207 protein-coding genes (2 of these 207 only partly in view) are annotated in these 230,686 nt (G+C 45.8%); 41 read left to right on the top strand and 166 right to left on the bottom strand.

Annotated elements, in window-relative coordinates; translation table 11 throughout:
• Together CXK86_RS08670 and CXK86_RS08665 are read right to left on the bottom strand one after the other, a co-directional pair.
• A protein-coding gene (locus tag CXK86_RS08670) for a stage V sporulation protein AA (protein WP_017687642.1) crosses the window boundary here: on the bottom strand, window positions 1-125 show its start. 532 nt of this gene lie to the left of the window's left edge; the window shows 125 of its 657 coding nt (coding positions 1-125); its start codon is at window positions 123-125; the stop codon falls past the left edge of the window.
• A 647-nt stretch (window positions 126-772) separates the two neighbouring features.
• Window positions 773-1,681, bottom strand: a complete 909-nt coding sequence (locus tag CXK86_RS08665; protein WP_076251134.1) for an AraC family transcriptional regulator — start codon at window positions 1,679-1,681, stop codon at window positions 773-775.
• A 108-nt stretch (window positions 1,682-1,789) separates the two neighbouring features.
• Between CXK86_RS08665 and CXK86_RS08660 the strand changes: the two genes are divergently transcribed.
• Window positions 1,790-2,719, top strand: a complete 930-nt coding sequence (locus tag CXK86_RS08660; RefSeq protein ID WP_076251132.1) for a DMT family transporter — start codon at window positions 1,790-1,792, stop codon at window positions 2,717-2,719.
• Between the two features lie 87 nt (window positions 2,720-2,806).
• Here CXK86_RS08660 and sigF read toward each other — a convergent pair whose 3' ends face one another.
• The 11 genes from sigF to CXK86_RS08605 all read right to left on the bottom strand — a co-directional run bounded on the left by sigF (window position 2,807) and on the right by CXK86_RS08605 (window position 11,456).
• Window positions 2,807-3,562 carry an RNA polymerase sporulation sigma factor SigF gene (sigF, locus tag CXK86_RS08655; RefSeq protein WP_036607856.1) on the bottom strand — a complete coding sequence of 252 codons (756 nt, stop codon included), beginning with the start codon at window positions 3,560-3,562 and terminating at the stop codon, window positions 2,807-2,809.
• Window positions 3,563-3,576: 14 nt separating this feature from the next.
• Window positions 3,577-4,032, bottom strand: coding sequence for an anti-sigma F factor (gene spoIIAB, locus CXK86_RS08650; protein ID WP_036672324.1), 456 nt, complete (start codon window positions 4,030-4,032; stop codon window positions 3,577-3,579).
• Window positions 4,029-4,382 (bottom strand): anti-sigma F factor antagonist, encoded by a 354-nt coding sequence (spoIIAA, locus tag CXK86_RS08645; protein WP_017687636.1) that lies wholly within the window; start codon window positions 4,380-4,382, stop codon window positions 4,029-4,031. The genes spoIIAB and spoIIAA overlap by 4 nt, the downstream gene beginning before the upstream one ends.
• 144 nt (window positions 4,383-4,526) lie before the next feature.
• The gene (locus CXK86_RS08640; RefSeq protein WP_256720020.1) at window positions 4,527-5,648 is read right to left on the bottom strand and encodes a D-alanyl-D-alanine carboxypeptidase family protein; all 1,122 of its coding nucleotides are present in this window, start codon (window positions 5,646-5,648) and stop codon (window positions 4,527-4,529) included.
• A 304-nt stretch (window positions 5,649-5,952) separates the two neighbouring features.
• A complete protein-coding gene (locus CXK86_RS08635) occupies window positions 5,953-6,777 on the bottom strand; it encodes a purine-nucleoside phosphorylase (RefSeq protein WP_076251128.1) in 825 nt (274 codons plus the stop codon).
• A gap of 129 nt (window positions 6,778-6,906) precedes the next feature.
• Window positions 6,907-7,797 (bottom strand): tyrosine recombinase, encoded by an 891-nt coding sequence (locus CXK86_RS08630; RefSeq protein ID WP_076251126.1) that lies wholly within the window; start codon window positions 7,795-7,797, stop codon window positions 6,907-6,909.
• 75 nt (window positions 7,798-7,872) lie between these two features.
• On the bottom strand, window positions 7,873-8,115 hold the full coding sequence (locus CXK86_RS08625; protein WP_017687632.1) for a DUF4227 family protein: 243 nt from the start codon (window positions 8,113-8,115) through the stop codon (window positions 7,873-7,875).
• A gap of 158 nt (window positions 8,116-8,273) precedes the next feature.
• Complete coding sequence (gene fur / locus CXK86_RS08620; protein ID WP_036607866.1) at window positions 8,274-8,741, bottom strand: ferric iron uptake transcriptional regulator; 468 nt, start codon at window positions 8,739-8,741, stop codon at window positions 8,274-8,276.
• Window positions 8,742-8,848: 107 nt separating this feature from the next.
• Window positions 8,849-9,478 carry a stage II sporulation protein M gene (spoIIM, locus tag CXK86_RS08615; RefSeq protein ID WP_017687629.1) on the bottom strand — a complete coding sequence of 210 codons (630 nt, stop codon included), beginning with the start codon at window positions 9,476-9,478 and terminating at the stop codon, window positions 8,849-8,851.
• Window positions 9,479-9,639: 161 nt separating this feature from the next.
• Window positions 9,640-10,860 (bottom strand): endonuclease Q family protein, encoded by a 1,221-nt coding sequence (locus CXK86_RS08610; RefSeq protein WP_076251124.1) that lies wholly within the window; start codon window positions 10,858-10,860, stop codon window positions 9,640-9,642.
• A 2-nt stretch (window positions 10,861-10,862) separates the two neighbouring features.
• Complete coding sequence (locus tag CXK86_RS08605; protein WP_051447058.1) at window positions 10,863-11,456, bottom strand: NUDIX domain-containing protein; 594 nt, start codon at window positions 11,454-11,456, stop codon at window positions 10,863-10,865.
• 122 nt (window positions 11,457-11,578) lie between these two features.
• Here CXK86_RS08605 and CXK86_RS08600 point away from each other — a divergent pair, with 122 nt between their 5' ends.
• Window positions 11,579-11,713: a Z-ring formation inhibitor MciZ gene (locus tag CXK86_RS08600; protein WP_100527202.1), complete on the top strand. Its 135-nt coding sequence runs from the start codon at window positions 11,579-11,581 to the stop codon at window positions 11,711-11,713.
• Between the two features lie 153 nt (window positions 11,714-11,866).
• Here the strand turns inward: CXK86_RS08600 and CXK86_RS08595 are convergent, their stop codons facing one another.
• Entirely contained in the window at window positions 11,867-13,000 is a 1,134-nt protein-coding gene (locus CXK86_RS08595) for a M20/M25/M40 family metallo-hydrolase (protein ID WP_036607871.1), read from the bottom strand.
• Between the two features lie 305 nt (window positions 13,001-13,305).
• Here CXK86_RS08595 and prli42 point away from each other — a divergent pair, with 305 nt between their 5' ends.
• Entirely contained in the window at window positions 13,306-13,407 is a 102-nt protein-coding gene (gene prli42 / locus CXK86_RS08590; protein WP_017687624.1) for a stressosome-associated protein Prli42, read from the top strand.
• Window positions 13,408-13,433: 26 nt separating this feature from the next.
• On the opposite strand, the gene lipB is transcribed toward prli42, so the two are convergent.
• From lipB to lpdA, 5 genes are all read right to left on the bottom strand, one after another.
• Window positions 13,434-14,141, bottom strand: a complete 708-nt coding sequence (gene lipB, locus CXK86_RS08585; RefSeq protein WP_076251122.1) for a lipoyl(octanoyl) transferase LipB — start codon at window positions 14,139-14,141, stop codon at window positions 13,434-13,436.
• A gap of 111 nt (window positions 14,142-14,252) precedes the next feature.
• A complete protein-coding gene (locus CXK86_RS08580; RefSeq protein ID WP_076251120.1) occupies window positions 14,253-15,698 on the bottom strand; it encodes a dihydrolipoamide acetyltransferase family protein in 1,446 nt (481 codons plus the stop codon).
• A 47-nt stretch (window positions 15,699-15,745) separates the two neighbouring features.
• Entirely contained in the window at window positions 15,746-16,732 is a 987-nt protein-coding gene (locus tag CXK86_RS08575; protein WP_017687621.1) for an alpha-ketoacid dehydrogenase subunit beta, read from the bottom strand.
• Window positions 16,733-16,734: 2 nt separating this feature from the next.
• Complete coding sequence (locus tag CXK86_RS08570; RefSeq protein WP_017687620.1) at window positions 16,735-17,763, bottom strand: thiamine pyrophosphate-dependent dehydrogenase E1 component subunit alpha; 1,029 nt, start codon at window positions 17,761-17,763, stop codon at window positions 16,735-16,737.
• A gap of 139 nt (window positions 17,764-17,902) precedes the next feature.
• Window positions 17,903-19,327 (bottom strand): dihydrolipoyl dehydrogenase, encoded by a 1,425-nt coding sequence (lpdA, locus tag CXK86_RS08565; RefSeq protein WP_076251118.1) that lies wholly within the window; start codon window positions 19,325-19,327, stop codon window positions 17,903-17,905.
• 224 nt (window positions 19,328-19,551) lie between these two features.
• On the opposite strand from lpdA, the gene CXK86_RS08560 reads away from it, so the two are divergent.
• Both CXK86_RS08560 and CXK86_RS08555 read left to right on the top strand, forming a co-directional pair.
• The gene (locus CXK86_RS08560) at window positions 19,552-19,869 is read left to right on the top strand and encodes a DUF2627 domain-containing protein (protein ID WP_017687618.1); all 318 of its coding nucleotides are present in this window, start codon (window positions 19,552-19,554) and stop codon (window positions 19,867-19,869) included.
• A gap of 63 nt (window positions 19,870-19,932) precedes the next feature.
• Window positions 19,933-20,280, top strand: a complete 348-nt coding sequence (locus CXK86_RS08555; protein WP_076251116.1) for a potassium channel family protein — start codon at window positions 19,933-19,935, stop codon at window positions 20,278-20,280.
• A gap of 8 nt (window positions 20,281-20,288) precedes the next feature.
• On the opposite strand, the gene CXK86_RS08550 is transcribed toward CXK86_RS08555, so the two are convergent.
• Window positions 20,289-20,501 carry a hypothetical protein gene (locus CXK86_RS08550; RefSeq protein WP_076251114.1) on the bottom strand — a complete coding sequence of 71 codons (213 nt, stop codon included), beginning with the start codon at window positions 20,499-20,501 and terminating at the stop codon, window positions 20,289-20,291.
• A 177-nt stretch (window positions 20,502-20,678) separates the two neighbouring features.
• On the opposite strand from CXK86_RS08550, the gene CXK86_RS08545 reads away from it, so the two are divergent.
• Entirely contained in the window at window positions 20,679-21,278 is a 600-nt protein-coding gene (locus CXK86_RS08545; RefSeq protein WP_017687615.1) for a thymidine kinase, read from the top strand.
• Window positions 21,279-21,399: 121 nt separating this feature from the next.
• On the opposite strand, the gene CXK86_RS08540 is transcribed toward CXK86_RS08545, so the two are convergent.
• The 5 genes from CXK86_RS08540 to CXK86_RS08520 form a co-directional block, all read right to left on the bottom strand.
• Window positions 21,400-21,876, bottom strand: coding sequence for a hypothetical protein (locus CXK86_RS08540; RefSeq protein ID WP_017687614.1), 477 nt, complete (start codon window positions 21,874-21,876; stop codon window positions 21,400-21,402).
• A 534-nt stretch (window positions 21,877-22,410) separates the two neighbouring features.
• Window positions 22,411-23,061, bottom strand: a complete 651-nt coding sequence (locus CXK86_RS08535; RefSeq protein WP_036672336.1) for a hypothetical protein — start codon at window positions 23,059-23,061, stop codon at window positions 22,411-22,413.
• A 395-nt stretch (window positions 23,062-23,456) separates the two neighbouring features.
• A complete protein-coding gene (locus CXK86_RS08530; RefSeq protein WP_047843595.1) occupies window positions 23,457-24,494 on the bottom strand; it encodes an NAD(P)/FAD-dependent oxidoreductase in 1,038 nt (345 codons plus the stop codon).
• A gap of 159 nt (window positions 24,495-24,653) precedes the next feature.
• The gene (locus CXK86_RS08525; RefSeq protein ID WP_076251112.1) at window positions 24,654-26,627 is read right to left on the bottom strand and encodes an AraC family transcriptional regulator; all 1,974 of its coding nucleotides are present in this window, start codon (window positions 26,625-26,627) and stop codon (window positions 24,654-24,656) included.
• Window positions 26,628-26,815: 188 nt separating this feature from the next.
• A complete protein-coding gene (locus tag CXK86_RS08520; protein WP_076251109.1) occupies window positions 26,816-28,777 on the bottom strand; it encodes an AraC family transcriptional regulator in 1,962 nt (653 codons plus the stop codon).
• Between the two features lie 206 nt (window positions 28,778-28,983).
• Here CXK86_RS08520 and CXK86_RS08515 point away from each other — a divergent pair, with 206 nt between their 5' ends.
• Window positions 28,984-29,796, top strand: a complete 813-nt coding sequence (locus CXK86_RS08515; protein WP_076251107.1) for a hypothetical protein — start codon at window positions 28,984-28,986, stop codon at window positions 29,794-29,796.
• A 264-nt stretch (window positions 29,797-30,060) separates the two neighbouring features.
• On the opposite strand, the gene CXK86_RS08510 is transcribed toward CXK86_RS08515, so the two are convergent.
• From CXK86_RS08510 to spoIIIAA, 27 genes are all read right to left on the bottom strand, one after another.
• Window positions 30,061-30,732 carry a GGDEF domain-containing protein gene (locus tag CXK86_RS08510; RefSeq protein WP_256720017.1) on the bottom strand — a complete coding sequence of 224 codons (672 nt, stop codon included), beginning with the start codon at window positions 30,730-30,732 and terminating at the stop codon, window positions 30,061-30,063.
• Complete coding sequence (locus CXK86_RS32620; RefSeq protein WP_256720016.1) at window positions 30,719-31,015, bottom strand: CBS domain-containing protein; 297 nt, start codon at window positions 31,013-31,015, stop codon at window positions 30,719-30,721. The genes CXK86_RS08510 and CXK86_RS32620 overlap by 14 nt, the downstream gene beginning before the upstream one ends.
• 422 nt (window positions 31,016-31,437) lie before the next feature.
• The gene (gene spo0A / locus CXK86_RS08505) at window positions 31,438-32,247 is read right to left on the bottom strand and encodes a sporulation transcription factor Spo0A (RefSeq protein ID WP_036614349.1); all 810 of its coding nucleotides are present in this window, start codon (window positions 32,245-32,247) and stop codon (window positions 31,438-31,440) included.
• Between the two features lie 195 nt (window positions 32,248-32,442).
• Window positions 32,443-33,771: a SpoIVB peptidase gene (gene spoIVB, locus CXK86_RS08500; RefSeq protein WP_076251035.1), complete on the bottom strand. Its 1,329-nt coding sequence runs from the start codon at window positions 33,769-33,771 to the stop codon at window positions 32,443-32,445.
• A 120-nt stretch (window positions 33,772-33,891) separates the two neighbouring features.
• Window positions 33,892-35,610: a DNA repair protein RecN gene (recN, locus tag CXK86_RS08495; protein ID WP_076251032.1), complete on the bottom strand. Its 1,719-nt coding sequence runs from the start codon at window positions 35,608-35,610 to the stop codon at window positions 33,892-33,894.
• 280 nt (window positions 35,611-35,890) lie between these two features.
• Complete coding sequence (gene ahrC / locus CXK86_RS08490; RefSeq protein ID WP_076251030.1) at window positions 35,891-36,340, bottom strand: transcriptional regulator AhrC/ArgR; 450 nt, start codon at window positions 36,338-36,340, stop codon at window positions 35,891-35,893.
• An 84-nt stretch (window positions 36,341-36,424) separates the two neighbouring features.
• The gene (locus CXK86_RS08485; protein ID WP_036614357.1) at window positions 36,425-36,910 is read right to left on the bottom strand and encodes a hypothetical protein; all 486 of its coding nucleotides are present in this window, start codon (window positions 36,908-36,910) and stop codon (window positions 36,425-36,427) included.
• A gap of 84 nt (window positions 36,911-36,994) precedes the next feature.
• On the bottom strand, window positions 36,995-37,840 hold the full coding sequence (locus CXK86_RS08480; protein ID WP_076251028.1) for a TlyA family RNA methyltransferase: 846 nt from the start codon (window positions 37,838-37,840) through the stop codon (window positions 36,995-36,997).
• A gap of 22 nt (window positions 37,841-37,862) precedes the next feature.
• Entirely contained in the window at window positions 37,863-39,770 is a 1,908-nt protein-coding gene (gene dxs, locus CXK86_RS08475) for a 1-deoxy-D-xylulose-5-phosphate synthase (RefSeq protein WP_036614362.1), read from the bottom strand.
• A 283-nt stretch (window positions 39,771-40,053) separates the two neighbouring features.
• Window positions 40,054-40,977, bottom strand: a complete 924-nt coding sequence (locus CXK86_RS08470) for a polyprenyl synthetase family protein (RefSeq protein WP_083669823.1) — start codon at window positions 40,975-40,977, stop codon at window positions 40,054-40,056.
• Entirely contained in the window at window positions 40,952-41,209 is a 258-nt protein-coding gene (gene xseB, locus CXK86_RS08465) for an exodeoxyribonuclease VII small subunit (RefSeq protein ID WP_017687599.1), read from the bottom strand. The genes CXK86_RS08470 and xseB overlap by 26 nt, the downstream gene beginning before the upstream one ends.
• A complete protein-coding gene (gene xseA, locus CXK86_RS08460) occupies window positions 41,199-42,563 on the bottom strand; it encodes an exodeoxyribonuclease VII large subunit (protein ID WP_017687598.1) in 1,365 nt (454 codons plus the stop codon). The genes xseB and xseA overlap by 11 nt, the downstream gene beginning before the upstream one ends.
• Before the next feature lie 10 nt (window positions 42,564-42,573).
• Window positions 42,574-43,431, bottom strand: coding sequence for a bifunctional methylenetetrahydrofolate dehydrogenase/methenyltetrahydrofolate cyclohydrolase FolD (gene folD, locus CXK86_RS08455; RefSeq protein ID WP_036675001.1), 858 nt, complete (start codon window positions 43,429-43,431; stop codon window positions 42,574-42,576).
• Window positions 43,432-43,548: 117 nt separating this feature from the next.
• Entirely contained in the window at window positions 43,549-44,001 is a 453-nt protein-coding gene (gene nusB, locus CXK86_RS08450; protein WP_017687596.1) for a transcription antitermination factor NusB, read from the bottom strand.
• A gap of 222 nt (window positions 44,002-44,223) precedes the next feature.
• Window positions 44,224-44,457 (bottom strand): DUF2273 domain-containing protein, encoded by a 234-nt coding sequence (locus tag CXK86_RS08445; RefSeq protein WP_017687595.1) that lies wholly within the window; start codon window positions 44,455-44,457, stop codon window positions 44,224-44,226.
• Between the two features lie 14 nt (window positions 44,458-44,471).
• On the bottom strand, window positions 44,472-45,011 hold the full coding sequence (gene amaP, locus CXK86_RS08440) for an alkaline shock response membrane anchor protein AmaP (protein WP_017687594.1): 540 nt from the start codon (window positions 45,009-45,011) through the stop codon (window positions 44,472-44,474).
• A 146-nt stretch (window positions 45,012-45,157) separates the two neighbouring features.
• Window positions 45,158-45,568 carry an Asp23/Gls24 family envelope stress response protein gene (locus tag CXK86_RS08435; protein ID WP_017687593.1) on the bottom strand — a complete coding sequence of 137 codons (411 nt, stop codon included), beginning with the start codon at window positions 45,566-45,568 and terminating at the stop codon, window positions 45,158-45,160.
• Between the two features lie 217 nt (window positions 45,569-45,785).
• Window positions 45,786-47,129 (bottom strand): acetyl-CoA carboxylase biotin carboxylase subunit, encoded by a 1,344-nt coding sequence (gene accC, locus CXK86_RS08430; protein ID WP_036614375.1) that lies wholly within the window; start codon window positions 47,127-47,129, stop codon window positions 45,786-45,788.
• Window positions 47,130-47,184: 55 nt separating this feature from the next.
• Entirely contained in the window at window positions 47,185-47,649 is a 465-nt protein-coding gene (accB, locus tag CXK86_RS08425; protein WP_036614903.1) for an acetyl-CoA carboxylase biotin carboxyl carrier protein, read from the bottom strand.
• Between the two features lie 139 nt (window positions 47,650-47,788).
• The gene (locus CXK86_RS08420; protein WP_101313623.1) at window positions 47,789-48,616 is read right to left on the bottom strand and encodes a SpoIIIAH-like family protein; all 828 of its coding nucleotides are present in this window, start codon (window positions 48,614-48,616) and stop codon (window positions 47,789-47,791) included.
• Between the two features lie 66 nt (window positions 48,617-48,682).
• Entirely contained in the window at window positions 48,683-49,321 is a 639-nt protein-coding gene (gene spoIIIAG, locus CXK86_RS08415) for a stage III sporulation protein AG (protein ID WP_101313622.1), read from the bottom strand.
• Window positions 49,322-49,336: 15 nt separating this feature from the next.
• Window positions 49,337-50,167, bottom strand: coding sequence for a stage III sporulation protein AF (spoIIIAF, locus tag CXK86_RS08410; protein ID WP_180361739.1), 831 nt, complete (start codon window positions 50,165-50,167; stop codon window positions 49,337-49,339).
• A 31-nt stretch (window positions 50,168-50,198) separates the two neighbouring features.
• Complete coding sequence (gene spoIIIAE / locus CXK86_RS08405) at window positions 50,199-51,341, bottom strand: stage III sporulation protein AE (protein ID WP_373888059.1); 1,143 nt, start codon at window positions 51,339-51,341, stop codon at window positions 50,199-50,201.
• 68 nt (window positions 51,342-51,409) lie between these two features.
• Complete coding sequence (spoIIIAD, locus tag CXK86_RS08400; protein WP_017687586.1) at window positions 51,410-51,799, bottom strand: stage III sporulation protein AD; 390 nt, start codon at window positions 51,797-51,799, stop codon at window positions 51,410-51,412.
• 32 nt (window positions 51,800-51,831) lie between these two features.
• Window positions 51,832-52,035 (bottom strand): stage III sporulation protein AC, encoded by a 204-nt coding sequence (gene spoIIIAC / locus CXK86_RS08395; protein WP_017687585.1) that lies wholly within the window; start codon window positions 52,033-52,035, stop codon window positions 51,832-51,834.
• Between the two features lie 29 nt (window positions 52,036-52,064).
• On the bottom strand, window positions 52,065-52,583 hold the full coding sequence (spoIIIAB, locus tag CXK86_RS08390) for a stage III sporulation protein SpoIIIAB (protein ID WP_036614389.1): 519 nt from the start codon (window positions 52,581-52,583) through the stop codon (window positions 52,065-52,067).
• Entirely contained in the window at window positions 52,576-53,580 is a 1,005-nt protein-coding gene (gene spoIIIAA / locus CXK86_RS08385) for a stage III sporulation protein AA (protein ID WP_036674989.1), read from the bottom strand. The genes spoIIIAB and spoIIIAA overlap by 8 nt, the downstream gene beginning before the upstream one ends.
• A gap of 263 nt (window positions 53,581-53,843) precedes the next feature.
• On the opposite strand from spoIIIAA, the gene CXK86_RS08380 reads away from it, so the two are divergent.
• Window positions 53,844-54,593 carry a 2-phosphosulfolactate phosphatase gene (locus CXK86_RS08380; RefSeq protein ID WP_051447358.1) on the top strand — a complete coding sequence of 250 codons (750 nt, stop codon included), beginning with the start codon at window positions 53,844-53,846 and terminating at the stop codon, window positions 54,591-54,593.
• Between the two features lie 86 nt (window positions 54,594-54,679).
• Here the strand turns inward: CXK86_RS08380 and CXK86_RS08375 are convergent, their stop codons facing one another.
• From CXK86_RS08375 to CXK86_RS08355, 5 genes are all read right to left on the bottom strand, one after another.
• Window positions 54,680-55,933 (bottom strand): aspartate kinase, encoded by a 1,254-nt coding sequence (locus tag CXK86_RS08375; protein WP_047843625.1) that lies wholly within the window; start codon window positions 55,931-55,933, stop codon window positions 54,680-54,682.
• 190 nt (window positions 55,934-56,123) lie between these two features.
• Window positions 56,124-56,681: an elongation factor P gene (gene efp / locus CXK86_RS08370; protein ID WP_017687580.1), complete on the bottom strand. Its 558-nt coding sequence runs from the start codon at window positions 56,679-56,681 to the stop codon at window positions 56,124-56,126.
• A gap of 290 nt (window positions 56,682-56,971) precedes the next feature.
• Window positions 56,972-58,045: a M24 family metallopeptidase gene (locus CXK86_RS08365; RefSeq protein ID WP_101313619.1), complete on the bottom strand. Its 1,074-nt coding sequence runs from the start codon at window positions 58,043-58,045 to the stop codon at window positions 56,972-56,974.
• A gap of 39 nt (window positions 58,046-58,084) precedes the next feature.
• Complete coding sequence (aroQ, locus tag CXK86_RS08360) at window positions 58,085-58,528, bottom strand: type II 3-dehydroquinate dehydratase (protein WP_036614400.1); 444 nt, start codon at window positions 58,526-58,528, stop codon at window positions 58,085-58,087.
• Window positions 58,529-58,604: 76 nt separating this feature from the next.
• The gene (locus CXK86_RS08355; protein ID WP_036674985.1) at window positions 58,605-59,183 is read right to left on the bottom strand and encodes a YqhR family membrane protein; all 579 of its coding nucleotides are present in this window, start codon (window positions 59,181-59,183) and stop codon (window positions 58,605-58,607) included.
• A 213-nt stretch (window positions 59,184-59,396) separates the two neighbouring features.
• Between CXK86_RS08355 and CXK86_RS08350 the strand changes: the two genes are divergently transcribed.
• Together CXK86_RS08350 and CXK86_RS08345 are read left to right on the top strand one after the other, a co-directional pair.
• A complete protein-coding gene (locus CXK86_RS08350; RefSeq protein WP_047843628.1) occupies window positions 59,397-60,389 on the top strand; it encodes a DUF1385 domain-containing protein in 993 nt (330 codons plus the stop codon).
• A gap of 5 nt (window positions 60,390-60,394) precedes the next feature.
• Window positions 60,395-60,727 (top strand): hypothetical protein, encoded by a 333-nt coding sequence (locus CXK86_RS08345; protein ID WP_047843629.1) that lies wholly within the window; start codon window positions 60,395-60,397, stop codon window positions 60,725-60,727.
• Between the two features lie 61 nt (window positions 60,728-60,788).
• Here the strand turns inward: CXK86_RS08345 and CXK86_RS08340 are convergent, their stop codons facing one another.
• From CXK86_RS08340 to mntR, 3 genes are all read right to left on the bottom strand, one after another.
• Window positions 60,789-61,790, bottom strand: a complete 1,002-nt coding sequence (locus CXK86_RS08340) for a patatin-like phospholipase family protein (protein WP_101313618.1) — start codon at window positions 61,788-61,790, stop codon at window positions 60,789-60,791.
• 91 nt (window positions 61,791-61,881) lie between these two features.
• The gene (locus CXK86_RS08335; RefSeq protein ID WP_101313617.1) at window positions 61,882-63,492 is read right to left on the bottom strand and encodes a family 10 glycosylhydrolase; all 1,611 of its coding nucleotides are present in this window, start codon (window positions 63,490-63,492) and stop codon (window positions 61,882-61,884) included.
• 209 nt (window positions 63,493-63,701) lie between these two features.
• Window positions 63,702-64,130: a transcriptional regulator MntR gene (gene mntR, locus CXK86_RS08330; RefSeq protein WP_101313616.1), complete on the bottom strand. Its 429-nt coding sequence runs from the start codon at window positions 64,128-64,130 to the stop codon at window positions 63,702-63,704.
• 192 nt (window positions 64,131-64,322) lie between these two features.
• Between mntR and splB the strand changes: the two genes are divergently transcribed.
• Window positions 64,323-65,393 (top strand): spore photoproduct lyase, encoded by a 1,071-nt coding sequence (gene splB, locus CXK86_RS08325; protein ID WP_036614416.1) that lies wholly within the window; start codon window positions 64,323-64,325, stop codon window positions 65,391-65,393.
• 146 nt (window positions 65,394-65,539) lie between these two features.
• On the opposite strand, the gene CXK86_RS08320 is transcribed toward splB, so the two are convergent.
• The 17 genes from CXK86_RS08320 to adhE form a co-directional block, all read right to left on the bottom strand.
• Complete coding sequence (locus CXK86_RS08320; protein WP_036614418.1) at window positions 65,540-66,253, bottom strand: cytochrome c biogenesis CcdA family protein; 714 nt, start codon at window positions 66,251-66,253, stop codon at window positions 65,540-65,542.
• Window positions 66,254-66,302: 49 nt separating this feature from the next.
• Window positions 66,303-67,106 (bottom strand): metal ABC transporter permease, encoded by an 804-nt coding sequence (locus CXK86_RS08315; RefSeq protein ID WP_017687569.1) that lies wholly within the window; start codon window positions 67,104-67,106, stop codon window positions 66,303-66,305.
• A gap of 52 nt (window positions 67,107-67,158) precedes the next feature.
• Window positions 67,159-67,917: a metal ABC transporter ATP-binding protein gene (locus tag CXK86_RS08310; RefSeq protein WP_101313679.1), complete on the bottom strand. Its 759-nt coding sequence runs from the start codon at window positions 67,915-67,917 to the stop codon at window positions 67,159-67,161.
• Between the two features lie 99 nt (window positions 67,918-68,016).
• Window positions 68,017-69,006 carry a metal ABC transporter solute-binding protein, Zn/Mn family gene (locus CXK86_RS08305; RefSeq protein WP_180361737.1) on the bottom strand — a complete coding sequence of 330 codons (990 nt, stop codon included), beginning with the start codon at window positions 69,004-69,006 and terminating at the stop codon, window positions 68,017-68,019.
• A gap of 295 nt (window positions 69,007-69,301) precedes the next feature.
• A complete protein-coding gene (metG, locus tag CXK86_RS08300; RefSeq protein WP_036614420.1) occupies window positions 69,302-71,326 on the bottom strand; it encodes a methionine--tRNA ligase in 2,025 nt (674 codons plus the stop codon).
• Window positions 71,327-71,828: 502 nt separating this feature from the next.
• A complete protein-coding gene (gene yidD, locus CXK86_RS08295) occupies window positions 71,829-72,080 on the bottom strand; it encodes a membrane protein insertion efficiency factor YidD (RefSeq protein WP_101313613.1) in 252 nt (83 codons plus the stop codon).
• A gap of 2 nt (window positions 72,081-72,082) precedes the next feature.
• On the bottom strand, window positions 72,083-72,547 hold the full coding sequence (locus CXK86_RS08290) for a Fur family transcriptional regulator (RefSeq protein WP_101313612.1): 465 nt from the start codon (window positions 72,545-72,547) through the stop codon (window positions 72,083-72,085).
• A gap of 338 nt (window positions 72,548-72,885) precedes the next feature.
• On the bottom strand, window positions 72,886-75,141 hold the full coding sequence (locus tag CXK86_RS08285; protein WP_036614422.1) for a stalk domain-containing protein: 2,256 nt from the start codon (window positions 75,139-75,141) through the stop codon (window positions 72,886-72,888).
• A 275-nt stretch (window positions 75,142-75,416) separates the two neighbouring features.
• The gene (nagZ, locus tag CXK86_RS08280; protein WP_101313611.1) at window positions 75,417-77,054 is read right to left on the bottom strand and encodes a beta-N-acetylhexosaminidase; all 1,638 of its coding nucleotides are present in this window, start codon (window positions 77,052-77,054) and stop codon (window positions 75,417-75,419) included.
• Window positions 77,055-77,082: 28 nt separating this feature from the next.
• On the bottom strand, window positions 77,083-78,714 hold the full coding sequence (locus CXK86_RS08275; protein WP_101313610.1) for a response regulator transcription factor: 1,632 nt from the start codon (window positions 78,712-78,714) through the stop codon (window positions 77,083-77,085).
• Window positions 78,711-80,546, bottom strand: a complete 1,836-nt coding sequence (locus CXK86_RS08270; RefSeq protein ID WP_101313609.1) for a cache domain-containing sensor histidine kinase — start codon at window positions 80,544-80,546, stop codon at window positions 78,711-78,713. The genes CXK86_RS08275 and CXK86_RS08270 overlap by 4 nt, the downstream gene beginning before the upstream one ends.
• A gap of 32 nt (window positions 80,547-80,578) precedes the next feature.
• On the bottom strand, window positions 80,579-81,409 hold the full coding sequence (locus CXK86_RS08265; RefSeq protein WP_036674968.1) for a carbohydrate ABC transporter permease: 831 nt from the start codon (window positions 81,407-81,409) through the stop codon (window positions 80,579-80,581).
• Entirely contained in the window at window positions 81,409-82,293 is an 885-nt protein-coding gene (locus CXK86_RS08260) for a carbohydrate ABC transporter permease (RefSeq protein WP_101313608.1), read from the bottom strand. Before CXK86_RS08260 ends, CXK86_RS08265 begins: the two co-directional genes overlap by 1 nt.
• A gap of 51 nt (window positions 82,294-82,344) precedes the next feature.
• Window positions 82,345-83,712 (bottom strand): ABC transporter substrate-binding protein, encoded by a 1,368-nt coding sequence (locus CXK86_RS08255; protein ID WP_101313607.1) that lies wholly within the window; start codon window positions 83,710-83,712, stop codon window positions 82,345-82,347.
• Between the two features lie 221 nt (window positions 83,713-83,933).
• Entirely contained in the window at window positions 83,934-84,686 is a 753-nt protein-coding gene (pflA, locus tag CXK86_RS08250) for a pyruvate formate-lyase-activating protein (protein ID WP_036614436.1), read from the bottom strand.
• An 89-nt stretch (window positions 84,687-84,775) separates the two neighbouring features.
• On the bottom strand, window positions 84,776-87,034 hold the full coding sequence (gene pflB / locus CXK86_RS08245) for a formate C-acetyltransferase (RefSeq protein ID WP_036614438.1): 2,259 nt from the start codon (window positions 87,032-87,034) through the stop codon (window positions 84,776-84,778).
• A gap of 639 nt (window positions 87,035-87,673) precedes the next feature.
• Window positions 87,674-90,286 carry a bifunctional acetaldehyde-CoA/alcohol dehydrogenase gene (gene adhE, locus CXK86_RS08240; protein WP_101313606.1) on the bottom strand — a complete coding sequence of 871 codons (2,613 nt, stop codon included), beginning with the start codon at window positions 90,284-90,286 and terminating at the stop codon, window positions 87,674-87,676.
• A gap of 430 nt (window positions 90,287-90,716) precedes the next feature.
• On the opposite strand from adhE, the gene CXK86_RS08235 reads away from it, so the two are divergent.
• Window positions 90,717-91,433, top strand: coding sequence for a Crp/Fnr family transcriptional regulator (locus CXK86_RS08235; protein WP_101313605.1), 717 nt, complete (start codon window positions 90,717-90,719; stop codon window positions 91,431-91,433).
• Between the two features lie 87 nt (window positions 91,434-91,520).
• Here CXK86_RS08235 and CXK86_RS08230 read toward each other — a convergent pair whose 3' ends face one another.
• The 6 genes from CXK86_RS08230 to CXK86_RS08205 all read right to left on the bottom strand — a co-directional run bounded on the left by CXK86_RS08230 (window position 91,521) and on the right by CXK86_RS08205 (window position 97,020).
• The gene (locus tag CXK86_RS08230) at window positions 91,521-92,234 is read right to left on the bottom strand and encodes a hypothetical protein (RefSeq protein ID WP_017687552.1); all 714 of its coding nucleotides are present in this window, start codon (window positions 92,232-92,234) and stop codon (window positions 91,521-91,523) included.
• Between the two features lie 197 nt (window positions 92,235-92,431).
• Complete coding sequence (locus tag CXK86_RS08225) at window positions 92,432-93,163, bottom strand: hypothetical protein (protein ID WP_101313604.1); 732 nt, start codon at window positions 93,161-93,163, stop codon at window positions 92,432-92,434.
• Window positions 93,164-93,357: 194 nt separating this feature from the next.
• A complete protein-coding gene (locus CXK86_RS08220; RefSeq protein WP_074096966.1) occupies window positions 93,358-93,654 on the bottom strand; it encodes a winged helix-turn-helix transcriptional regulator in 297 nt (98 codons plus the stop codon).
• Window positions 93,655-93,985: 331 nt separating this feature from the next.
• The gene (locus tag CXK86_RS08215; protein ID WP_017687549.1) at window positions 93,986-94,714 is read right to left on the bottom strand and encodes a ThuA domain-containing protein; all 729 of its coding nucleotides are present in this window, start codon (window positions 94,712-94,714) and stop codon (window positions 93,986-93,988) included.
• 24 nt (window positions 94,715-94,738) lie between these two features.
• Window positions 94,739-95,707, bottom strand: coding sequence for a sugar phosphate isomerase/epimerase family protein (locus tag CXK86_RS08210; RefSeq protein WP_017687548.1), 969 nt, complete (start codon window positions 95,705-95,707; stop codon window positions 94,739-94,741).
• Window positions 95,708-95,907: 200 nt separating this feature from the next.
• The gene (locus CXK86_RS08205) at window positions 95,908-97,020 is read right to left on the bottom strand and encodes a Gfo/Idh/MocA family protein (protein WP_036614448.1); all 1,113 of its coding nucleotides are present in this window, start codon (window positions 97,018-97,020) and stop codon (window positions 95,908-95,910) included.
• A 190-nt stretch (window positions 97,021-97,210) separates the two neighbouring features.
• On the opposite strand from CXK86_RS08205, the gene CXK86_RS08200 reads away from it, so the two are divergent.
• The gene (locus tag CXK86_RS08200; protein WP_036674960.1) at window positions 97,211-98,029 is read left to right on the top strand and encodes an AraC family transcriptional regulator; all 819 of its coding nucleotides are present in this window, start codon (window positions 97,211-97,213) and stop codon (window positions 98,027-98,029) included.
• 25 nt (window positions 98,030-98,054) lie between these two features.
• Here the strand turns inward: CXK86_RS08200 and CXK86_RS08195 are convergent, their stop codons facing one another.
• Window positions 98,055-98,369, bottom strand: coding sequence for a hypothetical protein (locus CXK86_RS08195; protein WP_036674958.1), 315 nt, complete (start codon window positions 98,367-98,369; stop codon window positions 98,055-98,057).
• A 32-nt stretch (window positions 98,370-98,401) separates the two neighbouring features.
• Window positions 98,402-99,340, bottom strand: a complete 939-nt coding sequence (locus CXK86_RS08190) for a Gfo/Idh/MocA family protein (RefSeq protein ID WP_076250978.1) — start codon at window positions 99,338-99,340, stop codon at window positions 98,402-98,404.
• 121 nt (window positions 99,341-99,461) lie between these two features.
• On the opposite strand from CXK86_RS08190, the gene CXK86_RS08185 reads away from it, so the two are divergent.
• Together CXK86_RS08185 and msrA are read left to right on the top strand one after the other, a co-directional pair.
• Window positions 99,462-100,151, top strand: coding sequence for a TVP38/TMEM64 family protein (locus CXK86_RS08185; RefSeq protein WP_143781418.1), 690 nt, complete (start codon window positions 99,462-99,464; stop codon window positions 100,149-100,151).
• Between the two features lie 181 nt (window positions 100,152-100,332).
• Window positions 100,333-101,295, top strand: coding sequence for a peptide-methionine (S)-S-oxide reductase MsrA (gene msrA / locus CXK86_RS08180; protein ID WP_076250976.1), 963 nt, complete (start codon window positions 100,333-100,335; stop codon window positions 101,293-101,295).
• A 103-nt stretch (window positions 101,296-101,398) separates the two neighbouring features.
• On the opposite strand, the gene CXK86_RS08175 is transcribed toward msrA, so the two are convergent.
• The 3 genes from CXK86_RS08175 to CXK86_RS08165 all read right to left on the bottom strand — a co-directional run bounded on the left by CXK86_RS08175 (window position 101,399) and on the right by CXK86_RS08165 (window position 104,263).
• Complete coding sequence (locus CXK86_RS08175; protein WP_076250974.1) at window positions 101,399-102,634, bottom strand: MFS transporter; 1,236 nt, start codon at window positions 102,632-102,634, stop codon at window positions 101,399-101,401.
• An 82-nt stretch (window positions 102,635-102,716) separates the two neighbouring features.
• Complete coding sequence (locus CXK86_RS08170) at window positions 102,717-103,325, bottom strand: TetR/AcrR family transcriptional regulator (protein ID WP_076250972.1); 609 nt, start codon at window positions 103,323-103,325, stop codon at window positions 102,717-102,719.
• A 137-nt stretch (window positions 103,326-103,462) separates the two neighbouring features.
• On the bottom strand, window positions 103,463-104,263 hold the full coding sequence (locus tag CXK86_RS08165) for a lipid II flippase Amj family protein (RefSeq protein ID WP_036614460.1): 801 nt from the start codon (window positions 104,261-104,263) through the stop codon (window positions 103,463-103,465).
• Window positions 104,264-104,654: 391 nt separating this feature from the next.
• Between CXK86_RS08165 and CXK86_RS08160 the strand changes: the two genes are divergently transcribed.
• Complete coding sequence (locus CXK86_RS08160; protein ID WP_076250971.1) at window positions 104,655-105,125, top strand: DUF2188 domain-containing protein; 471 nt, start codon at window positions 104,655-104,657, stop codon at window positions 105,123-105,125.
• Window positions 105,126-105,250: 125 nt separating this feature from the next.
• On the opposite strand, the gene CXK86_RS08155 is transcribed toward CXK86_RS08160, so the two are convergent.
• Window positions 105,251-105,985: a YitT family protein gene (locus CXK86_RS08155; RefSeq protein WP_047843647.1), complete on the bottom strand. Its 735-nt coding sequence runs from the start codon at window positions 105,983-105,985 to the stop codon at window positions 105,251-105,253.
• 949 nt (window positions 105,986-106,934) lie between these two features.
• Here CXK86_RS08155 and CXK86_RS08150 point away from each other — a divergent pair.
• From CXK86_RS08150 to cysK, 4 genes are all read left to right on the top strand, one after another.
• On the top strand, window positions 106,935-107,972 hold the full coding sequence (locus tag CXK86_RS08150) for a nucleotide-binding protein (protein WP_051447360.1): 1,038 nt from the start codon (window positions 106,935-106,937) through the stop codon (window positions 107,970-107,972).
• Window positions 107,969-108,202 (top strand): hypothetical protein, encoded by a 234-nt coding sequence (locus CXK86_RS08145; RefSeq protein WP_017687536.1) that lies wholly within the window; start codon window positions 107,969-107,971, stop codon window positions 108,200-108,202. Before CXK86_RS08150 ends, CXK86_RS08145 begins: the two co-directional genes overlap by 4 nt.
• Window positions 108,203-108,681: 479 nt before the next feature.
• The gene (locus CXK86_RS08140; protein WP_036674948.1) at window positions 108,682-109,065 is read left to right on the top strand and encodes a YhjD family protein; all 384 of its coding nucleotides are present in this window, start codon (window positions 108,682-108,684) and stop codon (window positions 109,063-109,065) included.
• 163 nt (window positions 109,066-109,228) lie between these two features.
• Complete coding sequence (gene cysK / locus CXK86_RS08135) at window positions 109,229-110,185, top strand: cysteine synthase A (RefSeq protein WP_076250969.1); 957 nt, start codon at window positions 109,229-109,231, stop codon at window positions 110,183-110,185.
• A gap of 487 nt (window positions 110,186-110,672) precedes the next feature.
• Here the strand turns inward: cysK and CXK86_RS08130 are convergent, their stop codons facing one another.
• The gene (locus tag CXK86_RS08130; protein WP_076250967.1) at window positions 110,673-112,655 is read right to left on the bottom strand and encodes an ATP-dependent DNA helicase; all 1,983 of its coding nucleotides are present in this window, start codon (window positions 112,653-112,655) and stop codon (window positions 110,673-110,675) included.
• Window positions 112,656-112,843: 188 nt separating this feature from the next.
• Here CXK86_RS08130 and CXK86_RS08125 point away from each other — a divergent pair, with 188 nt between their 5' ends.
• Complete coding sequence (locus CXK86_RS08125) at window positions 112,844-114,436, top strand: catalase (protein ID WP_076250965.1); 1,593 nt, start codon at window positions 112,844-112,846, stop codon at window positions 114,434-114,436.
• A 552-nt stretch (window positions 114,437-114,988) separates the two neighbouring features.
• Entirely contained in the window at window positions 114,989-116,359 is a 1,371-nt protein-coding gene (locus tag CXK86_RS08120) for a right-handed parallel beta-helix repeat-containing protein (RefSeq protein WP_101313603.1), read from the top strand.
• Window positions 116,360-116,494: 135 nt separating this feature from the next.
• Here CXK86_RS08120 and CXK86_RS08115 read toward each other — a convergent pair whose 3' ends face one another.
• On the bottom strand, window positions 116,495-116,764 hold the full coding sequence (locus CXK86_RS08115; protein ID WP_076250964.1) for a DUF6809 family protein: 270 nt from the start codon (window positions 116,762-116,764) through the stop codon (window positions 116,495-116,497).
• A gap of 107 nt (window positions 116,765-116,871) precedes the next feature.
• Here CXK86_RS08115 and CXK86_RS08110 point away from each other — a divergent pair, with 107 nt between their 5' ends.
• Window positions 116,872-117,096, top strand: a complete 225-nt coding sequence (locus tag CXK86_RS08110; RefSeq protein WP_306068491.1) for a helix-turn-helix domain-containing protein — start codon at window positions 116,872-116,874, stop codon at window positions 117,094-117,096.
• 147 nt (window positions 117,097-117,243) lie between these two features.
• On the opposite strand, the gene CXK86_RS08105 is transcribed toward CXK86_RS08110, so the two are convergent.
• The 5 genes from CXK86_RS08105 to CXK86_RS08085 all read right to left on the bottom strand — a co-directional run bounded on the left by CXK86_RS08105 (window position 117,244) and on the right by CXK86_RS08085 (window position 124,947).
• Window positions 117,244-121,803: a hypothetical protein gene (locus tag CXK86_RS08105; RefSeq protein WP_076250960.1), complete on the bottom strand. Its 4,560-nt coding sequence runs from the start codon at window positions 121,801-121,803 to the stop codon at window positions 117,244-117,246.
• A gap of 173 nt (window positions 121,804-121,976) precedes the next feature.
• On the bottom strand, window positions 121,977-122,462 hold the full coding sequence (locus CXK86_RS08100; protein ID WP_076250958.1) for a hypothetical protein: 486 nt from the start codon (window positions 122,460-122,462) through the stop codon (window positions 121,977-121,979).
• 78 nt (window positions 122,463-122,540) lie between these two features.
• Entirely contained in the window at window positions 122,541-123,155 is a 615-nt protein-coding gene (locus tag CXK86_RS08095; protein ID WP_076250956.1) for a pentapeptide repeat-containing protein, read from the bottom strand.
• Between the two features lie 135 nt (window positions 123,156-123,290).
• Window positions 123,291-123,746: a hypothetical protein gene (locus CXK86_RS08090; protein WP_074095734.1), complete on the bottom strand. Its 456-nt coding sequence runs from the start codon at window positions 123,744-123,746 to the stop codon at window positions 123,291-123,293.
• A gap of 19 nt (window positions 123,747-123,765) precedes the next feature.
• Window positions 123,766-124,947 (bottom strand): WXG100 family type VII secretion target, encoded by a 1,182-nt coding sequence (locus CXK86_RS08085; protein WP_076250954.1) that lies wholly within the window; start codon window positions 124,945-124,947, stop codon window positions 123,766-123,768.
• A gap of 646 nt (window positions 124,948-125,593) precedes the next feature.
• Between CXK86_RS08085 and CXK86_RS08080 the strand changes: the two genes are divergently transcribed.
• Together CXK86_RS08080 and CXK86_RS08075 are read left to right on the top strand one after the other, a co-directional pair.
• On the top strand, window positions 125,594-126,157 hold the full coding sequence (locus CXK86_RS08080; RefSeq protein ID WP_076250953.1) for a DUF4879 domain-containing protein: 564 nt from the start codon (window positions 125,594-125,596) through the stop codon (window positions 126,155-126,157).
• 199 nt (window positions 126,158-126,356) lie between these two features.
• Window positions 126,357-126,581, top strand: coding sequence for a hypothetical protein (locus CXK86_RS08075; protein ID WP_180361736.1), 225 nt, complete (start codon window positions 126,357-126,359; stop codon window positions 126,579-126,581).
• A 545-nt stretch (window positions 126,582-127,126) separates the two neighbouring features.
• Here the strand turns inward: CXK86_RS08075 and CXK86_RS08070 are convergent.
• From CXK86_RS08070 to yaaA (CXK86_RS33110), 6 genes are all read right to left on the bottom strand, one after another.
• Window positions 127,127-127,618: a hypothetical protein gene (locus tag CXK86_RS08070; RefSeq protein WP_076250949.1), complete on the bottom strand. Its 492-nt coding sequence runs from the start codon at window positions 127,616-127,618 to the stop codon at window positions 127,127-127,129.
• Window positions 127,619-127,914: 296 nt separating this feature from the next.
• Window positions 127,915-128,409, bottom strand: coding sequence for a hypothetical protein (locus CXK86_RS08065; RefSeq protein ID WP_076250947.1), 495 nt, complete (start codon window positions 128,407-128,409; stop codon window positions 127,915-127,917).
• Window positions 128,410-128,435: 26 nt separating this feature from the next.
• On the bottom strand, window positions 128,436-133,217 hold the full coding sequence (locus CXK86_RS08060; RefSeq protein ID WP_076250945.1) for an RHS repeat-associated core domain-containing protein: 4,782 nt from the start codon (window positions 133,215-133,217) through the stop codon (window positions 128,436-128,438).
• Window positions 133,218-133,248: 31 nt separating this feature from the next.
• The gene (locus CXK86_RS08055) at window positions 133,249-136,545 is read right to left on the bottom strand and encodes an RHS repeat domain-containing protein (protein WP_076250943.1); all 3,297 of its coding nucleotides are present in this window, start codon (window positions 136,543-136,545) and stop codon (window positions 133,249-133,251) included.
• A gap of 314 nt (window positions 136,546-136,859) precedes the next feature.
• Window positions 136,860-137,354, bottom strand: coding sequence for a YaaA family protein (locus CXK86_RS08050; protein ID WP_256720011.1), 495 nt, complete (start codon window positions 137,352-137,354; stop codon window positions 136,860-136,862).
• 35 nt (window positions 137,355-137,389) lie between these two features.
• Window positions 137,390-137,611, bottom strand: a complete 222-nt coding sequence (yaaA, locus tag CXK86_RS33110; RefSeq protein WP_256720010.1) for a peroxide stress protein YaaA — start codon at window positions 137,609-137,611, stop codon at window positions 137,390-137,392.
• 577 nt (window positions 137,612-138,188) lie between these two features.
• Here yaaA (CXK86_RS33110) and CXK86_RS08045 point away from each other — a divergent pair.
• Window positions 138,189-139,649, top strand: coding sequence for a S1 family peptidase (locus CXK86_RS08045; RefSeq protein ID WP_076250940.1), 1,461 nt, complete (start codon window positions 138,189-138,191; stop codon window positions 139,647-139,649).
• A gap of 52 nt (window positions 139,650-139,701) precedes the next feature.
• Here the strand turns inward: CXK86_RS08045 and CXK86_RS08040 are convergent, their stop codons facing one another.
• The 5 genes from CXK86_RS08040 to CXK86_RS08020 form a co-directional block, all read right to left on the bottom strand.
• Window positions 139,702-140,112 (bottom strand): hypothetical protein, encoded by a 411-nt coding sequence (locus CXK86_RS08040; protein ID WP_076250938.1) that lies wholly within the window; start codon window positions 140,110-140,112, stop codon window positions 139,702-139,704.
• 75 nt (window positions 140,113-140,187) lie between these two features.
• Window positions 140,188-140,445 carry a peroxide stress protein YaaA gene (gene yaaA, locus CXK86_RS08035; RefSeq protein WP_076250937.1) on the bottom strand — a complete coding sequence of 86 codons (258 nt, stop codon included), beginning with the start codon at window positions 140,443-140,445 and terminating at the stop codon, window positions 140,188-140,190.
• Between the two features lie 129 nt (window positions 140,446-140,574).
• Complete coding sequence (locus tag CXK86_RS08030; RefSeq protein ID WP_083684427.1) at window positions 140,575-141,453, bottom strand: prohibitin family protein; 879 nt, start codon at window positions 141,451-141,453, stop codon at window positions 140,575-140,577.
• 397 nt (window positions 141,454-141,850) lie between these two features.
• Entirely contained in the window at window positions 141,851-142,603 is a 753-nt protein-coding gene (gene yaaA / locus CXK86_RS08025) for a peroxide stress protein YaaA (protein WP_076250933.1), read from the bottom strand.
• Window positions 142,604-142,721: 118 nt separating this feature from the next.
• The gene (locus CXK86_RS08020; protein WP_076250931.1) at window positions 142,722-143,006 is read right to left on the bottom strand and encodes a DUF3139 domain-containing protein; all 285 of its coding nucleotides are present in this window, start codon (window positions 143,004-143,006) and stop codon (window positions 142,722-142,724) included.
• Between the two features lie 231 nt (window positions 143,007-143,237).
• On the opposite strand from CXK86_RS08020, the gene CXK86_RS08015 reads away from it, so the two are divergent.
• Entirely contained in the window at window positions 143,238-144,008 is a 771-nt protein-coding gene (locus CXK86_RS08015; protein WP_076250929.1) for a hypothetical protein, read from the top strand.
• 101 nt (window positions 144,009-144,109) lie between these two features.
• On the opposite strand, the gene CXK86_RS32975 is transcribed toward CXK86_RS08015, so the two are convergent.
• The 6 genes from CXK86_RS32975 to CXK86_RS07985 all read right to left on the bottom strand — a co-directional run bounded on the left by CXK86_RS32975 (window position 144,110) and on the right by CXK86_RS07985 (window position 151,244).
• Window positions 144,110-144,736 (bottom strand): cell wall hydrolase, encoded by a 627-nt coding sequence (locus CXK86_RS32975; protein ID WP_076251225.1) that lies wholly within the window; start codon window positions 144,734-144,736, stop codon window positions 144,110-144,112.
• A gap of 724 nt (window positions 144,737-145,460) precedes the next feature.
• Window positions 145,461-146,678, bottom strand: a complete 1,218-nt coding sequence (locus tag CXK86_RS08005; protein WP_036614537.1) for an MFS transporter — start codon at window positions 146,676-146,678, stop codon at window positions 145,461-145,463.
• Window positions 146,679-146,791: 113 nt separating this feature from the next.
• Window positions 146,792-147,607, bottom strand: a complete 816-nt coding sequence (locus CXK86_RS08000) for a carbohydrate ABC transporter permease (RefSeq protein ID WP_036674932.1) — start codon at window positions 147,605-147,607, stop codon at window positions 146,792-146,794.
• A gap of 49 nt (window positions 147,608-147,656) precedes the next feature.
• Window positions 147,657-148,529 (bottom strand): carbohydrate ABC transporter permease, encoded by an 873-nt coding sequence (locus CXK86_RS07995; RefSeq protein WP_017687487.1) that lies wholly within the window; start codon window positions 148,527-148,529, stop codon window positions 147,657-147,659.
• Window positions 148,530-148,532: 3 nt separating this feature from the next.
• Window positions 148,533-149,807 carry an ABC transporter substrate-binding protein gene (locus CXK86_RS07990; RefSeq protein WP_101313602.1) on the bottom strand — a complete coding sequence of 425 codons (1,275 nt, stop codon included), beginning with the start codon at window positions 149,805-149,807 and terminating at the stop codon, window positions 148,533-148,535.
• Window positions 149,808-150,059: 252 nt separating this feature from the next.
• Window positions 150,060-151,244 carry an LLM class flavin-dependent oxidoreductase gene (locus CXK86_RS07985; protein WP_101313678.1) on the bottom strand — a complete coding sequence of 395 codons (1,185 nt, stop codon included), beginning with the start codon at window positions 151,242-151,244 and terminating at the stop codon, window positions 150,060-150,062.
• Window positions 151,245-151,929: 685 nt separating this feature from the next.
• Between CXK86_RS07985 and CXK86_RS07980 the strand changes: the two genes are divergently transcribed.
• Entirely contained in the window at window positions 151,930-152,802 is an 873-nt protein-coding gene (locus tag CXK86_RS07980; RefSeq protein WP_101313601.1) for a helix-turn-helix transcriptional regulator, read from the top strand.
• 443 nt (window positions 152,803-153,245) lie between these two features.
• On the opposite strand, the gene CXK86_RS07975 is transcribed toward CXK86_RS07980, so the two are convergent.
• The 6 genes from CXK86_RS07975 to CXK86_RS07950 form a co-directional block, all read right to left on the bottom strand.
• Entirely contained in the window at window positions 153,246-154,166 is a 921-nt protein-coding gene (locus CXK86_RS07975) for a hypothetical protein (RefSeq protein WP_101313600.1), read from the bottom strand.
• Window positions 154,167-154,174: 8 nt separating this feature from the next.
• Complete coding sequence (locus CXK86_RS07970) at window positions 154,175-155,542, bottom strand: nucleotide sugar dehydrogenase (protein WP_101313599.1); 1,368 nt, start codon at window positions 155,540-155,542, stop codon at window positions 154,175-154,177.
• A 154-nt stretch (window positions 155,543-155,696) separates the two neighbouring features.
• Window positions 155,697-156,500: a response regulator transcription factor gene (locus CXK86_RS07965; RefSeq protein ID WP_076318927.1), complete on the bottom strand. Its 804-nt coding sequence runs from the start codon at window positions 156,498-156,500 to the stop codon at window positions 155,697-155,699.
• A gap of 276 nt (window positions 156,501-156,776) precedes the next feature.
• Window positions 156,777-158,177: a glycosyltransferase family 2 protein gene (locus tag CXK86_RS07960; protein ID WP_179088526.1), complete on the bottom strand. Its 1,401-nt coding sequence runs from the start codon at window positions 158,175-158,177 to the stop codon at window positions 156,777-156,779.
• Window positions 158,178-158,199: 22 nt separating this feature from the next.
• Entirely contained in the window at window positions 158,200-159,408 is a 1,209-nt protein-coding gene (locus CXK86_RS07955; protein ID WP_036614555.1) for a HEAT repeat domain-containing protein, read from the bottom strand.
• 26 nt (window positions 159,409-159,434) lie between these two features.
• Window positions 159,435-161,663 carry a hypothetical protein gene (locus CXK86_RS07950; RefSeq protein WP_101313598.1) on the bottom strand — a complete coding sequence of 743 codons (2,229 nt, stop codon included), beginning with the start codon at window positions 161,661-161,663 and terminating at the stop codon, window positions 159,435-159,437.
• A gap of 857 nt (window positions 161,664-162,520) precedes the next feature.
• On the opposite strand from CXK86_RS07950, the gene CXK86_RS07940 reads away from it, so the two are divergent.
• Both CXK86_RS07940 and CXK86_RS07935 read left to right on the top strand, forming a co-directional pair.
• On the top strand, window positions 162,521-163,765 hold the full coding sequence (locus tag CXK86_RS07940) for a DNA polymerase IV (protein ID WP_076250911.1): 1,245 nt from the start codon (window positions 162,521-162,523) through the stop codon (window positions 163,763-163,765).
• Complete coding sequence (locus tag CXK86_RS07935) at window positions 163,762-164,103, top strand: YolD-like family protein (protein ID WP_101313597.1); 342 nt, start codon at window positions 163,762-163,764, stop codon at window positions 164,101-164,103. Before CXK86_RS07940 ends, CXK86_RS07935 begins: the two co-directional genes overlap by 4 nt.
• A 216-nt stretch (window positions 164,104-164,319) precedes the next feature.
• Here the strand turns inward: CXK86_RS07935 and glsA are convergent, their stop codons facing one another.
• The 9 genes from glsA to CXK86_RS07885 form a co-directional block, all read right to left on the bottom strand.
• Complete coding sequence (gene glsA / locus CXK86_RS07930; RefSeq protein WP_076250906.1) at window positions 164,320-165,261, bottom strand: glutaminase A; 942 nt, start codon at window positions 165,259-165,261, stop codon at window positions 164,320-164,322.
• A 141-nt stretch (window positions 165,262-165,402) separates the two neighbouring features.
• Window positions 165,403-165,885 carry a GNAT family N-acetyltransferase gene (locus CXK86_RS07925; protein ID WP_076250904.1) on the bottom strand — a complete coding sequence of 161 codons (483 nt, stop codon included), beginning with the start codon at window positions 165,883-165,885 and terminating at the stop codon, window positions 165,403-165,405.
• Window positions 165,886-166,145: 260 nt separating this feature from the next.
• Window positions 166,146-167,381, bottom strand: coding sequence for an L-lactate MFS transporter (locus CXK86_RS07920; RefSeq protein ID WP_036675050.1), 1,236 nt, complete (start codon window positions 167,379-167,381; stop codon window positions 166,146-166,148).
• A gap of 180 nt (window positions 167,382-167,561) precedes the next feature.
• Window positions 167,562-168,362: a LytR/AlgR family response regulator transcription factor gene (locus CXK86_RS07915; protein ID WP_047843671.1), complete on the bottom strand. Its 801-nt coding sequence runs from the start codon at window positions 168,360-168,362 to the stop codon at window positions 167,562-167,564.
• A gap of 10 nt (window positions 168,363-168,372) precedes the next feature.
• On the bottom strand, window positions 168,373-170,025 hold the full coding sequence (locus CXK86_RS07910) for a sensor histidine kinase (protein ID WP_076251217.1): 1,653 nt from the start codon (window positions 170,023-170,025) through the stop codon (window positions 168,373-168,375).
• Window positions 170,026-170,698: 673 nt separating this feature from the next.
• Window positions 170,699-172,252, bottom strand: a complete 1,554-nt coding sequence (locus tag CXK86_RS07900; RefSeq protein ID WP_076250901.1) for an alpha-L-rhamnosidase-related protein — start codon at window positions 172,250-172,252, stop codon at window positions 170,699-170,701.
• A gap of 13 nt (window positions 172,253-172,265) precedes the next feature.
• On the bottom strand, window positions 172,266-173,102 hold the full coding sequence (locus CXK86_RS07895; protein WP_076250900.1) for a carbohydrate ABC transporter permease: 837 nt from the start codon (window positions 173,100-173,102) through the stop codon (window positions 172,266-172,268).
• Window positions 173,099-173,977, bottom strand: a complete 879-nt coding sequence (locus CXK86_RS07890) for a carbohydrate ABC transporter permease (RefSeq protein WP_036614579.1) — start codon at window positions 173,975-173,977, stop codon at window positions 173,099-173,101. The genes CXK86_RS07895 and CXK86_RS07890 overlap by 4 nt, the downstream gene beginning before the upstream one ends.
• A gap of 84 nt (window positions 173,978-174,061) precedes the next feature.
• Window positions 174,062-175,393: an ABC transporter substrate-binding protein gene (locus CXK86_RS07885; RefSeq protein ID WP_101313596.1), complete on the bottom strand. Its 1,332-nt coding sequence runs from the start codon at window positions 175,391-175,393 to the stop codon at window positions 174,062-174,064.
• Window positions 175,394-175,524: 131 nt separating this feature from the next.
• Here CXK86_RS07885 and CXK86_RS07880 point away from each other — a divergent pair, with 131 nt between their 5' ends.
• Together CXK86_RS07880 and CXK86_RS07875 are read left to right on the top strand one after the other, a co-directional pair.
• Window positions 175,525-177,333 (top strand): sensor histidine kinase, encoded by a 1,809-nt coding sequence (locus CXK86_RS07880; protein ID WP_101313595.1) that lies wholly within the window; start codon window positions 175,525-175,527, stop codon window positions 177,331-177,333.
• A gap of 7 nt (window positions 177,334-177,340) precedes the next feature.
• Entirely contained in the window at window positions 177,341-178,921 is a 1,581-nt protein-coding gene (locus tag CXK86_RS07875; RefSeq protein WP_101313594.1) for a response regulator transcription factor, read from the top strand.
• Between the two features lie 357 nt (window positions 178,922-179,278).
• Here the strand turns inward: CXK86_RS07875 and CXK86_RS07870 are convergent, their stop codons facing one another.
• From CXK86_RS07870 to CXK86_RS32010, 5 genes are all read right to left on the bottom strand, one after another.
• Window positions 179,279-179,566: a stage VI sporulation protein F gene (locus CXK86_RS07870; protein WP_036614589.1), complete on the bottom strand. Its 288-nt coding sequence runs from the start codon at window positions 179,564-179,566 to the stop codon at window positions 179,279-179,281.
• Window positions 179,567-179,680: 114 nt separating this feature from the next.
• Window positions 179,681-181,726: an ATP-dependent DNA helicase RecG gene (gene recG / locus CXK86_RS07865; protein ID WP_076250891.1), complete on the bottom strand. Its 2,046-nt coding sequence runs from the start codon at window positions 181,724-181,726 to the stop codon at window positions 179,681-179,683.
• A gap of 10 nt (window positions 181,727-181,736) precedes the next feature.
• Complete coding sequence (locus CXK86_RS07860) at window positions 181,737-182,600, bottom strand: DegV family protein (protein WP_076250889.1); 864 nt, start codon at window positions 182,598-182,600, stop codon at window positions 181,737-181,739.
• 28 nt (window positions 182,601-182,628) lie between these two features.
• Complete coding sequence (locus CXK86_RS07855; protein WP_076250887.1) at window positions 182,629-184,440, bottom strand: DAK2 domain-containing protein; 1,812 nt, start codon at window positions 184,438-184,440, stop codon at window positions 182,629-182,631.
• A 62-nt stretch (window positions 184,441-184,502) separates the two neighbouring features.
• Complete coding sequence (locus CXK86_RS32010; RefSeq protein ID WP_155985128.1) at window positions 184,503-184,676, bottom strand: hypothetical protein; 174 nt, start codon at window positions 184,674-184,676, stop codon at window positions 184,503-184,505.
• 401 nt (window positions 184,677-185,077) lie between these two features.
• Here CXK86_RS32010 and rpmB point away from each other — a divergent pair, with 401 nt between their 5' ends.
• A complete protein-coding gene (gene rpmB / locus CXK86_RS07850) occupies window positions 185,078-185,266 on the top strand; it encodes a 50S ribosomal protein L28 (protein ID WP_017687459.1) in 189 nt (62 codons plus the stop codon).
• A gap of 193 nt (window positions 185,267-185,459) precedes the next feature.
• On the opposite strand, the gene spoVM is transcribed toward rpmB, so the two are convergent.
• The 19 genes from spoVM to CXK86_RS07755 form a co-directional block, all read right to left on the bottom strand.
• Window positions 185,460-185,540, bottom strand: a complete 81-nt coding sequence (spoVM, locus tag CXK86_RS07845; RefSeq protein WP_019424875.1) for a stage V sporulation protein SpoVM — start codon at window positions 185,538-185,540, stop codon at window positions 185,460-185,462.
• A gap of 167 nt (window positions 185,541-185,707) precedes the next feature.
• Window positions 185,708-185,959 carry a hypothetical protein gene (locus tag CXK86_RS07840; protein ID WP_047843680.1) on the bottom strand — a complete coding sequence of 84 codons (252 nt, stop codon included), beginning with the start codon at window positions 185,957-185,959 and terminating at the stop codon, window positions 185,708-185,710.
• A 3-nt stretch (window positions 185,960-185,962) separates the two neighbouring features.
• Window positions 185,963-186,622: a ribulose-phosphate 3-epimerase gene (rpe, locus tag CXK86_RS07835; RefSeq protein WP_017687456.1), complete on the bottom strand. Its 660-nt coding sequence runs from the start codon at window positions 186,620-186,622 to the stop codon at window positions 185,963-185,965.
• 1 nt (window position 186,623) lies between these two features.
• Window positions 186,624-187,532 carry a ribosome small subunit-dependent GTPase A gene (gene rsgA, locus CXK86_RS07830; protein WP_076250885.1) on the bottom strand — a complete coding sequence of 303 codons (909 nt, stop codon included), beginning with the start codon at window positions 187,530-187,532 and terminating at the stop codon, window positions 186,624-186,626.
• Between the two features lie 61 nt (window positions 187,533-187,593).
• Complete coding sequence (gene pknB, locus CXK86_RS07825) at window positions 187,594-189,804, bottom strand: Stk1 family PASTA domain-containing Ser/Thr kinase (RefSeq protein ID WP_076250883.1); 2,211 nt, start codon at window positions 189,802-189,804, stop codon at window positions 187,594-187,596.
• Window positions 189,801-190,577 carry a Stp1/IreP family PP2C-type Ser/Thr phosphatase gene (locus CXK86_RS07820; protein WP_036614606.1) on the bottom strand — a complete coding sequence of 259 codons (777 nt, stop codon included), beginning with the start codon at window positions 190,575-190,577 and terminating at the stop codon, window positions 189,801-189,803. Before CXK86_RS07820 ends, pknB begins: the two co-directional genes overlap by 4 nt.
• Before the next feature lie 7 nt (window positions 190,578-190,584).
• Window positions 190,585-191,625: a dual-specificity RNA methyltransferase RlmN gene (gene rlmN, locus CXK86_RS07815; protein ID WP_036614609.1), complete on the bottom strand. Its 1,041-nt coding sequence runs from the start codon at window positions 191,623-191,625 to the stop codon at window positions 190,585-190,587.
• Between the two features lie 252 nt (window positions 191,626-191,877).
• A complete protein-coding gene (gene rsmB / locus CXK86_RS07810; RefSeq protein WP_083684417.1) occupies window positions 191,878-193,356 on the bottom strand; it encodes a 16S rRNA (cytosine(967)-C(5))-methyltransferase RsmB in 1,479 nt (492 codons plus the stop codon).
• On the bottom strand, window positions 193,353-194,306 hold the full coding sequence (fmt, locus tag CXK86_RS07805) for a methionyl-tRNA formyltransferase (protein WP_101313593.1): 954 nt from the start codon (window positions 194,304-194,306) through the stop codon (window positions 193,353-193,355). Before fmt ends, rsmB begins: the two co-directional genes overlap by 4 nt.
• A gap of 12 nt (window positions 194,307-194,318) precedes the next feature.
• Window positions 194,319-194,807, bottom strand: coding sequence for a peptide deformylase (gene def, locus CXK86_RS07800; RefSeq protein ID WP_017687449.1), 489 nt, complete (start codon window positions 194,805-194,807; stop codon window positions 194,319-194,321).
• Between the two features lie 116 nt (window positions 194,808-194,923).
• Entirely contained in the window at window positions 194,924-197,473 is a 2,550-nt protein-coding gene (gene priA / locus CXK86_RS07795) for a primosomal protein N' (protein WP_101313592.1), read from the bottom strand.
• 3 nt (window positions 197,474-197,476) lie between these two features.
• A complete protein-coding gene (gene coaBC, locus CXK86_RS07790; RefSeq protein ID WP_101313591.1) occupies window positions 197,477-198,712 on the bottom strand; it encodes a bifunctional phosphopantothenoylcysteine decarboxylase/phosphopantothenate--cysteine ligase CoaBC in 1,236 nt (411 codons plus the stop codon).
• Between the two features lie 138 nt (window positions 198,713-198,850).
• Window positions 198,851-199,063: a DNA-directed RNA polymerase subunit omega gene (gene rpoZ / locus CXK86_RS07785; RefSeq protein ID WP_036614619.1), complete on the bottom strand. Its 213-nt coding sequence runs from the start codon at window positions 199,061-199,063 to the stop codon at window positions 198,851-198,853.
• 157 nt (window positions 199,064-199,220) lie between these two features.
• Window positions 199,221-199,793 (bottom strand): guanylate kinase, encoded by a 573-nt coding sequence (gmk, locus tag CXK86_RS07780; protein ID WP_017687445.1) that lies wholly within the window; start codon window positions 199,791-199,793, stop codon window positions 199,221-199,223.
• Between the two features lie 13 nt (window positions 199,794-199,806).
• Window positions 199,807-200,067, bottom strand: a complete 261-nt coding sequence (gene remA, locus CXK86_RS07775; RefSeq protein WP_006209218.1) for an extracellular matrix/biofilm regulator RemA — start codon at window positions 200,065-200,067, stop codon at window positions 199,807-199,809.
• A gap of 51 nt (window positions 200,068-200,118) precedes the next feature.
• On the bottom strand, window positions 200,119-201,018 hold the full coding sequence (locus CXK86_RS07770; protein ID WP_036614623.1) for a YicC/YloC family endoribonuclease: 900 nt from the start codon (window positions 201,016-201,018) through the stop codon (window positions 200,119-200,121).
• 19 nt (window positions 201,019-201,037) lie between these two features.
• On the bottom strand, window positions 201,038-202,927 hold the full coding sequence (locus CXK86_RS07765; protein WP_047843687.1) for a bifunctional homocysteine S-methyltransferase/methylenetetrahydrofolate reductase: 1,890 nt from the start codon (window positions 202,925-202,927) through the stop codon (window positions 201,038-201,040).
• 213 nt (window positions 202,928-203,140) lie between these two features.
• Complete coding sequence (gene dapF, locus CXK86_RS07760; protein ID WP_076251213.1) at window positions 203,141-203,974, bottom strand: diaminopimelate epimerase; 834 nt, start codon at window positions 203,972-203,974, stop codon at window positions 203,141-203,143.
• Between the two features lie 182 nt (window positions 203,975-204,156).
• Entirely contained in the window at window positions 204,157-207,015 is a 2,859-nt protein-coding gene (locus tag CXK86_RS07755) for a calcium-translocating P-type ATPase, SERCA-type (protein WP_076250871.1), read from the bottom strand.
• Between the two features lie 356 nt (window positions 207,016-207,371).
• On the opposite strand from CXK86_RS07755, the gene CXK86_RS07750 reads away from it, so the two are divergent.
• Both CXK86_RS07750 and CXK86_RS07745 read left to right on the top strand, forming a co-directional pair.
• Entirely contained in the window at window positions 207,372-209,144 is a 1,773-nt protein-coding gene (locus CXK86_RS07750; protein ID WP_101313590.1) for an Rqc2 family fibronectin-binding protein, read from the top strand.
• Between the two features lie 207 nt (window positions 209,145-209,351).
• Window positions 209,352-209,798 carry a GNAT family N-acetyltransferase gene (locus CXK86_RS07745; protein WP_101313589.1) on the top strand — a complete coding sequence of 149 codons (447 nt, stop codon included), beginning with the start codon at window positions 209,352-209,354 and terminating at the stop codon, window positions 209,796-209,798.
• A 143-nt stretch (window positions 209,799-209,941) separates the two neighbouring features.
• Here the strand turns inward: CXK86_RS07745 and CXK86_RS07740 are convergent, their stop codons facing one another.
• From CXK86_RS07740 to CXK86_RS07705, 8 genes are all read right to left on the bottom strand, one after another.
• Window positions 209,942-210,811 (bottom strand): PHP domain-containing protein, encoded by an 870-nt coding sequence (locus CXK86_RS07740; protein ID WP_101313588.1) that lies wholly within the window; start codon window positions 210,809-210,811, stop codon window positions 209,942-209,944.
• 67 nt (window positions 210,812-210,878) lie between these two features.
• The gene (locus CXK86_RS07735) at window positions 210,879-211,802 is read right to left on the bottom strand and encodes a selenium metabolism-associated LysR family transcriptional regulator (RefSeq protein ID WP_036674887.1); all 924 of its coding nucleotides are present in this window, start codon (window positions 211,800-211,802) and stop codon (window positions 210,879-210,881) included.
• Window positions 211,803-211,934: 132 nt separating this feature from the next.
• Window positions 211,935-212,372: a hypothetical protein gene (locus CXK86_RS07730; protein ID WP_017687436.1), complete on the bottom strand. Its 438-nt coding sequence runs from the start codon at window positions 212,370-212,372 to the stop codon at window positions 211,935-211,937.
• A 165-nt stretch (window positions 212,373-212,537) separates the two neighbouring features.
• Entirely contained in the window at window positions 212,538-212,801 is a 264-nt protein-coding gene (locus CXK86_RS07725) for a YlbG family protein (protein ID WP_076251211.1), read from the bottom strand.
• A gap of 30 nt (window positions 212,802-212,831) precedes the next feature.
• Window positions 212,832-213,269, bottom strand: a complete 438-nt coding sequence (locus tag CXK86_RS07720; RefSeq protein ID WP_036614642.1) for a YlbF/YmcA family competence regulator — start codon at window positions 213,267-213,269, stop codon at window positions 212,832-212,834.
• A gap of 152 nt (window positions 213,270-213,421) precedes the next feature.
• On the bottom strand, window positions 213,422-215,140 hold the full coding sequence (locus CXK86_RS07715) for a helicase-associated domain-containing protein (protein WP_101313587.1): 1,719 nt from the start codon (window positions 215,138-215,140) through the stop codon (window positions 213,422-213,424).
• 36 nt (window positions 215,141-215,176) lie between these two features.
• Window positions 215,177-216,871, bottom strand: a complete 1,695-nt coding sequence (locus tag CXK86_RS07710; protein ID WP_083684415.1) for a DNA repair helicase XPB — start codon at window positions 216,869-216,871, stop codon at window positions 215,177-215,179.
• Between the two features lie 193 nt (window positions 216,872-217,064).
• On the bottom strand, window positions 217,065-218,234 hold the full coding sequence (locus CXK86_RS07705; RefSeq protein ID WP_076250861.1) for a M20 family metallopeptidase: 1,170 nt from the start codon (window positions 218,232-218,234) through the stop codon (window positions 217,065-217,067).
• 210 nt (window positions 218,235-218,444) lie between these two features.
• Between CXK86_RS07705 and CXK86_RS07700 the strand changes: the two genes are divergently transcribed.
• The gene (locus CXK86_RS07700) at window positions 218,445-218,792 is read left to right on the top strand and encodes a YugN family protein (protein WP_036614650.1); all 348 of its coding nucleotides are present in this window, start codon (window positions 218,445-218,447) and stop codon (window positions 218,790-218,792) included.
• A gap of 13 nt (window positions 218,793-218,805) precedes the next feature.
• Window positions 218,806-220,095, top strand: a complete 1,290-nt coding sequence (gene ftsW, locus CXK86_RS07695) for a putative lipid II flippase FtsW (RefSeq protein WP_036614653.1) — start codon at window positions 218,806-218,808, stop codon at window positions 220,093-220,095.
• A gap of 129 nt (window positions 220,096-220,224) precedes the next feature.
• Here the strand turns inward: ftsW and CXK86_RS07690 are convergent, their stop codons facing one another.
• Entirely contained in the window at window positions 220,225-220,587 is a 363-nt protein-coding gene (locus tag CXK86_RS07690) for an Asp23/Gls24 family envelope stress response protein (protein WP_017687428.1), read from the bottom strand.
• Window positions 220,588-220,770: 183 nt separating this feature from the next.
• On the opposite strand from CXK86_RS07690, the gene cax reads away from it, so the two are divergent.
• On the top strand, window positions 220,771-221,841 hold the full coding sequence (gene cax, locus CXK86_RS07685) for a calcium/proton exchanger (RefSeq protein ID WP_036674882.1): 1,071 nt from the start codon (window positions 220,771-220,773) through the stop codon (window positions 221,839-221,841).
• 182 nt (window positions 221,842-222,023) lie between these two features.
• On the opposite strand, the gene CXK86_RS07680 is transcribed toward cax, so the two are convergent.
• From CXK86_RS07680 to CXK86_RS07660, 5 genes are all read right to left on the bottom strand, one after another.
• Window positions 222,024-222,317, bottom strand: a complete 294-nt coding sequence (locus CXK86_RS07680; RefSeq protein ID WP_036614657.1) for an Fpa/YlaN family protein — start codon at window positions 222,315-222,317, stop codon at window positions 222,024-222,026.
• 225 nt (window positions 222,318-222,542) lie between these two features.
• The gene (locus tag CXK86_RS07675) at window positions 222,543-222,788 is read right to left on the bottom strand and encodes an HPr family phosphocarrier protein (RefSeq protein ID WP_036614658.1); all 246 of its coding nucleotides are present in this window, start codon (window positions 222,786-222,788) and stop codon (window positions 222,543-222,545) included.
• 96 nt (window positions 222,789-222,884) lie between these two features.
• The gene (locus CXK86_RS07670; RefSeq protein ID WP_076250860.1) at window positions 222,885-224,000 is read right to left on the bottom strand and encodes an aminopeptidase; all 1,116 of its coding nucleotides are present in this window, start codon (window positions 223,998-224,000) and stop codon (window positions 222,885-222,887) included.
• Between the two features lie 111 nt (window positions 224,001-224,111).
• Complete coding sequence (locus CXK86_RS07665) at window positions 224,112-225,002, bottom strand: hypothetical protein (RefSeq protein ID WP_076250858.1); 891 nt, start codon at window positions 225,000-225,002, stop codon at window positions 224,112-224,114.
• Window positions 225,003-225,104: 102 nt separating this feature from the next.
• Window positions 225,105-227,096: a sensor domain-containing diguanylate cyclase gene (locus CXK86_RS07660; RefSeq protein WP_076250856.1), complete on the bottom strand. Its 1,992-nt coding sequence runs from the start codon at window positions 227,094-227,096 to the stop codon at window positions 225,105-225,107.
• A 465-nt stretch (window positions 227,097-227,561) separates the two neighbouring features.
• Here CXK86_RS07660 and rpsD point away from each other — a divergent pair, with 465 nt between their 5' ends.
• The 3 genes from rpsD to CXK86_RS07645 all read left to right on the top strand — a co-directional run.
• Window positions 227,562-228,161 (top strand): 30S ribosomal protein S4, encoded by a 600-nt coding sequence (gene rpsD, locus CXK86_RS07655; RefSeq protein ID WP_017687421.1) that lies wholly within the window; start codon window positions 227,562-227,564, stop codon window positions 228,159-228,161.
• A 188-nt stretch (window positions 228,162-228,349) separates the two neighbouring features.
• Window positions 228,350-230,455: a methyl-accepting chemotaxis protein gene (locus CXK86_RS07650; protein WP_101313586.1), complete on the top strand. Its 2,106-nt coding sequence runs from the start codon at window positions 228,350-228,352 to the stop codon at window positions 230,453-230,455.
• Between the two features lie 229 nt (window positions 230,456-230,684).
• A protein-coding gene (locus tag CXK86_RS07645; RefSeq protein WP_101313585.1) for a transglycosylase domain-containing protein crosses the window boundary here: on the top strand, window positions 230,685-230,686 show a 2-nt sliver of it. 3,094 nt of this gene lie beyond the right edge of the window; only 2 of the gene's 3,096 nt are visible here; only part of the start codon is in view: it crosses the right edge, with 2 bases visible at window positions 230,685-230,686; its stop codon lies beyond the right edge, outside the window.

Raw genomic sequence — 230,686 nt, 5'->3', positions numbered from 1 at the left:
CCCTCTTGGTCTTCTGAAGAGGTCAGTACATGTGCAATGTCTCCAAGCTTGACTGCTCTGCCCCTCTGGATGCGAATACGGCTGCGCAGACGAATATAGACCATTGGAGTGGGTGTCTGGGACATCCATAGCACTCCTTTACTGCGTAATTTAGGTTAGTATTTGAAGAATGTGCAAATTTATTACAAACGGGTTGGAAAAAAGGTGGAAGGCTGAGTTGGCGCTGCGGGATGGATCGGTCATTGGTCACTGTTGCTCGGGGGGAGGATACACGCAGACACTACGACGGCAGACCAACCTTCTGATCGCTGTTGTCTCCAAATTCTTTTTATTGATTTCTAAGTGTTAGAAATTTGGAGACAAAGGCGAACGCTTCGCTTCTTCAGGTCTAATCTGCCGCCTGCGTTGCTTATGTATCCTTAGGTGAGCCCTCACGCTTCGCTCCTTTTGACCGATTCCATCCCTCCGCTGCCCATCGTCCTCCCGTTTCCAAACGTTTGAAATAAATATGCTGGGGAGGTGGCAGAAGGGAATTAAAAGAAGAGCTTTTGGGGGTTATTTGGCTCAAAATTCTATGACGTTGGAGTTTGTCTTCTGCATGCGTCTTAGAATACAACTGTGTAGAAAATTGGAGACAATGATGCACGTTTCGCTCCTTTTGACCGACTTGAGGCGCAACCGAGTGCGGAGCATTTTGTTACATATCAAAAAAAGTCGCCGTATGGGCGACTCTTCGGTATTGGTAGATAGGTCACGGATCATATACAATAACTCAAGAATTATGTTCTTTTTCTCTTTTGTTCAATTCCCTTCTAAATCGTAAAGGGGTTGAATTCATTGTTTTGCGGAATTGGTTAATGTAATAACTCGTGCTGTTAAAACCGACCTCATAGGCAATTTCGGTGATGCTACGCTTGGAGGATTGCAATAGTTCAATGCTTCTTTGGATGCGGTACTCGATCACATATTGCATGGGTGTGGTTTTCAGGATTTGCTTGAAATAACGGCAAGTCTCCGATCGACTTAACTGTCCGGCCTTTGCAATATCTTCAAGCTTAATTGGATCGGCATAATTGAGATTAATCCATTGCAACATGTCTTTCATTCGGTTGTTTCTGCTCATCTCTGATGGATCATGTTCAAGAGAATATCCGTTCATAATCAGCAGTTTCCACATATTAAGCACCGCAGAAGCAACATTCACTTCGTAAAAAGGAACTTGGTGCACTAACTCTTTTCTAATCCGTGAAATAACATCCAGGATCTGTTCTCCCCAAGCGTTAGCTCTTTCGATATACAGAAAAGGCAAATTAGTTGCTGTTACATATGGATGTACGTACTTTATATACAAATCCGAAGGCATGATAACATGTGGGGACAAATTCAGACATAAATAAATGCAGTTCTCGCTCACCCCGTGATCTTCGGCCATATGCATTATTCCACTGTTGATAAAAACCCCGTCACCTTTGGACAAAATCATCTTTTGATCGTTGATATGGAACAACGCCTTACCCTGAAGAACGGCAACAAACTGCAATTCATCATGCCAGTGGAGAGGAATATGTCCGTGAACATTTTTAACAATGGTTGTCTCATAACAGGCTATAGATAATGTATCGGTACGGTGTTGCGTCATTTCTTTCAAATGTTGATCAATGATAAATTCGATCTTCTGCATGGCCCTCATCTCAATATAGTTATATTTTTAAGTGTAATATTGATATAAATGTATCGTATTTCTCTTTAATATAACACTATTCTTATATTTAAGGTGAGGCGAACAAGAATGACAACTTCTGCAAAATCCAAAATTTCAGGCATCGTGCTCGTTCTGACGGGAGCCATCTGCTGGGGCATTGGGGGGACGGTATCTCAAAAATTGTTTCAGCTGGATGGAATTGAGGTCAATTGGTATGTCACTGTACGATTGTTGATTGCTGGGTTACTATTACTGGTTATTCAATCGTTTACAAATGGAAGATTTCAGATTTTTGATGTATGGAGAAATAAAAAAACCGCTGGGCAGTTGATCATTTTTGGATTGGTGGGCATGCTTGCCGTTCAGTATACGTACATGGCATCCATTAAACACGGCAATTCAGCGGTGGCTACACTCCTACAGTACCTGTCCCCTGTCATGATCATGATTTACATCGCACTCCGTAAGCAGTCTGTCCTTACACGCAATGACCTTGCATGCGCCGTTCTGGCTCTCGGTGGGTGTTTTCTCCTACTGACGAACGGCTCACTCACGCAGTTATCTGTCTCCTGGCTCGCAGTGATGTGGGGCATATTATCCGGGGTTTCAGCTGCATTTTATACGCTGTATGCCGTGCAACTAATTAAAAAATTCGATTCACTTGTTGTGGTTGGCTGGGCTATGATCATCGCTGGTTTGGGAATGAGTTTTATTCACCCGCCTTGGAAAATGAATTTTGCTAGCATCACGCTCGAAACCTACGGTTATTTGATATTTACGATCCTTTTTGGAACCATGATTGCTTTTTGGTTTTATATTGCGAGTCTCAAAAGTCTTACACCCAAGGAAACTAGCTTGCTTGGGAGCGCAGAGCCGCTTGCTGCTGTTGGAACAACCGTCATATGGCTCCATGAACCTTTTGGCTTCTATCAATGGATTGGTATGGCATGTATTCTTGGCATGATGCTGGTCATGCAGTCCAATCGTTCGGGATCTCCCCGTATTAACAACAAATAACCTCCCTCGCCATAATGCGCGATAGAAGGTTGTTAGTTGTTGTATATTGGTGTATAAACGCCAATACTGTTGGTGCAACCCATGAAATCACTGCGCGATCTGGTCGCGGATGGATTGCAGTATTTTTTTCTCCAGACGTGATACCTGCACCTGAGATATTCCCAGCCTGCTGGCAACCTCGGACTGGGTCTGATCTCGGTAATACCGAAGATAAACGATTAATCGCTCCCGCTCGCTGAGACCACCGATGGCTTCGTTCAGAGCCAGCTTGTCAAACCAACGTTCCTGAGACTCGTCGGCAATCTGATCCATTAACGTGATGGGATCACCGTCATTCTCAAATACGGTCTCATGGATGGAGGTCGGTGGTTTGTTCGCTTCCTGGGCAAATACAACTTCCTCCGGAGTTACCCCCAGCTCTGCGGCAACTTCCTTAATCGTTGGTAAACGATCCAGATGTTTGGACAGTTCGTCCCTTTTTTTGCGGACTTTATTCGCCATCTCTTTCAGTGAACGACTGACCTTCAGGGTACCGTCATCCCGCAGGAATCGCTGGATTTCTCCGATGATCATCGGTACCGCGTAGGTTGAGAACTTCACGTCATAACTGAGATCGAATTTGTCCACTGACTTGAGCAGACCGATACAACCAATCTGGAACAGATCTTCCGGATCATATCCCCTGTTCATAAAACGCTGTACGACGGACCAGACGAGTCTGATGTTGCAGTTCACCAGCGTATCCCGTGAGACATGGTCACCCGACTGACTGAGCGCAATCAGCCGTTTGACCTCGGCATCGTCCAAATAGGTCTGTGAAGATGGTTTCACTTCAGCATCCATAAGAACACCAACCCCTAATTATACAATGCTTTCTTGGATTCAATCCTTTTTTTCATCTTGATGGAGGTGCCTCTGCCGGGCTCACTGCTGACTTCGAATTCATCCATAAAGTTTTCCATAATGGTGAAGCCCATGCCCGACCGCTCAAGTTCGGGTTTGGACGTATATAGCGGCTGCTTGGCGAGTTCAAGATCTTCGATTCCTTCACCGCGGTCTTCCACGATGATTGTAATCATGTCTTCCCGAATCTCGGCCTGGATAGACACAACACCTTCGGAGTTGTTGTTGTATCCGTGGATGATGCTGTTGGTCACGGCTTCCGAAATGACCGTCTTCAGGTCACTGAGCTCGTCCATCGTTGGATCAAGCTGGGAGATAAACGCAGCAACGGTTACCCGTGCAAACGACTCATTCTCTGACTTGGCCGCGAATTGCAGATTCATGAAATTTGTCCCTGTTCCTTCATTCATGAGACGACCTCCAGACCTGAGAGAGCAGTTCCCTCATTTTCGTATATCGGCATAATCTTGAACAGACCCGACATTTCCAGCAAACGGTACACTGGCGAATTGACGTCACAGACCACCATCTTGCCACCTTTATTCTTAATGAGCTTGTATCTTCCCAAAATGACACCCAGACCTGAACTGTCCATAAATTGCAGATCTTTCAGGCTGAGTACGAGATGCTCGCTTTGTCTCCGCTGGATGGCTTCATCCATTTGCATCCGTACCATGTCAGCTGTATGGTGATCCAGCTCCCCGGATAATCGTACAATCAGAATCCCGCGATGGTGTTCCATTTCCACATGCAAGTTCACGTTTGCTCACTCTCCTCCCTGTCTTAGAACAAGGATTTCTACGCTTCCGAAGGCTTTTCCTGCCCCCCGACAAAACTAGAAGAAAACCCCTATTTAACTACAAAATATGTTCGAAGGATACGTGCAACTCGCAGAAATCGCCGTTTAGTCAAACAGGTTGGACGTTGTCCGCTTGAACAGCTTCCACCAGCCAGCCTTATTCACATCCTGCGGAGCCTGAATTTCGAACTCCTTAATGACGTCGTTGCCCTGGTAAACCACCAGTTTACCTATACTTTGCCCGGCTTTGATCGGAGCTTTCAATTCTTTGGCAACCAGCAATTCATGCCGGATGTCGTTGGATTTGGCTCCTTTGCGCATCAGCACACTATAATTTTGCGTGGCATTCAGAGGCAATTCGGCAACTTCACCTTTTTCGATCTTCAGACTACCCAGCAGATCCCCTGCCTTGTAGAGCGCCTTCATCGTATATTGACTAAACGCATAGTCAAACATCGAAGACACTTCACTGTTCCGTGTTTTGGTATTTGGTTCACCGAGTACCACGGAAACGACACGCAGTCCATCTTTGGACGCTGTTGCGGACAAGCAGAATTTCGCTTCGGATGTGTAACCTGTTTTCAAACCATCTGCCCCTTCATAAAAACGAACCAGCTTGTTTGTATTCACCAGCCAGAATGGCTTTTCCGTATCTTTGCGAAGGTAATCCTGATATGCACCGGTGTACTTCGTAATCCCGGAATGCTTCAACAGTTCACGGCTCATGACGGCAATGTCATGGGCGGAAGAATAATGATTATCGACCGGCAGGCCGTTACAGTTGGCAAAATGAGTATCCTTCATGCCAAGCTCCTTCGCACGCTCATTCATCAGCTGTACAAAGGCTTCTTCCGAGCCAGCGATCTTCTCAGCCATCGCTACCGAGGCATCATTGCCCGAAGCCATCGCGATCCCTTTTAACATATCATCTACCGTCATTTCTTCCCCAGGCTCCAGGAAGATCTGCGAACCGCCCATGGAAGCTGCATACTCGCTTGTTCTTACTTTGTCGGTCAGCTTCAGCTTACCCGAGTCGATCGCTTCGATTGTAAGCAGCATGGTCATAATCTTTGTAATGCTCGCTGGAGGCAGCTGATCATGACTGTTTTTCTCATAAATGACCGTTCCCGTGTCTGCATCCATTAAGATCGCAGAGCGCGCCGACGGGGCCAGATCAGTTCCTCCCGCTGCCTTCGGTGTTTCTTCAGCCAATGCTGTTGATGCCATAAGGGACAGCAGGATACAAAGGGTCATGAACGATGCCATTATTCTTTTCTTCACAAGGTTACCTCCTCAAATGACTTGCTTACTGCATGTTCCATGCATGTACTGCTAATCATTGTCGGCCCGTTTCCAGTAAATTATTCCATGTAAAGCATGATTTCCCGAACTTTTATTGAAAATGTGGTCATAGCCAAAAAAAACGCACTGCACTCAAGGAATGAGTAACCGTACGTTCAACACAACAAAAAAAGGTTACCCCCCTATGATTTCTCATCCAAAGAGGTAACCTTATCTACTCAAATCTTGCTTACATTTGTGGAATAACTGCCACTACCAGCGCCAGGAACGACTCACGCACACGTTCCGTCGTCTCCATAACCTCATCATGTGACAGTGGCTGGTCCAGAATTCCGGCAGCCATGTTGCTGATACAGGAAATACCGAGTACTTCCAGGCCCGCGTGGCGTGCCACAATCACTTCAGATACAGTGGACATGCCCACTGCGTCTGCGCCCAGTGTACGCAGCATTCTGATCTCTGCAGGTGTCTCATAGTTCGGACCGAGCATACCTGCGTATACCCCTTCACGTACGTTAAAACCTTGTGATGCAGCCGTATCCTTCGCCAGCGCACGCAAACGGCGGCTATATGCTTCGGACAGATCCGGGAAACGCACGCCCAGTGCAGCGTCATTTGGTCCGATCAGTGGATTTTTGCCTGTGAGATTCAAGTGATCCGAGATCAGCATCAAGTCTCCAGCTTCATACGACGTATTCACGCCGCCTGCAGCATTGGTTACAAGCAGGCTGCTTACACCCAGTTCTTTCATAACCCGTACCGGGAAAGCTGTCAATTCCGGACCATATCCTTCGTACATATGGAAACGGCCTTTCATCATCACGACTGGACGACCTTTAATGGTTCCGACCAATAGTTCACCTTCATGTCCTTCTACTGTGGACACTGGAAAATGCGGAACATCCTGATAAGCAATACTTACGCCATCTTCAATCAGTTCTGCCAGTACGCCAAGACCTGAACCCAAAATCAAACCTACTTCCGGCTTGATGGAGCTTTTGCTTTGAATATAAGATGCTGCTTCCGAAATCATTTGTTGGTTTAATGCTGTCATGCGATGTATGTTCCTCCTTGAGTTGAAACGATCCGTCTTATGTATAACGGCGTTTGGATGTATTCAATTTATTTTATCCTAAATCGGCCCAATGTTCCGCATTTATTTGTGAATGCCATGCGTCAAAATCTATCTTGCCCTCGGATGATGGGTTTCATAGATTTCTTTCATGGTTTTGCGACCATGATTGCCATATTGTTGTCCAGGCTGCTCCACGTGACCCAGCATGTCTTGAACCGCACGTGTATCCGCCCCATTGGCAATCAGGTGTGCTGCAAACGAATGACGAAGGGTATGCGGCGTAATTTCTTCCGAGATTCCCGCATCCACCGCCGCTTTTTTGAGCAGCTTCCAGAAGCCCTGCCGGGTTAAACGTCTGCCAGATACATTCACGAATAGTGCCTGCTCGGCCGAATCGGTTTTGAGCAACTTGTTGCGGAATTCCTCCACATATACACTTGCCCAATGTGCAGCTGGTGCACCGATGGGAAGGATACGTTCCTTGCCCGCCCCACCGCATCGTATAAAGCGCATCCCTGGCTGTACATCCCGAATGTCAAGGGCAATCAGTTCCGAGACCCTAATGCCTGTAGCATATAACAGTTCAAGCATCGCTCGATCTCTCACACCCTGCGGTGAACGAGTATCAGGCGCTGTCAGCAGTTGTTCGATCTCTTGGATACTTAACACCTGTGGTGGCGTCTTGTCCGCCTTGGGAGCTTCCACATCAAACGTAGGGTCCTGTATAATATCACCCCGTCGCATCAAAAAATGAAAGTAGGAGCGCAGAGATACGATGCTGCGGGCAATGGTTGCATTGGCACGTCCTGCCTGTTTGAGCTGACCTGCAAACAGGACGACATGTGTACGTCTGACCTGGTCGGCTTCGCGTATGCCATATTCCTTATCTGCAAATTCAATGAACTTGTCCACGTCTCGGAGATACGATTCAAGCGTGCTGCTCGACATCCCTTTATCATCTTCCAAGTATAAGGCGTAGGCGTGTATCGTCTGTTTCATGTACAACGCTCCTCAACTGACAGATCTGCCGCTCTGGCAGACTGCTCCCGTATTTGCATCCCTGGCTGTTTGAAGCTACTCCCCGTACCAATAGAACAAACGGAGACGCTCTGCCATCGTAGGACGTCCTTCTCCATTACCCGGCCAATCCGTTTCCTGAAATACTTTGATTGCATTGCCAGTCGGCATCTGATACTGATCCACAGGTGAGATCCAGCCATTAAACAGATCCAGAACATGATAGAACAGATAAACTAATGCAGCAAAAAATATAATAAATCGAATAAAACGGAGCCCTCTCCGCACTGATATAATCATGGGCGCGTCCCCTCCTGATTCGAATCCGGTATTGTCCTTGAATCAGGGTATGTCCATAAACACAGGTTTATGCCATTCGGGGGAAACTCCAGATCATGTCCGGTGCCAAAAAAGCTCTCCCGTCAAAACCGCCGGTGAGAGCTTGAAGATATGCTATGTTATTCTTCATCTTTGGGTTTCTGTTCATTTTTAGCTTTGCAACGATAACAAATTCCATGAAAGTCCAGTCGGTGATCTACTACCGAAAAGTTGAATTCCCGCTCCAAACGCTCTTCAAGCGGTCCAAGCCAGTCTTCACGTATTTCATCCATACTTCCGCATTGAACACAGATTAAGTGATGATGGTGATGCTTGGATGTATCTCCGCGCAGATCATAACGCGCTACACCGTCGCCGAAGTTGATTTTCTCTACAACATGCAGCTCACTCAGCAGTTCGAGGGTACGGTACACGGTTGCCAGACCGATTTCGGGAGCCTTTTCTTTAACGAGCATGAATACATCTTCTGCGCTCAGATGATCTTCTTCATTCTCAAGAAGTACTCTTAAGGTGGCTTCCCGCTGGGGCGTTAATTTATATCCTTGGGACTGTAGTTGCTGCTTAATTTTATCAATCCGTGCTTCCATTTTCTCCCTCCCCCTAGGAAATCACTGCACACTGCAACTTAACCCACTCTTTTCATTATAGGGGGAGTGCGTAATTAAAGTCAACATTTTACACTATACGGTGCACGTTAGGCCGGTAGTAACATTGGCGTGACCCAACGCATCATTGCAGGTGTAACCCATGTTTCAAAAGACGCCACGCCGAGCAGCAATGCAGCCATAACCAAAGTTAACACTATATATGAAGCAAAAGGCCTTTGTCGACCAGGTGTTCGCTGCATCAAAACACGATTACGAATGATGTATAACGAGAACGTCATCGCCGCTACACTGCAGATCAGGAGGATCGGAATGACAAATAGATTATGCGGTGCCACGGACACCAGTGCAAACAGTAGCCCTTTCCAGGAATACTGTCCAACAAGGTACCCCACTGTGAATCCAATGAGCACACCTTTCAAAAAATCCAGAACCAGTATACCGGGTAGTCCAACGACGGATAAACCCAGAATAAAGATCAGACCCACCCATTTCAGATGGAGCATGGCAATGTCCCAATATGCCCCGGTCTCAGTCACTTGTGCACTGTGCTGCACGGTCATGAAGAAATTACCGAGATAACCCTCCAGATCCTGACGTTGCTCGAGAGACAATGCGTTCACCATGAGCGCGCCAAAAATGACGCCGACCAGAAACAAGACGGCCACGAATACATATAACGAAGTCTGACCTTTAAATGTAAAGTAGGAAGAGCGCATACAGGTACGAGTCCCCTTTCCGGTATCATGCTGCAAGGATTTTCATTTACATCCTCATAGTCATTCTTATGAACCGGAATGCACCTGTATGACTTCTTGTCCAGATTGGACCTCTGTATAGCGAAAGCTATATGAGTTGAACTAAAGATTATTTACACCGGTCACTCCGAGGCTTTTTCCTGAACAGCAACCTTTCCGTACGTACCGCCACCTCCGGAGGACAGCTCCAGTTGTCCGTTCCGTGCAGCCACAATCAAGCCTGCCAGCACAGGTCCAACAACCGCAGCAAGCTCTTCCTCACGCGTGCGATGAAGTACGTTCATTTCTGTACCAAAATGGTCCAGTAGCTGGCGCAGTTTGGCTTTGCCAAGTCCCGGGATGAACTCCAGTGGCACCTGATAATGATAGGCTGGTCTGTTTGCAGGAACATGAGGATTCTCTCGATCAGAGATCGCCAGGATGCGATCCAGCACCCCCTGCACCAGCTTCAGACTGCCACAGTGCGGACAGCGCTCTGCTGACATCGCTTGCTCATCCATAATGCTGCCACATGCTGCACAGTAGGTACGATGATATTTGCCCAGCCTTGGATTCAGTCCATAATTGGCCGCAATTTTCCTGCCGGCTTCTCCTTGAAGTGCCATACGGAATTCATCAAAAGAAGGGGCAGCAACTTGCAGCTCGTTATACTCCCGTCCAATCTTACCGAGCGAATGAGCATCCGAATTGGTCAGAAACGGTACATGATCCAACTCCCGAATATAACTGGCCATGGATGAGTCCGAGCTTAACCCCAGCTCTACCGCATCCACGAGACGGGTATCCAGTACATCGCCCATACGGGACGCCGTACTGCCATAGATGCCTTTATGCGGTGTAAATACATGTGCAGGAACAATAAGTCCACCACGGGCCTTAATCTCCGTCTGCATCTCAAGAGCGGGCACGTAGACCCGCTGAGAACTGAGATTCACATTTTTCATATAACGTTTCATCCAGTCCGTGAAGGACTTCATCGTTTTCAAATCACGGAAGTACGCCAGCATATGGAACTCACGCATTCCAGGCTCGCGCAACTCAATCTCTGTACCCAGCAGAATGGTCGTGTCCTGGTAGGCAATACCGCCGCCCTCAATCTCGGACATGGTGCCACTCTCCAGCAATTGCTCAATATCCGTCTGTACAACCGGAGAATGACAATCAATAACACCAAGTAAATGAATTCCTTTGCGATCCGATGCTTCCCGGGCAATATTCTCAAATGTCAGATCACGACTGCCGCTGATTTTCACGGCCTCCCCACGTGAGGTTCGTCCGATGTGGATATGCAGGTCTGTATAACAGGGCTCCCACATCGTGGACGTTTCCAGTTGATCTTGCATCCTTAGAACCGTCCTGTCGTTCTGTAAAGGTCCCACGCGTACACGGCCATCATCGTTTTGGCATCGCTAATCCGGTTCTCGTCCATAAGCGCATAAGCTTCCTCCAGAGTTATTTCGGCAACTTCAAGGAATTCATCTTCGTCCAGCGCCATGTCCCCTGCTTCCAACTCTTCAGCGATGTAAAGATGAATGATCTCATCTGCGAACCCCGGTGACGTGTAAAACGAACGCAAATGACGCAGCGACTTGGCTACATATCCCGTCTCTTCTCGCAATTCACGTGCTGCGGCAACTTCCGGCTCTTCTCCCGGGTCCAGTTTTCCCGCAGGAATCTCCACTTCGGTGCGTCCCATTGCCTGACGATACTGATCCACAACAAGCATGCGATCCCCATTCAGAGCGAGTACAGCTACCGCTCCAGGGTGCCGGATTATCTCACGTGTAGCCGTCTGGCCATTCGGTAGTTTAACGGTATCGACTTGAAGTGAAATCACTTTGCCCTCGAAGATTGGCTTAGTGGATACGGTCACTTCATCTAGTTTTGGATTGGCAGGTTGCGCCGCGTGGATGGATTGGGCAGATTGATTTGGTTTCATTGGTTCTTCAACTCCATATCGTAGGATTATATATTCGGTTAATGTATATATCTCTTATTTTGGGCATATGGTGAGCGTATAGAACTCTCACAGCAAATATAAACGAATCAGGGGGACTTTCAATGAATAGTTATATGACGCCTCAATCCTTACACGTGGTAGGACAAGCACGGCAAGTACAGCTCATACTCAAACAATGGTTACGCGAGTGGGGCCCGGATGCCAAGTTAATCGATCTCCTCGCTGGACGCAAATGAATGGGTAATCGATCCATTGTTTCAATTTGATCCTAAATTAACGAGTCTTCTCACTTGAAATATAACATGAATTCACAAAAAGTCCGAATCCGATACAGATAGACCGGGTTCGGACTTTTGTCTAACAACATGTGAGGTAACATGTGCTCTATATTATTTCTTGTCAGCTGCCGTTTCCTGAATAATAGCTACGACTACCTGGGATAACTTCACAATGTCTTCGGCACGAATACGTTCTTTGGTTGTATGAATATCCTCATACCCTACCGCCAAGTTCACTGTTGGAAGGTCGAATCCGTTAAAGATATTGGCATCACTGCCACCACCGGAAGCAAACGTACTTGTCTCCAGCCCAATACTGCGGATGGCACGCTGTGCAAGTTGTACAACTTCGTGTTCATCATGGAAGCCAAATGCAGGGTAAAGGATCTCACTTCTGAATTCAGCTGTTGCACCGTATTTGCGACAAGTCGTTTCCAACGCGTCACGCATCTGTGCAACCTGCAATTCAACTTTCTCCTGCACAATACTGCGAGCTTCCGCTTCAAGCTGTACAAAGTCACATACCACATTGAGTGCTGACCCACCCTGGAATTTTCCAATGTTTGCTGTTGTCTCGTCATCAATTCTGCCCAGTGTCATCGCTGCAATTGCTTTTGCGGCAACCTGAATGGCGCTGATCCCGTCTTCCGGATTCACGCCAGCATGGGCAGACTTACCATAGATGCTCATTTGAATTTCAGCTCTCGCTGGAGCAGCAACACAGATCGTGCCTACAGCTCCATTAGAATCCAGCGCATAACCGAACTCGGCATCGATATCCTTCGGATTCATGGCACGTGCACCCACCAGTCCAGACTCTTCGCCGACCGTAATGACAAATTGAATTTTACCATGTGGAATCTTGTTTTCCTGGATCACACGAATCGCTTCAAACAATGCCGCAATCCCTGCTTTGTCATCTGCTCCCAGGATCGTTGTTCCATCACTGCGGATCCAGCCATCTTCACCCAGTTCAGGCTTGATTCCCTGTCCCGGCGTCACGGTGTCCATATGACATGTGAAAAAGATCGGTGCAACCCCTTCAGTTCCTTCGGCTTCCCAGGTAATGACGAGGTTTCCGGCGCCATGTCCGGTTTGCTCCATGGTATCATCCTCATAGACATGAAGACCAAGCTCTGCAAACTGTTCTTTTAACACCTTCGAGATGTTCTGTTCATTTTTCGTTTCACTATCAATCTGCACCAGTTCCATGAACTGATCGATAACACGTTGTTGTTTAATCATAGGACTTTCCTCCCTCTCGTAGATACGGTACAATACAATTACTATGGCTTGTTTATTTTATGAGGTTGTTCAAAAAGTCTGCTTTTGATTACGAAGGATGCCTGGCGGCATCATCAGCATCGAATATGGAATTCAGCCGAAATAAGCGGGAGGCTTACGAAGTATGTTTCCTTTGGAAACATTGTGGTTGCTCACATAGTTTTCCCTACGCTCCGCTACTCCATTTCTAGCTTCATCCCATCTTCTTGGTACTGAAAACCAGTCTTTTTGAACATACACTTTATGTTGAAAGGAGTTCTCTCATCATGCAAAAAAAGAAATGGTTCAAAATCATCATCTATCTCATGCTGATCGCCATGATCGGGTCCACCCTTTTCATAGCTCTCGAACCGTTGCTGTTTGGATAGCAACCTAAAGCCTTTCGACGACCTGTTTACAGACGTTGAAGGGCTTCTTTTTCCGTGACCCAATTAATTTGATATTGAAAAATACGATTAAAGTACGGAACAATCTCCTGCGCTACTTGCTCCACCGCATAGGACTTGCCCGTTATATCCTCCAGTGAGGTAACGCCATACTGTTCAATCCCACAAGGAACAATCCCCTGAAAACCTGCATGTTGAATGCCTGAGCTGATGTTAAAAGCAAACCCGTGACTGGTCACAAAACCGCGGCGGTGTTTGCAACGATTAAACTTGATGCCGATTGCAGCAATCTTCATATCACCAATCCACACACCCGTGTAACCCTCTTTGCGTCCAGCTTCAATGCCCTGGTCTGCGAGATAATCCATAAGCACCTGCTCAAGTTTCCGTAGATAGCCGTGCAGATCCAGGTCTTCATCCCGACCAAGAATCAATAACGGGTAACCTACCAACTGGCCCGGGCCATGATAAGTAATATCACCGCCACGGTCAATTTGAAACAAAGAAATCCCTTGCTCACGCAACTCTTCCGGACTGAGAAGCAGATGCTCCGGATGATTTTGTGAGCCGATCGTATACGTTGGCGGGTGCTGTAAAAGTAACATCTGCTCCGCTCCCTCGCCCTCGTCCAATCGCTGCACAATCGCTTTCTGGCGGTTCCAAGCCTCTTCATAATCAAGCATTGGTATGTATGCAACATCCAGCAGCTTGCTCATGATTCCCCACACCCTTCTGCTTCAGGTTCAGTGTACAATTGAGCCCCTGTCCGTAGACAGCAGGAAAAGTGCACGGCCTCCGGCACATACACTTTCCCGACAACTATTTACTTAATACACCTTGGTCTCCATGGTATATCCTTCAAGGTTTTCTTTGACACGTTGCAAGAAACGTCCGCTGATTACCCCATCCAGGATTCGGTGATCCAGCGACAGACACAGGTTAGCCATCGAGCGAACAGCGATCATATCATTAATAACCACTGGTTTCTTGACAATCGACTCGAATGTAAGAATGGCTGCCTGCGGGTAGTTAATGATTGGCTGGGACAGGATCGAACCAAATGAACCGGTGTTGTTCACCGTGAACGTACCACCTTGCATATGGTCCAGCTTCAACGTACCTTCACGTGTTTTACGAGCTAGCTCATCGACTTCACGGGCCAGACCTGCAATATTTCGCTGATCGGCATGTTTGATTACGGGTGTAAGTACAGAATCTTCGGTTCCTACCGCCATGGACAGGTTAATGTCCCGTTTGACGATAATTTTGTCCACTGCCCATACCGAGTTCATGATTGGGTAGTCTTTAATCGCGTTAACGACTCCCTTCATCATGAAGGACAGATATGTCAGATTGATGCCCTCCTTACGCTTGAACTCATCCTTGAGTTTATTGCGCAGCATCACAAGATTGGTTACATCCACTTCGATCATCGTCCATGCATGCGGGATTTCCGATACGCTTTGACGCATATTCCGGGCAATGGCATTACGCACAGGGGTAACATCGATGAAATACTCCGATCTTCCCTGGCCGCCACCTTCCACTTCGATCTGTGGAATTTTCGGACTTTCGGTTAGATGAATGCCTGAATGTCTCACAGGAACACCTGCATCAGACGCTGAGATCGCTTCTCCAGCGGTTAAACCCATTTCTCCATTTCCACGATTCACTCCGCTGAATGGAGAAGCAGACGGCACACCAGAAGGCGCATGCTGTGCTGCAAGAGATGATGCTTGTGCAGACGATCCAGCCGCGTTACCTCCTTGTGCAACAAATGTCAGCACATCTTTGCGGGTAATACGACCACCGGCACCTGTGCCTTGGATACTTTGCAAGTTCAAGCCATGCTCTGCTGCCAAGGATTGCACTGCCGGGGAATACCGATTACGCATCGGCTGGTTCGGATCATGTCCTGCTGTATTTGACGCGGCAAGAGGAGTGGGGCTCGCATGTTGCTGCACTTGCTCCTGTTGCTGCGATACTTGTGTTACTTGCTCAGCCGCTTCTTCGTCAGAAGCTGCGACCTGCATGCGGCAGATTGCTTCACCAACAGCAATCGTTGTGCCCTCTTCCACCAAAAGGTCACCCATAATTCCATCCACAGTGGATGGAATCTCGGCATTAACTTTATCAGTGATTACTTCACAGATCGGCTCGTACTGTTCCACACGGTCGCCCGGTTTTTTCAACCATTTGCCTATGGTAGCCGAGACCAGCGATTCCGCCAATTGCGGCATAATGACCTCGATCCATTTCATACGTTCAGCCATTTGATTATCACTCCAAACTTTACTTTTAAACGATCCAAAAAACGAAATTAAAACTCGGCAAGTGTACGCATTGCTGCTTTGGCTTTGTCCTTGCTCAGCATGTAGAATTTCTCCAATGTTGGGCTAATTGGCATGGCCGGCACATCAGGTCCGCAGAGACGCTGAATCGGTGCATCCAGTTCAAATAGACATTCCTCACTAATAATCGCGGCAACTTCGGCACCTACACCACCCGTTTTGTTATCTTCGTGTACGATCAGCACTTTGCCTGTCAGACGAGCGGAAGCAATAATCGCTTCACGATCCAACGGTTGCAATGTGCGCAGATCCAGAACGTGTGCTGTAATGCCTTCTTCACGCTCCAGCTCCTCAGCAGCCTGCATAACAAAATGCAGCGGCTGGCTGTAACCGATCACCGTAATATCCGCACCCTCACGAAGTACATTGGCCTTACCAATCGGAACGATGTAATCATCTTCAGGCACATCTTCCTTGATAAGTTTGTAGCATTTTTTATTTTCAAAAAAGAGTACCGGGTCCGGGTCGCGAATAGCGGCCTTGAGCAGTCCCTTAGCATCGTATGCCGAGTAGGGAGCTATAATTTTCAGACCAGGTGTACCAAAGAAAATCGATTCCGGACATTGGGAGTGATACAACCCACCGAAGATCCCGCCACCAATCGGCGCACGGATAACAATCGGACAGCTCCAGTCATTGTTGGAACGATAGCGAATCTTCGCCGCTTCACTAATGATCTGGTTGGTTGCCGGCAACATGAAGTCCGAATATTGCATCTCGGCAATCGGCTTCATGCCATACATCGCTGCACCAATCGCAACACCTGCAATAGCAGATTCAGACAATGGTGTGTCCATCACTCGCATTTCGCCAAACTGATCTTGCAGCCCTTTAGTTGTGGTAAACACACCACCTTTGAGACCTACGTCTTCACCAAGGATAAACACATTTTCATCCCGTTCCATCTCTTCTTTCATCGCGAGACGGATTGCATCAATATATTCCATCACTGCCATACTTACCGTCCCCCTTCTTCGCTGTCCGCATAAACGTGCGTCAGAGTGTCCTCAGGTTTAGGATATGGCGCGTTGTCTGCATATTCAGTTGCTTCTTTCATTTCCAGCGCAAGCTGGGAAGCCAGATCCGCATCCCGGGCTTCGTCCCAGATGCCGCAATCGATCAAGTAGTTCTTCATACGAGGAACGCCATCTTTCTTCCAGTTCTCCTCAACTTCCTCTTTGGTCCGGTAAGCCAGATCATTATCGGAGGTGGAGTGAGGTGACAACCGATACATCATCGCTTCAATCAGTGTCGGGCCTTCTCCGGCTATGGCACGGCGACGCGCTTCCTTCACTGCAGCATATACTTCTAATGCATCGTTACCATCTACACGAAGTCCGGGGAACCCGTATCCTTGTGCTCGATCGGATATTTTGCCGCTCAACTGTTTGTGAATCGGTACCGAAATTGCATATTGATTGTTCTCACACATAATAATGACAGGCAATTTATGCACACCTGCAAAGTTGGCTCCCTCATGGAAGTCACCCTGATTGCTTGATCCTTCGCCAAACGTAACAAAAGAAACAAATTCTTGCTTCTTCATTTTGGCAGCCAGTGCAAATCCAACAGCGTGCGGAACCTGTGTTGTAACCGGGCTGGAACCCGTCACAATCCGCAGCTTTTTGTGACCGAAGTGACCGGGCATTTGCCGACCGCCACTATTCGGATCTTCTGCCTTCGCAAAAGCAGACAACATCAACTCACGCGGAGTCATGCCTACCGCCAGTACAAAACCGTAATCGCGGTAATAAGGTAAATAATAATCGTGATCCCGATCCAGACCAAAAGCAGCACCTACTTGCGCAGCTTCCTGTCCTACACCGGATACGTGAAAGTTAATTTTGCCAGCCCGTTGCAAGAGCAAGCAACGCTCGTCAAACTTGCGCGCGAGCAGCATGTATTTGTACATATCCAATACTTCACCATCGCTAAGTCCCAGCTGTTGATGCCGGTGGACCGCGTCTGCAGTACCTTGTGAACTCATATGAGGTACCTCCTTTTAATCAGAGCCTGTGCCACTCTTACTACCCGATCTTATAACCTGGTACTAAGACTTGGCTTAACCTTATTATAATCCCTTTTACCCAAAAAAGGAAAGGACCTTTCTCATAAGCTTGTTTGGCTTACATTCCAATGGCCTTTCCATCGACCGCCAACATGGCTTCACCCATAATTTCCGACAGAGAAGGGTGCGGATGAATGGTTTGTCCGACTTCCCAAGGTGTGGCATCCAGCATCTGAGCCAGAGAAGCCTCAGCGATTAATTCCGTCACATGGGTGCCAATCATATGTACCCCCAATATATCATTCGTCTTGGCATCTGCGATCACCTTCACGAATCCATCCCGACTTCCGTGAATAAGCGATTTGCCAATGGCCGAAAACGGGAACTTGCCTGTTTTAATGTCATAGCCACGTTCTTTGGCTTCACGCTCGGTGAATCCGATGCTTGCTGCTTCCGGACGTGTGTACACACAGCGCGGGATACGGTGGGATTCTACGGCATGTACCGTTTTGCCCGCCAGATGATCGACAGCGAGAATGCCTTCATGACTTGCGGCATGTGCAAGCTGCAAACCGCCGATGCAGTCACCAATGGCGTAGATGTGACCTTCACCGGTCTGTAACTGTTTGTTCACAGCGATGAACCCACGCTCCAGTTTGATATCTGTATTTTCGAGTCCGATATTTTCGACATTAGCCTGACGTCCAACCGACACGAGCATTTTCTCCGCTCTTAGCGTTTCCTGCTTATCTTCACCAAGCTGCACATCAATCTCAATGCCCTCTTGATCCGTGTTATATGTTTCGGTTAGAACGGTGGCACCTGTCAGGAAACGGACACCTCGTTTGCCAAGCAATCGCTGCATTTCTCTGGCAACATCCTCATCCTCGGCAGGCAACACGTGAGCAGCTGCTTCTACTACTGTGATGTCTACGCCAAAGTCATTCAGCATGGATGCCCACTCCAATCCAATCACACCCCCACCAACAATGATGAGTGATGCAGGAAGTTCATCCATACGCAGTGCTTCGTCGCTGCTCATTATGAATTTGCCGTCCGGTTCCAGGTCCGGCAACACACGTGGACGCGAACCAGTGGCAATGATGAGATTGGTTGGAACTACCGTATCCATCTCGCCATCTTCAAACTCCACAGCGACTGCTCCGCTCTGCGGTGAGAAGATGGATGGTCCGATGACGCGACCTTTCGCGTGTACAACCTGGATTTTATTTTTTTTCATCAAATATTGAACGCCCTGATGGAGCTGTTCGACAATTGCATCCTTGCGCGCCTGTACTTTGGGAAATACAAGTGTAGCTCCAGCTGTCTCGATACCATACGTCTCGCTCTCCTGGATTTCGGCGTATACTTCCGCACTTTTCAGCAAAGCCTTACTCGGAATACAGCCACGATGCAGACAGGTACCGCCAAGCTTGTCCTTCTCAATGATAACAACCTGTTTTCCCAGCTGTGCAGCCCGGATCGCGGCTACATATCCACCGGTTCCTCCTCCAAGAATTGCAACATCACATGTAATTGGCATCTCTCATGCTCTCCTCTATGAATCAAATTTCAATATAATTTATGATGGCTTAAATCATGGTTTGGCTTATACCCTCTATATGCCATTGTACTCTCCTTGAGCGGTCAACTCAAAGTTTGAACCAATCACACATGGACAGCCTATGCATTCCAAGCTATGATGGAATCAGGTATGATCTGTAAGCGTAACCTTTATTTAATGTCGACTTTGGCAGAAAGGGTATAATGCTCATGAATACAAGATTGGTCTTTGCGCGATTTTTGGCAATTGTTGTTCTGGTCATCCCCGGGTTAATGGCAATGAAGGGTTTTCTGATGATGAAAGATGCCCTGTTCCTATATTATGCCGAGCACGGGAACGAACTGATTTCACCAGGATTCCAGTGGCTTTCCTTTGGCGGTGGACTTGTCCTTTTTGCCGCAGGTATGAGTTTTCTGGGAGGCTGGATCTTGTTCCGTGACCGCAAGCGTAATTATGTAGGTCCCCGTTTCCGGTCCAAAAGTGTACCCGAAAAAGCAGAGACGCCCGGAAGGACTCCATGAGTCCGGGCTTTTTGTGTGTTTATACAACACACCGCCTACTTTACATAGACAGGATGGATCATCATGGTATCATTTCTAATCACGTTACAACGATTGCTCAAAGGCATTTTCCATGCGTTCAAAGACCCTAAGTTTCTGGCTCTGTTCGCGTTAACGGCAGCAACGTTGCTATCAGGCACTTTATTTTACACTCGTGTTGAAGGTCTGCACTGGATCGATGCGTTATACTTCTGTGCGGTTACCTTGACTACGGTGGGACATCCTGACTTTGTGCCAACCACCGGATTCAGCAAAGCCTTTACCGTAATCTACATGTTTGCAGGCATTGGTCTCACCTTTGCCATGATTGCCAGAATTACAGCAGGTATTCTGTTCCCTCGCAAATTAAAGACAGAAGAGGACCCGGAGTAATCTCCGGGTCATTCGTATAAGGCATCCCGCAGTTTGGTAGACATACGTGATTCTTTGGAAGAAGACTTCAAGATCGTTCTACGCAAGGTAAGGTTACTTGCCTGCAGTCTCTCCGCTTCTGCGAACAGTTCTGCAAATAACACCTGCGCCGCTTCATCTAGAGATCCCTGTTCTTTCAGGCTTTCATATCGCTCTTGAAGTGATGATAATGCTTCACTCATACTAAAACACCTCTTTTCACAACTCCTGTTAACTAGCTGCCGTAACCAATACCTTAACATTCCATATAGTAACACAAAGCTGCGCAGATTAGTTCTGGCTCTTTCCAAAGATTTTGTGGTACTCTGTAAAGGTCGCTTTTTTTGTTGAATCCCGTATGTGAGAGGAGTAGCAGCACCGTGCAAACAGGACGTATTACCGTAATTACTGGACCCATGTTCAGTGAAAAATCCGGTGAACTCATTCGCCGTTGTCAGAAATTAATACAATTTGGCCGTAAAAAGGTTGTGGCCTACAAACCAGCCGAGGATAATCGATTTGCCCAGGACGAGATCGTAAGCCGAATTGGTTATCGACTCCCTGCCCATTCCATTCCCCGGCAATTAACCCCGGAATCCGTAGAAATGATCTTGAACCAAACCATAGATGCTGATGTTGTTGCATTTGATGAAGTACAATTTTTCAGCAGTGCCATTATGGAACTTGTCTCGGAGTTAGCGTATTGTGGCAAACATGTCATTGTGGACGGACTTAATATGGATTACCGTGGTAAGGAATTCGGATATGTCGGTGGTTTGCTTGCCATGGCAGATGACATTGAGAAACTCTCGGCTTTCTGTGCGGTATGTGGCAGCCCAGATGCAGCCTTTACGCAACGTATCGTCAATGGGGAGCCTGTTACCTTGGGTCCGGTTGTCATGATTGGCGATTCAGAAGCTTACGAGCCACGCTGTCGTTGCTGCTTCATTCCTCCTCACAAAGTTGAATGCTCATCATAATTCCTAAAAGATCGATCTTAGATATTTTCCAAAAAGGCCCCTTGGGGCTTTTTTTGTTATAGAGCAAACATTCGCACAAAAAAGCACCGCTTCGCAGCGATGCTTCCAGAGTCACTTCCCGCTAGTCACGGGAAACAAAATATTTGTTGGTCATGTAGTAAGCGTCACCACGCGACGTTTCCACCATTCCTTTTTTGGCATCCAAAAATACAATCTCTTTACACTTTGTACAGTACCATTTTGTGCGCTTGTATGGGGATTCCGTCACATAAGCCGTGCCACATTTACAATCAATCTTCATTAATAACTCGGTTGATTTATAAGCACTGGACAAGCGTTCCAGGTTATCCTGCTGCTGTGTAGGCATAATGGTCTGCTGATAATCCGATAAATGATTCTGAACCTTGAAGTCTGCTACCAATCCTGCATTCAATCCAAAAAACTCCTTGCCGATTTCGGTCACGAAGCGCTTCTCATTTCTGTAGCAATCCAGCCACTCAATAATCTGCTTATTAGACAGTGGAACCGTACCCTTGATACCGCTGTTTAAGGTGTAGGTCATGATGTATAAAGTATCGTCTTGTCTACCTGAGTACATTAGAATCCTCCTTCGAATACATTTGCTAATGTACTACAAAAACGCGCATAAATCAAAAAAATCTTATTTCCTGAGCGCATCTCTTCTTATTAAATGGGAAACATTCCACGTTCATCCGCCAAAGACTTACAAGAACTGCATACACCTGAAACATTTCCCTGTGGCGCGGCATAATGCACGACCGATTTAACGTTTTTCTTGCATATGGAACAGTAGTGCCTCCTTTCCTTTTTTGGGATATAATCCGATAGCTTAACCACGTTTTTGTTCGGTCGGAATCGTTGTAAGAAACCCGGCCATTTCATCTCGCTTCACTCTTTCTTGTTCGTCTACTTCGTAGTCATTTTTTTACTCTGGGCTAAAAATCATCTCGTCTTTTTTTATGTATACGATTCCAAGTTGTGCGTGCCTATCTCATAATCTATTCGACGTTTTGAGCGTTTTTCCTGTTTTTAATCTCTACACATATAAAAAAAACCGACAGAACCTGCTCTCCTTATTTTACGAAGAACAGTATTTTAGTCGGTTCCATCCTTATTTATAAAAAGTTCCCAGAACGTCCAGCTCTGATGAGCGCTCAATTCGAAATGGATAGATATAACCCTGATTCATTCGGGTAAATTTGCGGCTCCACAGATCCAGTCCCGATGTGAACTGATAAGCCTGATATATAAACTTGGAGCAGTAATTGCGCTCAATACTGCGCAGATTGGTCTGCAAACGGTAGAATTTTACCTGCTTGTAATGGTCGTGTACCCACCCGGCTGCTTTCATTCCTGCCTCATTCAATCTGGAACGGAATACAATAAAACGATCTCCTTCATAAAATCGCGTCAGATACCACTCTAATGAATCAGCAAATACAGGCCCATAAGGGTGCACATGATACACCTTGCCGTCGAGACCGATAATGCCCATATGCCCGGCGTAATACGTCGATTCCGAGCTTGGCGTGTACACAATATCCCCTGGCTCTAGCTTCATCTCGCCCAACACGTTAATTGGCAAGTCCTGATGCAGCCGTTTGGCTGCAGAACGTTCACGCCGCCCTTCAACCAACAAGCGATGAAGCGCGCCAGCCAGTGCGAGATACATTTCAGACCATTTGATCTTTTTTTTATCAGATCGTTTGAACCACCGCTGGATGAAGGTGAAACCTCGTTGTGGCTGTGATCCCTTTTTCATACGCTGCACTCCACTCTAATCTAGTTATTGTATCTATATAAGTTGAAATAAAGTTTATTTACACTGATACTACGATGACAGAACAATCTTCCAATCGCTGTTATCCCCAGATTTTTTCGATTCCCTTTTTCTTAAGGGAAAATCCGGTGATAAAGGCGACCGCTTCGCTTTTTCAGATTTTTTCTGTCCTCTCCGTTATCGTGTAAATTATTATTTCAATTTATATAGTTGTTATTCTACAGTTTCTCAGGCTTATTATAGACATTTGGTGGTTCATGTTCAATTCTAAGCGTGTTCTATCTTGTGCCATTATGCCTTCTTATTACCCATTTTATGCAAAAAAGATGACTTCGGAATGAACCCGAAGTCATCTTAATATAACCGATCGAAGACCTTTATTCTTCTACAACACCAAGGGCTTTATTTTTCTCCTTAAAGCGACTGTTATGGGAAGAAACATAAGCCACTTTCTCCGCTTCAGGGTCCATGTAAAGCTTCGCACTGTTTACCGCTAGGGCTGCATCTGTGAAAGTACCCGCAATCAGGTACAGTTTGCTACCATAATCTACAAAATCGCCTGCGCCAAACACGCCGGGAATATTGGTTTGCAATCTCTCTGTTGTAGTGACATGCCATTCACCAAGATCAAGTCCCCAATCCCGTATTGGACCAAAGTCACTCTTCATGCCGTGGTTTACAATGACAGCATCGACTTCAAGCAGTTCAGTTTCACCTGTGTCCACGTGTGAGATGGTCACCTGTTCAATCACATCACCACTCATACTATGCAAGGTCTCTACCGCGTAAGGTGTACGGACATCTACAGAGGATTCTCTCATACGCAGTACATTACGCTCCAACCCGCCAAAGCGGTCACGACGATGCACAACCGTAACTTGCTCTGCCAGTGCTTCCAGTTCATTCGCCCAGTCCACAGCAGAGTCGCCTCCACCCGAGATTAGCACACGTTTACCGCGGAATGGCTCCAGTTCTTGCACGGTATAGTGCAGATTGCTAACCTCGTAACGGTCTGCACCTTCAAGCTCCAGCTTGGCCATTTTATATATACCATATCCGATTGCCATAATGACGGTACGTGTCCAGTGTTGCTCACCTGTTGCAGAAGTTAACAGAATCGTGCCATCAGGTTGACGCTCGAATCCTTCGATCTGTTGTTCAAATACGAGGGTTGGCTCAAAAGTTCGTGCCTGTTCTTCCAATTGTTTGATCAGATCTTCACACAGAATTGGCGTAACACCCCCGACATCCCAGATCATTTTCTCCGGATAAAAGAGCATGCGACCTCCCAATCTGTCACGTGCCTCAATCAACTTGGTCTTCATATCTCGCATGCCGCTATAAAAGGCAGAGTACATGCCCGCAGGGCCACCGCCGATAATGGTTACATCATAAAGTTCCAACTGCTGATTCATATTAAAAATACCTCCGTTAATTCGATCCAGAACATCGAGTATTTGATATCGATTCTCATTATCACTTAAATCCTAGTGTAATGGTAATCTTATCAAAATACAATGGCTAAAAAACAAACATTTCTTGTACAAAAATTCTACGAACACATCTTCTCTTTACTATTGCGCTCTTGGAGCCGCCAACAGCTTTTCAACGACAAAATCAAGTTGTTTATTAATTGAATAGATATCCGAATAATAGAAGAAATCGAAATCAATCTCAATTAGACGACCTTCTTTGATCGCTGGGATACTGCTCCATATTGGATTATCCGTCAAGTTATCTGCCCCTTCATACACAGAGCGAAACACATAGTCTCCGATATATTCAGGAAGGACTTCCATGGAGATTGTGGAGCCTGCCGCGTCCGAAACCACGTCTATTTTTTTCTGTACAACTTCAGGTGCTTTCATTCCCAAGTACTCGTATACCGCCTGAGATCCACGGCCAAATTGTTTGCTCTCTACAATAACCATCCCTTTCAAACCGCCCTCCACAATGGAGATTGTTTTGTCCAGTATGCCTGCATCTGCAAGAGTTTTTTTACTCTCTTCGACTTTGTTGTTGAGATTGGTGATTAACGTCTCGGCTTCCTGCTCTTTGCCAAAGATACTTGCTATATCATGAAGTCTCTCTTCTGTAGTCAATTTCTCATACGGAATATATACCGTAGGTGCAATATCTTTTAATAACGTATACGTCTCTTCTGAAGGAACAATGATCAGATCTGGATCAAGATCAATGACAGCTTCAGGATTCGGTTCAAACCAGGTACCCAATGCGTTTACACCCTCTAGCTCACTCTTGTATGCAGCCCCGTCATATACATCTGAGGTAGCGATTGGCTTAACTCCAAGTGCAACGACATCCCCCTGGAGATACAATACAACAACCCGTTTTGGATTCGCTGGAACAACTACGTCACCCTTAACCGTTGAGACCGTGCGTGTTTCATTGTCTTTGTTCGTCTGGCTTCCTGTGTCTGATGATACTGCCGTACTACTGTTATTGGAACTGGCACCCGTTCCTTCGCCAGCTGCTGGTGTTGTTGCTGTACCTGAAGAGCAGGCAGCTAGGAGCATCGTTATGCTCAATAATGCAACCATAATCATACTGGAACTTGTTTTTCTTCTTTTCATTGGTGTAGACCCTCCGTCTATATATTGATAATGATTCTCATAATCAATATATCCCGACTTCCATCTTCGGCCAATGGACGATTCAGAGATTACCAATGGACGATCCTCTGCTCTCGCTTCTTCTCTTATCTTTCGTTGATACTGAATCGGAGAGATCCCCACATGTTTTTTGAAGATACGACTAAAATAATACACATCGGAATAACCCACGTCTGCTGCAATTTCACTCAGCGTTGCATCAGATCGTACAAGCAGATTCCGAGCCTTGGCGATTCGAGTCTGAATTAAATAATCAATGGGACTGTAACCCGTCTGTCGTTTGAATTGCATGGATAAATGTCGGGAGCTGTAGTTAAACTGTTCAGCCAGGAAATCAAGCGTGACCTGTTCCCTATAATGATTCTGTATATAACGAAGTGTTTGTTTCACCGGGTCAGCAAGCTCTGTTTTGATCTCCTGCTCTGCCAATTGAACCATCATTTCATGAATGAATTGGTAAAATAAACTTTTTGTGTGAAGCAGATCCAGACTCCCAGATTGAATCCATGCACCCTCAAGCTCATCAAGGTAACGTAATAACCCCAGCGGACTACTCGGTGCAAATCCATATTGCAAAGAGAACGGTGCAACTTCCGGCTGTGCCAATAACCACTTTTTACGATAACTAGGAAAGGCAAGGAATGCTCTGTAATAGAGCAGCATATATTCGAAATCTTCGTTGGTTTGGATATCCAGTGAAGATCCTTTGGCCCCATGAAGCATGTAGAACCGCTCTGCCTTGTATGTTTGTCCATCCAATTGAAGCACAGCCGATCCTCGAATCGTATATATAAAACCATTTGCCGGAAGTGTGTAGGAACTCAGTTGTGCCCCTGCCTCCATAACGATTCGGCGTATATCCAGAACCTTAACAGCGGCATGATTCCAGCATTTCATCTGTTCGTCTAATTGCATCGAATACTCTCCAATCCCAACCTCACCCGGAACAAAGGCCTTACAAGGTCATCATTCTGCCACACATCCGATAACATATGCGTAGCAAAGGTTCACTAATGTACCTTTATTATAGATGATAATAATTTTCATTATCAACTGAAATTTAGAGTGGAATTGGATTTCACCTCATCAATCACTTGTTAGACTTAATTTGGTTCAGAGATCTTCGTAAACCACGCGGCCAATTCCTCTGTTTGATCCAATGTTGCAATCGGGTCAAAGTACCATGAACGATCCGGGCTCCAGATAAACACACGATCATTTTTAACCGCATCGAGTGAACTCCAGACCGGTTTCGATTTCAACTCTTCCAGGGTCAGATTATCTGCTGTTAGAATGATATAGTCTCCGGCAAATTCAGGAATCGCTTCCGATGAAACTTCAACCAGTTGATCCTTCATTAAGATCTCTTTTTTATCTGCAGGAGGATTCAAACCAAGCGCGCTATAGACTGCCTGACCTCCCCGACCAAAATTATCACCAAAGGCCAACGGTGCTTTATCATAGAACTGCATGACCGACACTTCGGCCTGCGGATCAATCGCCTCACCAACACGTTTCTTGGCATCTGCAATTCTTGCGTCATAATCGGTTAACCATGCCTCAGATTCTTTTTCTTTATTTAACACTTCACCGAAATAGGTAATTTCTTCGTGGGTATTTTTCAATTCACCATAAGGTACAACCAAGGTAGGTGCAATTTTGCTAAAGGAATCAAATAAATCAGGATTACCTGTCACAATGAGATCCGGTTCAAGTTCCAACACCTTTTCTAGAGAGATGGTTTCATATTCACCAATATTCTGCACACCCTCAAGTGATTTGATAAAATAAGGATTCTTCAGGTTCATCTCGGGTGTACCCACAGGCTTGATCCCCAAGGCAATCAGACTTCCCAGATACAAGTCAACCACAATCCGTTTAGGTTCAGCCGGAATTGTAATGTCTCCCTTAACCGTTGAGACTATGCGGGGTTCCGATGATTTGCTTTGATTCTCCGCTGTTACTGTCTTCGTGGAACTTGACGTACTATTGCTTCCGGATGCATCCCCGCTCGAATTACTGGCAACACCTGTAGAGCAGGCACTCAGCAGTAATGTAAGACTTAATAGAATACTAAGCAGCATTCCCGTTCTTGTCTGTCTGTTCATATTTATTGACCCTCCATGCTTATATTGATAATGATTATCACCATCAGTATAAACATACCTTCCACTTCCACCTCTGAAAATGTCATTTCGCGCCACACCTGATGTCAGATCAGGCCAATATAGGGGTGCTGAGGTCTTTTCTTTAAATTGCAAAGGAGAAAGACCTGTATGTTTCTTGAACATACGTCCCAAATAATATCCATCCGGATAACCGATTCCTACAGCGATCTCATCCAACGTGGCGTCCGTTTGCAGCAACATCTCCTTGGCTTTGAACAAACGAAACTGAATCAGATAATCAATGGGACTATATCCCGTCGACTGCTTGAACTTGCGTGACAAACTTCTTGGGCTGCTGCCAATCATTTCTGCTAAAACATGAAGTGTAAGTGGCTGGGTGTAGGAAGACTCTACAATTTCAATGACTTTGCTAACCTGATCCAACATACTTGGATAACGATTGGATATACGAGGAATCTGTGATGAGATCTGCTCCACAAATGCATAGAACAAACTCTTGGCCTGAAAGTGCTGAATAGGGTTCTTTTGATCCCACAAAAAGTGCATCTTTTTCCATTGCTCATATAGAATGATTGGCATATCGGGGGTAAAGCCATAGTTCATTTGGAACGGATTGATACGCTCCATTAACCTTCCCAGATCGTTTCTCCCTCCACTAGGCAGGTTTGCTTTGTACATCAAGTAATATAGGCGCAATCCGGATTCGCCTGCTTGAATCACCAACTTACTCCCTTTTCCCCCATGGAAAATATAAAAGCGGCTCACTTCATATGTTTGATTGTCAATCGTCACTCCAGCATCACCCTGAATGGTGAGTACAAAGGTACTTGTCGGAAATTTGTATTTCATCTCTTCATATGCCTCTAATTCAATGTAACGGATATCTGTTATGCTCACCGCAGCATAGTTCCAGAGGATATAATAATCATTCCACATTTTGCTAACCCATCTCCGTCTACATAAATTGTGTCTGTACTCTACTCACTTATTGATAAACATTATCAATTATTATGATGAAGTACGCAATACAACCGACGCAAAATGAATCCATTGCGAGGAAACAAGAGATATTCAAATATTTCTCTTAAAATCCGATATATGTAAATAGAACCATGATAAAGTGGAGAAGGAGAACAGAGGATATGAATTCAATCTCATCTGCAACCAAAAGCAGTTTCACTCCCGGGAATCAAGTCTCCAATCGGGATAAAGAAATTCAGGGACTCATGCAGCAGAAGATCCGGCTCAATGAAGAAATGCAAGGTGTAAAAACCAATGACGAGTTGGATACCAAAACCAAAGCTCAGCGAATTAAATCCTTAACAAGCTCCATTTCCCAGATCGACAGCCAGATTGCCCAAATTAAAGCTGAAGAATTGCAAGAAAAGAACAAATTAAGACAGCCAGAAAAGGCTCAACAGCAACAACCCAAACCAACCGACGAGGCACAAGCCCCTTCACTCGATCATCTGATCAAGCATAGTCAGACTTATGATCAATTGGGTAAGCTGGTCGGTTTGCGTGATCGCATGCAGGGCTCCATTCAGACCACCGAAGGAGAAACCCGCTTTGACCGACTTGTTCTCGAGATCAATCCTCCCGCAAATGATCTCGATCTAGGCAAATCAATGATGTTGGAAAATTCAGAACGCACCGTCTTTCAGGCAAAGCGAGAGACCGTCCAGGACATCAACTCCCAGTTAAACAAGGTTAATCAGAAGATTGGGGAACTGGTGGAAGAGATTCATCAGCCGGCACCTAAAAAAGGGGTACAACCACCTATCTCTGCAACATCTGGAGAAGAAGAGCAGGAAGTAAATGAAGGAAAGAAAACGGGAAGTAAGGAGCACCCATCAGATGGCGGAACCACAGATCAGGAATCAGGAAATGGTCCGCAAACTACGGCTTCTACATCTCATGCTGCTTCATATCCATCCGTCGATATTCGAGTCTGAATACGCATTGATCAAACATACTTATATGTATACATAATGAGCTTAAAGATTAAAGTGGCTCGTTTGCTACACAACCTTTAACTCGCATCCAATGATAGAACCGCTATTACAGGTGACTAACTCCTGATAAATAGCGGTTTTTCTGTATTTTAACGTTATGGGTATAGAGGCGAAGCCTCAGCTTCCGAAGAAGCTTTCTTACAGAAAGCTTTTAGTCCACGTCTTCAGGTTCTCTCTGTCCTCTACGTTCTCGTAATTTTATTTCTAGCACGGAGTACCGGCGGTATCATTTGCACAGATGATACTTCCAGCAATCGCTTTACAACCTTTTTTGATGCGTGTGGCCTCATCAATAATCTGATCTATGTTTTCATATTTTCGCTTGCTATTGGTTACAACGGCGATGGATACCGACACCAGAGGAATGGGCCGTTTCAGCCCGGAGCGTCCTTCCCCCAGAACATATTGATGATGCCAATCATGTTCGTTATAAAATGTCTTTTTCATTTCCTCAAAACTTGAGATGACTTCCTCACTAATATATTTATAATCATGGTGATTTAGGATCGTAATAAAATCATCACCACCGATATGTCCAAGAAAAGCATCAGGGGGAACAAATAGCTTGCGAAGCAAGTTAGCTGTCGCCTGTATAAGCTGATCCCCCATTTTGAAGCCGTAGCTATCATTGTAGGATTTGAATTGATCGAGATCAACGTACAGTACGCTAAATTGGTCCATCTGAAGAGCCTGAGACAGCCTTTCATCTATAATATGATTACCTGGAAGACCAGTCAGCGGGTTCATAAAAATCGCCATTTCAGCCCGTACATCAGCAACAGCGAGTAGCAAACGCCGAATACTCACAGCTCCAAAGAAACTTTCCCCTGACGTGACCAACACAAGATCATATATTTCCCCTTCATCTCGGTCCATGGCTAGAACACTGACATCTGTAATGTTCCGAATAATCCACGACCAGTGCCTGTGTGTTCATCACCAGTTCTACAGGACGTCCCATATACAGATTATAGCCATACTGGGTGCCAATCTGCTGAAAGAATCGGGGCCGCATCATTAATGACACACCCTTCTCCCCCATAACAGCTATACCTTCCAGACTAGGATTGGACTTGAAAAGATGATAGACGATATCACATTTTGTATCAGATTGTACTACAGGAATTGGTTCAGCAATCTCGCCTATTTGCGTAAACATACTATTCTACTCCTCTGTTCGTAGCATCTTATCCGAACTTTTCAAATATATATGTAGGTCTTTGTCAATGGTCACATCGTACCACTTTCTACTTGAAAAAGCGTTAACTGAAGGTAAAAGTTTATGAAATATTTCCTTTTCTGAATTTTGCTATAGGGAGCTTACTTTAATGCTTGATCTCAAAATTCAGAAGCAATCATGCAACACTAAATCATCATCATGTTCTGTGTTATTTCGTTATGCAAAAATACCGTCCTTTACTGGATATCTTTAATCCAATAAATGACGGTATTCGTTGGCATATATTACAGAAGTTTATCGGCATGAAATGAACGAATTCAGATATAGGCCGCCAAAAACCATTTGGCTAGAATCAAATTTGAATCCAAACTATACTTGCCAGCTCACTACTCCTGACCCTTTCAGCTTACCTTATGCTCAATTCTCAGCTTGTCAGCAACCATCGCGATGAACTCGCTATTTGTTGGTTTCGACTTGCTGATGTTGATTGTATAACCAAACAAGTGGCTGATACTGTCGATGTTACCACGAGTCCATGCCACTTCAATGGCATGACGGATCGCACGTTCGACGCGGGACGGCGTTGTTTTGAATTTTTCGGCAATCGCCGGATACAGTGTTTTGGTGATCGCTCCCAAAATTTCGATATTGTTATACACCATCGTAATCGCTTCGCGCAAATACTGATATCCTTTAATATGCGCAGGAACGCCGATTTCATGTATGATGGACGTAATATTTGCATCCAGATTTTTGTGTTTGCCCATTGGCACAACATTGGATGATTTCATGAACATGGATGATCCGCTGCTTGTGGACATCGCCGTCTGTGTTCCCACCAGTTGACGCACACGATTCGCAAGCACTTCCATGTCAAACGGCTTAAGAATATAATAAGAAGCTCCGAGTTGCACGGCACGCTGTGTGATATTCTCTTGTCCGAATGCCGTAAGCATAATGACTTTAGGCTGTGGAGACAGGTTCAGGTCGCGCAAGCGCTCAAGCACACCCAGTCCGTCCAGGTGAGGCATGATAATATCCAGAATCAATACATCCGGCACATCCCGAGTTTGCTCCAGCAATTGCAGTACTTCTTCTCCATTGTATGCAATACCGGTTACTTCCATATCTTCCTGCTCAGATATATATTCGGCAAGCAAATTCGTAAATTCACGATTATCATCGGCCAGCAATACCTCAATTTTTTGCAAAACGGTATCCTCCTTTAAATTAAACATCGTTTCGTACATTTCCTTACACGTTTAATTTTCGACACAGCCAGTTAAATTCCTCCTGTCGAAAATTATTTTTCTTTATTTTTTTTTCTTGATCCTATATAATAAATAATTTATTTCATTATCCGATATATTATGTTTGCTTTCGACAAAAAAGAACCTCAGGGCTGTTTAGCCAGCCTTGAGGTTATTATCGTCTTCCTTTTTCATCATAACGCCAGCATCTTGTAACATCCATTCAATGAAGCAACCGTAACCCGATTTTGGATCATTCACGAATACATGAGTAACTGCACCGATCAATTTACCATTTTGTACAATGGGGCTGCCACTCATCCCTTGAACGATACCTCCGGTCTTATCCAGCAGTTTCGGGTCCGTAATTCGAAGTACCAGACCTTTTGTTGCTGGTTCAGTTTGATCTGCCACATGAACAATGTCAATGGAGAAGCGTTCAACTTGTTGACCGTCAACCACGGTAAGTATTTCGGCCGGTCCTTCCTTTACTTCATGAGAAAAAGCGACGGGAATACCTTTCGAATACAGACTGTGCTCAGGATTTCCGGACATTTTACCAAAGATACCAAAAGCCGTATTACGTTCAATATTGCCCAAAATTTTGCTTTCCTTGAGGAAATGAGCACGTTTTTCACCCGGATCACCGGTCTCACTTTTAGAAATGGACGTCACATTGGATTGAACGATCTGACCACTACCCACAACAATAGATGTTTGTGTGTTCATATCTGTAATGACATGGCCCAGTGCGCCATATACGCCCTGATCGGGAGCATAGAAGGTAAGTGTGCCAACACCGGCTGCAGAATCACGAATGTACAATCCAAGCCTCCACGCTTGATCCTCGGAGTCATACGCCGGAGTTAATCGTGTCTTCACCGTTTCCTTACCACGTTTTAACACAACATCAATACCTTTTTTACTTTTCCCTGCAAGTTCAACGGCTTCAGAGACACCTGCTACGCCATCCAGACGTTTACCATCCATATGCGTAATCAGATCTCCGAGCTTAATGCCCGCTGTTTCTCCGGGCGATACACGCTCATCCTGACCGGAACGGACCAAATGATGTCCAACCACCAGAATGCCTGCCGATTTAACTTTGACGCCAATCGTTTGACCCCCGGGTACAACACGCAAATCCGGTATCACATTCACATGGACTGTTTTGACCGGAATTTTACCCCACAACTTCAACGTTAATTTGGCATGTCCCGTCTGTTGAGGGTGAAGATGCAAAGGTTGTTGCCTGGTAACATGCATCGCTACCTGATCATCCAAACCAACGATATCAGGACGATCTACAACGGCACTTGAAACAGCAGGTACAGCGAGCCGGACATCCGCTTGCCTGCCAGCAAACACCTGCAATTCATCCGGCAGTGAAGCATAACTTTGCACAGGCTGAATGGCCTGGCTAATCACACAAAGAAAGAAGGCAAATAAAAGACCTAGCAATTTCTTCCTGAGGGGGGAATTCAATGGCTGTCACACTCCCTTTGCTTCTTTCGCTTGACGAAAGGTGGTCGCCAATTGCGTACCTTTAAGATAACCTCGCCCCCAGGCTTTTATTACTGTCAATCATTACGCCAGCCGTCCGTTTCACCCTTTTTTGGCTTCCGCCAAATTCAGCATTTCCTGTGCGTGATGCAGTGTTTTTTCTGTAATTTCCACGCCGCCCAGCATACGTGCCAATTCCTTCACTCTGCCTTCGTCTGACAGCGATTCCACCTGCGTCATTGTCCGTCCATCGTAGACATGTTTCTCAATGAGATACTGATGATCTGCCATACAAGCCACTTGTGGTAAGTGAGTTATTGAGAAAACCTGACAAGTCGAAGACAAACGGAACAATTTTTCCGCAATGGATTGAGCTGCTCTACCGCTAACTCCGGTATCAACTTCATCAAAAATCAACACAGGTATCAGGTCATGTCGCGCAAAGATACTCTTCATCGCCAGCATCATTCTCGACAACTCACCACCTGAAGCAATTTTGCCAAGTGGTCGTAATGGCTCGCCCGGGTTTGGTGAGATTAGGAATTCCGCATTGTCCGCACCATGACGATTCAGACGAATACGACGTCCATTCCATTCAATCCCCTTTGGATCTTCGAAAGGAGTAATTTGAACACGCAGTGTAGTCCGCTCCATTTGCAGATCCTTGAGTTCGCTTTCCACCTGTGCAGCAAGTTCCTCGGCGCATTGTTTGCGAACCTTGCTGAGCTCTTCAGCAGACTCCATCACAAGGTTAAGCATTTTGTCACGTTCAGCTCGCAATTTCTCCAGCCGTTCGTCCTTGTTCTCCAGTTGGTCGGTTTCATGGCTAATCTGATCATAATAACTCAGAATAAGTTCAACACTGTCCCCGTATTTCCGTCTGAGGCCAGAAATCAGATTCAGCCTTTGCTCCACTTCTTCCAGCCTTGCCGGATTAAATTCAATCTTCTCCCGGTAATCCCTTAACTGAAATGTCGCATCTTCCAATTGATAAAATGCAGATTGTAGCTGTTCTACGATTGGTTGCAGTCCTTTGCTATCATATCCAGAAATGTCTTCAATTCTTGAAAGAGCAATGCTCACAGCTTCAAGTCCGCGTTGACCGCTGAGCAGATCATATGCACCAGCAACACTGTCCATCATTTTCTCACTATGGGATAGTTTGACCCGTTCTTCCCCGAGTAATTCATCCTCGCCTTGTGTAAGGCTTGCTGCTGCGATCTCCTCAAGCTGAAAGCGATACATGTCCAAGAGTTGATATGCCCGCTGACTGGACTCCTGAAGGGCACGCAGTTCTTTTTCCGCCGTGATAAACTTGCTGTAGCGCTCCTGGTACTTCGCTTTGATCGGTCCGATGACTTCCGAGCCATAAGTATCGAGAAGCCCCAGATGGCTCTCAGCGCGTAGCAAACTCTGATGTTCATGTTGTCCATGAATATTGATCAGCTTCTCGCCTACTTCCCGTAGCATGGTCAGATTGACCAATTGCCCATTAATGCGGGACGTACTTTTCCCCTGCGTGTTCAGTTCACGTCGAATAACCAGATGCTCTTCAGGCTCACAATGGATACCCAGCTTCTCTAATGTCTGCCATACCGGATGACTCTGCTCCATCTCGAACAAGGCTTCCATCTCTGCCTTATCACAACCGTACCGGATCAAATCAGCTGAACTTCGTCCACCGGCAATTAAGCCAAGTGCATCTATAATAATCGACTTACCTGCACCCGTTTCCCCTGAAAGTACATGGAATCCCGGGTGGAATACAACATCCACTTCTTCCACCACAGCCAGATTACGAATCGATAACGTAACTAACATCTGCAAAAACACCTCCGGATGACTAACTCAGATATTATGTTTTTGAACCATTGATTCAAGAGGTTGTTCAAAAAGTCCGCTTTTGATTACGAAGGATGCCTGGTGGCATCATCAGCATCGAATATGGAATTCAGCCGAAATATAAGTGGGATGCTTACGAAGTATGTTTCCTTCGGAAACATTGCAGTTGCTCACGTAGTTTTCCCTACGCTCCGCTACTCCATTTCTAGCTTCATCCCATCTTCTCGGTACTGAAAACCGATCTTTTTGAACACGCACTTTAAGCAATGTAACCCATGATCCGCTCAATAACGGTCACACTGTTACCTTCAGTCCGGCAGATAATCAGAATGGTGTCATCTCCACAGATCGTGCCCATGACTTCATTCCACTCAATATTATCAAGCAAAGCTGCAATGGAGTTGGCTGTTCCGGGCAAACATTTCATCACAACCAGATTGTTTGCGTGATCAATGTGCAAGAAGTTGTCAACAAGTGCACGCTTCAACTTTTGAATCGGATTATATCGTTGATCTGTTGGTAAAGAGTACTTGTATCTTCCGTCATCCATCGGAATCTTGATTAACAGAAGTTCTTTGATATCCCGGGATACAGTCGCTTGAGTCACCTGAAAACCTGATTTGCGCAGTGCTTCAACCAGATCATCCTGGGTCTCAATTTCATTTTGACTAATGATTTCACGAATCTTGATGTGCCTTTGTCCTTTCATATATGCCTCCAGTTAGATGTATTGCAATAAAGCAGCATTTGTAATTCGCCGCAGACTTTGCCCTGCAATGTTCATTCTTTTATATTAGTCCAGATCATCTCCATCATACACATCTTCCTGATAGTCCATGAGCCTGATTAACTTAATATCGGAATCCTCCACGTCAACATACAGCAATCCTTCACAGCCAGGATATAACAACAAATAATTGAGGAAGCGATCCCTTAGCGCAGGGCCGGTCATATCGATTGGCTGTCTGCGACGAGACGTTTTCACGAGGTATCTGAGATCCTCACGTTCTGCAACATAATCAATGAATAATCTGCTGTAATAAACGGATTCATTGGCCTCAAAAGCCAGAGGGACTTTCATTTTGCCACCGATAACTTCGTAGCCCTGTGCTTCAAGCAAATCCAAGGCCGGGGAATCTTGAATCTTCACGTTCAGTTGCATTCCAGACAAGCTTACCGGCGTCGGTCGGTTCACCCAATTACGCAAGCCAAAGAACAGCCACAAGATCAAACAGACAGCAAGTACACCTATAAAGATTGTGTCATATTGACCATCCATTATCGCTCACCTCGAAGACATATTCGAGGTTCAGTAATGATTTCCCTTTACGTCAATCACCTTTCCAGCGAAAAGAAACCCATCTTATGATGAGTTTCCCGTAAATGTATGAGCTGCTTCCTTTGCAACTTGCTCCGCAAGTGCGTCAAGTGAAGCTGGATCGATCTCTGGTTGTGTTGCCTCTGGTGCTTCCAGACGCCAATGTGCGAGAAATTCTATATTACCTTCTCCACCCGTTATCGGTGAAAAAGTTAAACTCTGCAGATGTAAACCAAGTTGACTGGAAAAATGAAGCATTGTCTGCAATACATCCTTGTGTACCTTCGTATCACGTACTACACCGGACTTGCCTACTTTTTCACGCCCTGCCTCAAATTGAGGTTTAATCAATGCAACGATATCTGCAGGTTGTTTCAAAAGAGCCAGAAGTGGCGGCAATATGATTCGCAGTGAAATGAACGACACATCAATGCTCGCAAAGTTCGGCACGGGTCCCGTCAGATCTTCAGGAGTCACATAGCGGAAATTAGTTCGTTCCATAACGGTAACCCGCTCATCATTACGCAAAGACCAGTCGAGCTGATTATAACCCACATCAATAGCGTAGACGTGAGATGCGCCATGCTGAAGTGCACAGTCCGTAAATCCGCCGGTGGATGAACCAATGTCGAGCATGACAAGTCCGTTCATATCAAGGCCGAAATGACGGATCGCTTTTTCGAGCTTCAATCCGCCTCTACCGACATAGGGATGTACCGAGCCTTTAACTTTCAGCTCGGCTTCCCTTGGAATTTTCATGCCCGCCTTTTCGATCGGCTCATTATTGGCATATACCAGTCCAGCCATGATTGCAGCTTTTGCCTTCTCACGACTTTCATAATAGCCCTGCTCAACCAGCAGAACATCAATTCGTTCTTTCGGGAGTGACATGTCTGTCTCCTATCATGTAAATTTACGAAGGAAAACGTGTTTTGGGTATGCCGTAAGATGATTGAACAGCCATCTTGCGCAGTTCAGCACATACATTTTCAACGGTAAGACCCACTTCCTCACGTTGTTCCTTAATACTGCCATGCTCGATGAAGCGATCCGGAATCCCCATCAATTGTACATGAACATCATGTAGTCCCTGTTCTGCATAAAACTCCAGAACTGCACTACCCATGCTGCCTGCCTGGGATGTTTCTTCAAGTACAATCAATTTGGTGCCTCGAACAGCTAAATCACGCAACATTTGCTCGTCAAGAGGTTTCAGGAAGCGAGCGTTGATTACGCCTGCTGTGATCCCTTCCCGCTTCACCATCTCTGCTGCTTCTTCTGCAAGCTGCACCATCGAACCTGAAGCGATGACAGCATATCCCTCGGATGGACGCAGTTGCTCCCATGATCCGATTGGAATCGGAACAAGTACATCATCCAAAGGTACACCGACCACATTGTTTCGTGGATAACGGTAAGCAATTGGACCTTCATTATAATCAAGCGCCGTTTTCATCATATGACGCAATTCATTTTCGTCTTTTGGCATCATCAGAACGATATTTGGAATATGGCGCATAAATGCCACATCGTATACCCCTTGATGTGTTTCCCCATCCGGACCAACAAACCCGGCACGGTCAATGGCAAACATCACGTTGGCGTTATGACGGCAAATATCATGTACAATCTGATCATAAGCACGTTGCATAAACGTAGAATACACGGCAAAGACCGGCTTCAAACCTTCCATAGCCAGTGCAGCACACATGGTCGCCGCGTGCTGTTCTGCAATACCTACGTCAATCATGCGATCGGGAAATTCCTTACTGAACGGAATAAGACCTGATCCTGTAGGCATTGCTGGCGTTACAGCTACGACCCGCTTATCCTGCTTCGCAAGATCAATTAACGTTTGACCAAACACTTCCGTGTACATCGGTTTTCCGACTGCCTTCAGCACTTGCCCAGATTCAATTTTGTACGGAGAAATCCCGTGCCACTTGTGCGAATCGGCTTCTGCTGGCTGATAACCTTTGCCTTTGGTCGTGAGCACGTGAACGAGCACAGGGCCATCAACGTTATCTGCCTGTTTGAAGGTTTCGATCAATTTGGGAATATCATGCCCATCAATCGGTCCCAAATACGTGAAGCCCAGTTCTTCGAAAAGAACACCTGGTACCATCATATATTTGACACTATCTTTGATCCAGCTTGCCGATTTGGCCAAACGGTCCCCAATAGCAGGAATTTTTTTAAGCATGCCCTCGACATCATCTTTTGCTTTCAGATAATGACGATCCGAACGAATCTTGCTCAAATATTTATGCATGGCCCCAACGTTTGGAGCAATGGACATTTCATTATCATTCAGAATAACCATCAGTTTTCTCTGCTCATGACCGATATGATTGAGGGCTTCAAAAGCCATACCACCTGTAAGCGCTCCATCACCAATCATCGCGATAACTTGGTTGTCTTCACCCTTCAGATCACGTGCAAGGGCCATCCCCATCGCAGCAGACAATGAAGTACTGCTGTGTCCAGCTTCCCATACGTCATGTTCACTTTCGTTGCGTTTGACAAACCCGCACAGACCGTTATGTTGACGCAATGTATCAAAGCGATCCATACGCCCTGTCAGGACTTTATGCACATAAGCCTGATGCCCTACATCAAAAATCATTTTGTCTGCTGGACTGTTGTAGCAGTAATGCAGGGCTACCGTGAGCTCAACCACGCCTAAGTTGGGTGCGAGATGCCCACCTGTAACAGACAGTTTCTCAATCAGAAACTGCCGGATCTCTGCCGACAAAAGGGCAAGATCATCCTGAGACATCGACTTTAGATCACTGGGTTGTTTAATTTGTGGAAGCAGCACGAGAATCTCCCCGCTTTCCTAGATTGTTTAGTTATTGTTGTAAATCGATATATACATTATGAATCAAATGACATTAAATCATTATAACATAAAAGAACAAGAATCATAATTTACTGCACTATACTCCCGATAACGAGCATTCTCGCCAGCAAGTTATTTAAAATTCTTCTCCATATGTATTCGCGCATCCACTCGGGACAGACTTTTTCCATCCACTCGGAAAAAGGACATTACATTCATTACACGGTTATACAGGTTTTGAAACAGACCGCTCCGTCAGAATCTAATGGTCTCGACTCATCAGATAATCTGCAATTTCCAACAATCTGGATGCATCAGGTAACTCGGCTCTTTCAAGTGCGTCTTTTGCAGATTGGGTAAGGGATTTCACTTCATCTACAGAAGCCTCCATGCCAATAAAATAAGGATATGTTACCTTCTGCTGATTCACATCGCTCTGTGTTTTCTTGCCCATCTTCTGCTCGTCACCCGTCAGGTCGAGAATATCATCCTGAATCTGGAACGCCAGCCCCAGATCACGTCCAAACACACGTAAGGCTTCCAATTGTCCTTCCGTTGCTCCACCAATTCGTGCTCCAGCAATGAGTGAGAAAACAATTAGGTCACCTGTTTTGTGCAAATGGATATATTGGAGCTGTGAAAGATCGGTCATGCCTTGCTCGCCTTCCATATCCGCAACTTGGCCGCCGACCATACCTCTTGCTCCAGCAAGTTCGGACATGTCCTCTACGATGGACAGCAACGCATCTGCCGCTACACCGCTACGGCGTCCAGCTTGAACAATGCTATAAAAAGCATGGGTTAACAGCGCATCGCCTGCCAATATGGCTGTTGCCTCACCATATACCTTATGATTCGTTAATTTTCCCCTGCGGTAATCATCATTATCCATAGCAGGCAGGTCGTCGTGGATCAGTGAATACGTATGAACCATCTCCACGGCGCAGGCTACCGGCATTGCAGCTGTACGCTGTGCACCGAAGGCTTCCGCCGCAGCAACGACCAGAAGAGGACGAAGGCGTTTGCCTCCGGCCATGAGTGAGTACTGCATCGCATCCGTCAACGATTGGGGTACATCCCAGTGATCGGGAAGCGTGTGTTTCAACGCTTCTGTCACCGCAGCTGTGACCTCTTCGAGGTACACTTGAAACGAAGGACGATTACTCATGGACTTCACCGCTCTCATCGTCAGCAGTTCCGAAAGGCTTCTTGCGAAGCTCTCCATCTTCTTCTACGATCATCTCGATCTTGCGTTCCACTTGTTCCAGCTTAAGACCGCACAGTTGCGAAAGTTTCATCCCGCGTTGAAACAGATCGATGGCCTGTTCCAACGGAACATCACCATGTTCCAGCTGACCTACGATGTCTTCCAATGCCGCCATTGCCTCTTCAAAATTCAATTCCGGTTCATTCGCCATGGGTATTGTCGTCCTCCTTCATTCCCCAAACCTGACAGTCCAGCTGTCCGTCTGTTAATTTAATCTTAATTGAATCTCCAGGCTGTACATCTTTCGTTGACTTGATCAATCGCTGTTCCTGCTCGTCATAGACAAGACTGTATCCCCGTGACATGACTTTGAGCGGGCTAAGCGCATCCAGATGCCGCACAGATGATTTCCACTGTTGCTGCTTCGATCTGGCTATAGACCTGATCGCAAGTTCCAGTTGTCTGCGTGCTGCCGCATTCTCACGGCGTGCTGCATTGACCTGCTCACGAGGATTGAATCGTTGCAGTGCTGCCCGCAGACGCTCCTGCTTCTCTCCTGTCCATTTCATACGTGTATCCACTGTTCTCAAAAGCCGTTGATGCATCATATCAAGTCGTTCGGTGTGCTGCATCAAGGTACGTCTTGGATGCACCAGCACTGGCGAACGCTGTAATCTTGCGAGCCGTTCACGATTATGTACAGCACGCTGACGCAAGCTATGCTGTAATTGACGCTGACGTTGTCCAATCTGATCAAGCAACTCAGCTCGATTAGGTACAGCTAATTCAGCAGCTGCTGTAGGTGTAGCCGCACGCAAATCGGCTGCAAAATCAGCAATAGTGAAGTCCGTTTCGTGCCCAACCGCAGAAATGACAGGAATATCCGAAGCAACTATTGCTCTTGCCACAATCTCCTCATTAAAGGCCCACAACTCCTCCAGTGAACCGCCTCCACGTCCAACGATAAGTACATCGGCTTCTCCCATCCGGTTCAGGTTGCCAATCGCTTTGACAATGGAAGGTGCTGCACCCTTGCCTTGAACCAGAACAGGATATAAAACAACTTTGGCAGAAGGGTACCTGCGCTGGAGTGTGATCATGATGTCTCGCACCGCCGCTCCCGTCGGTGAAGTTACAACCCCGATGGTCTGTGGATAACGAGGGATCTGTCTTTTTCGAGAAGGTGAAAATAACCCTTCATCCTCAAGCTTTTTCTTCAGCTGTTCGTAAGCCAGATACAGACTTCCAATTCCGTCCGGCTGCATATGGGTAGCATAGAATTGATACTGCCCATCCCGTTCATACACCGAGACATTACCACGGGCAATAACCCTTGCACCCTCCTTCGGTACAAAGGGTAATCGCTGGTTATGGGACGCAAACATAATTGACTTGATCCGGCTGTCCTTGTCCTTCAATGTAAAATACATATGGCCGCTGGAGTGATGTGTGAAATTCGAAATCTCCCCGCGCAGCCAGACGTCCGACAGGACCTGATCCGATTCCAGTTTCATCCGGATGTATCGGTTCAGGTCTTTGATGGAGTAGATCTTTTGATCTGCCACAGACAAAACCCTAGGCCAATCCGTGAGCGCGCTTGGCAGCGATCAATGTATTTTGCATCAGCATTGTGATTGTCATCGGACCAACACCGCCAGGAACGGGTGTAATTGGACCAGAAACTTCTTTCACACTCTCGAAATCAACGTCTCCTGCCAGTTTGCCATTATCCAAACGGTTCATGCCGACATCGATAACAACAGCACCTGGTTTCACAAAATCAGCATCCACAAAATTAGCACGGCCGATGGCTACAACTAAAATGTCCGCCTGACGTGTAATTTCTTTCATGTTGGCTGTACGGGAATGACACATGGTTACCGTCGCATTCTCACGTTGGAGCAACAGCGATACCGGTTTGCCAACGATGTTGCTTCTTCCGATAACCACTGCATGTTTACCGGACATTTCCAGTCCAGTACGTTTGATCAGTTCAATTACACCCGCTGGGGTACATGGAAGCAGACTATCGTCTCCAATTACGAGATTACCAACATTGACTGGATGGAATCCGTCTACGTCTTTATCCACGGCAATCGCATCAATAACCGCTTTCTCTTCGATGTGTTTAGGTAGTGGAAGTTGAACCAAAATTCCGTTAATGGATTGTTGATTGTTCAGCTTGTCCACCAGCGCAAGCAGATCTTCTTGGGACGTATCTGCATCCAAGCGATGCACTTCGGAGTAGAAACCGAGGTCGTGACATGCTTTTTCTTTATTACGCACATATACTTGGGATGCCGGATCTTCCCCGACGAGCACAACAGCCAGACCAGGTACTACCCCCTGTTCGCTAAGCTGTTTTACTTCTGTTGTCATGCTTGCGCGGATCTCTTGGGATACTTCTTTACCGTTAATAATAGATGCTGTCATTGTACTCTCTCTCCCTTATGTGAATATAAATTTAGAGGTTGTTCAAAAAGCCCGCTTTTGATTACGAAGGATACTGAAAACCGGTCTTTTTGAACACACACTATAATTAATCATAACTTAAGATAATTTTGCTTTAATCGCGTCAACTTCCTGAATCATGCGTCCAAGTACACCATTGACGAACTTGCCAGATTCTTCTGTACCAAAATATTTGGACAGTTCAATCGCTTCATTGACCGATACCTTTGCCGGAATGTCATCACGAAACACCATTTCATACGTTGACAGTCGTAGAATCTGGCGATCTACACGTGATAGACGGCTGATCTGCCAACCTTTCAAATAATCCACAAGCAGCCCGTCAATGGCTTCCTTATTGTTCCAAGCTCCTTGTACGATCTCAGTAACATAAGTACGCATTACATCTGCATCACGGATAACCACTTCGGTTTCATTATCTTCAGCAGCTTCATTGATCAACATGTTCACAGCTTCTGCTGCACCTACCTCATTCATTTCCATCTGATACAGACTTTGTACTGCAATTTCCCTTGCCAAACGTCTTTTCATGTCCTGCCTCCTGCAGCGCTCCGTCTGGAGCGTCATCATGCTTATTTTATAATCCATGCAACCATCTCATCAAATCCTGTATTGGATTGATCGATGACTTCCACGGTATTGTTATTGTTATCCCTTTTCACAAAAAAACCTGCAATACGTATCCTCCAAAAAACGGGCAACCTAAACTACAGCTCTATTTTCGGAAGAAACATATTGCAGGGTTCAGGTAGGTCACTTAAACGGACGCCAGCGATCGCCCAGCCATTGCCCCCACTCCCTCCAGGGAATGGACGAACCCAGCTTCGAATCGCTTCGTCTGCCTAACGTATAACCGATGAACACCAAGAGTGCAAAGAACAACATATCCCAAAAACCGATCCATACATAAAGAAATCCAAAAAAGATGCCGCCGATAATTCCGGTAATTCGGCCTCTGTGACTATCCCAAATCTCTTTCCACAGCATCAGTGAAACTCACCTCATTCCACTCGACTCTTGTAGTTAGGCGACTGGGTTACATTAGCGATATACACCGTGACAAAAGAAACCGGGATGCCCGTAATCTCTTGCACATGATCATGTATCGCCTTTTGCAGATCAGAAGTCAGCGCAGGAATAGGTGTCTCACCATCCACTACTGCACGGATCATAATCTCCAGTCCTGACTCAACCACACGTATGCGTGCCTTGACATCACGTACTCCCCGGAAACGGGAAGTTGCCTTCAAACAGAGATTCTCAATCGTCTCCATCGAAATCTGTACATCACCAAACTCAGTACGTTGATCTACAGACGGCAACGATGCACGCTCACGCCGAACCGAGATGTAGAAAAATCGCAAACTCAGGATAAACAAAATCGCTGCTGCAATAACCGACGCAACAATAACGTTCTGTTCCTGCTGGTAATTCAATTCGTAAGGCAGCACACCGCTAATCAGAAGAATGACGGCTGCCGATATTGCTCCAACGCTTATGCTGTATATAAACAACAGAAGCCGATCCAGTATTTTAGCCACGAACTGCACAGCCTCCCTTGCTCACTAACATGACTTAACCTGTTCACTAGCAAAAAATCAGATCCTCATCTAGCTTTCGCTATAATGAAGACCTGTCCAAGACGGGATAACCCCCGGCAGATGATGCCGGGGGAATCTGTCTTCTTTTATTTTACGCGCTGACTGTTCAGGTCGATCTCTTCCACTTTCTCGGTGCTCTTGAACTGAACGTCATGAATGTGCACATTCACTTCATTCACATTCAATCCTGTCATGTTCTCGATGGAACGTTTCACGTTCTGTTGAATCTCCGTAGCTACTTGTGGCAGACGGTATCCGTACTCGATAATTACGGAAACATCAACTGCAGCTTCACGTTGGCCCACTTCAACTTTAACGCCCTTGGAAAGGTTTTTGCGACCAAGCAATTCAGCAAATCCGCCAGCGAATCCGCCACTCATGCCTGCAACACCTTTCACTTCAAGGGTCGCCAATCCAGCAATCACTTCAATAACTTCAGGTGCGATCTGGATTTCACCGATATCCGTTCGTTCAAATTCAGTCGGTAGTGTACTCATAACTGTTCAACACACCTTTCGCGAGATAAGTTTGCGGCCATCCGTCAGGGCGCTGGACTCAGGTTAATCAACCTTCAGAACCCTTCCGGTCCGGCTTTACCGGAACTCCTGCAAACATCCGCGAGGTGCGGGCTTATCCTTTGCAGGAGACATGCGCTCTTATTATTCATACTATATCATTTGGGCTACATTATGACAAACAAGCCCAATATACCTTTTAAATCTCGTTTTCCTCAAGAAATTTGATATCAAAGTCACCACGAATGAACGTTGGGTGCTCCAGCAATTTCTGATGGAAAGGAATAGTTGTAGATATGCCTTCAATCGCAAATTCCCCAAGCGCACGTTTCATCTTGGCAATCGCCTCTTCACGATTCGCTCCCCACACGATCAATTTTGCGATCATGGAGTCATAGAAAGGTGAAATGGTATAACCCGGATAAGCAGCACTATCTACACGAACGCCAGGTCCTCCCGGTGCAAGGTAGAATCCGATTTTGCCTGGTGAGGGCATAAAGTTACGGTCCGGATCTTCTGCATTGATACGACATTCAATGGACCAGCCATTGATAACCACGTCTTCCTGACGGAATGAGAGTGGGTTGCCTTCAGCTACCGAGATCATCTCACGGATCAGATCCACGCCAGTAACCATCTCAGTTACCGGGTGCTCTACCTGAATACGCGTATTCATCTCCATGAAATAGAACTCGCCATTCGGGCTGAGCAGGAACTCCAATGTACCCGCTCCCGAGTAATCCACAGCAAGGGCAGCCCGTACCGCAGCTTCACCCATCAGTGTGCGCACATCTTCGGAGAGAATCGGACACGGAGCTTCTTCTACCAATTTCTGGCGACGACGCTGAACCGAGCAATCACGCTCTCCCAAATGTGCAGCATTTCCGTGTTTATCAGCAATGATCTGAATTTCCACGTGTTTCATACCTGTCAGGAATTTCTCCAGATATACACCTGCATTGCCAAATGCCTTTTGTGCTTCCTGCTGAGCAGCGGTAATCTGCTTAATCAGCGTTTCTTCATCTTCGGCAATACGAATTCCCTTACCTCCGCCACCAGCAGTAGCTTTGATAATGATAGGATATCCGATATCTCTAGCAATCATGATGGCTTCATCCATATTTTCAACAAGGCCGTCTGATCCAGGAATAACAGGTACTCCTGCATCTTTCATCGTCTGTTTGGCAACAGCCTTGTCACCCATTTTGGTGATGGCTTCAGGAGAAGGTCCAATAAACGTAATATTGCAAGACTCACAAATTTCCGCAAAATCAGCATTCTCAGCCAAAAAACCGTATCCAGGGTGGATTGCATCACATTCCGTCAGCGTAGCTACACTCATCAGGTTTGTGAAGTTGAGGTAACTGTCCTTAGACAGTGTCGGTCCGATACAATAAGCCTCATCTGCAAGACGAACATGCAGAGAATCCTTGTCCGCTTCCGAATAGACGGCTACCGTTGAGATGCCGATTTCACGGCAGGCACGAATAATACGTACCGCAATCTCTCCACGGTTCGCAATCAGTATTTTTTGAAATTTCATTTCGTTTTGTCCTCCTTCGAAGCTCATGCGGTTAGCTGTTTACCAGCTATAACGGTTATTCCGGTTTCACCAGGAAAAGGGGCTGCCCATACTCGACCAGCTGTCCGTTCTCAACCAGCACTTCAACGATTTCTCCCTTGATGTCCGCATCAAGCTCGTTCATCAGCTTCATAGCTTCGATGATACATACCGTTGTTTTCTCAACAACTTTATCACCAGCGCTCACAAAAGGACCCGCTTCCGGCGAGGAAGCTCTGTAAAAAGTACCTACCATCGGAGATACAATTTTATGTAAATGACTTGTAGTATCGACCTGCGGTGCAGCTTCACTTACCACTGCTGCCGGCTGTACTTGCGGAGCAGCAATCATTTGCGGTTGCACAGCAGCTGCTTGAACATACTCCGTTTTGCCCGGTTTGCGGATTGATAACCGTGATCCTTCATTTTCAATTTCCAACTCTTGAACGGAACTTTCATCTACCAGTTTAATCAGTTCTTTGATTTCACTCAATTTAAACATTTCCATTATTCACTCCTTCGGCATCATGCCAGTCTCACTAGGACGGTCATATGGCTTTATGTATTATATCATAATCATTAAAAATGGAAAGAGCCCGAGAGTACAACCAGCTCCCGGGACTGCATTTCCATGATTTGGATTACTGTTCTGTGACGTATTGCACGCTGATTTTGTTCTGTGAAACCGCCAATTCTTTCATGACCAGATCCACAATGGATACCGCCTGTTTTACATCCAGTTTGTCACTGAGGACCACAACTTTATACTTGTCGGCATCTTCTTGAACGATCGCATTAGCGTACTGTTGAGAGAGCGTCTCCTCAATGCCAGTGATTTTAGCTTCTTTTTCTTCCAGTGTACGGAGTTGCTCCGTTGCTTTGGCATTCTCCTCTGGCGTTTTGCTCAGATCACCTGCCACGGTCATCAGTTCCTCATACTTACGATTGTTGCTTTCCTCACGTTGCCACTGGTAGTTCTGGAACTGGCTGCTCGCAGATGCTGTCGTATTCTGCTCTTCCATTTCCTTGAGGACTTCCTCATCTGTCTTGGTTGCAGTGCCGCCTGCCTGACCGTCTGTCTCCGGTGTAGTTGTTGCGCCTTTGTCGGTCTCTTTGGTTTCATTGCCTGTCTCACCCTTATTCTCGCCTGGTTCGACAGCAGGGGTTTTCTCTGTATTTCCAGCTTCTTTACCTTCCGTAGCCGCCGGTTCTTCCACAGCGCCAGCCGCACTTGGATCACTTTCAACTTCGCCGCTATTCACCACTTCATTTACAACCAAACCTTCTGTAGGATCAAGAATGCCTGCCGTCTCCTTTGCTTCCCCCTGTTTGATTCCATCCACTTGCTGACTGTCAGCCACCGGCGCGTTGACTGGACCGGAATCCTCAGTGAACAGATAATACGCGGACAAAATGACCATCAGACTCAGCATGGAAACGAGCCATACCGTTTGACGTTTGTTATTCATTAGAACTTCCTCCTCAAATTGGCTTCAATCTTATGAGAATTGAATCTTGTGATTCAACACATCAGATTAGTCTTGTTTGCGCGGTACAACCGAGATCCGGTAGGCTGCCACATTCAGTCCTTTTTCCACAGCATCGGTTATCAGGTCCTTCACAACCTTGTTCTCTGCACCCCTCGCAACCACAAGCACCCCACGGATCTGCGGTTTGAGCTTTTTGGTCACTATAGGTGTCTGATCCCCTGCTATTTCGTAAGTAATAATCTCGCCATCACGGGTATATTGCGTCATATGCCGTTTGCCCCCGCTAGCATCGGTTTCTTCGGTAAGTTGCTGAGAATCCTTCACGTTCCGCTGAACGACCAATTCTTCTGTGGAATCCACGGTAACCATAACATCAACCGTTCCCACACCAACAATGTTTTCCAGCACACCTTTGATTTTGTCTTCAAATGCAATTTCGATCGCCTGAAAAGGATTCTGTTCCGACGGATCACTCTGTATGGATGCCATGGATGTTGCCGGGTCCGGTGGTTCCCGACCGATATTTTCGGAATCAATTTTTTTGACATTGACGAAGGAATTGAACAGCATGATTCCCACCCCGATCAAACCCAGGATAATCAGCCAGCGGAAGGTTTGAGTTCGCCTTGCCCCACCCTCTCCGCCACCCATCCAGGTTTCCATCTTTTTGAACCATTGTTTCATCGGACACCCTCCTTCTCAGAGCACTTCAGCACTTTTTGGTTCTGTCACTTGAACGTTGTTTGCATCAACATCCCACTTTTCAGTCAACAATGTAATAATCTGCACCGCATGTTCGGACCTTGTGGATGTCTCACCTTGCTGCTTCGTCTCATCTGCTTGATCACGTATAACAGGCTCCGAAGACGCTTCATTTCCATCACGTTGCCCTTTACTCACATCAATCTGAACATCAGGCACTTCTATCTGACCGATCTGGATGGGCTGCTGTATTTGATGTGATTTATCCTTCTCGACTTCTGTGTCTGTTCCAAATATGGGTTGTGTATTAGCAGCGACTTCTTGCTGCCCTGCCTTCACTTCTCCTTCTGCACCCTCTCCGGCCATCTCGACCAACACACGCTGGATCACAGGCAGTTCGACTGATGAGGCAGCTTCCATCTCGGTTTCATATTTACTCATGGTCAGCTGTACCTCTACGGACCGCACCTTGGCTCCTGTTGTTTCTTCAATCTGACCTTTCATGACATTAGCCAGTTCTTTGGCTGTCCATTGTAAGGATTGTTCCTGTTCATTGGATTGCAGCCGTTTGCCCTGAGCTAATATCTGTTCGAGTGTCGCTTTCCCATTCGATGGAGCATCCATTGCAGACATTGCCCGTTTCAGTTCGCCAACCGGATCACTTTTAAGCAGCTTGGTTATGGGTGATAAAAGGGTCAGCAGGATGAGAAGGCTCAGCACAAGCTTGACATAACGTTCCATGGATCGATTGGGCAACAACATATCCACAAAAGTCGCCAGCAGAACGATCATAATCAATTCCTGGAGCCAGTTGCTCAGCCACCCCATCCTTTCCACCCCCTTTCTTGCCAACATACATTCAGCGCATCATGACAGTCAGATTGCCCGCGGTCAGCAGGATGGTAATGGCCAGGAAAAACATCAGTCCGACGGCTGCGAGCGCCGCAAATACGTAGATCATGCTCTTGCCGATGGCCTGGAGGCATCCTACAATCGGGGTGTCTCCTAGTGGTTGCATGATGGCACCAGTTACGTTGTATATCAAGGCAAGAGCCAGGATCTTGAGTGCCGGAAAGGCACATAGAAACAAAATGATGATCACTCCGGTGAGTCCAATTGCATTTTTGACAAGTAAAGAAGCTGTAATTACCGTATCCGTCGCATCCGCAAATGTTCTGCCCACGACAGGGACAAAGTTGCCTGCGATGTATTTGGCGGCCTTCAGGCTAACTCCATCCGCTACGGAGCCCGATGCTCCCTGCACCGAGATTACACCCAAAAACATCGTCAGCAGGATACCCAGCAGTGCTACACTAATATTGCGCAGGAGGTCTGCCAGCTGTGTCAGCTTGTACTTGTCAGACAATGAACTGACGAGATGCAGAACAGCTGAGAAGAAGAGTAACGGGAATACCAGCAAGTGAATCAACGTACTCACCAGATGAATCATGAAAATGATGAGTGGATGTGTCACCGAGACGGTGATGACATTACCCATGGACGCAAGCAGTGTGAATAACAAGGGAACCATGGCCATCATGAAGTTGATCATGCCGGTTATGGCATCCTTGGCGTATCCAATCGCTACACTGAAGCTGTTGATCGCAATGATGATGATGACCATATAACAGATGGAATAGGCGATTTTGCTAATATTATTTTTCTCAAATGCGGTCTGAAGTGTCTCCAGAATCATGCTGAGTACACTTAACATCACAATCGTGACCAGAAGTTTGCCATTATATAAAATTTCATGCAGCATGAAGGTTCCGATCGCTACAAACACCGATTTCAGGCTGAACCCTTCATTGCCGGGGATTAACATATCCATGAAGGAAGGGGTCTTCCCATCCGGGAAGAAACCACCGTATTGTTGCATCAGTTGATCCCAGTATTTCTCCACCTGATCCTTGGGAAGCTGATCGGCCTGCTGCTCCATCCACTCACCGGAAGGCGAGGTTGCAGTAACCTGTCCCAGGATACCAAACAGAAAACAGAACATCAGCACAACCGTAAGGCGCCACTGCGGCTTAAGATGCATTGATTTCATATGAAGTCCGCACGCCCTTTCTACACCGGCATCAGCTTCATGACGGTTTCGATAATAATGCTGATGATCGGTATAGCAAGTACAAGGATCAGTACCTTACCAGCCAGTTCGATCTTGGACGCAATGCTCTCCTGACCTGCATCCCTGACAATCTGTGCGCCAAATTCAGCGATGTACGCTATGCCAATAATTTTCAGCACCGTTTTCAGATAAATACTTTCCATGCCTGAATTCTCGGCAAGCCGCTTCAACACTTCGATAACTGCACCGATCTTGCCAATCAACAACATGAAGATCACAATGCCCGTTGCAGCAGCAATCAGAAAGGCAAACATCGGTTTCTGTTCCTTAATGACCAGAATGAGCACTGTTGCGATGAGCGCCAAACCTACAACTTGGATAATTTCCACAGGTCACCACCATCCGGCTTCATGACCGTTTTTCATTGAAAAAGAAATATCGATTTGATCTCTTGTAGCAGGCTGTCCAGCATACGGACCACCATGAACAATACAACGACAAATCCGATTACGGTCACCCAGTGAGCCATATCTTCCTTTCCCATTTGTTTCAGTACCGTGTGAATCATGGCGATGATGATTCCGATACCCGCAATTTGAAAGATTGCGTTCACTTCTAGATTCATGACCTTGGCACCTCACTATCCCGGCTATTTCAGAAGATCAGAATGACGATTAACGCTCCGACAAGCATCCCGAGGCTTCGGCTCATTCGTTCATATTTCATTTGATCGGCCTGGGCGCGGGATTCCTCATGCATTAGTTGTTGAATGGCTAACGATATATGTTTGGTCTGATCCTGACGGTCACTTGTGCCAAGGCTGAAGCTTAATTGCAGCATCACTTCCTTCTCGTCAGCCTTCATGGCCGATCTTCCCCACGCCAGATCCACGCCTGACTGCAGACTTTCCCGGGCAGTGAGTCCATGAGGAGGTTCCATCTGTGTAGCTGCATGAAGAAACAGCGTTTTTACAGGTTCTTTGGTCTGTGCTCCCATCTTTCCCATGGCATCGGGAAGTGGAGTGAGCCCATAGTTAATCTCCGTCATTAGTCGCTGGAGGGCTGCAATGAGTTCTCGCAACTGTCTCGGTCTTAATGCATACTGTCTGGCCTTGTAAAATCCGGCGAGGGTGCTGGCTAACAGAATAATTACCGCACCAAACATGTTAACCAAAGGCTTCACCTCCTGCCCCGGTCTGCTGCAACCCACGCATTTTGCCATCAGCCAGCCGAAAGGTCATGCCCCGGCTCGTCCGTTGCAGCTGGACATAACGTTGAAACATCTGCTCCGTAATCAAGGTTCTGAGGGCGGGTCTGGCCGACAGCTCCGATAGGTCACGGCCATGCGCAGTCGCAATCACTGAGACTCCTGCATGCAGGGCTTCCATCACCGCCTCGGCATCCTCCGGACGACCGATCTCGTCCACAATCAGGACATCGGGCGACATGGAGCGAAGCATCATCATCATGCCCTCAGCCTTCGGACAACCGTCCATCACATCTGTTCGGGGACCTACGTCGAAGCCAGGTACTCCTTTGTAGCTACCAGCGATTTCGGACCTTTCATCCACAATGCCCACTTTCAGACGAGGACGTATTCCCTGAACCAGTTCAGTTCCCCCTGTAAGCTTTGTACCACTGCTAATTTGTCTCGCCAGATCTCGCAGCAACGTCGTTTTCCCTTGTTGTGGTGGTGATAGGATCAACGTGTGCAGGACCTGTCCGCTCTTCATATCGAGAAGATAAGGAAGGATACGATCAGCCACTCCATGTACCTCACGGGCTACGCGAACGTTAAACCCGTTGATGTCACGCAGGTATTCGACACGCCCACCGCTTAGTACCGTTCGTCCAGCAAGCCCAATTCGATGTCCCCCAGGTATGGTGATGAACCCTTTGCGCAGTTCCTCTTCCAATGTATAAAGTGAATGGTTACTGATCAGGTCCAGCAACCTGTGCGTCACTTCTTTCTGAGGAACATACGCTTCTTCAGGATTCCCGGTCGGACAACCTTGAGGTGTCAGGAAGTGGTATGTGTTGCCTGCATTAATCTCCAGGGGTCTGCCTTCTCGAATACGTACTTCCTCCACTTGTTCCAATAGAGCGGGTGGCATTCTTCCGAGAATGGTTCGGATCGGTTCCGGAAAAAGTTCCCTCCAGTTCACCTTCATGAGTAGGCTCCTCCAACCTTGAGATCATTTGGTTCACACTTCTGGCGCTTGTTCATATCTCAAGTTTATGCCTGTACATTTAATTTATGACGCTGAAATCTATCAATTCTTTAGAATACGGTTGAGAGTTGAAACCATAGATGCACCTTCTGTTCTAGGCACCCGTCTAGATGTGCATGCATATAGTAATTGCAGATAGGTAAGTTCCATTCCGGTTCAAAACAGAACTACCGATCCCCAGATACAGAAAGGAGTTGTGGGGAGTGCGAGTTGATGTCGTTGGCAATGTGAATGAAGTACGTACCATTGATATTGCAGGGAGAAGTGCAGTTGTCATTGATGTATTATGTACGACCAGTACGATTGTTACGGCTCTGGCGTATGACGCTTCGGCTGTGATTGCCGTAGAGACCGTTCCACAAGCCAAACAAATGGAAGTGAAAGATTGCATTCGAGGCGGGGAGCGTTTTGACAAAAAAATCACCGGATTCGAAGTGGGGAATTCCCCCTATGAATATATGACTGCAGGCATTGCAGATAAAACAATCATTCTAACCACAACCGATGGAACACGTGCTTTGATCAAGGCTTCCAAGGGGAAACATGTATTTGCTGGTTCATTTCTCAATGTGCAGGCTGTTGCAGCAGCTCTATGTGAACTTCAACGAGATGTATTGCTGTTATGTGCGGGGAACCAGGATGAATTTGCTCTGGAGGACGGCTTGTGTGCTGGATGTATCATCGATGAACTGCACCGTCAATCCTGTTCTCCCCTTCAACTTAACGATCTCGGCATAGTACTTCATCAGGCGGTATCCCAATGTAAGGAGAGCATCCCGGAGTTGGTGCAGGGGTCTGTTAGCGGGCGGAGGCTTGAAAAGTTAGGCAGAGTTCATGATATTTCGTATTGTTCTCAATTAAACCTGCTGGATTGTGTTCCCGAGATGGGGGAGGGGAACCGCATGCAGCCTTATAGAGGCATACGCGGCGGAAAGATGTTCAAGTTGATGTGAGAATTGCCATGAGAAAAACAAAAAAAGGTGTACTGCTGCCCGTTGGCAACAGTACACCTTTGCTAATTTACATACATAGAAGATACTTATCTGCGATCTTGAGGTCCACCGATAACGGCTTGCTCGGCAGTGTCGAGATCATATGCTGTATGCAATGCCTTAATGACGTCATGCAGCTTATCTCCGTCAATAACACAAGATACTTTGATCTCGGAAGTGCTCACCATCTTGATACTCACGCCTTCAGCGGAAATGACTTTGAACATCTTGGCAGCTACACCTGGGTGACTGACCATGCCTGCGCCAACAATGGAGATTTTAACGAGGTTCTCCTCTGATGTGACTTCACGGTAAGGCAAACGGCTGTGAAGGCCTTCAATGACACGTAATGCGTTCTCACGATCAGACAGCGCCACAGAGAACGAGAAGTCCGCTTTGCCATCCATCACACCGCTCTGAACGATAATGTCCACATCCAGCTGATTGGATGCAAGCGCACCAAATACTTCGGCCAGAACTCCTGGTACATCCGGCACACCCAGAATACTGATGCGAGCCACGTTTTTGTCATAGGCAATACCACTAACCACTACGCCTTGTTCCATTGCTGCTTCCTCCTTCACAACCGTTCCTTCATTATGGTTAAAGCTGGATCTTACGATTAAAGGTACACCGGAATGCTTCGCGTACTCTACTGCACGCGGATGCAACACCGCTGCTCCCAAATTAGCAAGTTCCAGCATTTCGTCATACGATATTTCCTTCAGCTTGCGCGCAACCTTAACGATCCGCGGGTCCGTAGAATAGATTCCGTCTACATCCGTATAGATCTCACACGCATCAGCCTTAATCGCTGCCGCCAGCGCTACAGCTGTTGTATCCGAACCACCACGACCCAGCGTTGTGATCTCGCCGTCTTCCGTCATGCCCTGGAAGCCTGCAACAATAACAATGTTGCCCTCGGCAAGTGCTGCATTCACTCGGTCAGGTTGAATATCATGAATACGTGCTTTTCCATGAACCGGCTCTGTGCGGAATCCCGCTTGCCAGCCCGTAAACGATACTGCCTTACGTCCAAGCGCTTGAATAGCCATCGATAACAAAGAGATCGAAATCTGTTCTCCTGTCGTTAAGAGCATATCCATCTCACGAGCAGGCAGATCACTATTCAGTTGTTTTGCCTGATCAATCAAATCATCTGTTGTATCCCCCATGGCCGAAACCACAACTACACACCGATGTCCTTCATCAGCTTTTTCTACAACACGTCCGGCTACACGCTTCATGCGTTCTGTATCTCCGACCGAGCTGCCCCCAAATTTCATGACGTACAATGACAACGCAAATCCACTCCCTACCTTGTGCAGTATGCATAATTAATGTCCATCGTCATTATTCTCTACGAGAAATGACTTTAACCCAGTATATTACGAAAGCGCCTGATAGGCTAATCTTTTTTCGAAAAAACCCTCTGCCAAAGGAATGGCAAAGGGTTGTTAATAACCTTTTTTAGCTTACAAGCTGTGAAAGTTACGCACGGGAAGAGTATTTACCTTCACGTGTGTCAATCAGGAGAACGTCACCTTCGTTAATGAACAAAGGAACCTGTACGTTCAAGCCTGTTTCCACTTTTGCATTTTTGGTAGCGCCTTGTGCAGTGTTACCTTTAACACTTGGCTCAGTCTCGATGACTTTCAACTCAACGCTTGTCGGCAAGTCGATTCCCAGGATTTCACCTTGGTAGCTAACAATCTTAACGACCATGTTTTCTTTCAGGAAGTTCAATTCCCATTCCAGTTGATCACTAGTCAATGTGAACTGATCATATGTTTCGTTATCCATGAACGTGTGCTCTGTACCGCTTGCATACAGGTAGGATACGCCACGGTTTTCGATGATGGCACGACCAATCGTTTCGCCTGCACGGAATGTTTTTTCAACGGTGTTACCGTTACGCAGGTTTTTCAATTTGGAACGTACAAAGGCAGCGCCTTTACCTGGTTTAACGTGTTGGAAATCAAGCACGGTATAGATATCGTTATCTACTTGCACGGTCAAGCCTGTTTTAAAATCGTTTACTGAAATCACAAAAAATCCCTCCTGATATGGTTAAAAAGTAGGTGATATAAGACGATGGGTTAATGTTATATGTAAAATGAGCCCAAGAATGACCACCTCGTTCACTTCGATTGCAGTACCATCCTCCGATCGCTGTTATCCCCAGATTTTTTTGATCCCATTATGAATGGGAAAATCCGGGGATAAAGGCGAACGCTTCGCTTCTTCAGATTGGTTCTGCACTCTCTGTTATGGTGAAATTTCTTATTTTCAATTTAAATAACACATTAAAAATCGTCTTATATCCCTGTGGCTGTAATTTAGCCGATTACGGTGAACTTCTTGTCCGACTTCGTGAGAATATGAATACCCGTCTCGGTAATCACTACGTCATCCTCGATACGCACGCCGCCAAGCCCGTCAATATATATACCCGGTTCAACGGTAACGACCATACCCGGTTTCAATACATCGTCGCTAAGCTTGGACAAGCGAGGAGCTTCGTGAACTTCCATACCCAGACCGTGGCCTGTGCTGTGTCCGAATTGATCTCCATATCCGTGACCTGCAATGATATCACGAGCCAATGCATCTGCTTCCCGTCCGGTCATGCCCGGTTTCAGGTTCTCCAGCGTATGTAACTGAGCTTCCAGTACAATGTCATAAATTTTGCGCAGTTCAGGTACAGGTGTACCTGTTGCAATGGTACGTGTCAGATCTGAACAGTATCCGTCCAAAAGTGCACCAAAGTCAAATGTAATTAACTCATTCTGTCCGATGACCTTGCTGCTCGCTACACCGTGAGGCATAGCAGAACGTTCACCCGAAGCAACAATGGTGTCAAACGAAGAGGACGTTGCTCCATGCTTGCGCATGAAAAATTCCATCTCCAGATCCACTTCACGCTCCGTCATACCTGGTTTTGCAAACTGCAAAACGTGGCTGAACGTGGCATCCGCCAGATCTGCTGCTCTCTGCATGACCGCGATCTCATCTTCATCCTTGAACATACGAAGTTGTTCCACGATCCCGGATACAGCTTTCAGTTCGATAGATTGAAGTGCTTCAGCATAAGCGGAATGCGTGCCAAATGTAACACTATCCTGCTCGAAGCCCACTTCTTTGATATTCGCGGATGTCAGCAATTCGCGCACCGTATCCATCGGCTTAGCTCCATGCTCCACAACGGTGAATCCTTTGGCTTGTTGAGGCGCTTGTGACATATAACGGAAATCAGTCAGCAGATATGCATCCTGTTCCGTAATCAGCACATATCCCGCCGAGCCTGTAAAACCCGTCATATAACGACGGTTAATCGGGTTTGTAATCAGCATTGCTGTGAGTTCACGCTCACGCATGGCTTCACGCAACTTATTTACTCGTTTGTTTTCCATCGGTAACCCTTCTTTCTCTCACATTCCCGGGTTCCCGGCTCAGGTTTGTTTGTCCAGATGACGCACAAGAGCCAGCAATCCCAGTTCATAGCTTACTTCGCCAAATCCGGCAATCTGCCCGATTGTTTCCGCTGCAATCACTGAATGATGTCTGAACGCTTCGCGTGCATGAATGTTGGATAGATGTACTTCCACTGTAGGGACTTTTACAGCATTGATTGCATCACGTATAGCATAGCTATAATGGGTAAATGCTCCGGCATTCAGTATTATTCCGTCTGCCTCACCCATCGCTGCATGAATGCGGTCAATGATGTCCCCTTCATGGTTCGATTGATAAAAAGCGATGGAGACGCCAATTTCATCAGCCTGTCTGCGAATTTTGTCCTCAATATCCTTCAGACTAAGCGTTCCATAGATGCCCGGTTCGCGTACACCAAGCATGTTCAGGTTCGGACCATTGATCACAATAATTCGTTTCATCGCTGCTCCACCCTCTCTGCAAATAACCATCTGCTATTTTAACACAGGCATTGCCGGATTGAGAAGCTTTTTTGCGCTATGCCCCCGCTTGCTCCGGCTCGCGTTTGCGTTCGTCCGTGTACTCCATGGCTACCGTGTAACCAATGAACAGCCCCCACAGCAAAAAGAAACAGAGTTCCGTGATGATTGAATCCCACGTTAAACCGTTCAAAGGTTTCATCATCCCCAGTTTTGGTCCGACCAGTATAAAGAGAATCAGCCACCAGACGATTCCATATACCATGCCGGGTAACGGTCCTTTCAGTTTTCTAATCGTGAACGTGTAGAGTAAGGATGCCAAGATGGAAAAGACGATAAAAAACAGCCAGCCTGTCAAATGTCCTGCTGCGGTATATATATATTCATGTTTGAAAAAAGGCTCGGCCAGAAATCCGACAGGTACAATCGTAAAATGCAACAGATAGAATAGCCAATGTAGCCCACCCCAGATAAAACCGGCAAAGAAGCCAAGCTCTAATGCAAAGGAAAATGGCTTCGTATAGTAGTGTGCTTGACCTTGCCTCTGGGTAGGGCGCCTGCCCTTGTCTTTTGGCTGCCGTTCTTTCGGACGTTGACCTTCATCTTGTGATGTATCTTCATGCTTACGTTCTGTCATCGATATTCTCCTTCATTCAGTTGATAATCCCGCATTATGCCTCGAATTTCCGCTCCGATTCTACGAGGTAGTATGTTCAAAACAGGACAATCTTAACAACATCCTTCAAGGTTTGACTCACAAACTAGAAATTGGTCTCAAAATTCGATACAATAGGGTTATTAAACTGCCTTTGATCGCGAAGGCCAAGAACAGAATAGGAAGGTGAATAATTTGCCTCAACAATCCAAGCCTGTCAGCTATGGGGGGCAAGCTGTCATTGAAGGCGTAATGTTCGGTGGGAAACATGTCAACGTTACAGCTGTTCGTAGAAAAGACGGCGAAATTACGTATCTGGAAGTTCCCAAGCAAGACAAGTCCTGGGTCATGAAATTGCGGCGGATTCCTTTATTACGCGGAATTGTCAGCATTATAGATTCAAGTGTCAAAGGTAGCAGACATCTCAATTATTCTGCTGACGCCTATGCTGATGATGAACTGGAACCGGAAGAGAAAGCCAAGCAAAAAGAGAAAGAAGGTTCGGGCTGGAGCCTAAGCATGATCATTGGTGTGACCGCCGTCGCCATCCTTTCATTCCTTTTTGGTAAAGTTGTGCTCACATTGCTTCCTGTTGTTATCGAGAATTTCTTATTCAAAAATGCATTCGACAATCAGTTTTTGCATAATTTACTGGAAGGCGGCATTAAGCTGATCCTGTTACTCGCTTATCTGTGGTTAATCTCACAGACGCCGATGATTAAACGTCTCTTCCAGTATCATGGAGCGGAACACAAAGTAATCAGCGCACATGAAGCTGGTGAAGAACTGACACCGGAGAACGTGCAAAAATACAGCCGACTGCACTACCGCTGCGGAAGCAGTTTCATTATGTTGACTGTCATTATTGGAGTGTTTCTATACTCTCTCTTCACGTACGATAACCTCTGGGAACGGATGGGTCAGCGTCTGTTGTTATTGCCAGTTGTACTAGGCATTTCTTTTGAACTGTTAAAGCTCACGAATTCGGTACGTGATATTCCTGTACTGCGTTATCTCGGATACCCGGGATTGTGGCTGCAATTGCTGACAACAAAAGAACCGACCAACGAACAGGTAGAAGTATCCATTGCTTCGTTTAACCGCATGCGTGAGTTGGATGCCAAGCTTGCCAATGTCTCTGCTACGTCAGAAGTACCTGTTGCAACACTCGATCCTGTGAAAGGGTGAATGATATGAACAAGCAGGCAATCTTATTTTGGACGTTCATCGCACTAGCTGCTGTTGGAGTCTTGACTTGGGTGGGGAACGCTAGTCCATCCAGGATCATTATTCCTCTGGTCGTGTTCGGAGCCGTATTCCTGCTGTACAAATATCCGCCTCGTCGCTGGGCAAGCAAAACCAAATCACCTAAGATTAAGCCATCTGCACGAACCATGGCAAAAGTCAATGCACAGTCCAGTGCCAGAAAGAGCAGCGGCTCTTCAAAGAAACGCAAGGATTATCCTTTCCAAGTGATTCAGGGACAAAAAGGTAAAAGCGATGAAGATATACCGAAATTTCATTAAAAGTTACTGATATACAAAAAAAGCAGTTCTCCCAATATGCGGAGAATTGCTTTTTTCGCGTTTATACAGGAATCAGAGGCGGAGCTTCTGCCTGTTTCTTGCGCAATTCTTTTCTTTGTTTGTCCAGCTGTTCATCATACACTTTCATATTCCACCCGTTGAAAAATTCACTCCCTGCGGTAGTACCTGATCGATATAACGCCGTGCTGTCCTGTAACGATAAATGAAATTGCGTTGGTTTAATCCCAAGCGTTGGTATCTTCACTGTCCGAAACCGGTTAATCTGTTCAATATAGCGTTCATCATGTGCTGTGAGCATCGTCTCCACAAGGGCCTGAAGCATGCTTAGCGGTCCTTTAATCCGGGCAGGTTCCACTTCCGTCTTCCCCACCATTTTGAATCCAACAACCGGAATAACGTCTCCTCCTCGTGCCGAGCGATCACCATCGAAGAGCCACAACGGAAAATTGCTAAGCAATCCACCATCCACGACATAAACGAACTGATCTTGAAAAGGAAGCCCTTTGGAGAATAATGGTGATTTGCGTATGACTACCGGATCGAAAAAATACGGGATACTGCAACTCATACGTACCGCCTTTGCAACATCCAGCTTCGCAGGGTCAATGCCGAACCGCCGAATATCGTCTGGTAACACCAGAATGGTCCCATTGGATATATCGGATGCGGTAATAAGCAACTTACCTTGTGGCAAGTCAGCGAATGTACGAATCCCTTTCTGCTCCAGCATCTTACGAATCCATGATTCCAGCGCTTCTCCCGAATATAGTCCTTTCTTCAAGAACAGCCTTGCCGCGGGTCCGATCCATCGCGTATTAAATATGGGGGAACGACGTAGCAATGAAACAAAGGGGGTATTCTCAATAATGACTTTCATCTCCTCGGCCCTGTAACCGGCCGCTAGCAGAGCAGCTACAATGGAACCGGATGATGTGCCTGCCACTCGATTAAACTGAATGCCGCAGTCTTGAGCACCCTGCACAGCACCTGCAAGCGAGATCCCTTTGACGCCTCCACCTTCAAACACCGCGTTAATTAACATAACAAAAAACCCCCGTTCTCCAGGCAGCCACGTTTCTACTGCCACTCTATGAGAACAAGGGTTTGTCTTATCACTGTATTGTTAAAATGTTTTATAGACCATAGTAGGCTTTTAATTGGGCAATCAAGCCGAGAGGGTTCTTCGTCAAGTACTGTGAACTAAAGAATATATCCCCTTTGACCGAACCATACTTCTTGTTGTAGTTCAGCTGATCGATGATCTCCTGTGATGTCTGCCACCCAATCTCTGGCGTACCTAACTTATAAGGTGAGTGGCCGATATACAATTTTACATTTGTGTTAGCCACTTCATTCGCCCACCAGTCCACGACTTTGTCATATCGGGCTACGCTCAGTGTCATACTCCAATACACCTGCGGAGCGACATAGTCGATCCACTCCTGGTTAATCCATGTCCGCACATCTGCATTCATGCTGTCATACGCGGTTACTCCTGCTTTGGTATCAGAACCTGTCAGATCAACAGATTTGTTACGCCATACACCAAATGGACTAATTCCATATTCAACGTTAGCTTTCACGCTGTGAATGCTCTGCCCGAGCTGCTTAACGAACTGATTGATATTGTCCCGACGCCATTCAGCACGGTCCTTAGTATTTAATGTGTTATAGGTTTTGAAGGCTGCATCATCATTAAAAGTCACATTGGACGGATAGAAATAATCATCCAGATGTACACCATTAATATCATACTGATTGACCACTTCCATGATCGTATCGATAATATGCTGTCTGGCTTCCGGGATACCCGGGTTAATGTACATTTTGCCCGATGCATTCACAATCCAGTCGGGATGAAGCTTCGAGATATGGTTTGCAGCCAAGTTTGATGTACTTGCTGAGTTCGTTGCTCTAAACGGATTAAACCAGGCGTGGAACTCCAGACCCCGTTTGTGTGATTCCTCAACCATAAACGCGAGGGGATCATAACCTGGATCTTTACCTTGTGTTCCTGTCAATACGCTGTTCCAAGGTACCAGACCTGAAGGATAGATGGCATCCCCATTGGCTCTCACTTGGACAAATACGGCATTAATGCCCATACCTTGCAACGTATCTAGCTGTTTCGTATACTCCTGTTTTTGCTTCTCTACATTTCCCTTGGCACCGGATGTAGGCCAGTCTCCATTCACAGTGGAAATCCAGGCTCCCCGCATCTCTTCAGAAGCTGGTACAGTGCCCGTGCCTCCAGGCTCCGCTGGGGTTACCGGGGTTGGTTCAGGAGTTGGGACTGATTCGTCTCCTGTGTAAAGATCAATGGTCTGGGCAGCCTGATTCCAGTTCACTCGAATGCCCAGGTTCTCACTGACGAATCGAATGGGTACCATGACTCGACCTTGTTTCAATTCGACCGATGCATCCAGACCAACTACAGCGTTATCCACCGTCGCCTGCTGGCGTCCGCTCGTCATAGAGATGACCGAATCTGATTTCTGAATGGTCACGGTACGAGTAGCTTGAGACCATAGAACAGACGCACCCAGTCCTTCGCTAATAACACGCAGAGGCACCATCGTTACATTTACTTTGGGCAAGATGTAGGGTGATACATCCGATTCCAAACGGTTGCCGTCTAGAAAAATAGCGATTTCCTTCTGCCCGGCCGCTTGTGCCGTCATGCCTGCTGTCTGTAATCCAAGTACAAAAATGAGCAGCAACATCAATCCTTTACGAACGTTCATTAGTGCAGTCCTCCAAAATCATTATAAATTTGCGGTAAATTCTACTAGTTTAATAGACGCTCTTACCGTTCGTTTAGTTGCGAAAATCACCAAATTTTGGTGTGATTGCAGACAAAAAAATGCTTCCTGCCATTGAAACGGCAAGAAGCATCCTTTGATCACGGGATACGATTCATTGTATAGCACCATGTGTATTCCACTGCTGAAACTTAAGACTCCGTATTACTCATGATGTCCTGAAGGTTTTTGAGGTCACGCAAACGGCTCTCATCCTGACGGAAGTATTCAACCAAGGACTCGATGCATGTAATGGAGTCCCAGCTCAGATGATGTTCAATGCCTTCAACATCATTGTAGATATTTTGTTCCTGAACACCAATCGTTGTCAAAAATTGTTCAAGCAGATGATGGCGCTCCATCAAACGTTTGCCCATCTTTTTGCCTTTTGGCGTAAGCACCAGTCCGCGGTACTTTTCATAGATCAGGTACTCGTCTTTGTCCAGCTTTTGGATCATCTTCGTCACCGATGAAGGATGTACTTCCAGTCCTTCAGCTATATCAGACACACGAGCATAGCCCTTTTCATCAATTAATTTGTATATACGCTCCAAATAATCTTCCATACTGGGCGTTGGCATCTGCTTCCCTCTTTTCTCTCTGACCGGCCCCTATTCGTGCCTGGTCCCTATCTTATAATGATACATGTTATCAATACGCATTGGCAAGTCCTGTACAGTTCGGAGCGCGCTGTTACACAAGTAATTGGCAGGCGTGACTTCTCCCCAAATGAGGCAAACTAAGCAAAGTTCCGCATCGAAAGGAGTGATTTCGTGAGTACAAGTGTAGCCTCACCGCCAGTTCGTAAAGCAAAAGGTACTAAACCCTTTATTCCCGATTTGGTGTATTTTGAACCCGGTGCGTTGGAATATGATAAGGGCAAACGGATTATGGAATGGGTGACATCCAAAAACATACCTTATCAGATGACCACATCCCATAACCGAATCACAAACTTGCCGGGTGAAACCGAACAAGAAAAATATCGGATGGCAAAGCGTACTCTGGTCGTCGGTGTGCGCAAAACACTCAAGTTTGACCAGTCGAAACCTTCAGCGGAATATGCCATTCCCATCTCTACAGGCTGTATGGGGCACTGCCATTATTGTTATCTTCAAACTACACTTGGTGCGAAACCTTATGTCCGTGTCTATGTCAATACCGAGGAGATCATTCAGGCTGCCAAAGGATACATTGAAGAACGCGCGCCTGAAATTACACGATTTGAAGCTGCCTGTACGTCTGATCCCGTAGGACTCGAGCATATCACGGAGAATTTAAGTGACCTGATTCGTTTTATGGCGGAAGAAGAATATGGGCGCTTGCGATTTGTAACCAAATATCATCACGTTGATCCGTTGCTGAACCTTAAACATAACGGCCACACCCGTATCCGGTTTAGTGTCAATTCGGATTATGTCATCAAAAACTTTGAACCGGCTACCTCCAGATTTGAGGAACGCATTGAAGCTGCTGGCAAAATTGCACACGCCGGTTATCCCCTGGGATTCATTATCGCTCCGATCATGTGGTATGAAGGCTGGGAAGAAGGATACTCGGATCTGTTGCAGAAGCTGGCAGATACGCTTCCAGAGGAAGCAACCAAGGATCTTACCTTTGAGATGATCCAGCACCGTTTTACCAAAACGGCCAAAGCAACCATTGAGAAACGTTATCCTAAAACCAAGCTGGAGATGGATATCGAGAAACGTAAGATGAAATGGGGCCGCTGGGGTCAGTACAAGTATGTGTATAAGGATGACCAGCAAGATGCGCTGCGCGAATTCATTACGGAACGGATCTTTGAACATTTCCCACTAGCCAGTATTGATTACTTCACCTAAACGAACAACAGGATTGCCCAAAATCATATGCAGTTAAAAGCATTCCTAACAAACGATTAAAAAGCAGGTTACATGACCCAGAGTGACTCTGGTGACATGTAGCCTGCTTTGTCATGCATTTTTTAATTCAAATTCAGTTCATCCGTTTAAATGATCATCCAGTCTGGTGTAATCTGCTGCAACCAGATCGTAATCTTCGTCATCTGATCTGTAAAAAGCAATACCCCAAGGAACAACATTAATGCTCCCCCAACTTTCATCATGACATTGGAATACCGTAAGATCCAACGTGTAGAACCAATGAAAAAGGCCAAAATGAAGAACGGGATTGCAAACCCTGCCGTATAACCTGTAATCAGCGCCAGCCAGGTTGTGGGCTCACTTGCAGCCATAGCAATGATTGCTGTTAGAATAGGGCCAATACACGGCGACCACCCTGCTGAGAAACCGATACCAAATATAAAAGAGCCCAGATAGCCTGCTGGTTTCCATTTCATATCCAGCTTGCGTTCCTTCATCAGAAACTGTGGCTTGAACACACCAAGCAAAAATAACCCCATAAGCATAATCAAAATCGCAGACAATTGCCGAATCAGTTCTCGGTTATCATTGAAAAATTGGCCAAACAGTCCAGCACCCAGGCCAAGCGAATAAAATACAGCCGAGAAGCCTAAAATAAACGCCAGCGTGTGCGTCATCGTCTTAAAACGGACTTCTCGCTGATTGCGGTCATCCTTCAATTGTTGCACCGTCATACCTGTAATGTAGGAGAGGTATGATGGGTACAACGGAAGACAACATGGTGATATAAATGAGACCAAACCTGCTACAAAAGCCATCCATACATTAACATCAGGCATGAAGCGGATGTCTCCCTTCCCCGGGCTCTCGTGCTTGTTCGTTTAGCCGTCAGGCTCGGAACCCTTTTTTTCCAATCATCGTCAGAATCAGCATCATGATCAGCAATAATACAATCGTTGCTCCAGGTGCGAGGTTCCAGATACCTGCTACAACCAGTCCAAGGACTACGGCAATTTCGCCAATCACCACGGACAAAATAATGGCGGATTTGAAACTTCGGGCCATCAACAAGCTGACCGCTACCGGAATGGTCAATAGCGCTGACACCAGGAGCGCACCGACAATCTTGATCGCCGTGCTTATGACAAGTGCTGTCATCACAGTGATTAACATGTTCAGAATTCTCACAGGCAACCCTGTAACCGCTGCCGCATCTTCCTCAAAGCTGAGCAGGAAAAATTCCTTATGTAACAATGCCACTACAATCACCACGATCAGCGTAACCACACCTACGAGCTTCAGATCCGTAGCGTCTAATGTATATATACTGCCGAACAAATAACTCATGACATCTGCATTATATCCTTTGCCCAGCGTAAAGAACAAGGAAGCAAGAGCCACGCCACCGGACATGATAATGGCAATCGATAATTCGGCGTAACTCTTGTACGCTTTGCGCAATTTCTCTATCGCAAATGAAGCAAGCACGGCAAATATCAAGCCCACCGCAATGGGATACACTTCAATCAGGAATCCAAGTGCAACACCGGCAATGGTCACATGAGACAAGGTGTCTCCGATCATGGATAACCGCCGCAAGACCAGGAACAGTCCGATTAACGGAGCGGTAATGCCAATTAACAATCCACCCGCCAGGGCACGCTGAAAAAAATCACTCATTAATATTTCCAAAACAAACACGACTCCTTCGGCCTTACTCTAATCTAATGGACCATAAATACGGCTAGCGTACCTGTGCAGTGGTATGTTGCAGATTGGTCTCAGCACAATCCTGTACCTCATGCGAATGACGGACATGAAAATTAATTTTGCCATTCGTTACCACAGCTTCAGAACCCAGATAACTCTCCATCCGATCCATATCATGAGACACCATTAGAAAAGTCATTCGGTGATGTTCATGCATATGCGTAATCAGTTCAAAGAAACTGGCCTGTGATTCAGCATCAATACCTACGGTAGGTTCATCCAGAATCAACAGATCAGGGTGATTGATAAGCGCTCGTGCCAAAAATATACGCTGCTGCTGTCCGCCGGACAATTGACCAATACGTTTGTTCGCCAGATCCTCGATCCGCATGACCTGCATCGCATCCGTGCACTGTTGCTGGCATTTGCGAGACATACGACGGAACATGTTTTTGTTATTATACAAGCCTGACATGACCACTTCACGAACGGTCGCAGGGAACAACGGGTTAAATGCATTCTTTTGAGGCACATACCCGATTCGGTCCCAGTCCTTGAATCTGCGGATTGACTGTCCAAATAGTTTGATATCTCCCTGCGCAGGAGGAAGAAGTCCTACCAGCATGCGCAGCAATGTCGTTTTACCCGCCCCATTGGAACCGATAATCCCGACAAAGTCCCGTTCCTGGGCCATAAAATCGAGATTCTCAATCACTCGCTGGTCCCCATAGGAAAATGATAGTTTCTCGATCTCTATAATTGGATCATGACATAGTGGCATGATTTGCTGCATGGCAAAGCCGCCCTTCATTATATATAAGAATCCCATAGCGTCCTAAGAGCCTTCACCGTGAACGGTAAAGACTCTTCGATCTGAATTCTTCATTATATCTTATTTTAATGCGATCAGCAGATTTTGCAAATTTTTCTCCATAAGGGTGAAATAATCATCCCCGTTTGTTGCCTGCTCCTTGGTCAATCCCTCAACCGGATTAAGGACCATGGTCTCCACTCCTGCTTCACTTGCCAATGTTTTCGCCAATTTGTCAGATACTAGCTCTTCGAAGAAAATGTATTTAATGCCTTCATCTTTAACGAGTTTCGCAAGCTTCACAATATCCTGTCCTGTCGGTTCAGCATCCGGGGAAAGTCCCATAATGGCATGCTGGGTTAATCCATAATCACGTGCAAGGTAGCCAAACGCTTGGTGCGAGACAACAATTTCGTTGTTTGGTACGTTAGCCAATTCATCTGTAAAACGCTGATCCAGCGTCTCAAGCTTCGTACGAAGCGCTTCATAACGTTGTTCGTAACCTGCTTTGTGATCAGGGTCTGCCTCGACCAGACTATTTTTGATGTTTTCAGCCATGATCATGGCTGATTTCGGACTAACCCACGTATGTGGATCAATATGATGATCAGCGACATCTTCACTGGTAGCCTCATCTGTATGTTCATCTGCATGCTCGTCTTCGTGCTCTTCACCGTGACCGTGCCCATCATCACCCTCAGCAGTTAACAGTTTAACCCCTTCGCTAACGGCAACAGACTTCACCTGTGTATCGCTATTCAGCGACTTCAGGAAATTTGGCACCCATCCTTCCAGTCCAGCTCCATTATAAAGAAACAGCTGTGCCTTGGACGTATTAACAATATCCTGACTCTTCGGAGTCCAGTCATGTGGCTCTACTCCCGTTGGCAGCAGGTTAATAACATTGGCATCCTCACCACCGATTGCAGTCGTAAAAGCATATACAGGATAAAATGTCGTCACAACGTTTACCTTGCCTTCCACAATCTTCGCACTATTGGAACTATCCTGCCCACAAGCTGACAATACCAGCAAAGTGAGAATAAGCAAACCCGTCCACAGTAACTTCATGTTGCCTCTTTTGCTCGTCTTCCCTATCCGGTTATCCTGAGCTTGATGTTGCACTTTATAAAATATCATTATGATTCACTCCGCATCTCTTAATCGTAAACATTACTGAAAGAATTATAGGTAACCTGAACCTACTTGTCAAGCTATCTCGTCCTATTCATTCTTTCCTGAAGTACGGAGTTCATAACAGTATATGCTTGTTCTCTTCCCTTAAGATGCGAATTATATCAACAAAAAAAGGGACCCGAATTATATCGGGCCACCTTGAGTCATTTTTATGACAGAATTTGATTTCTTATTTCACTTGTGCGCCATTAGGCATGTTGTCTGGTACTGTAGCCAGTGTAAGTTGGTCGCCATGGGATGCTGCAAGGATCATACCCTGAGACAATTCACCACGAAGTTTCACCGGTTTGAGGTTCGTGACACAGATGACTTTGCGTCCAACCATCTCTTCTGGCGAATAGAACTTCGCAATTCCAGATACGACCTGGCGCTGCTCATAACCGAGATCGAGCTGCAATTTCAGCAACTTATCCGCTTTTTTGACCGGTTCGCAGGCAATGACTTGCGCGACACGCAGTTCAACTTTGGCAAAATCGTCAATACCGATCTCTTCCGTACCTTCAGGTGCGGTTACCGGTTCAACAGGTGCTGAAGCTCCAGCATCTGCTTGACTTGCTTCAGGCTGTGCTGCTTTTTGGCCACCAGTCATTGCTTCGGAGATATAAGCAATTTCCTGTTCGGAATCCAAACGTGGGAAGATTGGATCACCTTTTTGCAATGCATTTCCAGTTGGAACCAGACCCCATTGCTTGGCTGTATCCCAAGCCGTAAGTTCACCTTCCTGAATGCCGAGCTGTGCCCAGATTTTATGAGGAGCACGTGTCAGGAACGGTTGCAACAGAATCGAAGCAATTCGCAAGCTTTCGATCAGGTGAGCCATAACGGATGCCAATTCATCGCGTTTTGCTTCATCACGAGCCAGCGCCCATGGCTGCGTCTCATCAATATATTTGTTGGTGCGGCTGACAAACTGGCTGATCGCTGTCAGTGCTACGGAAAACTGCAGGTTTTCCATCGCCTGTTCCACTTTTTCCACTGTAGCATGGCCTGCTTCTTCCAGCGAAGCATCAAATTCCGTTACATTCGATGCAAACGCAGGGGCTTTGCCTTCAAAATATTTGTCTACCATGGCAACGGTACGGTTCAACAGGTTACCCAGATCGTTCGCGAGGTCGGAGTTAACACGCTCTACGAAGCTCTCCGGTGTAAACGTACCATCGGAACCAAACGGTACTTCACGCAGCAGGTAATAACGCAGTGCATCGAGACCGTAACGGTCAATCAGAGTCACTGGATCAACGACATTACCTTTGGATTTGGACATTTTGCCGTCCTTCATCAACAACCAGCCATGTGCAAACACTTTCTTCGGCAAAGGCAAGTCCAGCGCCATCAACATAATTGGCCAGTAGATCGTATGGAAACGAACAATTTCTTTCCCTACCAGATGAACATCCGCAGGCCAGAACTTATTATACAGGGATGCATCGGATGAACCGTAGCCCAGTGCTGTAATATAGTTGGACAACGCATCAATCCACACATAAACCACGTGTTTTGGATCGCCTTTAACTTTGACGCCCCATTCAAATGTAGTCCGCGATACGGCCAAATCTTCAAGACCTGGCTTGATGAAGTTGTTGATCATCTCGTTCTTACGGGATTCCGGCTGAATAAAGCCCGGGTTCTCTTCATAATATTTCAACAAACGATCTGCATATTTGCTCATACGGAAGAAGTAAGATTCTTCTTTGACCAATTCAACCGGGTGTCCGCTATCCGGGCTCTTGGCCGAGATAATCTCACCATTCTCATTTTTCTCTACATCCACCAGTTGAGTCTCTGTGTAATACGTCTCATCCGGAATGCTGTACCAGCCTTCGTACTCACCTTTGTAGATATCTCCCTGTTTCAGCAAACGGTCAAAGATATCCTGCACAATGGTTTTGTGACGCTCTTCGGTTGTACGGATAAAGTCGTCATTGGAAATGTCCAACTTGTTCCACAGTTCCTTGATCCCCACAACGATATCGTCGATAAAAGCTTGCGGTGTCTGTCCTTTCTCTTGTGCCTTGCGCTCAATCTTCTGGCCATGTTCATCGGTTCCTGTCAGATAATGAGCATCGTAACCACGTAGACGCTTGTAACGAACCATCGCATCTCCCGCCACAGTTGTATACGCATGCCCAATATGCAATTTGTCACTCGGATAATAAATCGGGGTTGTCAGATAAAATGTTTTTTGGTCAGCCATGAATGACTTCTCCTCCTTCAAATGTTCCTGCTCCATGTGATCCCTTCGTCCAAATCAACTAAAAAAGAACACAAAAAACTCCCGCCCCTATGGGACGAGAGTTGCTCTCACGTGTTACCACCCAAATTCCCCATGTTTTTCACAAAACACAGGCTCTGTCGGTCCTTCGACCGCCCATTAACGCTGGATCACGCCTCAGCCTTACGACAGCAGCTCTGAAATCACTGTCTGCACGCTCGAAAGAGGTTCCTCCGGGACCATGTTCCATCCTCCTCCCAGACCGGTTCTCAGCTCATCCGGCTCTCTGCACTGGGGGTGTGTCTGTACTTATCCCTTCACTGGAAATCATATAGAAGTTGTTCAAAAAGTTAAAACTAGACTTTTTGAACTCGCATATATAGGAAAAATATACTGAAATGCGGACCCCTTTGTCAAGTGGACAGCATACTCAAGTTCAATCCTGGCCTGCTTCCAGGCCACCCGAATACTTCAAGTTACATCGTTACTCTGATACCATCATGGATTTCTCCACCTTTGGTGGCACCAGATCTACACCGCCTGGATGAAACGGGTGACATTTGGCAATACGTTTCGCTGTTAACAACGAACCTTTGAGCGCACCGTGCACTTCAATCGCCTCCATGGCGTAAGCCGAACAGCTCGGATAGAACCGACATGTTGGCGGTGTTAATGGAGATATATAGTTGCGGTACACCCGAATGGGTGCCTGAGCAATTCTGCGCGATAACTTCATGGTCAGTGCTTCCCATGAGTGTGTGTATGTCCCGATGCCGCTTTGGCCGGAGCATGCTCTGCACAGTCCTTACAATATCCAAATACCTCGAACTTGTGGTCCACAACCTGAAATTGCTCAGGCGCATCCGCAAGCTGCATCGGGCAAAAAATAATAGGATATGTCTTCTGACACTTCAGACAGATCATATGATGGTGATGATGATCTTCACTACAGTGCGCTTTGAATTTAACGCCATCTTCGAAGATGACCTGTTCCAGTACACCCAGTTCCTGCATCACCCGCAAATTACGATATACTGTGTCAAAACTCAGTCCGCTGTAAGTCTTACCCATATATTCATAGACGTCCTTGGGTGTAAGATACCCCGGAGACTCGGCAAATAACCGGGCCAGTGTTTTCCGCTGATCGGTAATGCGAAGCCCCTGTGAGGACATGGTTGAAATAATCTGTTCTGTCGACAGCATGATCTAAAGCACCTCCTGTCATACGAGCATTTTGCATCATTCATAGAGCGACAGTTTATTCGGCAAAATCGAAAACTTTTGCTTTCTTGTATACCTCTAATAATGCATCAAATTACGATTAGAGTCAACGAAGACACCGGGTTAAGTCATTTTAACATCACATAAAAAGGACTCCATGCACATGCATTGCCATTAGTCTAGCTTGAGCTAATGACATTACATTTTGATGGAGTCCCTTCCTGACGGTTCAGATGATCAATCGTTCGGGCGACTTTTGGGGTGAACGGGTATATATGATATAAACTTTCACTCCAAACCGTCCGTGCATGTTCATGGTATTACTTTTCAGCCGGAAGCGGCGTGAACAGCAGGTTAACAGGCAAGTTACTTCCTGGTGCCGCCGAGAAGAGAATAGTTACACTCTCGCCGTACGAACCTGTGCGATACATTACGCTTTGCTCATTAGGTGCAGTTACAGATTTACCTGTGGAAATCTGAACGACCTGTCCATTCACGAGTGCCACACCTGAATATCTGCCTCCACGAGGGTTGAATGAAATCAACGTGCGCGGAGCAACATTATTCAATGTAATTTTGTACAATACACCGAAGTTACCTGCGTTGGACGCTTCAGTGAAAGCCATAGGGTCCGTTCCCACAAGGTTTGGATCACTTGCATTGTCTCCAAGTGGAAGACGTGCAGGTTTCGACCCTACTTCTTGGTCATACGTAATGATCCGTGTTGCATTTGGATAGGTACCACGGTTGTGAACTCCATCACGATCCAGAACCGGTAGGCTCGATAACACTTCCATCGGGTCCTTGTTTTCTTCGATCATGATAATGTTGTAATCCAGTTCATAGTCACTGAATACATCCGAATACAAGGAAATGACTTGTCCCTGTTTCATCGGAAGAACGCTCAGATCATTAAGAATCAGCTTGCTTTCTCCTGGCTGGATGTACACTTTCTTTTGTCCGGTACCATTCTGCATGGATTGGAACCAACGGTCAATCGACAGCTTTCCAGCTACCGTTGCAAAAGGAGACGGTCCTGCAAAACCCATGTTTTGCTGGTCAATGGACGCCGTGTATGCATTGTTGTTTGTCGCTACAACATACATTTTTACGCTTTTGCCCGTGTTGTTCACATGGTGAATCATGAAGCGTGTCTGTCCGAAGGAAGATTCCTTGTACACAATGCCTTCTGTATTCACGGTTTCCGGGCTGTTACTGCGGATCAGCAGACTTGGTTCGTCATAATACGTGAAAGGAACTTTCTCCAATGCCGGTACTCCACCACCGTCAAAAGTGAACTTCTCACCGACTGGTGTGAACAATTGATTGAAGTCAGTCACACTATAAAGTGTTTCTCCCGTAATATTGATCATCTTGGTATAGCTATCGCTAGCACCATGTTTATCGGTAACTGTAATCGTTACGGTCTTCGGTCCTGGAACAAAGAATGCAAGTGCATTGTTATCCCATTCGGTTTTTACAATTGCATTCTCATCATCTGTGCTTTGATCAATATAAGTGATTTTCTCACCCATTTTGTATTCTTCTTTATCTGTCGTAAACATTGCGACAGGTGGCAGATTCGGTCTTTCAACCTTAATCGTAACCGAATACGGATCGCTCCATTGACCACTTGAATCCTGGACCGCATAGGTTACTGTGTATACACCTGGTTGGTCGAATGAATCCTGACGGCCTGTCCAACGCTCATCTACAATGCTGAGTCCCTTGGGAGAGCTGGATCTGGTTGTGTAGGTTACCTGGTCTCCGGCAAAAACCTCTTTTTGTACCGTGAAGCTTGCCACCGGTTTGGTACTCAGATTCAATACAACCGTTTTGGCAGATTGATTTACTTTATACGTAATGTCCAGAGCCTGTGTAATTGAAGTCAACGGCACCATGAACGTATTTTTTTGTTGATAAGCCGCGCCCTTCATCGTTCTGGACACACCATTAACGGTATAGATCTTGCTGTTTGTTTTGAAACGCAGCTCATCTTCACCACTAATAATGATCGTTTCTTTAGTTGTGTTATCATATTTGACATCATAGCCAACCCGATCAACGAGAGCACGGATCGCTACATAGGATACACCATTTTTTACAGCCATCGGCTGTCCAGCAAGATATGTTTTGCCATCTTGCATCATTTTATTACTGTTCATATAAAGAGTGAGGTCTCCACCCCGGCCTCCAGCAACAGATGAACCGCCTGTAGATGGTTGCTCCACTTCTACTGGTGCAGGTGCTGGTGTTTCCTCAGCTGTACCTTCTTCGTCCATAGGTTCAATTACCGGCTCAACAGGAGTCGCGTCTGTTCCTGTAGGAACATCTGTCTCAGGAGGGTTCACTTCTTCAGTTGTTTCATTATTTGATGTTGGAGTGTTTGTTCCGGATTTCACTTCGGATTCCGCGATGGTTTGTTCTTTCTTCACAACCTCCACGGATTTAACTTTGGCTGTATTCACTGATGTAGTATCGCTCTGATCTGCTGATTGTGCATTGGCAGGAATCACTGCAAACGCCTGAAACACAGCAAAAGCGGTAAGTATGGACAATTTCTTCTTCAAATTCATTCTTTGTCTTTGGCTCCTTCTGCTCCCATTTTATAAATATCCCCCTCAAAAAGTCATATTATTAGACGCTTGGAACCGGGAAAAGTTGCTAAAAAGTTAAGAGGAGAATTGTAAACTTTTAATAGAAGGAAAATACTATGAAAATAGTTATCTATTAATTATCTTTTTGGCATTCGTATCCCAAAATTAACCAATAGAAAATTCCAACAAAAAAATCTCTCCGGGAGATGGTCAATCAGCACCATATCGCAGAGAGATGTAAGGATTGAATAGGTCTAGCGCAAACGGACAGGCAGACTTCCTGTTGGCTGCAGTCCACCGGTTAACACATGGGACAGTACCCGAACAACTGCAGGTGTATTCTCATACGTACACACATAACTACCCGGCATCGAAATCTCCAGCAGATCATATGGATTGCGCAGAGCAATTACAATCAGCGAATGATTCTTACTAAGCTTTTCAACCAAATACTGTTGCCCTTTCGGAAGATGACCTGCCGATGTGTACGTACATACGATAACTTGTTCACTATCCGACACATCAGCCAATATCCGATCTGCTTCATCATAAGTGGGCTGAGTAGTAATTTTGTGCTCACGAACTCTGCCTCGCAGCTGCGATAATGCCATACCCAACGATTCTGTATGAGACCATGGTTCATCCACCTCTGTCCGTTGCACAACCTCAGGCCAGATGACATACACGTCCTTCTCTGGTTCCAACGGCAGCAGCCCATCATTATGAACGATGGTAATACTGCTTGAAGCAATCTTGAACAACGTCAATTCGTTGGGCTCAGTGGGTTTAGTGGATTCAGTGCAATCAACAGGTTCGACATCGGTTGCTTCGACCGTTTCACTCGCTTTCGGCGAAACAAGAAGATCATTCTGCTGGCTGTAGCGCTTTCTTTTCCATGTCATAATGCGTTCCACCGCCTGATGAATAACCTCTTCCGATACTCGCCCCGTTCGAACTGCTTCCACAATGGCTTCCAGCGCAGCAACCTGATCTTGCAAGGTATGACTCACCAGAATCAGATCTGCTCCTGCTTCCACAGCACGAACGGCAGCTTCAGCTACCCCATATGGCTTGGATATTGCATGCATTTCAAGACAGTCTGTAATAATAATGCCTTCAAAACCCATTTCCTCACGTAGCAGACCCGTTAACACCTTATGTGACAACGTAGCCGGAATGGGCTCGGGCTCAATCGAAGGGAACATCACATGAGCTGTCATAATAGCATCAACTCCGGCCTCAATCGCCTTACGGAACGGTAACAACTCCATCTGTTCCAACCTGTTTCGATCATGGGGTACTGTAACCATACCAAGATGAGAATCTACGGCGGTATCTCCGTGTCCCGGAAAATGTTTGGCAGTAGCAGCTATGCCCTGTGATTGATATCCGGTGATGGCTGCTACGCCATGAGCGGCCACACTTTCAGCATGTTCACCATACGAACGCACACCGATAACCGGGTTAAGCGGGTTGTTATTCACGTCGACCACTGGCGCAAGGTTCATATCAATACCGATGCTTTTTAGCTCACGACCCAGAATTTGAGCACACTCCAGGGTATATTCCGGATTGCCTGTCGCACCAAGTGCCATATTACCCGGCACTTGGGTCATTCCCTCTTGGTCAATCCGTGCAACCATGCCACCTTCCTGGTCCACCGAAATCATGAGTGGTAGGACCCCCGCTTCAGCAGCCATATCTTGCAGTTCAGCGGACAGCCGTGTCAATTGATCTACACTTTCGACATTACGCCGGAAATAAATGACACCTCCGACGTGATAGTCACGGATTAAGCGAGTAATCTGTTCATCTGCGTGCTGACTGTGAAATCCACACATCAACAATTGGCCTACCTTTTGCTCCAATGTCAGATCATTCAAGAGTTTCATTTGACCTCTCCTCCCGTTTCCCTTGCCACTACGAACCCAATCGTTTACTCTGCCTGTACTCGGAGGGTTTCATATGGAAGTGTTTATGAAACACCTTGGAGAAGTAACGGCGCTCCTTGAACCCTGTGGCTTCCCCAATCGCTGTAATGCTCCATTCGGTTGTACTCAACAATAAAGCAGCACTTTCCATCCGTTTCTGCGTCATGTATTCCACAAAAGTAACACCCATTTGGGTTTTAAATAGCTGGCAGAAGTAACCCGGGCTGATTCCAAGCCAATCTGAGACTTCATCTATTCCCAAGTCCTGTTGCAGCCGTGCATCCATATACTCACATGCAGACAGGATCAGTTCCGATACAGAAGGACGTGGCAGCGTTTGTTTGCCCTGACAGGCATGGGTAACAACCTCTGCAAGTTCAAGGAGTTCCCTCATGGATACAGCCCCTTGCAGTGCATTCCAGTAATTCACTTCGTGCTCTTCAGCGAGGGCCTGTACTTCACGCAGTTCCCGAAGCATGTGTACAAGCATAAACCGAAGATTGGTTTCATCTATCCTGTTGAAGGATTGTCCTGAATTCCCCATTCGCTGTTTAAGCCGATCCAATACATCACGTAACCCCTGCTTGTTCCCTTGCCGAATCCACCGAGTAACAAACTCCAGATCTTCTCTTGTAATCCATGAGTTAGCCCCTTTGGAGGCCGTATGATCATACGATAATGTGTTTTCGGGACAACTCGCCTTTAGCACCCCGTCTTCACTTTCCGAATGGGACATCAGTATTTTTTGACAATGCCGGTATCGCTCCAGAATTTGACTTTCCAGGTTCACGGGTACAGCATCCTGAACGACCCTAACCTTCACACTTGAATCCAAGAATAATATTTCATTTAATTCGAGACACAGTTGATGGGCCAGTTCCTCTGAGCGATGTTTCCACTCACCCGATGCCTCCAGCAGGATGCACCATTCCCCTTTGCGGGTCGAAAGAATCTGACAATCCTCCGTAATTCTCTCTGCCACTTCCCTAAGTCTGGAACTTATGGTCTCATGCCATCGTTGATGCTGAAGCTCGGACCAGCCGATAGAATGGCGAAAATAACCGACTGCATCCACCAGCAGCAACGTATACGGTGCAGTAGTTGTTATGAATTCAGGAACAGAGGAAGGATAGGAAATCTTCAATGGTGCTTCTCCTCGTAACAGGTCAATCAACTGTTTGTGTCTGATCCAGCTTTCCATCTCTTGGCTGCGATAACGTTGCGATTCGTTTTCCTGACGTCTCTTCTGGATCTGCCCGGCAAGTTCACGCAGTTTATGTTCCAGATTCAAATAATCAATTGGCTTACATATGTATTCATGTACGTTATATTGGATAGCAGTTCGAGCATATTCAAACTGCTGATACCCGGTCAGCAAAATAATCTCACACGTTTCACCCTGCTCTCGCAGCAAACGAATAAGTTCCAATCCATCCATAGACGGCATCCGAATATCACACAAGAGAATGTCTGGATGACTTTCTGTTACTTTCCCCAGCGCTTCTACACCACTTCTCGCTGTACCTGTGATTTCAATCCCCATCTCTTCCCAGGGTAAAATGTAGTTCAGATTCTCCAGAATCGGCAGCTCATCGTCAACCAGCATTGCAGTCAGATTCATCCGGCTTCCTCCTGCTCATATAATGGAATGATGCATCGAATAACTGTGCCATACCCCGGTGCTGAACATATAAATATGCCATACCCGGCCCCGTATTGAATACGAATTCGATCTGCCACACTTCGTAATCCCAATCCCCTGCGTTCCGTTATGGACGATAATGATTCCGCCCCTTCCGCGGGCATATCTTCCGGTGGATCTTCTGCCATATACTCAAATCGTGCGAGCATTTCCTGGGGAATACCGATCCCATTATCCTCAACACATAACACCAGATGACCCCGTTCTGCATATGCGCTTATCCGCAGTACACCTGGATAGGTGATCCCCTCAAACCCATGTTGAATACTATTTTCCACCAGAGGCTGAAGGGTAAGCTTAAGCAGAATTGAGCTGTATAGATGGGGTGGAATGTCAATCTCATAGGTGAACAAATCACTGAACCTGTACTGTTGAATCTCCAGATAACTCTGCAAATGTCTTATTTCCTCACCCAGCGGAATCTCCTCCTGATCCTGAATGCTGATACGAAGCATATTGCCAAGTCTGGTCACCATCTCGCTTACTTTGCGGCCCTCCCCTCGCAACGCTAACCCATTAATGGATTCCAATGTGTTAAACAGAAAATGAGGTTTGATCTGGGCCTGTAGTACACGCAGTTCCGCTTGAGCCTTCTGCTCTTGCTCTGCCCGAACACGACGGAATAATCCCCCGATCCGATCCAATAGTTCATTGAACCCTTGCGCAAGCAGCTGCATTTCATCGAATCCTTTTCCTTCCACCCTCGCATTAAAATCACCATCATCCACACGACGCATAAACCTTACAAGTACAGCAATGTTACCCGTGATGCGATTCATGAAAAAAAGATTAAAGATCATTGCTGCAAGCAGACATAACAGAATAATAATGACAGACCAACCGGCAAAGGCATTGGTTTCCGCAGATAAGGCTTCCCATGAAGTCACACTGACAAGACTCCAGTTATAGTTCTTCAGATGATATTGTGAGATGATGCTCTCCGTGCCGTCAAAGACCGTTCTGACACTGCTAAAACCTGGGCCATAACCGCCCGATTTCGAACCCAGATTTTCCATGTTTTCACCGTTATATATGCCTGCAGGATCATAGACAATCAGCCCTTCTTCATTAATTAACAGGAATGATGTATCCTGTGCCGAATCGCTGATTTGCAGGTGACGGAAGATCCGGTCGATCTCTCCTTTTTTGATCTGAACAACAAGCACGGCGATATTTTGAAAATAACTGAGTTCTTTGACCAGTCTGATCTGGGTGAAGACAGGCTCTACCCCGGTTAATTCGGGATATTCCAGAGGTGCGAGCCATTTAGGCACGCCATTAAGTTGCTGAATTTCGTTGAATAAGGGATGCACTTTGAATTGCTGAAAAGGAAGGGCTTGAAAGTTTTCTTTGGTGAAAATGGAGACAATCTGGTTATTCTCAGAAGAACGCAAATCATATAAAAAGGCATAACTAATGAACGGATAATTATATAGAAGGGAACGGAAATTGCGCTGGCTGGCATTCAGGGATAACTGATTACCGGTCCCCAGATCCTGCTTGGTCGGATCTTTGGCGTTCAACGCCATTTGAAAAACCGATGTCGCTATCCCGTTGTCGGTCACATTATTAATCTGCTGAAATACATTTTCGATATTGTAACTGATGGCCTGAAGCGCATATTCGGCCTGTTGATTGTATTTTTTCTCAATCGTATGTGATGTGACCAGAAACATGCCAATGCCCAGCGCACACATCGGTACAATAATCAGCAGCAGAAATGCCAAGGCCAGCTTCATTCGCAAGTTCATATCCCGTTCTCCCTATTCACTGGTTCATGGTATTAACCTTTGACACCACCTGCAGTTACTCCTTCTATAATTTTCTCCTGGAGTATAGCGTAGATCACAAGTACAGGTACAACACTGTATACAATACCTGCCGACATCTGGGCATAGTTCATCTGATATTGATCCCGAAACTGGACCATGCCCACTGGCAGCGTACGCAATTTATCGGTGGATAAGAAATAGTTGGCGAGTAAAAATTCGTTCCAGTTGCCGAGGAAATTAACGATAAAAACCGTAACAATGGCTGGAACTGTAAGAGGTATCACTATTTTAGCAAAGATACCCGGGGCCCTCAAGCCGTCCATGACCGCCGCTTCCTCAATCTCCCCAGGCAGAGAACGCATAAAAGCCGCCAGGATAATAATTGTAAAGGGGATCGCATTGGCCACATAGGGCACGATCAATGCCAGATGTGTATCCAATATGCCCATTTTGCGAACAAGCAGATAGATCGGCAGCATAAGTGCATTGTTGGGAATAAGCATGCCCGCCAGAATTAAACTGTACAGAAACAGGCTCCATCTCCGGTGTCTCATCCGGGTTACGGCAAAAGCAAACATGGCGCCGAGGACAATCGTACACGCCGACGATAAAACCGAAATGTACAGGCTGTTCCAGAAATACGTGCCAATCTTGGCATTCACCCAAGCCTCCACGTAATTGTTAAACTCCCATGTTGTAGGCAAACCGAATGGATTCAGGGCGATTTCATTGTTATCCTGCTTGAAGGAAGAGAAAATTACAAATAAAAAGGGAAACAAAATCGCGATTAAATACAACATTAACAACACATGAGGTATACTGCTTTTTATGCTTTTCGCCATCAATATTCCACCTTCTCGCCCCGCCTCGCCACCAGCAGTTGATACACCGCAGTGAGCACAAGCGTCAGAGCAAAGATCAGCACTGCAATGGTATTGCCATAGCCATATTTGAAGTTGGTAATCGCATATTTGATCATGTATGTCGCCAGAACCTCGGTGGACCCAGCGGGCCCACCTTTGGTCATGACAATCACGATGTCGGCTGCTTTCATGGCACCTGCGATGGACAACATAATCACCACTGAAATGATCGGCCGGATCAGCGGCAACGTAATTCGAATTGCACGTTGTACCGCCGTTGCACCATCGATTGCGGCCGCTTCATCCAGATCACGGGGAATCGCCAGTATGGCCGCCAGCACCATGACAATGTAAAATCCCGTCCACTGCCAGGCATTGGTCACCAAGATGGACAACATGGCAAATCGGTTATCCGATAACCAGTAGATTGGATCGATTCCCAGCACATGAAGCATTTTGTTTAATAGCCCGATATTCGGTTCATAGATGAATCCCCATAAAATACCGATAACGGCTGTCGACATGATGGATGGTAAAAAAACAGCGGTTTTATACAGACCTTTCAGCCTTTTTACATTGGCAATCAGAAGCGAAAATAGGACGATTAGGGGTACCTGAATCAGTACCGAAAATCCGATGAAAAAGCCGTTATTCCTTGTGGAAATCCAAAAACGTTCATCGGTCAGTGCCTTCACATAGTTGGATAAACCCACAAAACGTGGCTCAGCCGATACCCCATTCCAACTCGTCAGACTGTAATACAGGGAGCTACCAATAGGGTATAGAAAGAACATTACAAACAGAATTAGGGCTGGCATTACAAACAACGTATAGATTAACGGGCTGCGGAGTGAAGTATTCATAGTCAGCCTCCTTCAGTCACTTCAACGATCGCAGTTTCGACTTGAATTCGTTTATTCCACTGAGGCGTTTGCTTCCTCTTGCACCTTTTGCAACTCTTCTGCCATTTTCTCTGGTGTGGTCTGCCCACCAATCAACTTCTGGATTTGCAGATTACTGATCTCTGTTGTCACATCGGCCTGAACGAGTGCATCAAATGCTGGGAACGACGTCTTGGACGCATTAAGCACAGCCACAATTTCTTTCATCAGATCATCGGTAATGCTATCGGTCAGCACTTTCTCGTCCAGCTTCATGGCAGGCAACACACCGTCTTCCACAAGGCCGCGGATCTGCATATCTTCATTGTAGAAATTTTTGATAAAAGCTTTCACTGCGTCCAGCTTCTGCGGGTCATCCGCCACTGCTGCCGAGAATCCGTATCCATTGTTCACATCCCGCATCAAAGACGTCTGATCACCTGCTCCGTTCTCTACCGGAGGCATATTGAAGAATCCAACCTTGCCAATGAGCGATTCACCGCTCTGACCTTCCTTAAATACAGATGATTTCCATGTTCCGTCATACATTAATACCACTTCTCCACTTGTAAATTGCGTGGTATATTCGGCATACTCAAAGCCCAGCTCACCTTTTTTGAAATAACCCTTATCCACCCATTCCTTATGTTTGGCAAAACCTTGCACAACACCCGGATCGGTCCACTTCGCTTCACCTGTTGCAAACTTTGCGGTAATCTCCGGCCCGGCATACCGGGACCACAGATGGTTGGTTAACATAAGCGGCACCCAGCCCGCCTTAGATGCGGAAGCAAGCGGCACTTTGCCATCAGCCTTGATCTCAGCCAGTATATTGTCCAGTTCAGCCATGGTAGTTGGGGCTTTCCATCCTTTTTGTTCGAAGTACTCTTCATTATAGAAAAAACCTTCGCCCGAACCGCCAATCGGCAGTCCATATACTTTGCCTTCATACGTAAACGGTTCAAGGGATGTAAACTGGTCTTGAATGCCCAGCTCTTGCAGGATTGGGGTCAGATCAAGCAACATACTTTCCTTGGCATAAACTTTGGAATCCGGGCTACCGAACAGTTCAAATATATCCGGCGGGTTACCTGCCGCCATCTCTCCGCGAAGCTTTTCCTTACGATTCACATCGGATTCGACACCATCCAGCGTAAAGGTCAGATTGGGTATCTCTCCCTCCACTTTGTCCACAACATCCTGCAGAATGGCCAGTCTTTTCTGTTTGTCGGCTCCCACCTGCGTGTGGCGGAGAAGCATTTCAACCGGTTCCTTACTTGTCTCTTCCACAGGTGTATTGCCTGCGCCTTGCTGTGGCTCGTTACTTGAGCTTGCACATCCCGCCAAAGTCCATGAAGTGATAAGCAATAATGAAAGCAGTAATGTCATTCTTTTTTTCATCTGGTTGACCCTCCTCAAGATATTGAGCGTTTGGCTTTACACTCTGATTATAAAAAGCCGGAGCTTACATCGTAAGGATGACAATTCATCAATGGAGGGATAAAATCCTTCACTGGACCCATAATCTTGCATTTCCAATGGATAACAGCAAAAAAACAGCCCCTGCGAAACATGTTCGCAAGGACTGCTTGGTTGATTGTTTTTACTATATAAAGGTCAGATTACTTACCTGAACAAGCCATGCCAGCTGTTTCCTGGCGACCTTGTTCGATCAGGCGATACGCCCGCTCCACTTCTTCTTCACTTGGTGAAGGAACTCCATCCAGTGGATATACTTTACCGAGCGCCTCCCATTTGTAGATCCCCATCTGATGGTATGGAAGAATTTCGAACTTCTCGACGCCATTTAATGTTCCAATAAACCGTCCGAGGTTAAGCAGATCCTCTTCCTCGTTATGAATACCAGGCACATACACGTGGCGTATCCACATTTTCCGACCTTGCTCCGATAACCACTTGGCTGTTTTCAACGTTCTCTCGTTGGATTTGCCTGTCAACTTGATATGTTTCTCATCATCAATATGTTTGAGGTCCAGCAGAACCAGGTCTGTGTGATCCAACAGATCGTGAATCCGTTCCGGTTCGTTAAAACCGTTGCTATCCAGTGTCGTATGCAATCCCCAGCGCCGCTTCACTTCCTTGAAGATTTCGGCTACAAAGTGGGCCTGTAACGTTGGTTCTCCGCCAGATATCGTGAGCCCGCCTCCGGAGCTGCGGTAGTAGGATAGATACGGCTCAATTTCAGCCAATACCTCCTCTAGCGTCATTTCTTTTCCACCATCCAACGCCCAAGTATCAGGGTTGTGGCAATACTGACATTTGAGTAGACATCCTTGCATAAAAAGCACAAAGCGGATGCCTGGGCCGTCAACCGTCCCGAAAGTTTCGAGTGAATGAATATGTCCGTTAACCATGCTGCCTCTTCCTTTCTGTATCCGCATCCGCTGTGCGTTTAATATGATTTGGAATACCTTGCTCTAGCGGTCTTCTACTAGCAAATTACTTACATCGAGCCATGGAACGTACGGTTGATGACATCCAACTGTTGTTCACGAGTCAATTTAATGAAGTTAACGGCATATCCGGATACCCGTATAGTCAGTTGTGGATAGTTTTCCGGGTGATCCATCGCATCAATCAATTGCTGACGATCAAATACGTTAACGTTCAGGTGATGAGCGTTTTGACCGAAGTAACCATCCATCATCGCAGTCAGATTGGATTTACGTGTAGTCTCCTCTTTACCCAATGCTTTTGGCACGATGGAGAAGGTATTGGAAATCCCGTCAAGACTGTGTTCATAAGGCAATTTGGCTACCGAGCCAAGGGATGCCAGTGCACCTTTTTTGTCACGACCATGCATTGGGTTTGCACCTGGAGCAAATGGTTCACCTGCTTTACGACCATCCGGTGTAGTCCCTGTTTTCTTACCATATACCACGTTGGAAGTGATCGTCAGAACGGATTGTGTTGGAACTGCGTTACGGTAAGCTTTGTGCTTGCGAATCATGCCCATGAAGTTCTCGACCAGTTCAACAGCAATGCTGTCTACGCTGTCTTCATTGTTACCGTAACAAGGGAAGTCTCCTTCGATTTCGAAATCAACAGCGATGCCTTGTTCGTTACGAATTGGTTTTACTTTGGCATATTTGATCGCACTCAGTGAATCTGCTGTAACCGACAGACCAGCGATACCGCAAGCCATCGTACGTACAATGTCACGGTCATGCAATGCCATTTCGATACGCTCATAGCTGTATTTATCGTGCATGTAGTGAATGACGTTGAGGGTGTTCATATACAGCTTAGCCAGCCACTCCATCATTGGTTTGAAGCGTTTCATAACCTCATTGTAATCCAGCACTTCGCTAGTAATGGCAGGATACTCAGGTCCAACTTGTGCTCCGGATTTCTCGTCACGACCACCGTTGATCGCATACAGGAGAGCTTTTGCCAGGTTGGCACGAGCGCCGAAGAATTGCATTTGTTTCCCGATCTTCATCGCCGACACACAGCAAGCAATACCGTAATCGTCACCGTAGATCGGACGCATCAGATCATCATTTTCATACTGGATTGAGCTGGTTTCGATGGATACTTTACTGCAATAATCTTTGAAAGCTTCTGGAAGTTTCGTTGACCAGAGAACAGTCAAGTTTGGTTCTGGTGCAGGACCCAGGTTGTGCAGTGTATGCAGGAAACGGAAGCTGTTTTTGGTTACACGTGTTTCACCATTCACGGACATACCACCGATGGACTCCGTCACCCATGTTGGATCTCCACTGAACAGTTCGTTGTAATCCGGTGTACGCAGGAATTTGACAATCCGCAGTTTCATTACAAAATGGTCAACCAATTCCTGAGCCTGTTCTTCGGACAGAATCCCTTCTTGCAGGTCACGTTCAATGTAGATATCCAGGAAAGAAGATACACGTCCCAGTGACATCGCAGCACCGTTCTGTTCTTTGATCGCAGCGAGATAACCGAAGTACAACCATTGGAACGCTTCTTTTGCTGTTGTCGCTGGCAAGGAAATATCGAACCCGTGCATATCGCCCAATTGTTTCAATTCTTGCAATGCACGAATCTGTTCAGACAATTCTTCCCGCAGACGAATGACATCTTCATCAATAACATCAACTTCGAGTGCATTCAGTTCGCCTTTTTTGTTACGAATCAGGAAGTCTACCCCGTACAAAGCTACACGACGATAGTCACCGATGATCCGGCCACGGCCGTAAGCATCTGGCAGACCTGTAATAATTCCTGCTTTACGCGCTGCACGCATGTCGGAAGTATAAGCATCGAATACACCCTGGTTGTGTGTTTTGCGAATGTTTGTAAATATATCAATGACGCCCTGTGGCATTTCAAAGCCATATGCCTCACATGCGTCAATCATCATGCGAATTCCGCCTGTTGGTTGAATGGAACGTTTGAACGGAGCATCGGTCTGAACGCCGACAATCTGCTCTTTGGATTGATCCAGATAACCGGGTTGGTGAGAAATAATAGTACCTGGTGTGTTCACGTCAACGTCAAGGACACCGCCGTTATCCCGTTCTTTTTTGGTCAGATCAGATACGATCTCCCACAATTCTTTGGTATTCTGGGTTGCACCTGCGAGAAATGCTTCGTCGCCGTAATACGGAGACAAGTTGTGTGCCAGAAAATCATTCACATCTACGGATTTGGTCCATGTTCCTTTGGTAAAGTTTCTCCAGCCTGTTTGTTGTTTGACATCTTTTTCAATCACCGACATCGTAATCCCTCCACTAATTTGGATTTCTGGACACATAACATCTTGCTTCATTCGTAGCATTGTGTGCCCAGAGCCGCGATTAATGTGAATTGTTTCACATAAACCGGAACATGTTCTCTCTACTTGGGAACCGGAACCGCGGGATGAATGTTTTTCTTACATTTTCAGTATACGACTTGGGGCTTTCATCATCTGTGATTTTTGTCACAAAGCCAGTGAACTAACTCACTCCACCTGCGCTGTGTCCCATTGACCCCTGTAAATTCACACTTAGCCACTGCGCGGGCAGAACAACTTCCGATCGCTGTTATCCCCGGATTTTTTCAATTTTATATTTCAAAGGGTAAAATCCGGGGATAAAGGCGAACGCTCCGCTTCTTCAGTTTTTTCTGCCCTCTCCGTTATTGTGTGAACATCTGGCTCAAACAGCCACGTCACGGATTCCGTGTAACCTCTATAGAACCCGTTGCTCCTCTATGCTCGGAGCAGCAAATCAAATCTTAGAAAAAATCCTGAAAAACAGATGCTCGCTCTTCTGTTTTTCTGCCCTCTCGTTATTGTGTGAAAGACGGCAATCGGGGCTCCCCTCTCGGGGAACCCTGATCTTCTTGCCGTAAAGCACGCTTTGTTCTAAATTTATTATTCAAACTTTCCGTAGAAAGCGTTGCGGTATACATCAGCCAGTTCAGTTACCAGCGGCAACTTCGGATTGGCGGTTGTACATTGGTCTTCGAAGGCACGGTCTGCCAGATAATCGACATGTGCTTCAAAGTCTTTGGCATCGAATCCGATCTCTTGGAACGATTCTTCAATACCCAAGATTTTGTTCAGGTTACGGATGGCATTGATAAGACTGGTTACCCCTTCTTCTGTCGTGCGAGCAGGCAATCCCAAGATACGGGCAATTTCGGCATACCGCTCATCCGCTACAAAGTGCGAATATTTCGGGAACGATGCAAATTTGGTCGGTTTTTTTGCGTTGTAACGAATGACGTGTGGCATCAGGATTGCATTAGTGCGTCCATGTGCGGTGTGATACTGACCGCCCCATTTGTGCGCCAAGCTGTGGTTAATGCCCAGGAATGCGTTGGCAAACGCCATACCAGCAATCGTTGAAGCATTATGCATTTTCTCACGTGCCAGTTTATCGCCTTGCAGTGCCGATTGCTCCAGGTATTGGAATACCAGTTGGATTGCTTTGATCGCAAGTCCATCCGTGTAATCATTTGCCATTACAGACACATAAGCTTCAATCGCATGCGTCAGTACGTCCATCCCTGTATCCGCTACAGCCGTTTTAGGCAGGGAGTATACGAACTCCGGATCGACAATCGCTACGTCTGGTGTCAGCTCATAGTCGGCCAATGGATATTTGGTGTTACCTTGATTTTTATCTGTGATAACCGCGAACGATGTCACTTCAGAACCTGTACCCGATGTGGTTGGGATCGCTACAAATTTGGCTTTTACGCCGAGACGTGGATATTTGTAGATCCGTTTGCGGATATCCATGAATTTTTGTTTCAGATCGTTGAAGTCCGTGTCCGGATATTCATAGAACAACCACATGGCTTTGGCAGCATCCATCGGTGATCCACCGCCGAGTGCGATAATGCAGTCTGGTTGGAAGCGGCGCATCATTTCGGTTCCGCGATCTACCGTTGTTGTGGATGGATCTGGCTCAACATCGGAGAACACTTCGATCGCTACTGGCATTTGGCGTTGACGCAGATAGTGTTCTACCTTTTCAACATATCCAAGCTTCACCATCATGGCATCCGTAATAATGGCCACACGTGTGATGTCAGGCATTTTGGCAAGATACTGTGTTGCTCCTTTTTCGAAGTAGACTTTGTTCGGTACTTTGAACCATTGCATATTCACGGTACGGCGAGCCACCCTTTTCACATTGATTAAGTTCACAGCGGTTACGTTGGAAGAAGTCGAGTTACGTCCGTATGATCCGCATCCCAGTGTCAATGACGGCATGTTTGTGTTGTAGATATCCCCGATTGCACCGTGTGTGGATGGTGAGTTCACAATAATCCGTCCAGTTTGCAGACGATCTGCGAATTTGCTAATCACTTCTTCATTTGTTGAATGGATAACCGAGGAGTGACCCATGCCGCCAAAAGCAACCACTTCTGCTGCACGTTCAATGCCCTCTGCTGCCGTTTTAACTTTGTAACAAGCCAGTACCGGGCTTAATTTCTCAGCCGACAATGGGAATTTGGTACCTACCCCTTCAATTTCGGCCACGAGAATTTTGGTGCCTGCTGGAACTTCAATACCGCACAATTTGGCAATGCTCACCGCAGATTGACCAACAATCGCCGGGTTCACCGCACATTTCTCGGCATTAATCGCACCTGCTGTCAATTTTGCTGCTTCATCTTTGTTAACAAAGTAACAGCCATTTGCAATCATTTTTTTCTTCACTTGATCAAAGATCGGTTCTTCAATGATGACCGCTTGCTCGGAAGCACAGATCATGCCGTTGTCGAAAGACTTGGACAGAATCAAATCCGTTACTGCCTGATTGATATCCGCGCTTTTCTCGATAAAGCAAGGTACGTTACCCGGTCCTACGCCCAGTGCAGGTTTACCACAGCTGTACGCTGCACGTACCATGCCTGATCCGCCTGTTGCCAGAATGAGAGCCACATCATTGTGATTCATCAGTTCGTTTGTACGATCCATGGAAGGATCATCAATCCACTGGATACAATCTGCTGGTGCACCATGTTTCACAGCCGCTTCCAGCAGGATTTTGGCAGCTTCCCGGCTACAATTCTGTGCAGATGGGTGGAAGCCAAAGATGATTGGGTTACGCGTCTTGATGGAAATCAATGCTTTAAACATCGTCGTTGATGTTGGGTTGGTAACTGGTGTAATACCCATGATGATGCCGACCGGCTCCGCAATTTTCTGGAAGCTTTCATACTCGTTATCTTCAATCACACCTACGGTTTTATCGTACTTGATGCTGTGGTACACATATTCTGTTGCAAATATATTTTTGGTGATTTTATCCTCATACACTCCGCGGCCTGTTTCTTCTACGGCCATCTTGGCGAGCATCATGTGTTTATCCAGACCCGCAAGTGCCATCGCTTGCACAATCCGGTCAATCTGCTTCTGGTCCATCTTCATGAATGCGGCGTGTGCTTTATTCGCTTTGTCGATTAACGTTTGAATATACTGACCTGCTGTCGGTTCTTTTGCTGGGGCGACTTCGTTCTTTACAGCCATCTCCCTCATCCTCCTAAAGGTTCGTATTAGTTTGTCTCTCTCGTTTACATTCACATCGTAACATGACAATAAACTTAATTATGTGATTTTTTTCACAAAGTATAACAAATTTAATTTAAGTTTTGTAGTGTCCTTCATACGACCATTTTCACTTCCTATTTAAAATATAGGGCTGTAAAATTCATCCTCTCCATCAAAAGTGAATTTTATCACAATGTTTGAAATTTCGTCATTTTTGCCCCCTTTCCTTCCCCCTCAAACGGTAAGATTAGGTATATACTGAACTTAAAAATTGAACCACCGCAATTTGTACCGTCCTTCCTCCCGGCCGAGATGACCCTGATCAGGACGGCAACGGTTTGCGGCGAACCTCGGAGGCTACTGCTTACTACAGAAGGTCGTCCGATGGACATAAAGGGGAGATAGACTTATGAGAGAACTAACAACTGTACTGGAAACGCGCGGTAATACTAACTGTTTCTCGGAAGCAAATTTCAACCATCTGCTGGTTACCATGAAAGATAGAACCTATCCGGAAGGTACACATCTGTACTGGGAAGGCGACATCTCTGACAAACTTTATTATATGAAACGGGGCCGTGCCCAGATCACCAAATCCACGGATGAAGGCAAGGAACTGATCATGTACATGTATCAATCCGGTGATATGATTGGGCAGGCTGATCCCTTCTTTGGCTCTAAACACAGCTTCTCAGCGGAAGTATTGGAGGACAGTGAGATCGGTGTACTGGAACATAAAGACCTGGAAATGTTAATCTGCCAGCATTGTGACTTCGCGATCGATTTTATGAAATGGATGGGCATCCACCACCGGTTGACACAGACCAAATTCCGGGATCTCATGTTATATGGCAAACCGGGTGCACTTTGCTCCACCCTCATTCGGTTGTCGAATTCGTATGGTGAGCCTCATGGAGAGCATGTCATTATTCACAAAAAAATTACCCACACGGACCTGTCCAATATGATTGGAGCCACTCGTGAAAGTGTAAACCGCATGTTAAGCGACCTGCGTAAGAAAGATGGGATTGAATATGACAATGGAATGATTGTCATCAAAGATCTGAAGATGCTGCAAGGAATCTGTCACTGTGAGCTTTGCCCGAACGAGATCTGTCGTATTTAATATTTGACTATGCTGATCGGATCTTGTTTATATATTTAATGAAAAAAAGCCCAGTTCTCTAAAAAGAGATTGGGCTTCTTGGTATACTTAGGATGCATTGGTTAATTCGAGCTTTACCGCATCACGTGGATTCAATTTCATGTCCAGACCATTTTCCATTAATTCTTTGTCATTCACCATAATGACCCACCGCTCATTCATACGAGGCGTGACATTCTCGACCGAGACGACAAATTTGTTGTTCTCCGACATTCTTACAATGCCGCTGGACTTCAACACATCGCGAACTGTGCACTCTTGAACGTAGACGCCGGCATATTGACGATTAAGGGTTGGCATAATGTTTCCACCGCTAACCTTGAGTAACGTTGTCTGATATGCAACGCCATCCCCCCCACTGTCAGCGGCTTTCACGTAAATGATCACTTCATCTTTGGCATGAAGCTCCATGTCCCAATCTTCCTGTTCAATATCCTTGCCGTTTAATTTGACAGCCCAGCTCAGCGAAGAATCCAGAGAAACTTCACCCACGGATTGAATCCGCTTGCCATCTGCCGTAAAATCAACCAGTCCGCTATTGAGTAATGCTTTTTTGAGTGTCAAACCCTCACTAAAATCTCGCTTAATGGACTTTGTTGCATCAGGCAAAAACGTACTGCCATCTACAGCCACTGTGATTGTATTCGCTGTTTCTGTCTCTTTGACAATTGGCTGCTCAGAAGGCTGTGTCTCACTACAACCAGCCAAGATCGCCAGTAGGAGCAAACATACACCTATGTAACCGGGGATTTTCTTCATCATGTAGGTAACACCACCCTGCGTAAAATCATTCACCCTGTTGTCCATAACCTCTATTATGGCACAACCTTCGGCAAAAAAAAGTGTCAAAGCCGTTACTTTTATAGGCTACCGCCTGCAAATAAGGCTTGTACAAGAAAGAGAGCCTGCACACAGGCTCTCCAATCTATATCATTTTTATGTTCTCATTGGTTACGTTATCATTGGACACTAGCCTGCATGTATGTCCGTCCTCCATCGCCATCTTTCAGATATGGATTAAGCCCGAAGAACTGCTCCTCAGATACGTATACACCTGTCAGCAATCGCCCTTCAAGCAATCCACCGTCAACCTGCACGCAACATGAAGGTGCGTCTACATACTCCTGATACAACGGAATCTGCCCATATTGTTGATGGACCTTAAATACCTTGCCTTGCTCATGCAAAGGCCGTTCCGAGAAATAGGTAGGCACAATATAACGGGCAATGACATCCAGCTCCTGCACGCTATAAAAGGGTTCATCACCAAGCCATGGTGCAAACATTCGAATCTTCTCATATTGAGACCAGACAACCGCCTGAATCAGCATTTCTGCCTGAACCAACCGACCTTCTCCCACATCTAAAGCCAATTGCTTACCATGCATAGTTTCTTCCATCTGAGACATCGTTGAATCAGGTTGTCCCAGCTCACATCCGATACACTTCCAGCCCCTGGACGTTTGAATCCATTTTTGCAGCACCGCCGGAGCTAATCTCGGACCATCGCTGTTCACAGAATGCGTATTCACTTCGGCAAGATCATCCTTAACCGAACGGGAATAGGCTGTGCGCTTAAACAACTCTGCAGCTTTTTTGTAAATTAGATGGACCTGAATGGATGCGCTCTCAAGTTCTGCAATATCTTTTTTGCCGTAGCGTACTTCACGGGATAAGCTTTCTTCTCTCATGACAAGTGGGCCTCCTTCGCTCCGGCCGTCTGTGGCCATTTTCTATAGATTATACTACAACTCATGACAACATGTGCATAGCCCAAGAGAAAAACGCCGATCAACATAGTACTTAAGACAAAAACCCCTGATTTCCACAGAAATCAGGAGTCTATGTCATTCATGCAACAAAAGTGGGTGATATTGCTTATGCGTTAGTCAACCCACTGCTCAGCCCAGTCTTGAATTTGATTCATGACAGGCTGGAGCGCTCTACCTTTATCCGTCAGTTCATATTCAATACGAACTGGCGTCTCGGGATAGACGTGACGAACCAGAATACCTTCACTCTCCAGATCTTTCATCCGTTCGGATAACATCTTATCACTCATGGATGGAATCAGATTGGAGATATCCTTGAATCGCTTCGAACCACTCATCAATGTTTGAATAATTAAACCATTCCAGCGCTTGCCCAAAAAAGAAAACGCCGTCTCAAAACGCGGACACATCCGCAAGTCTTGACCTTCCACATTAATCACCTCTTTAGAGATCACTCAAATCAACTTACATTTTGTTAGTATATTTCATAATAACATATTTAAGCTTCAAAGAAAACGCCTGCAACTAAAAAGTTTAAATTTTAGAAGCATATCATCCAAAATGGATCATACATCCCAGTATACATTACACGCTACGTCGTCACCATGGGAAATATCGTATAACTTCCCCATAGTACTATCTTACCCAAAAAGAACCCAGCTGCCACAGTCATCAATGACTCGGAGAAGGGTTCTTTTTGAATAAAACTTATAATTTCCATTACACGATTGAGTTAGTGAATTAGACCAGCACGCCACCAAATGGTCTTACAGGTTCGCTCTTGCCAAATTCCGGCTTAAAGCTGCGGGCAGGATATGCCCATTTCACAGCATTGCTGATCACTCTTAATATTTCCGGTTTGTAATAGGTCGGATACGTCTCATGACCTGGTCGGAAATAAAAGATTTTACCTTCACCACGCCGGAACGTACATCCGCTCCGGAATACTTCCCCACCCTGGAAGTTGCTCACAAACACCAGTTCATCCGGTACTGGAATATCGAAGAATTCACCGTACATCTCTTCTTTTTCCAATACAATCTTGCCTTCGATGCCATCCGCAATCGGATGAGATGGGTTAACACACCATACAATTTCCTGCTCGTCAGCTACACGCCACTTCAGATCGCAGCTTGTTCCCATCAGCGCTTTGAATGGTTTGGAGAAATGACCTGAATGGAGCACAATCATTCCCATCCCGTTCAGCACTCGCTGCGCAACCTTCTGTGAGATCTCATCGCTTACGCGATCATGTGCCATATGTCCCCACCATATGAGCACATCTGTGGAATTCAGCACTTCATCACTTAATCCGTGTTCAGGCTGATCCAGTGTAGCTGTACGAATAGCAAAGCCTTCGCCGCCAAGTCCGTCAGCCAGTGCTCGATGCAGACCATCCGGGTAGACTTCCCTTACTTCATCGTGAATTTTCTCATGGACAAATTCATTCCAAATGGTGACGTTGATCATATTCAATTTCCCCCTAGTGTAGCTCTAAACCCACCACATATCGCCCAGCGGTTCTTCGATTAATACTTGCTGGAGATTTTGCACGGCTTTAGAGAATCCTTCTTCAACCGACATCAGACCGTCTTCGTGCTCAATACTTACTACATAATCATATCCGACCAGACGCAAGGCACTCATAATGTCTGCCCATGTCTTGTTATCATGTCCATAACCAACCGAGCGGAACTGCCAAGCCCGATCCAGCATATTGGTATAGTCCTGCATATCCGTTACACCGTGTTTGTTCACGTTGACCGGATCAATCGTTGTATCTTTTGCATGGAAGTGATGGATGGCTCCTTCACGTCCCAAGATGTGAATTGCCTGAACCGGATCAATACCTTGCCACCACATGTGACTTGGGTCCAGATTGGCTCCGATCACTTCACCTGCTGCTTCACGCAGTCTCAGCAAGGTTGCTGGTGTATGAACGGAGAATCCACCGTGCAACTCCAATCCAACTTTTACGTTACGATCTGCTGCAAATTTACCCCACTCTGTCCAGTAAGGGATCACTTTGTTCTCCCATTGCCACTTCAGGATCTCCTGGAAGTCATTTGGCCATGGTGCAACAGGCCAGTTCGGATATTTGGCATCCTCATGGTCTCCCGGACAACCGGAGAATGTATTCACTACAGGTACTTCCAGCTTCTCAGCCAGTTCTACCGATTTAACAAAATCATCGTGAAATCCTTTGGCAATATCCTTTTGCGGATGTAGCGGGTTACCGTGACAGCTGAGTGCACTGATCGTCAAACCACGTGATTCCACTGCATTTTTGAAGTTTTTCAATGCTGTAGGATTGCTTAACAACTCATCTGGCTTACAATGTGCATTGCCTGGATGTCCGCCTGTTCCGATCTCTACTGCTTTTAATCCCTTGGATGCTACATAATCAAGAGCATCCTCCAATTTACGTCCTCCGAATAGTACCAAAAATACGCCGAGTTTCAAGTGCGATTCCTCCCTGGATTAGATATCGTATGATTGCTGAATTCATGAATATTGAACTGTATACAATTACCGTTCAGATCACATGCCTGTTTGATTAGTGTGGAAAATCGAGAGTGTTTCTATCCTGAAATTGAACGTAAGAATACTGGTTATTCTTCACCACTTGTAAGAGCATCAAGCTTCGAACACTTTTACTCAGACTAGTGGGATTCCACGGTTTCAATCTCAGTTTGAACTGTGCGAGTTACTGCAAAAGAATCATAGCTGCTCTCCAGATGTATGTGCTTGCCTTCAAGTGAAGAACGCTGGAATGAATGCATGGCTTCCAGTACGTGATAAGCTAGCTTGCCACTGGCTTTGTGTTCCCTTCCGGCACGAATGGATTCAACCATTTCGGTTACGCCGATGCCTCGTTCGTTTTGTCCACTTTCGAAGACTGGTTTGACCGTCTCCCAAGTGTCTTGACCGTATCTGCGAACCTTCACTTCCCCGTTAAAATAATTGGGGTCCGGTACACTAAGCGTACCTTCTGTACCATAGATTTCAATACGTGGCAGATCCGAAGCTCCGCGAATATCGAAACTGGTGATCATGGTTGCAATGGCTCCTTCTGCGAAATCAATGGTTCCTGCCAAGTGAGTAGGCGTCTCTACTTGTAGCGCTGTACCTTCCTTCGGTCCGGAGCCAATCTTGCGATCTGCAATCTGTATGCCTGCCGAGGCGCTGATTCTGCGTATCGGTCCAAGCAGCGTAATCAGAGCGGTCAGGTAGTAGGGTCCCATATCAAACATCGGTCCGCCACCTGCAACATAAAAGAACTCCGGATTAGGATGCCAAGCTTCTGGTCCTCCACCCATGAAGAATGAAGTCGCTGCAACCGGCTTGCCAATCAGCCCATCCTCAATGGCTTTACGAGCTGTCTGTATGCCTGAACCAAGGAAGGTATCCGGTGCAGAGCCAACATACAATCCCTTTTCCTCAGCCAACTCAACAACCTTGCGACCATCCTCAAGAGAAATTGCCAGCGGCTTCTCGGCATACACATGTTTGCCTGCTTCGAGTGCAGCCAGATCGGTCATGGCGTGACTGCCAGGAACCGTAAGGTTCAACACAAGTTCAATTTCGTTATTTTGCAGCAACTCATCTACATTGTAAACGTTTGCGATATTAAATTCATCTGCCCGTTCCTGAGCGCGTTCACGAATCAAATCCGCAACAGCCACGACTTCAATGACCGGGTTGTTTTTGAGATTTTCCAAGTAGATGGCGCTGATGTTACCACACCCGATGATGCCTGCTTTCATTTTCTCCACTGTGACGTTCATCTCCTTACGCATGGTGAAAATCTGCGTTTGAATGGTTGAGATACATATGTTTTGTTGGATGTTTCCTGTTCCTTAAATCTAATACTATGGTATTCCGTTTCAGCTTCAATTAAAATGAATAATATGATTGAAACATGAACTATCTGGTCATAATTTTCAAATTGCAAGGAGTATGCCCATGCCGACAGATCAAACCTGCCAAGTTCTTACAGCAGGCTTTTCATTTCATCGTAAACCCTACGCTATGGTGCAGCCTGAAGGGGTGAAGAACTACCTGTTAAGACTGCAAACAGACGGACGTTGCCGTGCACGCATAGACGGGGACATGTCCCTGGTGGATGCGGGCGATCTGCTTCTTTTTGATCCTGACGAACCCTATGAGCTGAGAATAGACAATGAAACCAATCCGATGGGAGAACGACTAGTGGAGAGTGGTGACTATCACATCTTCTTTAATGGTTCCTGGGTGGATGAGTGGTGGAAACGTCACAAACGGCCGACCCGAATCAAAGTCGAACTGACGGAAAGTCTCTTGGTCCTGTTTCGACAGCTCGTACTGGAGCAGCGCCGCATCTCCAATCCTTATCCGGAAATTTCAAGTTATTATATGCGAATTTTATGTCTCGAAGTGGATCGTCTGCTCGCGGAGCATCCAACGATAACCAACACCAATTATGTGGCTTATGAGATCAAAAACTACATTGAAGAAAACGCTTCCTCTTTATTCAAGCTCGATGATGTGGCAACACATATTGGCATCAGTGTTTCACGGGGCGTTCATCTCTTCAAAGAAGCGTTTGGCAAAAGCATCATGCAATACACGCTTGACGTACGGCTGAATATGGCCAGGGAACGAATTATTTTCAGTCCAATGACCCTGGAGCAAGTGTCTGAGTCTTCCGGCTTTAACAACTATACCTATTTTCATCGGGTATTCCGTTCCCGGTTCGGCATGTCCCCGAAGGAATTCCGCGTCATTCACCGGGAACAGATGTAATCATACCAGTATACGTAAGTTGAACTTATTTGCGCGCGGCTATGGCCTCGGATACAACCATCGCCAGATCTTCATTGCCAAACATGGACAACACGCCAAGTACCGTATCATCCGGGATCTCACCGGCTTCCTCCTTGGATACAATCAGCTTCTGCACCTGCTGCAAACGCTCGTTGCTCTGCTGATCCGGGTAGGCTTGCCGGTACATCTCTTCCGGGTCCAAACCATTATTGACACACCACTGGGCAAATACGAGGATCATCATCTCTTCTTCCTGTTTATAGGTTTCTACAACAGCTTCCTCGATCTGTTTATTACGTTCCTTTTCATATTCATCCATGACTTGTATTCCTCCGTATGTGTATTCTGCAATTATTTGCGAATCAATTGTTCCGCCAGTTCATGACTGTCCATGACGTGACTTGCACTGATCAGGCAATCATCAGGTGAGTCCAGACAAGCCAGGAAATTATCAACTGCTCCGCTAAAACCTCTGCGTGTTAACACGGTTTCCCAGCTCCCGAACGTTTCTTTGGTTTCCAGACTCCCCTGTTCCATGCAGCTGATCGTGTCCATGTTCACCACTTCAACAGATCGTCCACCACCATGCAATTCGATCTTCTCCAGATCTGCCCCAGCTTCACACAACATATCGAATCGACCGTAGGCTGTTCTGCCCAGCTTGGCCGTTCCGGTTGCGTGCAGCAGTCTGTCCAGATCATTCTTCCGAATCCATTGATGAAGCAACTCCACATTATGATCCGAGTACCACAACATCAGATCCAGCATATGGATGAGATCATCATAGATGGTTTCTGCCGCAGGACGATCCTGAATGCCTGTACGATGTTTGGTCACTGTCAAGGATTCAAAACCTTTTCCACCCTGCATCCATTCTTTCGCTTTTTGGTACATCGGTGCGAATCTGCGGTTGAAGCCCACTGCCAGTAACAGCCCTTGTGCCTCGGCAAAAGCAGTCATCTCTTCCGACTCCCGAATCGTATAGGACAACGGCTTGTCTACGTACACGGCTAATCCCTGTTCCAGACATTGCATGACAATGTCAAAGTGCGCTTCCGTTGCTGTATGTACAAACACCGCATCCAAGTCCCAGGACAACAGTTCTTTCAGATCCGTTGTTCCCCGTTCTAATCGATACGCCTCCTGAACGGCTTTGACCGGCTCCGGAGATCGGTTCATAATGCCTACAATCTCCACGTTCGGATGAGCTGTTAACAGCGGCAAATATACTTTACGTGCAATATCGCCGAGGCCGATAATTGCAACTCGTTTACGTTGGGTTGTTTCCATGATGATCATTCCACCTTCAGTTCGGTTCTATATTTCCACGTCCTATAGTGTAACCCTTCGGACAGCAACTTGCCAATGATTGCAGCACACTTCGTACGAATTGTTCAGACAATGGGCGAACGTGGTAAACTTAGGAGGAACAGCAGTACAGATCGGGACACGACCAGACCTGCCTGATCTGAAAGGAGCGTTTGGGATTTTGCGAAAATGGTTATGGCTTCTGTTATATGTTTTACTTGCAGGAGTCACGTTTATTTACAGATATGAACTGCTGGCCTGGACCGATCTCCATCAGTCCATTCCGCTGTTACTCGCCATGGCAACATTGTTCGCTCTTGTGCCTGTAATTCCTTATAAGTTTGTTATTATCGCCTTTGGTTACAGTTACGGTACCACCACAGCAGCCTGGATATGCTGGCTTGGCACCACACTTGCTGCCATGCTCGTTTATGGCGGAGCAAGAACCATCTTCAGACATCAGGCGAGATCGTACCTCGAACGTATTCGGGGTCTGAACCGTTTTACCACATGGATGGAAGCACATCCGTTCATGGGTGTCATGTCGATGCGACTGTTGCCGATCGTGCCCCAGATGGCCGTTAATATCTACGCAGGTATAACGTACACGCCATTCTGGGTCTTCATGCTTGCCACGGCCATTGGGAAAATGCCAGCGATTTTTGTATTTGCCTATGCAGGTGCACAGGCTGAAACCTCAATCTGGCTGAGCCTGGCCATCCTTGCCGGATATCTGGTGTTCATGGCCATTGTATTACTCTTATTTCGCTTCCGGTCACGCAACAAAGCCTGAATTCAGAATTAGCAAACCGTTCAGATTCAGCTTGTTTTCATTCCGGCTTGGTTGGCTTGCCAATTCAGGATATAATAGAAGAGCAAGCCTAATGCTTGTGTAACAAGTTTCAATAAAACAGTAGATTGCTGGAGCTCGAACACGAGCGCTAAATCTTCATCAGAAATGGAGTGACTATAGCATGGAACAACATTCAAGTGAGTTAGCAACTTTTGCAGGCGGATGCTTCTGGTGTATGGTATCCCCCTTTGAAGAACTGCCCGGTATTCATAAGATCGTATCGGGTTATACAGGAGGAGATACCGAGAATCCAACATATGAAGAGGTCTGCTCGGAGACAACAGGACATGTAGAGGCTGTGCAAATTACGTTTGACCCTGCCATCTTCCCTTATAAGAAACTGGTTGAACTGTTCTGGCAGCAGATTGATCCTACGGATACAGGCGGGCAATTCCATGACCGTGGATCTTCCTATCAGACGGCCATCTTCTATCACAGCGAAGAACAGCGCCAGATTGCGGAAGCTTCCAAAGCGGAGCTGGGACAAAGCGGACGTTTTGATAAACCAATCTTCACTCCGATTTTGCCAGCCAAACCGTTCTATGAAGCGGAAGAACATCACCAAAATTATCACCGGAAGAACCCTGCCCATTACAAACGCTACAGCAAAGGTTCTGGACGTGTAGATTTCATCGAACGCAACTGGACCGGTAACGTGGATAAAGACGGGCTGAAAGAGCGTTTGACGCCGATTCAATATGAAGTTACGCAGAACAGCGCGACCGAGCCTGCATTCCATAACGAATTCTGGGATCACCACGGTGATGGTATCTATGTGGACATCGTATCTGGCGAGCCATTGTTCAGTTCTACCGACAAATACGACTCCGGCTGCGGCTGGCCGAGCTTCACACGTCCATTGCGTGACCACAACGTGAAGGAAAAAACCGATCTCAGCCACTTCATGATTCGTACCGAAGTGAGAAGTCGTGAGGGCGATTCCCATCTGGGTCACCTGTTCAACGATGGTCCTGCCGAAGCAGGTGGAATGCGTTATTGCATCAACTCTGCGGCACTTCGTTTTGTACCCAAAGAAGACTTGCAAAAAGAAGGATACGGTGAGTACGCCGTCCTTTTCCAATAAGTTATAATGCAAATACAAAAAGAGCAGTGGGATGATCCCGCTGCTTTTTTGTTGTACATTCTTTTTTTCATAGACGAACTATTGTTGCATGAGAATGCATTGATTAGGTTTGGCTCGAAGAGATTTCCGAATTTAATTGGCTGGCAGAAGCCGTCTGATCATTACGAAATTGAATTCGCATCGCTGGAACAATACCCATGATCATCACGGTAACCGAAATTGCGTAGACGATAAAAATGGATGTGCTGTTCATCAGTACACCTGCCATGGAAGATCCAAGAAGCATACTTCCTATGAATAAAGGGGTGATGGTGCCATTCACTCTCCCGATCAAATGCTCATCTATCCGAGTGACCAAGTACGTGGAGATGATGACGTTGATGAATGCCATACTGATTGAGCTTAAGAAGCTGATCAAAAGGGTCAGCCAGAACCAACTGGATAACACTTCCCCCATCGTGGCTACAGCCAGACACAGCACACCTACAAGCAGAATTAAGGTCTGGTTCAGCTTAGCACTTACAGCAGCCGCAATACCTCCTCCAATCAATAAACCTATTCCAGACGCACCAGATAAAAACTGTAACGACGTTGCTTCAAGTCCCAGACGTTCAGTGATCAGAAATATTCCAAGTGGACTGATGAGACCTGCAGAAAGCCCTATACAGATGAATACCAGACTAAGCATTTTTAACGAGCGAGATCGAGCAACATATTGCCAGCCCTCTCTGATATCCGCTAATAATGAGGTACTTGTTACCCGCTGAGTGGCGTCTTTAGGCAGAAATGTGAGTAGAAGCGCAGAGATCAGGAATAGAATGAGTAATGCGTACATGGATGCCTGAATTCCCATTGCAGTGTATATAAACGTTCCGACGATTGGTCCGAGAATTAAAAACAACGATTGACCACTCTGGGTAATAGCAATTGCAGACTGCAAATGTTCTCCTTTTACATTTCGCCTCACAATCTTTAGAGAGGATGGTTGAGAAAACTGGCTAACGATAGAGGATACAAATGTGGCTACGTATAGAATCTGCCAATACCCGGAAGATAAAACGCCAATTATCATGACAATAGACAACGCACTCAGAATATCCCCCAGTATCATCGTACGTTTGGGATTCCAGCGATCAGCAAGTGCACCGCCTATGATGGAGAAAACAAAAATCGGGGCATATTCAAGTACGGTAATCAGCGAGACAGCTATTGGACTTCCTTGAGTTCGATCCATTACATAATAGAGGATTGCCATATTCCGGATCCATATCGCCAGATTTTGTAGCAGATCAGACCCTGTCACGATTAAAAAAGCTTTGTTTCTGAACAATGTGTTCATTCTCCATCTCCTCTTTTAAACCGACTGTCCGGTTTATTAATATTTAAAAAGAAAAACTGACAGTTACATCAGCTTTTCATAATTAATGTTGTTGAATACCTGCCAGCAGACTGGCCATGCCTTTGTGGTAAATACGACGAATATCCGTCAGGTCCTTCTCATAATAGAGTGTAGTCAATCCGCTAAACAGACCGTAGATGATGTGCATTACATCCTGTGGGTCATCCGGTTTTAACTCTCCATCTTCCATCCCTTTAGTAATAATGGACTCGTATGTCGCATACGGAATTCGGATCAGGGAAAGCATCTCATCAAGCATCTCCTGACTGACGACCTGACCCGAGACAAACTCGTTAATGGCGTGATTCAGCGGGTTAGCCAAATCATCCACGTAATGATCAGCAAGTCCGTACAATTTGTCTATGGCAGTCTTATACCCGGTTTCTTTGTCCAGCCAAGCATCCATCCAATCTTCATTGTTAAGCTTGATTAGATACATGAATAACTCTTCTTTGCTTTTGAAATGATAATAGATGCTGCCTTTACTCCGATTGTTAATCGTACATATGTCTTCCATGGAAGTTGCACTATATCCCTTTTGGGCAAACAGTTCCTTGGTATTACGTGCAATGTCTTTCTTTATCTGGGTAACATCTTTTCTTCGTTTAACTTCGATTGGAAAAACCTCCATAAATTAAACCGACTATTCGGTCTAATAGTATCACAGCACAAATACCCCGTCAATTCAATTTGCTCAGGCACCCTCTCATTTGCTGTTTCAAAAGGATGTACAAGAGAGTGCCTGGCTACAATTCAGGAAAGAAGTCGTCACATCATACTTACGATCCAACCGATCCAATACGCAAATGGAATTAATAACAACTGTGCCAACAGAGTACCGAATAAACGGGATACGAGCATGCATCCATAGATCTGATTCATGCGATCCAAACGGATCTCGCCACGTAATGATTTGTCACTGAGCAGGGAAATCCGCGGATCAATCAGGATGGTTAACAAAATAGTCGCTATTCCGTTAATTAACCCGGTTGATTGGGATGCAGCTACAGCCTGCCCTGGGTAAAGGTACGCTGCGTATAAGCTGGACAGGACACCTGTGGTATAGATTGCGGTTACCGCTACATTAAGCAGCATTAACCGTCTTGGCATCCCATGTTGTACTAATCGTTTGGCCATCTTCCAGGATGGCGGGGTGATGTAATACGTTGCATTTCTAATCTTGCTTCGCTTCAGCATACCGCGAACCATCGCAGGGATGGAACCGGCTGCTTCAAAATGTACAACCATTCTTGATGAGAGCTTCACCATGGTTGGAAAACACAATATGGCTAATGCCGTTCCAATTGTTGCCGCACCCATTAACCAGTGCAGCTGCGCCGCAAAGTGTGGATTGGTTCCACGTGTTGCAGTATCCACTAGATTACCTACCATCGGACCCTGGGCCATATTCGAGGTTCGAGAAACCAACAACAAGATACCTGCCAATGAAATGGCCAACGCGATTCTGCGGGTGCGTAATCCACCGAGGCGGAGCGCGTATGACAAGCTGTCTGCGGCATGAATCAGCATGGTGAACAGCATAGGGATTGCCAGACTAAGACTAAACATATGTACGTACTCCTTTATATTCCTGTTATTGAACTTATTTCTTTCATGGACAGCATTATACTCCTCTGACTTGCAAAAGTATAGGAACGAGATCCCTTTATATAAGTTGAACTAAAGAATGTTTACACTGGACACTCCGATGACAGAACAACCTTCCGATCGCTGTTATCCCCAGATTTTTTTGATTCCTTTTATAAAGGGGTAAATCCGGGGATAAAGGCGAACACTTCGTTTCTTCAGTTTTTTTCTGTCCTCTCCGTTTCGTGTAAATGTTTATTTCAATTTATATAGATCATCGGTAAATGCACTTACGACCTCGGCTGTTCATCGTTTATCCCTCACCTCAGAGGGTAATATACAACTAATCCATTATTGTACAGGAGGGGTTTATATGCCTTGGAACAAACATGATTATCCGGTATCCATGAAGAACCTGGAACCACGTGTCAGACATAAAGCAATTGAGATTGCCAATGCTCTGCTCGATGACGGGTATGAGGAAGGACGCTCGATTGCCATAGCGACAGCTAAGGCGGAAGAATGGGATGAAAATCATCCCGCACCGGAAAGTTCGAAATCGGACTTCACATCTTCTTCCGATAATTCCAACCCTAAAAAGTCGTCTTCCACGGATCGTCGTCATTCCGAGCCCGTCTCTTCGTCCAAAAGTCATGACAACATCCATGTCGTGCCTACTGACTCCGGCTGGGCGATCAAAGAAGAAGGAAAGTCTACCTATCTGTCCACATTTGATACTAAGGCAGAAGCTGTAAATAAGGCCAAAGAACTGAGTAGCAAACAAAATATTCGAGCGATTATCCATAATCAGGATGGTCAGATTGCTTCTTCGATCAAGTCCTGAATGAATCGGAAAACAACAAAATCCCTTTTGCTGCTGAAGAGCAGTCAAAAGGGATTTTGTATGAACTTTAACTATCAAGACCTGAATATGATGCATACAGGTTATGGTTGTTCTGAAACGTATGGTTAATTGGATACCCCTCTAGCCACCGTAGTCCGTTGTGAAATAGCAGCAGCGTTAACTGCCTTGGCTGCAGCCGATGGTATCGGCAATTTCACAGCCGAAGTTGTAACCACGGTTCCGCGAGCCGGAACACTAACGACGTACGTGATGACTTTGCTGGCAATCCATACGGCCAGAATCGTATATAAAGTTTCTTTTACCGGAAGAAAGAAAAGCGACAATCCCAATACAAAAGCATCGCTGACAAAGAAAACTGTTCCCAGCTTCCATCCCTTCCAGCGGCTAACCAGCACGGCGAGAATATCGTCTCCACCTGTCGCTCCACCGAATCGAAGCACGATCCCAGCGCCTACCCCTGTCAAAATACCGGATAGAACTGCCGGAATCCACAGATTTCCGTTAAACGACAATACCAGTGTGGAGTATCGTTCAAAGCCGTCATAGAATAGGGAAAATGCACCGACGCCAAGCAATGCCTGAATCATGAATTTCCAGCCTTTAAGGAACCAAGCCAGGATCATGACCGGAATGTCCAGTAACAACATACCGATAGCAGGTGATAAGCCTGTTGCGTATTTTCCGAGCAGGGCCAGACCAACAAATCCGCCCTCCGATAAATGATTCTGAAAGTTAATGTGATAATAAGCAAAAGCTAAAATAAATGTACCGAGTAGCATAATGGCGAATTTGATCGCCTCTGTTTTAACGTGTTGTAAGGTTAACGATGTTCTCTTCATTCAGGTTCCCTCGCAGTTTGTAGGTTGGTTTTTTAGACCGACCGTACCCTGCAAAAGGTAAGCCTGGAAGAAATCATCGTGTACGTCCTTCGAATATTCATTCCAATCCCCTCTTTCGCAGAGTCAGCCGTTTTTTTGAACCGGTTGGTGTACTCTACAAGGGGCGCTATGTGTATGAGAGATCGTAACGTTTCCAGATCGTCCTTGGGGAGATTGTCCTTCGGGAACTCATGGTATCCTGATCCTTTCTGTTCTGTTGTGGTTAGCTGTGCTCAGTTAAACTGAAAAATAACTACAATGCATAAGCTTGAACATTTAATTGTACACTTACACTTGGATTACAGTACCCTCTTTTGATCGCGGTTATCCCCGGATTTTTGGAATTCCATTTTCCCTCTGGGGAAAATCCGGTGATCGCTTATGCTTCCGAAGCTGCTTTCATTCAAAAAGCTTTAAGGCGAACACTTCGCTTCTACAGATGGGTTCTGCACTCTTCGTTCCTGTGTAAATTGTAAATCCAACTTACAGCAGTTGCAAGTTCATTCAGTTTAAACACCAAAGCTAACTTGCTTGTTCTTCTATTATATAACACCAACGTGACCGGGTCTAAACAGTAGACCCCTCAAAAACAGGCATAAAGTAGCCTTTGGACTGCTCCAGCAGTCATACGGCAACACCAGGATAAGCAATGCTTGCTAATGGTGCAACCTGCTCCTTTATTCTATGACCAAAGCTTCCAAAAATAACTGTCAGTCACCCAACTGTGACAAATTGGGGCCTTTTTTTATTTTCTTGCGCTTTTTAAAGGAATCATTTTCCTTTCACACATACACTATAGCAAACGTAATCGGCTTATTCTTTGTCCAGTTCAGACGTTTCCAGACTTACTCTGCTGTTTATGGTATAATATAACAATTGAATCCCACTACCGTTTAAGCGAGGCGGATTGATGAAAACGTTAAAGCCAAGAGTCTTTATTGGCTGCTCGCTGGAAGCGAAGCCGATTGCAGCCGCAGTACACGAAAACTTACGTTTTTCAGCCGAAGTTACCCCTTGGTATTCCGGGGTTTTTAATCCAAGTAGCTATACCATGGACGATCTGGAAGTAGAGGTCCGTACGACTGACTTTGCCATTTTTATTTTTCATCCGGATGATATATCCAAAATTCGCGGGAAGTACTACGCGTCAGTCCGGGATAATACAATGCTGGAAATGGGTCTGTTTATGGGTCGTCTGGGACGAAAACGTATTTTTTTCATTCTTCCTGAGGATATTACAGACATCAAGGACACAACCAAGGTTGAAGGATTGCGTATGCCCACAGATCTGCTGGGGTTAAATCCACTCGTATATGAAATCCGTTCTGACGGAAAGTGGGCACCAGCCGTGTCCGTGGCATGTTCCAAAATCGCAGACAGTATTGAGGAACAAGGACGCTGGAGTGATCCAGAATTGGAGAACATCATTGAGAAGCATAAACGCACTGAGGGAGAAGCAAGGTTACAACTGCTTAAGTTGCTGCGGTTCTTTAGGGAATTGCTGCGTACCCGCAAAGCAGATGCCAAGATGCTGGAGCGAATGAGCGATGCCTTACGTACTGCCTTTGTCTCTCATCCTCCATTCGCTGTACGTGGCACAGCCATATACCGTACAGATGACAGTGGTTACATTGAGCAATTATGTGGTAATGTTGGAGAACCGGGGAGAAAGTATGACTTGTCCGCTAACGACGACAAACAACCGGATGATCCCAAGCGCATTCTGGTGATTGATTCTTACCGGGAGAATAAAATCAAGATTAACCTGTATGATGATTACCTTGAGAAAGAGTATCTGCTATGCTATCCTGTAGCCAAGAGGTATGTTATCACCGTTCACATTATTGGACATATTGAAGCGGATGAGGCGGTATTTCAGCAGATTGACCTACAGAATCGTCAACTGTTCAACGCCATCAACGATTTGTTAGGAGGCGAACCGGAATGAAACCGGAAACGAAAAAAATAAGCAAGCGCTGGGGCAGCGAAAAAAAGGTACGCCTCAGTTCTGCGCCCGAATCATCACGACCGGTTCCGGAACCCAAGGAAGAAGATCGTTTCCACAAGCCGGCCGTACCGCTAACTACCATTGGGCCCTCCCTGAAGGGCAAGGAAAGACCTTATAAGGTCATTCTTGAAAAAGAGGCGTTCTACGAAAAGCCTCAATATCTTGCTTAATTTCTGAACACATCATCAGACCTGCCGCTGAATCGGCAGTATTCCATAGGCCCCGCCGCCCAAGGCAGGGGCTTTTTTGTTGCTCATTTTCGCTAAAATAAAGCTACTTCTACTCGTTGACCTGGTGCCATTGTGTTAAGGCAAGACATCCTTAAATCATGATCATAATCGTAATAGCAATTCATTGCAGTAATTCATTGCTTGTAATTACTTCTGTAGCAGACTGCATTGCATAAGGCTTATTTGGTTTATGGCCTTAGGTTTCCTGCAAAACCCATAAATTATACCTTATTTTGGAGCAGGCTTGTCCCTAAATCCCTAGCTTCATTCATTATCTGTACCTTTAGGAAAATGCGGTAATGTGTGCTTCCAATATTTCTCGGTTGTATTGTGTATCTCCATTACATATATTGATTATAATATAGGAACACATGTTCTGTAAATATAAAATTCCAATTAAAGGTTAAGGAAGTGAACATATGACATCCTCAACTTCCGCCCCATCCCCTGCGGATGAAGACCATCGTCTGATCAAAGGTCTGGTTGTGCGCACGCTATTACTGGATGTACTTGAACGAGATATTCACACACTGGATACGTTGCTGCTGAAGATGCCCGAAGTCTACATTCTGTCGCTGACCCGCATTCAAAACAATGTGCTCAAGGAGATGTTGGCCCTTCGTAAACAGATGAGAACCCGCGGTGTCAAAGTACTGGAAGAGAAACGGGAAGCCGAGGGTATCGAAACTCTGTATATGTGCAGAGGGTATTGGCAACGGTTCTATATGCTGTGGACATTCGCACGTAATGAAGTCAAAAAAGAACTCAGTCGGCATCTGCAGATGGACTTGGCGCAGACTTGATACAACTCTGACAATATAGAACCCATTCCCCAGCAAAACAAGTTGACCATCGCTAGCTGTGTTCATTAAGATGGAGAAGAGATATCCAACCATTCCAATAAGGCATGAATTGATTTCAACCGGATATACGCTCAACGTCTTATCAATCAAGGAGTTGTACTTCATGGATTTGAATACACATTCGATTAAACAAACACCCGCACATACAGGCATTGCCGCAGATGTGACAGAACTGATCGGCCAGACACCTGCCGTTAAACTGAACCGACTCACAGGCAGCGACTCCGCTGACGTATACGTGAAACTGGAATACTTTAACCCGAGTGGCAGCGTCAAAGACCGTGCCGCCTATAACCTGATCATTCAGGCTGAACTTGCGGGACACTTGCTCCCTGGTGCTACCATTATCGAACCAACGAGCGGCAATACCGGGATTGGTCTTGCGATGAATGCCGCCGCCAAAGGATATAAAGCCATTCTGATCATGCCGGACAATATGTCCAAGGAACGCATCAACATTCTGAAAGCCTACGGCGCAGATGTGGTGCTCACCCCTGCTGCAGAGCGGATGCCTGGTGCGATTCGCAAAGCGAAAGAACTTCAAGCAGACATTCCGGGAAGTTTCATTCCGCAGCAGTTCGAGAATCAGGCGAACCCGGACATTCACCGGATCACGACGGCTCCCGAGATTATGCAGCAGATGGATGGCAGGCTGGACGCCTTCATCGCTACGGCGGGCACTGGCGGAACGATTACGGGAACCGGGGAAGAACTGCGCAAGCAGTTACCCGGTATTCGCATCTATGCGGTGGAGCCCAAAGGTTCTCCGGTGTTGTCCGGTGGCGAGCCCGGACCACACAAGCTCGTCGGTACAAGTCCGGGGTTCATTCCGGACATCCTGAATACCGACGTGTGGGATGCCATCATCCAGGTGTCCGATGAGGACGCACTGGATACGATGCGGCAGCTTGCTGCCCGGGAAGGGCTGTTGCTCGGCCCTTCCTCTGGGGCATCGGTGTGGGCCTCCCTTCGCATCGCGAAGGAACTGGGGGCGGGTCACCGGGTGCTCTGCATTGCGCCGGATACCGGGGAACGGTATCTGAGCATGGGTATTTTTTAACACAGCATAAATCTGTACACATCAAAAAGGGGCTTCCATCTCCCATAAGTCATGAGCATGACAGAGGCCCTCCCTTATTAGCGCTCATTGGTCATTGGTTCTAATGAACCTGACACACGCTATTCGCTCCTATTTGCGCAGGTCTGACGTGTAACGAATCACAGCGACGTTATTTCTCCAAATCGGTCGATTTACAGGCTTAAGAGCTATTTTCGGCGGGATAACGTTACTGAGATTCGTTAGAATTTACATCTCTTCATTATCACCCTAATAAGGTGCGGTAGGTTCGTTAGAATGTTGGAGCGATTGGTAGCGAGGAGCGAGGGAAAATCCCTCGAAAAAAGGGAAGAGAAGTACATTGAAGGAACCATCAAAACAAAAAAAGCCCTTGCTCACTTACGGATGGTGAATCCGCAGAGAACAAGAACTTATTTTGGCAAGAAACTTTATCATCGAAAATAAAGCAAGAACATTTAACGTAAGCTAGTTAGTGTGTCAGGGTTGTCCATTCCACACCTTCGGGAAGCAGGGCCGCAATGCGGTCTTTGGCTTCCTTTTTGGTATACAGCGATTCATCGAGAATGACCGCAGAACCGGAATCGGTGCTTGTCCGAATCAGACGTCCAAGACCTTGCTTCACACGCAGGAGCATATACGGAAGATCGATCTCTTCGTATGGTGCTGCCGACGCACTGCGTTTTGCATTGAAGACAGGGTCCTGTGGTGGATACGGAAGCGACCAGATCATGACATTGGATAATGACGGACCTGGAACGTCCAGTCCTTCCCACAGATTAACGGAGCATAGCACACTCTCCTCATCCTGCTGGAACGCCGCAATCAGATCACTGATCTCCCGGTCGCCCTCATACATAAAGCGCAAACCTTCTGCTTCAGGTACATGAACGATGTCCTGCTTGAACGCACGTAGCTCTTCCATCGTACGGAACAGAACCAGCGCACGTCCTCCACTCTCCTGAAGTAACGACACCGCATCACGCATGCGATTTTCATTCTCCGGGTGACCCGGTATAGCTTCATCGGTAATTTTCATCTTCATTTTGTCCGCATAATCATACGGAGAAGCCACCGAGAATGATACAAAATCATCAATGCCCAGGCTGTCCGCCACATAACGGAATGAACTGTCCACAGATAACGTGGCGGAGGAGAACACGATTGGAATACCTGTGTTGAACACACGCTCGTTCAGCATTTCCTTCACGGTGCGCGGCATGATCGATAAGGTCGTCTCATCCTCGCTCTCTTCCGCCCAACAGATGTAACCATCTTCCTTGCGGAACAAGGCAAGCGCAGACTGAATCATATCGAGATGTTCTTCCACAACACGCATCTGGTAACCATCCAGCGAGAACAATCCGCTCTCAAATACCAATTCCTCACCGATCGCATCCAGCACACTCGTCAGACGTTCAATCTCACGCAGAAGCGGTGCTTCTACCCGAACTTCTTTCCGTTCCGAACCAGGGATCGCCACCGTATACGTATCCAGCAATGCAAACAGTCGCTCACTGCTCTCAATCGCTTCATCTACACACTCCGCGAGGGATTCACGAATCTCTCCTTCTAACAGGCGAGTGACGAGTTCCTCAAAGATGCGGTGTTTCAGCTTGTAGCTCAGTGCGTTCAGGGCTGCTTCTTCCAGCAAATGTCCTTCATCAAATACAACTGAGCTGTGGTCAGGCAGCAAGGGCAATTGTCCCTCGCGTTTGCGCGCATCATAGGTCCACACATGCTCCATGTAATAATCATGGGAACAGATGATGATGTCTTTGGAACGTCGGTAATGGTCACGCGACAGCGTCAGGCCGCAGCGTTGTCTTTTAGGACAAACAAAACAATCCTGGAACGGGTCCCAGTTGATTTTGTTCCACTGACGATCATTCAGATGTGGATACTGTTTGCGGTCACCATACGGATGGAAGGCCTGAAGTGTACCCGGCGTGTTCACAAAATCCGGCAGACTCTCATGCACTTCTTCAATAACAGGCGCATCTTCATCCGCAAATCGCATCGCACTTAGTTTGTTCAGACAGACGTATTGATCCGGTGACTTGCCCAGACGTGCGTCCACTTCCAAGTCCAGATGTGCAGCCAGCTTCGCAATATCTCCACCGGGCTTCACAAGCTGTTCAATCAAGGACTCATCGGCACAGGCGATCACTGCCGGTTTGCCCGTATAACGTGCATAACAGACCGCGTAGAGCAGATAGACTAACGTCTTGCCTGTTCCGACACCGGCCTCCGCCATAATGGTCTTTTTATCTCCATAGGCCCGTTCGAGTTGGTACGCCATAAAAATCTGTTCATCCCGTACCTCGAAGCCGAACTCTGGCAAAATATCGTAAAAAACATCGGCAACCCATTCCCCGAGACGGGATACAAAAGGTTCAGCCGGATCATATGCAAAAGGATAACGTTGTGTAGACAATCCTAGGTCAGCCTCCATTCTTAGACGCGGTCCTCTTTCATTTTTCCGTTCAAAAAAGGCCGCAGGGCAAAAGTTAATTATCTCACGCGATGAAGCGGGTGACAAGCTTTTTTTACGAGATTATTTGCGAGGTTTAATGTATAGAACCAATTTTCAGGGAAAATATATACAGGAATCCACTTTAAGGAAAGGCGGTGCTCCACTCCATGAATCATCAGTCTTCACAACCAGAGCATTCCTCAGACAAATCAGCTGAGACATTAACGGATCGACAAGGGCATCCCATTACGGACAATCAGAATGTACGAACCGTTGGTAGCCGGGGACCGACTACGCTGGAGAACTATCATTTTCTCGAAAAAATTACTCACTTCGACCGCGAACGTATTCCGGAACGTGTGGTCCATGCCCGCGGCGCTGGCGCTCATGGCATATTTGAAGCGTATGGATCAGCCGGGAGTGAACCAGTATCGAAGTACACACGTGCACGTCTATTTCAGGAAAGAGGCAAACAAACGCCCGTTTTCGTTCGCTTCTCTACCGTTATACATGGCGGACATTCACCGGAGACACTGCGGGACCCGCGCGGATTTGCTGTAAAATTCTATACCGAAGATGGCAACTGGGATCTGGTGGGTAACAATCTGAAAATTTTTTTCATTCGTGACCCGCTTAAATTCCCGGATATGGTACACGCCTTCAAGCCAGACCCGTTGACCAATGCACAGGATATGGAGCGGTTTTTCGATTTTGTATCGCTAAGTCCTGAAGCTACCCATATGGTGACATTCCTCTTCTCTCCATGGGGCATTCCAGCGAATTATCGGCAGATGCAAGGGTCGGGTGTTAATACATACAAATGGGTCAATCAGGAAGGCACGGGCGTACTCATCAAATACCACTGGGAACCGCTCAATCAAGGGATACGCAACCTGCTGCAAAAAGACGCGAGCGAGATTCAGGGACAGAATTTCAATCATGCGACATTGGATCTGTATCACGCCATCGAAAAAGGGGAATATCCCGAATGGGAGCTGTGCGTTCAAGTGATGGAAGACGGCGAGCATCCGGAGTTGGATTTCGACCCGCTGGACCCGACCAAGTTGTGGCCGCAGGAGCAGTTTCCTTTTCTACCTGTGGGCAAAATGACACTGAATCGTAATCCCGAGGATTATTTCAATGAAGTGGAGCAAGCAGCGTTTGGCACAGGTGTATTGGTAGACGGGCTGGATTTCTCAGATGACAAACTGCTGCAAGGACGGACCTTCTCCTATTCGGATACCCAGCGTCACCGGGTGGGTGCAAACTACCTGCAATTGCCTGTGAATGCACCGAAAAATCGGGTAGCCACGAATCAAAGCGGCGGGCAGATGCAGTATCAGGTCGATCGGGCACCGGGTCAGAATCCACATGTGAACTATGAACCTTCCTCGCTCGGTGGACTAAAGGAAGCGGCGCCACGTGGTAAGGAGCATGAACCATTGGTGGAGGGCAGGCTAGTGCGTGAGAAGATCGAACGTACGAATGATTTTGGTCAAGCCGGTGATACGTACCGGGCATTCGAGGATTGGGAGCGAGATGAGTTGATCAGCAACATGGTCGGGGCTTTGGCGCAATGCAAACCGGATATCCGGGAGCGTATGATTTCTTACTTCACCCAAGCCGATGCCGATTACGGTCGTCGTGTAGCTGAAGGGCTGGCCTCTGTGCCAACCGATGATAGTGCGACGGTCCAACCGAAACATGAACCAAGCGTGGAGCAAGCGAAGAAACAGAGTCGTGAGACGGACGGATATTAAGGTGGATGGACAGCGTTTGGATAGCTGAGTCTGACACTGTTAGTACATTTGGATATTTTGAGTAAGCAGATTACGTTCTGGATTAAGCATAGCCCTGATCGTCAAGTTGCCGGTTGCAACTGCCATCAGGGCTTTTTCATGACTAGCTTGAGTGTAATCTCCACTTCAGGATGCATGCAGCTATGTATTTTAAATTAAAAGAAGTTCATATGAGTGGATCGAAGGTAAGACTTGTGCTCGTGGGATGGAAAAGCGTACTTCTCTACGTTCATTTCAGATGATTCTTCGTTAAATGAGAGCTATCACCCAATGGAAAGATTACATAATTCACGTGATATTACAGGCATTGGAAGCTTGCAGGCCTGACCTGCCTGCATGTACCTCCATCTGATCAGATGATTATTGATGATAACGCTTACAACATTTACCATAAAGTTGTGTCCTGAGATTACATCTAACCAGCCGGCATGACCTATCTCATAGGTAACGGTCTGGTACACGGATACCACATGCTCTTCATTCTATTCCCAATTAACCAAGGAGGCTTACGTAATGAAATTATTCCCATCCACATCCACTCATGTATCTGCACGTTCTCTGAAGGAACGCTCCCTCAAATCCAAAATGGCCCAGATCTGTCTGAGTGCCGCGTTCCCTCTATTATTAATTGGTGGTGGATCGGCCGGTGCTGAGGAACTGATCGAGAGCAGCTTGCAAAATAACCCATCAGAAGCAGCCGCTACCTCAAGTGTGACACTTGCTGCGGGTGATCTGTATGTGTCTCCTGGCGGCTCAGCCAGCAATCCGGGAACACTGAACAGTCCAACGTCACTGGCTAACGCATTGACCCAGATCGCACCAGGCAAAACGATCTATCTGCGCGGCGGCAACTACAGCTTTTCTCAGACTATTACCATTGAACGTGGCAACAGCGGCACATCGAGCCAACGTAAAAACCTGGTGGCGTATGGATCGGAAAAACCGGTCTTTGATTTCTCAGCCCAGGCCTTCGCTTCCACCAATCGTGGACTGCAAATGTTCGGAGACTACTGGTTCGTCAAAGGGCTTGAGGTGAAGGGTGCGGGCGACAACGGCATCTTCATCGGAGGCAGTTACAACCGTCTGGAGCAGATCGAAGCTCATCACAACCGGGATACGGGTATTCAAATGGGACGTTATGCTTCCACAGCCGCCAAGAGTGAATGGCCTGCATATAATGAAGTGATTCGTTCCTACTCCCACAATAACTATGACCCGGATGACGGCGAGGATGCAGACGGTTTTGCGGCCAAACTGACCGTAGGCCCGGGCAACGTCTTCGACGGTTGTATTGCGGCCTATAACGTGGACGATGGCTGGGATCTGTATAGCAAAACGGACACAGGCGCCATCGGCGCGGTTACGATCCGCAACAGCATCGCCTATGCTAACGGTGCAACATCAGACGGCACCTCCACCTCCAACAGCGATGGCAACGGGTTCAAGCTCGGCGGCGAGAAGATTGCAGTGAATCATATCGTAGAGAACAGCATTGCGTTTAATAATAAAAAGCACGGCTTCACCTACAACAGCAATCCCGGTTCGATCCAGATGAAAAATAACACCTCCTGGAACAATGGGCAAAGCAACTTTGCCTTTGATGTAGGCACCCACATCTTCACCAACAACCTGTCCTTCCAAGGCGGCGCCAGCGACAAAACAAGCGGAACCGACGTCAGCAGCACCAACGTCTGGTGGAAAAACAAAAAAAGCGAGAACGCCAAAGGCCTGCTCGCCAGCGCAGCCGACTTTGTCTCCCTCGTCCCTTCAGTAACACGTAGCGCGGACGGAACGCCTGTCCTGGGCAATTTCCTCAAGCTTGCGGGTGGCAGTGATCTGATCGGCTCGGGTACGCCAGCGGGTAAGAATATTGGTGCGCGGTAAGCGGTAGGTAATATGATAAAAGAATGATTTAAAAGCAAGTCCCCTTCCCCATTCCGCCTAAGCGGTGGTAATGGAGGAGGGGATTTTTGAATTGCTGTGCATTGTCTGCCGCTGGCTTATGAAGTAGGTAAATACTCACGGTTTAGCTAAAACCTCAATCATCAGTCTGCCGCCTGTGCGAAAACCTTGCTCGAATGCCGCTTCCACATACATGGACGTGGATTGTCCGATCAAGTCGATCAGTTGCTCCAAAGCATCGTATTCGTTCTCGGTAAGCTGTATTTTGTAGTCCTGCATCAGGTCCGATATTTGACGATTGATCTCTTGATACTCGGCCTGCTCAGGATGAATCGACTCGTCCAACCGCAGGTTTCCATGAAACAAATCCTCGATCAGGTTTGACATGTTATCCCCACCTAGTGTTTTTACCAACTATTCTCACTATACTTTAGCGGATTTTCCGCTAAAAATCAATAGCGGATAACACGCTAAAGTATGATGTTGATGAGGTGATGATAATGTACGCTCGTATACGCAATTTGCGTGAAGACAAAGACTTATCCCAAACACAAATGGCCGCCTATCTCGGCTGTAGTCAACGTGTTTATAGCAACTATGAACGAGGCGAGTTGGATATTCCAACAGCTATATTGATAAAATTGGCTGATTATCATCAGACCAGTACAGATTATCTCTTGAATCGGACGGATATAAGAAAACCTTATCCCTTAAACTAAAAAGTCCTACCCTTGCGAACACAATGACAATGAACTCGTATTCCACGCTCATCAAGACGTTTGCTAAGCAAAAGAAGTGACTGAACTGGTCGTTCACAGGGACCAGTTCAGTCACTTTTTATTTCACTTATAACCTAGACTCTCTTGTTATCTTTGCATCATTTCATGGCTTAGTCTTCTCACAGGTCCAATCTGCTTTTCAAACATTAAATCCCAAATATCTAGACATTCTTGTGCTATACATCTTATCTCTGGCCTCGTATCTTCAGTAGTTTCATCATATAGGCCAATAACTAATTTAGAGATATCATCATGGATACCCCATAGACCTTCATATCCTCTAGTATCATTCTGAATTAAATGACGACTCATTGATAATATTATATCTTTGAATTCAACTACCGATTTTGCCTCTTCTTCGAGATAATTTACAAATGCATGCAATGTTCTACGACTCAAATCTGAACTCATTAGTTCAATTAGAAAATCCTTATCTCTCTCCAAATCGATTAAATTATCATAAAATAATCTTGAGATCGGCATTTCTAAATCTAAGGTGCTTGTTTTAAATTTAAGAATAATATTTTTAGCTAATGAATTGTACTCTTCTTTATCGAAATACAACATAACCATATAAATAATTTCCTCAGCTTGTAATTTACTCATATTATCTACGTTAGCCATTTCATCAACAAAATCATTTTTTATGATAAACATTTCAGACAAACAATGCGCCCCTGATCTAATTAGTTGATCATCTTCAGAATCGTAACATTGCTTGATAATATTGATTATTCTTTGACGATATCGGGGATATAACCAAAAAAACATATTTCTTGTATCATGGAATCCAGCTAATCGATAATCTTGTTCATAAAGATAAAGGATTTTTTCAGACGCCCAATCCCTATCAATGTTGTAGGAGGGCCATAGTGCGAATAGGCTTGCATACCTTACTGCTGGGTTTTCATCAAATACTAACTTTTCAATGGTATCTTTAAACTCACTGAAAAGATCACTTTTTTTCCATAGTAAGTTAGCTATGGCTTGAGCTGCTTCACCTCTCACACAATTTATTGCATTACTTTGTAACATCTCAAAGCTACGCATTTCTTTATCTTCATTATTAGTTACATTTGGCTTTCCAATTTCCGGATTTTTGTGTTTAATTGCAATATCCTTAAGTGAATCTAACATCTCCTGTGACCATCCAACATCATCACTTTTCTCAATCATTGTACATATAGAATTTGCTCTATATGAAGTGAAATTAAATGAAAATTTAAAAATCATCGATTCTAGTAATTCTAATGGGATATTCTTAAACGTTTTACTGTGGGCTACTCCATTAAATAAAGTATCAATGTAAATTTCAGATATTGTATCGTTACATGAGAGCAACAACTTTATCATTCTTTCTGGTTCTTCTGAAACGGCAGTGCTAAAAGTGCTTGAAAAGGATTGAATTGAACTTTCAACAAAACCTCCTGGAACCTCATTCCAGCGCGAACCACCTTTTGTTCTTAGTTTTTGATTAGTCAATATAGCAATCCATCTTTTATCACTAAGCTTCTTCCCAGCAATAGGCGAACTTACAGAGCCACTGTGTCCGTTAGAATACATATATAAAGTAGTTTCATTTTTATATCTTCGCCGTAACACATGAATCAAATCTCTGGCTTTTTTGCTAAGCTGATTCAATGGCAATGCTTCAAGGATTTCTTTTTGTAAGTCCCCCCAAAAACTCCAGTAAACTATCGATCCATTATTCTCTCGGTTATATTCAATTCTACGTTGATATAGTCTTCTAGCTAACGGGGATACATAACTGATAACCGTCTTTTCTAGTAACTCAAAAATAGGTAAACTACAGTGTTCCGAATGTCTTGCCATAACTTGTTTTGCTAGTAATAATTGATCACCGTTACCACTTGTTTTATCAAAAATATTATTTTCAAAATCACTACATAAGTACTCAACAATAGCATCGCTATAGGAATACGGTAATTTGATCATTGCATCTAAAATAATTTCGTTGTATACGTCGTTTCCTTTACCCATATATCCTTTATAACGTTCCCAAAATGTTTTTGGATTTGATAAAATTATTACCGTATTTGCTTTTTTTATGATCTGAATACAAGCTCGCTCAAGACCATTTATGTGTGAATACCTTGCAGACCAATCATTAAAAGATGAAATTTCGTTCTCTATAGTTGGAACAAAAGGTAGTAGTAAATTAATAACTTCGCTACCTTCCTGAATTAGAAATTCCGAATCTTCCAGTAGAAATTCTTCTTCGTATCTATACAAAGTTTGAGCATGACGCTTCAGTTTATTTTCTAAAAGAAATGCAAACACCCGTATTGTTCTCATCTCGCATTTTCTTAGCATTGCCTTAAAGTCAAGATAGTTTTCTGCCATGTTCGGATATCGACGATAAAATTTCATTCTCAATTCGAACATCTCGTCAATATCCATATTAATATCATGTAAGAAACATCGCATGAAATTAGTATCATCTTCTTGTGATTGAAATGCATGTTTCTCTATAAATAGTGCATCTTCTACTTCATATTCAGGTGATTTACTAATAATAAGATTAATTACCGTCTGTTTCTTCTCTGTATCTTCAAACCATCGATCAAGAATACCTTTGTTTCTAAGTAAATTAATATATTGAGGTTTGAAATTTACTACATTATTAATTATATGAGAAGCAAACATCTCATTTTCACAGTTATCAATAATATAATTTTGTACATTACGATCTAAATGTTCCAATTGATTTAATATTTCAAAAAAAACAAACTTGACACTGTATCGGATATTCTCAGACGCAAGAATCTTTTGTCCAGCAACAAGAAAATCTGCACTGTCAAACTCCACTAAATTTTGTAACATCATCTGAACTTGATATCTTCTTCCAGGTGTTTGCTTCTCCTTGTCGCCAATAACATTTAATATGTTTTCGTTCTCATAATATTGTTTCAGCATCATCTCAGCTAAAAAGCAATCTAATATTGATTGATGAGCAAAAGAAATTTTATTTCCTTGTAACATCAGGAAACCGTTTGAAGATAAAAACTCCAAACTTGACCTGTTGACACTTAATAAATTTATAGGAATAGATATTCTACCTAATTTATCAAACTGCTTAATAAGTTGCTCCTTAGTTTCATTAAGAGATCCCTCATTAAGTCCAAATTCAAAACATCTTTTTTCTAATTGTCTCCACCATTCTAAGACCAGATGATTTGCCGTTGAACATTCATTATATTCACTAGCATTATCTAAGTGTTTCCAGATATATAGATTACTTGGAACTCGTAATACTTCTTTCAATTTTTTTGTCAAGTTCTCATAACGATTACCGACAATAACTTTGACCGAATCATCGGGAAATTCATTGATTTGAATCTTATTCCAATGCAAAGCTGTTTTTTTGTTATTATCGGTTTTGAAAAGAGATTTAATATTATTATCATTTTCCAAGTCATATGTTCTACATACAAAAACTACTGAAATCTTATTTTCTCTTTCTAAATTTACTCTTTCAACTTGATCTATAATTTGAGTACACACCAATAGAGCATCCCTTGAGTGTGCTTGAGTCCAACGTAGTGCATCTAACTGATCTAAAATAATCACAGCACTCTCAGTCTTGGAAACACTATGGATACAATGAACTATAGAAGAGGGCAACCCTAAATCTTCACCCCATTTCTGAGCACTTACACTTGGAGTACGCTTATCTAATTTTAAAGCTATAAACGTTATAGCATTTTCTTGACAATAGTTAATAATGTCTTCTGTACAACCGCTTTTTCCTCTCCCAGCTTTTCCATGTATTATTAATGATTCGCCTGAACTTATTGCTTTTCTGCTCTCATAAAACTCCTTTCTTTCTATAAGTTTATTATTTAATGGAAGAAATAAAGAGGTATATTCACGATTTAGCTCTTCAAATCGTGGGATAATTCGTTTGTCTAATGCAAGATTTTTTAAAATCATTGTTCTTCCATTAATTAACTGATAAATGACGGATGGAGTAATTGGTTTCCCTAAGATATCTCCGTCTATAACCCAAGTAGCCAACGTTTCATATATCTCATTTTCGTCACCCAGAAAAAGGTAATTAATTCTGGATAATATCGTTCTTTTTAAATCACTATCTGAAGTCTGACGATACGATATTCTCTTCAGAAGTGAAATGCACTTTATTAAATCATGATCCACTTGAGGGATCAATTCCATTGATTTGCAAAAATTCTCAAAGAAGCTTCTCAGTTCTTTACTGGCAGTAAGTATTTGAAATTGATAAAAATCCTGAGGGGACGTGCTTGTATTATTTGCTCTATTAATTAGGTCTTCTAATAGGGTAAATGCTAACGGAGATACTAATGAAACTGTGTTAGACTCATTTCTTTCTAATTGGAACTTCCAATTTGTGAAGATTCCTTTTGCATTAGCTGTGCCATAATCCCAATATTCTTTACTTGCATTTCGTCCTTTACATTGCTGTGCTTCTCTAGTGCCATTCTTTAGTCCGACCCAGATATCAACTCCTTGCTCGTCATCTCCGAGAGGTTCTAATGTAATATAATCTAGTCTTTCATCTAATACTTCAAGAATCTGATTTACTGTCCATCGAATTTCAAATTTATTTCCACTTTTATCTGATCTTCCTCCTAATTCATACGGCACACTTGAAACCTCCATTATTTTACATCATTATAAAAACCGCTTAATAACTAGAGTTGATCCATGAACGTAAAAAGAGACATTCTTGACTCGCTGTGTAAAATATAAGTGACGCCAACTATTCTACTTAGCGGAGCAAAAGATATGTCTCATAATTATACGTCATCATTTAGAAGTTAGTCTCTAGGATTCTGATAACACCAATCTGGGTCATACGGTAAAGATTTTAGATTTTGCATGTCCTCCAACCTGTATACCCAATCATTGTCTGCAATCCAGAAATAATCATCAGGATTCAGCTTGAGATATTCATAAATAAAATGAAGTATCAACTCTTGATTACCATAAATATCATCCATGTGCCCGACTTGGGATAGTGATACATTAGGATCTAAACCCAAATCTTCGTGATAATAAAATTCTGTGCTTGGGCTACTAATGCTGTGAATATGGAAAATCAATGAGGATTCCTTGTCCCCTGTGAATGACTTATGATTAATATTCAGCGTTGTATACAGGAACTCTCCTTCATTTGTATACGTCTTATTATTATAGAAATAGAGAGCTACGTCCGAATGAAAAGCTGCAACAATCGTATCAGCTAGAAACTGCTCTGGTGAATATTTGTCTTTTTTTGTTAAAATAACAGCTGAAGTCCCCATCTTATTTAGCTTTCTCCCCTATTACGAAGTGCAGTTTATCTGGTGAGCCCACATTACAGGCAAGTTCGAGCATAAAATCTATTCCTTACTCAAACTTTTGTCCTGCAACCACTTTATAGCTTCCTCACCCACCAGAATATTTGGTTCTTCTGGCGTTCCGATATTGATGCTTTTTATAAAGGCTTCTTCTATTCCCCTAAGCCCTGTTAAGTTAGCACCGTGCAACAAAGTTCCTTTAAACGATGCTGAACTGACATCTACCTGATTCATATTAGCATCTCGAAAATCTGTAAGGTACAGGGAGCTGGAAATTAGCTTTGCATTTGACAAATTCGCATTTGTAAAAATGGACTCAGAAAGATCCGCTTTGGCAAACCTTGCACCTTGGGCATCTGCATCTGTAAAATCGGCATAAGACAAATCTGCCTTATAGAAATCAGCATTTACTACGTTGGTGTTAGTAAAGCTGGATGAACATAACAACGATGATGACATGTCCATATGTTCCAAATTCATGCCATCAAATGTACATTCGGTCAAAAAAGCTTGATCCAAAGGATATCCCGATAAATCGACATGACGAAAGTCTATTTCATCTACACCTAATTTTTCACCCTTTTCTCCAATGGTTTCAATCCACACTCGATGTGAATTTAATTGCTCTATGAGTTCTTGTTGGTTAGTTGTTTTCATTGCTGCATCACATTTAGTCACCCTGACGTTTTACTACTTTTCTGGAATTTTGAAAACAACAAGACAGAAAGAATCTTGAAACTCAACATTAATCTTTTCTAATAAACGATCGGCATGGTCAACGATCTTTTGCGATTATTGACTCTCAATCTCACAGATTTCAATATATTTTTTGTTTATCCAATCTAATGCTAATTCCGCTTCTTCTTTCAAGATAACGCCTCGTCGGCTTTTATACTGAAAGTTCTCTTTTGCCCACAACAATAGTATCTTTACATATTCTAATGTTTCAATTTCACATGTACTGTCCTCTTCATCTTCTTCTGCAAAGATATCTTCAAAAGTTGTGAAAGACTTATCAGATTTTATTAAGTTTACATTCCCTCCACCTTCGTATAACGTTATTTTCCCTTTCAGTAATTCGATTAAGTTTCCGATCTCTTCCTGGATCGTGGCAAAGTCTCCAAATATATCCGATCCCAAAGAATTACTAATCAAATAACCATTCTTTAATGATGAATCGATGCCTAAGTCCACGATAACTTCGTTGAAATCTTCTTTATATTCGATTGTATACCTGTATTTAATCATGTTCGTATCTCCAATCTTCTTAATACAACGGATAAGCCGATGTGATTTTCTCATTTTTTATAACAAATTCAATAGTCACTCCTGTACTGGAAGTCCCTCTATATCTATTATTTTTGAAAAGAACTTTGTTATCGAAAGCTATATTTATCTCATCAATTACTTGTTGTGGTGTCCAATCTTTCGAAAAAAACGTGGTCTTCGCTTTTTTTAGTATTCCATCTACCTCTACATTGGCTCTATACACACCATACTCATTAGGAGGATCAATATTTCCAACAACTTTCCCTTTGGTATTTGGCATACCTTCATAATGAAATCCAACCGCTTGTCCCTTTATTATTTCACCCTCGAAGATATGATTCAATGCATTACTTGTAGTTCCTTTTTTAAAAACCTCAGTATTCTTTAATTCATTGATTTTCCAACTACTCTGGTACGCATTCGCTTTCCTTGCTTCAGCCGCTTCCATATTCTTTTTAATCTTCGCCGCAACTGGATGAGAAGAAGATAAGCGAAACGGACCTTTGCCACCCGGCATACTCCCACGAACCATCTGAAATGCCATAAATAGCTGGCTGAACTTCAGAGAAGTCAACATCATCTGAGCATACTTATCGGATACAGGCTCGCCTGTGAAGGGATGAATTCCATTTTCAAAAGCTTTGATCTGCATCGCATAAATATCTTCCCCTGGCGCTTCAGCATCCGTAGCTTGCATCCGATTAAAATCTAAATGCCCCTGATCCTTCTTATATGCCTGCAGGGCTGCCTGATCCGTAACACCATTCTCATTCACAGGCATCCACATCAGCTTCCCAAACATATTGACTTGTGCCATCCGGTAGCCCTTATCATCCGAACCAGCATAATATCTTGAGGTCTTCATCATTGCTCCCGCACCTACAGCGCCAACAGTACTACCAAGACTCACCTTTTCAGCATCAACATTCTCAAATCGCGTGGCAATATCCTTCAATTCCTTAGAGGTGTTCACCATACTTTCCAGCGCCTTCTGCAATACAGGACGTGACCGCGCAAACTCATCATAAAAACGCTCCTGCGTCACACCTAGCCACATCTGCTGAAGGAACATGATCTGTCTTGTGATATCCTCCCGTATATGCTCCAATTGTTGTCTCGCCTGATCCACTTGATTCGATACGTGATGTAACTGTTCAGGGGTAACTTTAATGGTATTCATCCATTTTCACCGCTCATCTAAGATATGATAAAACTATGTTAGCAGAAGTTTAATGGCAATTACATCCGGCTAATCTCCTGATTTCACTGCATGAATCCACGCTCAGAATGATTTATATCCGTCCCTCAGCCCATACGATCTCTATGTAGGTGTATACATGTTCCAGAGGGTTTTCCTTTTACGACTACAGGATACTGTGGCATTTTACTAGAACAAGCCGAAAACTTTAACAAATCATAGTATTAATGAAGAAACTTGACTCGTGCGGATGATTAGGTGTACTATATGTTTGTATAAATGGAATATATTACAATTTAAATATTTATTTTGGAATCTTATATTATCAAGATGGGTATCAGAGCCTATCATAGCTAAGATATCAATGCGTATAAATGAGTTTTACATTTTGTCTGCAACACATAATCATTGGCAGGCATTCATTTTACATATACATTCCTACTTCATAGAGTTTTCTAGCCTGTAGAGTTCTACCTCCTTAAATTCTTTTTCAGTAAAGAAAAAAGGGGAAGAACCATCTTTAAAAGAGAGGAGGGCAAGAGGCTTTAATCTGCAAGCAGGTCTATTTGTCGTAACCACATGTTTTTGTAAAAGAATACCCATAACAAGAAAGGTGGAATTTATTGCTATGAGAAAATTGTTTAGTTTAGCTCTTATTCTTGTTCTAGTGCTTTCATTTAATGTAGCTGCCTATGCAGATGGTGACGTGACTCAAGCCAAACCTATGACAAAGGAAGAAATTATTAATTCCAAAGAATTCCGTGAAGCTGTGAAAGCGGCTAAGGCTGAATTCGAATCGCAGAAGGCTGATAATGCGGGTGGTCCAGTTCTGTTTGCGCCTGCTCCGAAAGTATCTCACATTAATGTATATGGTGTCGTATCTCCTAATGGTGGTCAAGAAATTTACGGCTTCAACAACAACCCGCTCTCCACGACCAATGATCATGGCGGGGCTTGGATTCAGTGTATTACTTTCCAGATCGGTTATGACAGCAGTCACTACGGCACACTCGCCGGCAATACAATGACTAACAACTGGTCTGAAGCTATTGATCTGGACGGTGATCGTGTCGTTGATGCTTTTGCCCATTCTTGGGTTTATGAAGCGCCTAGTACAGGTGGACAATTTGTAGGTACGGTCTATTCCATTAATATTCCAACACAGTGGACCGCTTGGATTAATGTTCGTTAACCGGAAGGATGTAATATGAATATTGGAGGAATTGGCTATGACAGCCCACTCTTCTGCTAACAATTATATTAGTATATTTTCTCAGGCGGCCTTGAAGAATGCATCTCAAGAAGGTCCAGGATGCGTGGAACAAAGCAGATGAAAAAAAAGTAGCTTCAATCCCTTAACCGATGCTGATGGTAAACTTACAGGTTCCTCCTTGATGGCGCGACATATGGAGATGGAATACAACTTGATGCTTCGTTATGGTAATAAGGAAGCCCGTGTACGCATGGACAATGTGTTTGTAGACAAAGATTCCGCAAAGGCTCTTATCCGTGCGGCTTTGGAACGAGCTAATCATCCGTTAGCAAGCACTAAAGGCTCTGCCCAGCTTGAGTTAGAAAAGCATTTATTAGAGTCCTTTCTACCCTATATGGATTGATGGACACCGATTTGATTTCTTGATCAGGCGCAGGGATATACATCCCCTGCGTCTTTTTTTGTTGTGACATTACCCTAAGAGCAGTAGCAGAGCCACTTTTCAAGGAAATTGACGAGTGTCTAGTTCAATAGGGTCAAACCTTCCAGTTCCACTTGTTTTAATATGCTCTTATTAAACGTATGGTCTCAATACGTTTAATCCGACTTTCAGGATTGGCTACGTGAATTCAATGTCACATTACAATTCATATCATTCAATTGATTTTGGAATAATATCAAGCGTTAGTTGCACCCATTGCTCTTCTCTGTAGTTGTACACATATTCTTGTGAGTTGTCCTTAAATTTAACCACAATAGGACACTGAGGAATTTACTACGACGAGCTTTAATGCTAACAATATTATTTTTTTCTATCCCTTTTTAACGGTTCAATACGTTCTTAAACCATCTTCAAGATCCTTCATATCCTTTTTATATGAGGCATACGAAGGAGGGGATATTAAATAAAGACCTTGAGGATTAGAGTCCTCAAGGTCTTATCAGTTCCTAGTTCTTAATACTATAATGTTTCATTAACTTATTAGTCACATCTTCGGGTATACCTTTGGTAAAGTTTAAGGCCACCAAATCAGTAATAGCCCTGTCTATTGAAAAACATGAGTCACTACTGTACTTGCTCATTTCATCGTTAAAACCTAAAATACAAATGCCGTAACTTCTTTCTCCCCATATTGCCCAATTCAGCGACGGCGATAACCATATAACTATTTCAGAGTTAGATAGAATAGCATCAGCAGGGCTTTCTTCTGGTCCCTGATTAAGGATATTCCAATACTCATCAGCGGTGGTACCCTTTTGTAAAACGCACCAGTTATATTGGGAAAACTCACTGTAGTAATAATTTACAGGGTCTGGATCTAAAACAGCCATAATTACAGAGTAGTCACCAAAAGTATCCATGATTTCAACACAAATTACTTTTGAAACCAAACGTGATGCTTTCTCAAACTCTTCTGAGCTTTTAATCATTTTTCTCAATTTGTCAGTCCCCAATAGAATCTTAGTTGTGACCCCTGTCGCACCCTTAGCCCAAAATTCAGCGTTGAGTTATTTAGATTCAATTGTATACCTATATTCAATCATGTTAGTATCTCCAATCTCCTTAATACAACGGATATGCCGATGGTTGCAACTCATACTCTCATTAATATTAGAGAAGATGCCCCGATGTATAACGAGGTCATCTTCTTTAAGAACGATACGGCAATTTTTATTATCCATATTAAAATGCAATATAAGAATGAACTCATTTCTCTCATTTTTCAAACAATCTTTTACTGTATTTTTGTTATGTTAATAGGGGTGTCCCAATTATCAAGATAAAAAATAACATTGGATTTAATATTTACTTTGTTCCAAACTTTCTTGTCTATAGGAAATGTTTCATCTCCAAAACTGTTTGATTTAACTTTAATATAGAAGGCTCCTTCATTTTCTAACTTTTTAGTTACCACTCCTGACAAAGGATCTTTCGTTGGTTCTTTATTAATTGAAACGATGTATAGATACTTCCCTTCATTCAGATACCGATAGGTTATTGAATCACCTTCTTTTAATTTGTTACATGATGGACTTTCAAATCGTTCTGTTTGAGTACTCCTGTTTATAGGCTTTGGTGGATCATTAACAGTTACCTTGCATGAATTACCTTTAAGGTCGACTGATATTATATGCCTGCTAGTTTGTACTGGAGTTGAATCTTTAATGAAAATAAAAAAAATGAATATGGTAATCATTAATAAAACACCTATTATTAATACCTTTCTCAAAATAACACCTCTTCCCTACAAAATACTTAATAGTATGGATTCCAACCAGTCCATCCAGTAGGTTTACCATCACTAGTAACAATTACAGTTTGCATAGTATACCCTTTGGGGTTGGCCACATAAATCATAGTAGTTACCGTACCCTTTTTAGTTACTTCAACATTGCCAAAAACTGATGCTACTAAATAGTTTACATTCCCGAATTTTTCACTGGTAACTAGACTTGTAAGTCGTGAGGAAACATCCCCCATAATTGCATCTGCTTTTCCCTTCGTGTAAGTTGTCTCATCGTAAATGCAACCAGTGCAATTATATTTTGACGCGTCCGCATAATAAACTATATTACTTTTAGGATCTACCATTACTTTCATATTTCTTGAAGTATCATTTTGTAAAACAAATGCATTAAAGACGGGATCACTTTGCTTTAAAAGTCCTTGCATTCCTTTATTGCTGTTTCTTATCGCTTTTGCTTGATTTGCAGCTTGGTTTCTTTTTTTGTGTGCGTGAACCCACATTGATGAATTGTCTTTGGATCCTTTAAAAACCCCATCCCAGTAAACCCAATCTGCTTTTAAGGAATTTAATTTCCAGTTAATGTTAAAAACATCTACATCTACGGCCACATGGCCACTCGGATCTACATATTTTAGAGGATTATTACTTACATAAGAGTATAAATTCAAACTTAATGGATCATTCAATTCTCCCTCATACGTGTCCTCACCGATGAAACGTGCCATGCCTGGATCATACCAGCGCGCTCGCAGATATTGCAGCCCTACCGTATCATCCCAATATTCTCCGGCATAGCGAAGCATATTCGGTACGGTTTCCTCTGTTGTTAACGGTCCGCCCCAGATATCATAGGTATAGCTGTTCAACACTTTTCCTGCATCGTCTACAAGGCCAACGACATCGCCATGACCATTCAACTGGTAGTATTCCAGTTTACCTGTTTGCTTGTCCTGGCGAGCCCATAATTGCCCATACAGATCATAGATATAGGCATATGTCAGCTCTGCTTTTCCAGACGTCACAGTGGCCTCAGCCATGAGTTTGGCTTCTTCATCGTAATAATAACGAATCGTTTGGTCGCCTTCCGTACGTTCATACAACAATCCATCTCCATTATAGCTGTAGGTTACCGTTTTGCCTTCACCCGTTGCTTTAATCAGACGATTCTGGCTGTCATACGTATACTGTGCATCCTTTAGACCGTATACCTTACCACTTCCGGTACTGTACCGGTTACCATTCGGGTCATAAGTATACGTTTCTTTTTGCGTACCCGTTTCGGTCTGAATCCGGCTCAATTCATCGTATGTGTATTGATCAGTTTCCCCATTCTGTGTACGGGACGTGATGTTTTTATTACCATCATATTCATAGGCGAACTGTTGCACCGCAGATGTCCCTTGAGAGATCGTGATTCCCGACAGGTCATAGCCGCTGAACTGGTAGCTTGTGCTCAGGCCCTTGCCAAACGACAATTTCTCCAGCAAGCTATTGGACGCATAACTGAATGTCATACGATCCACAGGCGTCGTTCCCGATGCTGCGAGTGCAGAGGCCCCTCCTGAACCCGTGGTAATATCCATGGAGGTTACCCGATTCATGGCATCTACTTCGCCGTGAATGCGCAAGGATTGTCCTTTGGCATCCGTTAAGGTATACCCTAGACGTTGCTGGGTATTGTTTTCGTAATCAAGTCGTGTCCCATCCGGGAACGTCAGTCCGTTCAACATCCCATCTGCCACTCTATAACTGTACGTGGTCTTTCCATGATCATCGGTCATCGATGTTCTACGGCCAATCTCGTCGTACGTATAGGATACATTCGTATCCGGTGCTTTCATACCTGTGAGCATGTTGTCACTGTTATACGTATACTCTGTTACTTTCCCAAGTCGATCCTGTTTTTTAATCAGATTACTTTTCTTATCGTAATATAACGTTGTCGCATACCCGGCTGGACTCGGATGCGTCTGTTTAATGAGTCTTCCCAATTCATCATACTGTTTTGTGACTGTTTGCGTATTCGGTGATACGATCTGTGTCACTTGGCCCTGATAGCTATAGAAGTAGCGGCTTGTCTCTTGCTTCGGTGTTGTCACTGTTGTGATCTGTCCAAGCGCATCATACGTATAGGTCGTTCGTTGACCGTTACCATCGATAGATGCAATTACGTTACCATCGATATCATACTCGGTTTGTTGTAACGGAACATATGCACCATTCCGATATTCTTCCACCGCCGTCACTCGACCAAGTAAATCCTTCTTCTCCCGTGTTTGATTGTCAGCGGCGTCCTTATAGGTCACCGTTTGGGCCACAGCATCAATGTTGGTTGTTTCGATGGTCCCGTCTGGATACTTTGTCTCTATCGCTTGTCCAAACGCGTCGACTACAGCTCTCGTAACATTGCCTTCAGCATCCTCAACAGCCGTAACATTACCTTCGCGGTCATAGGCGTATTTGTACGTAGCCTGAGCCGTCTGCTCTTCTACCAAAAGACCTAACGGATTATACCGCTCGGTCGTGACAATGCCATCTGGCGATGTATTTGTAATGATGTTCTTAACATCATCATACGCCGTAGTTGATTTCGTACCATCAGCATGTACGATTTGTAGAAGTCGCCCTCTCTTATCATACTGATAGGATTCCTGTTCCCCGGATGCATCGGTTGTCTTTTCCAGTTCACCAGCATTCGTATATTGATACGATTCCACGAGGGCTTCTGCTTTACCAGCAGCATCATTCACGGTTATGGACTTGGATTTCACCAAATGCCATGCATCAGCCTGATAACTCAACATCGCTACGCTGTCTTTAGCTAAATAGCCGCCTTTATCCGTGGTGCTGGTGACTCTTCCTTTATCATCCAGCTTCACTTCCGATTCAGTGAGCAACTGCCCGCCGTATCCATTTTTAGTTGTGCTCCGCAGAACGGAACCTTGGCTGTTATAGGTTGTTTCGGTGTATCTCTCCAAGGTACTATTAATCTTGCTGGTCGAACGAATAGGTTTGATCCAGTGATATGGAGCCTTACTCGTTTCATACGCATAAGTGGATTCTTGTCCGGTACTGCGCTTTTCTGAAGTCACCATTCCATTGATATCATAGGTCATGGTCGTGGTTAGCTTCTCGCCTGCACGTCCACCCTCACTAACCCACTCCGTCATTTGAGTCGGAAGGTTTCGCTTCGTCTGGTTATCGTACTGCAACTCCGTTGAATAAGTCACGTCATCTCCAGTTAACGTGTGCTTATCTGCGCGAACCAAATCTGGATGAGCTGCAGCGCTAAACGTTTTGGAAAACGTCCAAGTATCTGCGGTGTTCTCTGCTTTCACTTTCGTTGTCCATAATGCGGATTGACCGTAAGAGTCCAGATCTTCTCCAGAGTACTCAAAGTTAACCTTGTCCAGAACGCCTTCGCCATCCGTTGTACTAAACTGGCTCTTGCGCTCTCTTACTTGGAATACGAAATGAGAGGAAGCTTCGCCAATCTGCTTCAGCGCCGGAATATATGCATAATCCGTTATAGCTGATGAGGGGCTTGTAATGCGCGATAGCAACGCTGTATGCATCACACCTTGAGCATTTTGGTTACTTTGCAAGTCAGGCAGGAAATTGAATTTGGATTCCGGATAATAGTACGTATACGTCGTTGTCCGATCAAGAGCATCTGTGTATTCTCGCAAAATGCGAATGCCTTCGTCCTCGCGTTGCGTGTACGTTGCTTTCCGATCTGTTCCGGCAAGCTGTACAGTAACCTTCAGGTTGTCATAAGCAAATGTCAGCGCCTGACCTTCGCTGTTTTCAATTCGTGCAATAGCTTGGTTTCCGTTCAATGTCGTATAGTCAAAATTCACGGTATTGCGGTAGCCATCTGTAATTTGCAACAGCTCTCCGGCTTCATTAAATAGATAATCGTAGCCGTTTCGGATGGATAGACGATAACTGCTAGATACGCCATTAACAGTCATGGTCGCATCTCGCTTAACGGTTAAATCATTCCATACGTAACCTTCCAGTTCCAGATTAGCATTTAAGCGGTAGTAGCCCACGCCTGGAATAAGAATATACTGATGATCGCCACGCTTTTCCATGAAAGGAATGTCCCAACGCCAGCCTTGCCCCAATCCAGCAGAGAGTTCTTCCTTGCGTGGCGTAACCATATTGGAATACGTCTGTGTGGTTTCGTCATATTCAACGCCCAGCTGTCCACTCGCTCTAGCGCTGTCATAGACGCGTGTCAGATCGAACGAAATGAGACCAGGTAGAGAAAGGTCAGTACTCTGAATCATCATTTCCCCTGTAGCAGTTGAGATGGATTCTGCTCCATATGACGTCATATAAAGCGATGCATCATCTCGGATATCTACATGGTTAAGTCCAGTTTCGTCCACGGTTGTTCCTGTACCTGGCGCATCCTCATTAAGAGCATTAATCGAGAAGTTATTTTGCTGTGATGATCCGGAAGGGCGTAGCCCCTCCATTTGGATCGGTTCACTTATTTCTTGTGCTTCTAGCCATTTCTCAGCAGCCTCGCCGCCTGTGCGATCTGTCTGTAAAGCTTTATACAACTGGTACAGCGAGTAACCTTGATCTAGTTTTTTCTCAATCCAATCTTCTTTAATACCAAATTGCTCTTTTAAACTATGGATTGTAATGTAGGTAGCGGAAGGGAGGGAATCCCTACCCTCAGCCGCCGCTGCTGCTTGTCCTCCATATCCAAAAGAACCGAACCCACTAAGAACCAATATGACGCATAACCAAATAATCGTTATTTTCTTAAACACTCCATCACCTCAACCTAGATTTAGACAATCATTAATTAAATGGGAAAATCTTTTTCGTTCGTTTCGTTAAATTACCGTTGCGATCATACTCAAACACAATTTGATCTCCTGTAAATAGAACGACTTTAAGCAATTGATTGCCATAGCCGTACTCATAGCTATTGTCATTACGAATGTTCATCCATGCTGCTTTTATGGCTCCCTGAATCGGTTTTCCTTCTTTTTCACTTAGCTTGAGATAATAATTCTGTCCACCTTCAAGCTCCCATTCAAGAACGGTATATTGCTCACCATATACCTGTTCTTGCTCTATTGAAGCAGCTACCGGAATGCTCAATTCCTTATCTGAATACAATTCGATCCGAGGTTCAATGGAAAAATCACCTGATTCCTTTATGGCAATCCGATACTTGTCAGAGCTATACGGACTAAAACGGTAGTATACATTCCCTTGCTGAACTGTCGGAAGCACCGTCTCTGTGTTTTCATACAAAGTCAGAAACTCCACTTCCACTTCCTTGACCGTAAAGTGCCGATAAGCACCTACAAATTTCAGCGTTTGAGCTGACACGTTATGCACCTGAATGTCAGACTTTCCAGGTACAAATTGTCCTCCTGTAGCGTTCTTTCCTTCCTTAATAACCACTTGATTCTGATTCCGAATAACGTAATCATAGGTTCCTCCTTCAGAAGGAGAACCAACGAGTATAGCCTCATAAGGTGAGGTGTTCGAGAACAAGAGCGTGTTATTTGGCGTCAAATTCCGCTTGATAAGTGCAGGCTCCTGACTTGAGCTGGCTGTCACAGGAGAATGATATTTAATCGTTACAGGTTCCGTAGATACTACGGTAACAACAAGCGTTGCACCTGCTGGAATATCCCATGTTGCATGACTCATACCTTCCACGAAATACAATGCTTTATTAGATTTATCGTAGACTGTATAATCCACAACGGATGCTACTCCTGCGATTCGTTCAATTTGAGCAGGTTTTGAATCCGGATTCGTAAATACTGCGCTCTGCCCTTGGTTAACAGTGATTTCCGATTCTGGTGAAGGGACTTGATCATCTTGTCCACGGAAAACGCGGTAAATCCCACCATACGTTATGGGTTGATCCGAGATGTTGGTAACAACAACTTTTTTACCACCCAAGACATACGCCTCGATCGCTGTTGCTGTTCTACTGCTTGACACTGTTCCATCTACGTTGTAAATCGTGTAATCATACACCCGTCCCGCGCTGCTGGAAGCATCATTTCGAAGCCTTTTTGGATCTGAGCTTATGTTGGTGAAGGCATAGCTCTCGCCTTTGTTCAACGTTACGCGCAGATAAGCTGGTTCCTGGCTGTCCACTACAGAGAAATCATCCGTGTATTCAAATATTACAGGTGTACTTCCCCCTACGGTAATGACGGCTTCACCACCAGAAGGAATGGTAGCGAGACTTACATTGCTATTGAATTTGTCACTATGTGCTCTACCGTCTGCCTTATACACCACAATATCAAACAGTGCACCTAATTTTTTGGCGTTACTCCGTATTGGGTTGCTGAGTGAGCCTCCATTATGGAATTTGACCGATTGACCCGGTGATACAGTAATCTTAGTTAGTGCTTCATTTGGTCGATCCTCTACATCAAAAATGGTGTAAATCGCCCCTATGGTTACAGGTTGAGCAGATACACCTGTAATTACTGCTTTATTTCCATAGTAAACAACTGGTTCAACCGTTGTTGCTTTTCTTGTACTCCGTTCTGTACCATCTGGATAATAGGTGACGTAATCAAATATCCGCCCTTGGGTGGTGGACGCATCACTGTCGAGATATTCCCGATCAGTAGTGTTATTCCAAAATGTCACGCTTTCTCCCTGTTTGAGTGTTACGCGATGGTACGCAGGTTCCATGCTTTCTTCAACCGAGAAATCATCCGTATAACTAAACTCAATTGGGACTTGCCCAACTACAGTCACGACTGCGTAACCTTGTGAACGAATGATCGGATTTGTATTTTTGTTGAATCCATCCGAATGAACGACGTTTTCTGCTGTATAAAGAACATAGTCAAAAAGGGCTCCATTGGAACTGCTGGCATTGTTTTTTATCGGATTGGCCAACGAACCATTATTACTGAAAATCATAGATTCTCCAGGATATACAGTGATTCGAGTAATTGCATCGCCACCGGCTTTTTGGACATCAAATGTCCGATAGGGCACACCATATGTTACAGGCGTTGCTGTAACCAAAGTTACAACGGCGGTTCTTCCTGCTGCTACAGTAGGTTTAGTGGTCGTATTCGTCCCTGTAGAACTTTCCGTTCCATCCGGAAGATAAACAACGTAATCATGCTTATCTTTGGTCGTTCCATCCGTTTGGAGTGCATCGGATTTGGAACTGATATTAGTGAACTGGTAGCTATCTCCCTGATATAGCGTTGTACGCGTATAGGCTGGCTCATCGCTCCATTCACCGGTATAGACTTCATAGGGAAAACCAACACTAACAGGCTGTGAGCCCGCTCCAGTAATAATGATTTCGTTCCCTCCCGCAAGTGAAGGTTTCCCAGTCGTTTCGAAATTGGAAGCTACAAGACTACCATCTTCTTTGTATGAAGCGTAATCTATCTTCCTGTCCTGAGCTGTGGAAGTATCGGCACTTAGAACTCTTGACTGTGTCCCTTCATTAAAGTATCGATAGCTCTCTCCTTTGGATAACGTAACCCTAAGCATGGCTGGGTTAGCTGATACACTGTAAGAAAATTCTGAACGGATTGTCACTGTAAACGGATTCTGACCCGTAGAGGTGATTACAGCTGTATAGCCTGAGCCTACTGATAAACTGCTAATAGAGTTCATGTTTTCGCTCATGATGCTGCCATCTGGTCTATAAATAACGTAATCGTATGCACTGCTTCTTGAAGTCGCGGCATTGGTACTTAACGATCTTGCGGCACTTCCGTTATTCGTGAACGTATAGGAATCTCCGGGACTCATGGTCAAAGTTCCATCTGCCATGGCCATAGCTTGAGGAGAGAAAGAGTTTTCCCCATATGTATCATCAGTTACCGTCGCTTCATCTTCTGCTTCTTCGATAACTTCATCTACACCTTCTGGTTCTTCGTAGACATCCGGATCAATAACATCTAGATTCTCGCCGTCTGTTAAAGCTGATTCCTCCATAGAAACATCAACATTCTCCGCGCTACTTTCACTTGTTATTATGGCATCCGATTGGTCCGAAAGCGCATAACCGCTAGTCGGATACATGGTTCCAATCAACAACAAAGCCATCAGAAAAACAATAAAACCTTTTCTTAAACTCATGGAATTCATATTCCTCCTTTATGTTTTTTATCCATTTACTCCCTCAACAGATGTATAAATGGAGCCTAATAAATCATTATCGTCATTTTCCTTATTTTAGGACATAGTAAATTAGTCCCTAAATTCAGGGACTTTTTTCCTTTTATATCTCAGATAACAATTTAAAATATAACCTGTCATTATCCTGATACAAAATATATTCCTATTTTGATTAGGACTTAGATTTAATATCTGAAAAATAAAAAAGCCGCCAGTTGGCGACTTTTAATTGAATCAAATAGTTATCATTCTGGTACATGATCAGCGCACAGCAGCTACTGTACCTCTGCTTGTATAAAAACAAACGTACTCTCGTCGGATCGTTCTTCTGAAAAAGCGAAATTCAACCGATCAAAGTTTCTTACATCCCTCACATCTGTAATCTTATGCTCTGCCATATAACGTACCATTTCACCTCTGGCCATCTTGGCCCAGGTTGCCTTTTCAACAAGCTTCCCATTGACCATTTGTCCGAATACACAAGTAATGAACCGGGTTTCCTCACTCAGAAAAGGTAAAATATTTTTGCTATACTCTTTGGAAGCCAAATTAAGAATACAGTTGCTGTCCGCTTGAAGTTGATCTGCCAACTTGCTGCCCCAGAATTGATAGAGCGATTTGAAGCCCGGACCTTGTAACTTGCCCTGCATCTCCAACCGATAAGGGGTAACCCCATCCAAAGGCCGCAACATGCCATAAAAACCGGATAAAATACGTAAATGCTGCTGAAGATACTCTAATTCCTCATTTTGAAAAACACCCGGAGCCATATATTGATACTGAATGCCCTCATAGGCATAGATGGCTATGTAAGATTTTCCTTTATATTCATATTCTGAATCCGTTCCACGTTCTGTTCGGCGATTGCATCGTTACACTTCCACATCGCTTTGAGTTCGTCATAGGATAACTCTTGAAGCAGACTCATTAGCTGTTCTGACTCGTTTATAAACTGCGGCATCTGCGCGATAGCCATAAGATCGGTATCAATCTTCATCTTTTTAGCTGGTGATATGATAATTCTCATCGTGCTAATCCATCCTTAATCTACCGTTGTTTTTGTCGTTATCCATTGTACAGGATTGGGCAGGCGAATCCAATGTCTAGCGCGTTCATTACAACTCGAAAAGTTCAATTGGTTTTTGAATATGGATTAGGCATAAGTTGTACTCATTGCTCTCCTCTATAAGTGAAGGGGGTTATCCTTCATTTTGACGACTACAGGATACTGTGTCGTTTTACTGCGACGAGCAGTAATACTAATAATACCATGTTTATCCATACCCCTTTCAACAGTTGACCACATCAAAAATCATCTCCAAGTTTTGTCATATCATTCTTATAAAACCCATACAATAACGTCATTTAATAGAATGCTTCTTTAATATAGTCAAAAAACCGCCGTCTATCGACTCGCTACAATAAATTTAGCGTGTACGCTCAAAGATATTCGACTCTGACCTGTATTAAGTATCATATTTCCACCTTTGTTAAATGTTATATAATGTAGTATTTTGTCACTTAATCAGGTATTTCTTCCTATTCAAAATATAAACAAAAAAATCCATAATAGATCTAAATTAATATAAGGAGGTTATATAAAATTGAAGAAACGATCTATGCTTCTTAGTTTTGGTCTTTTACTTTCCCTCTTTGCAGGCAGCACTTCCTCAGAAGTTTATGGTGCAGATGACACAAAACAGTCCCCCCTTTCGGAGTCTATAGTTAGCGATATAAAGGATATATCTCCAATTGTTACATTTCCAGAAGATGAGATGGCTCGCGAACTTGAATTTAATGAGGAAATAGTTCAAAAACATCAGCGATACCGAAAGTCAAATAACCTCGATTATTCCAATCAGGCTATCATGAACGCATTAAATTCTTCTAATGCAAGAGATACTATTCCAAAATATAGTATAGCGCTCACTGAAGAAGAGGAAAGATACATTCAAGAAAGAGATGAGCTTATGAATAAGTATGGACCCCAAATATCAAACTTACTCACTAAAAATGGTGTAGTATCTGCAAAAGGTCCAAATAATGACATAATAGAAAAATATAGTGATATTGGAACATTTCATCAGGAAAAAGAAAACGGATTAAAATTTGTTATTGGTTTCTCGGTAGAAAATGAAGAAGTCAAAGAAATTAAAAAAGCAATTGAAGCGCTTGTCCCAGCAGAATATTTAGAAATCAAGAAAGTAAATTTCTCAGAGGCCGAACTTGTAAGCGCCTATGAATCTGTGATAAATGAAAGTAAGCAGCTTGGGATTCCTTTCGAAACTGTTGCTGTAAGAGTAAAAGAAAATGTGGTTGAGATTCAACTTGCCGACAGTACGAATGCAACGAAGTTAATGGCATCTAGCCCAATTAAGGCGCTAACTGTAGAAAATGATAATATTTATAAAATAGTGACTGGCAAGTCGAATGAAAAACTGGATGCAAGAAACACTAAGCTTGACACTATGGTTGGTGGATTACTTATCGCTGATACTGCAACAAACTCTACAAATTCTATAAACTATTGTACAATAGGAACCTTGGCCACAAAGAGTAGTGATCGCTTTATTATCACAGCTGCACATTGTCTCGAATCATGGAATACCAATAATGCATACCAAGGCGGTTCATTAGTTGGAACAGAGCATTTTTCTTATAACGGAAACTATGCCGACGTAGGTGTTATCAAAGTACCGTCTACTAAAAAAATTTCTAACTACGTCTATAAATATTCTTGGACGGATAGCAAAATCACTTCTTATCAAACAAGTACAAATTCCCTCAATGTAGGTGACAATGTTTGTTTATCTGGGGCAACTAGCGGTTTTAGCTGCGGATCAGTTACAGCAAAAAACATCACCTCAATAGGAAACAGTGGGTATATGGAGGCTGATGTTGTTTCTCTTGGAGGCGATAGCGGAGGAACTTGGTGGTATAACGGAGTTTTGATTGGCATACACAGATCTGGTGACGGCGCTTCGTTTGCAAGATTCTCGCATATTTCTAATGCAAAAGCCTATGGTGGGGATTGGACTCCATATACATCAGATACAGCTAAATAATTGTAAGAACTAATTCAAAAAAGCGATCTAGCTAGATCGCTTTTTTTCAATTTTATTCTGCTATATTTATTTCTTTGGCAATAGATGTTGGAGGAACAGTATCAAGATGTTCTTTTTCAGCAACATAATTGATTTTCACCCCAATCTCCAGAGCATTAAAATCTTTTTTTTCTAGTGAGATGTCTTTTAGGTCTAGCCATTCTAAGTTATATTTATTTTTTTTTAAAATCTCCTGAACGGTTTGACCCGTAATTTCTTTTAGGTTTGACTGTAACTCGGGATTTTTTGTGTCTAATGCAAGCAGAATTTTCTTCTGTCCCTTTGACTCCTGCTTTGCAAGGACAATAGCCTCAGACGTCTTTAGAGCGTCTTGCTGTTCTGTTGAATTGTTAGAATGGTCACCTTTACCGCTACAACCTGTAACCATAAGAATCAAAATGAAAACAGACAATATAGATTTCAATGTCTTCCTCTCCTTTCCAAAAGTACTTATTAGACGGTTAAAGTAATGCGAAGGTTGCAAGCCAACGGAAAGTAACTATTGCGAAACCAAACGTGTCTTACGTTTTTCTGTGTTTGGCCAATTTGCTTTTATATTCATATTCCGAATCCGCTCCACATTCTGTTCGGCAATTGCATCGTTACACTTCCACAACGTTTTGAGTTCATCATAGGATAACTCTTGAAGCAGACTCAATAGCTGTTCTGACTCGTTTATAAAATGCGTCATCTGCGCGATAGCCATAAGATCGGTATCGATCTTCATCTTTTTAGCTGGTGATATAATAATTCTCATCGTGCTGATCCATCCTTAATCTACCGTTGTTTTTGTCGTTATCCATTGTACAGGATTGGACCGGCTTGTTCATTAGAATTCAACACATTAATTTGTTAAGAAAGTAAGACGTGCACTTCAAACCACTAATTAGGGAGATACGCTTCCCGCGCCACTATTTTGCTCTACTTTAGTACCCGGTAATTGAATCATTGGCGTGTTTGACCCACTTACATATGGAAGGGCTCCATCCCATTTCTTGATGGTTTCATATTCAACGAGTTGACTCGATAATGATTGTTGAAGCTCTTTATTTGCTTTAGCTTGACCTTCTGCTTCGATCAATAGTTTGTCTGCATTACCTTGCGCTTCCACGCGCTTACGATCTGCTTCTTTTTTGGCGATCTCAAGTTCAGTCGTTTTACGTTCCAGTTCTTGAGAAGCTTCAACACGCTTATCGATTGCTTCCTGAGTCTTAGCGTCAGGTTGAGGAACACCTACAGTAACGTTTGATACAATAAAGCCTAAATCTTTAACGTCATCAGAAAAACGTTGTTGCACGTCTACTCCTGCTTCGGATGACTTTTCACCATACACATCAATGACTGTAAACTTGGAGATACCTTTACGAGCTGCGTCACGGAAACGTGTTTTGAGATATGTATCCTCAATTTCTTGAATGCTAATTGGCCCAAATGTATTAAAGATAGAAGATACTTTACTTGGTTCTACTTGGTAGTTGTAAGCAAAATCGATTGTGATGTTTTTCCCGTCAGAAGTAGCAATCTGAATATCTCTGTATTCCACCGTTTGAATTCGGATCGGATATTTCGTCACTTTATCAAACGCTCCAACGAGTTTCCACCCTTGACTCAGTGTGCTATCTTTTACGCCTCCATTGGGTGAATAAACGACCCCAACATATCCATTAGGAATTCGTGTTAAAAAGAAGGTCACCAGTAATACTCCTACAATAATAACGAATGCAACTGTAATTGCCCCTACTCTAAACGTCTTTGAATTTTTCATCACCATTCTCCTCTTGTTTGAATTTATTGTATTTCTTCAGAATTCTACTACCTATTTTATTGAATAGCGGGATCATTAATGCCCATAGAATAAATGCTAGGATCAAGATTAAAATGATTCCCCCAATAAATGGCATATTCGTCCTCCCCTCTTTGGATGTAACCGAGTACAAATTTATAAATAACAACTAATTATATCCTTCTTTATATATACTTTGTAAATTCATATTAGGTTTCAAGGATATTCGGCGTCACTTCCTGTAGACCTCTGTAGATACAAACATATTCCGAACAAGACTGCCTTAGTCTTACAAAAAAAAAGCCATCAAATTATTTGATGGCATTTTACGAATGCGTAACCTATACAAACCAAAATTTATAAACCATTGTGCAACAGGCTACTGTCCCTCTGAATATATAAATACATAAGTACACTCATCCGACTTCTCTTCTGAAAAAACAAAACCTAACCGATCAAAGTCTCTTATATCCTCCACATCTGTAATCTTCCGCTCAGCCATATATCGTACCATCTCACCTCTAGCCATCTTGGCCCGGGTTGCCTTTTCAACAAGTTTCCCATCGACCATTTGTCCGAATACACAAGTGATCAACCGGGTTTCCTCCTTCAGGAAAGGCGTGATGTTCTTGCTATACTCTTTGGAAGCCAAATTTAGAATACAATTGCTTTCAGATTGAAGTTGATCCGCCAATTTGCTGCCCCAGAATTGATAGAGCGATTTGAAACCTGGACCTTGCAGCTTACCCTGCATCTCCAACCGATACGGCGTAACGCCATCCAAGGGCCGTAAAATGCCATAAAAACCGGATAATATGCGTAAATGCTGCTGAAGATACGCCAGTTCCTCATTTTGAAAAACGCCCGGTGCCATATATTGATACTGAATGCCCTCGTAGGCATAAATGGCTGGCGTAAGATTTGCTCTTATATTCATATTCCGAATCCGCTCCACGTTCTGTTCAGCGATTGCATCGTTACACTTCCACATCACTTTCAGTTCGTCATAGGATAACTTTTGAAGCAGACTCAATAGCTGTTCTGACTCATGTATAAATTGCGGCATCTGCGCGATAGCCATCAAATCGGTGTCGATCTTCATCTTTTTAGCTGGTGATATTATAATTCTCATCGTGCTAATCCATCCTTAATCTACCTTTGTTTTTGTCGTTATTCATTGTACAGGATTGGATGGGTAAATCCAATGGTGTTGCATATTATCCTCTATTATCTTAGTACGTATGATTGAATTATTCATGCGGATCAGGCGTCAGCTGAATCCATTCATCTGCTCTATAGTAGATATATTCCTGCGGATTGTCCTTGAATTTGACGACAACAGGATACATCGGCATTTTGCTTCGACGAGCAGTGATGCTTATAATCTTATTTCCATCTATTCCTTTTTCGGCGGTTAAATATGTTCTCAAGTCATCCTCCAGCTGCTTCATATCACTCTTATAAGAGCCATACCATGTAAAAGAAGCGATGACCACTAGTGGAACTATAACTAATGAGGTCTTTAGCAACTTCATTTTTACTCACCCTGACTTTAATTTATATACTAATAATCCGAATTTCTCCAATCTGATTGAACCACCTTATCTAGAATAGGCCCTTGCTACTAGATCAGATCAAAACTTGTCAATATGCTATTACCTGAAGTTGGGTCGAAATTCTCATGGGTGACTATGATCTGGTTTGTTATGATTATAAATAAAACGTATTTAAATTAGTAGGGTCTATGAGAAAGGGTGCCGCTTCTTATGTTTATTGTTCATCTATTGCTCGCTCTCGCACTGTTGGGCGGTTCAGACAGCTCCAATGATGCCACATCTACACAACTTCAAGTCAATCCGTTACAACCTCATCCTGCTTATTCTGAACTAGTCTTGGAATCCGGTTTAAAGCCTTTCCGTTCTGAACGAACATACAAAGGATATGATCCAGACTATAATCAATTTGAGCAGGCTGCTAAAATTCTACAAGACAAGCTTCTTGAAAGCGCACTACCACCACTTCTATCCAAATCCGGAGATACAGGTACATTTGATTATGGAGGACATTTAAAATTGTTAAAAACTGTCCCTCTGAAGCAAAGTATTGAATTCGGCCCATTAACTATTCACATGATGGATGTACAATTATTAGAAGCTAGTGATATACCAAATGATACTAGTAAAAACATTTCTATTCTGAACCAAGAAGATATTGGTCCTGATATGACGTATATCAAAATCATCTACAGTGTAGAAAATACAACGGATCAAAATATCGGATTTTACGGTTTGAATTCCATTCATCCGAACACCGGTAAACCAATTTCAGCAGACCGTAATTTCATGAGGAAACCCTATGTTTATCATCAATATGACGGTGTAGTCATGGATAACATGGGCTATGGTTTAGTCTATACAGATGACCCCGACAAGCTGGAATCCATTGAATTGGTTTTCAATAGAATCTATGACTACGACACTGGAGAAACCATTGTAGAGCCTACTTCGTTAAATATTCCTTTCACGTTCCAGAAGTAATATTAAACCCCGGTCACGTACCTGCAGATGAGCAGCATACAGCCGGGGTCACTTGTTGTTTTAAAAGGATGCCTTTGATTTATTTAATATCTCAAACTATCTCATCTCGTAAAATCATGCTGACCAATCGTCAGCAACGTTGGCCTGCTCTTACTCCATACCGAAGTCGCAATCTTCGGATTGTAATAATACAGCGCTCCATTCGTCGGATCAACACCATTTAATGCTTTGCGTGCTGCCTTATAAGAGGTCGCCGTCGGCTTGGTATTAAACTGGCCATCGTCCACCGCCGTGAACTGACCTTTCTGGAAAATGACCTTCGAGATCGATGACGGGAATTCACTCGAATGTACCCGATTCAACACAACCGCTCCTACAGCGACTTGCCCTTCAAAAGATTCTCCGCGCGCTTCACCGTGGATCAGCTTCGCCAACTGGCGTAACGTCTCGCCTTCGGCTTTGGCCTTTTTGTTCAGTCTGTTCAGTGTTGCTGGACCTGCAACGCCGTCTGCACTCAGTCCCTGCGCCTGCTGGAACTTGCGGACAGCGCTTTTGGTAATCGAACCGTAATAACCGGTCATTCCCGCATCAAAATACCCCAGGTCACTTAATTGCTCCTGCAATTGCAGCACATGTTCACTGCGAACGCCTTGTTCCAGCTTCTGTGCCCCCGCAGAAGGTGCTGCTACGGTCAACCCGACAGCCATCGCACAAGTACCGAGAAGCATACCCACTCGTCCTGCTCTTTTGCCTGCCTTTCTCCCTCTCCGATGGGTTACTTTTCGACTAACGGTGATAGGCTCTATGAAGTCAGCACCCAACTGCATATCAGACCCCTCATTTGTGCTACCGACTCTAATCCGTACATCCTCACTGCCCGTGTACTCCATATTTTTCGTAATCGTCATGTTATTCATAATATTGGTGACCTCCATCTCTTTCGTAGGTTTACTTTCATCCACAACATACACATCATACATTCCGTTTATCTCACTACGTCCATTAATGTTATTATCGCTGTACATTACATGTATGTTGTTATTCCCATGTACTCGCACCATGTCAATCACGTTGTTGTGGCTTCCATTTATGCTATTCGCTCGAGTCGCTTCACCCATCGTATTGTTTTCATTGAATTCACGCATTTGATCCATTTCACGCTTGATCTTCATCTTTTCGTTACCCTCCACTTTTCTGAATCCAGATCCCACTTCTTTCCCCTGAATCCTCACAGTTGGACATCCCGAGTGTCATTATAGGATATAGAAAAAACGAAGTCTATCGGACCGATGACGCAGTGAAAAAACGAAGCTGAACATAACAAAAAGAGGCATGAGCCCATGGTCACACCATGGTCATGCCCCTTCTTGTATCAACCATATACCGCTTGTCTAACCCGTTTTTCCGTAGGCAGGCAGACCTGTACAAAAGTTGCGTTGTATTTATTGACAATTACTCAGCAAGTTCCTGACCCTTCGTTTCCCGGCCCCAGAACAGTACAGCCGCTGCGCCAATGAGGATTGTCACGAAGAAAATCGTGAAAATCAGGCTGATTGCCACTTCGCGTTGAACCAGCATACCGACCATTAATGGAGCCAGTACGCCACCGATTCGGCCAACCGATGTGGCAAGGCCAACACCTGTCGAACGAACGGAAGTCGGATACAATTCCGGGCTGTAGGCGTACAGACCACCCCAGGCTCCCAGATTGAAGAAGGAAAGACAGATTCCTGCGGTCAGGATCGTGGCTTCCGTTGTAGCCAATCCAAACGCAATCGCACTGAATGCAGTCAAGGTAAGGTACACAACCAGTACGAACTTGCGCCCGTAACGTTCAATGAAGTACGCTGCGGTGAAGTAACCTGGCAACTGTGCAATCGTCATGATCAGCACGTATTGGAAGCTTTTAACCAACGTGAATCCTTTTGCCATAACAACCGAAGGTAGCCACAGGAACATTCCATAATAAGAGAAAATGACGGTAAACCACAAAATCCAGAGCATCAACGTTGTACGGCGATGTGGTGCTGACCAGACGGTAGCCACTTTTTCGCGGAACGTGATTTTATGAAGCTTGGTATGATTCTTGTACCGCGGCGGGTCCTGAATGGCACGACGCAGATACAGTGCATAGAACGCCGGAAGCGCACCAATGGCAAAAGCAATTCTCCATCCGTACTCCGGGATGACAAAGTTGGCAATGAGCGCGGATACAATCCAGCCCCCTGCCCAGAAACTTTCCAATAATACAACGGCACGTCCCCGTTCCGCTGTAGGCATCGACTCCGATACCAGTGTGGATGCCACGGGCAGCTCTCCGCCAAGTCCAATACCCGCAACCAGACGCAGTGCACACAATACGGCGAATCCAGTCGCCAATGCAGACAGACCGCTTGCAATCGTAAAGATTAACAAGGTCCACATCAGTATGGCCTTCCGTCCAAAACGGTCCGCAAGTGCACCTGCAAGCAAAGCACCGAGCGCCATACCGATCGAGTTAATACTCGTAAGCACGCCGACTTGTCCGGGACTGAGACTCCATTCCTTGGCGAGTGCAGCCACGATAAAGGAGATCATACCAACTTCCATCGCATCAAACAGCCAGCTCATGCCGGCACTGAACAGCAGCTTGCGCTGCTTGGGATTCCGCAATACTTCCAGTTTGCTCATCACTTATAGCTCCCTTGATCTCTATGTAGTCATTCTGACACTAAATCATTATTATGCAGAATGCTCCAGAAATCAATGCAAAATAAGCTTTTCCTTCCGATTTCTGCGATACCTCACCCCTTGAGTGAACCCGCTGTCAGACCTGCAACAAAGTAACGCTGGAGTAGAAGGAACAACGCAATCATCGGAATGGCGGTTACCAGCACACCCGTAAGCATCATCGGATAGTTCGTCACGTATTCCCCGCGGAACTGCATAAGTGCGAGCGGTAAAGTGAGCTTGGACTTACTGCTGAGCATCAGCATCGGAATAAGCAAGTCGTTCCATACCATGACGAGCAGGAACGTAGCCGTTGCCGCCAGCGAAGGTGCAGCCAGTGGCAGTGCAATTCGCGTATAGAGTCTCCATTCGCTTGCTCCATCCATACTACCCGCTTCCAGAATCTCCGAATTGAGCATGCGCATGAAACCTGTCAGCATAAATACAGAGACAGGCATCAGCATAGCCGCAGATACGACAATCAATCCCGTGAGACTGTCCGACCACCCGAGTGTACGCGTGAGAGAATAGATCGGTAGCATACTCACCTGGGATGGAACGATCAACCCTGCTACGAACAGAGCAAATACAATTTTGCCTACACTTCCGCCCCAGCGGACAATGGCGTAAGCAATCATGCTACTCAGCAATAACTCAATGGCAACCGTACCAAGCGTCACGACCAGACTGTTTCCGAAATATTGCCACATCGGCTGATTGCGGAACATGCCAGTGATGTTATCCCACGTAAACGGGTCCGGCCAGCTGAATGGACTGGTGAAGAAGTTGCTGCTTGTTTTGAACGAGGATACAAATACAAAGTACAGCGGCACCAGAATCAGCAGCGCGTACACCAATAAGATCAGGCGATTGAACCATTTTAAAAACATGTGAACTCCCTTCTGCCTCGATTGCAGGATGAATGCTCCAACATCAACCTCAATAACTTACCCGGTCGGCACGCAGTGCCTTGAACTGCAACAGCGTCAAGAGCGCGAGCAACACCAGGAAGATCATGGAACCGGCAGAAGCCAGACCAAATGAATAGCTGCCAAAGGCGGTATGATAGATATATGTTGTCAAAATTTCAGTTGCGTAGTTCGGCCCTCCGTCCGTCATTGTGAAAATGAGGTCAAATGCCTTGAACGACTGAATCGTCGTATAGGCCACAACAATCGTTGCCGAAGGTGCCAGCAGTGGCCAGGTCACGGTACGAAATACCTGCCATTTGCTGCCGCCATCCATGCGAGCCGCTTCATACAGTTCTGCCGGAATACCTTGCAGACCTGCGATGAATACAATCATCATCTGTCCGGCATGGGCCCATACCTGTACCGCAGCGATGGAATAGATGGCGATTTTGGGATCTCCAATCCAGTTACGAGCAATGCTGCTCATACCAGCTTCATTCAGTCCATAGTTGATTAGTCCGATAGATGGATCATACATAAATGCCCAAATCAGTCCAACCGATACGGAGGACAGAATCGCAGGCAGGAAATACAATGCCCGAAGCACGATGCGTGTCTTGGTATTACGTACCAAGAGTAGAGCCAGGACAAGTGAAATAAAGGTTTGTGCAATAACAACCGTTAACATGAACTCCACGTTGTTGCCAAAGGCTTTGCGGAATACGATGCTGCTGAGACTGTCCTTGTAATTATCCAGCCCTACAAATGCATACGACGGGGATACCCCATCCCAATCCGTAAAGGAGTAGAACAGCCCCGTCAATGTAGGAAATACGAACAATCCAACGTACAGCAGCAACCCGGGGATCAGAAACAGGGATAGCTGAAGACGGTTTTTCATCGTTTATTTCCCGATATGCTGATCAATGATCGCTTGTGCCTGCTGTGCTGCTTCTTCTGGAGAAGTGCCGCTCAGTACAGCCTGGATGGAGTTGGTTACTGCTTTTTGATTATCTCCGTTCAGGATGGTGAACCGTGGCTGGAACACGGTCTTTTTGGTTGCCCATTCTCCGGCTACCTGAAGCTCAGGCGTATCGTACTTCACATCATTCACCGTTACATTTTGTCCCGTTTGGTTGGCATAGTCACTCGCTACATCGGGTTTGCTAAGGAATTCGAGGAACTTCTTCGCTTCTTCCGGATGTTTTGACTTGCTGTTCACCGCGAGCATGAACGTAGTAGTATGCACTCCTTCATACTTCGCTTGATCTGCACTTACTGTAATCGGTGCAAGCAGTTTTTGCTCCAGATTAGGATTCTGCTGCTTGTTCTGTGCCAATTGATATGATCCGCTCGCCAGCATGGCTGCTTTCTCTTGAATAAACAGCGCTCCAGCCGCAGGGTCTTTCGTACCCAGTGCATCCTGCTGGAAGTAACCTTTATCGTTCAGTTCCTTGATTTGAGTCAACGTTTTCACCCAAAACTCATCCGTCAGTTTGGCTTCGCCCGCTTCTACTTTGGTAAAAATGTCGTCACTCGGTGCATTGTTCATCACCATTGTATTCATGAATTGCCCTGGGCCAATGTCCGCTCCGGCAAAGGCAATCGGAATGATGCCATTGTCTTTCAGCTTCTGGCAAAGGGCCAGGAAGCCTTCCCAATCGGTCGGCGGCGTCAAGCCGTATTGTTCAAACAGTTTTACGTTATAGATTGGATCGTTATATACGAGTTGATACGGGATCGCATATTGCTTGCCATCGTGCTGTCCTGATTCAATCAGCTTTGAATTGTAGGCCGACAGAAACGATGATCCGGTCAGATCCGTGAACAAGCCGGCTTTGGTGAAAGCTTCGAACTGTGCACCCGGGAAGGAAGCAAATACATCCCCTACCGAACCGTCACTGATTTTGGATTGTACGGTGGACTGATATTGATCGGAGGGCAGTGTCTGCATCTCCACGTTGATGTTCGGATTTTCTTTTTCAAATGCGTCAATAGTCTTGTTGAGTGCTTCGGAATCTTCTCCACGCCAGTGCATGAAGCTGATCGTAACTTTACCTGAACCCGAGGAGCCGTTCTCTCCAGATGACGCGTTATCCCCACCGCCGCAAGCTGACAGCAGGATGGACATCACCAGCATACTGACAAGCGGCAGGATTAATTTTTTATTTTTTTTCATGAAAGACGACCTCCTGAGGATGCTTGATATTTTAACTAAAGAATGTTTATACTGACCACTCCGATGACAGAATAACCTTCCGATCGCTGTTATCCCCAGATTTATTTGATTCCTTTTTATAAAAGGAAAAATCCGGGGATAAAGGCAAGATGATGCTTACGAAGTAGCTTTCTTTCAGAAAGCTTTTAGCTTCGCTTCTTCACGTTATTTCTGTCCTCTCCGTTTTCGTATAAAAAGATTAGTTAAACTTACTTAGTTAGTAGTAACTTGATGCTGCTTCTGTCTTGTTTTCCATTTCTCGCGAATGATAGGCATCACGGTCCGGCCGAAGATTTCGGCCTCTTCCAGATGCGGGTAACCGGACAGAATGAAAGTCGTAACGCCGAGATCTCCATACTCCATCAAACGTTCTGCGACCTGTTCGGCTGTACCTACAATAAGTATCGCACCGCCGGAACGCACAACGGACAAGCCTGTCCATAGGTTGGGACCTACGACAAACTGCTGCTTCTCGGACAGTTCCCGTAACTCGTTCTGTCTGCGTTGGTTGGTTGCATCCGTCTCGGCAAAAGCGGCTTTGGCTTTCTCAATCGCTTCTGGTGGTACTTTGCTAATAATCTCCCAAGCTGCTGCCCATGCTTCTTCCTCGGTATCCCGAATGAGTACCTGAGCACGCATGCCGTAACGGAGCTGACGATCTTGTCCGGTCTCCTCTTTCACCTGCTGTCGGATGACCTCAATCTCTTCAATCTGCTCCTGAATCCAGTCATGAGGCTCACCCCACATGAGGAACGTATCCGCATGTTCAACAGCGACCTTTTTGGCAATCGGTGAACTTCCTCCCAGATAAAATGGTGGATGCGGATTTTGCACCGTCTCCGGCATGCCTACCGGTCCTTTGAAATTATAATACTGGCCGTTAAATTCAGGATTGGGATCGCTGGGGGCATCTGCTCTAGATTTTGAACCATTTCCGGCAAACTCCGTCAGATTCAGTCCCGTCGATTGGGTCCATGAACGCTTCATCACTTCCATATACTCGCTCGCCCGCACATACCGTTCATCATGTGCATGTGCCAGTGGATCGCCGAGTTCCTCCAGATCTCGAACAGAACTGCCTGTCACCACATTGATCATGGCCCGACCACCAGAGAGTTGATCCAGTGCCGCTCCCATGCGTGCAGCGAGTACTGGAGTAACCAAACCCGGGCGAATGGCGACAAGTGGACGCAATGTCTTCGTGTGACTCATCACAGCCGAGCCAACCACCCATGCGTCCAGACAGGCTCCCCCAGTTGGAATCAGTACAAATTCGAATCCTGCCTTCTCCGCCGTCTGTGCCACATCGATCAGATAATCCAGACTTGGCTCCCGCTCCGGGGCAACCCCTACATACTTACCATCCCCTGCTGTAGGCAAAAACCATCCAAACTTCATATCTTCCTGTTCGCTCACAAAAGTCAATCCCTTCTATGATAAATTGCTCTAAAAATGTTTCACTCAAGCACTTCGGTTACAGAAAACCTTTCGAGCACTCTTGTCCCCAGATTTCTTCTCATTCCCCTTTCATGGGGAAATCCGGTGACAAAGGCGCACGCTTCGCTTCTTCAGGTCCTTTCTGTCCCCTCCGTTGTCGTGTCATTCTTTAAATTGATTTATTAGACATATTCAGAATCAAATGCCGATTAATTAACTTGGTTTAATAGGTATGGACATCATATCAATTGATTTGTATGTGAGCAATGTCATTTCGCGGCAATTTTATTTTGTCATTTTGTGGTCTTTTCTCAGATTTAGGTCTTCCTGATCTTGAATATATATAAAACCCACCTGTATAATAGGTTTAAATACATGTTCAAAAAGTCTGGTTTTTAGTACCGAGAAGATGGAATGAAGCTAGAAATGGAGTAGCGGAGCATAGGAAAACTACGTGAGCAACCACAATGTTTCCAAAGGAAACATACTTCGTAAGCCTCCCGCTTATTTCGGCTGAATTTCAGCTTCGATGTTGATGATGCCACTAGGCATGATTCGTAATCAAAAGTGGACTTTTTGAACTACATCTATAAGTGAAACTTTTAGATCGTATCTACGATACTTATACAATAAAGAGGTGTTCCTGATGACCGAGAGCATGAAGGAGGACCACCATGAGTTTTTGGATATTATTTTCTTCACTCCATCTGAATTCGAGAAAGCTGGTGGCGCCTGGCCGATCCGCATCGGCCGTAATATAGCCAAGACCAACTATCATATTGGACCTCGTACGACACCTTATTATTATTTGCTATTTGTGCTGGAGGGGGAAGGTACATTCATACAGAACGGACAGCGTCACGCCCTTCGTGCCAGGGATGCGTTCTGTCTGTTTCCACATGTTACCCATGAGTACTGGACGGACCCCGAGGATACGTTGCAGAAAATATTTATTGCCTTTGATGGCGCACATGCAGCCGAACTGCTGTCTCGAATTGGACTTACACCCGACTCACCATACCGTTCAGGTGTACTGACCCCGGAGACCGCAAGTGCCATGCGCGCATTTATGGAGGATGTTCGCAAACCGCAGGACGGAGCGAGTGATCTGGGACGACTCACCCGGTTTCTAACTCTATTCGACCGGATTGCCCGCTCCCCCGCAACCAAAGGATTGCAACCGGATTCAGCCACACCTTGGCTCCAGAAAGGCAAGGAATACATGGACATTCATTTTGCAGGCGGCATCTCCGTGGAAGGTGTGTCCGCTCATGCGGGTGTGGATCGAACCCATTTTGCCAAACAGTTCCGCAAAGCCTATGGTCTGTCCCCTGTGCAATATATCCAGCAATTGAAAATGACCCAAGCCAAACGTCTACTCGTGCAGACGCCGCTAAGCTTAACTGAAGTGGCTCATTCGGTAGGTTACCCGGACTTGTTCTCCTTCTCTAAAGCGTTCAAAAAGCAAGTTGGTCTGCCGCCCAATCGCTATCGCACAGCGGAGAGCACGAAAGAATGAGGGAGCGACCTTTCGCTCCTCAGCCTATAACTCAGTCTCGTGTACCCTGACTTGTGTACGATACCGCGTCTACTAAATTGCAATGAACGCCTAAGTGTCATATCCTGCACATCATAGTGCTGCAAAACCCATTACTATATAAATTGAACTAAACATTTACACGGGAACGGAGAGGACAGAAATAACCTGAAGAAGCGGAGCGTTCGCCTTTATCACCAGATTTTCTCCTTTGTAAAGCCGAATATAAAAAATCTGGGGATAACAGCGATCAGAAGGTTGTTCTGTCATCGGAGTGGCAAGTGTAAATTTTCTTTAGTTCAATTTATATAGATCCACCACCAAAAAGGCAAGCCCCATCTACCCGGGACTTGCCTTCTTTCTATACTATAGTCTTGACTACACGTACTACCTGAAACTAGAAACTTTTTTACGTTGACCTAACGCTATTCCTTCTTTTCATCCTTGCGCGCAAGCGGAATACCGTTCTCCTTGGCATACCATGCTTCATAATGATGCACAGCCACACCTGCAAAAGAAGAATGAGAGGTACCGAGATCAAACACCTTTGCCATCTCTTCATTCATGTTGCTAACCGGTTTACGGAAAAAGGTCAGGTGATCCCCCTCGTGTGTATCCGCGAGTTCCGCTCCGATCCAGACTTTCTTGCCGAGATCATCCGCTTCGTCCAGTTCTTCCTTGGACAGATCATACATCTGCTGCCCACTATCCCGGTAAGCCATAATGGCCACCGCATCAAAGTGGGAGATCACCCAGCGACTGAATGTACCTCCTTCAGCCGACTGACGGGCATCAAGCCAGAACGGAATGGCAGCGCTCATGTACAGTCCAGCATCCTCGCCGGCTTTTGTCCAGGCCTTCATGTTGTTCTGCCACTCTGCAATGACGCTGCTCTCCTCGTTCTCCCAGCGCTTCAACTGATACGGCTCCACATCCAGTTGAATGCCTTCGAAGCGTTCATTCTTGGCCGAAGCTGCATTGTATGCTCTTACTCGCTCGATAAAAGCAAGTCCTTCATCCCGCTTCTCCTCATAGGCCCAGTCTGCATGACCGTTAAGTCCATGCACTTCAATCTCAGCCTGTCGGGCAGCCGCAATGAATTTGCGGTATGTTGCGTCAGGCAACTCATCCTGGATTTGCAGGAAGATGGTATCGACGCCCTGTTCTTTGGAGAAAGCAATAATCTCAGGTGTCTGCTCTGCAATAATGGACGCGTCCCACAGCCAGGTCGCTTTGTGTTCCTCTGCCGAGAACCATTTGAACATCCAGGACAGAAGCAGCAGGCACAACACCACAGCCAGAATAGCCCATTTCGCCATACCCACCAGCTTGCCCCGTTGCCTCATATATTTCCTCAGACGAGCAACGCTTCACTTGGTTCAAGCACAGGATGCTGTACCGAGTGACCAATCTTGTAGATATGCGGATGTGTGTATGAACGGAACGCATTACGTGTATCCAGAATTGGTACACCCATCTCGGCAATATCAAAGTAAGGCAAATCGCTGTGGTTGGTGATCAGCACGATGCAATCGTACTTCTTGAACTGCTCCAGATTGAACGCTTCGCTGTGTACGGTCTCGCCATGTTTATCCTGGAAGGAATCCGCATGTGGATCGTAGTAGCTAACGTTAGCTCCACTTTCCTTGAACAGGTCATATACTTCCAGTCCTGGTGATTCACGCAGGTCGGCAATATTCGGCTTGTACGACATGCCAAGGAGCAGAATATTTGATTTACGTACGGATTTAGCGTATTCGTTCAGAATCGTTGACGTTTTGTTCAATACATAATATGGCATGTTGTCATTGGTGGATTGCGCCAGCTCAATGAATTTGCTATAGAAACGGAAGCCTTTGGCCTTCCATGACAGGTACATCGGATCAAGCGGGATGCAGTGTCCACCGATGCCTGGCCCTGGATAGAATGGCATGAAACCAAATGGTTTCGTCGCCGCTGCGTCAATAACTTCCCAGATATCGATGCCCATACGGTCACACATCATCGCCATTTCATTTACAAAGGCAATGTTCACACTGCGGAATGTGTTCTCCAGCAGTTTGGACATCTCAGCCACTTTTGGTGAAGATACCGGTACTACGGTTTCTACATATTTTCCATATAACGCTGTTCCGAGCTTCAAGCAAGCTTCAGTTGTGCCACCGATTACTTTCGGCGTATTAAATGTTGTGAAACGTCCGTTCGACGGGTCCACACGTTCAGGTGAGAAGCAGAGGAAATAGTCTTTACCTGCTTCTTGTCCGATCTTGTCCAGCTGCTGCTGGATCAGTTCTTCGGTTGTACCTGGATAAGTGGTGCTCTCCAGCGTAATCAGCATGCCTGGTTTCATGTGCAGTTTGATCTGATCCACAACCGTCTCGATGTAAGACGTATCCGGGTCCTGATTCTCACTAAGCGGTGTAGGTACGCAGATACTGAGGGCGTCGATCACACGCAGCATGCTGTAATCTGTCGTTGGCTGGAAACGACCGCTTTGCATTACTTTTTTCAACTCATCAGACGAAATATCGTGAATATAGGAATCTCCTTGATAGATACTCTCTACTTTGGACGCATCCAGATCAATTCCGATTACCGTGAAACCTTGATTGACCATTTCCACGGCAAGTGGAAGTCCTACGTAACCGAGCCCGACGACGCCGAGTACAGCTTCTTTATTTTCAATCGCATTCAGTAATGTGTGGAATTGTTGATTCTCCATGATATTCCCTCCGGGCAGTGTATTTGGTGGTGCTTAAAATCCATATAAATAGATGAGTGTCTGTGCTCTAAATGTTGCTCTAATCTATCTGATTCATAGTGTAAAAAAAGCTCTTACTTTGCACTTCACACAATCAGCTTATTCAAGCCGTCTTCTAATGCAGGCAGCGTCTGATTCGGGCATCCAGCTCTACAGGCGAGAACGGTTTAGTCATGTAATCATCGACTCCGCTGCGGAAGCATTGACTGATCGTCTGCTCGACACGTTGTTCGGTCAACACGACAATTTTGGGTGGCTGCTCCATCTCCAGGTTCTGAATATGATGGATGAACGGCAGACCGTCGATGCCATACAGATTCAGCTCGGTGAGCACCAGGTCTGGTGTGACTTTCTCGATCAACTCCAGTGCAGACAGTCCATCAACAGCTTCATAGGTTTCATATCCCTGCATTTTCAGACGCAGTTGCAGGAATTCGCGTACCGTAGGATCGTTATCCACAATCAAAATTCGTTCCGGCTCGTCCGCCGTATTGTCCAGCGTGTAGATATGAATCTCCGACGAATCTATGAGCTTCGAGGATTCAGCCATATGTTGAATGGTTGCCTTCGAAGGGCGCTCCCCTTCCGGAAAACTGGCCAGTGTAATCTGTGGATCGGCACCGGGCACAGTCTCTTGCAACTCATGTTTGATCCGAAGTCCTTCATAATGAACTTCATCCAGTGACAACCCTGGCAGCAGGACGGCAATCGCCTGGGTAGCCCCATCCTTCCACACCTGGAAGGCAGACTCACTCGTTTGCTCCAGATGTGTCCTGACCTGCTGCTCAGGTTGAGAGTTTCCTGCACAATGGATGAACATTAAGCCGCATGTTTCGGCACCCGTTTCCTTCAATCCCTGTTCTACACTTCGGTACACATTAACGGCAGCCTCACGCTGCAATGTCGCCGTATTTGGCATGTTCTTTTCCACCCTTCTCCTCGATTATCTATATAAGTCCAAAAAATATTATTTACACTGACACTCCGATGACAGAACAGCCTTTCGATCACTGTTATCCCCAGATTTTTTGATTCCTTTATACAAGGGGAAATCCGGGGATAAGCGTATGCTTTCGATGCAGCTTTCTTTCAGAAAGCTTTTAGGTGCACGCTTCGCTTCTTCAGGCTTTTTCTGCCCTCTCCGTTATCGTGTAAATGTCTAGTTGGACATATAATTGCTTTGATTATTCTTTAATCAAGCGGCTTCGCTTGTTTTCTTCTCATCCTCGGACCAGCTTTGACGTGTCATAGTACCCCATGAGTTGTTGTTTTGCATGAACTGCACATGTCCCTGCAATCTCCACAGTACACCGAGCTGGTGGTAACCCACGAATTTCAACGCGGAGTAGACCAGCATTTTGACCAGATCGGAGAGTTTGTTGTATCGCTTGAAAGCAATCTCCTCCAGGACAAGTGCGCCTACACTCAGCAGATAACCACTCACAAAGTTCAAAAGTCCGAACAGAACCAGAATTGGCCATTGCGTCATATCCAGAAGGACATATCCAGCGAGAGCCAGAAGGCCGGTAATCCGGAAATACGGGTTGAGCGCTTCAAAAAGGACGTTATATGGCATGGTCACCATACCCATAACCTTATATTTTGGATTGAACAACATGCCACGATTCTCGATCATGTTCTTCAGATTCCCGCGGCCCCAGCGCTTACGCTGACTGGACAAGATCCGGTAGGAATCCGGTGCCTGCGTCCAACATACGGCCTCAGGACAGAAGGCAATGCGGTACTTCAATTTGTTTTCCAGCATGTAACGGTGAAGTTTAATGATGATGTTCATGTCTTCCCCAGGATAACCATCCCGGTATCCACCTACGGCGATAACAGCGTCCTTACGGAACATACCGAAGGCACCGGAGACAATGATCAGACCGTTCATGTGACTCCAGCCAATCCGTCCGCCCAGGAAGGCTTTGAGATATTCAATCGACTGGAACATGGGCCAGATCTTGCGTGGCAGCGATACATCTTGCACTGCTCCGTTTTCAATTTTGCAACCATTGGCGATCCGTACATCCCCACCGATGGCTACCGTCTCTTCCGGATTCTCCATATACATGCGTGCCATGCGGATCAGGGCATCCTTCTCCAGCAACGAATCGGCATCGATGGAAGAGATCAACGGATAATGGGACAGGTTGATCCCGGCATTGAGGGAATCGGCCTTACCGCCGTTTTCTTTGTCAATGACATACAGATCCGGGAACTCTGGATTATGGTAGATTCCACGAATTTTCTGACAGGCGATCTTGCCCCGAATCTTCGTATTGGGTACTGGCTTCAGACGATATTCTTTCAACAGGATATTCAGTGTCGCATCACTGGAGCCATCATTCACAACAATGACTTCATACGTTGGATAATTCAGCGTCATCAGGCAGTTCACATTTTCAATAATCGTCAGTTCCTCGTTGTATGCCGGTACCAGCAGAGAAACGGAAGGTACCAGTTCCGAGCCTGACAATGTATTGTATTTGGAATAATGCGACCGCCGGAAGATCGTCCAGATGTTACGGAACGATAAGGCCAGAATGGAAAAATAGAGCGTATTTACAAAAACAACATAGTAGATTGCGACCATGCCGTAGATTAATAGTAGATCCCTAAGCAGTGTAATCCCCTCCTACCGTAGCGACACCTGTGCGCTTCTTGCTGGTTCTGTTCTCTCGTACAGGGCCAAAATAGCGATCGTACAGCAGTCTTTTTTTGTTATGTGCAATCATCTGCTCTACAGCTCTGTCATCGGTTCTCGTGTGCTGCATGGTACTCTCAATCTGCTGCATCGCAATCTCGCGCTCAGCAACTGTACCTTGCACCGCAGCCTGACACAGCGCTTCGAATCCCGGTTCACCGAGCTTGCTCAGACTCTCCGCACTGTTATATCGAACTCTCCAGTCTTCATCCCGAAGCGCTTTGCGCAGCAATGGAATGCTACCAGATGCATGCTTGTAACCAAGCGCTTGTACCACTTCGGCGCGAACTTCCGGATCGGGGTCCTGGATCAGCTTCAGGATTGTCTCATCCCGGAGTGCCGGACTTGCGCTAAGATACAGCTTCACCGCCTCGGCACGTACATCCTGATGTTCTGCGCCTACCAGTCTGTCGAGTGCAGGCATCACTTCAGGTACAGCCTGTCCCCACATGGCAACCAGTCCGACTTTGACAAAATCAGGATTCCGGTCCTCCAGCAATTCAATTAGAATTCTGCTCGTATCCAGACTCGTTTCGAGCAGAATATCTGCTGCCAGATGGTGAATGGACTTACCTTTGGTTAACAGCAAAGCGAGCATGTCTTTCAGTTCACCTTGCCGAGTCGTACATCTGGAGATGGATCGACCAATCATAATGGCCATCGGGCCCGGTTTCTCATCCTTCAGTAATTCCATCAAACCCGGAACGGCTTCGGGACAACGCATGCCACCCAAGCGATAAGCTGCATCAATCTGGCGACCATAACGCAGACGGCCCAGTTCCTTCAGATCATGCTCTACGAATCCTGCTTCACGGCACAGTGCGATTAATTTGTCGCGATACTCACCCTTGAACTGGTCGATCCATTCAATCAGTCTGTCCTGAATGACTCTGCGTTCCAGCGGAGCCAGTTTGCCTGGTGGCAATCTGAGTGGACTATTCTCAGTCAAGGCTGTTTGCAGATAGGTGAAATAGTCACGCTGCTTCAATTCATAAAATGCCGTCTTACGTCGTTTGCCATTGTGGGACATTTTCATGGCAAACAATACGATGACGCCTACAACAACAAGTGCGATACAGATGTACAAAAACAGATAGGCCAAAGCCAAACTTGGAAACATGTGAAAAGGTCCTCCTTTATACTCATTTATTCGATCTGAAAACTAGGAATTTTTTCATAACTCTTCTTCATTTTTTCGTAGCTTAGCTTCAGGCGTTCACTATACTGCACCTGCTCCCAAGGCTGCCAGCTATATACCGGCAATGTATTCAGATCCAGGGTCGTCTGTTCACCCCCAGGCCAAGATACTTTCTTCGTGGCGCGGTCCGTTAACCACGGAATGGGGGTAACGCCTTCCACAGCAACTGTGGAGAACTCACGTCCATTCTTGAGCGGTCCATAGTCGATCGCTTGCAGCGAACTCGGATCACCGAACCCAAGCAGCATCCAGGGAATTCGCATCTCCACTTGATTGCCATTATACTGCCATGCCGTTAATGAATCCGTATCAGGCTGGCCGGGAGCCGTCGTTCCTCGCTTCAATGTTCCGACCTTTTCATTCATGAACGGTTGAGCAGATCGGGTATCCGGCGGTGTCATCCTCAGGCTGACTGCCAGATTCCATGGGTGGAACGGATTATCTGTGGAATCTGACTGCTGATCTGGCAGCATATCGTATCCTTCTTTGCCGTACAGACGCTGATTAAAGTCATAATCCTTGGCAATCTCCACCTGTGATTCTTCATCCTGCCCCAGTGTAATCACTGTCTCAAGACCATCACTGAGTGTCCGGCCCGGGAGTAACTTGTCAGGCTGACTGCCTCCAGCAAGTGTATCTGTGCCAATTCGCAGCACTGTCTTCTCCGGGTCAAACGGTTGATCCAAGGTCAGCCCAATATACAGATAGGCTTCATCATGAGTCATCTTCATTTCCTGAATGCCGTCCACTTGGCCCTGCCAGGTCGTGACCTCTTCTACCTTCAGATCATCCCAGTCATCCAGTGATCCGTCGATGGTCAACTGTTCCTGTTTACCGGGGTCCATGGCAAGCAGACCAAACATCTTCTCGTTTGTCAGCACGTTCAGCCAATATGCACGGCGATCAGCCGGGATTTCCAGTGGCATCGTGTTCCATGTTTTTTTGAACCATTCATCCTGCCACATGAACACAATGGCTCCCGAATACCCCTCATCATAGATATCCTGCGTCAGTGACGCGTCAATATCTCCCTGCTCTACTTCGTTATGTCCACCCTGATTCCGTCCACCCATACCCAGATGGGAAATACCAAGAGAAGAGGGTACGCCATACTCTGTAATCATTACAGGCATATCGGAAAACTCGGCTTTTAGTTTGCGCAGATAACTTTTGTACGTGTTGTACTCACCGTTCTCATCCTTGATGGTTTGGAGTGTTTTATCGATATGGAACAGATCCGGGTAATACGGGTACACATGGTAGGCTGCAAAATATCCACCCTGCCACGCCTCCGGCTGAATATGACGGGCATCCACACTGACGAGATCCTCTTCATACAGCGGCTCGCCGGGATGATCCAGCACATCGGTGGTTACCCAGTTGGTGAAGGTCATCGGATGCTCCCACCCATACTTCTTCTCCAGGACCGCCGTATGATCCAGCAACTCTGCCAGCCAGTTCTCAAACGGTGACGCTTCTGGACTCGCCGAGAAATGAACTCCCTTGTACTGCGGCACGTCTGCATGTTTTGCGTTTGTGTTGTCTACCATCGCCGGGTCCCATTCCGTCCCCACATGCCAGGCCATCAGGTATTTTCCTGCATTTGTTTTATATTTGCCGCTGGACTCTCCCTGCTTGGCAGGAATGTCCGCATCGCCATAGACAGCAGATACGGCCTTTTCAATCTCCTGCTTGAACGTCTGCTCAATATGCGCCGCATAGGCATCCTGCTTCTCAATTAACTCTTCTTCAGGTGACCATATGCCCTGTATAAAATATAACGGTTGCTCCCGGCCGCGGTTATATTCGACTAATGCGGAGTAGAAAATCGGTTCGTGAACCGTGTATACCCGGATTACATTGGCTCCCAGATCCTCGATCTGCTGGAACCACCGCAAGTAATCCTCTTTGGTCAGCGGGAATTCTCCCGGGTAATGCCCCGGTGAAGTTGCGCCCAGGTTGACACCTTTGACGAACATCTCCCTCCACGTTCCATCTGGCCCGTATTCCATGAACCGGTCTCCATCGGTCTTGAATTTCATCTCCGTGCCGTTCTCCGCTGTGTACGTAACGAGCTTGGGTTGCATATAGTGCCATCCGGCAAATATTCCACCGGTCACCACCACTGCTCCTGTCAACACCGTTAATAACCAGCGTCTTCGTCTTTGTCTGCTCATGTCTTTAGATTGCTCACCTCTCTAATATGCATCCTGCTTCAACATCGAATGGTCCAACATGAAGTTTACGAATCTTTCCGCTTCGGATGTCCGCTTGGTAGAGATGTCAGCGGTGTAGTTCTCACTATAGCGCTAAGACTCTGCATTTGTAACTAGGCTGATGGAAGCAAACATGAAATGGAACATTCTGCCCATAATTCGTAAAAAGCGCCATCAACTAGCACCCGAAAGCCTCCAGGATACGACTGATTCCCAAACGCTAATATTTGCTGGGATCGCATGGATTAAATGGCCTGCTGATCTTGCACTTCTGGAACCTTTATTGTTATGTGCAACGCGGGTACAGGCAACGTTTGCCGTTTGAACACATACCCCATTAAACGCGAGTCATATGTTAAAGTTGCGGACCTTTTTACAGTATTAACCATAAAGATTACAAAATTGATACTATAGTCCGATAACGCATCAGCGATATTCCGCGTCACATCAAGGTTTTCTGAAAAATGCAGAAAACCAAAAAAGGACGTCAGTCCCCCTCTATAGGACTGTACCCATTTATAAACCTTTTACAAAAACCTAAATGAACGCCCGGTCATCACCCAGAGGTCACAGATCTCTCACATTAAATGTAAAAAAGCACATCTTATTTCCTAATTTCTGCCTCTAATATGGCTAACCCATAATTGTGTCCAATTTGCAAAATAATTCCGGTTGCCGCATTTCGAATTGTCAGATATGCTTATAAAACAAGAACACTTGTTCCATACTGTGAATAAACTGTTAATTATCGATGTTCAAATGAAAATAATTGCTTCTTAACATAAGAGCTTAGCATCACGAATAAGGAGAGAAGTCTTATGCCCCGCCAAGACAGACGTGTCATCATGCTGGCAGACTGCCAGTCATTCTATGCCAGTGTGGAGAAGTCTGCACATCCCGAATACAAGGACCGCCCCCTCGTAGTCGCGGGAGATCCGGCGCGCCGTTCGGGTATTATTCTTGCGGCCTGTCCACTCGCCAAGTCCTATGGAATTACGACAGCAGAACGACTGGGCGAAGCGCTCGCCAAATGTCCGGATGTTGTTGTTGTTCGCCCCCGGATGGCCGAGTACATTCGGGTGTCCCTTCATATTACGCGTATCCTTCAGTCTTACACCGATCTGGTGGAACCCTATAGTATTGACGAACAGTTCCTCGATGTCACCGGAAGCCTGGATCTGTTCGGCAGCCCCGAGACGATTGCGCGCAGCATTCAATCGAGGGTGATGGATGAGACGGGTGTGTACATTCGAATCGGTATCAGTGATACCAAGGTCGTTAGTAAGATGGCCTGTGATCTATATGCCAAAAAAGTCCCTGGCGGAATCTGCACGTTGCCTCGCAAAGATCTGCCGTCCACCATCTGGCAGAAGCCTGTACGAGACATGTTCATGGTTGGTTCCCGCATGGCGCAGCATCTCTACAAGATGGGCATTCATACCATTGGTGATCTGGCCCAGACCCCACTGTCCCGACTAAGAGAACGTTGGGGGGTGAATGGCGAGGTACTGTGGCGTATCGCTCGCGGTATTGACGATTCCCCGGTCAAACCCGGGACCTATGCTCATCAGCAGCAGGGGATCGGACATCAGATGACGCTACCCCGGGACTATGACTCCTGGGAAGATATCAAAGTGGTACTGCTTGAACTGGCGGAACTCGTCAGTCGACGTTCCCGGGACAAATCACTCATGGGCCATGTGGTCTCGGTTGGATGTCGCGGACAGGATTATGATCGACCAACCGGTTTCTCCCGCCAGATGAAGGTGAATGAACCCACCAACATTACGGATGAAGTATACGATGCGGCAGCAGCTCTGTTCCTGCGCCATTGGGACGGATTACCCATCCGCCGCATCAGCGTGTCATTGACCGGACTTGTACCCGATTCCGAAGTGCAGCTGTCCTGGTTTGATGACCGCGAACGCAAAAGAGAACTGGAACGTGCCACAGATGATATCAAGCGCAGGTACGGAGAAACCGCCATTATGCGGGCTTCCTCCCTCTGCTCGTCCGCGCAAGCCCATGAACGTTCTCATAAAATTGGAGGTCATTATAAATGAGTAAAAAATTGCAGCAAAACGGTATCTTCGAGTCCTCACGCATGATGCTCCCCGAACACCGGGAAGCCTACATTCTTCATCAGGAACAACTTGCTCCTCGTACCCGCCCATCTCTGGATGCCCAGGCCGCGGAAGAAATGTCCCGTTTGCTCAGCAACTCGATGATGCTTGGAGATAGGGTCACTATTACGTTGTTTCACGAACATGATGATATTCGTTACACGGGGCAAGTGCTTCGACTGGACCGTCCGGCTCGTACCCTCAGACTGCTGATGGAAGATGGGGCCCGGGATATTCAGATGAACCTCATTACAGATGTGGCCCTAGCCGATGACTGAAGGGAGATATACCCACCCCGATGTTGTGGATATTCCATGATAGATGCAACATAGCCGTTGCCATGCAGGACTGTCTTCCTACACTTCCAGGTGAATACCAAAAGCAGCCGACGAGACATACCCAGACCATTCACTTCGTTCTAAAGAAGCAAAATATCAGATATGTGATTCATCGGCTACATATAAGGGTAATGCTTCTTTTTTCTGAAAAACTTCTTAGAAAAAGCTCCAGTCAAATTCCTTTGACAGACGCTCCAGCAGATGCACACCGGCAATACTGTTGCCTTTGCGATTCAGAGCCGGGCCAACAAGACCTATGCCGAATTGTCCCGGTACAAGGGTCAATATCCCTCCGGATACTCCACTTTTGGCGGGCAAGCCGACCTCGATGGCAAATTCGCCTGATGCATTATACATACCACAGGTGGTCATGAAGGTTTTGGCAATCTGAACATAGCGACGAGGGATGAGTTCTTCTCCCGTAATTGGATCTGTTCCATTATAGGCCAGAACGAGTGACATTCGAGACAGATCTGCACACGTCACTTCAATGGAGCAATGACGGAAATACACGGCAAGCACGTCTTCAACATCATCCTTAATGACCCCGTTGTGCTTCAAAAAGTAGCCAAGTGAACGATTCATATGACCGCTCTCCGATTCGGACTGAAACACCTCTTCGTTATAGCCCAGCTGATCATTATTCGCCAGTTTGCGGAAAAACTCCAGAATGCGGCGTGATTTCTCTTCCTTACAGTCTCCTCCAACAAGCGAGGACACCGTAATCGCACCCGCATTGATTAATGGATTAAACGGAATACCGGGTTCGACTAGTTCAAGCTTGATCATCGAATCGTAATCGTCGCCTGTGGGTTCTTTTCCTACATTAAAGAAGACTGCTTCTTCACCATGGTCCATTAAGGCCAGAATAAGGGTAAATACTTTAGAGATACTTTGCATCGTAAATGGGACACCGCAATCCCCTGCCGACACATAGTTCCCATCGGCGTCCATGATATGTATACCAAGCTCATCCTGAGAGGCTTTGACAAGCTCCGGGATATAAGAAGCCACCTTACCCTGCCCGGTGTGCAGACGACTGGTCTCCAGCCACTCCGGCAGCAATGCATTCAGACGTTCCATGGTTGAATTGCTCATATGTCATCTCCTCCACATCTCTATATAAGAAAGCATCTTGCATGAAATGTGCATGGTGAACCCATGTACATGATGATAATGAGTTCTAGCCCTCTCATGCAAGATGCCCTATGTTATCTGATTATCCTCAGAACAGTTCCTTTACCGCTTCATTTGAAGATTCAACTCCAAAATCTCACCAGGAAGACCATCGTAATCACCTGTCCAGGTGGATACAAAGTTCTGCCTGGTCAAGATCCGGCGGGAAGCAGCGTTACCCGGATCGATAACTGCATAGAGTGATCCAATCCCTGCGGCTTGTGCCTGAATAATCAACCGTGACGCTATGGATGTGCCTTGACCTTTGCCCCAATGTTCAGGTAGGATCATGTAACCTATCTCAGCCTTGGTCGGGTCCTCCTGATCCGGAATCAATTTGGCATACGCCACACCGGCACCATCTTCACTAAATACCCGGTAATGTCCGCAAGTGGAACGCTCATTAAAATCCAGCATGGACTCAAATTGCGTTCTCGCCTCTTGCTCAGGTATTGCACGTTCTGTAATCTGTTTCATTACTTCCATATTGGAAACCAGTGCATAATAATCATCAAAATCAGGTTGTGTGTATTTAATGAACTTCATGTTGTGCCTCCTCTGGGGTACATAACTTATCTTGGTCTTGTTGAATTCACCTAGAGTATAACAGATGCGAATGATGGAATGCACACAAGGCACCACGCTTGCAGGCAGCCAGATGGTCCGATAGGCCAACAGTCCGGCAATCTGACAACTGTAGATACCAAAAAGCGGCCTCATCTGGAGACCGCTTTGTTTACTTTGTTTTTTAATTTGCTTTTTAAGATGAAGAAATATTCTCTGTTCCGTACTTCCAGTGCATGTTGTTAGCTTGCCCGTGATGAAGGGTTAAGGTTCATCTGTTTTTCACGTTGACGTGCACGACGACCTTCACCTGGAGGGGTGATGATCAGTGCGAGCAACAGCGAGACAGCGCAGAGTACAGCAATCACAATGAAGGTCAGATGGAATCCGCCCAGCAGGGCGCTGATGAATGATCCAGCCAAAGCACCAAATCCAAATCCCTGATAGATGACGCCATAGTTTTTGCTTTGATTTTTCAATCCGAAGTAATCGGCCACAATCGCCGGGAATACCGTAATGTTACCGCCGAAGCAGAATGCAACGGCCGCCACACAGGCGAAGAAGATCCCGAAGGTCAGTGGAACCAGACTAAGTGTCATGACAGCTACGGCTGTAACCAGCAGCGCACCAGCGATGACTTTCATTCGTCCTACTTTATCCGACAACGCACCGAGAATAATACGTCCTGCCGTGTTAAAGATTGCAACCATGGCCACTGCGTTTGCAGCGGTAGCTACATCAAGACCTGCAAGCTGTACACCGATATCTTTGACAATACCGATCAGATACAAACCGCTCATACACGCCGTGAAGAAAATAACAAACAGCATGTACGCTTCTTTTGTACGCAGCATCTCTTTCACCGTGTAATCATGACGTGCTACGACTTGTTTGGATCCTTCCTTGCTTGCCGGAGCCTGTTCACGAACAACCGCTTCGCGGATCAGGAATGATCCCGCAACGACCAGAACAAGAACAATAATGCCCCAATACATAAATGCCTGAGCAGGACCAACGGCACCAATCAATGCCGTGTTCACATATTTGAACAATAAACTACCGGTACCAAAGGCGCCGACCGAGATCCCCGAGATCAGACCTTTACGCTCCGGGAACCATTTGATCAGATTAGACAGCGACGTAATGTACGCCGTACCATCTGCAAAACCAACGACAAATCCAGCCAAAATGTACAGCAGTGTTAACGAAGTGACTTGGGAACTCAGAATAAGACCCAACCCGAGCACAACCCCAGCTACACGGATCAGACGCTGAAGACCCCAACGTTCCTGCAATCGTCCTGCAAACAATGTGGCAAAAGCCAAAGCAAAACTGGTAATTGAAAAAGTTATCGCGACCGAGCTGACGTCCCATCCGAAACGATCAGACAACGGTTGATTAAATAAACTCCAAGTATAGATGGTTCCAAGACCCATTTGTACAATGATGGTCCCCAATACAATAAGCCAGCGGTTCATTTTTGTAGGTGCAGAAGTTGATTCAGGTGTTGATGAAACGGATGAAATTGTTGCTTTCATCGTGATCTCCCCTTTGCCGATGTCATATACATGAATGCGTTCACAAGCTAATCATACATGAAAGGGGATTCATCACACCGTTTTGAGCATGAGTTGCATCAGATGCGGAATGAAATGCTTCTAGATGCGCATGAGTTGCCTGAATTCTTTGACCTTCCCACGACTCACGGGCACTTCAGCTTCCAAATCGCGCAGGCGGAGCAGATACGTATTGTTGAACCAAGGTACAATTTCACGGATTTGCGACAGATTTACGACGTACGAACGGTGGCAGCGAAAGAACGTATCCTGTGGCAGACGGCTGTGAAAATCCGATATGCTCACTGGCATGGTGAACTCCCCATTTTTGGTATATACCTTCGTCACTTTCTCTTGTGCTTCCGCATAGTAGATATCTGCCGTATCCGTAACAATAATATTGTCATTCCGCAGCAAATTAATTCTTCTGTCTGTATGGGAATTCGTATCTCGTTCTCGTACCAGTTCACCATGCGCAGCAGATCCGTCCGCCGTAGGGGCTGGTCCATCCTCAACATGTTGCTCCACCGGCGCATGATCACGTTTGAATGCAAGTTCCAGCTTATGGAGCATTGCAGCAATTCGTTTCTCGTCATACGGCTTCAGAATATAATCAAACGCCTCCAACTCAAAGGCTTCCGCTGCATGTTCCTTATATGCCGTAGTAAATACAATGTAGGGTTTCGTTGCAAACTTTCCAATATGATGGGCCAGCATCATACCGTCCAGCGAGGGAATATTGATATCGAGAAAAATAACATCAACTTCTTGTTCTTGCAAAAACTTCAGTACATCTAGCCCATCTTCAAGGCGATCCACCACTTCAATCTGACTATGTTCCTGGATTAAATAATTCAATTCTTCACTTGCCAGAATCTCATCTTCCACAATAAGAGCTCTCATTGATCCATCATCACCTTGTTACGACATCTCCTTTGGGCACATCAAATAAAATATTGGTTCCTTGTTCCAGCCGCGTAATGGTTACACCTTGTCCGTAGATAAGCTTGACCCGTCGATGCACATTGTATAGCCCGATCTGGTTACCAGGCATACGGTCGTGGTAGACACGTTCAATAATATCTGCACTGATGCCTGCACCTGTATCACTGACACTAATTCGCACAAACTCCGGATAATCTTGTACCCGAATTCGAACAGTCCCGGGTCCTTTGACCTTGAGAATGCCATGAATAATTGCATTTTCGACGAGCGGCTGGATAACGAGACTCGGAATATGCACCGCGACCTCATCAATGTCATAGATCACGTTAAGTCGGCTACCAAAGCGAGCTTTCTCAATCTCTACATAATTACGGACCTGCTCCAGTTCCTTATGAATATCAATTAACTCATCCGACAGCTCCAGATTGTAGCGCATGTACCCGGATAGGTTCACAATCAGCTCGCGCGCTCGATCCGGTTTGGTTCGGATGGACGATGCAATCGCATTTAATGCATTAAACAGAAAATGAGGATGAATGGTTGTCTGTAACGCACGTAGCTCTGCTTTGTTGGCAGCAGCCTTGATCTCCTCTACCCGCGATACCTCCATCTGGGTCGAAATGATCTGTGACAGACCTACAGCCATCGTTTGTAATGGATACGTAATTTTGTACGCTTTGCGATAATAGATTTTGAGCGCACCTGTAATGTCTCCTCGTTCTTTGAGCGGAATGATTAACAGCGAGTGGATATCGGGTGTTTTTTCATCAATCACATCATTACTGATCGTAATCTCCCCGCTGGATATTGTCTTCTTGGTCATCTCACTTATAATTTCATTACCGATATGATATCGTTCTTCACCAAATCCTACATACGCCAGTACATTCCGGGTATCCGTAATTGCAACCGCATCGGCCTGAATATCCTCCTGAATAATCCGGCAAATTTTGCGCAGAGAATCCTCATCAATCGAACGGAAATAAGGCAAGGTTTTGTTTGCAATCTCCAGTGCCAGCTTCGCCTGACGAGCTGCAATCATCTCTTTTTCCCCTTCGACACTCTGTACCAAGAGCACAATCAGCCCAATGTTGACTTCACCCAGAATCATAGGCAGCGCAATCTGCGAGACAATATCGGCACCCAGTGGATCGGGATAGGAAAATAGCAGGATTAATAACATCGTGAGCGCTTCACAGATCATTCCAGCACCAATACCGATGATCCACCGCTTGGGCTTGGGCGTGTACTTATGTATATATCCGGAGACCAGACCCGCCAGGATACTTGTGATCAGACACGGTATAGCTGTGACTCCATCCATATCAATCAAATACCGATGTACCCCGGAGACAATCCCCGTAATAATACCCACAGGCGCTCCGAACAAAATACCACCCGATAACACGGCGATGATCCGTACATTCACCAGTGAACCTTCAACATTAATGCCCGTATATGTCCCGAAAATGGCAAAAGCACAGAATAACAAGGTAACCGCAATAGACTCCTGCCACCTTAATTTCCCCTTTTGCAGAATCTGCCTAAACCTTGGCACCCTCGACAGAAAGAATAAAAATATAATCAACAGCGCCGCCCGTTCAAATAAACCCAGCAGCATCGTAAACATTTCCAATCGTACTTCCTCCACATCTGTTTGAAAAATAAAATGCATATCAGCACAGCCACGCCTTTTTTGACGTAAAATCCAGGACATTAATCCATAAGGCTAGTACGCTCGTATGCAACAGTTTACCGCTCTCCCCGGAGGAAAGCAAAGTCCATCCTGTGAAAATACATCAACTATATTGCACCAAGCACACCATAGTTCGTCCCTTAACTTCTATGAAAATGTCCGACTCCAAAAAAACCTATGTTATAATTAGTTGTCATGTTATTCCAATTATTCAATGAAATTAATACAGAAAGGTGTTCATTCATGCTTGCCATTCTACTCCTGGGTTCACTTCTGCTCTTTAGTTTTTTATGGTACACCCTATACTTTATCTCCAAAAGAAGCCAACATCCCGATCGCTCATCGGCGATTGTCCTGCGAATAATCTTAAGCATCTCAACTCTGACACTCATCGTTCAAGTCTACAACCTTAAAGGAAACCCATATAACTTTATTTTAATATTCGTATTTATCGCTTCATTAATAGCCACTCGTTCTTTTATCGGTACGAACAAAAACAGATAAAAATAAAAACAATAGGCCATGGCAGGCTTTATACGATCTGGAACTAATCCAAAAAGGCCAACCAGACGTACCTGGTTGACCTCAAGTCCAAAATTCATGAAAAATTTCGCCTGATAAAATAACTTGGTGTGCAGCTCCAAGCATGGCAATAACTGTTGACCAAATTGCTACCATAAGGAGAATACGTTTTGTCGTCCGGGTCGTAGAGCTCCCAGAAGGTGTCCGCCCCATCTTTTAGCATGCCGCCCCAATACCTTCGGATCTGCTCCAGTGCCTTCTCCTCTTCCCCGCACATAAGCAATGCATCAACATAATGATGAACCATGTACGGCGTGGTCATGCCAATGGCTTCTCCGTTACTCGTTAACCGATCAAGTAATTGCCGGGCCGCTGGAGCATCCATGATCTCAGCCAGTACCATCCATACTTGCGATGCCCAGGATACCTGTCTTTTTTCACCACTGACGAAAAAGCTCTGCTCACCATCCCACAGATATGTGAGGGCTGCTTGCTCAGCGTCTTTGATGTGTGCGTTAATCCATTCCTCATACTCCGGCAGCCCTATTTCTTTGGCAATCGATCTGCCCCTTTTCATACTATAGATGAGCACTGCCTGAGCACCCGCCTGTTTATTTAATTCTTCATGCCAGTCCAGAAAACAATACCATGTATCGTCATCCCTTACGATGCCCCGCTCATCAAGTCGTTTAAGCCCAATCTCAATCTGTTCTCGAGCCACCGGCCAAAGTTCTTCCAACGTTTCCCTGTCCTTCGTAGCTTCAAAATAGTCCCATAATGTCGCAATAAAGAACAACGCATAGTCATATAGGTAAATGTCGTCCACGTACGGTTCTGGTTGTTCGTACAAACAGGCTCCTACCTGGCCGCCTTCCAGTCTCGTTCCGGCAAAGAGATACAAACAGCGCTTGACGAGATCATTACAGCCGAATGTTTCATAATTGACGAGGGCCTGAAGGCGAAGATCTCCGATCCATAAACGTCGATCGCGCTTCGGTCCATCTTCGAATACCGTCTGCATGCAATCCCGGAGTGTCTTCACGGACACGCGATCTATTTCCAGCAGCTCCGTGTCGATACCTTCAGGCAATTGAGGTACTGCCCCTGTGTCTGCTGAAGTCACCGTCAAGCAATATATATCGTTAATTCGAATATCGTAACGGATCGACGTTTCTACCACCTCGATTTTCAGATACCGAAAGGCATACCGACGGTCCAGTGTTAGCGTGCCAGGTAACACGTCCACATTCACGATCTCATCTTGAAGCCATGAACGGCTAAGCCAACCCGAATATTCTGCAAAATCCTCACCGACCTCACAGGGCATTTCTCCAAATGTGAGCTTCAACCTGAGAGGTGCATCTGCATTACTGCGCTCGTTAAGAAGCGACAAGGTCAGATAACCGACGAGATGCTCCCCGAAATCCAGCGTAACACTGTCTCCCTTGCACAGCACTTGATCCGATAAGTGTTCTACTAAGCCGAGTGGTTCGATACGCCATCCCTGAAAAGCTGACGCATCCGGAACTGCGCTCACGATATGTTCCGGATAGACCTTTTGCTGGCTAAGCTCCGGCATCAGACCCTGCGCTTTTTCCAGCCAGGCTGTGTTTATCACTTTTTCATTCATTGCAGTGTCCTCCTTAACCTTTGACCGCCCCAACGGTCATACCACCGATAAAATATTTTTGCAGGAACAAGAACGCCAGCAGCAACGGTAGTGCGCACAGAAAGCACGCTGCAAACAGGACATTCCACTGCGTGGGATTTTGCTGATCGCCCAAAAATCCGAGCATGGCCAGTGGTAACGGTGAATCTCCTGCGCTGGAAATAAAGATCATATTGAAGAAATAATCGTTCCAGATCCAGACACCTTGTGTAATAATGACCGAAACCGTTACCGGAATGAGTAAGGGGAACACGACGGTCCAGAACCGTTGGAATAATCCCGCCCCGTCGATGTGCGCCGCTTCTTCTACCTCCTCAGGCACACCGCTTCTAATGAAACCCGTGTACAGGAAAGTTGAAAATGGCAGACTGCACGTAATGAACATGAAAATAGGCGTATATTGATTCGTTGGGATATGCAGCGCATTGATCATTTGCACGATCGGTATCAATACCATTTGCGCAGGTACCACGAGTCCTGACAAAAAAAACAAATACATGAACTTACTTAGCTTTGTCTTCAAACGGGCCATCGGGTAGGACGCCATCGCAGCAAACAGGACAACAAACACGACCGATACGCCGGTTAACACCACGCTGTTCCATAGCGCTTCCGGAAAGTGCATGCGGTCGAAGGCAGCCTTGTAACTTGCAAAGGACATCTCCTGGAACAGGATCAGCGGATTGGTGTTGTTGCTTGGATCTCGGAGTGATGTCGAAAAGGCAATAATTAACGGAATCAGGTTTAACGCCATCACCAACAACACAACGACCTGAACGGACCCTTTCCCCAAAACTTTACGAAGCATCATGCCGACACCTCCCGTTTGTTCATTTTCAGGACAAAAACAGCGGTAATGACGATAATCACGGCAAAGGAAATGACACCAAGAGCCGAAGCTTTACCAAAGAGTTGTTCGGTAAATGCCATCTTGTAGATGGTATAAATCAGCGTGTTGGTAGCCGTGCCGGGACCGCCATTCGTCATGATAAACGGGAAGTCGAACGCTTTGAGTCCATTGATCAAACTTAACGTCACGTTGATTGTAATCGCTGTTGCCAGTAATGGAATCTTCACATGTCGCAGCAATCTCCAGGAGCCGCAACCATCAATCCGTCCGGCTTCCAAAAGGTCACTAGGAACAGTCTGTAGTCCTGCAAGGAAGATAATCATTGTCGTTCCGATCGTCTTCCAGATTTCCACGAAGATAATAGAATACAGTGCGGTCGAGTAATCACCCAGGAAATTCAGTTCATTTGCGATACCTAGTTTATCGAGAAAGGAAGAAATCAGCCCGTAATCCGGCATATAGACGTAACTCCACAAAAATCCGACGACGATCGCACTGAACAATGTGGGAATATACGCCAGGGAACGGTAAATCCCGGTTCCTCTTATTTTCATGTTTAACAGCAATGCCATTGCCAAACCGATGATATTGCCAGCTATGACGGTGACAAACGTATAGATCAGTGTATTTTTTAAAGAAATGCCTAGGATGTCGCTCCGAAACAATTCCTTATAGTTGTCGAAACCGATATAGTTATAGGCTTGGGCGTACCCGTTGTAATCCGTTATACTGTACTGGAACAACCGCAGGATCGGGAAGATCCAGAAGGTCAGGTAGAAGATCAATGCCGGCAAAGCAAACCAGTACATGGACTTTTTCATTACAGTAGAGCTCATCCTGCTCCATCCTTTCCAAGGGGCCTGCGGCAAGGGAAGAAGGACAATCATTCTCCCCTTTACAGCAGACAGCATCGTTTGGTTCTAGTTTTTCCACAGCTCTCTAAACTTGGTTTCCATGGCGTTTGCCACATCTTCTGGTGTTGTTTTCTGTCCAGCAATAATTTCGGCAAACTTTGCCTGCATGACGTCCGATACTCCGGCTGGCCACATCTGGTTGCTGAAGTAGATGGAATTTCCAGTTTGTTGATAGTTGTCATTCACTTCCTTAAACAATTCATTTTCAAGTTCTACGTCCTTATACACGCTGATGGAACTGTTGGCTTCCACAAATGCTTTGAACAAATCGGATTCACCATCAAACAGGTAGTTCAGTACTTCCTTGGCTGCATCCAGGTTTGCCGATTTGGCGTTCAAAGCGTATCCGGCAGATGTTGCAGCAGATACAAACACCGGCTGTTCCGGCTCGTTACCTGGCAATGAAGCGAATCCGCGAGTAAATTCGGCAGCGCCTTTGGACGTCATGGAGGCATAATCCCATGTTCCCGTAAAGGTCATTGCTGCTTTCCCGTCGATAAACAACTGCGCAGATTGGGCACTACCAATGCCAAGTGAGTTTTTGACGACGTAGTTGTTATCATAGAGCTCTTTGTATTTGGATATGGTTTGAATCCACTTTGGATCAGTCAGCGATTTTTCACCGTTCTGCAATTTGACATCAAAATCCAGCTCATTCGGATACACGACATTCGCTGCAATCGGATACATTCCGAATTGGATCATCCAAGGGTCCTTGTCTCCCATCGCAATTGGCGTTACGCCCGCTGCCTGCAACTTTTGACACAAATCCAGAAACGAAGGCCAATCCTTCGGAAACTCGGAATATCCCGCTTGTTGTAACAACTCCTTATTGTAGTAAACGCCCAAGAAGTCCAACCCTTCGGCCACGCCGTAAGGTTTACCCTCATAGGACATATCTTCCTTCGCTCCTTGGCTGATGTTGTCCCAGAACTTCAGATCTGACAGATCCGCAGCGAAGCCTGCCTTTGCAAAATCAATGACACCGCCAGCCGCATTTTTCGGGAAAATCCAGAAAATGTCCGGTCCCTGTCCAGCCGCAAGCTTGGTTCGAACAGATGTATTGTATTGATCATCAGGCAACTTTTGTACTTCCAAGTTAATGTTCGGGAACTTCTCTTTGACTAGGCGCGGCAAGGTCTCCAGCTCAAAATCCTCTCCCTCGGATGCTTTGTTTCCCGAAAGCATCATCGTCAGCGTAATTGGCTTTCCTGAATCATCTGTACTCCCGTTATTGGTATCCATACCGCCCCCCTCCTCGCTACTGGAGCTGCATGCGCTCAGAAACATCATGAGCAGTACCAAAGTTAGGGACCACAGTCGTTTTCTTTTTTTCATCTTGTCATTCCCCCAATTCATGTTTATTCTTGCTTTGTGCACATTCTCATCATACGGTGGGCAAAAGTGCATTTGCTTTGGCTCGTATGGTGCACTATTTTTAGAATTGACAAATGGCGGGAGGAGCACGTATGATTCTGTTCAACATCAAAACTAAACTTTTTCTGGTCCTCGTCCTCGTATCAATCGTGCCAATTATCGTTGTTTCTGTCAGTTCCTATCGCAGTTACACGAAGCTGGTGAATGAGCAGACCTCTCTCGTGACGTCGACAACTATAGGCAATTCGGTCAAGAGCATGGAGGAAATTTTGCAGAACATCGACCGGATCTCTGTCACACTCCTTCAGCAGTCTTCCAATGCAACCGCTTACAGCACTGTGAGTGATGAACTAATCAAGTTGAACGGTACCAACGATCAATATGAAATCTTCATGATTCGCAGCAAATTGAAATTGATCTTTGAAAACATTCTGCTTGGTTACAATTACATCAATGGTTTGTACCTTTTCACACCTGATGGCAAATGGATAAGCTATGGCAGTAGCGGCACAGACCTACGCCTCGATTATGTCGCACTTCGCGATGAGTGGTATCTGGATACGATCCAGCGCAAAGGCGATTTGTATATTGGTGAAGTTGGCGTCAAACCTTACATCATTAACGCCAAGGAATCCATTGGCTTCTCCAGAGCCCTCTACGATCCCAACAACAACGAGTTCCTAGGCGTGTTTATGCTGGATTGCAGTATGAACATTTTTGACGGTCTAAAACGTAATCCGGCACCAAGCTTGTCCAATCTATATCTGGCGAACGACGCTGGCGAGATCCTGTACTCCAGCGACGGAAGTAGAGTTGGCACTCCTCTCTCCGATACTCTGGCTGCGGCAACGCATCAAGTCGGCAACAGTTCACAGTACAAATCAATCCAAGATAACATGATGACGGTAATCCAGAAAGTTCCCGGCCGCAATTGGAGCGTGATTGCCAACATCTCTATGGATCGGCTGTATGAGGAGTACAACATCTCACAAAAGTTGCTGTTATACGTGGCCGTAAGCTGTGCCGTCATTTTCCTTCTACTGTCCTTTTTCTTGTCCAACCTGATCACCAAACCCATCATCGAATTGACCAAACTGATGCGCAAAACCAAATCTCATCGTTTTGTGACCATCAAGCCTCAAGTAACGAGGCAAGTCGATGAAATAGGAATCCTTTACCATGAGTTCAACAAAATGATGAAAGACATCGATACGCATATCCGAGAAAGTTACCAGAATAAAATCCTCATGCTGGACTCCCAGATGAAGGCATTGGAAGCACAGATCAACTCCCATTTCCTCTACAATACGCTGGAGTCGATTAATAGCATTGCCGAGATCGAAGAAGTTGAGAGTATTGTGGTGATGACCAAGTCACTCGGGGACATGTTCCGCTACAGCATCAAAACGGACAGCGAGCTGGTCGTGGTCAGCGAAGAACTTCAGCATGTAGAAAACTACATGGCCATCCAGCAGATTCGGTATGGTGACAAGTTCGCGTTCAACCTGAATGTGGACCCGGAAATTCGGAGTCGTCGCATGCTGAAACTTCTGTTGCAACCACTCGTGGAAAATGCCATCTATCACGGGTTGGAGAACAAACGTGGGAAGGGTTCCGTTACCATTACCGGGTTGTTTCAGGGGGACAGCATCGTGTTCGAGATCTGGGATGATGGCGTGGGCATGTCCTCAACACAAGCGGAGGAACTTCGACAATTGCTCCAGCAGCCACCTGAATTCGTCGCCGTTGGTCAAAGGCATAAACAAAGCATCGGCATCAAAAACGTGCATTCACGAATTGCTTTGTATTACGGAGAGGGTTACGGCCTTTCGTTTCATACCGATTTGAATACAGGAACTCGAATTACACTCGAAATTCCGGCCAATTGGGAAAAGAGGTGACCAAGAGATGTACACGTATATCGTTGTGGACGATGAACCCTTGATCCGCAAAGGTTTGTTGAAAAAAATCGGGACTTTTGAGCACTCGCTTGAACTCTTAGGCGAAGCAGATAACGGCGCAGACGCCTTGGCTTTGATTGAATCGTTCAAGCCGGACATTATCTTTACGGACATGCGCATGCCTGAGGTCGACGGCAAGCTGTTGATCAGGACAGTATGCCAGCAATATCCGCGCATTAAGTTAATTGTCATTAGCGGACATACCGATTTTGATTATATGCAGGAGGCAATCTCTGCGAAAGTTGTAAATTACCTGCTGAAGCCTTTTAGCCGGGACGAGATCCACGGTACGCTTCACCAAGCCATCCAAGCCATCGAACAGGAGCGCTCTCTTCAGCGGGAAGTCGTTCTAAGAGAAGTAGAAACGGAGCAGATGAAAAGGGATGCAGACATGCAAGCCTTCCTGAATTATGTGCTGGCTCCCCATTCATCCATCAAAACACCTGTGTTCCGCTCTGCGGAATTTGCCGCCATCATGGCATCTGACCAGTTCATTTTATTGACGATTTATGGTCCTCAACCGCTTACAGCACAGCAACTACCTACCTTTTCGAATGGCCTGTACATTCCTCATCCACAAACGGATCAGGTACTGTTTTTCCTGATGCATGATCTGGATTACTCAGGCCAGCTTGATTTGCAGAAAATGGCGGAACAAACTGCGAGTATCATTTTGACCAAATCTGAAACTACGGATTGTTGTGTGGGGATCAGCTTGCCTCATACAGGCATTGGTGGGGTCCGAGAAGCTCATCATCAAACGATCCTTGCGTTGGACGAACGAGCCATTACCGATTTTGGCAAATGTTACGTATTTTCACGGGAGCAAATTCCTTTACATCAACTGAAGTGGGCTCGAACATATGAACTGTTATTTTTTATAGAGAGCGGGAATGTGCCGAAGGTGGAAGAGCTCATCACCGATTTCTTTGCTTTCTACATACGCCAGCCTGACGCTTTGCTTGCCCACCTGAAAGAGCAGTGCAGAGACATTATCACGGAAACCAAACGGCTGCTGAGTAACTATATCCAGAACGGAGGTAACAGTAGCGCCTCTTCCAGCTTGGAGGCCGTCCTGAACGTCTCGTTCGATATGGAGTGCATTAGGCATTACATGGTAAAGGTGCTGACGGGAACAGCTCTTCTGCTTAAGGAAGACAACCCCTACGCATCAGATCAAGTGATCGACAACGTCAGGACATATATTGATAATCACTATACCAAGGATTTAACGCTGGAATGGGTATCGTCCCTGTTCTACCTGAACCCGAGTTACCTCAGTCATTTATTTAAAGAAAAGACATCCGAGAACTTCACTGATTACATAAACAGACTACGGATCAGGCAAGCCAAGCAGCTCTTAACGAGCACAGACGATAAAATCTACCGTGTTGCCAAACAGCTAGGTTACGACAATCCAAAATATTTTTTTCGGGTGTTTAAAAAATTGACCGGTTGGACTCCAGAGGAATACCGAAAGCAACACAAATCCTTCACCGCAAAAAACAAGGAACCAGGCCATGCATGATGGCCCAGTTCCTTGTTTTCGTTGTTGTGGTTCTTAGCTGACAGTCTTCTCCCTGGCACCATACCGTTCAAAAAGGGGTGTTCCATTACGTCATCTGCATGACTAATGAAACACCCCTTCCTAAATTACCACACAACTTGAATGTAATTTGGGTTTTGTAAAATATATCAATTTACACAACAACGGAGAGGACAGAAATAACCTAAAGAAGCGAAGCGTGCGCCTTTATCACCGGATTTTACCCTTGGAAAGGGTCAATCAGAAAATCCGGGGATAACAGCGCTCGGAAGGTTATTCTGTCATCGTAGTGCCCTCGTGTAAACGAATGTTTTTTTCCACCCACATTACATCGAATCCCTACCTAAACATCCCCCACAGCTTAATCAAATGAAACGTATTGTTCGGATCAATCTTCTGCGCGAGCACAAAAGCAACAAACTGCTCCTCCTGCGCCGGAGAGAAATTCTCATTCATAATAACTGCCGAAGACTTGACCAACCTTCTGACCTTGGCCTTATCTTGCAGATCAGACTTGGTCACGCCATCAATCAACTTTTTGATACGCTCTTTGACAGCGGGATTTTTCATCTTTAATTTAATCCGCTCCACCAGCTGCGGACTAATTCCATATTGTTGATAACCCAAAACGTATAGCACCTCCCAAAGAATGAACTCACTTCTTATTCATATGTCGGGAGGGCTTGTACACTTGTCTTTTTTTACAAAGGTAATACGAAAAAACAGCTATCAAGGCAAGCTTTAGTCAATCAGATCACCCTTGAATACTTGCTGTTGCTGTAGGAAATCACGCAGAGGTGCATAGTCCATGGAGGTCCAGAAAGTCGCATCCTCAATTAAGTGGGTCACGTCATCTCTGGCCTGTTCCAGCACAGCAAAATCGGCAACCATATCGGCAAGACGGAACTCGGGTAGTCCGCTCTGTTTGGTACCAAAGAAATCACCCGGACCCCGGAGATCGAGGTCACGCCGGGATACCTCGAATCCATCCTCCGTTTCCGTCATGACCTTCATGCGTTCCTGTCCAACCTCCGTCTTGGGATCAGCAATGAGTACACAATAGGAAGCATGCGCACCACGACCGACCCGACCACGAAGCTGATGCAGCTGGGAGAGACCGAAGCGGTCCGCGTCCATAATGACCATCAACGTGGCATTTGGCACATCGACCCCAACCTCGACAACGGTGGTGGAGACAAGCAACTGAATATCATTGCTATAAAAGTCCCGCATCATCTCTTCTTTCTCCGCAGCCGTCATCCGGCCATGCAACAGACCTACACGATATTTTGGAAAGTTCTGTTGCATCTGCACATGCAGATCAATAGCATTCTGCACATCCAGCTTCTCCGACTCTTCAATGAGCGGACAGATCAGATAGGCCTGACGGCCCTGATCCACTTCTCTGGAGATAAACCCGAGCACCCGCTCCATCATATCGTGTTTGACCCAATACGTGGAGATGGGAATCCGTCCCTTCGGACGTTCCGAGATCGTCGATACTTCAATATCCCCAAAAGCCGTAATCGCAAGTGTCCGTGGAATTGGCGTAGCCGTCATCGTTAACACATCCGGATTATATCCTTTGCGTCGTAAAACGCTTCGCTGATTCACCCCGAAGCGATGCTGCTCGTCCGTCACCACAAGACCCAGATCACGGAAGAAAACATCTTCCTGAATCAGGGCGTGTGTACCCACCACGATATCAATCATGCCCATTTGCAACGAGGCGATCAGATCTTTACGTTTGCGTCCATTTACACTGCCCGTTAACAGCCCTACGGTTACCCCAAACGGTTCAAACAGTTTTTGCAGTGAGCGCATATGCTGTTCCGCCAGAATCTCCGTAGGCACCATCAGAGCCCCTTGGAACCCAGATCGAACAGTTGTGTATAGCGCAATTGCCGCAATAACCGTTTTACCTGATCCGACATCACCCTGCAATAACCGATTCATTGCATAGGGCGAACGCATATCATGCAGAATTTCAAGCTCCACCTTTTTCTGAGCATCTGTCAGTTCAAAAGGTAAACTGCGTACAAACTCACGAATCGTCGTATTGTCCGTGGTATGTACCACACCATCCATGCGATTCCGGTTGAGCGCACGATACGCCTGCATTTTCAACTGGAACAGAAACAGCTCTTCATATACCATCCGCTGTCTGGCCTGTTGACCTTCCCGGTTGTCCTGTGGACGATGAATTCCCGCAATCGCTTGTTTACGAGGCATCAAGCTGTATTTCTTCATCAAGGACTGAGGCAGAATCTCAGGAATCATATCTCCGAATTGAATTAACCCTTGATTGATCGTTTTTCGCATCCATTGTTGCGTCAGTTTGCCGGTTACCGAATATACAGGTTGCAATGTACCTGAACGCCCATCGCCTTTATCAGGGAACTCCGAGTCAGTAACTGTCATCTGCATGCGTTTTTGTTCCCATTTTCCCGTAATCACAATCTCCCGATTGGGGGTTAGTTGTTCTTTGAGGAAATGGCGATTGAACCAGGTGGCTGTAATCATCCACTCTTCCGTCATGATCTTACAGGTAAGACGGGACTTTTTACCGTATCGTTGTAATACAGGAATACCCATCACCTGTCCCTGGACCGTAATCTTGTCCCCATCCTTCACTTCACTAAGTGAACGCAGACGATAATCCTCGTAACGGAACGGATAATATTCAAGCAGGTCTTTAACAGTAGAGATGCCAAAGGCGTGAAGCTCTCCCTCTTTGAGAGCACTCACGCCGTTAATTTGCTTAACTGATATTTCTTCCAATTTCATGTCTAATCCCTCATTCCGGAACAGGCCACATAAAGATCGCAATGACACCAGGTCCAACATGACTGCCTATTACGGCTCCAATATTGGTATAGATCACTTCATTCAGTGTAAAATGACCCCGCAGCTGCTCTGCACAAGCGATCGCTGATCCCGGGTCAGCGGTATGACCTACCGCCAGGTTCACCCGTTTGCCTGCAAGATCCTTCTGGAACAGCTCAATAATGCGTGCCATTGCTTTTTTATGACCTCTGACTTTCTCAACTGCGTAGATAACGCCTTCTTCATCAATAGACAGGATCGGCTTAATGTTAAGCAACGTTCCCAAAATGGCTGAAGCTTTGCCAATCCGACCGCCCTTTTGCAGATACTCCAAAGTATCCACGAGAAAGAACAATTTACGCGATTGTTGCATCCCTTCAATAGCCGCAGCGATTTCGACTGCTGACTTGCCCTGTTCGGCAAGTTCAGCAGCCTGTACCACCATTAGACCGTATCCATACGATGCTGACTTCGAATCCAGCACGGTGATGTCACCCTCACGCTCCAGCAAAGACTTGCCAAGCATGGCCGATTGGTAGGTACCACTCATGCCGGATGACAGGTGGATCGATACAATCGGACGTTCCGGGTTCTCATCAAGAAGTGATTGGTACACATTCATGAAATCGGTTGGAGATGGCTGTGAAGTTGTAGGCAACACAGATACCTTCTTCAACTTTTCGTAGAACTGTTCCGAAGTCAGATCAACGCCATCTGCATAGGTCTCTTCACCGAATAGAACACGTAGCGGAACAATATGAATCCCGTATTTGCGAATGAGTTCTTCGGGAATATCTGCCGTACTGTCTGTTACTATCGTAACCTTGTGGCTCATGACTCTCCTCCTCTTCGCTAGAGTGCTATTAGGACTCTACGGAGAACAGATAATAATACACCGGCTGTCCTCCAAGATGTACCTCTACCTCAGCATCAGGATACTGTTCTTCAAGCCATGCAGCGAGGGCAGCAGTAACCTCAGGGTCAGCTTCGTCCCCTTCAAGGATCGTCACCACTTCATCTCCACTCTCCATCATCTGTTTGAGCAGACCTTCACATGCTTGAAGCATGGTTTCATCCGTCGCTACAATTTTGGAGTTATGAATACCGATATAGTGCCCCGCCTTGATATCCAGTTCATCATATTGCGTATCACGAACTGCATGAGTCACTTGACCCGACTGCACCCGGCTAATGGCCTCCAACATTTGGTCACGGTTTGTTTCCGCAGACTCATCTTCTTGGAAAGCAAAAGCAGCAGCCATTCCCTGTGGAATGGTCTTGCTTGGAATAACCGTAATCCGGCGCTCATCTTCAAGCAATTCACGAGCCTGCTCGGCAGCCAGTACAATATTCGAGTTATTCGGGAGTATAAATACCTGCTCCGCAGCAATGGAACGAACGGCTTTTACAAAATCCTCAGTACTCGGATTCATCGTCTGTCCTCCGGACAGAACAACATCAACGCCAAGACTTTGGAAGATCTCTGCAATACCGTCACCGGAGGATACCGCAATAAAACCATACGGTGCCATCTCATCTGCAGGAAGCACAGCCTCTTCCATACTGCGCGCTGCCTCAGGTGGAATCTCTGCAAACAATTCAGGTGATGGAGCAATATCCATGCCTGCTGTCAGGAGATCCCGATGCTGTTCACGCATATTGAGAATATGAATCTGTGTAATCTCACCATAATGCAGCGCCAGGTTTAATACATCGCCTGGTGTCTTGGAATGGACATGAACTTTGATGACTTCATCGTCGGCAATGATGATGATCGAATCCCCATTAACTGACAACGCTTTCCGGAATGCTTCGTCATCAAATGCTACTCCTGCGTTCTCTCCAAGCTCACGATTAATGAAGAATTCCATATCATACAGGAATTCAATATCTTCCGTTTCCAGTCTCGCCTGAGCAGACAATGGCATCTCCGGTGCAATCACCTGCTGCTGTGCAGGCTTCTTGATATCCACTTCTGTCGGTGCAGCCGGTTTCAAAGCAGTTGCTGCCACGGATGGGGTTACTTCTTTGTTCAGTGAAGTCCGACTCCCTCCGTCACTTTGCAGCAATACTTCCATAAAGCCCTCGTAGATATATACAAGCCCCTGACCACCTGAATCCACAACACCAACCTGTTTCAGTACAGGCAGTAATTCCGGAGTCATTGCCAGTGCTTCTTTTGCTTTTAACAAAACTTCATTCATTAATTCAGTAATATCATTCGTCCGTCTTGCGTAGTAGTTGGCATGTTTCGCCGCTTCCTTGGCTACGGTAAGAATGGTCCCTTCAACGGGCTTTACGACTGCTTTGTAAGCTGCGTCAACGCCGTTCTGCAGGGCTGCTGCAAATTGGAGCGTATTCAGTTCCTCATAGGGAGCAGCTGAACGACTAAAACCACGGAACAATTGCGACAGAATAACTCCTGAATTCCCCCGTGCGCCCATAAGCAGGCCTTTCGATAGAATACCGGCAGCTTCGCCGATGGAGGCAGAACTTTTTCTTTTAATCTCTGCGACTCCTGCACTCATTGTCAAATTCATGTTCGTTCCCGTGTCACCATCCGGCACAGGGAAAACATTCAGGGAATTGACGTGCTCTGCATGCTGTCCAAGTTGTTCCGCTCCGGCAAGTACCATTGCGGTGAAATCTGTTCCATTTAAAGAACGTATACTCAAGTGAGAATTCCCCTTCCTAGCTTGATACACGAACACCTTGCACCAAGATGTGTCTGGTCTGTTCATGCGCTAACGCGGACTGCGTTATTCTTCGTCCATACCTTGTCCGGCACAGGCATACAATACAACATGTCAGCCGGATTAACGGTCTGGGCGGCCGGGCTACCAATATCCTGCACTCTCTGCACCCCTAACTTCGGGGCATACGGATATGCACCGGTATCAAGAGCCGGCATGAATGCCGCATGGAGACTGGTGCCAATGATGGAATGCCGCAGCTCACAGCGTTGCCAAAAAGCAGACCACCGACCTCTAAGTACGGTTTATTCTCCGACTTCCTCGCGGCAACAGCCTGTTCACCACTGTATTATGGACTACTCAACATTGTACTATATTAGACAGGAGAAATAAATAAAGTTTTTGGATCAGTTGACGAAGCTTTTTTAATTATGATATTATATTCAAGTATTGTTTTATGCAGGTTAAGTAATGGAAATGATCCGGTTCATGCCGGCTTAAACAACGCCATTAGCTACTGAAACCTGATCTTTATGATCAGGAAGAACAATTTAGTCCTTATGGAATGACTTTTCGTTTCTGAAGGCAACTGGTTATTTTAGGATAGGAGGTGTAATCTATGTCTCGCAAATGTTATGTGACAGGTAAGAAACCGGGCACCGGTAACCACGTATCCCACGCTAACAACCGTAACCGTCGTACTTGGGGCGTAAACGTTCAGAAGGTCCGCATTCTCGTTGACGGCAAACCAAAACGTGTATACGTAAGCACCCGTGCACTGAAAGCCGGTAAAGTGACTCGCGTATAATCACGCAAAGCTACTATAAATCGGGTAAGCAAAAAGCACCTTGTTCCTTGCAGGTGCTTTTTTGGTATTCAAAAAAGGGATTCTTGAATACGCTCATTAACATGTGAATGGCCGCCGCATGGCGCTTCGCAGGTACGAATTCCAGATAAGCCTGAGCCAAAGCGGCGGTATCCCTGTTACCTTATCAATCGGATCAGTTCTTTTGAAACGTATTAAGAATCGCCTTTACAAACCCTCCCAAAAACTTCGGCAGTTTGAATGTGTAAAATTTCATAATTCACCCTCCCCATCATGCTCATGCGTCCGCCGTATCCTATGCTTCAGGCCTTCTTTACCTCAAACACGACAAAAAAGGCTACATGAGAAACCTGCTCATGTAACCATATTTATGCGGAACCTTCGATCCCTATTCCACAATGACAAGCCCGAAGATCAGGTCATTTACGTTTGGGCAGGAATATATTGATAGGCAGCGATCATGAAAACACTCAGTAAATAATACAGTATGCCGAAAATGACAAAAGTAACCCGATGTCCCGTACGATCAAATTTGCGGAAATACATAATAACAACGCCTACCCCGATTAATGACGTAATAGCATTAAACGGGGATTGAATAACCGCAAACAAAGCAAGCACAAGTCCCGTCACGAGACTCGCAGCCATCGTCCACAGTGTCTCCTTGAGGGTCATAGATCAGCCTCCGTAGCTACGGCGAATTTCAGTAATCGCGGCAGCGCGATCCTCACGGCCAAATACGGCACTCCCAGCAACGAGCACATCTGCTCCAGCTTCCACCACAAGCGGGGCTGTATCGGCAGCAATTCCGCCATCTACTTCGATATGTACATCATGGCGTCCCTTTTCGTTCAACCAGGTACGAATCTGCTTGATTTTGTTCATCGTACCCGAGATAAATGCCTGTCCGCCAAAGCCAGGATTGACCGTCATGACAAGAACCATATCCACATCATCCAGAACTTCGAGAATGGCAGACGCTGGCGTTCCTGGATTAAGGGCAACTCCTGCTTTCACTCCTTGCTCCTTAATTAAATGAATAACGCGGTGCAAATGCACACAAGCCTCAGCATGAACGGTAATTACCGCTGCACCCGCTTTGGCAAATTCCTCAACATAACGCTCCGGATTCTCAATCATCAAATGCACATCGAGCGGCAAGCTTGTATGTGGAGCGATTGCCTTCACAATCGCAGGTCCAAGCGTAATATTAGGGACGAAATGGCCGTCCATAACGTCAACATGAATCCAGTCTCCTCCTGCAGCTTGGGCTTCTGCAACTTCCGCACCAAGGCGGGCAAAATCAGCTGATAATATCGATGGGGCAATTTTAATCATGTTAATACCTCCGCTTCTTATCTTTCATTTCGTTCAGGAACAGCACATAGTGCTGATATCGGCTTTCGGAGATCAGACCTTCCTCCTTGGCCGCAAGCACACGACAGCCTGGTTCATGTGTATGGGTACAACCTCGGAATTTGCACTGATCTGCATACTGGGCGAATTCCCGGAAACAAGTGGAGAGTTCCTCCACACCGATCTCCAGAAAGTCCAGTTGGCTGAATCCTGGCGTATCCGCAACAAATCCACCATTATCCAACGGAATAAGCTCCACGTGCCTGGTGGTGTGTTTCCCTCGTCCTAGACGCATGCTGATCGCATTTGTCTCCAGCGTCAGGCCCGGCATCAATGCATTTAACATCGAAGACTTGCCTACACCGGATTGTCCGGAGAATACGCTGATCTTACCAGCCAGACGGTCTCTGAGCAATTCACTGCCTTCACCGGTACGTGAACTTGTGGAGATCACCTCATAACCAACCTGTTCATACAATGCTTTCACTTCAGCAACAGTGTCTTTGGATGGATCAGCCAAATCCAGTTTGGTCAACACAATGAGTGCATCCAGCCCCGCCTGTTCGATGTGAACAAGGAACTTGTCCAACAGGTTCAGGTTCATATCCGGTTCCTTCACAGAGAACACAAGAACAGCCAAACTTACATTGGCTACAGGAGGACGGATAAGTTCCGTCTCACGCTTCCGAATTTCATCAACCGTTCCTTCTCCATTCTCAGTCAACATGTAGCTGACGCGATCACCTACAAGCGGTGATGTTCCCCGCTTTCTGAAGATACCTCTGGCTCGACATTGAACGGCGGAACCTTCAACCGAAGGAACCCCGTTGTCTTCCACTGGCATGACATAATAGTAACCGCTTAGCGCTTTAACGATGATACCTTCTGGCATAGCTCCGACGCCCTCCTTTAGATGGTGGTACATTTACTCCAGACGCCAGCATAAGCCGCCCTTATGGACGGCTTGATGCGTTAATGACTTCCTTTTTCTTCTCTTTTTCCTTGCCGTGCCCCTTACCATTATTCATGGCAGAAGTGTCCTCATCTACGCTCTCACCCTCACCGTCTGCCGGTGTGGACTCAGGTTCACCTTCCTGATTGGAATCAACACTTCCCTCATCCACGCTACCTTCACCTGGATCAGGCTCATTTTCTGGCGGCGTCTCAGTGCTTTGTTCCGGGTCAATGGAAGGTACGTTTACTGTTCCGTTTTTGGCTTCACTGTAGGAGACAAGATACGTATCCAGGAACTGTCCATCACGATAGACGGACACAGCCCCATTTTCATTTGGAGCGAGTACAAGTGGAATGGTCAAGATCTGGGTTGAGTTCACGGTGCGAGTTCCCCATTCCTGATTCTTGCCACGTGCATCTTCATATGTGATACGGATTTTACTGTTTTTGCCCTCTTCTTTGGGTGATACATTGATATCAAAAGGATATTGCAGCGCTTCAGGTGGATACCCTGTGCTGATAAAGATCGTAATCTTATCGCCAGGACTCACATCTGCGCCCGCTTCCACAGGCCATTGCTGCGTCACTTTGCCCTTTTCTACCGTATAACTTTGTTCTTCCTGTACCTGAGCAAGCTCAAGTCCAGCAGATTTAAGTTTTTCTTCGGCTTCACTGCGGGTAAGATTTTTCAGATCAGGCATTTTGACCGTTTCAGTGCCTTTACTTACGGTTAACTCAATCTGAACTGTCTCTGGATCAAATTCCTCATTGACACCCGGTGTCTGGGAAATAACAGAACCTGAAGCCACATCATTGGAGAAGTCATCTTTCCGCTGAATCTGATCTTCCTTAATGCCAAGCGCAGTCAACTTCTTGACAGCCTCATCATAAGTTTCTTGTTTGACATCAATCATCTTCACCAGTTCTTTTTCTGCACCAACACTGATCTGGACTTCGGAGCCTTCTTTGACAACATCGCCTTCTTTTCTGCTCTGGTCAAACACAATACCGGGTTCGACACCTTCCTGGTACAGACGGATGACCTCATCACTGACGACGAGTCCTTTCTCCTCAAGCATTTCCCGAGCCTTTTCTTCAGTCTGGGTGATCACGTTAGGTACGGTAACTTCAGGTACAACCAACATACCCTTGACATACCATACAACACCCACCATGGCGATTAGAATAAGAACGGTTAATGAAATGAGTAGAGCTGGCTTCTTCCAGCTCTTCGATTTCGCTTTACCCTTGCCAGTTTCTTCGTCAGACTCCATCACAGGCACCGCACCCGTCGATGTAACTCCACGCGGTTCAGGCTTGATCGCTGGCATTACGCGAGTCTGGTCTATATCATCCTCATCCGGAAAATCAATCTTCGTTTCATTTCGTCTCTCCGGCATCAGGCAAGTTTCCAGATCGGTCTGCATTTCTTTGGCCGACTGATAACGTTCCTGCGGATTTTTACGCATGGATTTTAAGATGACATTTTCCACACTTTGCGGAATCAATGGATTGAATTTGCGTGGTTCATCGAACTCTTCCTGCAAATGCTTCAATGCCACACTGATTGGACTTTCACCCAGAAACGGAAGTTGCCCGGTAAGCATTTGGTAAAGTACGATCCCAAGAGAATATAAGTCCGATTTTTCACCAGTAACGATGCCTTTGGCATGCTCTGGTGAGAAGTAATGTACAGAACCAACTACGGAACCGGTCTGCGTAATCGTTGTAGATGTAACCGCACGGGCAATCCCGAAATCCGTTACTTTCACACGGCCATTCCGGCCAATTAATATATTGTGGGGTTTGATATCCCGATGAATGATTTGATTATGATGTGCATGATCAAGAGCATCTGCAATCTGGGAAGCGATTCGCACCGATTCGTCCACCTGCAGAGGGGCACGTTCTTTGATAATTTCATTCAGGTTTTTGCCTTCCACATACTCCATGACAATATAATGAACGTCATCTTCCTGCCCCACGTCATAAATGCTGACTACATTCGGATGAGACAGCGATGCTGCCGACTGTGCTTCCCTGCGGAAACGGCGAATAAACTCTTCGTCATGCACAAACTGTTGTCTAAGAACTTTGATCGCTACATTCCGGTTCAACAGAAGATCCTGGGCTTTGTACACAAGAGCCATGCCGCCACCACCGACACGCTCAATCACTTCATAGCGTCCGCCTAGCTGGTGCCCAATCATGACTCACACCCCGTTTCCGTATCCACGGAACCTTCCCTCTGCAACTCGAACAAAGCAACCGTGATGTTGTCGTCTCCCCCAGCAAGTAAAGCCAACTGAAGCAGTCGGTCTGCACGATCTTCCAATGCCAGTTCCAGATTGCCGGCAACCTGAATAATCTGCTCATTGCTGACCAGGTTACTGAGACCATCACTGCACAGGAGAAGAACTTCGCCTTCCTCCAGCTTGACGGTATCCAGATCTACCTTCACCTCGGCATCTGTTCCAAGCGCACGAGTTAGTACGTTGCGACGTGGATGATGGGACACATCCTCTTTGCTAATCTGACCATTTTTGAACAATTCATTCACCAGTGTATGGTCCTCGGTTAGCTGGATCACAGCTTTGTTCGCAATTTTGTAGGCTCTGCTATCACCGATGTGTCCAATAACACCTTCCGTATCGTTCAATAAAGCCGCAACTACCGTTGTTCCCATGTTGTGATACTTGTCATCTGTTGATGCCGTGCGGAAGATAACTTCGTTGGCATGCAAAATAGCATCGCTGAGAGCCGCAGACAGAGACGCATGTGACAGACCTGGTTCCAGTGTTCCCAGATCTTTCACCAACGTCTCTACTGCCAAGCGGCTTGCCGTATCCCCTGCAAGATGTCCACCCATGCCATCGGCAACAATACCCAGAATATATCCTGTATCGAGATTACGAATCCAGGCTGAATCTTCATTCACCGAACGCACTCGTCCGATATGGCTCACATGAACTGTTTTGATCAAAACGTTCTCACCTCAACTCCATATGCTTTGCACGAAGCTGACCGCAAGCGGCAGCAATATCATGTCCCTGTTCACGACGAATGGTTACATTAACACCCTGTTCCGAGAGAATCTTCTGAAAATTGAAAATGTCGCTTCTCGATGTTCTTACATATTTGCGTTCAGGTACATGGTTAACCGGAATCAGATTCACGTGGCACAACATGTTCTTAAGCACACTTGCCAGTTCTGCTGCATGCTCTGGCTGATCGTTTACCCCACCAATAAGTGCATACTCGAACGTAATTCTCCGACCTGTTTTGGCCAGATAATAACGAAGGGACTCCATCACGTCTTCAAAAGGAAAACGACGGTTAACCGGCATCAATTTCGAACGCAGTGCATCATTTGGTGCATGGATCGAAATGGCGAGGTTAATCTGTGTATCTTCATCTGCAAACTTGTAGATGTTCGGAACGATTCCGCTCGTGGATACCGTGATGTGACGCTGACCGATGTTCAGCCCTTTTTCATGAATCATAATGCGCAGGAAAGTCATCGTAGCTTCATAGTTTTCAAAAGGTTCACCCGAACCCATGATCACGATGCTGCTGACACGCTCGCCCCGTTCATCCAGAATTTTCTGAGCCTGCACAACCTGTGCAACAATCTCCCCAGCCGTAAGGTTACGCTTGAGACCACCCAATGTGGATGCACAGAACGTACAACCAATACGACAACCAACCTGTGTGGTTACACAGATGCTGTTCCCGTAGTTATGCTTCATGATTACTGTCTCAATGGCATGATCATCATGAAGACCAAAGAGGAATTTAACCGTTCCATCCTTGGATTCAAACTTGGTAATTTCCTTAAGCGTTACAAATTCAAATTGCTCTGTCAGTTTTTCACGCAATGGCTTGGACAGATTGGTCATTTCACTGAAATCATTCACGCGTTTTACATAAATCCAGTCAAAGATTTGGCCACCGCGAAACGCCGGCTCCCCATTCTCCACAGCCCATTGCTGCAGTTGTTCCAGAGAATAATCATATATAAAAGGTTTCATTTTGTTGTCAACACCTATTCCTTCTTTTCTTTTCGTTGGCTTCCTTCTTTTCGTTCCATTCGTCCTATTCTATCACAAAGACCACGTTACATCCATGTATACCCTTGATATCTGTACTTCATGCATTATAACATCTCAATGCCGCCATCGCACCCTGTCACCACATTCTCTGACAATTATATCGAAGTCCCATCACAAAGAAATCCGCCGAAGTTCCCCTCGGCGGTCATACTTCCGTGCTCTATTAAACTGTTATTCCACTGTTTTTGTCAACCGTGCGATGAAAAATCCGTCACTGTGAGCGTATTGTGGCAAAATCTGAATACCACCGTTCACAACCTTCAAGTTCGCTGTCTCCGATTCAGACCAGACGGATGCTTCTGCTGGGCTGTATTCCGGATGTCGATTCAAGAAGTCTGCAACCATATCCTCATTCTCAGCAGGCTCAATCGTACACGTGCTATACACCAGAATACCACCTGGTTTTAACAACGGCGCAACCTGATCAAGCAATTCACGTTGCAAGCCTGCGATATCTTCGATATCTTTTACGGTTTTGGTCCATTTCACATCAGGCTTGCGGCGAATAACACCCAGACCTGAACATGGTGCATCCAGCAAAATGCGGTCAAACGACGCTTCCGGGTACCGTTCATTCAGGTCTAGTGCATCTCCAGTTACAGCATCGATACAAGTCAGACCGAGACGCTCCGCCTGATCCAGGATCAGCTGGCGCTTGTGAGCATGTACATCATTCGCGACAATACGACCGCGATCCTGCATTTTCTCAGCCATATGAGCTGTTTTACCACCTGGAGCTGCGCAGCAATCCAATACAAGTTGGTCTACTTCTGGCGCAACTGCTTCAGCGACAAGCATGGAACTTTCGTCCTGTACAGAGAACAACCCGTCCCGATACCAGGACGTTAGAGCCATGTTTCCGCCACTACGTACAAGAATTCCATCGGAACTCAGCTGAGAAGCTTCAACGACTGCACCTGTACTGGTCATCTCATGCATCAGTTTCTCCCGTGTGGTCATTGTTGTGTTGACCCGGACACTCACCGCTGGCGGCTCATTATTCGCACGACAGATCGCTTCCGCTGTCTCTTCGCCGTACTGGGCAATCCAGCGTTCAACCATCCATAACGGGTGGGAATGCTCCAGTGAAATACGTTCTGCAGCGGACAGATGTTCTGGAATACGAAGTTCATCCCGATTGCGGATCATATTGCGGAGCACTCCATTCACCATACCCGAGATTCCCTGATGGCCCAGTTTCTTCGCCAGATTAACCGCTTCGCTCACCACGGCATGCTCCGGAATACGATCCAGGTATATCATCTGATAGACGCTGATTCGCAGCAGGCTACGAACCCATGGTTGCAGTTTGGATACTCCTTTGGCGACGTAACGTTCCAGAAAATAATCAAGTGTATTCAATCTGGCGATTGTTCCATACACCAATTCGGTAGCTAGTCCAGCATCTGCGGGGCTTAAATCCGCCTCTTTCAGACGGCGGTTCAACTCCAGATTACTGTATGCTCCATCTTGCTCAACAGCACTCAGAACCTTGACTGCCAATGTACGAGCAGATGTTTTGGGTTGCTGGGAGCGCGATGCACCACCCGATTTACCCGAATTCGAACGCCGGTTTCCTTCACGTCCGGATGAATTTCCATTAGCTTTCTGGCCTTTTCCTGACGAACGACCTGGTATGTTATCGCTCATCGCAGCACCGTTCCAGGTTTCAGTGTACCACCGCGAGCAAAGTCAGCGGCCTGCATCACCTTTTTACCTGCTGGCTGCACTTCAGTCAACCAGAGAGACCCATTGCCTGTGCGGACTTCAATCCCTGCCTTATTCAATTGCAGCACCGTTCCCGGCTCTGCTTGTCCAGCATCCGAAGAAGTTTCTAGGTCCACCTGATTGGGGTTAGCCGCAGCCCAAACTTTGAAGACCTGATCATCCCACATCGTAAATGCACCGGAGAATGGCACAAGACCACGAATCTGATTGAACAGTTCACGTGAAGTACGACTCCAGTCCATTTTCTCGTCATCCCGAGTCAGATTGCGAGCATATGAAGCCTCGGCATCATCCTGAGGGACCGCCGTTGTCTCGCCTGCAATCAATCGTGGCATTTCTGTCTGAAGCAGTTTGGAACCAGCCTCACTTAATTTATCAAACATTGATCCTGATGTATCTTCATCCGTAATTGGCAGTTCCACACGCGAGATCATATCTCCGGTGTCCAGGCCTTCAGCCATATACATCAATGTGACTCCTGTCACGGATTCCCCGTTAATAATGGAACGTTGGATCGGGGCTCCTCCCCGATATTTCGGTAAAAGAGAGCCATGCACGTTCACACAACCACGAACAGGCATATCCAGCACGGCTTTGGGCAGAATCTGTCCAAAGGCCGCGGTTACGATCAGATCCGGCTCCCATTCAGCCAAGCGGGCTACGGCTTCCGGATCACGCAATTTAACAGGTTGAAACACCGGCAGACCGTGGCGTTCTGCCGCGGCCTTAACCGGTGTTGGCGTAAGTACTTTTTTGCGTCCCTGTGGTTTATCAGGCTGAGTCACCACACCCACCACATTGTATCCCTCTGCCATCAGCATATCGAGAGAAGGAACTGCAAATTCAGGCGTTCCCATAAAGACAATATTCAAATTGATCACTCCTTAATTACGACGCGGTCCCGTTTGATCGGCTGCAATTTCGTACACTTTCTCGGCGACATCCGTAAAGAGTACGCCATCCAGATGATCAATCTCATGCTGGAATGCACGGGACAGCAAGCCACTACCCGTAATAATCAGCTCTTTGCCTTCACGATCCAGACCTTTAACTGTAACGGTCTCGAAACGGCGAACATCACCATTAATTCCAGGGATACTCAGACAACCTTCTGGTCCAAATTGTTCTCCCTCACTTGCAATGATCTCCGGGTTAATCATCTTGATCAGCCCTTGCTCATCACCTGCGTCAATAACAATCAGACGTTTCAAAATACCAACCTGCGGCGCAGCAAGACCCACACCTTCCGCATCGTACATGGTATCAGCCATATCATCCAGCAATTTTTGTACATTTGGTGTAATTTTGGTTACCTCTTTGGCTCTCTTGTGGAGCACCTCATCTGGTTCTTGCACGATAATGCGAATCGACATGTTGTAAGCACCTTCCTAATCCTCATCATAATTTCAGGACGATATCTGTATTTTTGGGATATTCATTTTAATCTATGTTTATACCGCTTGTTTACATCCGCATTGCTGCAAAATGCTTACATTAACATTTGCGGGTCTACATCCAGACTAATAAGCAATTTTTGCGCCTGAACATCATCGTCCATGCGCCGGGCCGTAGCCAGAGCGAGTCCTATGGCGTCTACATCCCCCCGCCATTTTATCATACATTGGAATCTGTATCTATTCTTGATCCGAGGAATCGGAGACGCTACCGGCCCCAGTACATCAAAGGCATCATTGCTGAATCGATCCAGACTGCCGAGCCATCCGGCCGCATTAGCCTTCTCTTTCAGTATTCGCGTATAGTTCTCGGCAAGACGAATCAATACCGGAAGTTGCTCATGCGAAAAGGTCACCAGAATCAGGCGACAGTATGGCGGATATTGCAAATTGCGACGGTGCAGCAATTCCTCACGTACAAACGACACATAGTCATGCTGACTCGCATGGCCAATGGAGTAGTGTTCCGGCGTATAGGACTGAACAAACACTTCACCAGGCAATTGGTGCCGACCCGCTCGGCCAGCTACCTGTGTTAATAACTGAAACGTTTTTTCCGCAGCACGGAAATCAGGTAAATTCAACGCTGAATCCGCTGTTATCACGCCAACCAGGGTTACATCCGGGAAATCAAGTCCCTTCGCAACCATCTGGGTGCCCAGCAATACATCCGCCTTTTTCTCACGAAACTGTTTCAGTAGCTTCTCGTGAGCCCCTTTTTCCGTTGTTGTATCCACATCCATCCGAATGACCCGAATACCCGGGAAGAGCTTGGCAAGCTCTTCCTCGACTCGCTGTGTACCTGTACCAAAGTATCGAATATGCTCACTTCCACAGTCCGGACACACTTCCGGAGCCGCTTCCGCATACCCGCAGTAATGACAACGGAGATTATTCGAGCGCTGATGATACGTCAATGAAATATCACATTCAGGACAACCTGCCACATATCCACAACTTCGGCACATAACAAAGGTCGAATATCCACGGCGATTCAGCAAAAGCACCGTCTGTTCACCACGCTCCAAGCGTTCCTCCAGCCCTTTGTGCAAAGCCCTGCTGAACATGGAGCGGTTGCCATCCTTCAACTCTTCACGCATATCAACGATCCGCACTTCAGGCAACTTGTTACCCAGTGCCCGTGTTGGCATCTCCAGCAAGAGTGGTGCAAAATCATCATTACTCTGCGAGCGTGCCGCGTAATAACTTTCCAGCGAAGGTGTCGCTGAACCCAGAACAACCACGGCCTCGTGCTGCTGTGCTCTTTTTACCGCTACATCACGAGCATGATATTTCGGAGTTTCCTCCTGTTTGTAGGAAGTCTCGTGTTCCTCATCCATAATGATCAACCCAAGCCGACTGAATGGAGCAAATACAGCTGAACGCGCCCCAATCGCAACCTTCACCTGACCCTCACGAATCTTGCGCCATTCATCATAACGTTCACCGCCAGACAGACGACTGTGCATAACAGCAACTTGGTCCCCAAATCGCCCTTTAAAACGTTCTACCATCTGTGGTGTGAGTGCAATCTCAGGCACCAGTACGATAGCCTGGCGATCCTGTTCGATGCATTGTTGAATGGTTTGAAGGTAGACTTCCGTCTTGCCACTACCCGTAACACCATGTAGCAAAAATACCCCATGGCGTTGTTCCTGCAATCGGCCATTGATATTGTCGTAGACAAGTTTTTGCTCATCGGTCAGAACCAGCGGTTCAGTCGCTTTGAACGTCCTGCCCTGATAAGGGTCACGGAAGACCTCAACGTCCTCGGTGACGATCAATCCCTTTTCCTCAAGCCCTTTAATGGTTGCGGCCGATACCTGTAGTGTAGATAACACTTCTTTCATCGGCATGGGCAGCAGTTCTTTCATTTCCAGCAAAAAAGCCAGAATCTCCTTCTGCCGCTGCGCTTTCGCCGGGAATGAAGCAAGTGCTTCCTGAGCAGCAGCAATATCTACAGCCAGATCAACGGACTTCATCGTTTTTTTATTTAACTTGTCCTTGATGGCCTGACTTTCCAGCAGTACACCACCAAGCAATAATTTCTTAATTAGTGCAGCATGATTGGGATATTTCCGACTCAGTTGTTGCAGCGGTACCTGACCCCGACTTTTGACAAAACGGATGATATCCTGCTGTACTTTCTCAGTCGTAGACTCTTCTCCCCAAACAAATAACACCTCATCATCCGGTTGTGCACCCGCCATCTGTCCATCAAGTGCATCTCCCAGCGAGATGTATCGCTCTGCTTTCCCTTTCAATGCCGTCGGCACCATGACCTGCAATGACAAAATCCGGTTACTGGCATAACGTCCACTCATCCATTCGGCCAACTCAACCAAATCCTTTGACAACGGGGGAACAATGTCCAGTAACTCCTGAATCTGCTTAAGCTTGAATGTTTCCTCTCCGGTACGCGGCACAAGATCAATCACGAATCCCTGCACCGTCCGATGACCAAAAGGCACACCCACCCGGCTGCCAATCTCGATCCATTCTCTCATCGATTCAGGTACCAGGTAATCAAACGGCCGATCTGTTTCCTTCACGGGAACATCGACTATGACCTTGGCAATCTCCATATCCTAATTCCTCCCGGCAATGCGCTCCGCCGCAATCTGGAGCAACCGATGAGCCACATCGTCCTTGGCCATCACTGGAAGCTCCTCCACCAAACCTTCCCGGTCATAGATATGTACCGCGTTGGTGTCTGTTCCAAATCCTGCACCCGTGCGGGTTACATCATTGGCTACGATCAGATCACAGTTTTTCCGTTCCAATTTCTCACGTGCATACATCTCAACTGACTGAGTCTCCGCAGCAAAACCAATCAAAAACTGATGGGTTTTCTGTTTGCCCAGTGTTTCAAGAATATCTATATTTTTAATAAGTTCGAGCGACAGCGTGTCGCCTTTCTTCTTGATCTTCTCAGTATAAACTTCCTTTGGACGATAATCGGCAACTGCCGCCGCCTTAACCACGATATCAGCATCGTCCCACTCGCGTGTTACCGCTTCATACATATCCTGTGCAGACTGTACAGGGATCAACTCCACGTTCTCCGGTGGCTTGGATTGGGTACTGCCCATAACCAATTTCACATCTGCCCCCAGATCACGCGCAGCTGCGGCTATGGCAAATCCCATTTTGCCAGATGAATCGTTCGTAATGTATCGTACTGGGTCAATGCGCTCAATCGTACCTCCAGCCGTAACGACAACCTTCTTGCCTTGTAACAATGGAGCTTGTCCCTGCCGGCTAATATCTGCAGACTCGCGCTGTTCGAAGAAACGTTCCACCACATCCACAATGCTCTCCGGTTCTTCCAGACGTCCCTTGCCCACATATCCACACGCAAGCAGACCTTCACCCGGTTCAATCATCATGGCGCCTCGTTCCACAAGCAGGTTCATATTATGCTTTACAGCTGGATGATCATACATATGTACATTCATCGCTGGTGCAATCATGACAGGGGCTGTCGTCGCAAGAAGAGTTGTTGAGAGCATATCATCTGCCATGCCATGCGCCATCTTGGCAATCACATTGGCTGTTGCCGGAGCAACCAGAACAAGATCAGCCAGATCGGCCAGATGAATATGAGATACGACTGCTGGTTCACGCTCATCAAATGTATCGGTATATACGGTGTTTCGGGTCAACGTTTGCAGCGTCAATTCGGTAATAAACTGTGTAGCGGAAGCTGTCATAATCACATGAACATCCGCTCCCTTTTGCACCAGTCTGCTGCATAATGTTGCCGCTTTGTAAGCGGCTATGCCGCCAGTCACACCAAGCACGATTTTTTTACCGTTCAACATGTTTATTTCCCCCGATATTTATACGACGTCTAAGTAAGATTCCGTTAAAATATGCTTATTCGTAAAAAAATAACAACCTCGCGGTTGTCAATTAATCCGGCTTACGCCGTATGCAGTTGAAGAGCAGCCGCAGGCGGCTTACTCTTCTTCTTCGTCCTGTCCTTTGATGACAACGAGCAGGTCTCCATAGATTTCTTCCAGTGCAACTCCAACTTGTTTATGGGATCTCGCACCTCTTAAATCCGTTTTTTCACCTTCACGTAGCTGTCTAGCCCGGCGGGAAGCAGCAACAACAAGGGAATACTTGCTGTCGACTTTGTTCATCATTTCATCAATAGAAGGATACAGCATATTAACAAACACCTCTTCGCATTAGTATAATCGCAAGTTGCCGCCTGACAGAACTGATGTGGCATGTCTTCACACCCGGGCATTCCGAGAAGGGGTGCTTCAGTATATGATATGACAACTGCCCCACTTATATCGCATTCTGCAGCGGCAAAAGGGATTATTTATTGATCTTACAATGTTCGGCGATTATGATGCTTTCTATTCTCTTGCACGCCAAATCAATTTCATCATTAACAACAGCGTAATCATACTGCTCCAGCAGACTGATCTCATCAACCGCCACGGACATCCTGTGATCAATGGTCGCTTGGCTTTCGGTACCACGGCCCTGAATGCGATCTTTCAGCTCGTCCAATGAAGGAGGAAGCAGGAAAACAAAGATCCCTTCCGGGAATTTCTCTTTCACTTTTAACGCGCCTTGAACCTCAATCTCCAGAATGATGTCGCGGCCTTCGTTAATCGTTTTCTCTACAAAATCACGCGGTGTTCCGTAATAATTACCAACATACTCCGCATGTTCCAACAATTGATCTTCAGCAATCATGTTCTGGAACTCTTCATGACTTCTGAAGAAATAGTTCACACCATGTTCTTCACCAAGACGAGGCTGACGGGTTGTTGCCGATACGGAATAGATCAATTCCGGCACCCGTTTGCGCAAAGCGCTGCATACAGTACCCTTCCCGACCCCAGATGGGCCGGACAACACTACCAGTAATCCCTTAGACATATTACACTCCATTTTATTCGTCGTTATCATCATCTTTCGAAGAAAGACGATGGGCGACCGTCTCAGGCTGAACTGCAGACAAAATGACATGATCGCTATCCGTAATAATTACGGCACGAGTACGTCTTCCGTACGTTGCATCAATCAGCATGTGACGATCTCTTGCCTCTTGTATAATTCTCTTGATCGGCGCCGATTCCGGACTCACGATGGATATAATCCGGTTCGCCGATACGATGTTACCGAATCCAATGTTAATGAGTTTGATTGCCATAATCAGGTTCTTCCCCCTATACATGCGACTCTTTTGCCGAAATGTGGCCGTTCATTCGATATTCGCAGCTTGCTCACGAATCTTCTCCAGCTCCGCCTTCATCTCGACAACACGATTCACCAGAGCCAAATGGTTGGCTTTTGATCCAATCGTATTGACTTCCCGATTCATCTCTTGAATTAGAAAGTCCAACTTACGACCTACGGGCTCATCACTCTTCAGCAGTTCCCTGCTCTGTCCAAAGTGACTCTGTAGACGCGTAAGCTCCTCTTCTATGTTAGAACGATCGGCAAACATTGCAATTTCCATACCCAATTTATGCTCATCAAAAGGGAAAGAGCCTTCTTCCTGCATTTCCGTAAGCCTTTGTCTTAGCTTGTTGCGATAATCACTTACCACAGTCGGTGCAAGATCAAGCATTTCGGTATGCAGTGACTCCAGACGGGTAATCCGCCGTTCCAGATCACTGGCCAGATGAAGACCCTCGCGAGCGCGCATCTGTTCAAGGCTGGACAGAGCCTCTTTCAATCCTTCCTGCAGAACTCGCTCCCATTCGTCCTTCTGCTCTTCGGGAATGGAACTTGTCCCATCCGAATGAACCATGACGTCCGGCAGCCCAAGCATATCCACAATACTTGGTTTGCCCTGCAATCCATATTGGGTCTCCAGTTGCTCTGCAGCCTGCAGATAGGCCCTGACCGTCTGTTCATTCAGAACAGCGGGAAGAGCCTGGTCTTCCTCTTTTTCTTTCATTACATAAACATCAATCCGTCCACGTTTCAAACGACTCTGTACGATCTTCCTCAAACCGTCTTCATAATACGTCCACTCTCTTGGCAGACGCATCATCACTTCGCAATAACGATGATTAACAGATTTGATCTCTAATTGTACCTTATAGCCGCCAAAATGAAAGGCGGATTGACCGTATCCGGTCATACTGAATGACATCGGCATCACATCCGTTTTACTATTGTAATTGATTATTAGGGTTGAAACAAGTAGGACATTGATGCTCCGACTTCTCCCATACGTATTGAGTCAGTTCGGCCGTCATGCCGTAGAACATAAACGGTGTCATGAGATAGATGCCTTTGAAATGCGCTGTTGCTACGTCCAGCAGTTCTTTGGCAATTTTTACTCCCATCGCACGGCCTTCTTCGCCTTCCAGACCTGCCATACGGGAACGCACTTCATCCGAAAGCTGGATCCCGGGAACCTCGTTGTGTAGATACTCTGCATTCCGTCCACTCGCTAGCGGCATTACACCTACAAAAATGGGCACATCCAGATGTTTGGTCGCTTCGTGCATTGCTACAATCAACTCAGGATCATAGATCGGTTGTGTCATGATGTAATCAGCGCCAGAGGTAATTTTCTTCTCCAGACGTTGTACAGCTTTCTCCAAATATTTCACATTGGGATTAAATGCTGCTCCGATTACAAAACCAGCTTTTTGCTTCAGTGGTTTACCTGAGAAAGCTACTCCATCGTTCAACTGTTTGATCATGCGTATGATTTCAAAAGAAGTCAGATCGTATACCGAGCTCGAACCAGGCAGATCGCCAAATCTTGCAGGATCTCCTGTTACAGCCAGTACATGATTAATACTCAAAGCATCAAACCCCATCATGTGGGACTGCGTTCCAATCAGATTCCGGTCACGGCAGGCAATATGCACCAGTGGACGAAGGCCCGTGCGATCCTGAACGAGGTGACCCAGCGCCATGTTGCTCATGCGTGTAACCGCGAGTGAATTATCGGCCAGTGTCAGGGCATCGGCTCCGGCTGCTTTCAGTGTCTCGGCACCTTTCATGAACTTGGCAATGTCCAAGTCACGTGGCGGGTCAAGTTCAACGATAACGGTGTGACGATGCTTGACCAGATCAACGATCGTAGGCTGTCCGCCACGTCCGGAACGCTCATCCACATTTTCATGCAACACAATACGCGGTTTGGATTCTGACGGATCAGGCTCCAGAATAGGCGAAGGCACATAGTCAGCAAGCGCCTCTTTCATAGCGGTGATATGATCAGGTGTCGTACCACAGCAACCACCGATAATACGAGCGCCCAGTTCAGCAAATTGCACTGCCGTCTGACCAAAGTACTCCGGAGTCGCACCATAACGGAACTCACCATCTACATAATCTGCTGCACCCGCATTCGGGTAGACGGACATTGGAATACCAATTCGTCCCGAGACGGTTTCCATGGCACGCATAATTCCGTTTGGACCTGAGCGACAGTTAAAACCAATGACATCCGCGCCCTGCTCCCGCATAATCCGGAAGGCTTCAGGCATTGTATATCCGTCCAGTGTGTGTCCTACATCCTCTACCGCGAACTGTCCAATTACGGGCAGATCACTTAGCTTTCGCGCTTGCAAAAGGGCAATATCCATTTCCTCGATATCATAGAAGGTCTCAAGCAAAATGCCATCCACGCCTTCATCTAGCAGTGCAGAGATCTGTTGTTGATAAAAGCGTTTCAGTTCACTCGTTGACACATTCGTCCGCTTGCCACCTCGAATGGAACCAACTGCACCAAGCACATAACCGGTATCTCCAGCTACCTCTTTGGCGATGCGTACGCCGGCACGGTTCACGTCCTCCACCTTGGACTCCAGACCGAACTTGGACAACTTGTCGTAATTGGCAGAATACGTATTTGTTTCAAATATTTCTGTACCTGCATCCCGATAACGGCGATGTACATCCGCCACTACTTCAGGTGAAATCAAGTTTAATTCTTCATATGAAATCCCCACCGGGAACCCCATTTGGTACAGAAATGTTCCCATGGCCCCATCTCCAACGAGAACCCGTTCCTGCATAACTTTGCGCAAATCCGCCTTCATCCCATTTCCCCCCGCCTAGCTGCGATCATTTACATACTAATGTAACACAAAAAACGCTAAAAAACGAAGAAAAACACAGGTTTTTGATGAGTATCCAGCTCATATGGACTTTCTTGCCATACAGCCCCAATATGTCTCTGTACAGGAGACACGACTTATCCTTTTTGACAAAAAAAGAGGCCCGCAGGCCCCTTTGGTTAAACCTTTCACTTTTTATGAAGTGATTCCTTTAAAAACAACTTCAGCAGGTCCAGTCATGTACACATGATTGTCAGCTTCATTCCACTCAATGTGGAGATCCCCACCCTTGAGGCTGATGACTGCTGTACGATCTGTATGTCCATTCAGGACAGAGGATACCAGTGTCGCACAAGCTCCGGTTCCACAAGCAAGTGTTGGACCCGCTCCGCGTTCCCATACACGCATGTCCACATATCCACGGTCACGAACTGTGGCGAATTCCACATTGATTTTTTTTGGAAACATCGGATGCACTTCAAGAAGTGGTCCCCAAGTCGTGAGGTCAAAATTCACAGCGTCATCTACATAGATAACCGCATGCGGGTTACCCATGGATACGGCGGTGAATTTGAACGCATGTCCATTCGCTTCAATGTAGTGATCAACCACTGGGTTGGCATCCACCGTTGTAGGCACTTGAAGACCGTTCAGGATCGGCTCGCCCATATCGACACGAACAGTTTCCACTTTACCATCACGAATGTTGAGACTCACAGGTTGTACCCCTGCACCAATGGTTTCAATGGTAATCTGCTCCTGGCTCACGTGACCATGATCGTATACGTATTTGGATACACAGCGAATGGCATTACCGCACTGTTCTGCTTCCGAACCGTCCGAATTCATGATACGCATCTGAAAGTCTGCCTTCTCCGAAGGCAGTATATAAACCAGGCCGTCCGCACCGATGCCAAAGAAACGGTTGCACCATTTCACAGCCAATTCTGCTGCATCTGCCGGAAGCTCCTTTTCACCAAATACAACGATAAAATCGTTACCAAGTCCATGCATTTTCGTAAATTCCATAATCTTGCCCACTCCTTTTGGCAGTCTACTGCCAAAGCTATATTCTTGCTCTTCTACAGGATTACCATAGAAATTCATATTCAACATTTACACAAAAAAGCTATCCTGCAAAATGCCAAAGCTGCCGCTTCGAATCATTTTGAGGATAGCATAACGAAATAGGTAAGGAAAAGGTATTGATTTTATGCCGAAAACTTTGTACTTTTCGGTACGAAGCGGCCAGTACCACCCATACGGCGGCGGTTACGACGACCACCCCAGACGCTGCCTGCGCCCATAAGAAACGTTGGAATGCCTGCAGCAACGATACAGAGCGCCCATTCACGCAATCCCAGAGGTACGGTTTTGAAGATCGGCTGCAATGGTTCAACGTACATGACAACCAGCATCAGTACAACCGATGAAATCACCGCAAGAACCAGATATTTGTTCTGTAAAGGATTCCGGTGGAAGATGGACCGCGAACTACGGCAATCAAAGACATGAATAAGCTGCGCCAAAACGAGTGTAGCAAAAGCAACAGACTGTGCCTTGATCAGTTGACCCGGATTATCCGGCGCAGCCTGAAGGGTAAGCCAGAACGCTCCGAGTGTGCATAACCCAATCAACACACCCCGGCTGACGATTTTCCACCCCAGTCTGCGAGCAAAAATGTTTTCCTTGGCGCCACGGGGTTTGTGTTCCATCAAATCTTTCTCAGGCTGATCTACCCCCAGCGCCATTGCAGGCAAGCCATCTGTTACGAGGTTAACCCACAGAATCTGAATAGGTACGAGTGGCAGCGGCAAGCCCATCATCATCGCAAAGAACATCGTCAATATTTCGCCCACGTTTGATGCCAGCAAATAACGGATAAACTTGCGAATGTTCTCATAAATATTACGGCCTTCTTCAATCGCAGCCACAATGGTTGAGAAGTTGTCATCACTCAGAATGAGCGCAGAAGCTTCCTTCGTCACATCTGTGCCTGTAATGCCCATCGCTATGCCGATGTCTGCCGCTTTAATAGCTGGAGCATCATTGACTCCATCACCCGTCATGGCGACGACATGCCCTTTGCGCTGTAACGATTTTACGATCCGAAGCTTGTGTTCAGGACTTACCCTTGAGAAAACATATATGCCCTCTACCTGTTTATCCAGTTGATCGTCTGTCATGCCTGCCAGCTGCTGACCACTTAAGGAGGCACCTCCACGAGGAAGAATCCCGAGTTGATGAGCAATGGCTTCTGCCGTTGTTCCATGATCACCTGTGATCATGACAGTTCGTATCCCCGCCTTGCGGCATGTGGCAATCGCATCTCGCACTTCACGACGCGGCGGATCAATCATACCTGCAAGTCCTACGAAAACTAGCTGACTCTCGGCGGCATGTTCATCAGCCACTTTTTCTTCCGGCCGCACTTCACGATAGGCCATTCCAAGGACACGTAGTGCCGCTCCGGCCATGCTCTCGTTAGCTGCCATCACTTTCTGGCGCAGTGTCCCAGTGAAAGGCACGACCTTGCCTTCCCACAAAATATAACTACAGTGTCCGATCAACACATCCGGTGCACCTTTGGTATAGATCATTCGGCCCCCCTGATGATGAACCAGGACCGACATGCGTTTACGCTCCGAATCAAACGGGAATTCCTGCTGGCGGGCATACAACTCTTTGAGTCCGGCAGGAGTAAGCCCCATTTTGGAGGCCAGTGTGACGAGTGCCCCTTCCGTCGGATCGCCTTTCAGCTCCCAGAATACATTATCTCGTTGAACGGTTTCTTCTTGGAGGTCACCTTTTTTCGTGTTTTTCTTGCTTTCCTTTTTGGTATCCTTGCCCTTTTTCTTGCTCCCCACCTCGCTTGCAGCACTTTCCACAATACTCGCATTGTTGCAAAGCGCGCTGATCTGAAGCATTCTGCGCAGGGACTGGTCGCTCTTCAGTTCCACCGTACGACCGTTCTCCAGCATCTGCCCTTCAGGTGCATAACCATCCCCGGTAACCTTGATGTTACGTCCCTCCAACCACACATCCGTTACCGTCATCTTGTTCTGGGTGAGCGTGCCAGTCTTATCCGAACAGATTACGGATGCACAGCCCAGAGTTTCGACAGAAGGCAGTTTGCGTACAATGGCTTTACGTTTGATCATACGCTGCACGCCTAGTGCGAGTGCAATGGTTACAATGGCCGGCAGGCCCTCCGGTATGGCAGCCACCGCGAGGCTGACCCCTGCCAGAAACATGCCAACGGCTGGTTGACCGTGCAATATACCTGCGACGACAACCATAATGGTTAATCCCAATGCGACAAAAATCAGAATTTTGCCCAATTGCTCCAGCCTGTGCTGTAACGGTGTTTCTTGCTCCTCCGTATTTTGGATCAGATCGGCGATTTTGCCCATCTCCGTCTCCATCCCCGTACGGATAACCACACCTTTGGCTGTACCACGAGTGACCATGGTACCCATAAAACCAATATTCTTCTGATCACCCAGCGGAACGTCCTCGTCCGCAATCGGAAGGCAATGTTTGCTTACAGGAACCGATTCCCCAGTAAGTGCCGATTCCTCGACATCCAGACTGTTCGTTTGCAGCCAGCGCACATCAGCGGGTATGCGGTCCCCACTCTCCACCATGATAATATCCCCGGGGACAAGTTGTTTGGCGGCAAGGTGTACTTCCTGGCCTGAACGAAGCACTTTGGCAAGAGGTGCAGACAACTGTTTCAATGCACGAAGAGATCGTTCAGCCCGGAATTCCTGTACAAACCCCAGAATCGCATTCAGTACGATAATAGCCACAATCGTTACCGCATCCAGATACTCACCCAGTAATCCAGATACCAACGTTGCTCCCATCAACACCAGCACCATAAAATCCTTGAACTGATTCAAGAGCAATGTAATTGGAGAAATGCGTTTCCCCTCGCTCAGCTCATTCGAACCGACCACTTTCCTCTTCTCTGCTACAGCTTCATCCGTCAATCCTTCCTGCGGGCTGACGCCAAGAGTGTTACGAAGCTCTTCATCACTAAGTTGATGCCACTTGGTATGTTCCATGCTTCAAGTTTCCCTCCCAGTCTGTATTTCATCTGCAAAATAAGCTCACATGACTCACCGGCGCGCTGGTCGACAGGCTGTACACTATGCCGGACAAACTACCTGCTCTATATGTATTCGGACAGGTCTGTGATTAGCACCCGGAAGGTGAATCCTTTCCCTGATGGACAGAATAGGCTAAAATAAAAGTCTGCGATGTTCTGCGCAGTACCAATTCCATTGTTCAACAGGCAAGCAACGAAGAATCTGTAGCCAGTCCTTGTTTTTTTACATACCTGGTTGCACGTTTCAGTTATATAGATGAAGCATTTGGCATGATAAATGCAGATGCTCGATAGAGAGAGGAAGTGGAAAAAATGGCATTGGACGGCATTGTAACACGGGCCATTGTTCATGAACTGCAAGGCTGCATTGGTGGACGTATTAGCAAAATCCATCAGCCGAATGGCCATGACGTAGTTCTCACCCTGCGTGCTCAGCGCGGAAATAGTAAATTGCTTGTTTCGGCAAGCCCAACCTATCCTCGTGTGCATTATACGGAAAAGACATTTCTTAACCCTACGGAAGCACCCATGTTCTGCATGTTGCTCCGTAAGCACTGTGAAGGTGCAATCATTGAGGAGATCCGTCAGATTGGCATGGAGCGTATTATCCACATCAATGTGCGCCAGCGCGACGAACTGGGGGATGTTTCGGTAAAACGGATCATCATTGAATTGATGGGGCGTCACAGTAATATTATTTTGCTTGATCCCGTTACAGGAACGATTCTGGATGGCATTCATCATGTGACTCCTTCCATCAGTAGCTACCGGGTAATCATGCCTGGATTCGCGTATACTGCCCCACCCGAGCAACATAAAAGTAATCCGCTCGAAGTGAGTCGTACAGCTTTCGAGGACAGCTATCATGCCACTGAAGAAGAGGCATCACGCTGGCTTGTGAACTCCTTTAGTGGTCTTAGCCCGTTAATTGCGGGAGAGATTGCTGCTCGTGGAATTGCTGCTGAAGGCACCGTGAGCACTCCAGCTGTGGTTGAGGGTGAAAGCCGAGTTGAGACTGGTGCACTCTGGAACGCTTTTGAAGCCGTGATGGGACCTGTCAGAGATCATATCTACACACCTGTAACCGGAATGAACGCCAAAGGCAAAATGATTTTCTCAGCCGTTCACCTTCAGAGCATTCAGGATTTGGAGAAAACCTATGACACGATGAGCAAGTGCATGGAAGATTATTACGGAGATAAGGCTGAACGAGACACGGTTAAACAGAGAGTAAGTGATCTGCTCCGTTTTCTGCAGAATGAGCGAAGCAAAAACATCAAAAAGCTGGACAACCTGAACAAGGATCTACTGGAAGCGGATGATGCGGACATGTTCAGACTATGGGGTGAGTTGCTGTTTGCCTCCCTGCATCTGGTTCACAAAGGGGACAAGAGCGTGGAGCTTGTGAACTTCTACGATGAAGACCAAGCCAACATTACCATTCAGCTTGATCCACTGCTTACACCATCTGACAACGCACAACGTTATTTCAAGCGGTATAACAAATACAAGAACAGTCTGGCTGTCATTCATGAGCAGCTTGGCAAAACCAAAGACGAGATTGACTACCTCGATAACCTGTTACAGCAGCTCTCCATTGCATCGATGAACGATATTGAGGAAATACGGGACGAGCTTGTACAGCAAGGATACCTTCGTGACCGTAATAAAAAGGGTAAAAAGAAGAAGAAAAGTGACCGTCCAACCGTACACCAGTTCACCTCCTCGGAGGGAATTGATATTCTTGTGGGCAAAAACAACCTGCAGAATGAGTACGTGACCAACCGTCTCGCTTCTTCCAACGACACCTGGCTGCATACCAAAGACATTCCAGGTTCACATGTCGTTATTCGCAGTACGGAATTTGGTGAAGCTACATTGGAAGAAGCAGCACAGCTTGCTGCCTATTTCAGCCAGGCCAAGGAGTCCAGCAGTGTGCCTGTGGATTACACGTTTATCCGTCATGTGCGCAAACCAAGTGGTGCGAAGCCTGGTTTTGTGATCTATGATCATCAGAAGACGTTGTTTGTCACGCCAAATGATGAATTGATCAAAAGTCTGCCATCCACCATTAAAAATGGATAGTATGCTTAGCTCATAAGGTGCGATGTAACAGTAACAATAGAAAAATCCCCTGACCATTAACGGTTCAGGGGATTTTTGTGGTTGTACTACTTGTTTGAATGATATGTGAAGCTCAGCCTATTTATCATTTCCTTTGAATATTAATTCACTTATAAGTATAATAATTCAATTGTGATTAATAAAATTTGTAGTTAAAGGAAGTGTACCGTGACCATACATATCAGAGAAACTCAACCTGATGATCTGAAACCCCTGATGGCATTAATGCATGACTATGTGGTGGGATTCTACAACAACCCCTGGCCTGGTGATCAATCTATCCAGCTTTTGATAAACAACCTGCTTAATCAGCAGATCGGTGCTCAATTCGTGGCAGAAGAGGACGGGAAGCTTATCGGATTTTCTACCCTATTCTTTACATACAGCACGATGAAAGCAGAGCGTGTCGCCATCATGAATGACCTATTCGTTACGGAAACATTCAGAGAAGGCGAAGCAGAAGCCAAATTATTTGCACACTGTCAGCAATATACGCGTGACCATGGATGTGCATATATGTCTTGGATCACAGCAGTGACCAATGAGCGGGCACAGCAATTATTCGAACGTCTCGGGGCTACACGTGGCGCTTGGGTAAACTATTCCATTACATAGACTATTTTCAGAACAAAAAAAGGGACATGCAAACATGAACGTTCAGCCCTATCATGCTTGCATGTCTCTTACTCCTTCGATCTTAAAATGTATCCAGTAATACAGAATTTATTATAGTCAGATAGAGCGTTGCAACGTCTCGCTTACTCTCCCCTTTGCTGTGAAGCAGCTGCCTTCAGCCTTTCCAACACATCAACCGTTACGGTCTTGCTACCAAGATCCCCGTGGAAAACAACACCTTGCCGTTTACCATGATAATCAGATCCACCTGTTTCAATGAGGTCGTATTCCTTGGCCAGCTTACCATACCTGCGTTCCTCTTCTGGGCCATGGTCCGAATGAAACACCTCAATGCCATCTGGACGAGAGTCTTCGATGATACGTCGCACCAATTCATCATCGTTATAGAGACCCGGATGGGCAATCACAGCGGCTCCACCTGCGGCTCTGATCCACTCACACGCATCCTCTGGTGCAACGCGGGGTACAGATACAAAGCCTGGCTTGCCTTCAGCAAGATACTGATCAAATGCATCCCGCATGTCAACAGCGTAGCCTTTTTTCACCAGCACATCGGCCATATGAGGTCTGCCAATACTCTCATCCGGCTCTAACGGTCGTCCCAGCTCATCCAGTACCTCCTGCCAGCTTATATCAAGCCCGAGTTCTTGCAGCTTGGCGATAATCAGATGATTCCGCTCATCTCGCGCTTCTCGTAATCCGGCCAACCGTTTCAGGAATATCTCATCCTCCGTATTAACGTAATAGCCCAGTACATGAATATCTTTGCCGCCAGCCCGGGTGCTGATCTCCACTCCGGCAACAACATCAATATCGTACTCTTTTCCCGCTTGCTGTGCTTCCGCTACACCAGCTACTGTATCATGGTCCGTTAGGGCAACCGCAGATAGCCCTTTTTGTTTGGCAAGCTTCACATTATCAGCAGGTGGCTGCATTCCATCGGAAGCCTGACTATGCGTATGAAGATCACAGCGTCCTTGGCGCTGATCCATGATCAACAGCTCCTTTGTTTAAAATTGATTATGATTCAATCTTATCTACCATTGATGTTGCCAACTATTATGCCTTCCCCGTCTTATGTACCGACTGAGGCTGCTCCTGCTGACGCAGATAATTCAGGAAAGCGACTGCTGACAGGGGCAACAAGGACGATTTTAGATGGATGGCATAGAACTGCCTTTTGAATTCGAGTCCGCGGATATCCACAATATGAACAAGTCCCAGAGCCAGTTCATGCTGCACCGAAGAAGGAGATAACATCGTAATACCTACCCCTGCCTCCACGGCCGATTTTACCGCTCCTGTACTGCCAAGTTCCATCACTACATTCATATCTTGTGGATCAATCTTTTTCTTTTGCAATTGGTCTTCCATCACCTGACGAGTACCCGAGCCCTTCTCACGCAGCACAAAAGGATAATTCATTACATCCTCAATATTCACTTTGCTACGCTTAGCCAAATCATGTCCGGCAGGTACAATTAGTTTCAGCTCGTCCTGCATGACAGGCTCCACAATCATGTCCGGGTGGTGCACTGGCGCTTCAATCAGACCAAAATTAAGCTGGTGCTTCAATATATCATCCATAATTTGCGTTGTATTCATTACTTTCATGACAATTGAAATATCGGGATACTGAAGTGCAAATGGTCCGAGCATGCGTGGAAGCACATATTCCCCGATCGTTAAGCTGGCTCCCAGCTGGAGTCTGCCCTGTAACATCTGGGTAAATGCCGACATCGCTTCATCCGTCTGTCTGACCAACTCTACACTCCGTTTCGCATGAGGTAATAAAGTCCGGCCAGCCTCGGATAATTCTATTTTTTTGGTGGAACGATGCAATAACTTGGTGCCAAAATAGTCCTCCAATGATTGAATCTGCATCGTTACTGCCGGTTGAGTCATATGTAATGCTTGTGCAGCAGCCGAGAAACTCCCCTTCTCTGCTACCGTATAAAAAATATGCAATTGGTGAAAATTCATATCTTCGCCCCTCTTCGATTACACTCTCTACATTGTAGCCGATTTCTCGCTTGGCAACAAAAAAAGCATGCAGCTTGTCTGCATGCGATAATCCTTGAATCTATGATTTCAACATATTGAATCTACTCAGGCTTACTTATGCTTACGGCTATTTTTGACCAACGTCATTCTTCTTGAATGTCTTAACCATGAATAATATGACTTCAGGTCCCTTAATTCAATGGTCTCCGACATACGTCCCAGAAACGTAACTACAATCATTTTGTGCAGCGGATTGCCCGCAATATCATATTCTCCTTCAAGTTCGGAAAATTCGGCGACCACCACCAGATCCTCATCAATCAGGTAGACGTCCTGTTCATTACGGTAGTATGGTGTTATACGGTCCTGCTTCAGACACTCCCATAACCACGCCGCAATATGGTCATCATCACTACGTGCAGGCTCAATACGGTCTGCATACCGCATCTTGGCATGATGGGTAATGACGATGTCGGCCACTTTCTTGTCTCCAAGAGCCACGAAAAACGGCTCGTAGGTGCTCCAACGTTGCATCACCTTATCACGCATGGGAATCACTCTCCACCAGATAGGACTTTCTATCTATTTATTACCAAATATATTACAACATTAGTCCCGCAACCTCAAGGCGTAAGTTTAACTTTTTTTCACAATAGCCAATTTGTGTATAATTCAAGAAAAGAGCGACCCCAAAGGGTCCCTCCAGTTTCTCTTCTATATTCCGTAAAAGCTCGTTTTGTCCATCGTTTTGCTGGCATACTCGGTTTTGATCTCATTACGATACGAGCGTTCGATCTTGCGCACATAGGAAAGTCGCTTCACATTTTTCATCGTATCATCTGCCCGTTCTGCATTAACATACATGACTACATAATGCATACGGCGGGAGATATAATGCACGGTGCCATATTTTTCGAGATTACGGGCAGCCTTCAAATCACTGACCCAAATAATATATCCTGTCCTTTCCGCAAACATCATCGTTCCCCGCCCTTCTATAATGATTACTTAACTGCAACCACACTTGCCGCCACTACCGCAGCCGCCCTTCGGATTCGGGTCATTGCTCGGTACCTTAATGGTCGTTGACACTGCAAATGCAATGGTCTCTGACATCTGGAATAACATATCATCCAGGGACTTCTCTGCCTGTTTGAAGCGGATTACCGCCTCGAAATTTTCCAACTCCTGTTCCAGAGCCTTCACCTGGTCTTTTGCTGCATGATAATCCGGGTGAAAATGACCGAAACGCTGTGTTTCTTCAAACAATTCCTTCTTGGCATTCAGCTTCCGAATCCCCATCTGAATCTCAGGAGTAGTCTCGACTTGCTGCTTCCAATATAAATAATCCGATACTTCGGCAGATTGGTTAATCATGTCGCCCAGTTCATATGCGCCCGTTAACACTTGGGCCATATCGACCGTGTTCATTTCCGCTACGCTCATGAAATATTCATCCTATCTATATATAAAGTTCTACTTAACGTAGACTACCTCATCATAGCATATCCATGAATAGTTAAGAAGAGTTTTTCCTGCAATTAGAAATAGGGGGAACTCGAAAATTCGCCTTTCAACCTGATATTCACGTGAAATAGTCAGGTTATGACATCATCTGGCAGGATAAGACGCATTGTATCCCACTCTGACGGGGAGAATGTACGCCATTCCGTCTCTGATGTATTTTCACTTGAATCCAACATGCACCAACCGCTTAAAGTCCATTGTTCATGACCCTCTACCTGATGTGGAATGAGGTATTGCGTACGATTTTCCTGTTGTATCCCCAGCTTGGTCTGCCACTCAATGGCTTTGGCAGCAATCTGTCGGGCGGTTGAACTATGATATCGACGCCACTCCCTGTACCAGGTCTCCGGTATCTCCTCAAATCCCAACAGAGAGAACTTCTTCTCAATGACAGATTGATCACGCTCCAACCCATGGAGAGAAGCAGGGACATCAACCAGACCTAGACTATCGGGAGTGTAGAAAGAAGAATATACACCGCTCAACATATCCTTTTCTAATAACTTCGGATCATATGCAGAGCCTGTACTTGCCTCCATTACCTTCATACTCCGATTTACAGTCAACGGTGCAGCATCCGTCTCCTTGCCCCAATCTGCTAACGCAATACGTACATTCTCTGGTATGCCTGTCAGCGCATATTGATCCAGACACTCTATCACTTCATGTAATTCATACCCTCTGGCTAAGGCCGAAATGAATCGCTCTCTTGTCATACGGTAGATGGACATTCGATCACGCGTCACCCGTTCTGCGCATTGCTCCAGCATCCAGATCACATCAGGCCCTGCTTCGGGCGGCACCAACATTTCGAAATCAGGCTGCATGTAAAATCCACACGGCTCCGCCTCACTTACCATCTCTTGTTCTCGATATAACAGGCTATGCGGTTCGATCAGCCAACGGAATGCCAGCGCTCCCGACTGATCTTCTCCTACTTCACCATAACCCCAGCCAGCCAGTGCGTATAGCCAGCCCCTGATCCGTGGTTTCAATTCCAAATTCTCTATATGGCACCATATGTTTTTTTCTGGAGCCAACACTGCCAATTGATAACGGAAATGCTGCAACGCGGGTTCAGCTTCTCCGTATCTTTCCATACACGCTTGATATATTTCCCGATGCATCTGTCTCCACGAGAGCTGCAACCATTTTTGTAATCGATGATCTACAATCTGAATTTGGCCACCTGACTTCTGAACGAGATTCAGACTGAGCAGTAGATCGAGAAGGATAGCTACGTGGGTCGGATACAAATCCGAATGATCATATCGGATGCCCAGACCTTCAAAGTCTGTCGAAGATAACACCGTGATCACACTTAATTTTTGAACACTTTTCTTATGTATAGTGCCCTTCCCTGTCAAAGGAAGTCCTTCTCTTTCAATCCACGCGATCAAATGAAGAAGTTCCGCAGCAGTATCCGGCTTTCCTTCCTGTAATACATGAGCATGCCGTGCCATCTGTTTAACGGTTATACCCACTCTTTGTGCGTAAGCAATCGTCAATGTCTCCATCAGCGAAGCAGGAATATAGAATAATCGCTCTCCCCAACTCTTATATACAGATTCAATCCATCTTTGCTGCCTAAGGCTGGCGAATGAAGAATTGGCTTCTGCGACACTGAGTCCTTCGATGGCCCACTGTTCTCGTGGCAGGAGGGAGGAAAAAGGCTGACCGGCATGTTTGTGAAAAATTGCACCAAGCACTTTTTGTTCCACCAAAGCAAGCTTTGACCATGAATCAAGGTTCAGTACCACAGGCTCATCTATCGCTTCAAATGAAGACATATCCCAATCCCTCCTCTTTTCGCGAGTATAAATGGACTATTCGTTCTCATGAACGATGGCATATTCATATCCCTGCTCGACCAAGAACATCTGACGGTTTAATGCAAACTCCTGTTCCTTACTATCCTCTGATACCAACGCATAGAAATATGCTTTGTTTTCTCCAGCTTTTGGTCTCAGAATTCTTCCCAAACGCTGTGCCTCTTCCTGCCTTGACCCGAAACTTCCGGATATCTCAAGCGCAACAGCAGCATCAGGCAAATCCACAGCAAAATTGGCAACCTTGGATACCACAATTGTTTTAATCTCTCCACGTCGAAAAGCGGCAAACCACTTGATTCGCTCTTGCTGTGACATGTTACCCGAGATCAAAGGTGCTTCAATTTCCCGGGCAATCAACTCAAGTTGATCCAGATATTGTCCAATCACTAGCGCAGGCATATCCCGATGACGTTCCAGCAAACGCTTAACTACATGTACCTTCGCCGGATTCTCGGCAGCCAATCGAAATTGATGTTTAACCTCGGCTTGCAGATAATTTGATCTTAGTTCCGGGGAAAACGGAATACGTATCTCTTGACATTGTACATCAGCAATCCACCCTTGCTGCTCCAGTTGTTTCCACGGCATATCATAGAGCTTTGGACCAATCAACGAAAACACATCCTGTTCACAGCCATCCTCTCGAACCAAGGTGGCCGTCAATCCCAGCCTTCGCGTAGCTTGAATATCCGCAGTTGCACGAAACACTGGTGCTGGCAGCAAATGTACTTCATCATATATGATCAGCCCCCATTGCCGCTCACTGAGCAGTTTGATGTGGGTAAAATCAGCATCCTTTGATTTCCGGTGTGTAAGAATCTGATATGTAGCTACAGTCACAGGTTTCACCTGTTTTTTCTGACCGGAATACTCACCGATCTGTTCGCTGGTAATCGTGGTTTTGTCTTGAATTTCCTGAATCCACTGTCGCACAGACGTTGTATTGGACGTCAAAATAAGGCATTCACATTGAAGCCGCTCCAGCACGGCCATCCCAATGACCGTTTTTCCTGCCCCGCAAGGAAGTACGAGTAAACCGCTTCCTCCCATGCCCTCACTGCCTTCAAATGCATCCACAGCCTCTCTCTGGTAAGAACGCAACGCAAACCGCTCAGAGTGGTCCCCCGGATCATTAGACCGCCAATCAAATGAAAGCTTGGTTCCCTCCCGATATCCTACGTAATCAAGTACGGGGTAACCCAATCGTGTTAATTCCCTTTTTAATAACCCTCGCTGTTCTCCTGGGAGCAGAAGTTCATGAGCGTCCTTACGTTCCATGCGAAAGGCAGCTATTGTTTTCAATCCACTTAATTCATCCAGCAACCGCTCATCCTCACTGTAAAGACGCATTCTAGTGTGATCTGCTTCGGAATGCAGCTTTAATTTGCCATACTGATCCATGATTCTCCGAACATCCTGTATCAGTGCAGCAGGCACGTTCCAGCGGGATACCAGCTCCAAACTTGCGATGACCTGATCTGCATTCCATCCCAGCGCAGCCGCATTCCAGAGCGATAACGGAGTGATTCGGTAGGTATGAAACGCTGCTGGTGTCTTAACCAGTTCTGAATACATCCCAAGCTGCTCTCTTGCTCTTTCGAATCCGGGGTGGCCAACTTCCAGCAAAACTGTAAAATCTCGCTGAACGATACAAGCATCTGTGCTTACCATATGTTCTGTTCCTTCCATTTGGAGCCTTCCTCCTATCACAAAAAAGTCCAGTTCCGGCAGCTTCCGAAAATGAACCGCTACAATTTCGAGTTCAAAAAGTCTGATTTTCAGTACCGAAAAGTGGACTTTTGGAACAACCTCTAATAAAATCCACAAAAAAAACATCCTGCCCATACCTTGGTATGAACAGGATGCCCAACTGCATCTAAAGTCATTCTGCTGTGTAACCTTTGGCCATGGCGATAAATAATTTCACGGCCGTCTGCATCGCGTCTTCATCAAAATCAAACATCGGATGATGATGCGGATAGATCGCATTTTTATCTGGGTTGCCTGCTCCAACAAACATAAAGCACCCTGGAACCTTTTGCAGATAATACGCAAAATCTTCCGCTGGCATCAGCATCGGGGATGCTTGCACTCGTTCTGCCCCAAATAATTCTGTAGCCTCTCTGAAGAAACGTGCTGTCTCTTGTTCATCATTCACCACAGGCGGATATCCCATAATATATTTCACTTGCGTCTCTGCTCCGTAAGCTGCCCCTGTCTGGGCTACCATGGTAAGCACACGCTCTTTCATCCCGTTTCGGGTCTCTTCATCAAATGTTCTTACCGTACCGCTCATTTTGCATTGCTCTGCAATTACATTCTGAGCCGAGCCCGCCTGCATTGTACCAATGGTCAGCACCGCGGGTTGCAATGGATCAACCGAACGACTGACAACGGTCTGAAGCTGCATCACAAGCGCAGAACCCGCTATAAGACTATCTATCGTGGATTGTGGCATCCCGCCATGTCCACCTTTGCCTTTGATCTCAATGTAAAAATCGTCCGCCGCCGCCATCATCGGTCCTGCCTTACTGGCAACAACACCTACAGGCAGCGGGGTCCACAGATGAATGCCATATATGACATCCACGCCTTCAAGCGCACCATCCGCAATGACCTGGACTGCACCACCCGGAAGCAGTTCTTCTGCTGGCTGGAACAAAAAGCGAATCTCTCCTTGGATCTCCTGCTTGTGACGACTGAAATACAATGCCGTACCGAGCAAGATGGAGATATGACCATCGTGGCCGCATGCATGCATCGCTCCTGCTTGTTGTGATGCATACTCGATATTCTTTTCATCCTGAATTGGAAGTGCGTCCATATCAGCTCGCAGCATGACGACAGGACCCGGCTTGTCCCCACGAATGGTACCGATGACCCCGTGACCACCAACATGACGCCTCACTTCAACGCCAAAGCTCTCCAACATATCCGCTACAAAAGAGGATGTCTTCTCCTCATGAAAGGAAACCTCTGGATTGCGATGAAGGTGACGCCGCCATTCCACCATGTGGATCTGCAGATCTTCCCACCATATATTATTAGTCATGTCTCTCCACCCTTTCAATCTTAAACGGGACTTATATCAAGCCCGAACCTTCCTCTTCAAACCTATTGCTGTATATTGTAGCAGAATTGGAAGAAAACCGATACGAAACGCCTTTGGAAAGCTTGCACGGGAAGGGGAAACATACTATCATGAACTAGAGAAATACTCGAGAAATTATACTCGGAAGCTTATGAGGAGGATCAAACGCTTATGATTTTTGAGAATACAGGCTTGGATGGCTTGAAGAGCGACTTGGCATACCTGGATGAGAGCGCCGAGAAAGTCGGATTTGTCCGGTGGCAATGGGAATATTACCGTGCTACATATGACTACAAAATTGAAGATGAACTAACCAACTCAGAATACTTTGTACGCATTAATACCCGCGCTGTGGAAGGCAAATTGGAAAAACCGGATACCGTTCTTGCTGTTGAAGCAGTATACCTTGGCAAAGCCACTTTCCCTCACGGCCTGGATTATGACTCTTCCGTTCCGCAACCAGTCGTGAAGCTGGCAGCCCAAAAATTACAGCAGCTTAAAGAACTGCTGGAAGCATAGGCTGGGCCAAACGATGAAACAACAAACGGCCCAAACGAAAACGAAGAGAGGCACGCCGGATTTTCAACTGCTAATCCTCACTTTATTGTTGGTGGGCTTTGGACTGGTGATGGTATTCAGCTCCAGTTCCAGCATTGCAATCGCAAGCGATAAATTTAACAATGATGCCCTTTACTTCACGAAAAAACAACTTATGTGGGCGATTATCGGTCTATTTGGCATGTTTTTTGCCATGAATATCCGCTTCAACAAGTACAAAAAGCTCTATGCACCCTTTTTCCTGCTCACTACGGTCATGCTGGTGATTGTTTTGATCTCAGGTGCAGTATTGAACGGTGCACGAAGCTGGATTCACATTTTTGGTTTCAGTCTTCAGCCTGCAGAGTTCGCAAAAATTGCTATCATTCTCTATCTCTCTGCTCTTATTACCAAAAAAGGTGAGAAATTCAGGGTTTTCAAGACAGGGTACGTTCCCGTCTTGTTCATCGTTGGATTCATCGCAGGGCTGATTATGCTGCAACCAGACTTCGGTACCACCTTCATTCTGGTGTCCACCTGTGGTCTCTTGATCTATGCCGGTGGAGCCAGTATGAAACATATCCTGGGTTCGATTCTCCTGGTTGTACTCGGTGGGGCACTGGCGTTCGGAGCGAATTCCCTGTTTTCTTCCATGTCTCCTTCCGACACAACGACTGCTACAACAGCAGTCACTGCGGAGCAGAACTACAAGATCGGACGTATTCAGGCTTTCCTTGATCCAATGTCCGATATTAATGGCGGAAGTCTTAACCTCTACCGTTCTCTTGTTGCCATTGGTGATGGCGGCATGACAGGTTCAGGGATTGGACAAGGTACGATGAAGCTGCACTATTTGCCAAACGCGTATAATGACTTTATTTTCTCCGTAATCGGGGAAGAACTCGGATTCATCGGAAGTGCCTTATTCCTGCTTGTTTACCTGTACTTCATCTGGCGCGGAATTATTGTCTCTCTCCGCTGTCCCGATCCATTCGGAACATTGGTCGGCATAGGTATCATGGGACTAATCGCGATTCAGGCATTTATCAACATCGGTGGTGTAACTCAAACCATTCCGGTGACGGGAGTTACGCTTCCGTTTATCAGTTATGGGGGTACCTCACTCTTTGTAATGATGGTTGCCATGGGCATTCTGCTCAGTATCTCACGTACTAACAATCTGGACGTGATCAAGGAAGAGAAAACGAAGTCCGTGACTGTACAGACACAGACTCGTACCTCTCCTGCTCTTCGTTCACGGGAGTCCATCCGTCGGATTCGATAAAAAAGCAACACAAAAAAGGCTGTGCACCCAATGGATGCGCAGCCTTTTTCTGTGTTATCGTTACAATTCTGTCTATCAAGATGAAGAACAGGTCAATATGACTCTGTCCTCCATTGCGGATTGCGATTTCTACAGATCGTCGCCTTTGAAAGATACGCCTTCTACCTTTACATTGACTTCAACCACGCGTAATCCGGTCATGGTCTCTACCGCTTCTCTTACATTCTGCTGAAGCATACGGGAAACTTCATGAATCGGGGTTTCGTACAGGACGATGATGCGCAGGTCAATGGCTGCTTCCAGCTGGCCGACCTCAACGCTCACGCCTTTCTGTACGTTTTTACCGCTGAGTCGCTTCGCCCAGCCCTCTGACAATCCTCCAGACATTGCGGCAATTCCGGGTGTTTCCATTGCAGCCATTCCGGCAATTTTTGCAACCACGTCATCGGCAATCCGGATGTTTCCGCTCTCCAGTTGAAGTTGTTCTGCCATGCCACATCCTCCTTCACTTCGTTACTCGTATTTTAAATCCTTTCCACCCCAAAAAGCAAATTAAACTCAAAAAGATGCGTTTACAACCTACCACCATTTGGTTATATTGAAATATGAAAATAATCTCATAAGCGATTTACAATGCAATTCAAAACAAAATAATTTATAACCGAGGTGTTTGTTGTGAGAAACCGGATTTCATCCATTTTGCTGATTGCGTTCTTTGCACTCAGTGCCATCGCCCACTACTTGAAATGGGATTCGATTCTACAGTTCGTGATATCAGCCATTTCGGTTATTTTTGTGGCCGGTTTTTTAGGCAAAGCCACCGAAAATGTAGCCCACTACGCCGGACAGCGGCTGGGTGGATTCTTGAATGCCACCTTCGGCAATGCTGCCGAATTGATCATCGCCATTTTCCTCGTCAAAGAGGGACTCTTCGACATGGTCAAAGCTAGTCTGACAGGTTCTATCATCGGAAATCTGCTGTTAGTGCTCGGGTTAAGTATTTTTGCCGGAGGGCTCAAGTTCAAAATTCAGAATTATAATGTTTCCCTTGCAGGTCTGAATGGTTCCCTGATGATTGTTGCCATCATTGCCCTGTTTATTCCGGCAGTCTTTCTCAATACACATTCCATTACACAGAAAGACACCAATACACTTAGTCTCATCGTGGCCGGATTGCTCATCCTCGCGTATATTGCGTGGTTGCTATTCTCCATGGTGACACATAAGAACTACCTCGCAGACGTCACTGAGGATCGCGATGAAGAGCTACCTCATGAGCATGCTCCAGCATGGTCCAAGAAAAAATCAATTCTCTATCTGGTGCTCGCAACAGTCATGGTTGCCTTCGTCAGTGAATGGCTGGTGGGCACGCTTGAAGTCTTCACTTCGGAATTTGGACTTAGCGAACTGTTTGTCGGTGCATTCCTTGTGGCCATCATCGGTAATGCGGCCGAACACAGTGCAGCCATCATGCTTGCCATGAAAAATAAAATTGGAGCCGCCGTTGAAATTGCGGTTGGCAGCAGTTTGCAGATCGCACTCTTCGTTGCTCCTGTACTGATTTTTGTCAGCTACTTCACAGGCAGAACCATGGATATCGTATTCACAACGATTGAACTGGTCGCCATCGGCGTATCCGTATTTATTGCAAAGTCCATTACCCAAGATGGTTCAACGAATTGGTACGAAGGTTTACTCCTGCTCGTCGTATATATCATACTCGGTGTTTCCTTCTTCCTCGTGTAACCAGGCCCTCACGTTGCGATTAAAATAACAAGCCACAAGAGGCAGCCACAATATACATTTGGAGCTGTCTCTTTGTTTGTATACGCCTTCCGGCTGGCTTTCATCCCAGTCCCGTTCAGGCGCACAAAAAAAGCATGCATAAACGCCTGCATGCCTTCTATTCTGACCCGCGCATTTGCAGGCTATTGCTCATTCTTCTTGTTCAAGGCTTCATATAAAATTGCCAAATTCCGCTCAAGCGCGCTAACCAGCTGCTTACCTGCACCTTCTGGAAGGAGCCCTGCACGAACAGCAAAATCAACTTCTTTGGAGAACCCATACATCTGTGTATCCAATACTTCCTCATAGAGAGGGCAGTAGCGGGTAGCCAGATTCTCCATCTGTACTTCAATAAGCTTCTGTATTTTATCTGCATCTTCTTGAAGAAGACTGATCGCTTTCAAACTCAGCTGGTCCTGCAGATCAGATGAAGTCATGCATTTTTCCCCCCTATGTCCCAAAAATCGCGTAAAGACGTTCTACCTCTAATATTAGACGAAATGAAGAGCTAATACAAGAACCTGACCAAAATAAGCCCGCAAAGTTAAGCCTTTTGTTGAAGCTTAATCCTCCTGTTCCAGTCACCTCCAAATGTGCATTCAGATCATTCCATGCCAAAAAACACCCCTGCCAAAAAAGGCAAAGGTGCTTCTTGAGAGCTATTACTCAGATGCGATGCTTACATTCAATCCATGCTTGGCAAATACTTCTGACATGGCTGCTTTCGCTTCAACTGCATCTGGACCATGAACATGCAGTTCATAGCTGTGCGTGCTGATCAGCGTTGTAAACAATCCGAGAATACTTTTTACATCGATATACTTGTTCTCCGAATGAAGCACGATTGAAGAAGTAAACTTGCCTGCTGTTTGAGCAATTTCTACTACAGCCGCGTTATTACTCGACATAGGAATCCCTCCGTCTTTTTACTATTGGTATCATCTATTAATTACCACTACATGATACCGTGAATCCGCTTTCCTAGCAACAGCAAAATCCTGTTCCTACTTCAAACGGTCCGGATTCAAGCATTCCAGCTCAGGAATGACAAAAATACCGTCTTTACGAATCAGCACATCGTCAAAATAAATCTCCCCGCCGCCATAATCCGGACGCTGGATTAATACGAGATCCCAGTGGATAGACGAGCGGTTGCCATTGTCGGTTTCTTCATACGCCTGACCTGGCGTAAAGTGTAAGCTGCCTGCGATTTTTTCATCGAACAGGATATCTTTCATCGGATGCAGAATATGCGGGTTAAATCCAATCGCGAATTCACCAATATGACGAGCACCCTCATCCGAATTCAAGATTTCATTCAAACGCTCTGTATCGTTACTTGTCGCTTCAACAATTTTGCCATCCTTGAACGTGAACTTGATATTTTCAAAAGTCACTCCATTGTACAGGGTTGGCGAGTTATAACTAATCGTTCCGTTCACGGAATTGCGCACAGGGGCACTGTACACTTCGCCATCCGGGATATTTTTTTGGCCAGAACATTTCTCTGCACCGATATCTTTAATGGAGAAGCTCAGCTCTGTTCCTGGTCCGGTGATACGAACTTTATCCGTCCGCTTCATCAGGTTAGCAAGCGAGTCCTGCGCTTTGTCCATTTTGGCGTAATCCAGGTTACATACGTCGAAGTAGAAATCTTCGAACGCTTCTGTACTTGTATTGGCGAGTTGCGCCATACTTGCGTTAGGGTAACGCAGTACAACCCATTTCGTATGTTTGACACGTTGTTCACTATGTACCGGGTGGGAGTACAATGCATTGTACATTTTCATTTTTTCTTCCGGCACATCGGACAGATCATTCACATTTTCTCCCGCACGAATACCGATATAACAATCCATCTGTTTCATACGGTTCAGATCAATCTCTGCCCATGTTTTCATCATTTCTTCTGTGGCATTTTTCAGCATCGCACGCTGTACGGTTTTATCGGTCAACTGTACAAAGACGTTACCACCTTTTTTTCCTACCTCTTCAATAATGGCGTTAATCAGATCACGTTCCGATCCAATCATCTCAACCAATACATTTTCACCAGGCTGTACATCTACTGAATAGCCCACCAGGTTTGCTGCAAGCTTTTGAATTCTTGGGTCTTTCATCTTGGTAAAATCCTCCTGTCATCTGCCATACTTGAATTGAACAACGGTAAATTACGATACTATTGTAGCACGCGAACAGTCATCCCGTCAGTAGGCAGTCCCTCACTTCGTTTATTGATATGACTTGAAGTTCACATCGGTGACAAGGGCTTCTTTGTTACTTTTACGGTTGTTGTCCGTGTAACTCATCTGACTTTCAGAGGATAAGCGAAGAGGCAGACTGCTCTTCCGATCTACCGTGAGATGATATACCGTCTGCACGCTCGCTTGTTTCATCATCTGTTGCATCGTTGTTTCGCCCTGTTTCCAAACTTTCTCCAGATCCTTCTCAAGCTTCTCCTTACGCGCCCCTTTCACCGTAGCTGCCTTATGCATATATTCTGCCCGAATGGCGTTCATCTCGTCGTTTAGCTGGGTTACAGCCCATGATTTGGCGTCTTCCGGTGCAAGTTCAATCCGTAATGTTCTGGTTCGACGACCGGCCCCATACTCGGATTGAATCGTTTTGTGCATCCCATCAATCTTCTCCAATTGGGCGATTGGGTTAAATCGAGAAAGAGACCCACGCAGCGGCTCATGCTGCGCTGACAATGCCATCCATTGCCCTTGTTTCCGCTCAAAAGAGGCGCTAAACCCACTGGGCTGTCCATTATTTTTTACGGCAGTTGTTTGAATGCCTGTCCCCACAGCAGTTACTTCTCCAGGTAATCGGGTCTGAAGGGTCAGACGATCATGATTCTCCAGCTTGCCTTCAAATTTGAACTGATTCTCAAACAGCCCACTGTTCTCCCGTCGAAGTCCTGCCTCTCCTTCAAAACTCAACGTTTCTTTTCCCGCTATCCCCGATAAAGCCAAGGAAAAGACCTCTTCAGGCGTTTGATCTCGCTGGATTAATCCACAACCCGGAACACCAATAATCACGATGCTCACAAATAACCATAATGTACGTACCGAATGGCGGTTAAACATGTCTATCTTCACCCTTCCATGAACTTTCTCCATAGATTGCCCCGCCCGTATACGCTTATACTTCCTTCTATACACATCTTGATTCTCCCATGCACAAAAAAAAGAGAACGACTCCGCAATTGGAATTGTTCTCTCTTAACGTGTTACATCCTGTTCCTCTACAACGATTCTGTTCCGACCACCATTCTTGGCGCTATACAAAGCCATATCAGCCCGATAAAACAAGGACTCTACACTGACCTTTTCATCCATCCAACTCCACTCTGCGATGCCACTGGATACCGTAACGGGCGGTCTGGTCTCTTCTGCGACTCTCTTTCGAATCACTTCCGCATAATCTAACGCCTGCCTTACACTCACCTGTGGCATATAGATCGCCAGTTCTTCTCCACCCCATCTGGCGCAGACATCCTCCGAGCGAACAGAGCTGGTGACGATCTCACTCACTTGCTTCAATACTTGATCCCCCGTCTGGTGTCCGAATGTGTCATTCACCTGTTTGAACTGATCAATATCCACCACAATGAGGGAGCCACAGAATTCATGAGCCTGTCGCTCGTGAATCACACTGTCCAGATAATGCCTCACGTACAGGCCTGTCAACATATCCAGATTAGCCAAGCGCCGAACCTCGGCATGTAACGTGGCATTTGACAGGGCAAGCCCAATATGAATAGATAACATCTGCAAGAGCCTATAGTTATCATATGAAAAGTAGTGCTCTCTACTGTGTCCCAGCAAAATGGCACCCTTCACTTCACCATTGACTCGGATCGGTGATGCAATCAGTGACATGGATCCAGTATCTTCCATGAAAAAGGAGGACACTTTATCAAATTGCGCATAATTGGCTATAATAAGCGGTTCCTCTGTTCGATAGACCAAACCTGCGATACCGTAGTCTACAGAAAAGGATTGGTGAAAAACATCTTTCACGTTAGATGACATGACTTCGAAGTCATTTGTACTGTCATTGAGTTGAAGAATGCAACACGTTTCAGCCTGGAATATTTCCTTTAACTCTTGTTCGGATAGTTGATAAATCTCCGAAAGATGCAGACTCTTGTTCAACCGCTGTGTAAGATCATTAATTAAACGAAGTTCCTGAATTAACATATTGGATTGTTCATGCAACTTGGCGTTCTCAAAGGCCGTTCCTGCAGTGTCTACCATCATCGTAATCAATTGCAAGTCCGATTCTTCCATAATCTCTTCATTCATTTCGATATGGAACACACCGTATATGCCTTGTTTGCCTTTCAGCGGAATCCCTACATCTACAATGCGGTTCTCTGCATCATGTGAGCGAGCAACGATCAGCTTACCTTCCATAAATGAACGCACACAAATATCTTCTCCTCGCTCGTGGACAAGCAACGGTTTAATCCGTGGATCAGAGTTGCTCTGATCCTGAGACATATACAATTTGATATAAGTAGCCGGGTACAAGTAATCCATACTGTCAAATACCTCATCCAATATGGCCTCGACATCCATTTTGTCATGCATTCGCTGAACAATCTGAAAGAGGATGGACCTCCGGTGTTCCTCACGAGCTGTTTGTTCATGAGCATGTAACAGGTCCGTCATAAATATGTATTCGAATCTTCGGTAAAAGCAGGTGTGATAATGCAATGCCTCAGATTGAACCACAGCTTCAGACGTTTCATATCCATTGGATTCATAGATCACAGCAGTGAATACGGCAAACATATCCTTGTTAGTTCTGGAGAATAAGGGATGTGTTATTATAAGATATTCTCCGTGTTCGCTTGTCCCTTTAAGGGACAGGGCCTGTCTCTTATCCAAACATTCCAATACCAGCCTGCGTGCATTTACGCCCGGATCAGCTTCATGATCGCTATCGTATCCTATGCAATCACCTTCCGTGTTCCACACACTGTAAAAGGTTGATGGTCTGGCCAGCCTTGAACCCACTCTGGAGTTCCAGTCACTGTATGCCTGCTCTAGCAAGCTGCCCAAATATGAAAAATCAAAAGGTGTGATATCCATTTTTTGCATCCACAACACATGCTCTTCATGAGAACGAGGAGCGGCAAAAGATGCGGAATCGCCCGAACTTCGTGAATTCAAGCTGGCAGGTAAACTTCTTAGATGTTCTAACATGTCAGGCGCTCCTTTGCACCGTTTTTGCATCCACCAGGATGCATTAATCTGCAGACGTTATCGCAAACCTGCAAATTCGTTGCGATAACCTTGTTACATAAAGATGATTTAAAGTTAAGATACAATCTATTTTACTCTGTTTAAACCATTTTTGCATCCATATTTCAGAAAAATGTCCCATTATTTTAGGCCCAATGACCTATCGACAAATTTAGACGTTTTTTTGCTTTTATTCTGCGCTTGACTTTGTTTCTCTTAAACTGTAATATAAATTGTTGATGAAGACTACTAATGGGTCTTTAAATTTGGGCATTACCGGTTGTGTCACCCTCATTCTTTTTGTTGCTTTCAGGACAGCGGCTGAACTTTCCTGATCGTTCTATGCGTGGCCAAGCCCGCATCAACAAATTGGAGCGCAAACAGAGCCCTAATATGAACTTTAACTAAAAAGGAGCTACTTTAAACATGGCACGTTACACTGGTCCTAAATTTAAATTGAGCCGTCGCCTCGGCATTTCCCTTAGCGGAACAGGCAAAGAATTGAAACGTCCTTTCCCTCCAGGTCAGCACGGAGCTAACCAACGCAGAAAAATCAGCAACTACGGTATGCAATTGCAAGAAAAACAAAAATTGCGCCACATGTACGGTTTGGGCGAGAAGCAATTCCGCACACTGTTCTCTAAAGCTCAAAAAATGCAAGGTATTGCCGGTGAGAACTTCATGTTCTTGCTTGAGTGCCGCCTTGACAACCTCGTTTACCGCCTTGGGTTTGCTAACTCCCGCGCTGGAGCGCGTCAGTTGGTAGCACACGGTCACGTAACTGTAAACGGCAAAAAAGTCGATATCGCTTCTTACCAAGTAAGCACTGGCGATGTAATCGGCTTGCGTGAGAAGAGCCGCGCTCTTTCTTCCATTAAAGAAGCTTTGGAAGGCCGTTCGCATCTTCCAGCATACGTTGAATACAACGAAGCAGCTGTAGAAGGTAAATTCATCCGCTTGCCTGAGCGTGCTGAATTGTCCCAAGACATCGATGAAAAACAAATCGTCGAGTTCTACAACCGTTAATCGTTGCAATCACATTAAAGTTTCAACCCAAACAGCTGTCGAGATTTTCTCGACAGCTGTTTTTCTATGCTTTTTTTTAATTATCTTCATTATAGGAACGTAAATAACGATATAAAATATAGACTCCCTTCAGGAGAAGCACACATCCATATATACATCACAAGAATGACATCGAGGGGGATTAAAACATGCATTTTTTTCGCAATCGCAAGCTTGCTGTTAAGCTTGGACTTTTACTCGGGATCGTATTACTCTGTTGTATTGGAGCCCTGATTGCATTTAATACCAAATCCATTTACGACAAAAGCCTCCAGTACGGCGAAACCGTTGCTGGACAGGCAGCAAACCGGGCTACGAATGAGTTTATGACTGACATTAATCAGGTGAAAAACACGTTGGACACCATGAGTACCACGTTATTGGATGCAGCTCAGAACGGATCACTCAACCGTGAAGAAGTCGTCAGACTCCTTGAACAATATCTGAAGAAGGACGAGAAAGTTTTTGGCTTTTATACGGGCTGGGAACCAAATGCCTTTGATGGAAACGATGCGGAGCACATCAACAAAAAAGAATATGATGATGCTACGGGTCGATTCGTTCCATACGTTATACGTGATGGCAACTCCCTGCATTTTGAGCCTATGCCTACTTATGAGGGAAGCGGTGAAACTAGTACTTACTATCAGCATCCAAAGAAAACCAAATCCATCTATTGGTCCGAACCTGTTACCTACACGGTTGGCGGAAAAGAAACACTGCTCGTTTCGATTGTCCTCCCTCTATTAGATGAAAACAAAAATTTTCTAGGCATTGTTGGGGCCGACTTTACCATTGATCGTTTTCAACAAAATATAGCATCACTTAATCCGGATCAGGGTTATGCCATGCTTATTACTAGTGAAGGACAGATTGCTGCACACGGCTCCAAACCGGAGCTGGCTCATGAAGGAGCCGTAATTCCATCTGAAATGAAGACAGTCATTCAGCGTATACAGTCTGGCGAGTCTCAGTTTTACGCTACAGACCCTGAAGTAGGTGAAGAACTATTTATTGCCGAGCCTGCCAGGTTACAAGGAACAGATTCAAACTGGTACCTTGTATCGGCGCTGCCAAAGAGCCATATCCTTCAACCCTTCTATGACAGCTTGAACTGGTCCATACTGATTGCCGCACTGGCAGTACTTCTGCTTGCAGGTGTGGTTACCTACACCATCATCTCCATTGTTAGACAGTTGAATCAAGTTAATATCGTCGCTGGACAGCTGGCTGGCGGAGATTTGACACAAAAGTTACCTGTACGATCCAAAGATGAATTTGGCATCATGGCGGGTCATATGAATCAGATGATGGATACCCTGCGTCATACCATATCGGTTATATCCGAACATGCTTTATCTGTCGGCTCCACCTCTCAACAGTTGACCGCAGGTGCCGAAGAAACAGGTAAAGCCGCCGAACTGATTGCATTAACAGGAGTCGAACTTGCAGATAAAGCAGGTAAACAGGTGCAGGAGCTGCAAGAGTCCTCCCGTTCCATGAATGAAATATCTGCAGGGATCGGAAGAATTGCAAAGGCCGCCTCCGATGTATCCGATTCATCGCGAACTGTGGCCGAACGAACAACCATCGGAACTGATAAGATTCAGTCCGCTATGCGTATGGTCGATAGTGCCACTTCTTCTGTGCAGACGTCGATGACCGCACTGGAGAATTTCCGCCAACGTTCGGAAGAGATTGGCCATATTACAGGCATGATCACGGAAGTTAGCCGTCAAACCAACCTACTTGCACTTAATGCTTCCATTGAAGCATCGCGAGCAGGTGAACACGGGCGCGGGTTCGGTGTTGTTGCTTCCGAGATTCGTAATCTGGCTGAACAATCCAGAGTATCAGCAGCGCAGATTGCAGCGTTAATTCATAGCGTTCAGCAAGAGGTCCTTTCTCTCGTTGAAAATATGGAACATGGAAATGCCGAGGTGAGCCATATAGCGGAAGTGATTAATGAGAGTGGTGAACTATTCCTCTCGATTTCATCACAGATTTCAGATGTTAATGAGCAGATTGAACATGTCTCAGCCATTGCGCAGCAGATGTCAGCTGGATCACAACAGGTTGATGCCACGTTAGTGCAACTCAAAACCATTGGTCATGAGACAGCAGATCACGCAACTCGTGTCGCCTCTGCCTCTGAAGAACAACTCGCATCCATGGAAGAGATTACGGCGGCATCTGCCTCACTGGCTAATCTTACCCAGGAACTATTAGAGCTGATTCAACGATTCAAAACCTAATGTAGAAGACCTCCAATACGACACATCATTCAGGCCACCCTATGCACCTCAGCATGGAGGTGGCCTGCTTATTATGGCTTACAACTCATGAAATGTGCTTCAATATCGCATGATATATAGCATAATGCATGGCAGAATGGCAAATTTCGACCATTACTTGTATTTCTCAGGCATGCAAACCCGCCTTTTTATGCTATAATAAGTGCTGTTAAAAGGAGGAAGACACTGAAT

The sequence above is a fragment of the Paenibacillus sp. BGI2013 genome (genome assembly GCF_002843485.1).
GTDB classification, from domain to species: Bacteria; Bacillota; Bacilli; order Paenibacillales; family Paenibacillaceae; genus Paenibacillus; species Paenibacillus amylolyticus.
Note: the sequence above shows the minus strand (reverse complement) of the source record. Positions and strands in the feature narration are given on the sequence as shown.

Coding starts and splice junctions, on each gene's coding strand:
- CXK86_RS08570 (WP_017687620.1), bottom strand. CDS start 17,763: ATGAGTTCACAAGGTACTGCAGACGCGGTCCACCGGCATCAACAGCTG.
- lpdA (WP_076251118.1), bottom strand. CDS start 19,327: ATGCCAATTACATGTGATGTTGCAATTCTTGGAGGAGGAACCGGTGGA.
- CXK86_RS08225 (WP_101313604.1), bottom strand. CDS start 93,163: ATGAGAGAAGAAAGCTTATCCCGTGAAGTACGCTACGGCAAAAAAGAT.
- CXK86_RS07660 (WP_076250856.1), bottom strand. CDS start 227,096: ATGTTAGAACATCTAAGAAGTTTACCTGCCAGCTTGAATTCACGAAGT.
- CXK86_RS08110 (WP_306068491.1), top strand. CDS start 116,872: ATGATAATGTACGCTCGTATACGCAATTTGCGTGAAGACAAAGACTTA.
- CXK86_RS07925 (WP_076250904.1), bottom strand. CDS start 165,885: ATGAAGTTCATTAAATACACACAACCTGATTTTGATGATTATTATGCA.
- pflA (WP_036614436.1), bottom strand. CDS start 84,686: ATGGTTAACGGACATATTCATTCACTCGAAACTTTCGGGACGGTTGAC.
- CXK86_RS07700 (WP_036614650.1), top strand. CDS start 218,445: ATGATTTTTGAGAATACAGGCTTGGATGGCTTGAAGAGCGACTTGGCA.
- CXK86_RS08130 (WP_076250967.1), bottom strand. CDS start 112,655: ATGGAGGCTGACCTAGGATTGTCTACACAACGTTATCCTTTTGCATAT.
- CXK86_RS08345 (WP_047843629.1), top strand. CDS start 60,395: ATGAACAAGCAGGCAATCTTATTTTGGACGTTCATCGCACTAGCTGCT.
- CXK86_RS08270 (WP_101313609.1), bottom strand. CDS start 80,546: ATGAACTTGCGAATGAAGCTGGCCTTGGCATTTCTGCTGCTGATTATT.
- accB (WP_036614903.1), bottom strand. CDS start 47,649: ATGTTTAAATTGAGTGAAATCAAAGAACTGATTAAACTGGTAGATGAA.
- CXK86_RS08560 (WP_017687618.1), top strand. CDS start 19,552: ATGCTCATGAATACAAGATTGGTCTTTGCGCGATTTTTGGCAATTGTT.
- yaaA (WP_076250937.1), bottom strand. CDS start 140,445: ATGAGAATTATTATATCACCAGCTAAAAAGATGAAGATCGATACCGAT.
- CXK86_RS08310 (WP_101313679.1), bottom strand. CDS start 67,917: ATGCAGCAAATCATGCCACTATGTCATGATCCAATTATAGAGATCGAG.
- adhE (WP_101313606.1), bottom strand. CDS start 90,286: ATGGCTGTAAAGAACGAAGTCGCCCCAGCAAAAGAACCGACAGCAGGT.
- CXK86_RS07965 (WP_076318927.1), bottom strand. CDS start 156,500: ATGCCAAATACGGCGACATTGCAGCGTGAGGCTGCCGTTAATGTGTAC.
- CXK86_RS08015 (WP_076250929.1), top strand. CDS start 143,238: ATGTTTATTGTTCATCTATTGCTCGCTCTCGCACTGTTGGGCGGTTCA.
- CXK86_RS07910 (WP_076251217.1), bottom strand. CDS start 170,025: ATGCTGCTGGGTTTATTTGAACGGGCGGCGCTGTTGATTATATTTTTA.
- metG (WP_036614420.1), bottom strand. CDS start 71,326: ATGGCTGACCAAAAAACATTTTATCTGACAACCCCGATTTATTATCCG.
- CXK86_RS08600 (WP_100527202.1), top strand. CDS start 11,579: ATGAATAGTTATATGACGCCTCAATCCTTACACGTGGTAGGACAAGCA.
- CXK86_RS07900 (WP_076250901.1), bottom strand. CDS start 172,252: ATGAATGAAAAAGTGATAAACACAGCCTGGCTGGAAAAAGCGCAGGGT.
- CXK86_RS08540 (WP_017687614.1), bottom strand. CDS start 21,876: ATGTACTCAGGTAGACAAGACGATACTTTATACATCATGACCTACACC.
- CXK86_RS07690 (WP_017687428.1), bottom strand. CDS start 220,587: ATGGCAGAACAACTTCAACTGGAGAGCGGAAACATCCGGATTGCCGAT.
- CXK86_RS08640 (WP_256720020.1), bottom strand. CDS start 5,648: ATGGCATCAACAGCATTGGCTGAAGAAACACCGAAGGCAGCGGGAGGA.
- CXK86_RS08160 (WP_076250971.1), top strand. CDS start 104,655: ATGCCTTGGAACAAACATGATTATCCGGTATCCATGAAGAACCTGGAA.
- CXK86_RS08525 (WP_076251112.1), bottom strand. CDS start 26,627: ATGCAATTAGACGAACAGATGAAATGCTGGAATCATGCCGCTGTTAAG.
- CXK86_RS07720 (WP_036614642.1), bottom strand. CDS start 213,269: ATGAGCGTAGCGGAAATGAACACGGTCGATATGGCCCAAGTGTTAACG.
- CXK86_RS08055 (WP_076250943.1), bottom strand. CDS start 136,545: ATGAGTTTAAGAAAAGGTTTTATTGTTTTTCTGATGGCTTTGTTGTTG.
- msrA (WP_076250976.1), top strand. CDS start 100,333: ATGGAACAACATTCAAGTGAGTTAGCAACTTTTGCAGGCGGATGCTTC.
- CXK86_RS07950 (WP_101313598.1), bottom strand. CDS start 161,663: ATGAGCAGACAAAGACGAAGACGCTGGTTATTAACGGTGTTGACAGGA.
- spoIIIAC (WP_017687585.1), bottom strand. CDS start 52,035: ATGAATCTAGAAGTGAACGCAATCTTTCAAATTGCGGGTATCGGAATC.
- CXK86_RS08290 (WP_101313612.1), bottom strand. CDS start 72,547: ATGCTGTCGACAGAACAGATTATTTCAACCATGTCCTCACAGGGGCTT.
- CXK86_RS08555 (WP_076251116.1), top strand. CDS start 19,933: ATGGTATCATTTCTAATCACGTTACAACGATTGCTCAAAGGCATTTTC.
- dapF (WP_076251213.1), bottom strand. CDS start 203,974: ATGGAATTTACGAAAATGCATGGACTTGGTAACGATTTTATCGTTGTA.
- CXK86_RS08090 (WP_074095734.1), bottom strand. CDS start 123,746: ATGATTAAATACAGGTATACAATCGAATATAAAGAAGATTTCAACGAA.
- CXK86_RS08080 (WP_076250953.1), top strand. CDS start 125,594: ATGAGAAAATTGTTTAGTTTAGCTCTTATTCTTGTTCTAGTGCTTTCA.
- CXK86_RS08145 (WP_017687536.1), top strand. CDS start 107,969: ATGAAACCGGAAACGAAAAAAATAAGCAAGCGCTGGGGCAGCGAAAAA.
- nagZ (WP_101313611.1), bottom strand. CDS start 77,054: ATGAAACTCTTGAATGATCTGACATTGGAGCAAAAGGTAGGCCAATTG.
- CXK86_RS07735 (WP_036674887.1), bottom strand. CDS start 211,802: ATGAATTTTCACCAATTGCATATTTTTTATACGGTAGCAGAGAAGGGG.
- CXK86_RS07975 (WP_101313600.1), bottom strand. CDS start 154,166: ATGAGGCAACGGGGCAAGCTGGTGGGTATGGCGAAATGGGCTATTCTG.
- rpsD (WP_017687421.1), top strand. CDS start 227,562: ATGGCACGTTACACTGGTCCTAAATTTAAATTGAGCCGTCGCCTCGGC.
- CXK86_RS07890 (WP_036614579.1), bottom strand. CDS start 173,977: ATGAGCTCTACTGTAATGAAAAAGTCCATGTACTGGTTTGCTTTGCCG.
- CXK86_RS07750 (WP_101313590.1), top strand. CDS start 207,372: ATGGCATTGGACGGCATTGTAACACGGGCCATTGTTCATGAACTGCAA.
- CXK86_RS08175 (WP_076250974.1), bottom strand. CDS start 102,634: ATGAACACATTGTTCAGAAACAAAGCTTTTTTAATCGTGACAGGGTCT.
- rlmN (WP_036614609.1), bottom strand. CDS start 191,625: ATGAAACCTTTTATATATGATTATTCTCTGGAACAACTGCAGCAATGG.
- CXK86_RS07875 (WP_101313594.1), top strand. CDS start 177,341: ATGTACACGTATATCGTTGTGGACGATGAACCCTTGATCCGCAAAGGT.
- CXK86_RS08255 (WP_101313607.1), bottom strand. CDS start 83,712: ATGAAAAAAAGAATGACATTACTGCTTTCATTATTGCTTATCACTTCA.
- CXK86_RS08005 (WP_036614537.1), bottom strand. CDS start 146,678: ATGAGCAAACTGGAAGTATTGCGGAATCCCAAGCAGCGCAAGCTGCTG.
- yaaA (WP_256720010.1), bottom strand. CDS start 137,611: ATGAGAATTATCATATCACCAGCTAAAAAGATGAAGATTGATACCGAT.
- CXK86_RS08235 (WP_101313605.1), top strand. CDS start 90,717: ATGAGAGAACTAACAACTGTACTGGAAACGCGCGGTAATACTAACTGT.
- ahrC (WP_076251030.1), bottom strand. CDS start 36,340: ATGAAAGGACAAAGGCACATCAAGATTCGTGAAATCATTAGTCAAAAT.
- CXK86_RS08365 (WP_101313619.1), bottom strand. CDS start 58,045: ATGGAAAACAAACGAGTAAATAAGTTGCGTGAAGCCATGCGTGAGCGT.
- CXK86_RS08050 (WP_256720011.1), bottom strand. CDS start 137,354: ATGGCTCCGGGTGTTTTTCAAAATGAGGAATTAGAGTATCTTCAGCAG.
- accC (WP_036614375.1), bottom strand. CDS start 47,129: ATGAAATTTCAAAAAATACTGATTGCGAACCGTGGAGAGATTGCGGTA.
- CXK86_RS08320 (WP_036614418.1), bottom strand. CDS start 66,253: ATGCCTGATGTTAATGTATGGATGGCTTTTGTAGCAGGTTTGGTCTCA.
- sigF (WP_036607856.1), bottom strand. CDS start 3,562: ATGGATGCTGAAGTGAAACCATCTTCACAGACCTATTTGGACGATGCC.
- recG (WP_076250891.1), bottom strand. CDS start 181,726: ATGAAATTGGAAGAAATATCAGTTAAGCAAATTAACGGCGTGAGTGCT.
- spoVM (WP_019424875.1), bottom strand. CDS start 185,540: ATGAAATTTTACACATTCAAACTGCCGAAGTTTTTGGGAGGGTTTGTA.
- CXK86_RS08095 (WP_076250956.1), bottom strand. CDS start 123,155: ATGAAAACAACTAACCAACAAGAACTCATAGAGCAATTAAATTCACAT.
- CXK86_RS08625 (WP_017687632.1), bottom strand. CDS start 8,115: ATGATTATATCAGTGCGGAGAGGGCTCCGTTTTATTCGATTTATTATA.
- CXK86_RS32010 (WP_155985128.1), bottom strand. CDS start 184,676: ATGCCGGCTCTTGATACCGGTGCATATCCGTATGCCCCGAAGTTAGGG.
- CXK86_RS07935 (WP_101313597.1), top strand. CDS start 163,762: ATGAGTAAAAAATTGCAGCAAAACGGTATCTTCGAGTCCTCACGCATG.
- CXK86_RS07995 (WP_017687487.1), bottom strand. CDS start 148,529: ATGAAAAACCGTCTTCAGCTATCCCTGTTTCTGATCCCCGGGTTGCTG.
- pflB (WP_036614438.1), bottom strand. CDS start 87,034: ATGTCGGTGATTGAAAAAGATGTCAAACAACAAACAGGCTGGAGAAAC.
- CXK86_RS08165 (WP_036614460.1), bottom strand. CDS start 104,263: ATGTTTAGTCTTAGTCTGGCAATCCCTATGCTGTTCACCATGCTGATT.
- CXK86_RS08335 (WP_101313617.1), bottom strand. CDS start 63,492: ATGAACGTTCGTAAAGGATTGATGTTGCTGCTCATTTTTGTACTTGGA.
- CXK86_RS08305 (WP_180361737.1), bottom strand. CDS start 69,006: ATGAAGTTACTGTGGACGGGTTTGCTTATTCTCACTTTGCTGGTATTG.
- CXK86_RS08285 (WP_036614422.1), bottom strand. CDS start 75,141: ATGAATTTGAAGAAGAAATTGTCCATACTTACCGCTTTTGCTGTGTTT.
- priA (WP_101313592.1), bottom strand. CDS start 197,473: ATGGAGATTGCCAAGGTCATAGTCGATGTTCCCGTGAAGGAAACAGAT.
- CXK86_RS08085 (WP_076250954.1), bottom strand. CDS start 124,947: ATGAATACCATTAAAGTTACCCCTGAACAGTTACATCACGTATCGAAT.
- CXK86_RS08115 (WP_076250964.1), bottom strand. CDS start 116,764: ATGTCAAACCTGATCGAGGATTTGTTTCATGGAAACCTGCGGTTGGAC.
- aroQ (WP_036614400.1), bottom strand. CDS start 58,528: ATGAAACGAATTATTGTGATCAATGGTCCGAACCTGAACATGCTTGGT.
- gmk (WP_017687445.1), bottom strand. CDS start 199,793: ATGTCTAAGGGATTACTGGTAGTGTTGTCCGGCCCATCTGGGGTCGGG.
- pknB (WP_076250883.1), bottom strand. CDS start 189,804: ATGATTGGGCACCAGCTAGGCGGACGCTATGAAGTGATTGAGCGTGTC.
- CXK86_RS32975 (WP_076251225.1), bottom strand. CDS start 144,736: ATGCTTCTCGGTACTTGTGCGATGGCTGTCGGGTTGACCGTAGCAGCA.
- ftsW (WP_036614653.1), top strand. CDS start 218,806: ATGAAACAACAAACGGCCCAAACGAAAACGAAGAGAGGCACGCCGGAT.
- CXK86_RS07665 (WP_076250858.1), bottom strand. CDS start 225,002: ATGGAGAAAGTTCATGGAAGGGTGAAGATAGACATGTTTAACCGCCAT.
- CXK86_RS07880 (WP_101313595.1), top strand. CDS start 175,525: ATGATTCTGTTCAACATCAAAACTAAACTTTTTCTGGTCCTCGTCCTC.
- CXK86_RS08275 (WP_101313610.1), bottom strand. CDS start 78,714: ATGAATCTGACTGCAATGCTGGTTGACGATGAGCTGCCGATTCTGGAG.
- coaBC (WP_101313591.1), bottom strand. CDS start 198,712: ATGTTGAACGGTAAAAAAATCGTGCTTGGTGTGACTGGCGGCATAGCC.
- CXK86_RS08155 (WP_047843647.1), bottom strand. CDS start 105,985: ATGAAGAGAACATCGTTAACCTTACAACACGTTAAAACAGAGGCGATC.
- CXK86_RS08000 (WP_036674932.1), bottom strand. CDS start 147,607: ATGTTTTTAAAATGGTTCAATCGCCTGATCTTATTGGTGTACGCGCTG.
- rsmB (WP_083684417.1), bottom strand. CDS start 193,356: ATGAGCGATAACATACCAGGTCGTTCGTCAGGAAAAGGCCAGAAAGCT.
- CXK86_RS07980 (WP_101313601.1), top strand. CDS start 151,930: ATGACCGAGAGCATGAAGGAGGACCACCATGAGTTTTTGGATATTATT.
- CXK86_RS08200 (WP_036674960.1), top strand. CDS start 97,211: ATGCCGACAGATCAAACCTGCCAAGTTCTTACAGCAGGCTTTTCATTT.
- CXK86_RS07650 (WP_101313586.1), top strand. CDS start 228,350: ATGCATTTTTTTCGCAATCGCAAGCTTGCTGTTAAGCTTGGACTTTTA.
- CXK86_RS08635 (WP_076251128.1), bottom strand. CDS start 6,777: ATGACAGCATTAAACCAACAAATGATTTCGGAAGCAGCATCTTATATT.
- CXK86_RS07895 (WP_076250900.1), bottom strand. CDS start 173,102: ATGATGCTTCGTAAAGTTTTGGGGAAAGGGTCCGTTCAGGTCGTTGTG.
- CXK86_RS07730 (WP_017687436.1), bottom strand. CDS start 212,372: ATGCGTGATAAGGTGATGCAACGTTGGAGCACCTACGAGCCGTTTTTC.
- CXK86_RS07740 (WP_101313588.1), bottom strand. CDS start 210,811: ATGGATCAGCGCCAAGGACGCTGTGATCTTCATACGCATAGTCAGGCT.
- CXK86_RS07710 (WP_083684415.1), bottom strand. CDS start 216,871: ATGGAAGGAACAGAACATATGGTAAGCACAGATGCTTGTATCGTTCAG.
- CXK86_RS07920 (WP_036675050.1), bottom strand. CDS start 167,381: ATGAACCGCTGGCTTATTGTATTGGGGACCATCATTGTACAAATGGGT.
- CXK86_RS08030 (WP_083684427.1), bottom strand. CDS start 141,453: ATGAAAAATTCAAAGACGTTTAGAGTAGGGGCAATTACAGTTGCATTC.
- spoIIIAE (WP_373888059.1), bottom strand. CDS start 51,341: ATGTTCTGTTTTCTGTTTGGTATCCTGGGACAGGTTACTGCAACCTCG.
- CXK86_RS08660 (WP_076251132.1), top strand. CDS start 1,790: ATGACAACTTCTGCAAAATCCAAAATTTCAGGCATCGTGCTCGTTCTG.
- fur (WP_036607866.1), bottom strand. CDS start 8,741: ATGGAAGCACGGATTGATAAAATTAAGCAGCAACTACAGTCCCAAGGA.
- mntR (WP_101313616.1), bottom strand. CDS start 64,130: ATGCCAACGCCCAGTATGGAAGATTATTTGGAGCGTATATACAAATTA.
- CXK86_RS08140 (WP_036674948.1), top strand. CDS start 108,682: ATGACATCCTCAACTTCCGCCCCATCCCCTGCGGATGAAGACCATCGT.
- CXK86_RS07765 (WP_047843687.1), bottom strand. CDS start 202,927: ATGAAGGCGGATTTGCGCAAAGTTATGCAGGAACGGGTTCTCGTTGGA.
- CXK86_RS07680 (WP_036614657.1), bottom strand. CDS start 222,317: ATGACTTCATCTGATCTGCAGGACCAGCTGAGTTTGAAAGCGATCAGT.
- CXK86_RS08520 (WP_076251109.1), bottom strand. CDS start 28,777: ATGTGGAATGATTATTATATCCTCTGGAACTATGCTGCGGTGAGCATA.
- CXK86_RS07985 (WP_101313678.1), bottom strand. CDS start 151,244: ATGAAGTTTGGATGGTTTTTGCCTACAGCAGGGGATGGTAAGTATGTA.
- CXK86_RS07725 (WP_076251211.1), bottom strand. CDS start 212,801: ATGTTTGCGGAAAGGACAGGATATATTATTTGGGTCAGTGATTTGAAG.
- spoIIIAG (WP_101313622.1), bottom strand. CDS start 49,321: ATGAAACAATGGTTCAAAAAGATGGAAACCTGGATGGGTGGCGGAGAG.
- folD (WP_036675001.1), bottom strand. CDS start 43,431: ATGACAGCATCTATTATTAACGGTAAAGAAGTATCCCAAGAGATCCGC.
- CXK86_RS08260 (WP_101313608.1), bottom strand. CDS start 82,293: ATGAATACTTCACTCCGCAGCCCGTTAATCTATACGTTGTTTGTAATG.
- CXK86_RS07955 (WP_036614555.1), bottom strand. CDS start 159,408: ATGTTTCCAAGTTTGGCTTTGGCCTATCTGTTTTTGTACATCTGTATC.
- CXK86_RS08575 (WP_017687621.1), bottom strand. CDS start 16,732: ATGGCAGTGATGGAATATATTGATGCAATCCGTCTCGCGATGAAAGAA.
- CXK86_RS08120 (WP_101313603.1), top strand. CDS start 114,989: ATGAAATTATTCCCATCCACATCCACTCATGTATCTGCACGTTCTCTG.
- CXK86_RS08435 (WP_017687593.1), bottom strand. CDS start 45,568: ATGAGTACACTACCGACTGAATTTGAACGAACGGATATCGGTGAAATC.
- rsgA (WP_076250885.1), bottom strand. CDS start 187,532: ATGCCAGAAGGTATCATCGTTAAAGCGCTAAGCGGTTACTATTATGTC.
- CXK86_RS07915 (WP_047843671.1), bottom strand. CDS start 168,362: ATGAGAGCTCTTATTGTGGAAGATGAGATTCTGGCAAGTGAAGAATTG.
- CXK86_RS08470 (WP_083669823.1), bottom strand. CDS start 40,977: ATGAGAGCGGTGAAGTCCATGAGTAATCGTCCTTCGTTTCAAGTGTAC.
- CXK86_RS07885 (WP_101313596.1), bottom strand. CDS start 175,393: ATGAAAAAAAGAAAACGACTGTGGTCCCTAACTTTGGTACTGCTCATG.
- nusB (WP_017687596.1), bottom strand. CDS start 44,001: ATGAAAAGACGTTTGGCAAGGGAAATTGCAGTACAAAGTCTGTATCAG.
- CXK86_RS08550 (WP_076251114.1), bottom strand. CDS start 20,501: ATGAGTGAAGCATTATCATCACTTCAAGAGCGATATGAAAGCCTGAAA.
- CXK86_RS08485 (WP_036614357.1), bottom strand. CDS start 36,910: ATGGATGGTCAATATGACACAATCTTTATAGGTGTACTTGCTGTCTGT.
- CXK86_RS07675 (WP_036614658.1), bottom strand. CDS start 222,788: ATGTCGAGTAATAACGCGGCTGTAGTAGAAATTGCTCAAACAGCAGGC.
- CXK86_RS08195 (WP_036674958.1), bottom strand. CDS start 98,369: ATGGATGAATATGAAAAGGAACGTAATAAACAGATCGAGGAAGCTGTT.
- CXK86_RS07960 (WP_179088526.1), bottom strand. CDS start 158,177: ATGGTCGCAATCTACTATGTTGTTTTTGTAAATACGCTCTATTTTTCC.
- CXK86_RS07990 (WP_101313602.1), bottom strand. CDS start 149,807: ATGAAAAAAAATAAAAAATTAATCCTGCCGCTTGTCAGTATGCTGGTG.
- xseB (WP_017687599.1), bottom strand. CDS start 41,209: ATGGCGAATGAACCGGAATTGAATTTTGAAGAGGCAATGGCGGCATTG.
- remA (WP_006209218.1), bottom strand. CDS start 200,067: ATGGCAATCAAACTCATTAACATTGGATTCGGTAACATCGTATCGGCG.
- CXK86_RS08605 (WP_051447058.1), bottom strand. CDS start 11,456: ATGAAACCAAATCAATCTGCCCAATCCATCCACGCGGCGCAACCTGCC.
- spoIIAB (WP_036672324.1), bottom strand. CDS start 4,032: ATGAATGAAGGAACAGGGACAAATTTCATGAATCTGCAATTCGCGGCC.
- yidD (WP_101313613.1), bottom strand. CDS start 72,080: ATGAAGTTATCGCGCAGAATTGCTCAGGCACCCATTCGGGTGTACCGC.
- CXK86_RS08020 (WP_076250931.1), bottom strand. CDS start 143,006: ATGAAGTTGCTAAAGACCTCATTAGTTATAGTTCCACTAGTGGTCATC.
- CXK86_RS07970 (WP_101313599.1), bottom strand. CDS start 155,542: ATGGAGAATCAACAATTCCACACATTACTGAATGCGATTGAAAATAAA.
- rpoZ (WP_036614619.1), bottom strand. CDS start 199,063: ATGCTGTATCCTTCTATTGATGAAATGATGAACAAAGTCGACAGCAAG.
- CXK86_RS08230 (WP_017687552.1), bottom strand. CDS start 92,234: ATGATGAAGAAAATCCCCGGTTACATAGGTGTATGTTTGCTCCTACTG.
- CXK86_RS08220 (WP_074096966.1), bottom strand. CDS start 93,654: ATGTGTCCGCGTTTTGAGACGGCGTTTTCTTTTTTGGGCAAGCGCTGG.
- recN (WP_076251032.1), bottom strand. CDS start 35,610: ATGTTAGTTACGTTATCGATTCGTAATCTGGCTGTGGTGGAAGAAGTG.
- CXK86_RS08265 (WP_036674968.1), bottom strand. CDS start 81,409: ATGGCGAAAAGCATAAAAAGCAGTATACCTCATGTGTTGTTAATGTTG.
- CXK86_RS08125 (WP_076250965.1), top strand. CDS start 112,844: ATGAATCATCAGTCTTCACAACCAGAGCATTCCTCAGACAAATCAGCT.
- CXK86_RS08515 (WP_076251107.1), top strand. CDS start 28,984: ATGAATTCAATCTCATCTGCAACCAAAAGCAGTTTCACTCCCGGGAAT.
- def (WP_017687449.1), bottom strand. CDS start 194,807: ATGTCGATTCGCATTATCGTGCAAGAACCAGATGAGGTGCTCCACAAG.
- lipB (WP_076251122.1), bottom strand. CDS start 14,141: ATGAGCAAGCTGCTGGATGTTGCATACATACCAATGCTTGATTATGAA.
- CXK86_RS08420 (WP_101313623.1), bottom strand. CDS start 48,616: ATGAATAACAAACGTCAAACGGTATGGCTCGTTTCCATGCTGAGTCTG.
- CXK86_RS08215 (WP_017687549.1), bottom strand. CDS start 94,714: ATGATCAACGTCACCATTTGGAATGAATTTGTCCATGAGAAAATTCAC.
- CXK86_RS08580 (WP_076251120.1), bottom strand. CDS start 15,698: ATGGCTGAACGTATGAAATGGATCGAGGTCATTATGCCGCAATTGGCG.
- yaaA (WP_076250933.1), bottom strand. CDS start 142,603: ATGAGAATTATAATATCACCAGCTAAAAAGATGAAGATCGACACCGAT.
- CXK86_RS08530 (WP_047843595.1), bottom strand. CDS start 24,494: ATGAATCAGCAGTTGGAACTTTATGATGTAACCATTATCGGCGGTGGC.
- spoIIIAA (WP_036674989.1), bottom strand. CDS start 53,580: ATGAAGGTGAACTGGAGGGAACTTTTTCCGGAACCGATCCGAACCATT.
- CXK86_RS08340 (WP_101313618.1), bottom strand. CDS start 61,790: ATGTTAATTAACGCGGTGTTTGAAGGTGGAGGCGTCAAAGGGATCTCG.
- CXK86_RS07670 (WP_076250860.1), bottom strand. CDS start 224,000: ATGAAAGACCCAAGAATTCAAAAGCTTGCAGCAAACCTGGTGGGCTAT.
- CXK86_RS07705 (WP_076250861.1), bottom strand. CDS start 218,234: ATGACTAATAATATATGGTGGGAAGATCTGCAGATCCACATGGTGGAA.
- CXK86_RS08170 (WP_076250972.1), bottom strand. CDS start 103,325: ATGGAGGTTTTTCCAATCGAAGTTAAACGAAGAAAAGATGTTACCCAG.
- CXK86_RS08510 (WP_256720017.1), bottom strand. CDS start 30,732: ATGGACCGAGATGAAGGGGAAATATATGATCTTGTGTTGGTCACGTCA.
- CXK86_RS08535 (WP_036672336.1), bottom strand. CDS start 23,061: ATGAAAAAGGGATCACAGCCACAACGAGGTTTCACCTTCATCCAGCGG.
- CXK86_RS08100 (WP_076250958.1), bottom strand. CDS start 122,462: ATGGGGACTTCAGCTGTTATTTTAACAAAAAAAGACAAATATTCACCA.
- CXK86_RS08665 (WP_076251134.1), bottom strand. CDS start 1,681: ATGCAGAAGATCGAATTTATCATTGATCAACATTTGAAAGAAATGACG.
- CXK86_RS08190 (WP_076250978.1), bottom strand. CDS start 99,340: ATGGAAACAACCCAACGTAAACGAGTTGCAATTATCGGCCTCGGCGAT.
- rpe (WP_017687456.1), bottom strand. CDS start 186,622: ATGATTAAAATTGCCCCATCGATATTATCAGCTGATTTTGCCCGCCTT.
- CXK86_RS08595 (WP_036607871.1), bottom strand. CDS start 13,000: ATGATTAAACAACAACGTGTTATCGATCAGTTCATGGAACTGGTGCAG.
- CXK86_RS08630 (WP_076251126.1), bottom strand. CDS start 7,797: ATGAAACAGACGATACACGCCTACGCCTTATACTTGGAAGATGATAAA.
- CXK86_RS08445 (WP_017687595.1), bottom strand. CDS start 44,457: ATGCTGTGGAAAGAGATTTGGGATAGTCACAGAGGCCGAATTACCGGA.
- CXK86_RS07770 (WP_036614623.1), bottom strand. CDS start 201,018: ATGTCATTCAGTATGACCGGATACGGTCAATCCGCCTTTCATTTTGGC.
- CXK86_RS32620 (WP_256720016.1), bottom strand. CDS start 31,015: ATGTTTACGCAAATAGGCGAGATTGCTGAACCAATTCCTGTAGTACAA.
- CXK86_RS08355 (WP_036674985.1), bottom strand. CDS start 59,183: ATGACAGAACGTAAGCATGAAGATACATCACAAGATGAAGGTCAACGT.
- CXK86_RS08480 (WP_076251028.1), bottom strand. CDS start 37,840: ATGTCACTCCCGAAAGAACGAATTGATGTTCTGCTGGTTGAGCAGGGC.
- CXK86_RS08610 (WP_076251124.1), bottom strand. CDS start 10,860: ATGCAAGATCAACTGGAAACGTCCACGATGTGGGAGCCCTGTTATACA.
- CXK86_RS07860 (WP_076250889.1), bottom strand. CDS start 182,600: ATGAGCCACAAGGTTACGATAGTAACAGACAGTACGGCAGATATTCCC.
- prli42 (WP_017687624.1), top strand. CDS start 13,306: ATGCAAAAAAAGAAATGGTTCAAAATCATCATCTATCTCATGCTGATC.
- CXK86_RS08150 (WP_051447360.1), top strand. CDS start 106,935: ATGAAAACGTTAAAGCCAAGAGTCTTTATTGGCTGCTCGCTGGAAGCG.
- glsA (WP_076250906.1), bottom strand. CDS start 165,261: ATGAGCAATTCAACCATGGAACGTCTGAATGCATTGCTGCCGGAGTGG.
- spoIIM (WP_017687629.1), bottom strand. CDS start 9,478: ATGCGCTCTTCCTACTTTACATTTAAAGGTCAGACTTCGTTATATGTA.
- rpmB (WP_017687459.1), top strand. CDS start 185,078: ATGTCTCGCAAATGTTATGTGACAGGTAAGAAACCGGGCACCGGTAAC.
- CXK86_RS07840 (WP_047843680.1), bottom strand. CDS start 185,959: ATGACCCTCAAGGAGACACTGTGGACGATGGCTGCGAGTCTCGTGACG.
- CXK86_RS07715 (WP_101313587.1), bottom strand. CDS start 215,140: ATGTCTTCATTTGAAGCGATAGATGAGCCTGTGGTACTGAACCTTGAT.
- CXK86_RS07755 (WP_076250871.1), bottom strand. CDS start 207,015: ATGGAACATACCAAGTGGCATCAACTTAGTGATGAAGAGCTTCGTAAC.
- spoIIIAF (WP_180361739.1), bottom strand. CDS start 50,167: ATGGGGTGGCTGAGCAACTGGCTCCAGGAATTGATTATGATCGTTCTG.
- cysK (WP_076250969.1), top strand. CDS start 109,229: ATGGATTTGAATACACATTCGATTAAACAAACACCCGCACATACAGGC.
- CXK86_RS07940 (WP_076250911.1), top strand. CDS start 162,521: ATGCCCCGCCAAGACAGACGTGTCATCATGCTGGCAGACTGCCAGTCA.